A 230,686-nucleotide genomic window follows, 5' to 3' on the forward strand; every position below is an offset into this window, starting at 1 on the left:
ATCCAACGATTGCTGAATGGACACCTTGTAGCCGGGTTGCGGCGTATCAGTCTTCCCAGTTGCCCGCTTCATTGTTGGCCGACTCCATGGAACCGAACTTGACGCCGGGGTAGCGGTTGAAGATATTTTCCTCCTCGTCGATCAGGTTGATGATCTCCTGACGATAGGCTACCGTGTCGAGGAACATCTTGTAGGGAGCGCGGCACTCGACGATCGGCACGACGACGTTCGATGCGGTCGTATAGCCGGCCTCCATGATGAACTGCGCCTTGTCGTCCGTTCCCGGAATGTAGCGCAACTGCTTGACTTGCTCGACGGAGAGTTTTTTGGGCGAGAAGATCGTGTCGATCACGGCGATCTTGAATTTTTCGATATTCTTCTTGCCGCTCTTCTTCAGCATGGCCATACCCACCGAGTCATCTTCGTCCACAAGCTTGCGCTCCAGCTCGAGCGTATCGGTCAGGATGAAGGCCTCGAGCGAATCGAACGTACTCGTGAAGTGCTGATACTTCGACTTGAAGGAACGCTGTGCGGTGCGGATGTCCTTGATGCGCTCGATGACGGCGGCTTTCTTCGCAGCGAGTTCCTTGTTGAAATTAAGCGGGGTCGAGATCTGGACGTAGATGATGTAGACGAGCGCTACGATGACTACGCCGAGAATGATTTGAAAAATTCTTTTCATTTTATAAATAAATATTTGTTATTAATTTTGTGCAGCAAATAACCGACCGCATGTTCAGTACACGTATCGCGACCCAAATTTACGCCAAAATTTGTTTCGAAACAACTCCCGGACAAAAAAAAATCGTAGAAAAATTGTCCGAGTACCTCGCTGACGACGATTTTTCGCGGATTTTCGTGCTCAACGGATATGCCGGAACAGGCAAGACGACGCTCGTCGCGGCAGTGGTCGGGGCGCTTAAGGATTTGGGTATCAAACCGGTCCTGCTCGCTCCTACGGGGCGTGCGGCCAAGGTGCTGGCACAGTATGCCGGCGAGAAGGCCCTTACGATTCACAAGCGCATCTACCGCCAGCGCACCAATGCCGACTACGAATCGAAATTTTCGCTGAACCTCAATCCCGAACGCGGAGCGGTCTTCATCGTGGACGAGGCGTCGATGCTCTCCGACGGCGCGTCGGACGGGGCGCTGTTCGGCAGCGGTTCGCTGCTGGCGGATCTGGTGCAGTACGTCCGCAACGGCCGCGGCTGCCGCCTGGTGCTGGTCGGCGACAGTGCGCAGTTGCCGCCCGTGGGGAGCGACTTCAGTCCGGCGCTCGACCCTGCGTCGCTGTCCGCCTACGGCGAGGTGGTTTACGGCACGATGGACGAGGTGGTGCGCCAGGAGGCCAGCTCGGGCATCCTGTTCAATGCGACGCTGGTGCGCTGCATGCTCGAGAACGGCATTTACGAGATTCCGCGCTTCGGGATGGATTTTCCGGACGTCGAGGCGGTCGGGGGCGGCGAGTTTCTCGAAAAGTTGCAGGACTGCTATGCGCGGTACGGCCGCGACGAGGTGATCGTCGTCACGCGGTCGAACAAGCGCGCCAACCGTTACAACGAAGGCATCCGCTGCAACGTGCTTTCGGCCGAGGAGGAGATCGAGAGCGGCGATATGCTGATGGTGGTCAAGAATAACTACTACTTTCCCGAACATGCCGAGGACTGTCCGATGAACTTCATCGCCAACGGCGACATCGCACGGCTGCGGCGGCTGCGCCGCTTCGAGGATTTCTACGGCTTCCGTTTCGCCGAGGCGGTGCTCGAATTTCCCGACTACGACACGGAGCTTCAGTGCAAGATTCTGCTCGATACGATCACGTCGGAATCCCCGTCGCTCACGCGCGAGGAGTCCTCGCGGCTCTTCTGCGAGGTCGAGAAGGACTACCTCGACATCAAAAGCCGTCTGAAACGCTTCCGGGAGATACGTGAAAATCCGCACTTCAACGCCGTGCAGGTGAAATTCGCCTATGCCGTCACCTGCCACAAGGCGCAGGGCGGGCAGTGGCGCGCCGTCTTCGTGGACCGCTGCCTGTTCGGCGACGAGCCGATGACGCGCGACATGCTGCGATGGCTCTATACGGCGCTCACGCGCGCCACGGACAAACTCTATCTCGTGAATTTCGACGAACGATTCTATGAATAGCGAACTCCACCCGCTCGAACCCTTCCTGCCCGGGAACGCGCGGATTCTCATGCTGGGCAGTTTTCCGCCCAAGCGTATCCGCTGGTCGATGGAATTTTTCTACCCCAATCTGCAAAACGACATGTGGCGGATCGTGGGCTACCTCGCCACGGGTGACAAACAGCACTTCCTCCTGCCGGGCGGCCGGCGGTTCGACCGCGGCCGCATCGAGGCGTTCTGCCGCGAACGGGGGATTGCGCTTTACGATACGGCTGTCGAGGTCGTTCGGCTGAAAGACAATGCGTCGGATAATTTTCTTCAAGTGGTGCGCGAGGTCGATCTGGCGGCCTTGCTGGCGCGCATTCCCGCCTGCCGGGCCATCGTGACGACGGGTCAGAAGGCCACCGATACGCTCCGTGCGCTGACCGGCTGCGACAGCCCCGCCGTGGGGGAGTCCGTAGCGGTGCACTATGCGGGCCGCGACCTGCGTCTCTGGCGCATGCCCTCCTCGTCGCGGGCTTACCCGCGTCCGGTCGAGTGGAAAGCCGAATTTTACCGCCGCGTTTTCGCCGAGAACGGCATTATCTGATCCGCTGATCCGTCCGTTTCGGGCAGCCGCTCGCGGGCGGGAAACGCCTGCCGGTGTTTCCGTCTGTTTCTGGATTTCCGGCCGTCCCTCCCCGTTCGGATCGGCCGGTCGCTTTCCCTTTTGCGGATTCTTTTCCGCAGCGGCCGCCGGAGACCCGGGCCGAAAAATTTGGCCTCCGCCTTTTGCACGACTGCCGAAAAACCGTTATCTTTGTTGGATAATTCATACAATATTTTATTGTGGTTTCGGAGAAGAAAATTGAAAAAAAATACGTCGAAACGCCCCTGATGAAGCAGTATTACTCCATCAAGGCCGTGCATCCCGACGCCATTCTGCTCTTCCGTGTGGGCGACTTTTACGAAACGTTCGGCGATGACGCGATCAAGGCCAGCGGCATTCTGGGCATCACGCTCACGCGCCGTGCGAACGGTGCGGCGACCTACGTGGAGCTGGCGGGATTTCCCTACCATGCCATCGACACCTACCTGCCGAAACTTGTCCGGGCAGGCGAACGCGTGGCGATCTGCGAGCAGCTCGAAGACCCCAAGCTGGTCAAGGGACTGGTCAAGCGCGGTGTCATCGAACTGGTGACGCCGGGCATCGTTCTGGGTGACAACATTCTGGCCAACAAGGAGAACAACTATATCGCCTCGGTCTATTTCGGCCGTCGGGCGACGGGCGTGGCGTTTCTCGACATCTCGACCGGGGAGTTCTACGTGGCCGAGGGCACGGACAGTTACGCGGACAAGCTCATCTCCAATCTTCAGCCCAAAGAGGTGATCTACCAGCGCGGCTACGAGGACCGTTTCGCCGACGCTTTCGGGTCGCGGCTCTACACCTACCGTCTCGACGAGTGGGTCTTCTCGGAGGAGGTCAATCGCGGGAAACTTTGCAGGCAGTTCGGGACCAAGTCGCTGAAAGGTTTCGGCGTGGACCACTTCACGAGCGGCATTTCGGCCGCCGGGGCCATTCTCTACTACCTCGAGTTCACCGAGCACCGCGAGACGGGACACATTACCTCGCTCTCGCGCATCGACGAGGACGATTACGTGTGGGTCGATAAGTTCACGATCCGCAACCTGGAGCTCTTCTCCTCGAACGGCGCACGCGAGAAGTGCAGCTTCGCCGACGTCATCGACCGCACGCTGACGCCGATGGGCGGCCGTCTGCTGAAGCGGTGGATCGCCATGCCGATCAAGGACCCGGCGAAGATCAACGAGCGGCTCGACGTCGTGGAGCGCTTCACGAAGGAGGCCGACCTGGCGGACGCCGTGCGCGAGCAGGTGGCGATGGTGGGCGATCTGGAACGTATTGCGTCGCGTATCGCTGCGCAGCGCGTCACGCCGCGCGAACTGGTGCAGCTCAAAAATTCGCTCGCGGCGATCGAGACGCTCAAGGCCGCGCTCGAATCCACGGACGACGACCGGTTGCATGCGCTGGCTGCGGGCATCGACCCGCTGGCCGGGGTCCGCGAACGCATCGCCCGCGAAATCTATCCCGATCCGCAGAACAACCAGATTCAGAAGGGAGGGGTCATCGCCGACGGCGTAGATCCCGAACTGGACGACCTGCGCCGCATCGCGCTCCACGGCAAGGACTACCTTTCGCGCATCCAGCAGCGCGAGAGCGAGGCAACGGGCATCCCGTCGCTCAAGATCAGCTACAACAACGTCTTCGGCTACTACATCGAGGTCCGCAATGCCCACAGGGACAAGGTCCCCGCGACGTGGATACGCAAACAGACGCTGGCCAATGCCGAGCGTTACATCACCGAGGAGCTCAAGGAGTACGAGGAGAAGATTCTCGGCGCCGAGGAGAAGATGCTCGTTCTCGAGCAGCGCATCTATGCCGACATCATGGCCTTCATCTGTTCGTCGCTCCAGCCGATGCTGCACGACGCGGCTGTCGTGGCGCGCATCGACTGCCTGCAATCCTTCGCGCGGCTGGCCTGCGAGCGGCGCTACGTACGTCCGGTGCTCGACGACGGCAAGCGCATCGACATCCGTTCGGGACGCCATCCGGTCATCGAAACGCTGATGCCCGTGGGGGAGGAGTACGTCCCCAATGACGTCATGCTCGACGACCGGCAGCAGCAGATCATGATGATTACCGGTCCCAACATGTCGGGTAAATCGGCTCTGCTGCGGCAGACGGCGCTCATCATCCTCATGGCACAGATGGGCTCGTTCGTACCCGCCGCCTCGGCGCATATCGGCGTCGTGGACAAGATTTTTACGCGCGTCGGCGCATCGGACAACATTTCGCAGGGCGAATCCACCTTCATGGTCGAGATGCTCGAGTCGGCCAGCATTCTCAATAACATTTCGGACCGCAGCATCGTCCTGCTGGACGAGATCGGCCGCGGCACTTCGACCTACGACGGCATTTCGATCGCCTGGGCGATGGTCGAATACCTGCACAACCATCCGACGGCGCACGCCAAAACACTCTTCGCCACGCACTACCACGAGCTGAACGAAATGGAACAGATGTGTCCGCGCGTGAAGAACTACCATGTCGCCGTCAAGGAGATGGGCAACCAGATCGTCTTCCTGCGCAAGCTCGAGCGGGGCGGCACGGAGCATTCGTTCGGTATCCACGTGGCGCGCATGGCCGGAATGCCGCAGTCGGTCGTGGCGCGTGCCGACGAGATTCTGCGCAACCTCGAGCAGGTATATGGTTCGAACGAGATCGTCCCGAGCCGCAGTCTCAAGGATCGCGGAAAGAAACCCTCGGCGCAGGCCGTGAAGGAAGCCGCCGAGAGCGGTGTGCCGCAGAACATGCAGCTTTCCATGTTCCGGCTGGACGATCCCGTGCTGGTGCAGATCCGCGACCAGATCAAGGGGTTGGACATCAATGCCCTGACGCCGATCGAGGCACTCAACAAACTCAACGAGATCAAGAAGATCGCAGGTATCTGACCCGGTGCGGGTTCCGGATGCCGTTATCCGGACAAGACGAAAGAGGAGGTTCGCCCTTTGCGGGGACCTCCTGTTTTCGTCAATGGATCGGGGAGCCTCTGTCAGTTCCGGTCGATGAGCGACCGGATATTCTGGATGAGCATCGCTACGGCCACCGAGTTGAATCCGCCTTCGGGGATGATGACGTCGGCGTATTTCTTCGACGGTTCGACGAACTCCTCGTGCATGGGTTTGACGGTCGAGGTGTACTGCGTGATGACCGACTGCATCGTGCGGCCGCGTTCGCAGACGTCGCGCAGGATACGCCGCGCCAGCCGAATGTCCGCATCGGTGTCCACATAGACCTTGATATCCATCAGGTCGCGCAGCTCCCGGTTCTCGAAGATCAGGATGCCGTCCACGATAATCACCTTCGACGGCTTGACCAGCACGGTTTCCGGCAGCCGGTCGTGGTCCACGAACGAGTACACCGGGTGTTCGATCGGTACGTTCTCCTTGAGCGCCTTGATATGGTCCACCATCATCTGCGTGTCGAACGCCTGCGGATGGTCGTAGTTGAGTTTCGTGCGCTCCTCGTACGTCAGTTCGGGGTGGGCCTTGTAGTAGAAGTCGTGGCACAGCGTGGCGACGTCGTCGCCACGGAAAGCTTCCTGCAGACGTTTTACGAGCGTCGATTTTCCCGAGCCGGTTCCTCCGGCCACACCGATTACGGTTACTTTCATGGTTTTATGGATTGGGTTTGGCTGTTTTCCTTTCGTTTCTCCGTTCCGTGCCGCAGAAGCCGCTCACGCCTGCCGCCCGGTACGAAAAAAGGATCGCCCTCCCTTTCTGTCGGGGCAATCCTTTCTCCGTTGGGCCGCCTTATGCGTCGATATTCGCGTAATGGGCGTTGCGTTCGATGAATTCGCGGCGGGGCGGCACGTCGTCGCCCATGAGCATCGAGAAGATGCGGTCCGCCTCGGCGGCGTTCTCGATGTTCACCTGGCGCAGGATGCGCGTGTCGGGGTTCATCGTCGTCTCCCACAACTGGTGGGCGTTCATCTCGCCGAGACCTTTGTAACGCTGCACGTGCGCGCCCTTGCCGAATTCGGAGGTGATCTCGTCGCGTTCCTTCTCGGTCCAGCAGTAACGCTCCTGCTTGCCCTTCTTCACGAGATAGAGCGGCGGAGTGGCGATGTAAACGTGGCCGTTCTCTATGAGCTCCTTCATCTTGCGGAAGAAGAAGGTGAGCATCAGCGTGGCGATGTGGCTTCCGTCCACGTCGGCATCGGTCATGATGATGATCTTGTCGTAGCGCAGTCCTTCGAGGTTGAGCGCCTTGGAATCCTCCTCCGTGCCGATCTTGACGCCCAGCGCCAGGAACATGTTCTTGATCTCCTCGTTCTCCCACATTTTGTGCTCCTGTGCCTTCTCGATGTTGAGAATCTTGCCGCGCAGCGGCATGATGGCCTGGAAGTTGCGGTCACGGCCCGACTTGGCCGTACCGCCTGCCGAGTCGCCCTCGACGAAGAAGATCTCGGCCACCGACCTGTCGCGGCTCGTGCAGTCGGCCAGCTTGCCCGGGAGTCCCGACCCCGAGAGCACCGTCTTACGCTGCACCAGCTCGCGGGCGTGGCGGGCGGCGTGGCGGGCCGTGGCGGCCAGAATCACCTTCTGCACGATCGCCTTGGCGTCTTTCGGGTTTTCCTCGAGGTAGTCGCCCAGCGCCGAGGCCATGGCCTGATCGACCGCAGCGGCCACTTCGTCGTTGCCCAGCTTGGTCTTGGTCTGTCCCTCGAACTGCGGTTCGGCCACCTTCACCGAGACGACTGCCGTCAGTCCCTCGCGGAAGTCGTCGCCGTTGATGTCGAACTTCAGCTTGGCGAGCATTCCCGAGTCCTCGGCGTATTTCTTGAGCGTGCGCGTCAGCGCGCGGCGGAATCCCGTCAGGTGCGTGCCGCCTTCGATGGTGTTGATGTTGTTCACGTAGGAGTGTACGTTCTCCGAGAAGGAGTCGTTGTACTGCATGGCCACTTCGACCGGAACGCCGTTCTTCTCGGTGTCGAGGTAGATGATCTGCTCGATGATCGGCGTGCCGCGCGTGGCGTCGAGGTACTGGACGAACTCCTTGAGGCCCTCTTCCGAATAGAAGTGGTCCTCGTGCGTCTTGCCCTCCTCGTCCGGCCGGCGGTCGTAGAGGTTCAGGTGGATGCCCTTGTTCAGGAATGCCAGCTCGCGCAGGCGGTTGGCCAGAATCTCGTATTTGTAGATCGTTGTGTGGGTGAATATCTCGCCGTCGGGCTTGAACGTCACGATCGTTCCGCGGTCCGTGCATTCGCCGACGATTTCGACCTGCGACGTGGGTTTTCCCTTGCTGTACGTCTGGCGGAAAATCTTGCCGTCGCGGTGGATTTCGGCGATGAGCAGCGTCGAGAGCGCGTTCACGCACGAGACGCCCACGCCGTGCAGACCTCCCGAGACCTTGTAGCTGCCCTTGTCGAACTTGCCTCCGGCGTGCAGCACCGTCAGCACGACTTCGAGCGCCGACTTGCCCTCTTTCTCGTGGAAGTCCGTCGGGATACCCCGGCCGTTGTCCTTGACGGTGATCGAGTTGTCCTCGTTGATCGTCACGTCTATATCGGTGCAGTATCCGGCCAGCGCCTCGTCGATCGAGTTGTCCACGACCTCGTAGACGAGGTGGTGGAGACCCTTCTCGCCGATGTCGCCGATATACATGGCCGGGCGTTTGCGCACCGCTTCGAGGCCCTCGAGGACCTGGATGTTCGACGCGGAATACGCCTCTTCCTGTTTCTTAACGTTTTCTTGTTCGGTACTCATCGTTGTCGTTTAAATATCGTACAAATATACGGATTTTTTCCGGATTGCGCAACCCGGGGCCGCGGATCGGCGCCGCTTCCGGCCGCGGGGCGGCGCGTGCCTATCCCAGCTCCTCTTCGAGGTTCACTTCGCGGATCTTGCCCTGCGCGAAGAGAATGGCGCGGGCGGGGTAGTTCTCTATGAGGGCCGTGTTGTGCGTGGACATGACCACGGCGCATCCCCGTGCGGCGATCTGCCGGAAAAGCTGCATGATGCCGTCGGCCGTCACCGGATCGAGGTTGCCCGTCGGTTCGTCGGCCAGCAGCACCTCGGGGTCGTTCAGCAGCGCGCGGGCGATGACCAGGCGCTGCTGTTCGCCGCCCGAAAGCTCGAAGGGCATCTTGTAGCTCTTGTGTCCCAGCTGCACGACTTCGAGCACCTTGTCGATGCGTTCGCGGATCTCCTGCTCGCGTTTCCAGCCCGTGGCCTTGAGCACGTAGTGCAGGTTCATGAAGACGTTGCGGTCCGTGAGCAACTGGTAGTCCTGGAAGACGATGCCGATGCGGCGGCGCAGGTAGGGAATGTCCCGCCGGCGCAGGCGGCGCAGGTCGAATCCCGCCACGCGCCCGCGGCCCGAGAGCAACTGCACCTCGGCGTAGAGCGTTTTGAGCAGCGTGCTCTTGCCGCTTCCGACCCGTCCGATCAGGAAGACGAATTCGCCCGGGGCCACCGTGAGATTGACCTCCGAGAGGACCATTTCGCCCTGCCGGATGAGTTTCTCCTCCGAGCGGCTGCCGAAGGGATCGTCCGCGTGGTAGATGGCTGCGTCCCGCAGTTCGACCACGTATCTGTCTTTAGTCATGCGTCGCGTGTTTTTCCTCCGTCTGCCGCCGTCGCCCGCAGAAGCTGCGCGGCCCGTCGCCTGCCGGGGGCTTTCCGTCGGACAAATATACGAAATTTTCCCGGTTCGCAGGTGTTTCGGAACCGAAAAAAGCGGCGCTGCCTCCTGCGGGCGACATTCTTCGCCGCGGGGTGTTTGTTTTTGCGGAAAAAGCGTTATCTTTGTCCCGCGGCTTTTGCCGATTGCGGACAGAATTGGGGGTGCCCGGTTTTGACAGCAGGCAGAGTTTGATCGTAAGCACGTCGAGCGCTGTGTGGCGGCTCGTTAATCCCGACGCTCAAGAATCAAATGGCAATAACAGCTACGCACTCGCTGCCTAATTTTCAAGGAAAATTGGCTTAATCCCCGGGGCCCAGGAGCCTCGGCGACGAGTATCCCGAAAGGCCGTTCCGCTCTTTAACGGTTTTTCATACGGGGTATCATCAATTTAGAGATAGCGTGCCGGAGGGTCCCGGCCGGTGCGCGAAATTCAAGGGACTGGGCCCCGGGTTCGGTCGCCGCCTGCCAGGCCCGGGGAGAAGGACGAAACGGCGGATAAACGTGTAGAAAGCTTTCGGGTTCCCTGTTTGGACGCGGGTTCGACTCCCGCCACCTCCACCGTTCGGCGGCGTTCCGGTTCTCCGGGACGCCGCTTTTTCGTCCGCGCATACCGCAGCGAACGCCCGGGAATGTCTCCCGGGCGTTCGCTCTGTTCCGGAGTGGAGAACCCGAAATGCCGGCTCCTGCCTTTTTATTCGTTTACTCGGGATCGCTCATCGAATAGGGGCGGTCTTCCGGCGCCGTGCCGCGCTCCGTATTCGGGCATCCGCTCATCTCCAGCCGCAGCTCGCCGCCCGCCATCAGCGTCTCGTGGTCGAACCAGTTTTTCGTCCAGGGGGCGCCGTTGAGCGTAGCCGAACGGATGTAGGGCCGGTCGGGGGCGTTGCCGTCGGCCGTGATGACGAACTTCCGCCCGTTCTCGAGCCGGATCGTCACCCGGTCGAAGAGCGGGCTGCCCAGAACGTACTGCCCGACGCCCGGCGTCACGGTGTAGAATCCCATGGCGTTGAAGACATACCACGACGACATGGCGCCGCCGTCCTCGTCGCCCGGGAATCCTTCGGGTCCCGAGTTGAAGAGCCGCGTGAGGCTTTCGCGCAGCAGTCGCTGCGCCTTCCAGGGCTGCCCGGCGTGGTTGTAGAGGTGGATCACGTGGAAGCACGGCTCGTTGCCCTGGGCATACTGCCCCTGATTGCCCGCCACGGCCTCGTTGATCTCGTGGATGCGGTAGCCGTAGCCGCCGTGGAGCACCGAGTCGGCACGCACGGCGAACAGCTCGTCGAGGTTGCGCCGGAACGCCTCCTCGCCGCCCATGAGGCCGATCATGCCGCGTGCGTCCTGCTGCACCGAGAAGCGCCACTGCCAGCCGTTGCCCTCGACGAACGGACCGCCCCATTCGTAGGGGTTGAAGTCCTCGTCGAAGCGTCCCTCGCGGTCGCGGCCCTTGAAGAAGCCGTCCGCCGGGTCGAACACGTTGCGGTAGTTGTAGATGTGGCGCGCGAAGATCCGCTCGTAGAAGTCGTTTCCGGTCATCCGCGCCAGCCGCCAGGCGCAGAAGTCGTCGTAATTGTATTCGATGGTTTTCGACGTGGTTTCCATCACGCGGTCGGTTCCCTGCGGATAGGGGATGTAGCCCATGGCGAAGTAGTCCTCGAAGCCCAGCCGGCCGTAGCCGCGGACGTGCTCGCGGTTGTAGTCGCCGTTATTGAGCGTATCGACCGCCGAGCGGGTGATCTCCCGGTAGTAGCGGCCGAGCGCCTCCTCGGGGTCGAACGTGCGGATGCCCTTCGCCCACGCGTCGGCGAGGACCGATATGGCGTGGTTGCCGATCATCACGTGCCCCGAGGGCCACCACCCGGTGAGTTCCTGGGTGCGCATGAGCGACTGCACGTACCGCTCCTCCTCGGCGCGGTTGATGATGTTGTGCAGCGCGAAGAGCGAGCGGTAGGCGTCCCACAGAATCGGATTGACGTGATAGCGCCCCTCGTACACCTCGCCGTCGTAGGCGAAGCGTTCGCGGCCTTCGGCGTCCGTTTCGTAGTCCTGCGCCGGGCGCAGCATCGTCCGGAAGAGGCAGGAGTAGAAGGTGCGTCGCTGCTCCGGCGTGCCGCCCTCGACCTCGATCCGGCCGAGCATTCCGTTCCAGCGCTCCCGGGCCGCCTCGCAGACCTCCCCGAAGCGTTTCCCCTCCAGCTCGCGGCCGAACGTCACGCGGGCCTGCCTGGCATCGATCTTCGACACGGCGGCCTGCACGCCGACCGTTCCGCCCCGCCCGAAGCGGAGCAGCAGCGTCCCGCCCTTCCGGTCCTCGTCCACGGTGAAGTCGCGGTCGAAGCGGAGCAGGAACCACGTCTTGTCTGCCGCCTGACTGACGTTCGAGCGGCGGATGACATAGCCCGTGACGCACCGTGCCGCGGCATCGGCCTCCACGCCGCCCATCTCCTCGCCCGAGAGCGCGAGCAGCGCCTCGCTCCGGCGCGGGTAGGTGAAGCGGAAGACGGCGCAGCGCTCCGTGGGGCTCATTTCGGAGAGAATGCCGTCCGAGGTCCGCATCCGGAAGTAGTGGGGGCGGCCGACGATCGACGCGGTGTCCACCGTCGCCGTGGCCGTTTCCGGCGACGGCGCCTCCGTCAACGGGCGGAGCACGATGCCGCAGCCTCCCACGCCTGCCGCCGAGCGTCCGACGTAGGAGAATCCGACGGGCGACCAGCTGTTCACGCCCTGCGGCAGGGCGACGAGCGGCGTGCAGCGGCCGTGGGAAAATTCGGGCGTGTTGTGCGATCCCTGCATCGTGTTCACATACGCGGTCAGGTCCTGCTGCTTCTGCGCGCAGAGCGCACACGCCGGCAGGAGGGCGAACAGGAGTAGTAGTTTTTTTCGGATCATATTTTCGTTCGGGTTAAGCCGGGACCGGTGCGGCGGGTGCGCGGACTCCTTTCCGGGGGGGGCCGTCGGAGCGGAACCGGACGGACATCCCGTTTTTTCGGCCCTTCCGGTGCCGCCGCGGCGCGCCGCCGCAAAATCCGTGTAAATTTAGTCAAAATACCCCCGATCTCCAAATCCGCTTCCCGTTCCTCCGGGGCTCCGCCGGAACGCATCTTCCGGCAGGCCGTTCCCGGAGGAGGCCGGCATTCGAAAGCGGACGGCTCCTTCCCGCGGTGCGGAGAGGCTTTCCGGCCATTTTGTCGCGGCAATATTTTAATATTATTTAATTAATCCCTATCTTTGTCCGAAGCAAATCCCAAACACGCAACAGAGACTATGGCAAAAGCAGTAAACATCGCCCGTTCGCACCGTCTGGACGGTATCGGGGAGTACTATTTCTCGCGCCGCCTGCGCGAACTTTCGGAGCTCGAGGCCTCCACGGGCCGCCAGATCATCAAGCTGGCCATGGGCAGTCCCGACCTGCCGCCCCACCGGTCGGTCATCGACCGGCTGGCGAAGGAAGCCCAGCGCCCCGACGTCCACAAATACATGTCCTACAAGGGCGAGCCGATTCTGCGCAAGGCTTTTGCCGACTGGTATGGGAAGTGGTACCGCACCGAGCTGGACTACAATTCGGAGGTGCTGCCGCTGATCGGTTCGAAGGAGGGCATCATGCATATCTGCATGACGTTCCTCGATCCGGGCGACAAGGTGCTGGTCCCCAACCCGGGTTATCCGACCTATTCGGCCGCCGTGCGGCTGGCCGGAGGCGAGATGCTGCCCTATGCGCTCAACAAGGAGACGAATTTCTATCCTGACTTCGAGGCCATCGAACGGGCGGGACTCGACGGCGTGAAGATGATGCTGGTCAATTATCCCAACATGCCGACGGGACAGACCCCCACGCCGGAACTGTTCCAGCGGATCATCGACTTCGGCGCCAGGCACAACATCCTGATCGTCCACGACAACCCGTACAGCTTCATCCGCAACGCTGCGCATCCGATTTCGATCATGGAGGCGGATGGCGCGCGCGAGGTGGCGCTGGAGATGAACTCGCTGTCGAAGGCGCACTCGATGGCCGGCTGGCGCGTGGGCGTCGTGGTGGGCAAAAAAGAGTGGATCGACTCGATTCTCACCTTCAAGTCGAACATGGATTCGGGCATGTTCTATCCCATCCAGGCCGCGGCCGATACGGCGCTGGCACTGGGCGAGGACTGGTTCCGGGAGCTGAACGCCATCTACTACGGACGGGAGAAGCAGGCCTATGCGCTGCTCGACGCGCTGGGATGCCGCTACCGGAAGAACCAGGCCGGCCTGTTCGTCTGGGCCGAGCTGCCCGAAGGCTACGAGGGCGACAGCTTCGCCTTCTCGGACGAAGTGATCGACAAATGCGACGTCTTCCTCACCCCGGGCGGGATTTTCGGCTCGGAGGGCCGCAACTACATCCGTATCACGCTCTGCTGCCCCGAGGAGCTGCTCAGACGAGCCACGGACAACGTCGTGGCGAAGTTCCGCAAGTGACCCTTTGCGGCGGCCGGCTCAAGCCGTCCCGCCGCCGTATGAAAACCGCCCCTGCCGTACACGTTCACGGCAGGGGCGGTCTGTTTTCGGTAAGAATCGTTCGGGGCCCGGTTATTCCGGCAGCTCCACCCGCACTTCGGCGGCCGCGGCCTTCACCCTCCGGCGCAGCGCCTCCAGATCGCAGCCCGGGGCATCGTAGCCCACGACGACGCCCATACGCCGTCCCTCGCGGGCCGAGGGTTTGCCGAAGATGCGCACGTCGAGACGGGCATCCGCTGCCGCGGCCCGTTCGATCCCCTCGTAGCGGGGAGCCGAGGCGGAGGCTACCGGAGAGAGGATCACCGCGCTCGCACCGGGACGTTCGAAGGTGATTTCCGGAATCGGAATCCCCAGCACGGCCCGCAGGTGCAGCTCGAACTCGTTGAGATTCTGCGTTCCGGCCAGCGTCACCATGCCCGTGTCGTGCGGACGGGGCGACAACTCCGAGAAGTAGACGCCGTGCTCGTGGCTCAGGAAGAATTCCACGCCCCACAGCCCGGCGCCCGTCAGCGCCCCGGTCACGGCCGCCGCCATGCGCTGCGCTTCCTGCAGGTGCTCGGGAGCGATCCGCGGGGACTGGAAACTCTCGCGGTAGTCGCCGCCCTGCTGCACGTGGCCGATCGGCGGGCAGAAAAGGGTGGGACCGTGCCGTTGCGTCACGGTGAGCAGCGTGATTTCGCTGTCGAAGCGGATGAACTCCTCGACGATCAGCTCGCGTATGTCTCCCCGCGAACCCTCGCATCCGTAACGCCATGCGTGCTCCACGTCGCCGGGGCTTTTGACGACCGACTGCCCCTTGCCCGAGGAGGACATCAGCGGCTTGACGACGCACGGATAGCCGATTCTGTCGGCCGCATCGCGCAGCTCGTCGAGCGTCCGGGCATAGAAGTACCGTGCGGTGCGCAGCCCCAGCTCTTTCGCCGCGAGGTCGCGGATCGCCTTGCGGTTCATCGTGAAATTCACCGCACGGGCGCTCGGGACGACCTGTATCCCGGCGCGTTCGAAGTCGTAGAGCCGTTCGGTGCGGATGGCCTCGATTTCCGGAACGATGATGTCGGGGCGGTGTCTCTCGACGACGGCCTCCAGCGCCGCGCCGTCGAGCATGTCGAAGACTTCGGCCGCATCGGCGACCTGCATGGCGGGCGCTCCCGCGTATGCGTCGCACGCCACGACGGTCTGTCCCAGCCGCTGCGCCGCGATCGTGAACTCCTTGCCCAGCTCTCCCGAGCCCAGAAGCAGTATCTTTTTGGTCATGGTCTTATTCGGATAAGGTTCGTTACAGAGCGAAGAGAATGAATATCTGCGCCGTCAGCACGCGGAGAAACATCACGACGGGATAGACGGTCGAGTATCCCACGGCGGGCATGTCGTTTCCGGCCGTGGCGTTCGCATAGGCCAGCGCGGGGGGATCGGTGGTCGATCCGGCGATCAGTCCCATCAATGTGTAGTAGTTCATCCTGAGCCATTTGCGGGCAACTACCGCAACGATCAGCAGAGGTACGACCGTGATGATGAATCCGTAGCCGATCCAGCGGTATCCGCCGTCGGCGATCGCTTCGATGAATCCGTCTCCCGCGCCGATTCCCACCGCCGCGAGGAACAGGGCGATGCCGATTTCGCGCAGCATGAGGTTGGCCGACATCGTGGTGTAGGTCACCAGATGGAAGTGCGTGCCGAAGCGTCCGATGAGGATCGCCACGATGAGCGGTCCGCCCGCGAGGCCCAGCTTGACGGGCTGCGGCACGTTGAGCAGCGGAATCGAGCCCAGCAGTACGCCCAGCGCGATGCCGACGAAAATGGTGATCAGATTCGGATGGTCGAGTTTCTTGAGCGAGTTGCCCAGCACGTCGGCCACCTGCGCCACGGACTTCGCCGGGCCTACGACCATCACGCGGTCGCCCACCTGCAACTCGAGCCCCTGATAGGGAATCAGGTCCATACCGGCGCGATTGACGCGCGTGATGGTGATGCCGTATTTCGTGCGCAGCCGCAGGTCGGAGAACTTCTTGCCGTTGATCGACGGCTTGGTGATGAGGATGCGGCGCGAGATGAGCTCGGCGTTGGGCGTGTTGTTGCCCCAGTCCTCGTCCGTCAGCTCCACGCGCCGGCCGAAGAAGGCCACCACGGCCTCCGTGTCCTCGCCCTGGCAGATCACCCACAGGCGGTCGCCCACATGCACCTTGCTGTCGGCGTCGGCCATCGAAATCTCTCCGTCCGGGTGCATGATGCGCGAGATGACGAACTGCCGGTTCACCAGATCGCGCATGTATTCGACCGTGCGGCCGTCGAGCATTCCGTTGGTGAACTCCACCGAGACCTTGTCGGCGAATTTCTGTTCGTGCGCGAGCTCGGCCAGCGCCTCGTCCTCCTTTTCGAACTTCACGCGGAAGACGTAGCGGACGAAGATCATCGTGAAGATGATGCCCACGACGCCCAGCGGATAGGCCACGGCGTATCCCAACGCGATCGAGGGGTCGTTGCACCCCGTGGCGTCGGCGTAGGCCTGCTGCGCGGCACCCAGTCCCGGGGTGTTCGTCACGGCGCCCGAGAGGATGCCCACCATGGTGGGTATGGGGGTTCCGGTCGCGGCGTGGAGCACGTAGGCCGTCACGACGCCCAGCAGGACGATCGCCACGGCGCATCCCACGAGTGTCATGCCGCCGTGCTTGAACGAGGCGAAGAAGCCGGGACCCACTTGCAGGCCGATCGAGAAGACGAAGAGAATCAATCCGAACTCCTGTACGAAGTGGCGCACCTCGCCGTCCACCGTCATGCCGAAATGGCTGAAGAGGATGCCCACGAAGAGTATCCACGTGATGCCGAGCGAGACCCCGCCGATCTTGACCTTCCCCAGAAGGATGCCGACGGTGATTACCAGCGCGAAAATCAGCACCGCATGGGCGATGCCGCTGCCGAAGAAGAGCGAATAGAGCCACTCCATAAGAGACCGATTTTGATGCCGTTTGGCGTAAGGTTTCGCAAAAGTAGCATTTATTGCAGAATTTTAAAAATTTTCGTCCGAAAAGATTTCGGCCCGCCGTGCCGCCTCTCCTCCGGGCCGCTCGAGGCTCTAATAGAGGTACTTTTCGATCAGGGGCAGGAAGAGCGCCGTGGCCAGCCCCATCAGGGCCATCGCCAGACCGCTCAGGGCTCCCTCCACGGCGCCTATCTCGATGGCCCGCGCCGTGCCGATGCCGTGTGCCGCGGCTCCCAGGGCGAATCCGCGTGCCTCGGGATCGCGGACGCCGCAGCGTTTGAGTATCCACTCGCCGAAGACGCTGCCGAATATTCCCACGCAGAAGACCACCACCGAGGTGACGGAGACGTCGCCGCCGAGCGGTCCCACGACCGACACGGCGATCGGAACGGTGACCGACTTGGGGGCGATCGAGGTGAGGATGCGGCGCTCCGTGCCGAAGGCCATGGCGATATAGACCACGCTCAGCACTCCGGCGAAACATCCGGCAAGGGTGGCGGCCCCGACCGGCAGGAGGCTGCCGCGCAGGCGTTCGATCTGTTCGTAGAGCAGGTAGCCGAGCGCCACGACCGACATGCCGAGCGCGAAGTTGAGAATGCCTGTGGCCTCGCGGTAGCGTTCGTAGCCGATGCCTGTCGCACTGAGGAAGACGATCACCGCGGCGAACGTGAGCAGCACGGGGTGGAGCAGCGGGGTCCGCGCCCGGCGGTAGAGGGCGCTTCCGGCGCAGTAGAGGCCGACGGTGAGCGTCAGCAGGAAGAGGTCCGAGCTGAGAAAGTCATTCGGCATGGCGTATGTGTCTGATGTGCCGCATGCGGGCGCGGCGGTTGAGACTCTGGAAGGTTTTGCCCGCGACGAAGATCACGAGGACGGTGGAGATCACGCCCGAGACGAGTATGGCCCAGAGGTTTTCGAGTATCACCCGGTAGGAGACCATCAGCCCCACGCCGTAGGGGACGAAGAAGAGGGCCATCGACCCGAGCAGGAACCGCGCCGCGGGGCGCACCCTGTCGGCCGGGACCCACCGCAGACAGAGCGAGGCGAAGAGCAGGATCATCCCGATGATGTTGCCCGATACGTACCCGCTCGTGGCGAGGCTCAGGGCGTTGCCCGCGAGCCAGAAAAACAGAATGTAGAACAGTCCGGTCATCGGTCGTTTCGTTTCGGCGACGCGGCATCCCTTCCTGCCGGGGTTTGCGGGCGGTCCGCTCCCCGAAACGACGCTCCGGAGCCGACTCGGCCCCGGAGCGGGATGTGTCGCCGTCGTTTTCGGGCGGCAAATATAGCGATTTTTTCACTCCTTCGTCCTTTTGTGCGGACAATTCGCCGATCCGCACGACGAACACCCGCGGCTCCGGCCGCGCAGCAGCCTTGCGGTGCGCCGGAGCGCTTCCGCGACGGCCGCGAGACAGACGGCCCACACCGCGTAATCCTGCCAGCCCGTCATGCGAAAAGCGAAGCTATGTGATAGACCGCCCAGGCCATGAGCCATGCCACGGCCGTGTCGTAGATCACCGATGCCGCGGCCCAGCGCCATCCGGCCTCCGAACCGATGGCCACCACCGTGGCGATGCAGGGGATGTAGAGCAGGATGAAGGTGAGGAACCCGAGTACCGCGGCTTCGGAGAAGTCGCCGCTGGCGAGCAGTTTTCGCCCGAGCGTCCGTTCCTCGTCGGCCTCCTCTTCCGGAACGTAGGCCACGCGGATCGCCGTCTCACCGTCCGCTCCGCCGATAATCGTTTTATGGACAGCGGTTTGTGACACTTCACCGGAAGCGATGCGTCGGGTCGCGTCGGCCGTTCCTTCCGGACCGTCTCCGGCCGCTGCGGGCGTCTCCTCGGCATAGAGTACGCCCAGCGTAGAGACGACGATCTCCTTGGCCGAGATGCCCGAGATCAGCGCCACGCCGGCCTTCCAGTTCAGTCCCAGCGGGGTGAAGACCGGCTCGCAGGCCTGCCCGATGCGTCCCAGATAGGAGTTCTCGTAGTTCGTCACGGCCGCATCGTCCGTGCGTTCGCGCGGGTAGTAGCTCAGGAACCAGACGACGATCGAGGCGATGAGGATCATGCCGCCCATCTTGCGCAGGTATTGCGCGCACTTGTCCCACATGTGCAGCAGCGTGGTCTTCCACGTCGGCATCCGGTAGGGGGGCAGCTCCATGACGAACGGCGTTTCGTCCTCGGGGTAGAAGAACCGCCGCATGAGGCGCGCCGTCACCACCGCCACGAGGATTCCCAGCACGTAAAGCCCCGTCATCACCAGCCCGGCATGGGCCGAGAAGAAGGTTCCCGTGAGCAGGATATAGATCGGCAGGCGTGCGCTGCACGACATGAAGGGGGTGATCAGGATGGTGATGAGCCGGCTGCTGCGGCTTTCGATCGTGCGGCAGGCCATGATGGCGGGCACGTTGCAGCCGAACCCCATAATCATCGGAATGAACGACTTGCCGTGCAGGCCGATGCGGTGCATCACGCGGTCCATGATGAAGGCCGCGCGGGCCAGATAGCCCGAGTCCTCCAGAAACGAGATGAACAGGTAGAGGATCATGATCTGGGGCAGGAAGACGATCACCGCGCCCACGCCGCCGATCACGCCGTCCGAGAGCATGTCGCGCAGCGGTCCTTCGGGCAGCAGGGAGTTCACTCCGTCGCCGATCCATCCCACCAGCGCGTCGAGCCAGTCCTGCGGATAGGCTCCGAGACTGAACGTGCACCAGAACATGAGCCACATGAGCGCGAAGAAGATCGGAAATCCCCAGAGCTTGTGCGTCACGAAGGCGTCGATGAGCGCCGTGGCCTTCGCCTGCTCGCGCTGCCCGGGTATGTAGGTCTCGCGCAGCGCACCCTGGATGAAGCCGTATTTCTGGTCGGCGAACGCCGTTTCGATGTCCTCGCCCAGCGCCTCGGCGATGTGGCGCGTCTCGCGGTCGCGGATTTCGATCCATTCGCCGTAGCGGGCGCAGCCGTGCAGCATCTCCTCCGCCTGCCGGTCGCCCTCGAGCAGTTTCATGGCGTAGTAGCGGGGCGGGAAGGCCTTGGGCAGCTCCTCGCGGTGGTCGCTCATGTCGCCGTTGAGCCGCCGCAGCCCCTCCTCGATCACCGGGCCCATGTTGATGTGGATGTGGCGCACGCGGTCGTCGCGGTTCTCGAAAACGTCGATCACCGTGTCGAGCAGCGCCTCGATGCCGCGGTTGTTGCGCGCCTCGACCGGAACCATCGGCACGCCCAGCATGCGGCCCAGGCTGTCGTAGTCGAGCTTCGCTCCGCTCCGCTCCAGCTCGTCGTACATGTTGAGCGCCACGACCATCCGCGGATTGATGTCGATCAGTTCGGTGGTCAGGTAGAGGTTGCGTTCCAGATTCGACGCCACGACCGTGTTGATCACCACGTCGGGCGTCTTCTCGGCGATATGGCTGCGGACATACCGTTCCTCGGGCGTGTAGGCCGTCAGGGCATAGGTTCCGGGCAGGTCCGTCACCTCGAAACGGTAACCGCGGTAGTTGCGGTAGCCGATCTTGGCGCCGACGGTCACGCCGCCGTAGTTGCCCACGTGCTCGTGGCCGCCCGAGACGGCGTTGAACAGCGACGTCTTGCCGCTGTTGGGATTGCCCACCAGCGCCACGGAGATCGTGCGGCTGCTGCGCGCCACCACCTCGTCCACCGTCGCGCACGGCTTTCCGCCGCGGCCCGAGCAATCGCAGGGCGTCGTACCCTCTCCGCATTTCCGGACGCAACCGGAGGCTTCGCCGCGGCCGCGCTGCGCAGCCAGATACTCGCCGGCCTCGGCGTCGGAGAGCACGACGACCATGTCGGCTTCGCTGCGCCGCAGCGAAATGTCGTACCCCATGATTTTGTATTCGATCGGGTCCTTCAGGGGCGCGTTCAGGATCACCTCGACGCGCTGGCCGCGGACGAACCCCATCTCCATGATGCGACGGCGGAATCCTCCGTGTCCCGTCACTTTGACGATCGTCGCCGATTCGCCGGTTTTCAGTTCGGATAGACGCATGTTGCCAGAAATGATTTCGGCCGCAAATATACGATTTTGCGGCAACACGCGCAATCCCCATTAGTAGGTATCCGCCGGCTCCTGGCCGGACGTTCCCGGAGCGGGGCCCTTTCCGGCGCCGGCCTTCGTGGCGGCTCTTCCGGGCTTCCGTCCCGGCGGCGCGCCGCCGGAGACCTTCTCCGGCGGTCCGGACGGCCGCTCCCATCCGCCGCCCAGCGCCTTGCAGAGCGCGACGTAATTGATGTACTGCTGCGCCACGAGGCTCGCCAGTTGCATCTGCGACTGGTAGAGACTGCGCTCGGCGTCGATCACGTCCAGGTAGTCGGAAAGTCCGCTGCGGTAGAGCGCACGGGTCATCGTGGCGATACGTCCGTTGGATTCGACCAGTTCGCGGCTGCGTTCGGTCTGCTCGCGGCAGGTCGTGATCGCCGTCAGGGCCTTTTCGACGTCGGCGAAGGCCGTCAGCACGGTCTGCTCGTAGTTCCTCGCCGCTTCGTCGTAGGCCGCCACGGCCGCTTGTTCGGCGCGCCGGAGTTTTCCGAAGGCGACGAGCGGTTCGACGAGCGACCCGGCGGCGTTCCAGACCCACGGGTCGCCGGAGGTCAGCCCTTTGATCGAACCCGACGCCGCACCTCCGCCGGCCGTCAGCGAGATCGACGGAAACCGCGCGCTCCGGGCCTGTCCGGCCTGCGCCGCGGCTTTCGCCACGCCGTAGTGCGCCTCCCGGATGTCGGGTCGTCTGCGCAGCAGCTCCGAGGGCAGTCCCACGGGAATCTCCGCGGGGTAGGTGTCGGTGCGCAGGGGCAGCCCTTCGCCCCGAAGCGTGTCCTGCGCCGGGAGCTCTCCGAGCAGCGTGCCGAGCGAAAGGGCTGTCTGTACGACGGCCCGCCGGTATTGCGGGATGTCCGCTTCGGCCGTGCGGACCAGACTGCGGGCCTGCTCGAGTGCCACGCCGTCCGACATGCCGTAGCGGAACATGGAGTCGATCAGTGCCGCCGACTCGCGCCGCAGTTGGAGGGTACGCCGGGCGATCGAGAGGTTGCGCTCGTATTCGAGCAGCGTGAAGTAGGTCGTCGCCACTTCGGCCGCCAGCGAGAGCCGCATTCCTTCGAGCGCCCACGCCGAGGCGGCGATTTCGGCCTTGGCGGCTTCTTTGGCGCGCCGCAGCGCTCCGAACAGCGAAACCTCCCACGAGAGGGTCGGCTCGACGGCGTAGGACTGCACGATTCCCGTGGCTTCGGCGTATTTGCCTCCGGCCTGCACCCCGAACCCGATCTGCGGCAGGTATTGCGCCCGCACGACCCCGAGGTTGGCCCGGGCCTGTTCGACGCGCGCGGCGGCCGCCGCCAGATCGCGGTTGCGTTCCAGCGCGCGGGCGACGAGGGTATCGAGCGTCGGATCGCCGAACATTTCCCACCAGCGGCTGCCGATGCCCGTCGTGTCCTGCGAGAAGCCTTCGGAGTAAACGTAACGGTCCGGGACGGCGGTTTCGGGCGGATAGAGCCGCGGCGAGCAGGCGTCCGCAAGCAGGGCCGCGGCCATTGCGATTTTCAGTTTCATGCCTGTTCCTCCTGTTTAGATCGAGTGCGGCGGCGTTCGAAGCCTCCGATGTGTCCCACGAGGTAGTAGAGCGCGGGATAGATGAAGATGCCCAGCAGCGTGGCGAAAAGCATCCCGCCCACGAGCGCGACGCCCATGATGTTGCGCGCGGTGGAGTAAACGCCGCTGGCGAAGACCAGCGGCAGGACGCCCAGAATGAACGAGAAGGCGGTCATGATGATCGGCCTCAGACGGATGCGGGCCGCTTCGACGGCGGCTTCCAACAGCGACAGCCCCTTCTCGCGGAAGAGCCGGTCGGCGTACTCGACGACCAGAATCGCGTTCTTGGCCGCCAGTCCGATGAGCATGACCAGCGAAATCTGCATGTAGATGTCGTTGATGAAGAGCGGGTCGAGCAGGTGCGCCCCTCCGATGAAGCACACCGCGCCCAGCACGGCGGCCGGCACGCTCATCAGGATCGCCAGCGGCAGCCCCCACGATTCGTAGAGCGCCGCCAGGGCGAGAAAAACGAAGACCACCGCCAGCAGATAGACCGTTCCGCCCCGTTTCGAGGCGTTGGCTTCCTGGTACGAGACGCCGCTCCACGCCGTGCCGATGTCGTCGGGCAGCACGGTCTCCGCGGTCCGTTCGATCTGCTGCATGACTGCGCCCGTGGAGGCGCCGGCAGCGGGCGAGACGGTGAGTGAGACCGATCGGTAGAGGTTGAACTGCGAGACGTAGGCCGTGCCCACCGTGTCAATCACCTCGGCGAGAGAGGCCACGGGGACGCTTTCGCCCGAAGCCGAAGCGACGTAGTAGTTGTCCAGCGAACGTTCGTCGCGCCGGTAGTCGGGCGCGGCCTGCATGTAGGTCTGGTAGAGCTTTCCGAAGCGCGTGAAGTTGTTGATGTACGTGCCGCCGAGCAGCGTGGTCAGCTCGCCGTAGAGCGTGCCGAGGTCCACCTCCGCGGCCAGCGCCTGTTCCCGGTCGATGCGCAGCCGCCGTTGGGGCACGTCCGCGTCGAAGGGGGTGGTCGCCGAGGCGACGGAAGGCAGGGCGCGCAGCGAATCCAACAACCGTTCGGTGTGCTCGAGCAGGTAGGCCGTGCCGCGCCCTTCGAGGTCCTGCACCTCGAGCGAGATGCCTGACGTGACGCCCAGTCCCGGGATGGCCGGCGGGATGAAGGCGTAGCACTCGGCGCCCGGGACGGCGACGTAGAGCGTTCCGGTGAGCTGCTGCGCGATTCGGGCGGCCGAGAGTTTGCGGTCGGCGTAGTCCGCGAGCTTGACGAAGATGATGCCGCTCGAGGTCGAGGCGATGCCTGCGAGCATGTCGAATCCCGCGGCGAACGAGGTCGAGGAGACTTCGGGAAGCCTGCGGATCAGCTCATCGGCTTCGGCCATCGCTTCGCGCGTTATTTGCAGCGACGAGGCTTCGGGCGTGGAGACCGTCACCATCAGGTATCCCTGGTCTTCTTCGGGCAGGAATCCCGCCGGGAGTTTGCGCCATACGAGGAAGACGATTGCGAGCATCGCGGCGACGAACAGCCCGGTGCGGGCGACGTGCCGCGCGAGCGTGGGGGCGAAGGCGGTGTAGCGCGCTGTCCGCCGGTCGAACCAGCGGTTGAAGGCGGCGAAAAATCCGTGCCGGGGCGGCTCCCGGTGTCGCAGCAGCAGGGCGCAGAGCGCCGGGGAGAGCGTCAGGGCGTTGAACGAGGAGATGACCACCGATACGGCGATCGTCACCGAAAACTGCTGGAACAGCCGCCCCGTGATGCCGCCCGAGAAGGAGACGGGAATGAAGACGGCCAGCAGCACGACGGTCGTGGCTATGATCGGCGAAGCGACGTTGCGCATCGCTTCGGCGGTCGCTTCGCGGGGTTTCATGCCGGCGGCGATATTCACCTGCACGGCCTCGACCACGACGATCGCGTCGTCCACCACCAGTCCGATGGCGAGCACCAGTCCCAGCAGCGAGATGATGTTGATCGTGAATCCCAGCAGCGGGAAGAGCGCGAAGGCTCCGATGAGCGATACGGGAATGGCCACCAGCGGGATGATCGTGGCACGCCAGTCCTGGATGAAGAGGTAGATGATGGCGATGACGAGCACGAGGGCGATGACGAGCGTGCGGAAGATGTCCCGCACGCCGGCGTCGATGCTCTCCGTGCTGTCCACGATCGTCGTGGCTTCGATGCCGTCGGGGAAACGCTGCGCGAGCCGCGTCATGGCGGTCTTGACCTCGTTGCCCACGGCCACGGCGTTGCTGCCCGGCTGCTGGTAGATGACGATGAGCGCCGTGGGGCTGCCCTCGAACCGCGAGCTGACGCCGTAGCTCCGGCTGCCGAGCGATACTTCGGCCAAGTCGCGCAGCCGGATCTGCTGCCCCGAGGAGGTGGTCCGCACGAGTATCCTGCCGAACTCCTCGGCCGTGGAGATCTGCGGCGGCAGCGTCACCGTGTAGGTGTAGGTCGTTCCTTCGGGGGCCGGTTCGGCTCCGAACTGCCCGGCAGGGTAGATGCCTGCCTGCCGTTCGACGGCCTCGGTCACCTCTTCGACCGAGATGCCGTAGTATTTCAGCACGTCGGGCCGCAGCCAGATGCGCATGGCGTATTCGCCCGCACCCATGATATTGACCTTGCCCACGCCGTCGAGCTTGAGCAGTTCGTTCTGCAGGTTGATGTAGGCGTAGTTGGCGAGGTATTCGTCGTCGTAACGGCCGTCGCTGTGCAGCGAGTAAACCATCAGGAAGCCGGTCATGGTCTTGCGTGTGGTGACACCCTGTCTGGTTACCGCCGCGGGCAACTCGGCCGTGGCCGTAGCGACGTTGTTCTGGGTGAGGATGGCGTCCATGTCGGGATCGGAGCCGATCTCGAAGGTCACCTGCAGCGACATGGAGCCGTCGTTGGCCGATGTGGCCTGCATGTAGAGCATGTCGTTCACGCCCATGACGGCCTGCGCCACGGGGGTGGCCACGGCGTCGTTCACCGTTTCGGCGTCGGCGCCGTCGTAGGTCGCCGTGACCTCGACCACCGGGGGCGTGATGTCGGGGTACTGCTCGACAGGCAGTCCGCGGAGCGAGATGAATCCCGCGATGACGATGACGATTGCCAGCGACAGGGCGAAGATCGGCCGCGTGATGAAGAATCTTTCCATGGCGCTATCGGATTTCGGGGATGACTTTCGCGCCGTCGCGCATCTTCTGCACGCCGTTCGCGACGACGGCCTCGCCTGCCTGCAATCCCCGGTCGATGCACCACATGTCGCCGTATGTCCCGCCCGGTTCGATGCGGCGGTAGCGCACCGTGCTGTCCGGCCCCACGACCCACACGGAGGCCTGCCCTTGCGACTGGATCACGCAGCGCTGCGGGACGACGACGTGCGGCCGCACGGGGCCGACATTGGCCGCGACGTGGGCGAACTGCCCCGGCTTGAGCGTTCCGTCGGGATTGGGAAACGCCACGACGAGAACCAGCGTGCCCGTGGCGTTCGGAATGTCCTTGCGCGTGTAGCTGTAAAACCCTTCGCCGGGATACCGCGTGCCGTCGGCCAGTGTCAGACGGATGTCCGAGAGCAGCCCCTCGTTGTCGTAGAGTGACGTGCGGCCGCCGGCCAGCCGCAGGTATTGCGACATGGGGATCGCCACGTCCACGGTCATCGTATCGGTGTTCGATACGGTGGTCAGCACGGTGAACTGCGTGCCGGGGCCCACGTAGTCGCCCACATGCGCCGAGGTGTTGGAGATGGTTCCGTCGATGGGCGAGCGCAGCTCGGTGTAGCTCACGTTCATACGGGCGTTGCGCAGCGCCTGTTCGGCCGACTGCACGGCGGCTTCGGCGGCCCGGAACTGGGCTGTGTACTGGTCGAACTGCGACTGGCTGATGGCGTTGATGCGGGCCAGCGGCACGGCGCGGTCGTAATTGTTGCGCGCTTCGAGCGCCCGGGCCCGGGCGGACTCCAGCTCCGCGCGGGCCGCGAGCATCGAGGTCGAGAGTTGCGAGGGGTCGATCGTGAAGAGCAGTTGCCCGCGGCGGACGGGCATCCCGTTGGCGAAGTGGCGCGAGGCGAGGAACCCGTTCACGCGGGGCTGGATCACGGCGTCGAAGTTGCTCGACAGGTAACCGATGAAGCTCATGCGGTTGGGGATCGGCTCCTCCTGGGCGCGGACGGCCTCGACCCTCAGTGGCGGAACCTGCCGCGGGGCGGGTTTCCCGCACCCGCCGGACAATGCGGCCAGGAGGCAGGCCGGAAGAAAAAATCGGTGCATAATGGCATGTTTTTACGCTCCGAAGGAATCAAAAAATATACCGACGGCCTCCGAATCGGGATTTTTCCGGAAAAAAAGCGGTTTTTCGGGCCTCCGGACGATGGCTTTTAGATAATTTTTATATCTTTGTTCCGATAACAAACCCAAAATTTTTTTACAGTCATGAAAGAATTAGTAGAAAAGATCAACGCCGAGTTCGAAGTGTTCGCAGCCAACGCCGCTGCGCAGGTGGAGAAGGGCAACAAGGCTGCCGGCACGCGCGCCCGCAAGTCGGCTCTCGAGCTGTCGAAGCTGATGAAAGAGTTCCGCAAGGTTTCCGTGGAGGCTTCGAAATAAGCGTTTCACAAGCGAAACGACGAAGGCCGTCCATTTCGGGCGGCCTTCGTTGTCTTCCATCCCTTCGTGTCTTTGTAAAAAACTTACGATGATGAAACACCTTTTGTTCGGGATCCTCTGCGGTCTCGCTCTCTGCGGCTGTCGTTCGCAGACCTCTTTCGGAGATCGTGCGGCGGATGCCGCGACTCTTGCCGCGGGCAATCCGGTCGAGGAGACGATCCGCGCCCGCCGCAGCATCCGTCGTTACGAACCGCAACCCGTCGGCCGGGATACGCTGCTGCGGATTCTCGACTGCGGCCTGCAAGCCCCCAACGGGCAGGGACGCGAGTCGTGGGAGGTGCGTGTGGTGACCGACAGCGCGTTGCTGGCCGCGCTGGACCGACAGTACGGATGTTACGTGCGGCAGGTCTCCCGGAATCCGAAAGCGCAGCATCCGGCCGCTTACGGCGCTCCGGCCCTGGTCTTCATCGCCTGCGACACGACTTACGACCTCTCGCAGGTGGATTGCGGACTGCTGGGCGGTAACATGATCCTCGCGGCTCAGTCCGTGGGAGTGGGGTCGTGCTGTCTCGGCGGACTGTGCCGCTTCCTGAACGCTCCGGAAGGAGCGGAGTTGCTGCGCCGCCTGCAATTGCCCGATCCGCACCGGCTGTTGTACGCCATCGCCTTCGGCTATCCGGCCGAGATGCCCGCGGCAAAACCCCGGAACCGGGAGAAAGTCCGGTTCGTCGAATGATCGGCTTTATAATATAGGTAGATGCCTCTGCTCTGCCGTTTTCTGGTTCGGTTTTCCGGTCTTCGCGCGGTCAGGGTTCGATGCCGTAGCGGCGGAATACTTCCATGTCCTCGGGGCCGAGTCCCGTTTTGCGGAAGGGGACGGCTTCGTTGTGGTCGTTCAGGTAACGGCGCGGCGCCGTGCGGTCGTAACCGGAATTGACGAGCGACGTCTCTTTTGAAATGAAACGTCCTTCGAGCGAGGCCATATCGGCCATCGTATGAAACAGCGCATGCGTCGTGGCCGGGGCCGTTTCGTTCGCCTCGGCGGCCGCGACCTTCTCGGGGAAGTTGCGGCGGTAGGCGTCGGAGAACCACGCCAGCGAAGCTACGTAGAGCTGATAGGCCGTCGTGGTGGGCGAGGCGTGCAGGAACCGTTCGCGGTCGTCGTCGATGAGGTCTTCGCCGTGGTCGGCGCAGTAGAGCAGTGCGGTGGAGGTGTCCTCGAGCGTGCGGAGATAGGCGATGGTCTCGGCGAGGAAATGGTCCGTGTAGCGGATCGAATTGTCGTAGGCATTGACGAGCGTCTGCCTGTGCTGTTTGGCGATCGCCACGTCGCCCTCGGGGCGGAAATGGGCGAACTCGCGCGGATAGCGCTGGTGGTAGCTGAAGTGCGATCCGTAGCAGTGAAGGACGATCAGTATTTTCTGCGAATCGCTGTTTTCCAGTACCTTGCGCACTTCGTCCAGCAGTTGCATGTCGTAACGCGGCGAACGGATGTAGATCAGGTGGCGGGCGTCGTGGGCCAGATTGTCGATCATGGCTCCCTGCCGCGACTGGTTGGAGATGAACCATGTGTCGAATCCGGCTTCGTTGAACAGCGCCGGAAGTCCCTTGCGACGGTACAGCTCCTCGTGTTCGTCGGTGTTCACCGAAGAGAGGATCAGCGGCACGCTTTTGTGCGTCGTATTGCTCTGTGTCAGCATGTTGCGGAATACCACGAGGCCCCGGACCTGCGACAGGCGGGGGTTCGTCTCGCGGTCGTAGCCGTAGAGCTGCCAGTTCATCGCGCGCGATGCCTCGCCGATGACGTAGATATAGACTTCGCGCCCGGGGGCCTGCGCCGTCCGCCGGGGGGCATAGCTGAAACCCTCGGAACTCTTCTCGAAGTCGTGCGATTTACGGAATTCCGAGCCGCTCAGCCCGAGGTTGTAAAAGACGTTCAGCGGGAAGATTTCGTCGCGCAGCACGTGCCGGTCCTCGCTCGCGCGGTAGGCGGGCCAGAGGGCCAGCATTCCGACTGCGAAGATCGCCGCGCCGGTCAGCCCGACGTTCAGCCGCGTCGTGCGCGAAATGTAGCGTTTGAGGCCGATCTCCCGGGCCGCGAGCCACAGCAGCGGCAGGTACATGGCGCAGACGAGCACCACGGCGGGGTAGATGTTGCCCAGCAGCTCGCCCGCCTCGCCGGGATTGGTCGTCAGTACGTTGGTGAACATGTCCGTGGCGATGACCGAATTGCCGAACAGGTACAGCAACACGATCTGGAAGGCACAGAAGAAGATGAACGGAAAAGCCAGCCAGATCATCACGCCCGAGCGGCGCAGCGCCACGCTCCACATCATGTAGAATCCCAGCGGCATGAGGATCAGCGCCTCGACGGTCCACAGGGAATAGGGTTCCGTATTGGCCAGCACCAGATTGGGAACGATCAGCGTCACGAAGAAATAGACGGTCAGCAGCGTCGTGAAACGACTGCGTGTCTTGACCGCCCTCCGCCGGATTTTCTTGTCGGAATCAGCTTCCATATATTACGTTACTCTCTCGCTTGTCAAAAGGCTTCGTTGATACTCAGCAGGAACCCGCTCGTCTTCTTGCCGAACCCGTAGTCGAGCCGGACGTTCACGCGCTTCTTCAGCTCCCAGCGCAGTCCGACGCCGTAGTTGGGCAGCGTGTGCGACCAGTCGAACCGGTCGAGCGAAGGGAAGACGTTGCCCGCGCCGCCCCACACCGTACAGCCGATCCGTCGCCAGATGCGCTGTCGCAGCTCCACTTGCAGCGTAATCATGTCGTTGTCCGTATAGCGTCCCTGATAGTAGCCGCGCATGCGCTGGTTGCCGCCCAGCCGGGCGAGCATCGGCCACGGGGTCCCCTCGGAGTTGAAGACGGCATAGAGGTCGGCGGCCAGAATGCCGCCTTTCCACACGCGCCGGTAGGCGTCGGCCGTGAAGGTCGTGCGCCACAGCGACCGCTCGCAGTTACCCAGCCCCTTGGGGAAGAAACGCTCCTGAAAACTCACGTACACGCCCCGGTAGGGGTTGGGAATGAAGTCGCGCGAATCGTACTCGACGATCAGTCCGATGCCCGTCGCCGTGTAACTCCGCTTCTGGCCGTAGAGGTAGGCCTGATCGGAGAATTTCACGCCGCGCGTGTGTTCGAAGCTCGCGATGCCTCCCACGTAGGTCCGCGGCAACACCTCGTGCAGGTAGCTCGCCTCGACCAGGTAGTGTTTCTCGGAGTAGGTGCTCTCGGGGTTGTAGCGTCCGGCATCGTAGCCGATGCCCCAGAGACTGCGGGGCGCCGAGGAGAACATGACCGTGTAATTCACACGCTGGCGGTTGTGCGCGAAGATCGTGTTGCCCGTAACGCCCAGTGCGTAGAAGCCCGATACGGAGACGTTGGCGAACACCGAGACGTCCGAAGGCACGGTCACCGAATCGGTCCGGTCGAGACGGTACAGTCCCGCCGCGAGCAACCCGATGCCGAGACTCGTGTTTTTCGAGAAACTGGGACCTCCGGCGAAGGTGACGTCGATCTTCTTTTCGAACGTGCGGTCCACGTTCGATCCCTCGAAGTACCGGACGATCCGGCGCAGAAACCCTTTGCGTTCCCTTGCCGTCCGCTCTTCCTCCGGTTCACAGTCCTTCCCGGTACGCTCCTCGGCGTCTTCCCGAACTTCAGGGTCTTCCGGCGGGACGGTCGCCGCGACTTGTCGCAGCGAGTCGCTCTCCGCGATGTGGACACACACGGACGCCCGTCCCGCAAGGACGGTGCAGACCAATACGAAAGCAATAAGGGCGATTCCGCGCAGCATGCACTCTACCGGTACTGGTCGAGCACCTCGTAGAAGGCTTCCTTGTCGGCCTCCGTCAGCTCTCCCTTACGCAGAAAAACCAACTCGCCCTCCTTGGTGACGAACATCAGCACGAACTTGTTGTTACAGTCGCCCAGCCCCCAGGCCGTGCTCAGAATGCGGTCCTGGTCGGCCAGCACCGTCGCGCCGTTCTTGGCCGTGCGCTTGCGGGCCATGTTGCGGGCCATGCCGTTGGGGACCATCGGGGCGTCCTTGAGGTTCATCACCCCGAAACCGTAGATATTGTCGCTCTCGGCGCGGTGGTTCTGCTCCAGCTCGACGGTGAAATCCTCGTTCTGCTTGTGACGGTCCGGATCCACGTAGAATATCATAAGGTGTTTCTCTCCGAAATGGGGCAGGCGTGCCGGTTCGCCGTCGAGGTCGAGCACCTCGACGTTCTCCACCTTGCGGGGAAGTTCCTGTGCCCGGACCGTCGGGGCGGCGAGGGCTACGGCCGCCAGCATCATGATCGTCCGTATTTTCATAACATCCTGAACAATTGGTTTCAAACGAAAATAATCATCGCAAAGGTAGAAAAAAATCTCCGAACACGGGAAGCCCGGGCGTGTTTTTATTGTTCCGAACGTTTGCATTTCTGCACCGAAAGGCGCGGCAGGGTTGAATTTGGCGTTCCGCCCGCTTTGCGTTATCTTTGCCGTCATGAAACCGAAAACAAGCGTGCTCTTCGTGTGCCTGGGCAATATCTGCCGCTCCCCGGCGGCCGATGGCATACTGCGTAGAATGGTGTCGGACAGCGGTTTGTCCGACCTTGTCGAAATCGACTCGGCAGGAACTTACGGCGGCCATGCAGGCGACCTGCCCGATCCTCGGATGCGCCGTGCGGCCTCGCTGCGCGGGTACGACCTCCGCCACCGGGCCCGACAGGTCCGCGAGGAGGATTTCGACCGGTTCGACATGATCGTGGCCATGGACGACATGAACTACGAGGCGCTGTACCGGCTGGCGCCTTCGCGGGAGGCTGCGCAGCGGATTTTCCGCATGACGGAATTCTGCCGCCAACATCCCGGCCGCACCCATGTCCCCGATCCCTATTACGAAGGCCGGGAGGGGTTCGAACTGGTGCTCGATCTGCTGGAGGACGGTTGCCGAGGGCTGCTGGAACGCATTTCCGCCCGATAGGTCCCCGCCGGTTCTTCGGCGGTCGTCCCGAAAGAAGAGCGCCGGAGGATCAGAAATCGAATCCGAAACTGATGCTGTATATGTCGGGCGTGTGTTTCGCCGTGAACAGGTAGGCGAAGTCGAGCCGCAGGTGCAGGAAACGGAATCCTGCACCGACGGACGCATAGCTGGGATCGTCGCCCCGCAGCTCGCCGTAGTGGTATCCCGCGCGTAGCTGCACGAGCTGCATGAGATTGTATTCGGCGCCGGCGGAGAGCATGAAGCCCCGCATCGCGCCGGGCGAGAAGCGGTAGCCCAGGTCCGCGCCGACGGTGATCTCGTGGGCGTCGGTGAGGAACGTGTCGAGCGCCGCTCCGGCCGTGAAACTCATCGGCAGCGAGCGGTCCCCGCCGCCGAACCAGCCGCCCAGGTTCGCTATCTTCGCTCCCGCGCGTACGGTCGAGAAGCTGCCGATCTCCACGGGCGCCATCCACGCTGCGTTCAGGTCCGCCGCCAATGCGTCGGCCGTGACGTCGCCCGGACGCTTGAGGTGCATGTAACGGGCCACGACGCCTACGGCCCAGCGGTCGTCGATGCGGCGCGAATAGCCCAGATCGACCGCCATGTCGTTGTTGCCCCGTTCCCGGAGGCACTGCCGCCAGCCGATCTGCGCGAGGTTGAAGGTGTCGAACCGCCAATAACCCGAGACGGCGTAATAGTCGGATTCGTCCTGTCCGTAATAGGAGGAGGAGATTTGAGACGGCATCAGCGAGAAGGCTGCCGTCGCGGAGTTTCCGTACAGGGCGTGCGACCCCGAGAGCGTGGTCATCGCCACACCGCCCATGCCCAGCGTCTTGGCGTCGGGTGTGGGGAACATCGCCTCCTGAGCGAAGGCATGCACTGCGGCCGCGGCCGCTACGAGGGTAATCGTCAGTCGTTTCATCGGAGCAAATATACAAAAAAGATGCTACCCGCCGCAATCGGCCCGCAAAACTCCGCCCGACATGCGGATCAGCGGCCGAACCGTGCGAGCGCCGCTTCCGTCGCCTCGACGAACCGGCCGATATGCTCTCCGTCGGCGAAGGCGTGGTTCACGAACATCGACAGCGGCATCACGAGCCGTCCGTCGCGCCGCACGGCCTTTCCGGCATTCATCAGCGGATACTGCGTCGGGCATCCCGGGGACTCCTGCGCATAGGTGATGGCCGTGAACCGGAGCTTCGGCGTCGCGCTCAGCAGGAAGACGTCGTAGTCGCCCTGCGCCTGCAGGCGCTTCTCCTCGCCGTAGGGGTCGCCGTCCGCCGGAATGTCCGTCACGATGGCGCGGGCTTCGGCGTAGAAGGGCTCGAAATCCGCGCGGTAGGGGATACGGACGGTGTGGAACGTGCGTCCCGGCACGGCGATCGGCGTGATGACGTCCACCGTGTCGTACCATGCCACTTCGCCCCTCGCCGTCGTGCGGAAGCGCAGCTCGCGCACTTCGTTCACGCCGCACAGGACGGCCCAGAGGTAGTGGAGAAAGAACGAGCGTCCCGAGGTTTTCGCAGCGGCGTAGGCCTCCGTGCAGTCGATTTCGGTCGTGACCGAAAACCAGGGGTTGAGAAAATCGCGGAAGAAGGCGTAGTTGTCGCGCCGCTCCCACGTGTCGGGGTTTACGAGGTGTTTCATGGCTGCAAAGATACGAAAAATCGGCACACCTGTTCCGGGGCGGCGGCTCCGCTGTTTCCGGAGAGCGGATCGGATGCCGCGTCGCGCCTGCGTTTTGCCGGATCCCGGTCCGTCCGTTTCCGGAAGGAGCCCGGCGGACCGCACACGGACACGGCGGGTTCAGGAACGGATGCCAGCTTCCGCTTTTTACGGATCACCCCTGCCGGAGTGAATTCCGGCAGGGGTGATAATCCGTTTTCGGCGGCCGGCCGGAGGGCGTTTCGCCCTCTTTCTTCCTCTCCGCGGGGGTTCCCGTCCGGAAGACTGTACGGCGGCGGATGCCTTAGCAGTTCATCGCGCCGCAGCAGTGGATCACCTGTCCGCTGACATACGACGAGAGGTCCGAGGCGAGGAACAGCGCCACCTTCGCCACGTCCTCGGGCGTGCCGCCGCGGCGCAGCGGAATCTGCTTGCACCATGCCTCCTTGATCTCGTCCGAGAGCTGGTTGGTCATGTCGGTGATGATGAAGCCCGGGGCGATGCAGTTGGCGCGGATGCCGCGCGGACCCATCTCCTTGGCGATCGACTTCGCCAGACCGATCATGCCGGCCTTCGAGGCCGAGTAGTTGCACTGCCCGGCGTTGCCGCTGACGCCCACCACGGACGACATGTTGATGATCGACCCGCTCTTCTGGCGCGCCATGACGGGCACCGTGGCGTGGATGAAGTTGAAGGCCGACTTGAGGTTCACCGTCAGCACGGCGTCCCACTGCGCCTCGGTCATGCGCATCATCAGACCGTCCTTCGTGATGCCGGCGTTGTTCACCAGGATGTCGATCCGGCCGAACTCCCTGACGATCTCTTCGACGACCTTGTGCGTCTCTTCGAAATTCGCCGCGTTCGAGGCGTATCCTTTGGCCCTGACGCCCAGCGCCGCGATCTCGGCTTCGGTGGCCTTGCCGTTCTCGTCGATCGTAAGGTCCGTGAATGCCACGTCGGCGCCCTCCTTGGCGAATTCCAGTGCGATGGCTTTGCCGATGCCGCGGGCCGCGCCCGTTACGACAGCGACTTTCCCTTCGAGTAATTTCATAGTTGTCAATATATTAGATGTTGTGTTCCGATTTTCGGTCTTTCCGTTCGACGAACAAAGTTACGAATAATCCGCGGAATAACCGCGAAAAAAACGCAGTTTGCGCCGCTCCGTTTTCGGAATGTCGCTCCGCCGGAGGAAAATCCGCCCCGGTGCCGGCAGTTCCGGGGCGCCGCCGAAAATCCGGAAACGGGATACAAACAACCGTAATCGGGGTATCCGCGGCTCCGCGGCGGCGCGCTATCTTTGCGGACGGACAAACGAACGATGCTATGAACGACATTTTCGAGAAAGACCGCTCGGGCGCGATGGTTTCGCCCGACGAGCCGGGTTACGACCGGCTGATCGCCTCCATCTTCGAGACGATGAAGCTCGCTTACGAGCTGAACGACGGCTTCCGGACGCCGGACGAGGCGCGCCGCTACCTCTCGCGCATCACCGGACGGGAAATCGACGAATCGGTGACGCTGCTGCCGCCGTTCTACGTGGACTTCGGGAAGAACATCCGGATCGGCAAACGCTGCTGGATCCAGCAGGGATGCACGTTCTTCGACCGCGGCGGGATCACGCTGGGCGACGACGTGTTCATCGCCCCGAAGGTGAACCTCGTCACCATCAACCACGACCCCGATCCCGGCAACCGCAGTGCGACTTACGGCCGCCCCATCGTCATCGAGGACAAGGCGTGGATCGGCATCAATTCCACCGTCCTGCCCGGCGTGACCGTCGGTTACGGGGCGATCGTCGGTGCGAACAGCGTGGTCACGCACGACGTGCCGCCGCTTACGGTGGTGGGCGGCAACCCCGCGCGGTTCATCCGCAGGATCGGCGAGGCGGAAACGGACCGCTGACCCGGATTTCGGCGGTCCGCCCCCGCGCCGCAGTTCCGCGGCGCGGGCCTTTCCGTACCTCGTCGGCGACATGCCCTGGAAACCCCGCGCGGCTCCGTCCGAAGCGGCGGCATAGCTCCGGGACACGGCGAAATCGTCCGGGAACGGTCCGCGACATCGGGCGGCGGCCGGAATAAATTTTACCTATTTTGCCCGCAATCGTCTCCGTACCGGCTTTTTTTCGCCGAATATTACTATCTTTACACTTCGTAAACGAAATCTCACCACATATTCAGCTATGAAAAAAGACACCCGGATTTTCGATCTGATCGCCGCCGAGCGCAGCCGTCAGATGCACGGTATCGAACTGATCGCCTCGGAGAACTTCGTCAGCGATCAGGTGATGGAGGCCATGGGCTCGGTGCTTACGAACAAGTACGCCGAGGGCTATCCCGCAGCGCGTTATTACGGCGGCTGCCAGGTGGTGGACCAGGTGGAGAACCTGGCCATCGAACGCATCTGCCGGATTTACGGCGCCGAATGGGCCAATGTCCAGCCCCACTCGGGCGCACAGGCCAACATGGCCGTTTTCTTCGCCTGCCTGCAGCCCGGCGACACCTTCATGGGTCTCGACCTGTCGCACGGCGGCCACCTCTCGCACGGTTCGCCGGTCAATATGTCGGGCAAGTATTTCAAGGCCGTGGGCTATAAGCTCGACGAGGCTACCGGGCGTATCGACTACGACGCCATGGAGCGTCTGGCCGAAGAGTGCCGCCCGAAGCTGATCGTCGGCGGTGCGTCGGCCTACTCGCGCGAGTGGGACTACAAGCGCATGCGCGAGATCGCCGACAAGGTCGGGGCGCTGCTGCTGATAGACATGGCCCACACGGCGGGCCTCATTGCCGCCGGACTGCTCGACAATCCCGTGAAATACGCCCATGTCGTCACCTCGACGACCCACAAGACCTTGCGCGGGCCGCGCGGCGGCATTATCCTCATGGGCAAAGATTTCGAGAATCCGTGGGGGCTCACGACGCTGAAGGGTGCCGTGAAGATGATGTCGCAGATTCTCAATTCGGCCGTCTTCCCGGGCATCCAGGGCGGTCCGCTCGAGCATGTCATCGCCGCCAAGGCCGTGGCTTTCGGCGAGGCGCTCGAACCCGAATACAAGGAATACCAGCGGCAGGTGCAGTGCAATGCCGCGGCGATGGCCGAGGCGTTCGTCCGCCGCGGCTACAAGATCGTCTCGGGCGGCACGGACAACCACCTGATGCTGGTCGATCTGCGCACGAAGTTCCCCGACCTGACGGGCAAGCAGGCCGAAAAGAGCCTCGTGGCGGCCGACATCACCACCAACAAGAACATGGTTCCCTTTGACAGCCGTTCGCCGTTCCAGACCTCGGGTCTGCGCTTCGGCACGCCGGCCATCACGACCCGCGGCCTGAAGGAGGACCGGATGGACTGCATCGTCGGGCTGATCGACCGCGTGCTGTGCGACCCCGAGAACGAGCGGACGATCGACGCCGTGCGCGGCGACGTGAACGCCCTGATGGCCGACTATCCGCTCTTCGCATGGTAATATGAAAGAGGTAATCGACTTCCTCCGGCGCTTGCACGACAACAACGACCGCGAGTGGTTCGACGCCCACCGCGCCGAATGGACCCGTGTCAAGGGGCTGTTCGGCGCCTTCACCGAACGGTTGATCGAGGGCGTGTCCTCGTTCGACCCTTCGGTGCGGGGCGTGCGCGTGCAGGACTGTACCTACCGCATCGCCCGCGACACGCGCTTTTCGCCCGACAAGTCGCCCTACAAGACCTATATCGGGGCCTACATCGCCCCGAAAGGCAAGAAGTCGGGCTTCGCGGGGTATTATTTCCATATCGAACCCTGCGCCGATTCGCTGGTGTGGTGCAACATGCTCTCGGCGGGACTGTACTGCCCCGAACCGACGGTGCTGCGCTCGGTGCGCGAGGAGATTCTCGACAACGGGGCCGCGATCGCCGCGGCCATCGGGCGTGCCCGCGGCTTCCGGCTCTGCCGGGCCAACAGCCTCAAACGGGTTCCCACGGGATTTCCGGCCGACAGCGAGTGGTCCGACATGCTGAAACTGAAGGATTTCTACCTCGAAAAGCCCGTCACCGAGGAGTTCCTGCTCGCGGATGACCTGCTGGAGCGGACCCTCGCGGAGTTCCGCCGCACGCAGCCTTTCGTCGCGATCCTGAACCGCGCCGTGCAGTACGCCTACGAGGAGATGGGGGGATGAGACGCGTGCTGTTGCTTTTCGCCGCGCTGGCCGCTTTCGCTGCGGCGGGCGCGCAGCCGGCCGGACGTGCGGAGCACGGTCCCGACCGGGAGACTTTCGTTTACGCCGTCCGGGACGGCGACTCGCTGCGACTGGACCGCTATCCGGCCCTTTCGTCCGCCGCAGGGCCGCGCCCTTGCATGATTTTCCTCTTCGGGGGCGGTTTCCTGACCGGTACGCGCGACAACCGCCGGTTCCTTCCCTATTTCCGCCACTTCACCGCGCGGGGGTGCGACGTCGTGTCGATCGACTACCGGCTGGGGATGAAGCGGGCGCTGGATGCCGGCCCGATCGACGGCGAACGCTTCCCCGGAGTGCTCGCTTCGACGCTTGCGATGGCCACCGAGGACCTCCGCGACGCCACGGCGTTCGTCTGCCGCCGTGCCGCGGAGTGGGGTGTGGACCCTCAGCGGATCCTCACGAGCGGTTCGAGTGCCGGGGCCATGACGGTCCTGATGGCCGAATACGCCCTCTGCAACGGAGATTTCGTCTTTGTACGGCACCTCCCGGAAGGGTTCCGGTATGCCGGGGTAATCGCTTATGCCGGAGCCGTGTACGATCCGTCGGGCGAACTGCGGTGGACGACGCCTCCCGCGCCGCTGCTGCTCTTCCACGGCGACGCCGACCGGAATGTGCCCTACGACACCGTTCCGGTCCCCGGCGGCGGCGTGCTGTTCGGCTCGGCCGCCGTCGCCCGCGACCTCGCGCAGCGCGGCGTGCCGTACTGGTTCGTCTCCGAGGCCGGCGCCGACCATTCGATGGCCTGGCGGCCGATGCGCGAACATTTCGCCGAGATCGACGCCTTCCTCGACCGTTTCGTTTTCGGCGGCGAGCGACGGCGCTTCGAGACCCGTATCGTGCCGCCCGACGCCCCCGAACGGCCCGCGGCCTTTGCGATCGACGACTACCTCGACGCCAACTACGGACACTATGTTCCCGGAAAAAAACGGCAGCCGTCCGAAACATTCCGAAAAGGATACCGTCAATGAAAACGATCCGTTTGATCTATCCCCAATGGCAGGGCGGCGACATCGCCCGGTGGATTCCGGAACTGACGCCCGACGACGCGGCGCGGGGCTACTACCTCGGGGCGCTGCTGCTCGATTTCCTCGCTCCCCGCAACGGACAGGCGACCTTCACCGTTCCCGTGACGACCGCTCCCGGCGCGCGCGAGGCGGTCGATGGCGTGCTCGACCGGGATGCGATCCTCTGCCAGATGCAGGCCGCGCTGGAGTTGCTAGAGCGCGAACGCCCCGACCGGGTGGTCACGCTGGGCGGCGAATGCTCGGTCAGCGTCGCGCCCTTCACCTACCTCGCCCGGCGCTATGCGGACGACATGGCCGTGGTGTGGATCGACGCGCATCCCGACATCACCCTGCCCGGGGACGCCTATGCGGGTTTTCATGCCATGGCGCTCACCGCCTGCATGGGGCGGGGCGACGCGCGGATCGTCTCCGCGCTTCCCGCGCACATCGACCCTTCGCGGGTGCTGCTGGTCGGCGTGCGCGACTGGGAGCGTCCCGAGATCGAGGCACGCCGGCGGCAGTACGGCATCCGCCACCTCACGCCCGCCGACGTGGCCGCGGACAGCGGAGCCGTCCGGGAGTGGCTGCATTCGTGCGGTGCTTCGCGGGTCGCCGTGCATTTCGATATGGACGTGCTCGACCCTGCCGAGATCGTCGCCGCGGTGGGCGTGGTTCCCGGCGGCATGAAGACCGCGGAAGTCGTGCGCGTGATCGGCGACATCGCTGCGACGAAGGAGCTGGTGGCCCTGACCGTCGCTGAGCCGATGCCCCGCACGGCCGTCCGCATCCGCAACATGCTGCGCGAACTTCCGTTGCTGCGGTGATCCGCGACCGGTGCGGACATGACGAAGCGGCGGCCGGAGAGTTTCCTCCGGCCGCCGCTTTCCGTACCGCCTCCGGCGGTCACTTCGCCTCGGCGAAATATTTGTAGAACAGCGGAATGGTCTCCAGACCCCTGTCGAACTGCTCCAGTCCGAAACTCTCGTTCGGCGAGTGGATCGCGTCCTCGGCCAGTCCGAAGCCCAGAAGCAGCGACTTGATGCCCAGAATCGACTCGAAACCGCTGATGATCGGAATGGACCCGCCCGAGTAGAAGGGCAGGGGCTTCCGCCCGAAAGTCGCCTCGACGGCCTTCTCGGCCGCCTTGTAGGCCGGCATGTCGGTCGGAGCGACGTAAGGCATTCCGCCGTGCAGCGCCTTCACGGTGACCTTCACGCTCCGGGGGGCGATGCGCCGGAAGTGGCGCTCGAAAAGTTTCGAAATCTTCCGGTAGTCCTGATGCGGAACCAGCCGCATCGAAATCTTGGCCGACGCCTTCGACGGAATCACCGTCTTGGTCCCTTCGCCCGTGTAGCCGCCCCAGATGCCGTTTACGTCGAGCGAGGGACGCACACCGGTGCGTTCGAGCGTCGTGTAGCCCGCCTCGCCCTCCACGTCGCCGATCGCGAGCGACTTCTTGTACGCCGCGAGGCTGAACGGAGCCCGGTTGAAGGCCCTCCTTTCGGCGGGAGTAAGTTCCCGTACGTCGTCGTAGAATCCGGGGATCGTCACGCGCCCCTCGGCGTCGGTCAGTTGCGCCACCAGACGCGCCAGCACGTTGGCCGGGTTGGCCACCGCACCGCCGAACAGCCCCGAATGGAGGTCCTTGTTCGGCCCCTCCACCTCGACCTCCATGTAGGCCAGGCCGCGCAGGCCGCAGGTGATCGACGGGGTCTGCATCGAGAGCATCGAGGTGTCCGAGACGAGGATCACGTCGGCCTTGAGCAACTTTTTGTACTGCCGGCAGAATCCGTAGAGACTCGGCGAACCGATCTCCTCTTCGCCTTCGAGCATGAACTTCACGTTGCACGGAAGCGTCCCCGTGGCACACATCGCCTCGAACGCCTTGGCGTGCATCCACAACTGCCCCTTGTCGTCGTCCGCGCCGCGGCCCCAGATGCGGCCGTCGCGCACGACCGGTTCGAACGGGTCGGAACGCCACTCTCCGCGCGGATCGACCGGCATGACATCGTAGTGGCCGTAGATGAGTACCGTCCGGGCTTTCGGCGAAACGATTTTCTCGGCATACACCACCGGATTGCCCTCCGTGGGCATCACCTCGGCCCGGTCGGCCCCGGCCTCGGCGAGCGCTGCGGCGAGGTACTCCGCGCAGCGCCGCATGTCGGGTTTGCGGCCCGCTTCGGCACTGACCGACGGGATGCGGATCAGGTCGAACAACTCGTTCAGGAAACGCTCCTTGTTCGCTTCGATATAAACTTTCGCTTTATCCATCTCATTCGGCGGTTTTTCGCAGTACGTAATGTTCGGCCAGCGGTCCTTCGACCTCCTTGCGGTCGGTCGTCAGCCGGCGCAGCCGGTTCTCCTCGACCTTGTACCAGGTCGTGTCGCTCCCTTCGAGCGTCAGCAGGTTGCCGTGCAGGGTGTAGGCTCCCTCCGCGTCGAAACGCGCGTTGCGCTCGAGGTACTCCTCGTGCAGCGAGTAGGTTCCGTCGGGTTTGAGCGTCAGCGTCGTCTCGATTCCCGGACAGTCAGCGGCCGGCAGCACGCCCCGGTACGTTCCCCGGTAATCGAGCGACGTCTCGGCGTTGTGGATGTCCGGCTTGAAAGCCCCGGTCTCCTGCTGCGCGCTCCGGCGCGGCGCATTCCCGCCGCACGAAGCCAACGCTACGGCCGCAGCGGCCAGAATCATTACTTTTCTGTTTTTCATTGTCTTACAAAGTGTTATTTGCATATTTCCCGGAGCTCGGCGATGAACCGCTGCGCCAACGCATCGGCCTCTTCGGTCGAACGGGCTTCGGTGTAGATGCGGATGATCGGCTCGGTATTCGACTTGCGCAGGTGTACCCAGCTCGTCTCGAAGTCGATCTTCACACCGTCGATATCGTTCACGTTTTCATTCGCATAACGGGCCTTTACCTCCTGCAACGCTTTATCCACGTCGATCTCCGGAGTCAGCTCGATTTTGTTCTTCGAGGCGAAGTAGGCCGGATAGGTCGCGCGCAGTTGCGTCATCGTCATGCCCCGCCGGGTGAGCCACGTCAAAAAGAGTGCCGTTCCCACCAGCGCGTCGCGGCCGTAGTGCAGTTCGGGATAGATCACCCCGCCGTTCCCTTCGCCGCCGATCACGGCTCCGACCTCCTTCATCTTCGTCGTGACGTTCACTTCGCCCACGGCCGAGGCATAGTAGCGGCCTCCGTGCTGCCGGGTCACGTCGCGCAGCGCACGCGTCGAGGAGAGGTTCGAGACCGTGTTGCCCGGCCGTTCCGACAGCACATAGTCGGCGACGGAGACCAGCGTGTACTCCTCGCCGAACATCGTGCCGTCCTCCGAAATGAAGGCCAGCCGGTCCACGTCGGGATCGACCACTACGCCCAAATCGGCCTTCTCGCGCACCACGGCGGCCGAAATTTCGCGGAGGTTCTCCGCCAGCGGCTCGGGGTTGTGGGCGAATTCGCCCGTCGGGGCGCAGTTCAGCTCCACGACGTCGCAGCCCAGCTCGCGCAGCAGGTGGGGCATCACCACGCCGCCCACCGAGTTCACCGCATCGACGACGACCTTGTAATGCCGCCGCCGCACGGCCTCGACGTCCACCAGCGGCAACTCCAGCACACGACGGATATGCTCGTCGTTGTAATCCGTGCGCTCCTCGACGCGGCCGATGCCGTCGATTGCGGGGTAGTCGAACCCCTCCTCTTCGGAGAGTGCCAGCACCTCCTGCCCTTCGGCCGCGGAGAGAAATTCTCCGTCGGCGTTGAGCAGTTTCAGGGCGTTCCACTGGCGGGGATTGTGCGACGCGGTGATGATGATGCCGCCGTCGGTATGCTTCGTAATGACGGCCATCTCCGTGCCGGGCGTGGTGCACAGCCCCACGTCGATGACGTCGGCGCCCGAGGCCAGCAGCGTACCCTCGACCAGATCGGCGACCAGCCGTCCCGAAATGCGTGCGTCGCGCCCCACGACGATGCGGGGGCGGCGTCCCTGCGTACGGGGAGCGATCAGGCGTACGTAGGCCGTGGTGAACTTCACGACGTCGGGCGGCGTCAGATTCTCGCCCGAAGGGCCTCCGATCGTACCCCGGATGCCCGAAATGGACTTGATGAGTGTCATGTTCCAGAAAGTTTATACGGCAAAAAATTGATACCTATAAATAAGAAAAAATTTTGATATTCGAGGTAAATATATTACTTTTATGCCAATTATGAAAATTAAAAAACGACAATTATGAGGACGATCCCCGCTTCCGAATTGATTATCAACGACGACGGTTCGATATTCCACCTGCATCTGCGTCCCGGACAGTTGGCCGACACGGTGATCCTGGTGGGGGACCCGGGCCGCGTGGCGCTCGTGGCCGAATATTTCGACAGTCGGGAGTGCGAGGTTTCGAACCGCGAGTTCCGCACCGTGACGGGTTTCTACCGGGGCAAACGCATGACGGTCCTCTCGACGGGCATCGGCATAGGGAACATCGACATCTCCGTGACGGAACTGGACGCGCTGGCCAACGTCGATTTCGCCACGCGGCAGGAGAGGCGCGAAAAACGCCGTCTGACTCTCGTGCGGCTGGGGACGTCGGGAGCCATTCAGCCCGACATCCGGGTAGGGGAGATGGTCTTCTCGCGCACGTCGGTGGGTTTCGACGGCCTGCTGAACTACTACAAGGGCCGCAACGAGGTCTGCGACTTGGACATCGAACGGGCCTTCATGGAGCACACGGGCTGGAACGAACTGCTGCCCAAACCCTATTTCATTGACGCCGACCGCACGCTGTTCGAGCATTTCCGCGACTGCACGCGCGAGGGCATCACGGTCGCTGCCCCGGGATTCTACGCCCCGCAGGGGCGCTGGGTGCGGCTCGAACCGCTGGATGCGCACCTCAATGAGAAGATCGAGTCGTTCGAATACGGCGGCCGCCGCATCACCAACTTCGAGATGGAGGGCTCGGCGCTCGCGGGGCTGGCCGCCCTGATGGGTCACCGCGCCGCCACGATCTGCACGATCATCGCCCAGCGCGTGGCGCTGGACGCCTGCACCGATTACAAGCCGTTCGTCCGGCGGATGATCGCCACGGCGCTCGACCGGCTTGCGGAACTGGACTGAATGGATGAAAAAAAGTAAAACCGATAGATAGATCATAAAACACAAGAGAAACACTATGAAATTTTCCGTATCAAGCTCGGCGCTTCTTTCGCTTCTGGCTACGACCGGCAAGGTCATCAGCAATAAAAACACGCTTCCGATCCTGGACTACTTCCTCATGGAACTCAGCGGCACGACGCTGAAGGTCACCACGTCGGATCTCGAGACGACGCTCGTGGGGTCGATCGAGGTGGACAGCGTCGAGACCGAAGGCACGATCGCCGCACCGGCCAAGCTGATGCTCGATTCGCTCAAGGAGTTCCCCGAACTGCCGCTCGAAATCGACGTCAATGACAAGAACTGGGAGATCCGCATCAACTGGAAGAGCGGTTCGCTCTCGATTCCCGGCGCGTCGGCCGTGAGCTATCCCGCCGTGCCGCAGTTGAGCGCCGAAAAGAAGGAGATCGAGCTCGACGTCGATACGCTGGTGAACGGTATCAACAAGACCATCTTCGCCACGGCCGACGACGAACTGCGCCCCGTGATGAACGGCATCTACATCAACCTGCAACCCGAGTCGCTGACGTTCGTGGGAACCGACGCGCACAAGCTCGTGAAGTACGAGTCCGAGACGCGGAACGAGGTCTCCTCGTCGTTCATCCTGCCCAAGAAGCCGGCCAACCTGCTCAAGTCGGTGCTGCTCAAGGAGGAGGGCGCCATCGCCGTGGCCTTCGATTCGAAGAACGCCATGTTCAGCCTCAAGAGCCATACGCTCGTGTGTCGCCTGATCGAAGGCAGTTACCCGAACTACAACGCCGTGATTCCGACGGGCAACCCCAACAAGGTGCTGGTGGACCGTATCGAGCTGGTGAACGGCATCAAGCGCGTGGCCGTCTGCTCGAATCCCACGACGAACCTGATCCGCATGGAGATCGCCGACAACCGCATCAACCTCGCGGCGCAGGACATCGACTTCTCGGTGTCGGCCAACGAGACCATATCGTGCAGCTACGACGGACAGCCGATCGAAATCGGCTTCAAATCGACCTTCCTGGTCGAGATCCTCTCGAACATGGACACGCCGACGGTGGTCGTCGAACTGGCCGATTCGACGCGTGCGGGCGTCTTCAAGCCGGTCTATGACGACAAGCAGACCAGCTCGACGCTCATGCTCCTGATGCCGATGATGCTCAACGCGTAAAATAGCGACAAATGAAGCTGAACTTGAAGCGTCCGATCATCTTCTTTGACCTCGAGACCACGGGCGTGGACACCGCCCGTGACCGTATCGTGGAGATTTCGATGATCAAGATCATGCCCGACGGCGAGGAGATCACCCGCACCCGGCGGCTCAATCCGGGCATGCCCATTCCCGCGGAGGCGACGGCCGTGCACGGCATCACGGACGAAGACGTGAAGGACGCACCGACGTTCGCCCAGGTGGCCCGGTCGCTCGAACAGTTCATCCGCGGCTGCGACTTCGGAGGATTCAACTCCAACCGTTTCGACCTGCCGGTGCTCGTCGAGGAATTCCTGCGCGCGGGCGTGGACGTGGACCTGAAACGGCGCCGGTTCATCGACGTGCAGAACATCTTCCACAAGAAGGAGCAGCGCACGCTGGTGGCGGCCTACAAGTTCTATTGCGACAAGGAGCTCGACGACGCCCATTCGGCCGAGGCTGACACGCGCGCCACCTACGAGGTGCTGAAGGCCCAGTTGGACCGCTATCCCGACCTGCGGAACGACGTCGATGCGCTGGCCGAGTATTCGTGCCGCGCCGAGGCGGCCGACTACGCCGGACGCATCCTCTACAACGAGAAGGGGGAGGAGGTCTTCGGGTTCGGCAAGTACCGGGGCCGGTCGGTGGCCGAGGTCTTCCGCGCGGAGCCGAGCTACTACGCGTGGATGATGAACGGGGATTTTCCGCTCTATACCAAGAAGGTGATCACCGAAATCCGGATGCGCGACAAACTCAGACAGGGATGAAACGACTTTGCGCCACACTGCTGCTCGCCGCATGGGGCTTCTGCGCCCTGGCGGCCGGCGAAAAGTCCCGGACGATCGTCTATATCAACGGGGCGAAGTACTACATCCACGCCGTGCAGCCGGGCGAGACGCTCTACGGGCTGGCGAAACTCTACGGCGTGGGCGAGAAGGTCATCGTGGAGAACAATCCGGCGCTGGCCGAGGGGCTGAAGAGCGCCGCGAACATCCGCATTCCCGTCGTGGCGGAGGTCTCCCCGGAGAAGGACCGCAAGTCGGAGCGCAAACTCCGCAAGACGTTCGATTTCCACTTCGTCACGAAGGGCGAGACGCTCTACGCCATTTCGCGGCAGTACGAGATTCCCGTGAAGACCATCATCGGGGACAATCCGGGCATCGACCCCACGCACCTGCGGCCGGGCGAACGCATCCTGATCCGCAGAAAGCAGATCGGCTCGGAGGACGAGGCGGGGAGCATCGAACAATGGGAGGAGTACCGGCGTTCGCTCAACAGTGTGGCGGACGAGGGCACGGCCTACCACATCGTGCACCCGGGCGAGACGTTCTATTCGCTCTCGCGCCGGTTCGGCATCACCGAAGCGGAACTCGGTGCGCTCAACGGCGGGATGACACCCGCCGACCTGAAGGCCGGCGCCATGATCAAGGTCCCCGGAGGACCGGACCGGATGGCAGCGCTGCCCTCCGACTCCCTGACGCTCCGCGACAGCCTTTCGTCGCTCCGGCCCGATTCGGCCGCCGCCGTCGAATTCCGGGCGCTGCGCCGCGGCGAACCGCTCGACATCGCGCTGCTTCTGCCGCTGGAGGTCGGCGGTGCGGCGAATCCCAATTACCTCGAATTTTACCAGGGCTTCCTGCTGGGACTCGACAGCGTGAAGCGGCTCGGCTATTCGGTGAACGTCGGGCTTTACGATACGGGGCGCAGCCCGGAGCGTATCCGTCAGATCGTCGCCGACGAGACATTCCGCCAGGCGGATCTCGTCGTGGGACCCGTCTATGAAACGGGATTGCAGCCGGTGCTCCGCTTTGCCGAAGAGAAAGGGATTCCCGTCGTCTCGCCGCTGGCGCACATCGAGCGGGAGAACAGCGACGTGCTGTTCCAGCTCGCGCCCGATCCCGCGCACAAGTACGACAAAGTGGCCGATCTGGTGGGACCCGGCAAGCGCGTGACGCTCATCGCCACGGCCTCGACCGACCGGGAGTTCGAGCGCGAGATGCTCGCCCTGCTGGAAGGACGGCAGTACGAACGCTATGTGTTCCGCAACGCACGGTCCGCCTCCGGATCGGGCGGCAACAGTCCGAGCGATCTGACGCCGCTGCTCGAGAACAAGGACGACAACGTCTTCATCATCCTCTCGGACGACGAAGTGGAGGTGGACCGCATCCTCGCGGCGCTGGCCTCAGCCGACACGAACCTCACGAGCCGCGGCCGCACGGCCCCGCGCTTCACGGTGCTGGGCAACGTCCGCTGGAACCGCTACAACAACATCGACCGCACCATGTTCTTCAAGGACCGCGTGGTCTTCATATCGACCTACCACGCCAAGCGCGACGCGCAGGCCGTGACCGCTTTCGACAGCGCCTACATCCGGGCCTTCGGCACGCTGCCGACACTCTATTCCTACCGGGGATACGATTCGGCGCTGATCTTCGCGCCGGCCATGTACGGAGAAATCGAGTACGACCTCGAAGGGCGCAGCTATACGCCGTTGCAGACGACCTATCGCTTCGGACAGCCCGCCGGAAGGTCGAACCACGTGAACGGCAACTGGACACGGGTCGATTACAACAAGAATTTCACGATAACCATTCAGTAAGGGAGGCAGAGGCATGGCTTCACTGACCAATTCGATTCCCGAAAAGACCATCGAACGGCTGAGCGAATACCGCCGCACGCTGCTCGCCAGTCACAAGCAGGGCATCACGCATATCTTCTCGCACGTGCTGGCCGGCATCCACGGCATCACGGCCGTGCAGGTGCGGCGCGACCTGATGCTGATCGGGTTTTCGAGCGACACGAAGAAGGGCTACGACGTGCAGGTGCTGATCGACTACATCAGCCGTATCCTCGACAGTCCGTCGCCGATGAATATCGCCGTGCTGGGCATGGGCCATCTGGGGCAGGCCATCACCAAATATTTCAACGGCAAGGGGCTGAATCTGAAGATCACGGCCGCATTCGACGTCGATCCCGCGAAAGTCTCCACGACCATCGACGGCATTCCCTGCTACCACATGGATTCGTTCGAGGAGATCGCCGAGGAGAAGGACATCTCGATCGTCATCGTCTCGTCGCCCACGAAGGTGGCCCCGAGCCTGGTCGTGCCGATTATCAATGCAGGCATCAAAGGGGTGCTGAATTTCACCTCCACGCCCCTGAACTTCCCGCAGGGCATCGTCGTCGAGAACTACGACATCACGACGCTGCTCGAGAAGGTCGCCTATTTCGTCAAGGAGAGCGAGGAGAACAGCAACGGCTGATGGAGAAATCGGAGGACAGACGGATTCCGGCGGAGGGAACGTCCTGCCCGGAGTGCAGAAATACGGAACGGCACGGGACCCGCGTCTTCCGTGGTTTCGACGCGTTGCCGCGGTTCGTCCGCCCGGTCGTCACCGTGGGGTCGTACGACGGCGTGCACCTCGGACACCGCGCGTTGATCGACCGCCTCACGGCCGAAGCCCGCGCTGTCGGAGGCGAAAGCGTCGTGTTGACCTTCGACCCGCATCCCCGCATCACGCTGGGACGCGGCGAGGGATTGCGGCTGCTTACGACGCTCGACGAAAAGGTGGCGCTGCTCCGCGGGCTGGGGGTGGACAACGTGATCGTGATCCCGTTCGACCGCACGTTCAGCGCCCTCTCCGGCGAGGAATTCGCCCGGCGCTACCTGATAGGAAAGGTGGGGGCCGCGACGCTCGTGGCCGGATACGATCACCGTTTCGGCCACGACCGCATCGACTGCGACCGTCTGGCGGCGCTGGGGATGCGGATAATCCGCGTGGACGAACGGAGCGTGGAGGGCGAGCACGTCAGTTCCACGGCGATCCGCCGGCTGGTGGAGGCCGGACGGATCGCAGAGGCCGAGCGGTTGCTGGGCCATCGCTTCCGTGCGGCGGTGCAGGAGACTCCGGCTACGGCGGAGACCGCATGCGGGGAGAAGCCCGGCGTATCCGGCCGAAACAACGAATAAACAAAAGAACGACGACCATGTTGAGTCACGACTGCAAGATCCGGGTCTGGTACAAGCATACCGACCAGATGGCCATCTGCCATCACTCGAACTACATCTGCTATTACGAAGCCGCACGCAGCGAACTGCTCCGCGAGCTGGGCATGTCTTTCGCCGAAGTGGAGCGGCGGGGGATCATGATGCCGATACTCGAGGTGCAGTCGAAATACCGCAAGCCGGCCTATTTCGACGAGCTGCTCACCGTGCGCATCATCCTCCGCGAGAAACCCGCCGCACGCATCAACTTCTTCTACGAAATCTACAACGAGCGGGGCGAACTGATAAACACCGGTATGACGCAACTGGGATTCATCCACAGCGACACGCGCCGTCCCTGCCGCTGTCCGGAGTGGTTCCTCGCGCTGCTCGATACCCGCTGGCAGGAGTGATCTCCTCCGGCCGGGACTGCGCGGCGGATGCCGGGCCGTTCGACCCTCGTGCATTCGTTCCCCGGTGCAGTCCGCGGGCGGATGCCGTATGGCGGGCGGGAACATGTTTTCCGGCAGCCGAGGAATGCCCCTGACAGGAAAAAGGCTGTGCGGCACACGGTCCCTGCAAACTGAAATGGCCCCCGTCAGATCACTCTGACGGGGGCCATTTCTTTAGAAAACAGACTTCGGACAGCCTCTTTCTGCATTACAGCCCATGCGGCCTTATTTCTCGATGAGCGAGATCGAACGCTGGATGAAGTCCGTGAGGTTCTTGCCCTTCAGCATGCCGTTGGTCAGCAGCGCCAGGTCGATGATCTGCTTGACGAGGCGGTTCTCGCCGCCGATCTGCCGCAGCCGCTCGTTGCGTTCGTCACGCAGCGTCACTACTTTTTTCGACAGCTCCTCGCGCGTCGATTTCTCTTCGGGCGTGAGGTCCGCCTCTTTCTTGTCCTTTACGATCTCTTCGAACCGCTTCTCCTCGGCCACCGCGGTGTCGATCTTCTTGGTCGTGGTCTTCAGCTTGTCGCCGTAGGCCTTCTCCACGTCGGCGAGAATGTCGATGACGATGGGGTGGTTGCCGTTCACCGCGATCGTGAAGTTGTCGGGCATCTGTCCGTAGAACTGGCTCATGCCTCCGCCACCCACGGCGGCCATCTCCTTCATGCGGCGCATGAACTCGTTCTGCGTGATGACCACCGGCGCTTCGTCGGGCGACATGGCCTCGAACGAAATGTGGTAGTTGATCTTCTCGTCCCTGGGCATCTGGCTCTCGAAGACGGGTGTGAGCAACTCCTGCTGCGCCTCGGTGAGCGACATCTTCATGCTCTCCTCCTTCTGGATCAGCTTGTCGATCACGTCGCTGTCCACGCGCACGAAGCGTTCGTCCTTGTGCTTCGACTCGTACCAGTTGATATAGTGGTTGTCGAGCTGGCCGTCCATCCACAGCACGTCGTAACCCTTGCCTTTGGCCGCCTCGAGGAAGGTGTGCTTCTCCTCGGGATCGTCCACGTAGAGGAACACCACCTGCTTGTTCTTGTCGGTCTGCGCCTCCTTCACCTTTTCCGTGTATTCCTTCGGAGTGAAGTACTTGCCCTCGACGTTTTTCCAGAGCATGAAGTCCGCGGCCTTCTCGGCGAACTTCTCGTCGGTCAGGATGCCGTACTGGATGAAGATCTTCAGGTCGTCCCACTTCGACTCGTAATCGGCGCGCAGGGTGTTGAACAGCTCCTGCAGCCGGTCGGCGACCTTGCGGGTGATGTAGCTCGAAATCTTCTTCACGTTGGCGTCGCTCTGCAGGTAGCTGCGCGAGACGTTGAGCGGAATGTCCGGCGAGTCGATCACGCCGTGCAGCAACGTCAGGTACTCCGGTACGATGCCCTCGACCTGATCCGTCACGAACACCTGGTTCGAGTAGAGCTGGATCTTGTTCTTCTGGATTTCGAAGTTGTTGTGGATCTTCGGGAAGTAGAGTATGCCCGTCAGGTGGAACGGGTAGTCGATGTTCAGGTGGATCGAGAACAGCGGCTCGTCGCTCATCGGGTAGAGCTCGCGGTAGAACTCCTTGTACTGCTCCTCGGTGATTTCGGTCGGCTTGCGCGTCCACAGCGGATCCACGTCGTTGATGACGTTGTCCTTGTCCGTATCCACGTACTTGCCGTCCTTCCACTCCTTGACCTTGCCGAAGACGATCGGCACGGGCAGGAAGCGGCAGTATTTTCTGAGCAGCCCCTCGATTTTCGAGTCCTCGGCGTATTCGAGCGCATCTTCGGCGAGGTGCAGCGTGATCGTCGTGCCGCGGTCGTGCTCCTCGTCGGTCTCTTCCATCTCGAATTCGGGCGTTCCGGTGCAGCTCCAGCGTACGGTCCGGGCGCCCTCCTTCCACGAGCGGGTCACGATCTCCACCTTGTCCGAGACCATGAACGCCGAGTAGAAGCCCAGTCCGAAGTGGCCGATGATCGCCTGGTCCTTGTATTTGGCCATGAACTCCTCGGCCCCCGAGAAGGCGATCTGGTTGATGTAGCGGTCCACCTCCTCGGCCGTCATGCCCACGCCGCGGTCCGTCACGGTCAGCGTCTTCCGCTCCTTGTCCGCCGCGACGCGGATCGCGAGGTCGCCCAGCTCGCCCTTTGCTTCGCCCATCGACGAGAGGGTTTTGAGCTTCTGCGTCGCATCCACGGCGTTCGAGATCAGCTCGCGCAGGAAGATTTCGTGGTCCGAATAGAGGAATTTCTTGATCACGGGGAAGATATTCTCCGTGGTGACTCCGATTTTTCCGTTTTTCATAATCGTATCGTGTTGTTTTCAGTTATTTTCCGTTTCACTGCTCCAACAAACGGTGTGCCAGCTCCTGTTGTCTGCCACTTTGTCAGTCCCGTCTGCCATTCACCGCCGGGCGCCGTTTTGCCGGGTGCGTATTTTTTCGTATCTTCGCTTGCGGAGCGTGCCGCGGAGCGAAATCCGCGCGACGGCTCCGCCCCCGCCGGAACGGAGGGGTGACACCCGAAAACCGAAGAAGATATGGATTTTCTCGCATTGGCCAAAAAGCGGTATGCCTGCCGCAAGTACCTCGACCGGAAGGTCGAACCCGAAAAACTCGCCGCTGTTCTCGAAGCGGGGCGCGTGGCCCCCACGGGCGCCAACCGGCAGCCTCAGCGGCTCATCGTCGTCGAATCGCCGGAGGGAATGGAGCGCCTCGCGCGCTGTACGCGCGACTTCGGGGCTCCGGCGGCCGTCGTCGTCTGCGCCGACACCTCCGAGGTGTGGACCCGCAAGTGCGACGGCAAGCGTATCGGCGACATCGACGCCTCGATCGTCACCGACCACATGATGCTCGCCGCCGCATCGCTCGGACTCGACACGTTGTGGATCTGCATGTTCAAGCCCGAAGCCGTGCGCGAGGAGTTCGGACTGCCCGATACGGTCGAGCCGGTGAACATCCTGCTCATCGGTTACGGGGCCGACGCCCCCGCCTCGCCCGACCGTCATGCGACGCTGCGCAAGCCGCTCGAAGAGACGGTCTTCTACGAGCGGTTCGGACAGAAGCGCTGATCCGCATCCGCAACGGACGAAAATCCCGGTACGGCAACATGCCGTACCGGGATTTTTCATCTTCCGCGCGTGCTTTTCCTTCATGCCTCCTTCGCGCCGCCTCCCGCGGCTGCGGTGCGCTCCTCGTCAGCCCGGCTGCGGCTCATCGTCACCAGATAGACGCCGCCGAAGATCAGCACGACCGAGAGGATTTTCGACAGGTTGAAGCTGTCCATACCCCAGCAGACCGCCACGATGCTGGCCACGAGCGGCTGCACGTAGTTATACATGCCGGTCACGGTCGGGCGCAGCAGTTTCTGGCCTACGATGACGAGGATATAGCTCAGGAACGTGCTGCCGACGACGATATAGCCCAGCGACAGCAGCGCGTTCCGCTCCAGCGCCGTCCACTCCGTAGCGATCAGGTCGTCGTAGGAGAAAGGCAACAGGCAGACGAACGAGTAGGTGAACATCCACTTCATGATCGTCACCGGCGAGTAGCGGCCGACGAAGTTCTTGAACAGCACGATATAGAGCGCATAGCTGCACTGCGCCAGCAGCACCAGCAGGTCGCCCCAGACGGATTTGCCGCCCGTGGCCCCGGCCGCTTCCGCGCCGCTGCTGCCCAGGATAAGCAGCAGCGCGCCCGTCGCACCCGCCGCGATACCGAGCAGTTTCTTGCCGGTGACCGGCTCCTTGAGAAGGACGGCGGCCAGGATCATCGCCACGAGCGGCATGCTCGTCGTGATGATCGAGGCGTCCACGGGCGAGGTCATCCCCACGCCGAAGATGAAGCATCCCTGGTTGAAGACGATCGCCAGCAGCGAAGCCCCGAAGAGCTTCATCATGTCCGCCGGCGGCACGTGTTCCGGCCTGCGGAAGAGCGAGGCCGTCCAGAAGAGGAGCATCGCCCCGGCCACGCGCAGATCGGTGACGACGAGCGGCGTCACGACGCCGCCCGCCATGACCGCTTTGGCCACCGGGGACATCAGTCCCCACATGGCGTTGGCCCCGAGCATGGCGCCGTGGCCCTTCAACGATTCGTATTTCATGTTTTTTCCGTGTCTGTAAAACGAAAACCCCTCGACGAGTGCGAGGGGTTTTCCGATTCGGTCGTGCGGAGGTCGCGCCTGCCCTCCGGTTTCCGGCGCCGCGTCATTGCGCGTAGAGCCGGAAGCGCATGCTCCACTTGTCGCCCGGCGCCACGGAACGGAACCCTTCGGCCGCGGGATCCGCGGCATTCGGGGCGTTCGTCGTCCACGACTGCGGTTCGGGGCAGCAGTAGGGGACTTCGCCGCCGTTGTTCCAGAGCGTCCAGCTCGTGGTCTGTCCGTCCGCCTCGAAGAAGGTCCTTGCGCCCGAGCGCCGGTTCTCGACCAGCGCCCCGCGGAACTCCCGTCCGTCCACTTCGATCCCGCGCACCGTGAAGGCCGCCTCGATCGGTTCGCATCCGGTCACTTGCAGCCCCTCGCCGCGCAGCCTGGCGAAGCGCTCCGAGAGCGGCAGTCTGCGGCCCGTCGGGAGCTTGCGGGCATCCAGCTCGATCTCCTCGCCGACGGCCGCGCGCATCACGTAATCCTCCGCCGCGCCTCCGGCGAAGGGGATCCGCATCGGCGTATGAAAACCCGCGCCGACGGGCATCGGCAGCCGGCTGCGGTTGGCGAACATCGCCTCGACCTCCATGCCGCGGGGCGTGAGGCGGTAGATCAGCTTGCACTTGAACTCGTGCGGGAAGTCGCGGAACACGGCGTCGTTCCCGGCGTTCGAGTAGTAGCGGCATTCCACGAGCGTCTCCTCGTCGGTCTCCCATGCCTTCGACACGGCGAACGGCTGGCTTTTGAGGATGCCGTGGTGGTAGTTGTGCTCCTTCTCGATCGTGATGGGGAAGCGGTACGTCCGCCCGTCGAACTCGTAACGTCCATCGGCGATACGGTTGGGCGGGAAGAGCAGCGGCATTCCGAAAACCTGCGGACGGCGCCGGAAGGTCTCGATCTCGTCGGCCGCGGGCGTGCGCAGAATCTCCGCACCCAGCCCCGTGTGGCACAGCCGCACGAGGTTGGCCCCGATTTCGGGGATCACCAGCGCCGTATAGTCGCCTTTGGAGAACTCCACGGCACGGAGCCCGTGGAAATCGACGCTGCGGAGCACGGCTCAGAGCAGTTTTTCGATCTTCGCCTTCAGCGCGTCCTTCGAACAGGCGCCGACCTGCTTGTCCACCTGCTCTCCGCCTTTGAGAAATACGATCGTCGGAATGTTCCGCACGCCGTATTTCATCGTGATCTCGTCGTTCTCCTCGACGTCGCATTTGCCGATGACGACGCGTCCTTCGTATTCGGCCGCCAGCTCGTCCACGATCGGCGACATCGTGCGGCAGGGTCCGCACCATTCGGCCCAGAAATCAATTACGACGGGCTGCCCTGAAGCGAGCAGTTGCTCAAAGTTCTCCTTGTTGATAGCCAATGCCATAGTTGTTGTGAATTGAAATTTAAGTTTATGCGATTGAATATTTGATCTCGTTCTCTTCCAGGTATCCGACCAGCGGCTGCGAGAGGCTCACCTTGTGGCTCTTCGAAAAGAGGTTGAGCGCCACGCGCGCTTCGCGGTCGAAGACGTTCACGCGCAGCAGCGTGTCGCCCTTCGACTGCCGCACGCACTCCGAGAAACCGCGGATGAGCGCCTCGGTCACGTCGCTCACGGGCAACTGCACGACCATTTCCTTGATCGAGTCGCGCATCTCGGAGAGCTGCGTCATGCCGACGATCTTGAACTCCAGCTCCTGATCGTTGTAGGGCTTGGGCTGCACCTTCCCGCGGATGAAGAGGAAGTAGTCGGCGAAGAGGTACTTGCGGAAATTCTCGTAGTCCTTGCCGAAAAGCGCGAACTCGTGCGCTCCGTTGTAGTCCTCCAGCTTGAATTTGCCCCACGGCTTGCCGGTCTTGGTCATCAGGTTCTGCACGCTGACGACCATACCCGCCACGGCGATCTCCTGTCCCTTGAGCGGGTCGAGATTCTCCAGCTCCGAGAGTTGCGTCTTGCACATGTGGTCGATGATGATCTTGTAGTCGTCGAGCGGGTGCGCCGAGAGATAGAGCCCCACCATTTCGCGCTCTTTCGAGAGTTTCTCGAGCTGGCTCCAGTCCGGACAGGCCGGAGTCACGGGACGCTGGATGTCCACGTGCTCGCCGCCGCCGAACAGGCTCTGCTGGGCATTGTTCTGCTCGGTCTGGTAACGCTGTCCGTAGCGCATGAGCTGTTCGATGAAGGTGACGCCGCTCGAATCGCGCGCATCGGCTCCGAAGAACTTGTTGCGCGGGAAGTCGGCGATCGAATCGAACGCCCCGGCGTAGGCCAGGTTCTCCAGGCATTTGCGGTTCACGAGCGAGTAGTTCACGCGTTCGATGAAGTCATAGACGTCCTTGAACCGCCCGTTGGCCTTCCGTTCGGCGATGATGCTCTCCACGGCCGCTTCTCCTACGCCCTTCACGGCTGCGAGACCGAAGCGCACGTCGCCCGCGGCATTGGACGAGAAGGTGCGCATCGACTCGTTGATATCGGGCCCCAGCACGCTGATGCCCATGCGCTTGCACTCGTTCATGTAGAGCGTCAGTTGCTCGATGTTCGTCAGGTTCCGGCTCAGCACCGCGGCCATGTACTCCGAAGGGTAGTTGGCCTTGAGGTAGGCGGTCTGGAACGCCACCCACGAGTAACACGTGGCGTGCGACTTGTTGAAGGCATAGGAGGCGAACTTCTCCCAGTCGGCCCAGATCTTTTCGAGCACCTTCGGGTCGTGGCCGTTCTTCTGCCCTCCGGCGATGAACTTGGGTTTCAGTGCGTCGAGCTTGTCCTTGAGCTTCTTGCCCATAGCCTTTCGCAGCGTGTCAGACTCGCCGCGGGTGAAGTTGGCCAGCAGGCGCGACAGCAGCATGACCTGCTCCTGGTAGACCGTCACTCCGTAGGTGTCCTTCAGGTACTTCTCCATGATCGGGATGTCGTACACGATCGGACTGCGGCCGTGCTTGCGGGCGATGAAGTCGGGGATGTAGTCCATCGGCCCCGGACGGTAGAGGGCGTTCATGGCGATCAGGTCCTCGAAGGTCGAGGGTTGCAGCTCGCGCAGGTATTTCTGCATGCCTGCGGACTCGAACTGGAACGTCCCGACCGTACGGCCCTCGCCGTAAAGGCGGTAGGTCGCCGGATCGTCGATGATCGAGAAGTCGTCGATGTCTATTTTGACGCCTTTCGTCTGGCGGATGTTCTCCACGGCATCCTTGATGATCGAGAGGGTCTTCAGTCCGAGAAAGTCCATCTTGATGAGACCCGTGTCCTCGATCACCGAGCCTTCGTACTGCGTGACGAGCATCTTCTCGCCGGTCTCCTTGTCGTCGGCCGTCGAGACGGGGACCCAGTCGGTGATGTCGTCGCGGCAGATGATCGTGCCGCAGGCGTGAACGCCCGTGTTGCGGACGTTGCCCTCGAGCATCTTGGCATAGCGTATCGTGTCGCGCAGCACGGGGTTGTCCGACTGCTCGGCCGCCTTGAGCTCGGGTACGTAGTCGATTGCGTTCTGGAGGTTGAGCTTCTTGTCCGGAATCTTGTCGGGGACGAGCTTGCACAGCCGGTCCGACTCCGAGAGCATGAGTTTCTGCACGCGCGCCACGTCCTTGATGGCCAGCTTGGTAGCCATCGTGCCGTAGGTGATGATGTGCGCCACCTTCTCCTTGCCGTATTTCTGCGTCACCCAGTTCAGCACGCGGCCGCGGCCGTCGTCGTCGAAATCGACGTCGATATCGGGCAGCGAGATACGGTCCGGATTGAGGAAGCGCTCGAACAGCAGGTCGTAGGCGATGGGGTCGATCTGCGTGATGCCGAGACAGTAGGCCACGGCCGATCCGGCCGCCGAGCCTCGTCCCGGACCCACCGAGACGTCCAGTTCCTCGCGCGCCGCGCGGATGAAATCCTGCACGATGAGGAAGTAGCCCGGGAAACCCATCGTCTTCATGATGTGCAGCTCGAAGCGCAGCCGCTCCTCCTGCTCCTCGGTCAGATGCTCGCCGTAGCGCCGGTGCGCCCCCTCCATCGTGAGTTTGGCCAGGTAGTCGGCCTCGAGCTTGATGCGGTAGAGCTTGTCGTATCCGCCCAGCTTCTCGATCTTCTTGCGCCCCTCCTCTTCGGACATGACCACCTGTCCGTGCTCGTCGCGCGTGAACTCGTCGAAGAGGTCCTGCTCCGTCAGGCGGGCGCGGTATTCCTCCTCCGTGCCGAAGTCGGCCGGAATGGCGAACGTCGGCATGATCGGCGCATGGTCGATGGAGTAGCACTCCACCTGGTTGCATATATCGACCGTCGTGGCCATCGCCTCGGGGTCCGTCTCGCCGAAGATCGCGGCCATTTCGGCCGTCGTCTTGAGCCACTCCTGCTTCGAATAGAGCATCCGTTTGGGATCGTCGAGGTCCTTGCCCGTCGAGAGGCAGATCAGGCGGTCGTGCGCCTCGGCGTTGTCTTCGTCCACGAAGTGCACGTCGTTCGTGCAGACCGTGCGTATCCCGTGTTTGGCGGCCAGTTCGCGCAGGTGTCTGTTCACCTTGAGCTGCATGGGGTAGGCCTCGTGGTTGGCCCGCTCGACGGTCGCCTTGTGGAGCTGGAGCTCCAGATAGTAGTCGTCGCCGAAGACCCGCTTGTGCCAGAGGATCGACTCCTCGGCCTTCTCCATGTCGTCGGCCGTGATCGCGCGCGGGACTTCGCCCGCCAGACAGGCCGAGCAGCAGATCAGCCCCTCGTGGTACTTCTCGATCTCCACGCGGTCCGTACGCGGGCGCATGTAGAAGCCCTCGGTCCACGCCTTCGAGACGATCTTGATGAGGTTGTGGTAACCCTTCAGGTTCTTGGCCAGCAGGATGAGGTGGTAGCCGCTCTGGTCGGGCTTGCCCTCCTTGTCGTGCAGTCTGCGGCGCGCCACGTAGACCTCGCAGCCGATGATGGGTTTGAAAGCGAGCTTGCGCTTCAGCTCTGCGAGCTGCTTCTCGCAGTCGGCGATCTCCGCCGCCCCGGCTTCTCCGCCGCGCAGCTCCTCGAGTCTTTTCTCGCAGTCGGCGGCCTTGTCCTTGAGCTTGCCCTTGACCTTCTTGACATAGTTGTAGAACTCCTTGATGCCGAACATGTCGCCGTGGTCCGTGATGGCGATGCCGGGCTGTCCGTCGGCCATGGCCTTGTCCACCAGACGCTGGATACTGGCCTGTCCGTCGAGGATCGAATATTGGGAATGTACGTGAAGGTGAACGAATTGGGGCATTGTCGTAACGTTGTTTTCGCTCCGGCGCGGCGTGCATCTTCTCCGCGCCGTTCGGGTTCCGCGGACCGCCGGCCGCCGCGGCCGGATACGCACGGACAAAGATAGCGATTATTTCCGGAGAATTAGTGGCAGGGGTCTTGCATTTTATCAACAAAATGCTTAACTTTAAATATCCAACGAAAAACGAAAAACTATGCAAGACGAGACCATGATTGTACTGGCGGAGTACAACACCATCACGGAAGCCGAAATCGCCAAGTCGATGCTCGACAGTGCCGGAATCTGGGCGACGATCCGCAACGAATACATGTCGGCCATCTATCCCATCGGCACGATGCCCGCGCAGGTCGTCGTCCGCGAAGAGGACTACGAAAAGGCCCGGGCCATGCTGCACCACCGGTAGGCGCACGGCCGCGGCCCCGCATGCGAAAGAATCCGCCCCTGCGCAATCGTTGCGGCAGGGGCGGTTCGCATTCGTCTTCGTCCGCGAGCGGTCTGCTCCGGAGGCGTCAGTAGCTTTCGTTCACGTAGTTGCAGCGGTATTCGTAAGCGGTCCGCTGAGGTACGCCATCTACCTTGCGGGGCGTCCATTTGCCTTTGCTGCCGCGGATTACACGGATTACCTCCTTCGACAGTTTCGGATCGGGCGTCTCGAGCGTTTCACCGATCGTGATACGGCCGTCCGGCTCGATGTAGAACTTCACGCACACGATACCGCCGACCCGTGCGAAACGTTCGTCGTAGCGGACGCGCTCCCGCATCCACTCCGTGAAACTCTTGTCCGGATCCTCGCCCAGGAAGAGCAGCGGATCGGGGTCCTGCTCGCGGAGGTATTTTTCGACGGGAATCCGGAGCGTCAGCCGCAGGGTGTAATCCGTCGTGCGTCCGTCCGCATAGGTGGCGGGGGTCCAGCCTCCGAGGCGCGAAAAGGCTTCGGTCAGCGTTGCGCGGGTGGCCTCCGAAGCGGGGGCAAGGTCGCAGCGGTCGCGTCCCTCCGACGTGCTGTCGCGGAAACGCCACTCGTCGATGCTGCCGTCGGCACGGACCATGAACGCCACGCCGACTTTCGGCGAAAGCGTTTCGGCGGGCACGTTCCTCTCCCGTACGACCTTTCCGAACTCGCCGATGAGCCGGCGCATGAAATACTGTACGTCGGCCCCGTTGAAGCGGGGTGCTTCGGGCTGCTCCTGCCCGAAGGCCGCAAAGGTGCAGAACGCCGCCGAGATAATAGGCAGCAGTAAATACTTTTTCATCCGTTTACAGTTTTTGGTTCGTGTCGTGCTTCAGGTATTCCATATTCTCCACGACGCCTCGGCCTGCCCGCGGAACATCGTCTCGCCGTTCAGCACGCGCGCCCCTCGCCGGAGACCGCAGTCGAGAAAACGAGTCAGCGGCGGGTTGTAAACCAGGTCGAGCAGAAAATGCTCCGGCGTGATATAGGCATAGGGGATTCGCGGCGCTTCCCCGACGGCGGGGTAGGTCCCCACGGGCGACGCATTGACGATGAGGCGGCTCTCGGAGACCGCTTCGCACGGCAGGTTGTCGTAAGTGTAGTTGCCTTTCGCCGCGTCGCGCGACACCAATGCGAAAGGAATCCCGCGTTCGGCCAGTGCGTATTGCACGGCCTGCGAGGCGCCCCCCGTGCCGAGCACCAGCGCCTGCGCAGGTTCGGCCCCGCCCAGCAAGCGGTCGAGTGCGGCGCGCAGTCCGGCGATGTCGGTATTGTGGCCCTCCAGCGTTCCGTTCCGCAGGCGGCGGATGCAGTTTACTGCGCCGATGGCCTGCGCCTCGGGAGCGATGCGGTCCAGCAGATGCATGACACTGCGTTTGTAGGGGATCGTGACGTTCAGTCCGCACAACTCCGGCATCGCAGCCAGCAAAGATGGCAGCTCTTCGACGGACGGAAGTTCGTAAAGCGCATATTCGCAGTCCGATAATCCTTCTTTGTGGAATTTTTCCGTGAAGTACTTCGCCGATGCCGAATGCCCGAGCGGCCGGCCGATCAATCCGAACCGGCGCATGGCTACTCTTCCCGTTTTTTGAGTACGATACGTGCCAGCAACTCGATGCCGTAGATGGCGAGGAATCCCGCCGCGCAGAGCAGCACGGCTTCCGCGAGCAGCGACGGTTTGTCGTACAGCGCCTCGAAATGCCCCGGGGCGATGTTTCGTTCCACGAGCGGCTGCAGGACCCCGTGGCTGTCGGTGTAGGTCTCGACGGTCTCCTTCCACGGCCACACCTTGTTGAGCGAGCCGACCATGAAGCCCATCAGCACCGCCACCGTGACGTCGTGCCAGCGTTTGAGCAGCCACGACAGCAGGTGCGAGAAGGAGATGATGCCGGCGGCGGCGCCGACGGCGAAAATAGCGATGACGGGAATGTTCAGGTCGCCGACGGCCTGCATGATATACTGGTACTTCCCCAGCAGCAACAGGATGAAGGCCCCGGAGATGCCGGGCAGGATCATGGCGCAGATGGCGACGGCCCCCGACAGCATGACGAACCACCAGTCGTTCGGCGTTTCGGTCGGCGTGGCGACGGTGATCCACCATGCGGCGGCGGCCCCCACGGCCAGTGCCGCGGCCGTGCGCCAGTCCCAACGGCCGATCTGTTTGGAAACCAGCAGTGCCGAGGCGACGATCAAACCGAAGAAGAACGACCAGATTTCGATCGGGTGATGTTCGAGCAGGTAGGTCATCAGCCGCGCCAGCGAGAAGACGGCGATGGCGATGCCCGTCAGTACGGGCAGCAGGAAACGGCCGTTCACGTGCCGCCACAACTCGCCCAGCCGCAGGCGCGCCAGCAGCCGCAGGGCCGTGGCATCGACGCTGCGGATCGAGTCGATCAGTTCCTCGTAGATTCCCGAAATGAAGGCGATCGTGCCGCCCGAGACGCCCGGAACGACATCGGCCATACCCATGGCGCATCCCTTGAGCGCCAGAACGACAGATTTGGTGAATTTCATAATTCCGTGTTTCGGTCTCCGCCCGTCCGGGACACGTCCCCGGCTGCGGGGCCGCACCGGTCCGTGCGGAAACGCCCGTGTGCAATGCGGACAAACGTCACTCCGCTCCCGCCGCGGCCGCACGAACGGTGCGTAGCGGCGGATACGACGCTACGGTCGTCCGGTCCGTTTATCCGGAGACAAAGATAGTGCAAGCATCGCGCAGAAACAAATCCGGGAAAGATTTTATGCGGCGTTTCCGGTCGTCGCACCGGGCTGCCGGAAACACGAAACAGCCCCGCGATCCGGAGTCCGGGACTCCCGATGATATTCGCGCACGCCGGTTTCGGCAGATCGCCCCGCCCGTACGACAGGGAGTGTCCGGAACCGGCGCGCGGCTCCTTACTTTTCGTTCTCTGCTGCTGCGGGCGTCCGAGAGCGGATGAACGCGATCGTTTCGGCGAGTTCCGACACGAATTTGTCGAAATCTTCCTTATAAAGAAAGATTTTATGCCGGTCGAAGGTAACCTCGCCTCTGGCGTCGGTCATTTTGCGGCTCTCGGTGATGGTCAGGAAATAGTCGTCGCTGCGCGTGGCCCGGACATCGAAGAAATAGGTGCGTCGGCCGGCCTTGACGGCTTTCGATAAAACGGGATCGTCGTGCTCCTCGCTTCCGCGGCGTATGGGTGAAAGAGACATGAACGGTAGCTTTTAGGTTAATCCGGAACTATACGATTCTGGTCTTTAGGTATACGAATATACGCAAAAGAATCCGGATCACCAAAAACTTCCGCCTAATTTTTCCCTTCGAGAAGCGGTTCGCCCCGCCGCCGCCAGTCGGCGAGAATCTCCGTCGCACGGATATACGCCGCATTGAGCGAGGGATTTACGACCCGGAAATAGGCTGCCGGACCGAACATCCGCTGGGCGGCCAGCGCCTTGAGCTGGATGCGCACGACGGACGCCGAGGCGGCGAATCCAGCCGCATCGAACGCCACGCCGCGCCGCTCGCCTTCGGCCGTGAGGCGGCCGAGCAGACTGTCCGAAGGGACGAATCCCGCGTCGAAGGCTTCGAAATCGGCGTAACGCCGCGAAAGGCTGTCGCGCGCACGGTCGAGCCAGTCGTTCACGAAGTCGGCCACGACGCCCTGACGGATCAGCCGCGCGTAGTAATCCGAATAGCCCGCCGTGTCGGGCGCCACGACGACGTCGGGGCGGATGCCTCCACCGCCATAGACCGTGCGCCCGGTGCGCAGCGTGCGGTAGGCCGGAGCTCCGGCGTCGAGCGAATCGCGCGTCCGGTCGTCGTAACGGCGCAGATGGTCGAGGTAGTATTCGCGGCGGTTGCCCTTCTCGTAGGGGCGCTGGATAACGCGTCCCGAAGGGGTGTGGTAGCGGGCCACGGTGAGCCGCACGGCCGAACCGTCGGGCAGTCCGATCTGCCGCTGCACGAGCCCCTTGCCGAAGCTCGGCCGTCCCACGACAATGCCCCGGTCCCAGTCCTGTACGGCGCCGGCGACGATCTCCGACGCCGAGGCCGACGCTTCGTCGATCAGCACGACCAGCCGTCCTGCGGTGTCCTCGCCCGGGCTTTGGGTCTCGAAATCCGTGGGCGGCACGGCGCGCCCCTCGGTGGAGACGACCACGGCGCCGCGCGGCAGGAAAAAGCCCGCCATGCCGATCGCCTGGTCGAGCAGTCCGCCGCCGTTGCCCTGCAAATCGAGGATCAGCGCCCCGGGCCGACCCAGTTTGCGGTACGCCTCCCCGAATTCGGCCATCGTGGTCTGTCCGAAGCGGTTCACCTTGATGTAGCCCACGCTGTCCGAGACCCGATAGGCCGCATCGACCGTGTTGAGCGGAATCCTGTCGCGCACGAGCGTGAAGCGCAGCCGCTCCGGAACGCCGTGGCGCACGACCTCCAGCGCGACCTTTGTGCCGGTCTTGCCGCGCAGGTGCTTCGGCACGTCGGCGCGCGTGAAGCCCACGGCCTCCGTCGTGTCGATGCGCACGATGCGGTCGTTGGCCCACATCCCGGCGCGCTCGGCAGGGCCTCCGGCGACGGTGTTCACCACGATGATCGTGTCGCGCAGCACGTTGAACTCCACGCCGATTCCGCTGAACTCCCCGTCGATGCTCTCGCGCACGCTCCGCATCTCCTCGGCCGTGAGGTAGGCCGAATGGGGGTCGAGCCGTTCGAGCATGCCCGCAATGGCCCCCTCGACGACGGGAGCCATGTCCTCGTCGTCCACGTAAAGCTCCGTCAGGTAGCGGTACACCCGGGCGAATTTCTGCAACTGCTCCACGTCCGCCCGGTCCTGCGCCGCCAGAGGCAGCGCACAGAGCAGGGCGAGCAGAGCCGATAACGGTTTGTGCATCTCGGTCAGTTTTTTGTCCGGCGGCGCGGCCGCCTATTTCACGGCGCCGGCCACCTCGGCGAAGGGGACCTGCCGCTGGTCGCCCGTCCGCATGTCCTTGAGCGTGACGACGCCTGCGGCCAGCTCTTCCGAGCCGACGATGGCCACCAGCGGAATGCCGCGGCGGTTGGCGTACTCCATCTGTTTCTTCATCCTGGCCTGATCGGGGTAGATCTCGGCCGGAACGCCCGCGTCGCGCACGGAGCGCAACAGCGGCAGCACGGCGGCCTGCTCCGCCTCGCCGAGATTCGTGAACAGCACGCGCGTCGAGCAGTTCAGTTCGGCGGGGAAGAGGCCGAGGCCCGTCATCACGTCGTAGATGCGGTCCGCGCCGAACGAGATGCCGACGCCCGACACGTCGGGCATTCCGAAGATGCCCGTAAGATCGTCGTAACGGCCGCCGCCCGAAATCGAGCCGATGGCGAAGTCGAGGGCCTTGACCTCGAAGATCGCCCCGGTATAGTAGTTCAGTCCGCGTGCCAGCGAGAGGTCCAGCTCGACGGGCATCGCGAGCCCCAGCCGGGCCACGCAGTCGAAGACGGTCCGCATTTCCTCAATGCCTTTCAGACCCGTTTCGGAGCAGGCCAGTACGTCGCGCAACTGTGTGAGTTTCGAGTCGTTGTCTCCGCTCAGCTCGAGAATCGGTTGAAGCCGGTCCACCGCCTCGGGCGAAAGTCCCCGTCCGAGCAGTTCGGCCCGCACGTTCTCCAGCCCGATCTTCTCGAGCTTGTCGATGGCCACGGTGATGTCCGTCATCTTGTCTGCATGGCCGATGGCTTCGGCTATGCCGTAGAGAATCTTGCGGTTGTTCATCTTCAGCGCGACGCGGATGCCCAGCGCCGCGAAGACCCGCTCGACGATCTCCACCAGCTCCACCTCGCACAGCAGCGAGCGCGTGCCGATCACGTCCACGTCGCACTGGTAGAATTCGCGGTAACGCCCCTTTTGCGGACGGTCGGCACGCCACACGGGCTGCATCTGGTAACGCTTGAAAGGGAAGGTCAGTTCGCCCTGATGCTGCACGACATAGCGCGCGAAGGGGACGGTCAGATCGTAGCGCAACCCCTTCTCGCTGATGTGCGAGGCGCTGCGCAGCTCCCCGTCCGAAAGGCCCGCGGCGTAGTCGCCCGAGTTGAGAATCCGGAACAGGAGCTTGTCGCCCTCGTCGCCGTACTTGCCCAGCAACGTCGAGAGGTTCTCCATCGCGGGGGTTTCGAGCGGTGCGAAACCGTAGGTGCGGAACACCTGCCGGATCGTGTCGAAAATGTAGTTGCGGCGCATCATCTCCGCGGGGGAGAAGTCGCGCGTGCCTTTGGGTATCGAAGGTTTCTGTTGTGCCATATTACATAAATTTTTGTTTCATTTTCAGGTATTTTTCCCAACCTGCGTTATCCCGTGTGTCCATGTATTTGGGCTGTTTCCCGAGCAGGCGCTTCAATGCGGCCTCGTCACGGCGGAAGAACAGGACGACTGTTTCGCGGATCGCTTCCATTTGTTCGACCTCATACATGCTCACGTAGCGCCGTGCTCGCGTTCCCTGCTCCCCGGGATAGATATATCCGACGAAATATCCCAACCGGTCTTTGTCGTCCACAGCGGATGAAATGAAAAACGAACGGTCGGTCTTCAGATCCGTCACCGAAAGGGTGGGGGAGTTTTTCCTGAACTTCAGAGCCTCGCGCGCCTGCTCATGCCAGGGAAACCGCTCCATCTCGACGAGAAATTCGTCGAGATCGCACTTCCCGACCGGTTCCACATGGTCCGGATCTTCGTGGGCGCAGAGTCTGTCCCAGACAAACGCATCGACCGGACGGTTTGCCGGCATTCCGCATGAGGAAAGCCCCAAGACGAGCAGGAAAAAGGCTGCAATACGCATTTTATCAAGCCATCAATTTTTTGTAACGCACCCGATGGGGCTCCGTGTCGCCGCCCTGCGCCTTCTTCCACGCCTCGTACTCCGAGTAGGAGCCTTCGTAGAAGACCACCTTCGAGTCGCCCTCGAACGAAAGGATGTGCGTGGCGATGCGGTCGAGGAACCAGCGGTCGTGGGAGATCACCACGGCGCAGCCCGCGAAGTTCTCCAGGCCCTCCTCCAGCGCGCGGAGCGTATTGACGTCGATGTCGTTCGTCGGCTCGTCCAGAAGCAGCACGTTACCCTCCTCCTTGAGCGCGAGGGCCAGATGCAGCCGGTTGCGTTCGCCGCCCGAGAGCATTCCGCACTTCTTCTCCTGATCGGCGCCCGAAAAGTTGAACCGCGCCACGTAGGCCCGGGCGTTCACCTGCCGGTTACCCAGCGTGATGAGGTCCGCGCCGCCCGAAATCACCTCGAAAACGCTCTTTTCGGGGTCGATCGACTTATGCTGCTGGTCCACGTAGGCCAGCTTGACGGTGGGCCCCACGCGGAACGAACCGCTCGTCGGAGTGTCCAGCCCCATGATCATCCGGAAAAGGGTGGTTTTGCCCGTCCCGTTGGGACCGATCACGCCCACGATGCCGGCGGGCGGCAGCGAAAATTCGAGGTGCTCGTACAGCACGCGGTCGCCGAAAGCCTTCGAGACGTCGTGCGCCTCGATCACCACGTCGCCCAGACGCGGACCGTTCGGAATGAAGATTTCGAGCTTTTCCTCCTTCTGTTTCGTATCCTCGTTCATCAGTTTGTCATAGGCCGAAAGACGCGCCTTCGATTTGGCATGGCGTCCCGACGGGGACATGCGCACCCACTCCAGCTCGCGTTCGAGCGTCTTGCGGCGCTTCGACTCCTGCTTCTCCTCCATGGCCATGCGCTTGGTCTTCTGGTCGAGCCATCCCGAGTAGTTGCCCTTCCAGGGAATGCCCTCGCCGCGGTCCAGCTCGAGAATCCAGCCCGCCACGTTATCCAGGAAGTAGCGGTCGTGCGTCACGGCGATCACCGTGCCCTTGTACTGCTGGAGGTGCTGCTCGAGCCAGTCGATCGACTCGGCGTCGAGGTGGTTCGTCGGCTCGTCCAGAAGCAGCACGTCGGGCTGCTGCAACAGCAGGCGGCACAGGGCCACGCGGCGGCGTTCGCCGCCCGAGAGGTGCTTGACGGGCTGGTCCGGGTCGGGGCAGCGCAGCGCGTCCATCGCGCGTTCGAGCACGCTGTCCAGCTCCCAGCCGTTGCAGTGGTCGATCTTTTCGTACAGCTCGCCCTGACGCTCGATGAGCCGTGCCATCTCGTCGTCCGACATCGGCTCGCAGAGCTTCGTGTTGATCTCCTCGTACTCCTTGAGCAGCGCCACCGTGGCGGCACATCCCTCTTCGACCACCTCGCGGACGGTCTTCTCGTCGTCGAGCCGGGGTTCCTGTTCGAGGTAGCCCACCGTGTAGCCCGGCGAGAAGACCACTTCGCCCTCGAAGTTCTTGTCGATGCCGGCGATGATCTTCATCAGCGTCGATTTACCCGAGCCGTTCAGACCGATGATGCCGATCTTCGCGCCGTAGAAAAAAGAGAGGTAGATGTTGTTCAACACCCGTTTCTGGTTGGTGAAGGTCTTGCTCACGCCGACCATCGAAAAGATGATTTTTTCGTCTGCCATATATCGTTTGCGTTTGTATTTTCTTTCCGCCGCCCCGGGACGCCCCTCCCGCTGGTTCCGCGCAGGGCGAATCCGCCACCACCGTGCGGCTCGCCGGAACGATTCGGACAAAGATACGACGAATTTCCGGATTTTCGGCCCCTGCGGCGGAATTATTCGGCTCCGCGCGGGTCTCAGGATACGGCGGCAGTCCAGCCATATCGGAAGAGGCTGTCGCCCCGAAGAGGGAAGGGGACGTGCCCCCCCCCGGTACGAAGGCTTCGTCCGCGGTAACTTCAGGACCGACGGGACGTTTCGCACGCGCATCGGCCGGACTTCCTTCCCAGACAGCGGATTCAGACCGCCGGATCGTATGGCGGCTTCGGACCGAAAAACAAAGATACCGGAAAATCCGGTGTCTTTTTATGCAGTTTCCACAAAGGATGATTATAAATATTTTTATTATATATGTGGATCTGTCCGCATTTTAGAGGTCTTTTAATTACATTGATACATGTAGTGTGTTTTATGCAAGAATTTTTTGTCGAAATATTTGTATTTTCAAACAGAAAATATATAACTTTAGATCGAATTTTATGGATTGCTTTACAGTGACTGTAAAATTCGAGAAAAACTACAACCTTTTTAACCTAAAATTTTCATGTATGAAAAAGAAACTGATTTTTGCGGGTGCCGTCGTATTGATGGCTGCCGCGGCTGTGACTGCCTATATGGCAAACTACCGACCGGATCCTTTCGATCTGCTGAATGCCAATATCGAGGCTTTGGCGCAGGATGAATCATTGGATCCAGGGGAAGGCAGAGATTTTATATATTGTATCTATAATCCAAATTATGGAGGTCCTGGAATTTTTGTATGTTCTGGTAATAACGAATGTCGATTTGAGTATAATTTAACTTGGCCTACAAAATCACAGACAGGTATATGCTACCAATAAAAAACAGCAAAATTTTTACATTTGTTTTGGTCGTTTTACTATCGAGTTCTTGTCGATCCGATAATATCTTTGATAGCAAATACATCCGAGTGGAGCGTCCCCGAAGTATAGCATTGCCTTGTGAAATAATACCTTGTGATGTGCCGGGGGCGGTGCATGGCTTTGTTGTAGATTCATTCTATGTTTTCTATACGATGTTGCATCCTGAACATCGTTTTGCTGTATATGATCGGCGTACGATGACTCCTCTTACTAACTTGGTTCGAGTAGGACGGGGACCGAATGAATATAACTATCTCACACCCGGACAAAGGACTTGTAATGATGAAGGGAGTGGATTTTGGTTCTATTCCGGCAGTAAACAGGAATCCGCAAGGCTTAATTTGACGAAAAGTATAACCGAGGATAAGGTTTATATCGATAGTCGCCTTTCATTAACCGAACTTGATATTCCAGGTAACGTTGGCTCTCCAGGACAACTATTTGCTTTTGATCGAATAAATGATACGCTTGCGTTGTACCAAATCATTCGGGGAACTTATGTTTCAGGAGGGATTTATGATTTTCAGAAACGAATAGAAATTCAGCGTTTTAAACTTAGTATTCAGTCTAATAAGGAACCCAATCTTACAGGTGGCCCGATTGCCATAAGTCCTGATCTCACTCGTATGGTTATGTTGCCGGTTTATTTCGATCAGATAAATATCTGTTATGTGGACGGGAGTGATCGTAAGAGCATTTCAACATGTTCGAAACCTCTCTCCCTTACGCAGATTGAATCTAAAGCTCCCGAGACGCGGCCAATGTACTATATTGATGTTGAAACGACCAATGAGCGAATAGTGGCTCTCTACCAAAATCATCAAACAGGTTTAACAGAAATACATCTTTTTGATTGGGCCGGTGATTTACAAACAATTCTTACGACTGCAAATCCTATACGGAGTATTTCGTTGGATACCCAAGCAGGTTTTTTATACGGGTTCATTTCGTCTGAAGAAATTTGCAAAATGGATATCAATACTTGGCTGCAATAGATCTCCTAAAAGAAAACCTATCTATGAAGATCTTTAAACATAGTTGTATCGTTATTATTTTATTCTGTTTCTGCGGATGCTCCCGCATGCGGGCTCGTAAAGAATTGCAGCGTTTAAGCCAGATTGAAATTTGCATCCCTGCCGATCTGGAGGTTTACTGCGAGGGACGATCGGTCGATACGCTGACCGACGGGCATATTGGAGCGATCAAGCAAATTATCTATTACGATTCCACGGGATGCAGTTCGTGCCAAATCAACCGTCTTGCCATGACAGAGAGTCTGTTCATGCAGGATTCGACCGGCCGGTTTACGCCCATCCTTCTCTTCGCTCCGGGCAAAGATCAATACGGTAATGTCGTGAAGTCTTTGAAAGAGCAAGCGTTTCCGTTTCCGGTTTTTATCGATAAGACGAACGCATTCGTCCGGAACAACGATCCGATCTTGGCCGACACGCGGTTTCAATCGTTTTTGCTGGATCGCAACAACCGTATCGTACTGATCGGCAATCCGCTCAATGGCGATGCGATGTGGAATTTGTTCGAATCGACATTGGAGAATATGCTCGCCCACGACGGGGAATATGTTCTCGAAAACCGACGGCCATGATCGACAGACATTGGATTTTGTTGCTGTTGTTGCCGCTCGTCTCCTGTCGTGGCGCAGCGGACGGGTCTCGGGTTTTGGCCACGGCCAACCTCGCCGCGCTGGAGGAGACGGTCGATATGGAGAGCCGCGAAACGGATGCCGACGAGGTGCTGCTGTTCGACGGCGGGACGGTCGATCTGGGCGAGCTTCCGCTCGGCGGGAGCCGTGAGGTGCGCGTTGGAGCCAGGAACGGTTCGGACAAGCCCGTCGTGGTGGTAGAGGCCTACTCGTCGTGCGACTGCACGCAGGTCACATACGACCGCAAGCCCGTACAGCCCGGCGAGAAGGTGTTCTTTACGGTGCGTTTCTCGGCCGAACAGCCGGGAACCTTCTTCAAGAAGATCGCCGTGCGCCACAGTGCGTCCGACAAGCCCGTGACATTTGCCGTGCAGGGAATCGTGACTGACGAATAGGCGCACCGCTCACACCCGCTCGCGAAAACGGCCGCCGATACTCCATCGACCGTTTTTATCAGACGATTCATACGGCCGGGGCAATCGGGCTGCGGCATGAGGCGGCGGAAACATCCGGTGTGCCGACACCATGTCCGAAGACGAAAAAGCCGCACCCCGAAAAGGTGCGGCCGTTCGCTTGCAAGGAGAGACTCCGAACGGAATCCGATCAATAGTTCTCCTTCTTGGGCTCGAAGTAGGCCTGGGGGTGCTTGCAGGCGGGGCACATCTGCGGAGCCTCCGAAGCCTCGCACACGTAGCCGCAGTTGCGGCACTGCCACCATATCTTGCCGTCGCGCTTGAAGAAGTTGCCGTCCGTCAGGCGGCTCAGCAGCTTCAGATAGCGCTTTTCATGCTCCGCTTCGACCGTGGCGATCATCCGGAACGCCGTGGCGATCTCCGGGAAACCCTCTTCGGCGGCCACCTTAGCGAACTCGGGGTAGAGCACGTCCCACTCCTCGTTCTCCCCCTGCGCCGCGGCGAGCAGGTTCTCCTGCGTCGTGCCGATCTTGCCGGCGGGGTAGCTGGCCGTGATTTCGACCATGCCGCCTTCGAGGAACTTGAAGAAACGTTCGGCATGCTCCTTCTCCTGTTCCGCGGTCTCGGCGAATACGCCTGCGATCTGTTCGTATCCTTCCTTCTTGGCCTTGCTGGCGAAGAAGACATAGCGGCTGCGGGCCTGGCTCTCGCCGGCGAAGGCTTTCAGCAGATTCTGTTCGGTACGCGTACCTTTGATGCTCTTTTCCATATCTTTTTTGATGTTTGTGTGTATGCAAAGATACGAAAATTCCGGTACGTGCGGCAAATTATCGTCATCGGAAATATTGATACGGCTATTCGGAACGGCTATAAGTCCTTTCCGGTCAGTTCGCGCAGGTCGCGACGGAAGAGGGCGTAGGCATCGGGCAGGACTGCGGTGTCGGCCGCCTCGGGCGGCAGGATGCGATAGCGGGGCAGAGCGACCCATACGGGAAGCGGTTCGAGGCGGTAGCTCCTACGACCGTCCGGATAACGCAGGGCTTCGATCCGGGCGACCAGCCCGCCGTCCGTGTAGCGGCGGCGCTGGTTCGAGACGAGGTTTCCGAGCGAATAGAGCACCACGTGCGTCGAATCGGCCTGCCACGGCTGCACGACGTGCGGATGGCCGCCGACCACCACATCCGCGCCGTGGCGCCGCAGGAAGGCGGCCAGTGTGCGTTGCGAGGCGTTCTCCCGCCGCTCGTATTCGTTGCCCCAGTGCATGCAGGCGACGATGAAATCGGCCCCTTCGCGCCGCACCGCCGCCAGATCGGCGGCCATTCGCACGGTGTCGATGCGGTTTACGACGGACCCCGCGGGCACGGGCATTCCGTTCGTGCCGTAGGTGTAATTGACCAGCGCGATCCGCAGGCCGCAATGTTCGATGCGCAGCGGATGATTCCGCCGGTAGTCGGCGCTGTCGGCGAAGACCCCCGTGTGGCGGATGCCGCAGCGGTCCAGCTCGCGGATCGTCGTGCGGATGCCCTCCGCACCGCCGTCGCAGCAGTGGTTGTTGGCCAAGAGCGCGACATCCACGCCCGCTCCGCGCAGGGCGTCGGCCAGTTCCGCTGGGGAGCGGAAAAGCGGATAGCCCGTGTAGCGGCCGCTCCGCGTCAGCGTGGTCTCCAGATTGACCACCGCGAGGTCCGCGGCGTGCATCCGCGGGGCGAGGGCGGCGAACACGGGCGTGTAGTCGAACCCTTCGCCGCTGCGCGCGGCCTCGACCTGCGGGAGGTGCTGCATGACGTCGCCGCCGAAGAGCATCCGCACGCGCTGGGGCGGCGGAACGGCAGGCCGCTGCCGGGGAGGTCCGCCGGCAGGGGTGCAGCAGACCGCCGCGAACAGCAGGCAGGCCAGCGTATGTCGCATTCTGAGCCGCATGAGCGGGTGCAGGTCAGGATTTCCGTTTCGGATTGCGGGGAAACCATCCTTTCTCGACCCGCTTGCGCTGTTCGAACAGTTCGCCGATACCCCAGAGCGACGAAGCGCCCCAGACGGCCAGCAGCGTGGACCAGAACAGTTCGCGCACGGCGACCGAGGCGGCGATCGCCCCGATGCCCGACAGAAGGAACAGCCACCAGATGCGCACCCCGAAATAGTATTCGCCCTTAATGACGAACGGATGGAAGATGCCGATGATGAGGAACGTGCCCAGTCCGATGGCCAGTCCCGTGAGGTTGTGTTGCGTCAGAAATTCCATATTGTTTCGATGTCGTTCTCGCCGCATGGAACGGTGTGTTCCGCCCTGCGGGACAAAGATACGAAAAACGGGCGATCCGCCGCAGGACCGCCCGAAAAAACAGCCGTTTCCCGTCAGAAGCCGTATTGCAGCATCACATTGACCCGGTTGGCGTGCCCTTTGCCCGCCGCCATGTCGCGGCGCGAGCCGTAGAGGTACTCCCCGGCCACTTTGCAGCGCGGCGCGATCGTGTAGAAAACATTGCCGAAGACGTACTGTCCGCGTTTGTATTCGTCTGCGGCGTAGAATCCGTGGCTGCGCTGCACGCGGACGGTCGAATAGCCGCCCGAAAGGAAGAGACGCGGCGTGAGGGCGATCTGTGCGGCGGCCTGCCAGCCCCACATCGGCATCGTCCGGATGCGCGTTTCGTCGCGCGGGCAGGGCGTGAAGTCGAGCCCCGAACCCGTGAGGTCCTGGATGTAGGGGGTGATGCCCTTGCCATAGACACCGTTCATGAAGAGCCGCAACGGGTCGCAGCAGCGGATCGTGCCGCTGAACTGCACGCCCCAACCCGTGAGCGAGGTGTCGCTCTTCCGCGTCAGGTCATGCAGGTACATGTTGCGCACGACGGCCGAAGCGCGGATATGGCTCGAACGGTCGCCGCCCCAGGCATATTGGAGGTAAAAGGGAATGTCGGGCACGCGCTGCGGGATGGCGTCGAACCCTTCGCCGTACGTACCGCTCACGACGGGCATCTCGGCCGCCACGCCGAACGAGAGTCGGCCTTCGGCGAAGGAGCGTTCGTAGCGGACGAGCGTGGCGAAGTTGAAGTTGTAGGCATTGGGGCCTTGAAAATCGACGGTTGCAGGGGCCGCTTCAAGATCGCAGAAGGTCGTCACGTCGCGCCCGAGGGTCAGCCCCAGCAGCGAGACGTAGGCCGAGCGCAGACGCGGCGTGTAGCTGTTCGCGGCTCCTCCGCGGAAGTCGCCGTCGAGATAGATCACCACGCGTCCCACGGCCCGCGTGTTGGCGATCGCCTTCAGGAAGAGGCGCGACGTGGAGGCGTCCAGCGTGAGTTTCTGCCGCGTGGCATAGTTCCCGGCGACGGGAATGTCGTAGGTCACGAAGTCGATGTTCTCCACGATGCCGCCCGCATCGTAGGCGGCCCTCAGGGCGACGAATCCGCCCAGCGAAAAAGAGAAGCGGTTCTCCTTCGAGGAGAAGACGAACTGCGGCCGGTCGTGCTGCTGGAATCCCCGGCGGTGCGTTTCGGCATGGTCGCGCCGCGCGTCTTCCTCTTCGGAGGTGCGGTGGCGGCCGCTTGTCGCGGGACTGTGCGATGCGGCGAAGGCCGCGGCAGGATTCTCCCCGTCCGGCCGGGAAGAGGGCCGGGAGGGTTGTGCCGCGGCCGAAGCGGCGAGGAGGGCGGCCAGCAGCGCCGGTACGGCCCGGAATCGGAATGGTGTCATAGGCTGAACGACTGTTTTCGGTGAACGGACCCGGACCGCATCGGACGGTCCCGGTCTCCGGCGACGTGCCCGCAACTCGTATGCCAAAACCGCGGAGGGAAAAATCCCGAATTTCGCTATCTTTGCACGGGAAAAACCTCCGTTTCTTTCCGGCGACGGAACCGGGCGGCGAAATCGCCGCCAAGGCCGCGGAGCGAAATTCGGACCCGAAAGGAAATAGTTATGTTGCTGGGATTGATTCTTCTGCTCAGTCTGGCGGCTGCGGCCGCCGACTGGCTGCACTTCCGCCGTGCACGGTGTGCGCGGCTTCGCCGGCTCTCGCTCGCATGGGCCGCGGCGACCGACGCGCTGCCGCTCGCGGTCGTCGGCATGGGACTTCTCTGCCGCGACAACCCGACGCCCGTCGTCATGGCTTCGATGTGGCTTTTCTGGGTCTGGATGGCGACCGTGCTGCCGCGTCTGGCCTTCTACGCCTTCAACTTCTTCGGACTGCGCCGCACGGGCCTCGCCGCCGCAGCCGCGGTGTTCGCCGCGCTCGTGATAGGGGTCACGGCGGGCCGTACGAGCCTGCGCGTCAGCCGGACGGAGGTGTGCTCCCCGGCGCTGCCCGCGACGTTCGACGGGCTGCGCATCGTGCAGCTCTCGGACATCCATCTGGGGACGATCGTCTCGCCCGGGCGGGAGCTGACGCGTCTCGCAGACCGCGTGAACGCCCTCCGGCCCGACCTGGTGCTTTTCACGGGCGACCTGGTCAATATACGTGCCTCGGAGCTGGACAGCACGGCCGTGCGGCTGCTCCGCCGCATCGAAGCCCCGGTTTACTCCGTCACGGGCAATCACGACGTGGGCAAATACATCAAGGACTCGCTGCGCCATCCGGCCGCCGAAAGTCTGCGCGAGGTGATCGCGCGCCAACGGGCGATGGGGTGGCGCGTGCTGGACGACGAGACCGTCTATCTGCGCCGCGGCGGCGACAGCATCGCCCTCACGGGGCTCTCGTTCGACCCGGCGCTGAGCGAGCAGCGGCACGACCGTCATCTGCCTGCCACGGGACTCCGGCGCGCCTTCACAGGCGTTCCGCAGGGACTTTACAGCATCGTACTGGCACACGTGCCGCAACTTTGGGAGCAGATCACGGCAGCCGGATACGGCGACCTGACCCTCTCGGGACACGTGCACGCCATGCAGTGCAAGATCCGCTTCGGGGGCCGCGGCTGGTCGCCCGCGGCACTCCTCTACAAGCATTGGAGCGGCCGTTACGACGATTCCGCCGGGCGGACGCTCTATGTCAATGACGGCACGGGCTGCGTGGGATACCCCATGCGGCTGGGCGCCCGTCCCGAAATCACGCTCATAACCCTGAAACGATGCGAGTGATACTCTCCGCCGCGGTCACGGCCGACGGCTATCTGGACGACAACGGGCCCGGGCGGCTCGTGATCTCGACGCCCGGGGACTGGGCGGCGGTGCTGCGGCTGCGCGCCGGCTGCGACGCCATCCTGGTGGGGGCCGAAACCGTGCGCCGGGACAATCCGGCGCTGTCGCTGCGCGACGACGCCGAACGCGCCCGCCGGGCGGCACGCGGCCTGCGGCCCGACCTGTCGAAGGCGGTCGTGACCCGTTCCGGCCGTCTCGATCCGTCGCTGCGGTTTTTCACCGAGGGCGATGCGGAACGGTATGTATTCTCGCCGTACGACATTCCTGAACTGGAAGCGGTTGCAACGGTCATTTCGAGCGAAGGAGCACCCGTGACAGCGGTCCGGATCGTCACCGAACTCGAGAAGCGGGGCATTCGCCGCCTGCTGGTCGAAGGGGGGGCGCAGACGCTCGGCCTCTTCCTCGGCGAAGGGCTGGCCGACGAAGTACGCTATGCGGTCAATCCGCGGCTCGCGCTCGGCAGCGGACGGGGCGGGGCGCGATTCCGCTTCGAGCCGCCCGCTGCGGCACCGTGCCGCCGGGAGAGTATCGACGGCATGGAGATTGCGTTCTGCACGCTGCATGAGGATACGACAGCCGAGGATCTGGCCGGATTGCGCGAGGCGATCGCGGAGAGCCGCCGCTGCACGCCCAGCGAAACTTCCTATTGCGTCGGGGCGGTGATCCGGACGTGTGACGGGCGGCGCTTCACGGGCTACACGCACGAAACGTCGGCCACGCACCACGCCGAGCAGGAAGCCATAGCCAAAGCCCTCGCAGCCGGTGCGGAGCTGCGAGGCGCCGCGATCTGCTCCTCGATGGAGCCGTGCTCGCAGCGGGCCAGCGAACCGGAGAGCTGCACGCAGCTCATCCTGCGCCACGGATTCGCCCGCGTGGCCTTCGCACTCTACGAACCCGACCGGTTCGTCTGCTGCCGCGGAGCCCTCATGCTGCGCGAGGCGGGGCTCGACGTCCGCTGCTACCCGGAACTGGGGGAGGAGGTGCGGGCCGTAAACGCCCATCTGTGGCGGTGAAAAAGGCGCAATTTGTTTCCGTAAAGACATAAAACTGTCCTAAAGTGCGCATAGCCGAACAGAATCCCGCAAAAACACCTATATTTGCCTCGTAAACGAATGAACGGTATGAAAATCAGCATCAAGATCGCCGTGACAGCGGCAGCTCTGGCCGCGGCGGCATACGCTCCGGCACAGGAGACCGGACGTGCCATCACGCTCGACGAAGCGATCGCCGTCACGCTCACGGAGAATCCCGCGATGAAGGCGGCGGCCTACGAGGAGCGTGCCGCGCAACAGCAGCGCCGGGCTGCCATCGGCCTGCGGATGCCGCAGATCAACCTGACGGGAGCCTACGCCTATCTGGGCAAAGACATAGGATTCGATTTCAACGACCTGAAAACCCCCGTGAACGACTTGGCGGGCAAGATTCTGGGCAGCGGGCTGATCGCTCCGGAGCTGATCCCCTCGATCCAGGGGTTGCTGAACCCGATGATGAACGCCGACTGGTTCCTGACGTTGCAGGACCGCAGTCTGGGATTCGTGGGCGGCGAGGTGACCCTTCCGATCTGGATGGGCGGCAAGATCAACGCCGCCAACCGCGCCGCACGGCTCAACGAACGCACGGCCGCGGAGCAGGGCAACCAGACGCGCAATGCTCTGATCTCGGAACTGGTGGAACGTTATTTCGGGTTGGCGCTGGCCACGCAGGTCGTGGCCGTGCGGCAGCAGGTGGCCGACGGCGTGAGACGCCATCTGGAAGATGCCCGGATGCTCGAGAAGAACGGCATGATCGCCCGCAGCGAACGGCTTTACGTGGAGTTCAAGATGGCTGAAGCGGAGCGTGAGCTGGCCAATGCCAAGTTGCAGGCGGAGACCCTCTCCAGCGCGCTGTCGAACACGCTGGGACGCGAGAACGACTGGCGGCCCGTCACGGCGCTGTTCCTCATCGGCGAGATCGAAGAGCCGGCCTATTACCAGGACCTGGCCGCGGCGCGTAACCCGCTGCTCACGGAGGTGTCGCTCAAACGGCAGCTGGCCGAGGAGAACGTCCGCGCGCAGCGTTCGGCTTTCCTGCCGCAGGTGGTGGCCATGGGCGGCGGATCGTTCTACAATTACCAGGTGGCCGGCTTCGTACCCCGCTGGGCCGTGGGCGTGGGCGTCAATATCAAGCTCTTCGACGGTCTGAACCGCGAATACAAGTATTCGGCGGCCAAGCAGACCGTGAGCCGCGTCGGCGAGTTGCAGAACAAGGCGTCGCAGGATATCGCCGTGCTGGTGGAGAAGCTCTACAATCAGATGATGAACTACCGCAACCAGATGACCTCGATCGAAGCTTCGCTCGCCTTCGCCGAGGAGTATCTGCGGATGAAGAACTCGGCGTTCCGGGAAGGCATGTCGTCCGCGACGGACCTGATCGACGCCGAACTGAATCTCGCGGGCGTGCGCACGGAACGCCTGCAGGCGGCCTACAATTTCGACGTGCTGCTGGCCCAACTGCTCGAGGCTGCGGGCATCAGCGACGAATTCGCGGCCTACGCCCGTCGCATGGACGCACGGGTGATCCTTTTCGATCAAGAATAAAAAACGAACGATATGAAGCGAAACAACGTAATCGGAATCACGGCGGCCGCGGCGGTCATCGTCCTTTCGGTCGTACTCATCAGCCGTTACCTCGACAAACGGACGCCCCTGCTGATTCAGGGCACGGTGGAGTGCACGACCTACAAGGCCTCCTCGAAAGTTCCCGGGCGCATCGACGAAATGAAGGTCGAGGAGGGCGACCGCGTGGAGAAAGGGCAGCTCCTCTACATGCTCTCGACACCCGAGCTGGAAGCCAAGCTGCGGCAGGCCGAGGCCGTGAAGAGCGCAGCGGCCGCATTGGACGCCGCCGCCGTGGCGGGAGCCCGCATCCAGCAGATCGAGGCGGCGCTGAACATGTGGGAGAAGGCGCAGGCCGGCCTGGAGCTGGCGCGCAAGACCTACGAACGGGTGCGGAACCTCTACGACGACGGAGTGGTCCCGGCGCAGAAGCTCGATGAAGCCGAAGCCAACTACAAGGCCATGGAGGCGACGGCGCTCGCAGCCAAGGCGCAGTACGACCTGGCCGCCGACGGGGCCCGCAAGGAAGACAAGGAGGCCGCCGCGGCACGCGTGCGGCAGGCCGAAGGGGCCGTCAGCGAGGTCGAATCCTATATCGGCGACGCGATGGTTTACTCGCCCGTGACGGGAGAGGTTTCGACCGTCATCGCCGAGGAGGGCGAGCTGGTGGGCAGCGGCTATCCGGTGGTGGCCATTCTCGACATGTCGGACATGTGGGTGACATTCAACGTCAAGGAGACGCTGCTCCCGGGCATGAAGCTCGGGACGCGGATGACGGGATTCGTCCCTGCACTCGACCGCGACGTGGAGTTCGAGGTGACCTACATAGCCCCGCAGGCCGATTTCGCCACGTGGGCGGCGACCCGCACGCAGGGCGGATTCGACATCCGCACCTTCGCCGTGAAGGCCCGGCCCGTCTCCGCCGCGGAGAACATGCGCCCGGGGATGAGCGTGCTGGTCGATTGGGATAAAATCGGGCGATAGCGATGCGCCGACTGCTGGAAAATACCGGAGCCGTGCTGCGGCGGGAACTGGGGCGGCTGGCGCACCAGCCGATGTACTTCGTGCTGATGCTCCTCCTCCCGGCGGCGTCGTTCGCCTTCTTCGCCCTGCTGTTCAACGAGGGGGCGATCCGCAACGTGCCGGTAGCCGTGCTCGACGAGGACCACACGGCCCTTTCGCGCAAGGTGACGCAGATGATCGACGACACGCCTACGGCGCTGGTCTCCTACGGAGTGCAGTCGATGGACGAAGGCGAGCGTCTGATGCGCGAAGGGCGGATCATGGCCATCGTGCAGATTCCGGCGTTTTTCGAGAAGGATATCCTGAGCAACCGCCAGACGCATATCGAGAATTACATTTCGGGAACCAATATCACCGTGAACGGACTGCTGTCGAAAGACATCCAGACGGCCGTGACGACCTTCTCGGCGGGCATCCAGCTACAACTGCTCATGAAGCAGGGACTGACCGAGCGGCAGGCCATGGCGCAGCTCATGCCCGTACGGTTCGACCGCCACGTACTTTTCAATCCGCATATCAATTACGGCTATTACCTCTCGCCGAGCTTCATGCCGATGATGCTGATGATCTTCACGGTAATGGCCACGATCTTCGCCATCGGAACCGAATTGAAATACGGCACTTCGCGCGAATGGCTGGCCACGGGCGGCGATTCGGTTGCGGCGGCCCTCGCGGGCAAGACGCTTCCGATCACGGCCGCGATGTTCCTCATGTCGCTCGTCATGCTGGTCGTCATCTTCAAGATCGTGGGAACGCCGCTCAACGGCAGCCTCGGCATCATCCTCGCCGGAACGCTGCTTTTCGTTCTGGCCTATCAGTCGATCGCCGTGATGATCGTCGCGCTGCTGGCCAACCTGCGTCTCTCGCTCTCGATCGGCGGTGGCTACTCGGTGCTGGCCTTCACTTTTTCGGGACTCACGTTCCCGATCATGGCCATGTGGGAGCCGATGCAGTGGGTGAGCCGTATCTTTCCGTTCACTTTCTATACCGATATTTTCGTCGATCAGATGCTGCGCGGCGCCCCGGCGGTTTACTCGCTGCCCGATCTGGGCTGTCTGCTGCTGTTCGTCGTATTACCGCTTCTGTGTCTGCCGCGTCTGAAACGCGTGGCGACGGAAGAAAAATTCTGGGGGAGATTGTAGCATGAACCGTTTTACACGACAGATGACCTCCTACCTGCAACAGTTCGGCGCAGTGGTGCGGAACGAATTCCGCACGATCTTCACCGACGGCGGCGTGCTGCTGATCCTCGTCTTCGCCATGCTGATCTACGCCACGGTCTATTCGCTGGCCTACGGCTCGCAGGTGTTGCGCAACGTGCCGATCGGTGTGGTGGACGCATGCCGTACGGCGACGAGCCGCAGCCTGATCGAAACCTTCAACGCCGGGCCGAATACGTATGTGGCCTACGAACCGACGGACATGGAGGAGGCCCGGGAGCTGTTCTACGGCCGCAAGATCTACGGCGTGGTCTACATTCCGTCGGACTACGAGCGGAAGCTCGTCGGCGGGTCGCAGGCCGACGTGGCGATCTACTGCGACGCCAGCTATTTCCTCATGTACCGGCAGGTGTTTCAGGAGCTGGTGACGACGATCGGGCAGACGGGCGCGATGGTCGAGTTCCGGAGGCTGATCGCCAAAGGGGCGGACATTCCGCAGGCGCAGGCCGTGACGCAGCCGGTCATCTACCAGTCGCACAATCTGTTCAACCCCTATCTGGGCTACGGAACCTTCGTCATGCCGGCCATCATCATCGTCATCATCCAGCAAACCATGCTTATCGGAATCGGCATGATCGGCGGCACGTGGCGCGAGCACGGACTGTACCGCAAGCTCCGGCCCGCGGGGCGGGGGAGAATGTCCACGCTGCCGATCGTCCTGGGACGGGCTACGGTCTATGCGCTGATCTATGCCGCGACCTGCGCCTACGTGCTCGGGCTGCATTACCGGATGTTCCATTTCCCGATGAACGGCCAGACAGGAGCCGTCGCGCTCTTCACGGCGGTCTATCTCGCGGCGTGCATCGCCATGAGCATTGCCGTCTCGACACTCTTCCGCTACCGGGAAAACTCGCTCCTGCTGCTGCTCTGGACTTCGATTCCGGTGTTGATGCTGAGCGGAATCTCCTATCCGCGCGAGGGCATTCCGGAGTGGATGTTCGCCCTGGGAAAACTCTTCCCGAGCAGCCACGGCGTGAACGGCTTCATCCGCATTCAGACGATGGGCGCTTCGCTCGGCGAGGTGTTCGCAGAGATCAAGTGGCTCGTGATACTCACGGTGGCCTACGGCGGTCTGGCCTGCATCGGTATCCATCAGGTGATCCGCCGCGAGGAGCGGGAGCGGTGCGGGAAAGGAGAGTAGGCTGCCGGCCGGAATTCCTTCCGTCCGACAGTTTCGGCGGGAGGGGAGAGACAAGGGGACGCCTATTCGTCAGGCACGATTCCCTGCACGGCGAATGTCACGGGCTTGTCCGAGCCGTTCCTGGCTCCGACAAGCGGAAGCTCGCCCAGATCGACCGTCCCGCCGTCGAACAGCAATACCTTTCAGTACAATTATTAAGAGGAATGATTGTAAGGTATGTATTTGATTCGCATTATTTAATCTTAGCAAAGACTATGATTGGATTATCTTCCTCGTTCTCGCAGGCACGTGCTATTTCTTTTGCAATTGGCGATACAGGAGGATGTTTATGGTAATAGCCCTGCAACCAAACAACATCATAAGCGTAGATGAGCTTATTGTCGTTTTGTCCGGCTTTTCCAAAACAGTTAGGCAGTTCATCAAACATCCGTTCATAAATGGTCGTTGTACGACTATGGCTGTCGAAAACGCTCCAACGATCAGTCGGTCCGTAGTGGAAGAAGAGACGGCCGTCCGATAAAAGAACATGATTCGGTCCCGAATACCAACGATTTTGTTTTATCGCCTGGAGGTATGTGGATAAATCCTCGAATGTTTCGAGCCGGTTTGGCCGGTTTGCACTCCGATTGCCGGAATTAAGAACAAAATACGGATCGAATTTACCCCTTTGCATATTATACAGATATATCGTATCAGAGAACAGCGGACACAACAATACGCTGTCCTGGGTAAGTTTGGTCAAGACCCCGGAATTCAGGTAGGTCTTTCCGGCGTAAAGCGATTTATAAATTCCCGCCAGTTTGCCGCGACGTTCCATGTGGTAGCCCGAAAACTGGCTTTTGAAAGAGATATTGGGACTGAAAAACAACTCCGTGCCTTCCCGTCCGATGCTTTCCACGTACAGTTGCGGATAAGCGAGGGTCTTTTGGGATATATAACGTCCGTCTGGAGTGAACCGTTTGATAATCCGGTAATTATCCAAGATTAGCAATTCGTTGTTATGTTCGTCTATGGAGATGTCAAATGGATATATTAATTCATTATTAGCTCGTCCATTTGTGAATTTATGTAAAAAAGCACCTTTGGATGAAAAGATATAGACGCTATTGTAGGGAATAGTCGTCAGAATATATAATTTTTCATCATAACAAATGACTTTGGCGATTTGGTCGATCAAGGCTTTATCAGGTGTATCCAATTTAATAAAATGATCGATGGTCAAACCTGAATTTTCTCGATCGATTTTTGCATCATTGATATCGATGATATGTATATTTTGTGTGGAATTGTCTTCTGGATCGTTCTCGGTTGTACATCCGTATAGCAAGGCACATATAAAACAATAGACAAAATATCTCATAATAATGAATTTATAAGACTTCATCTACTAATGTAGATGAAGTCTTTGTTCAACAACTATGGCTTGTAGGAGTGCATGTGCTCGGACATGGTTCATAGCAGGGCATACAGCGAATGAGAGTTGCTCCACTGAAGATATTCCATATTTTCCAGAGTAAGATTCCCTTGGAGCCAATGATTCATCCTGTGCCAAAGCCTCGATATTGGCATTCAGCAGATAGAAAGGATCCGGCCGGTAGTTTGCCGTATAGGCAGTCACGGCCGCGGTAGCCATCATGAGACGGCATCCGCAAAAATCTGTTTCTCTTTAATACATGAAAATTTCAGGTTAAAAAGGTCGTAGTTTTTCTCGAATTTCACAGTCGTCGTAAAGTAATCCGTAAAATCCACTCTAAAGTTATATATTTTTTAAAGAAAAGTACAAATATTTCGATAAAAATTCTCACATAAAACACTCATCGTATATCAATAAAATCAAAAGATGTCTAAAGTGCGGCGATCTTACATATCTCCGGCGGCTGCCGAAACCCGTATCGTCGCATCGTCCGGCCCGGGAATGAATTTTACGACTCTTGCCGATGGAACCCCCTGCATAGATATCCGGAACAGAGGGCTGCCGCCCGAAAAGCGATGTCATACCGAGATCAGGCTGCACACAGTGTTCTGGTCCCCTTGGCCAAAATACCCAGCCAACAGCCGCAAAATAAAATTGCAGAGCACACGAGTCCATAGATTCGTGCTATCCGCCGGAGCCCCTGTTCAGAGGCGCATAAGGCAAAGGAAGCAGCATCATAACCCGGAACAACTGCTCATAGGGATCGTCCGGTTTCGGTAACTCATCGACACCGAACGGATCATCGGAGGTGGAAAACGCAATGTTGCGGGTAGTCCGAAAACTCCCCGAATCGCTTCCGGACAGTAACCGCCGGACAAGACCGATAGCAGACTCAAAAAAACACTCTCGTTGAAGCGTTCTTCAACGAGAGTGGAAATTACGAGAATCGACTTGTCGGAAAGCCGGTCTGCCTCCGAATAGATCGCAGAACGCCTTCCCGAATTCAACGCACCTTGATCTCCAACTGCGACGTCGGATAATTCTGGTCGTTGATCACGATCCGCTGCGCGTCGATCGCACTCTTCTGCCCGGCCGTGACATAGAGCGTTTTAAGATAGTAGCTGTTCAGCGTAACGCTTTGAATGGCCGGACACCCCGTAATATCGAGCCACTGAACCTTATCGTAGGAACCCAGCGTGATCTCGATGATCCGCACCGCAGTACCGGACACGGTCAGCGATTCGGATGTTTCGTAAGGCGACGAGCAGTAGAGGCTGGAAAGTACGACTCGCCCCTCTTCGACGGGCGCATCGCACAGTTTGAGCACTTCGAGCGGCGCAGGGGTCAGGTACGAACGCCATCCGCCCAGCACGCTCTGCCAGCCGATAGTCGTCAGCTTGGCATTACCGCTCAGATCGAGTTCCCGGATGGGGTTTTCTCCGATTCCGTTCGGCTCGAGCGTCGTAAGGTTGGCGAACGCCTCGATGCCTTTCAGCGATGCGATGCCTTTCCGGTAGAGATCGGGTAATTGTGTGGCGGCTTCGCCCGTTTCCGTCAGAATACATTCGGTACCGTCGAGTACGGTGATGTAACCGGCATCCACCAGAATCTGCCGGAACGTGTCGTCGGGGAACTCGATTCCTTTCGGTCGTTCGCCCTGCACGACGGAGACTTCAGCCGAAAGCGACTCTTCATCGGTCGTGAAACGCACGAAGCCCGAGCGGAACGGAACCTCGGCAGCTTCGACCTTGAAGACGAGTTCCTGCTCCAGCAGCTCCTCCGACGAGGAGGGCGGTGTCTGCAACACGATCCAGTCCACGGTGGGGGCGGCCCGGAACGGCAGATTGCTCCGCACGTTCACACGCACTTCTCCGCCCTCCACGGGGATGTTGAACGACGTCTCGCCGACCTCCAACAGCAGATTGCGCTCCTGTCGCACCGTCACCGTGCGTTCGTCGCCGTCCGTATTGGTCACGACGAGCCGCGCATCGCGGGGACGTCCCGTCGTATTGGCATCCGCCGTGAAGTAAAAGAACGAAAGCGAAGCCCGTGTCTCGACGCGGTGAATCCAATCGACCGGTTCCAAGAAACGACAGGAGGTTTCGCCCGAAGATTCGATGCGGAGGCGGAACTCGCCGCCCTCCGCAGGCAGGGAGTAATCGGTCTGGTCCGGATCGAGCAGCGAACCGCCTTCCTGGGTGACGGTCAGGCGACGCTCCTCGCCGCCGCACATGAAAGTGAAGCGGACTTCGCGCGCATCGAGGTCCGTATTCGGTTCGACGGCAAAGGCGACCGTCTCCCCGTCGCCGCCCTTATCGACGGACGGAACGCACCACTCCTGACGTCCGCTCAGACGCCAAGGACCGCTGCTGGCGACACTCACCTCGTTCGTTCCTCCTGAGAGAACTCCGCCGTCGGCGTCGAACGCGAGCGTTTCGGCCGAAAGGGCGAGCCTCTCCGCGGGAGCCGGAGTCTCCGCTCCGTTGTCATCGCCGCAGCCGGCGAAAGCCGCCGCGACGAACATCCAAAATATCTTTTTCATACTGCGTTTTCGTGTTTGAAATACCGCAGGGATTCGTTCCGTACCGGGTGTACGGAACGCCCCGCTACCAATCTTTCTCGTGTCTTACGCCCGACCACGAAGCCTCGTCGTCGTAGATGTACTTCGCCACGTCGTTCAGCGGCGTGAACTGCCCGTCGCCCGGCTTGAGGTTATAAACCATTTGCACGCCGTTGCCCATCCGGCGGTTGTACTGCAAATTTTCGGGCGACGACTCCTGGCCGTAGGTCATGTCGAGCGATCCTTCGCCCCACTGCCGGCGCGACAGCCCGAGATGTATCGGGTTCATCAGCGCACCGTAGTCGCAATAGGCGTAATCGATGAAATCGCCGGGACGGACTCCGTCCACCGCCTCCTTGAACCCGAAGTTGGCCTGTCCGATCTGATAGAGCATCACCAGTTTGTCGGGCATCGCCATCTTCACCTCGTAGAGCAGACGGGCATAGGGCCCGGGGCCGTACTGCACGCATCCCGGCCAGAGGTTGCCGAGATGCTCCTCGTACTTCGAATATTCGTCGTCGAAATCGACGCCGTCAAGTCCATAGGTATCGACGATCGAGCGCAGATCCTGCGCGAAGGCGCGCGCCGCTTCGTCCGAGAGGTTGGCCACGCCCGATCCGTCGCCGTTGCCCAGAATCGTCAGGCTGACGCGGATTCCGGCTTCCTGCAACGGGCGGATGTAGATGTCGCGGTTGTCCAGGATGTGCCGCACATTGGGATTCAGCGTGACGCCCACGCGCCGCTCCTGCTCGAGCCAGTTGATGTTGGCGGCGAAAATATTGACCACGTCGAAAAGCGGTTTGCCGCTCCGCTTGCAACTCCATTCCAAAGCATTGAGCGGATTGTTGTCGTTCACCTCGACATAGCAGACAGTGATCATTCCTGTCCCCTTATCGGTCGAGGGACGTGCGCCCTGCACCTGCACCCAGAAGATACAGGTACCTTCCGAGGCCGACACTCCGACCCCTTCGGTCTCGGAGGTCAGTCGCAGCGGTACGGCATAGGTTTCGCCTTCGGCGAGTCCCCCGCCGGGCTTCACGCCGACGCGCAGCGGGTCGGACTGCACGCTTCGGGGGCCGACGAGCAGCGCTCCGTCGGCCTCCAGTTCGACGGACGATTTGGGAACGGCCTCGAACGAAGCAGCATGGGTCTCATTGTAAGCCTCCAGCACGCTCTCATCGTAGGCGAACCGAAGGTCCACGGCCTTTCCTGCCTCAGCGCTCAGGGCGACACGCACTTCGCCCGAAACGGGCTCGTCATAAAGCCGCAGCGTCGCACCGGCCGCACCCTGCGGATTGTAGACCGAGCAGAAGCACGATCCGACCGTCTCGATGCGTCCTTCATCAATTCCGCCGGGACGAATATCATCCTCCGTGCACGAAGTCGCAACCAGCACGGAGACTCCGGCTGCAAGGCTCCATAGCATATTTCTTGTGTAGTTCATAGCGAATCTTGTTTTTGAATCAGTAGATTAGTTGTCTCCGTCACCGGAGGGAGCCTCGGGCAGCGACACCTGATTCCATTTGAGTGTCTCGTGCGCCGTGCCGCTGTTGTTGTTGTCCGTATGGTCACGGATGGTTTCGCCCGAACCTTCGTCGAATTTCCAGTAAGCCACGAGTCCCTCGCTCGCTGGATCGACCTCGTAAATGTTCGCGGCAATCTGCTCCTGCGTACGTACGGTATTCCAGATGCGCACCTCGCAAATCTCACCGTGGAGTTCGCGTCCGGCCGCATACGAGTAACCGATATGGAAGAAATGATCCTTCTGCTGGGCGTCGGTTTTCGGCTGCCCGAGATTTACGGGAACGAACTGGTTGCCCGTCTTGTCGAGCACCGGTTCGCCATTGATGTAAATGACCAGATGTCCGGTCGCCACATCGCATGTCACGGCGATATGCGTCCACTCGTTCGCCGGGACGAGGCACGTAGTCGCATCCGTGAAGTTGGCCGTAGCGTAGGGAGTAGGCATGACTACCTGGAGCTGGTTGGGCTCCAGACCGTTGTCGCTGATGCGGATCAGGCAATGCCCCTCGATGCCCATCACGGTCTTGATACCGGGTTCGAGCACGTAGTCGCTGCACCGCACGAGCGCCTCCATCGTCACGGCGTTCAGGCCGTTGAGCACCTTGCACGATGCGCTCTGCCCGTCGAGCGTCTTGTCGAAGGAGATGTAGTTGCTCTCCTGAAGGTCGGCCACGACATTGATGATGGCCGCGCCGCGCAGCACGTAATAGATCGTGCGGGCGCTTTCGAGCACAGCCGCTCCATCGGCTTTACGCAGTGTGACGGGAAGCACGTGCAATGCCTCGGTGTCGAGTTCGCCGAGGTTATGGAAGCGTACCGTCACGTCGGCCGAACGGTTCGTACCGACCGGGATGGAGGTCTTGCCGCCCACGATCTCAAAGTAGTTTTCGGGCAGCATCGCCGCCTCTTCGCCCGACATGCGGTTGTAGTCCGCCACGCGGCCGGCGTCGGCCTCGAAGAGCAGGCCGACCTCCTTGCCGACCGGCTTGGGAGCCGCCGCGCGGAACGAACGTTCGTCCGAGACGGTGCTCTGCTTGACGAGCAGCGTCGTGACGTTCGTGTTCTGGTCGATGAACACCCTGTTGTCGAAATCCCCGTAGGGAGACGGTTTCTTGTCGCACCCCGTCATCGCCGCCAGCGTCCAAACAGACAGCAGGAGTGCCGTATGAAATCTTTTCATATCCGTTTAGTTTTTGGGAGAGGGATTAAGCGTTTCGATGGCCTCCTTCGTGTAGCGGTAGATCATCGCGGAGTTGTAGTAGTCGTACTGCACGTTCATGATGCCCATTCCCGCCTTGCCGATATCCTCCGGACGGAGCAGCCACTCGGCCAATGCTCCGACGGCACGCACCGAAGCACCCGAGGCGTCGGCCAGATACCCCGTGGCATCGGTTGCAGAAGGCGGCACGGCGGAGACGAGCCACAGGAAGCGGTCGGAGGGAATTCCTTCGACGGCGCACATGCGGCGGGCACGGACACCGAAGTCGTACACCGATTCGGCGTCGAGGCAGCGAACTACCAGATAGTCGCAAAGGGCCACCGCCGACAGGTCGCTCAGCCATTGGGGCGTTCCTTCGAAGAGAAGCAGCCCCCCGGGATGGCTTTCCCGCCATTCGGCCAGAGCTCCGGCCACCACGTCGTCGAGCGCCCGCTGCACGCGGAGTTCCTCTTCGGTAGCGAAAGTCGGGTCGGTGGATTCGTAGCGGAGCGTCAGCCCGTCGAGGCCGTCGGCTTCGATCTCTTCGAAACGCTCAGCCAAGGCGGCAGAAAGCCGTTCTTCGGGGGCCTGCGTATCCTCGGCACGCGCCAGAGCGGCCTGACAGTCGAAGGCGCCGATGATTTTCGTCCCTTTCTCACGAAGCGTTTCGGCCTGTTCAAGTTCCTCGGCCGTAAGGCGTCCTCCGGCCGTCAGCGCCACGACATCCACGCTGTCGGGCACATCGGAGAAAAAGCCGCCCCGGCTGACGGGTCTCTTGTCCGAATTGTCGAACCAGACGACCGTCCGATAATGGTCGCCGTTCTTGTAGGCGCGGAGCGAGGCGAGGTAACGGGCATACAGTCCGGGATCGTCTTCGCCGAAAACAGGATTTTCGACTGCGATTTTCTCGTTCTCCGTCCAGTCGTCGCACGAGGAGCCCGCCGATGTTGCGAGCAGAAGCGCCGCGCCGCAGAATATGTTGCTTATCGTTCTTTTCATGACTCGAATGATAATGGATTATTTCTCCTTGCAGTCCCACCACAGACGGGTGGCCATGTTGTCGGGTCCCCCGAGCAGTGAAACCGCTTCATTGATATGCTCGTTGTTCTCCTGGTACTCCTCCGCCGGATAGGGCATGCGGTTCGCATAGCCTCCCTCGGGGATGATGCCGCCGCTGCGGTTGTTCGTGGCGGGCATCAGCCGCGGATAGCCCGTGCGCCGGAATTCGCACCATGCTTCGAACCCTTCGGGATAGATCGCCAGCCACTTCTGGGTGATGATCTGTTCGAGGTTGGTTTCGAAATCGCCGCGCGTATCCCATTTGACGGTTACGGTGCTCACTTCCGAAGTGTTGCTCTCCTTGCCCAGCGGGTCCTCATAAGACTCGGGCAGCGACACCCCGTCGGCGATGTAGGCGTCGTAATCGCCCGAGAGCCCCCACTGTTCGAACGAGAGGCGCACCCCTTCCTCGTACCAGCGTTCGGCATCGCCCGTCGCGCCGTACCAGCCGCGCAGGGAGGCTTCGGCCTTCAGAAAGGCCACTTCGGCGGCATTCATCCACATGAGCGGCGTCGTATAATCGACCGCCATATTCGAGTAGAGAAGCGATTCGGAGGGAATGCTGATTCCCGAACGCAGCCCGATATAGCCGTTCCGAATTCCGCCCGTGAAGGTCGAAAGGGTGAAGTATTTGGCCCGCCGGGGGTCTTTGTAACCGTTCATGTAGGAGGTGATGTCGGCCGAAACGCGCGAGTCCCCGCCGTTGTAGTCGTACATCACCACCCGGAACGGGTTGTTCTGGGTCGGAATCTGTGCATTGTCCGCATTCGATTCGATCACGCCGCCGTTCTCTCCGGAAAGAGCTTCCTTTACGATCCGTTCGGCTTCGTCCGGCGCCGCATAGCTGATACGCATGGCCATGCGCAGCTTGAGCGAATTGGCGAACCGCACCCATTTCGACAGGTCGCCCGCATAGATCTTGTCCGAGGCGGCCTTGATGGTCTCGGCCGAATGGTTCCTCAGCACGGTCAGCGCACCGTCCAGCTCCTCGAACAGCCGTTCATAGACGGCCTGCTGCGAATCGTAGGGTGAGGTAAGCGCGTCGTCGGCTCCGATCTGCGAATAGGGAACCGGTCCGTAGGTGTCGGTCACGCGATGCACGGCAGCCACGCGGATCACTTCGGCAAGCGCAAGGGCCACTTCGTCGTCTGAATTGACTTTCAGCTTGTTGTAAGCCGTATAGATCTCAGGAATCACGCGGATGAGCATCACGCGCGTCCAGTCGTTGGTAGGGTTGAAGATGGCGATGCGGGTGGGAAGTCCCGGATTCGAGTCGGCCGTATAGCCGCCGAGCGCACCTCCCAGTACGATATCGGTGAACTGGTGCGTATTGACATCGAGCGGAATGACCCATCCCTGCATGCCCGTCAGAATCGACGAGACGATGTAGTTGTCGTTGTTCATATCGTCTTTCGAGGCGGCATAGGGATCGGTGTTGATGTCATCGAACCCGCCCGTGCAGGCGGCGAACAACGCTGCCGGTGCCAGCGCCAGCAGGCGGAGGCGTCTGCGAAGATATTGTGGTTTTTTCATAGCGCGTTTAGAATTTGAGTCTCATGTTGAAACCGATATTCCGTAACGAAGGCATCATGAAATAGTCGATGCCCTGATAGTAGTTGCCCGTCGTGGCGACGGCTTCGGGGTCGAACGGAGCCTTGCAGTAAATCATCCAGAGGTTGCGGCCCACGAGCGAGAGGTTTATCTCGCAAACGCCGCCGAGTTTCTCCTTCGGAATCGTATAGCCGATCGAAGCCTCCTGCAAGCGGACGTTCGTCGCCGAATAGGTGTAATATTGCGGGATGTTCTTGCCGCCTACGACCTCGTACCAATTGTAGGCCGGCAGGAGCGAACCTCCGTTGACGGCGACGCCTCCGGCGTCGCGTGCCGCGGCAGAATCCTCCGATACGCCGTAATAGTCGAGCTGAGCCTGCGTGGCGGAGTAAACGATACCGCCGATACGGGCCGATACCATGAACCCGAAACTCAGGTTTTTCCAGCGGAAGTCGTTGCGCCACGCCATGTTGGCCTTCGGGAAGACCGATCCCAGCCTGATGTCGTCCAGATTCTCGGAGACCGTATAGATGCGGTCGTTCTCGTCCACGTAGATATGGCCGTTGGCATCGCGCTTGAGGTCGATGATCGAATAAAGATCGCCCAGCGAACCGCCCTTCTTGAGGATGAAGTGCGCCTGGTTCAGACCGCCGACATCGAGGCGGTCCTTCGTGACGAACTGTCCGGTTTCGGGATGGCGGTAGTTGTCCACCAGTTCGAGAATCCGGTTCTGGTTGGAGCTGAGCGTGAAATTCGAACTCCACGAGAACTCGCCCCATTTGTTGCCGTAGCCCAGCGCCAGCTCGATACCCCGGTTGCGCACCGATCCGGTCTGAACGTAGAGCGTCGAATAACCGGACGACACGGAGATCTGCGGGTCGAAGGTCTGGTTGTAGGTCTTCGTGTTGTAATACGATACGTCGAGGTTGAAATGCTTCAGGAAACGCATGGTAAGACCCACCTCCCACGAATCCGTGCGTTCGGGCTTCAGGTCGTAGAAGGGGTAATTGGTCTCCGTCTTCCACACTTTGTTGTCGGCATCCCAGACATAGACGGGGTTGGCCAGGAAACGGGCGAAGGGCATACCTACCGAGGCCCACGAACCGCGCACCTTGACGTAGGAGAGGTTCTCCGGCATGTCGGGGATGAGCTGCGAAAGCACCACCGAGGCGCCGACGGAAGGGTAGAAGAACGAAGCCTTGACCGATTGCGGACCGGCCAGTTGAGAAGGCCAGTCGTTGCGCCCCGTAAGGGTGAGGTAGTAGGTTCCCTTGTACCCGATTTCGGCCGAGGCGAAGAGCGACTGGTACTGTTCGCGCCAGCCGGACTGCTCGCGTGTCACACGGGTGTCGTCGAGCTGGAAGACGTTGAACAGATTGGCGATACCCGACTCCATGATGGGACCGCGGTTCTTGAAGGCATCCTGCCGGATATCCGAAATCACGGCGCCCACGTTGGCCTGCAGCGACCAATTCGCTCCGAAGGTCTTGTCGATATTGAGCAGCACGTCGCCGTAGGTCTGCTGATCTTCGGTCTTGGTGATGCCGTAAAGTCCGTTGTTCGAACCCTCGATGAGCGTCGAATTGGACGTGGCATAAAACTTCTCGGTGAAGTTGTTCACCGAATTGTCGATTCGGATACGGCCCGAAACCGAAAGCCAGTCGAGAATCCGGTAGGAGATGTTGGTATTGAGCATATAGCGCCGGCGGTCGTTCTCGCGCAGGTTGCGGTAGTTGATCCAGTAGGGATTCTGCATCGTCAGATTGCCCGCACCGATCCACTCGTCCCAGTCCTGCACCCAGATGCGGCGTTCGGGGTCGTATCGTTCGAACATCCGCACACGGTTCCAGTCGTTTCCGCGGGGAAACAGGTAAGCCGAAACCAACGGATTGGCATACGTGCCCTGATTGACCATGTTGCGGTCGTTCTGCATGATGTAGGAGGCTCCGATGTCCAGGGTCATGCGGTCTTTGAGCAACGAGGTGGTGTTGCGGGCCGTGAAGTTGTAACGCTCGTAGCCGTTGTTGGGCACAATACCGCGGGAATTGACAGCCGAGGCCGAAAGGTAGGTCTGGTTGCGGTCGGTGCCCGTCGAGAGCGAAACGGTCTCGGTGCCGGTGACGCCCGTCTGGAAGTAGTCGCTGCGCGGGGAATAGCCCGTGCGGTCCGCAGCACCGAGCCGGCGGCCCCAGCTCATGAGCGTCTGCCCCTCCGAAGCATTAAGATTACCCGTACCGTAGCGGTTTTGGAATTCGGGCATCACGAAGGGAGAGTGTACCTCGGTATTGCTGGTCACGGTCACGGACGTATGGCCCGCCTTGCCCTTCTTGGTCGTGATGACGATGGCGCCGTTCGACGCATAACTGCCGTAGAGCGCCGCAGCCGCAGCGCCCGTCAGCACCGACACGGACTCGATATCCTCGGGATTGATGTCCGCGACGGCTTCCGACGTTCCGGCCGAGTCGAACTCCGTTCCGCCCTCGCCGCCGAGGTTGTACATCGGAACACCGTCGATGACGTACAGGGCGTTCGAAGACTGGTCGATGCCCTTCGTACCGCGCATGACCACCTTCGAGGCTCCGCCCACGCCCGACGACGAGGCGTTGATGTTCACGCCGGCCACCTTGCCGCTGAGCGCATTGACGAAGTTCACGTCCTTGTTGCCGACAATCTCCTCTGCCGAAACTTGCTGCACGTTGTACGACAGCGCCTTTTCCGAACGTTTGATGCCCAGGGCCGTTACGACGACAGCATCCATTTCAAGCGCGGATTCGCGCAGCGTGACCTCCATTGCCGTACGGCTCCCGACCGGAATTTCCGTGTCGTCGTATCCCAGGTAGCCGAACGACAGCACCGCTTTCGCGGCGGGAGCGGGAATCTCCAGCGCGAAAGAGCCGTCGGCCCCGGTACTCGTACCGACGGTCGTCCCCTTGACAATAACCGTCGCTCCGATGATGGGAACTCCGTTCTTGTCGAGGACATGTCCCGTCACCCTGCGGGGCTGGTCATCGACGCTTTTCTGTGTCAATACGATGTGATTGTCCGAGAGTTCCCAGCCGAGTTTCGTGCCTTCGACCAGACGGTCGAGCACGACCGACAGCGGCTCCCGTCTGGCGTGCAGCGTCACCCGGTGAGAAGGGGCGATGTCCTGTGTTTTATAGAGGAACATCAGCGATGTTTGCTTCTCGATCTGCACGACGGCATCGTCGAGCGTTCCGCCCTCTACGGAGACGCTGATACGTTGTTGCAACACACCGGATTGCGCCGAAACCGTCATTTTACCCGTCCCGAGCGTGAAAAACAGCGCGAGAAGAGCAAGAATCAGATTTTTTTTCATAAATTTAAGACCTCTTAGATGAGTAGTTTATGCCATGCACCGCAAAGCGCCGGGATTCCGGAGCATCGGGGCATGAACGAAAATTTAACGAGTCCGGAGCCGGGGAATGTCAGCAGCATGACCGGCTCCTCTTTGTTCGGGGGGGGGAGAATCCGTTCGTCAATCGGTCATAGGCAGGAAAGATTTAAGGTTCGACATGTCTATTGAGGTTTTCGTAGTTTTCAAAAGGTCAGCGTAAGCGGATGCGGTAGGTGTTCCCGTCGCGTTCGATATGCAGACGCCCGTCGTGGTTCAGGACGCCGAACACCTCGTCGAGCCGCTCCGTGAGCGAGAAACTGCCCGTATAACGGATCTTTTCCGCAGCTTCGTCGATAAGAAGAATCCGCACGCCGTAATAGTTCTGCAACCGGGCGGCGATCTGCGCGAGACTCTGATCGCGGAAACGGTAAACCCCGTCGTCCCACGGAACCTGCCGCTCATAGGCGTCCAGTTCCGAAAGCCGGTAACTACCGGCTCTCTTGTCGAAATGGCACTGTTCGTAAGGATGCAGTTCGAGCGACCGGAGCAATTCGCCCTCACGGTCGAGCAAGTCGAGTCCCACGGCCCCGCTCAGGAGCGTTACGGTGTTCTCGGATTCGTTGGAATAGGCCTGGACATTGAAAGTCGTTCCGAGCACGCGTACCGACTGGCGGCACGAATGGACGATGAAGGGGTGCTCCGCATCGTGTTCGACATCGAAATAGGCTTCGCCGTCGAGCCACACCTCGCGGGGACCGGAGCCGAAAGAGGCGGGATAACGCAGCTTCGAAGAGGCTTTCATCGTCACCTGCGTACCGTCGGCGAGCACGATGCGCGACTTGCTTCCGGCATCCACGCATATCGTATTGAACGAGTCGGAAAGCCCTGTCCCGCCGCTCCTCCCGGCCAGAATGCCGACAGCGATCAGTGCGGCTGCCGAGGCGGCATAACCGACTGCCCGGAACCATATCTTCCGCCCGAGCTTTCGGCGGGGTGCAGGGCGCAGCGCGGCAATACGCTCATCCGAGGCGAATTCGGGCCTTGCGAGCAACCGGCGCCGCATGGCTTCGACATCCACCGCTCCGATCTTCGATGCGGCATCCCGCTCGGCGTAAAGATGCGTCAGCCCGTAAAGCAACTCTGCATTCTCGGGATCGAGGCCGGCCCATTCGTGCAACAACTCGATCTGCTGCAACGTGGCTTCACCTTCGAGATAGGCGATCAGGGCGGATTCGAGTGCTTCGGAGATTTCTTTCATCGGTCATGCGTTTTATATGTAAAACACATGTCCCGTAAAAATTACCTACTCCGTTCGAAAAAAAATTCAGCAGCCATTCGAAGGGGGGGGGTAAATAAGACTAAAGATCAGCAGGATGAGCATCCTTTCGCGAAGGAAGCGAAGCGCTTTATAAAGCTGGGCGTCCACCGTACGATGCGAAATGCCGAGCCGCTCGGCGATTTCCGCACTCTTCAGATCCTCGTACCACGATAACCGGAAAACCTCGCGGCAGCGTTCCGGCAACTGCTCGATCAACGCCCGCAGGACATCCTCGCGTTCGTTCCGCGGTTCATCGAGAATCCGCAGTTCGTATTCCACCTCTCCGAGCCGCAGCTCTGCAAGCGAGGTGCGGACATACCGGCTGACGACCAGTTCATGCCGAATGGAATTCCGGCAGGCATTCAATACGCTGCGGTAAAGATAACGGCTCAACTCCTCGGACGGCAGACGGAAACGCCCCTGCTGCCAAACCCGCACGAATACGTCCTGCACGATATCCTCTGCAAATTTCTCCGTGACGAAACGGCGGGCGAATACGATCAGGCGGGCCGCATATTCGTGATAGATGCGATCGAAACGGCCGAAGTCCCCCTCTTCCGGAACGAACGGGAGAGTTTCATCCGAAGAATCCGTCTGTATTTTATCCGAATGTAATGAGCGCATCGTCCAAAAACGTATTATCTCCAATGCTCCGCAGTTATCCGTCCGTGCATGGAAATTCCGAAAATCGCATCCGACGACCGAATCGCAAATAAACTGTTAGCCATCTTTTTCGCAGCCTTTTCGTCTATTGATTTGCCGTCGTATGAACTATCCATTCAACGGCGTCCGGGGCAGTCGCCGGCCGGACTCGAACACACAAATATAGAAAATGATCGATAAAATAATGAAACTCCCCCCGATTTAATTGCAATTCCGAGAGGAGCGGCCCGTCGATTACCGGACAGAAAACGTTTTGTTGCGCTGTTTTTATCCGGGAACGGATTCATGGCGATATTATCCGATCGAGGCTTCATCATCCGTCGGTTGTCAGCCCGATACTTCTCATAGTATTGTCAGCCGCAGACGGTTCCATTCTGAAGCCCATGATTCGATGAATTGCGACCGCCTTTCGGCTGAAACGCCAGCATCATCTACCCAGTCCGGGCGCTGCGGCGGCATGTATAATTATCCGGAAAGGGATCGAGTCGAAATAGCTTTCAACTCGATCCCTGCTATACCGCGAATATCGTCCGACACAGTATCCGCATAGGCCGTGAAGGCGCCCGGTCCGGCAACTTACAGGCAAATGGAGCGGGTTTCATCGGTCGGATGCCTCGGTCGGTTCGCTGCCGTCGGGCGTATGGCGGATTGTCGCACCGGGCTCGGCCGAATTGGCCCGCAGAATCCCGTCCTGCCGTCTCAGTCCCGGCGATGAAACCCGGAAATTTACGCGCCGCGGCATCTCGACCGCAGCGATCCGTGCATTATAACGCCGGAGCGCCTGTCTATTTTCATCGCTTACCGTTGATAGACCCGTACATAATCGATAACATATTCCGCCGGAAAGATCGAATCGTCGATCCCCTCGTAGCCGCCCCAGTCACCGCCGACGGCAATGTTGAGCTTCAGGTAGAACGCCTTGTCGAAAGGCCAGCTCTCAGCACGGCCCGAGCCGTCGTTGCGGAATGTGTAGTAAGGCACGCCGTCGATGTAGGCCTGGATATAATCCGGCGTCCACTCCATACCATAAACATGGAATTCCGTTTCGGGGGATTCCGGCGCATAACTCGTCGTCAATTCATTCTTGCCGTCCTCCGTGCGGTCCTTTTTATTGTGTACCGAGAACCACACGATACCGGGTTCGTAGCCTACGTATTCCATGATATCGATCTCTCCGTCGAGCAGGTTGTCGTCGGAATGGGTGACAGGCAGCATCCAGAACGCCGGCCATACGCCCCGACCCGCCGGAAGCTTGGCCCTCATCTCGAATTTGCCATAGGTCCACGACTGACGGCTGCTCATACGGGCCGAGATATACTTCTTGCCTCCGACAGGCGTTTCCGGCTTGTAAGCCGTGATGGTCAGCATTCCGTCGCGGACTTTGGTCACGGCATAATCCCCGTGTACGCGGTCGACATAATACTGTTCCTCGTTGTTGCCCCAGCCCGAACCGCCTGTTTCGAACCGCCATTTCTCACCCGGCTGGGCATATTCCGCTCCGGCGGGTTCCTCATCGAACTCCTCGGACCAGACCAGGCGGTATTCGCCGTCGCCTTCCTCGTCCTGTTCGCCGTCAACCCACCAGCCGGGTTTCCGGAAATAGGTCGGGTCGTCCTGCATGCATCCTGTTGCCGTGGCCATGCACAGCAGACTTATCATCCAAATCATCTTTTTCATCGTTTCAGGTCGTTATCGGTTATTTTTTCACGGTAAAGCGGAAATACCAGGCATCTACATCGGTCGCCAAGCGCAGATAGAGTTCGTCGGCCGTCAAGGCCATAATCTCGAAACTGCCGCCCAGCGCCGACGGATGACAGATCGCGCTGGGGAATGCCATCTCGGAAAATACCAGGTAGGGTGTACCGCTGCGATCCTCGATCTTCCAGGTTTGTCCCTCGGGTTGGGTGTAATCTATGTCGCCTGTCTTGCCCGCTTCGAGACCCATGGCCTCACGGGCGCTCGCATCGCAATAGACCGCCCCATGCGCCGACAGTTCGTAGGCATTGCCCTCGAAACGGAAGATCAGTTCGTCGTCGAACATCGAATAAACGCTCATTTCGTCCATGGAAGGAGCCCACCAGTTCGGATCACGGGCCGAAAGATCGCCCTCACCGAAATAACCGTCCCGGGCGTAATCCCAGACCCAGACCTTCTGCGAACCGTCCGCCGAGGTTGTTAGCAGTTTTTCCGGTTCGGAGGGTTCGGGCTCGGGCTCCGCTTCGGGCTTCGGAACGAAACGGAAATACCACGCATCCACATCGGTCGCCAAACGCAGATAGAGTTCATCGGCCGTTAGTGAGAGAATTTCGAAACTGCCGCCCAGCGCCGACGGATGGCAAACGGCACTCGGGAATGCCATCTCCGAGAATTTCAGATAGGGTACGCCCTCGCGCATTTCGATTTTCCAGGTCTGTCCCTCGGGCTGCGTATAGGCAACATCGCCCGTAGGACCGTCTTCGAGGCCCATGGCAGCACGTGCGCTGGCATCGCAGTAAACGTAGCCGTTCGCCGCCAGTTCATACGCCTTGCCTGCGGCGAGGAACGAGAGCTCGTCGTCGTACATCGAGTAGTTATGCATTTCATTGGCACCGGCCGGCCACCAATCAGGCTCGCGGGAGGCCAGATCTCCCTCGCCGAAATGTCCGTCCCGGGTATAATCCCAGGTCCAGACCTTCTGCGTTCCGTCACTCTTCGTCGTCAGCAGTTGTTCGAGCGCCAGCAGGTCGGCATCGGGCTGCGAACCTTTCACTACGAAGCGGTAATACCAGGCGCCGTATTTGTCCGATCCGGTATCGAACCGCAGCGCCAGCGTCTCCTCCGTCAGTTCCATTACCTCGTAGGCACCGCCCAGCCCATCGGGATAAGGAGCATACGAAGGGAATCCGCCTCCGGTGAAGCTCAGCCACAGTGTCCCGGTCTCGTCTGTGTAAAGGGCCCATTTCTGACCTTCGGGCTGGTTGTAAGCGATCGTCGCAGAATTGTAGGTACCCCCTTCGGGATAATTTTGCGGATCAAGGTCGGAGAGAACCGAACCGTCGGCATAGACATAACCTTTGGCATCGAGCACATACTGCCAGGTGTCGGTAACGAACGACAGTTCGTCATCATACATCTTCATATCCTTCAGTTCGTTGGCTTTCACGGGCCACCAGTCCGGAACACGGGTCGAACTGGAACCTTCGCCGAAGTGGTTATCAACGGAATAATTCCACTCCCAAACTTTCTGTTCGCCCGAACCTGTCAACAGGGCGACAATCGGGTCGTTTTCCGTCACGCGGAATGTGAAGGCAATGGGTTCGCTGACTCCGCCGCCGCCGTAAACCTGCAGCGTTCCGTCGTATTCGCCCTTCATATAATAGCGGAGCGTGAAATCGCGGCTGCTCGATTCGACATAGGAGCCGTCGGGTTTGCGGACCTTCCAGAAGGGAGAAACTCCCTGCTCGTTGAACCGGAACCGGATCATATTGGGATGCTCTTTTTCCGGGGTGACCGAATAATCGGTATTCTCATTCGAAGGAATGTCTCCCAGACTGTATTCCGCCTTGCTGCACGCCAGGCACAGGGCGGTGAACGACAGTAATATCAGTAGTTTTTTCATGGTGGAAGCCGGTTAATAGGGATTTTGTTTCAAGGTGCCGTGTGCCTGGTCGATCTCCGACTGCGGGATCGGCAGGTGTTTCTTGGCATCGGTGTAACCGCGGCTGCCGAGTACTTCCTCGGCTTTCCCGTAACGCACGAGATCCCAGAAACGATGACCTTCGAGCGCGAACTCCAGCCGATTTTCCAGCAGCAGGTTGTCGAGCGTCGCAGGGCGCCGTTTGGCTGCAAAGGCCGCATCGCCGGGCTTCATGCCGAAAGCCCGTGCGCGGACCTGATTGAGGTAGTCGTCGGCCTCGTCCCGGTCGCCGTTCGTGCGCACGATCAGCTCCGACGCGATCAGCAACGTTTCGGCATAACGCCATACGCGGTAGTTGTTACGGAAATTCATCTCCGGAGCGTTGCCCGTATATTTGTCGTGGCCGTCGGCGCGACCCAAATATTTGCGGTTGAAGTAGCCCGTATCGTCGTAACGGGGCGTGTAGGTCGCCTCGGGATGCTGCTGCCGGTATTTGGCGAAATTCAGGATCGTGGCGTCCCGGCGCGTGTCGTCACCTTCATAGGCGTTGTAGAGCGCCTCCTCGACGGGTTCGAAACCATAGCCGCCCGTATCCCATTTGGGGCCTGAATAACCGTTGATTCCGATGAGCGTCGGGAAGACCGTACCGCCGGCTTTCGTCGGATTCTCCCAGGTGCGGCTGCTGGGAGAATCGGTATAGTTGATCTCGAAAATCGATTCCGTCCCCCATTCGCCGCTGTCGGTCCAGAGGCCGGCGAAATCGCTCCGGAGAGAATAAAGTCCGGAGCCGATGATCTCGCACATATCGGTCAGCACCGTTGCGTAGCGGGAGGCATCCTGCTGGTACATCACCACGTTGGCGCGAAGCATCTGTGCGGCTGCACGCGTGAAGCGACCCAGTTCGGCGGATTTCACGACCTTGGGAAGCCCGCTGCCGGTCAGCGCGGCATCCAGATCGCCGATGATCTTGGCATAAACCCCGTCTGCCGTAAGTTGGTCGATCAGGTAATCGGGCCCCGTCGGATTGCGGTCGTAGTAGGGGACATTTCCGAAAAGTTTCCACAGCCAGGTATAATAGTAGGCACGCAGGGCGTAGGCCTCGGCCTTGATTCGGCTGCGGGTCGCACCCGACATGCCTTCCGCCGTATCGACGTACTGCAGCACGGTATTGGCACGGTAGACGCCCGAATAAAGGACGACCCAGAGGACCGACGGCGTATGGTTGGGCGTCGCGGAGAATTTACGCATGAGTTGCAGGTAGGGAATGTCGGTCTCGTTGGCCCCGCCGACGCGTACGTCGTCCGACATGACGTCGGATACGAATGCCAGCGGACCGTATTCCCCGAAGACGAAATCCGGCCACTGAAGGGGCGCATAGGCCGCCATCAGTCCTTTCAACAGAGTTTCATAATCATCGTAATAATCTTTTTCGGGAATCTCCGTCGTGGGGTCCACGTCGAGGAAATCCGATGTGCAGGAGACGGACACCGAAAGGACCAATGCCGCCAATATAATCCGTATGTATTTCATGTTCATCGTCGTTTTGAGGTTAGAAGGTGATGTTGGCTCCGATGGTAAAGATGCGCGCCGTAGGATAAACGCCGCGATCAACACCCAGCGAGGTCCCGCCGGAGGAGATTTCCGGATCGAAGCCTTCGTACGAAGTCAGGGTCCAGAGATTCTCGGCTCCGACCCAGAGGCGCAGCCGCTCGATATGGACCTTGCGGAGCAACGCCGCAGGGAACGAATAGCCCAGTTGGAGACTGCGCAGGCGAAGGAAGGAACCGTCGTGCACGTAAAGGTCCGACGACTGCCAGTTGGCGGCGTCGACATTGCGGGAGAGGCGCGGAATACGGTTCGAGGAGCCGGGCCCCGTCCAGCGATCGAGCATGTGACGCGGCATGTTGAGGTAAGGATAGTCCGACCGATAGGAGGCATCGAAGATATCGTTGCCGATCGTGGCATTGAAAAAGGCCCCGAGGTCGATGCCCTTCCAAGCCACTGCGAGGTTGAAACCTAAAGTCCAGTCGGGTGCACCTTTGCCGATCTTCACACGGTCGGCATCGTCGATCGTTCCGTCGCCGTTGCAATCGACGAACCTCACGTCGCCCGGGCGCGCATCGGGCTGGAGCATTTCACCCCGGGAATTGACATAGTCGGCGACCTCGTCGGCCGTCTGGAAGATGCCTGCCGTGCGCATACCGTAGAAGAAAGGGAACGGTTCGCCGTTCTCGGCGCGGGTGATGGTGCCGATATTACCCAACACCGTATCGTAATTGGCCCAGCCGTTTTGATTACCCAGGCGTATCAGCCGGTTGCTGATATAGGTAGCGTTGCCGCCGATATCGAACGAGACGTCCGACACCTGGAAGAGGTAATGGAGGTCTATCTCCACACCGCTGTTTTTCATGTCGCCCACGTTGCCGTAAGGCCGGGAATTACCGATATACTGCGGCAACGGAACGGTCATCAGCATACCGTTGGTGCGCTTGTTGAAATAATCCACCGTCAGCGAAAGTCGGTTTCCGAAGAACGACGCGTCGATACCTACGTCGAACTGCTCGGATTCTTCCCATTTCAGACCGTCGTTCGGATAGCCGCTCGGCGTAGCACCCGGTATCAACGTATTCAGCCCTTCGGGACCGAGTATGTAATCCGCACCACCGGTCACGGTCGAAATATAGTGGAAAGAACCGATCGATTCGTTGCCGTTCAGGCCCCAGCTGGCACGGAGTTTCAGCGAAGAGAGTGCCTTCGGGCGGTTTGCCATGAAAGGTTCATTGGTGAGGTTCCATCCCACAGAAACCGACGGAAAGGTAGCCCACTTGTGCGCCGGACCGAAATTCGATGATCCATCGCGGCGAAGTGTGAACTCGGCCATGTAACGTTCGTCGTAATTATAGCTCACACGGCCGAAATACGACAGCAGCCGGTGGTCGGGCGAAGGTGCTCCCCAGGCGCTGCGCGAATTGTCATCGGACTCGGTCGTGTCGATCCACGGCTGCGAAGGGTCGCTGATGTCGTAGCTCGAACCGCCGACGTTCTGCGAGTGCGAGGACTGTGCCGACTGTCCCAGCAGAACTGTAAGCTGATGCCGTTCGCCCAGCGTACAGTCGTAGGTCAGCGTGTTCTCGACCTGCCACGTGAAGAGCCGTTCCATACTCGACCAGACCGACGAGCGGTCGGCATAAGTGTAACGCCCCAGATAATAGGGCATCTGATAGCCGTCGTTGCTGCTGAAGACCAGTTCCGTGCCATAGGATGATTTAAATTTCAGTCCTTTATAGAGCTCGATCTCGCCCCAGATATTGCCGATCAGCTTGTCGGCGGCGGACTTGTCGCCCGGCAGGTGCAGTTGAGCGATCGGGTTGACCATGTTGCCGAAATTGTCGCCTGCGATGGCGAAAACCCGGCCCGAAAAGTCAGTCACGGCCGTGGGATGTTCGTTGAGGACCTCCTCGGGGTTGCCGGCATAGACTCCCATGATCGGGGACATCGAAACGGCACTGCCCAGCACACTGCCGCGTTCGCTGTTCTCACCGATACTACGCGACACGGTACGCGAATAGGCCATATTGACACCAGCGCGCGCCGAACGGAAAAAGCGCTGCTCGGATTTCTCGAAAAGCGTATAGTTCGTATTGGCCCGGACGCTATAACGGTCATAATTCGACCGATTGACATCGCCGCCGATGATACCTTCGTTATACAGATAACCGAACGACAGATAGTAATTTACCTTATCGTTGCCGCCGCTGACGCTGGCCTGATGCTCCACGACAGGCGCATTGTAGTTGAAGAGCTCCTTCTGCCAGTTCGTGCCCTTGCCCAGCGCCGCCGGGTTCTCGTAGATCGGGGACAGGCCGCTGTTCATATTCATCTCATTCATCATCACAGCGTATTCATGGGCGTTGAGCACGTCCTTCGTGCGCCAGGGGCTCTGCCATCCGTAGGAGAACGAGTAATCGACCGACGTACGGCCCTTGTTGCCCTGACGGGTCGTGACCAGAATGACGCCATTCGCACCGCGGGCACCGTAAATGGCAGCCGACGCGGCGTCCTTGAGCACCTCGACCGAGAGAATGTCGGCCGGATTAAGATAGTCGATATTGCTGCTGACGGGCATCCCATCGACAATGTAGAGCGGATTGCTGTCGTTGATAGTCCCCACGCCGCGGATGCGTACACGAACCCCGGAACCGGGCTGGCCGGAGCTCTGCGTGATGTTCACACCCGACACCATGCCTTTCAGCACATTGTCGATGCGAGTGCCCGTCACACGTCTCAGGTCGTCGCCCTTCACGCTGCTGATGGCCGCCGTGACGACGCTTTTACGCTGAACGCCGTAACCGACCACCACCACATTCTCCAACGTCTGGACATCGTCTTGCAGGACGATCTCCAACGTCCGGCCCGCATCGGCCGGGAGAGTTACCTGCTGTTTCTCATAGCCTATACAGGAGATCTCGAGCCGGTCGGCACCGACAGGCAGTTGCAGGCAGAAACTGCCGTCAGAGGCAGAGGTGGTTCCCACTGTCGGGAACTGCGGCAGCACGATCGTTGCTCCGGTGACAGGGCGTTTCTGTTCGTCGATCACGACACCCTGGACTTTCCGCGTTCCGGGAAGAGCGGGAACGGATCGCCGGGGACGGAAGACGGAAATCTTCCGTCCGTCGATCTGGTAAGTCAGGTCGGTCCCTGACAGTAATTGTCGCAGGGCCGTCCCGAGCGTCGCATTGTCAACGTGCAGGGAGACCTTCAGGTCCGGATCGACATCGTTGTCGCGCAGGATGATCGAACAGCCGCTCTGTTCACCGATCCGGTTGAGTATCCGGATAACCGGTTGCTCATCGGCATGGATCGTAATCCGGGCGTTGGACCCGGATTGCGCCGCGGCCGGCAGCCCCCAGAACAGCAGGCACCCGACCGGCAGCAGATACCGGAACAGGGAGTTTCTCAGGTTCAGGTAGAGTTTGTTCATCGTATTCAGGTTGGTTTAGATTGTGGTGCGTTATCAATTCCGGTCCGAGAGTCGCAGTGTTCCGTCGGTCGTTGTCCAGGTATATTTCCGGTCCACGTCGATGTAGCGGAGTATTTCGTCGAGCGAGAGGCGCAGGTCGATGCTTCCCGAGAAGGACTCATGAGCGGCTTTTTCGCTGCTGACCTCAATTCGTACGTTAAAATGGCGTTGCAACTTGTCCAGAATCTCCCGGAACGGCGTGTTGACGAACGACAGGCGTCCGTTGATCCAATCTGCCGCCAGCGCGGTTACGGCCGGGTGAGATTCGAACAGCCCTGAGGTACGGTCGAATCGTGCCTGCCGGTCAGGAAGGAGCGAAAGGCGGCGTCCGTCGGCTGCAGCTACCTCCACGCGACCTTTGAGCAGATCGACCTCGACGGTCCGGGCATCGGCGTAAGCCTGCACATTAAAGGAGGTTCCCAGCACCGTGACATCCAGCACGTCAGTCCGGACGGTAAAAGGGCATCCGACATTACGCGCAACCTCGAAATAGCCTTCGCCTTCGAGCCGCACCTGACGGTCCTTACGACCGAAATCGCTGGCATATATAAGTTTAGAACCGGCATTGAGCCATACCAGGGAGCTGTCGGGCAGCATGATCTGCGAACGGGCGCCTGCCGGAACCGTCACTTCGCAAAGGCCGGGCTCCGCATCAAGCCGGAGTACGAAAAGCGAGGCGGCTCCCACGACGATACCGACCAAGAGAGCGGCTGCGACACGCGTCCAACCAGCAATCCGCCAAAGCGACGGCCTGCGGCGGGATGCGGCGATCCGCCGCTCCGCCTCCCGGTACCGGGCCTTTTTGTCAGTTTCGAAACGGGGGATGAGCGACTGGGCATATAGGCGGCTCAGCTCCTCGAAACGCCTGCGGTGTCGTTCGTCACTTTGTACGAACTCGAGAAACCGGGCGATATCCGGGTCCGACAGGTTCCCGGTCAGGTAGTCGATAATCAGCTCCTCAAAATATTTTTCCATCTTGTCCAGTTTTGCATGCATAATAAATTACGCATGCGGGTCCTGCATCGTTTAGCAGGACCCGCCGTTTTTTTGTTTGGACGGATAATCAGGGTTTGAAAAAGGTCGTGAAAAGATAGACAGTCAGTAACGGTCCTAATTCGACACGAAGGCGGTCGAGAGCGTTCTTGATGTGAACTCGTACCGTGACGGGGTCGATCCGCAGGTTCTCGGCGATCTCCCGGGCGGATTCTCCCCGATAGAAGTATTGTTCGAAGACGGCCCGGCAGCGCTCAGGAAGCGTTTCGACGACAGCCCGGATACGTGTCTCCACCTCTTGTGCGGACAGAACCTCGAGCGGATGAGCGTCGGTGAGACATCGTTGCTCGGCAAACAGCAACAACTCCCGTTCGTAGCCTTCCCGCAGCCGACGGCGGAACAACTGCGAGCGGATATGGCTGATACAAGCGTTCCGGACGCTGTTGACGAGATATCCGTGCAAAGGGACCCGATAACGGCCGCGATGTTCCCATATATTGACAAAGACGTCGTTGACAAGTTCCTCGGCGCTCACAGGATCGGGGACATAGGTCGCCGCGCAGGCACACAGATAGGAAAAATAGGAGTCATACAAGGCGGCGAACGCCGATTCGCTGCCCCGATTAAGTCCATCGATAATTTCCTTCCCTACCGTTTTCATAAGCGGTCAGAATCTGCATGGGGTTCGCCGGATAAAGATACGCAGACAAAATGAATTCATCAACAAACCCCCGTTTGTCTTAATACGCATTCAGAGGCCGATCCGTTTATATTATTGGCGACTACCTACAAATAAAGTGTTAGGAAGCTGTTTTTCAGAAAGATATCAATTCCTTCCACACGGATTCGAAGTCGTTTCTAATAGCCATTCTTTATTATTCAGAACGTTGCAATCTACAGTATCCCTTCACGGGGAAAACTTATCCGCGAGATTCATTTCGGATAACGGAACAGATAAAAGTTATTCTTCTCAGAACAGGCGTTGTATCCATAGAATATTTTATTCTTTTCATCGTAGAGAATATGGGTCAGTGGATGTGAAAGAGCAATCCGGTCCAACTGGCTGCCATCGTATCCGTAAACCTCCAATATGTTTCCTTCTCCGGATCCATCGCTCGCAAACAGACAAGCAAACCGATCGCCCATACAGATAATATCGTTATAACCGGACGACACAGAATTTTCCGGACCGGTTATCACGCATCGGGGCAGCAGATCCGTCCCCAAGAGTTCGAAGATTTCGATTCGATCGGACTCCATATAGGCTTTAACGAGATGACGGCCATCCGTTGCAAGAAGATAGTCGTACTCCAAATATTGATCTTTCTCCGGATCGCGTTGTAAAAGTTCTTCCGCATAAGATACGACATTGCCATGTCGCAGGTTCACGATCGACAATTCATCTTTTTGGCGGTCAGAGGCCCGCATCGCATAGAATGAATCGTTCATCTGCAAAATATCGACATACGGTTTGAAAAGTGACTTGTCTTGGGTTCGGCGACCGACTATATCCAATACACATTCGGTCTCCAATGAATCATTCCGTACGAGATAGCGTGTCAATTTCCCGGCCGGAATATCGTAGAGTATTACCGCATTACGTTCAACGGTCTGTCCCCAGTTTGCCGCAATCAGCTCTCCCGGGCCCCGTCCTTTCCGGATATAGCTTCCGTGGTATTTCAACTCCGGAAGGCTCCACAATTGGAGGACACCATCGGCCTGAGACGTATATATGACAATATATCGGTCCGTCAATTTCCAATCAAGCACAGAGATTACCGAATCGGGCGTCACAAGATCGCCTTCCAGCGAGTTTACAACCTGCGGGTCTTTGATGACCGTCGGACAATTGGACCGCGTATCGGTACATGCCACGGCAATTATCGACCAAACGAAAATAAAAGCGCATATTCTTTTCATAATCATTTTTAGAGTATTTCTTTTTTAGAAAGGCTCTATCTATTATTTAAAATATCTGCAACCGTTTCTACAATCACAACCGACTGCCACCGGATTGAGAGATTCATCCTGCGTCAAAGCCCCGATACTGGCATTCAGCAGATCGGAAGGAGCCGGCCGGTAGTTGCCATACGGGTGCTCCGGTGTCTTCGCTTTTCGGGTGGCAGCCGGTCGAATCCTGCGCGAGCGAACTCAAGACGGTTGATCAGGCACGAGGTGCATCACGTGGGCTCCCCATAGGCCCGTCGGCCAGCGCATCGGCCGATCGTCCTTCGCAACGAACCTTCAGATCGACAGGAAATCCGGCTTCACTACCGCAATCCTTTACGAGCCTGCATGCGGGAATATCCGACGAGCGTCAGTGAGCAGCACGAAGAGCATATCAAAAATTTAAATCCGTTATATCATATTTTTGAAATTGCTCTGAAGTTCGGTCAAATGTATAAAGCGCGCCGTTTTTCAAGTCAAAGTCAAATGCCGTAGCCATATACGGAAGACGAATTTCAGCCAGAGGTTCACCGTCCCAGTCGAATAACTGGATAACGGGTGAAATTTTGCCGGGTTCCAACTCGAACTCTTTTTCAGTGGCCCCGAAATATAAGGCTCCGAAAAAATCCGGATAAGCCAGCAGATGCATGTAGGTGCGGATTCTCTCTCCGTACTCCCGGGCCTGAATGTCTTTCGTCTTATCGAGCCGCTTTCCGACGCAGATCGTCCGGGCGAACGAACCGTCCGGAGCATAGAGGTTGATGTGGTTCAGCAGGGTAGGAGCCTCCACAACTCGCCGCCGGTCGGGATTGTATTGGATCAATGTCGCCAGAATGTTGTAGTTCCCATTGCCGGGATCGACTCGGGATTCGTTCAGAGGAATGAGACACAAGGGCTCCGTACGCCGGCCGTTTTCGATGAAATATCGGATTTGCCGGGTTTCGTCCGATGTTATCTCCCGGCACATGAAGGTTGAGTCGTTGATATACAGGAATCGGAATGCCGTGGATACTAAAGAGTCCTTTATCGTGGATAGATGCAACCGCTTGCTTTCAAGTGTTCGGGTGACATTGAAACACTCCAGCCGTTTCCGGACCACGTTGTGCAAAGTAAAGCATAAATCGCCTTTTTCCCGATAGAAGACCGACTGGCTGATCCACGGAGGCATGATGAACTCCTGAGGACCATTCCCCAATAGCAGATAACTCCCCAGATTTCGGTGGTCCGGTAAGGAAAGAAAGGTCAGGAATCCGTTTTTGTTTGCCGTGGAGAGAATCAGCAGGGAGTCGTGGACAATGAAATCCTGTGTGCCGATGATTCCGAAATCCACACTTTCTGCATCCTGTGCCGTAAGCGAATAAGTGCGGGGAAACTCCCGGATATAACGAACTTCTTCGAAAGCCATGTGGGCTTCGGGATTCGTACTGCAACTGGACAAGACGAGAACTATCAGTACGATAGCCAGACTTTTTTTCATAAATACGGTTTTAAATAGCGCCCAATAAAATTATTAGGCGCTTTGAATTAATCAACATTCACTTCTAAATGCATACCAAGTAGGCTTTCCTGGAACATATTCACATGTAGGACAATATCTTACCTGCATTGCAGAATCAGATGTAATACTATTAAAACACTCTCTTTTGCCGTTAGATTCTCCTGGATCCAACGATTCATCCTGCGCCAAAGCCTCGATATTGGCATTCAGCAGATCGAAAGGATCCGGCCGGTAATTTGCCATATAGGCAGTTACAGCCGCGGCAGCCATCAATACGACAGCACCCGCAAAAATCAGTTTCTTTTTCATACATGAAAATTTTAGGTTAAAAAGGTATAGCTTTTCTCGAATTTTACAGTTATCATGAAACAATCTGCAAAATCCGCTCTAAAGTTATATACTTTCTATTTAAAAATGCAAATATTTCGACAAAAATCTTGTATAATACACATGCCGGATATTAAGGCAATCAAAAGACACTCAAAGCGCAGACGAATTCACATATATAGTAAAATTATTTACAATCATTCTTTGCGGAGCTCGCACAAAAAAAGACACCGGGTGATCCGGTGTCTTCGCTTTTCGGTCCGAAGCCGCCATACGGTCGGCGGTCTGAAAGGCTGTCTGCGGAAGGAGGTCCGGCCGGTGCGCATGCGAAGCGTTCCGCCGATCCTGAAAGTTACCGCGGACGGAACGGAGGAGGACCTCCCGGGCCGCCGGGCCCCATCCGACGGCGGCCTTCCAGGTGCTCCATGCCGTCGTAATCCTTGATATTCGTGGAGCCTTTCTTGCCGAAGCGGCGCAGATTGTAGGTAAACTGCACCATATAATAGCGGCCGATCACGCTGTTCGTGGCGTTCTGCGTCCATCCCGAACCCGTCGTGCGGGCGAATGCCTTGTTCTGATTGAACATGTCGTTCACGCCGACCATGATCTCGCCGCGCCGGTTGCGGAAGACTTTCTTGCCGACGTAAACGTTGCAGAGCGTGTAGTGGCTGTCGTAATCGTTCGTAAAGCCGATATACTGCGTGTAGGCCGCACTCGCCGTAAGCGTGAAGCCGAGCGGGAAGACCACCTTCAGATCCCCCTGCGCCGTATGGCTGAAGTAGCGGTTTTTCGAATCGGAGGCATCGAGCGAGTTGGTCGCCTCGTTGTACGTACCGTTCCACGCCAGCGTGAAATCGACGTTCTCGGAGATGTTGCTGCCCAGCACGGCACGGAAGTCGTATCCCATATTGCTCGCGTCGTTGCGCTCGCCGCCCGAAATCATTCCCGTCGCCGCATCCACCGTACCGCCCAACATGCTCGGGGTCTTGCTGTAAACGATGCCCGCCATGACGTTGAAGTTCGACTTGAGGAACCCGATCGGGAAGCCGTAGCTCAAGTGGGTCATCAGGCTCCGGCTGCCGTCGAGATTGACCGGCATGGAATAGAAGTTGGGCGTATAACGCTGACCGTCTATTTCGATCGAGGGATTCTGCACCGTATGCGTGGCGATGTAATCCGACGTGCTCTGGAACGAGAACATCCACATGAACGTCCGGCCCTTCTCGACGTTCGAATTGACGTAGTGGAAATTGACGCGGTGCGAGTAGAAGGGTTTGAGCCCCGGATTACCGTGCGAAATGTTCTGTGCATCCGATATGTCGTAGACGCTCTGCAGGTTGGTCACCTCCGGATTGTCCGTATAGGAAGAGACGAACAGCCGCAGCGAGTTCTCACGATTGATGTTGAGCTGGCCCATCATGAAGTAGGTCACGTCGTTGTAGTTGTGGCGGATCTTCTCCGAACCGTTCTGCGTCACCATGCCGTCGAGCAACGAGCGCTGGTAGTAAACGTTCGCGATGAACGTGTTGCGCTCCTTCGAATAGCGGAATCCCGGACCGAAGCGATGCGTGGTGAAGTTGCTCTCGTAGGCGTTCGACAACTGCGGATCGGGCGTCAGTCCGGCGATCGAGAAGTCGCTGCCCGTTTCGTAGGAGCGCTTGTCGCGCTCCTGATGGTCGTAGGTGGCGCGGTACTGGAAGCTCACCTGCGCGTATTTGGCCACCGGTTCCGTGTAGGTGAACTCGCCGCGCAGGGTATGGCTGCGCGAAGGCGCCATATCGCGCAGGTAGCGCAACTGCACGTAATCGTCCGGAATCCATACGCCGGTCGCGGGATCGGTGACAGGGCGGTCGGGAAGGCTGCCCAGTTGGTTGGAGTAGGAAGTGGCGTTGTTCTCGCTGTCCGAATAGCGGAAACTGCCGTTGAGCGTGATCGTCCGGCCGTCCTTGCCCAGTTTGGCGCGGTAAACGGCGAATGTCCCGAGGCTGTATCCGCTGCGGAGGCCGTCGTTGAAGTTGTCCGTGCGGCTGTATCCGCTCTCGCCGTACTGCCAGCCCTGCGTCGTACTCCACGGATCGTTGGACTGGTAGCTGAAGTTCGGCCGGACCATCAGGTTCTGGTTCTCGGATATTTTCCACTCCAGACGGGCGTTGAACCGGTGGTTGAAGCCCTTCGTGTCGGAGTAGCCCGTCGTCGAGAGGGTATCGACGGCCATCGGGGCCTCGTACCACTTCTGCGTCGTCGAACGGTTCGTGGTATTGGTGTTGTTGAAGAAATAGCTGCCCTGGAACGAAAGCTGGTCGCGTTTGCCCCACGTATCGGAATAGTTCAGTCCGACCGCATTAACCTTCGCCACACCGCTCTGGGGCCGCATCATGTACTGGCCCACGCCGCCGCGGCGTCCGCCCGAACCGCCCGTGACGCCGAGAATGTCCTCGAACGAGAAGTTCTGCTGATTGACGTTGTTGAACAACCCGATCACCGACACGCGGCTGTCGCCCGAGAAGATATTGACGTTGCCGCCGGCGATGTACTTGTGCTGCGACTCGGTCTTCGTGTCGGCGTCATAACCGTATCCGGCGTAGAGTTTTCCGAACTGTCCCTGACGCATGCCGGGCTTGGTCACGATATTGAGGGCCTTGTACCCCTCGCCGTCGTCCATGCCCGAGAACTCGGCCGCGTCGGAGAGCTTGTTGTAAACCTCCACGCGCTCGACGGCCTCGGCCGGCAGCGACTTGATGGCCGTCGTCACGTCCTCGCCGAAGAACTCCTTGCCGTCCACGAAGATTTTCTTGATCTCCTCGCCCTGGGCCTCCACCGTGCCGTCCGTGACGGTGATGCCCGGCATCTTCTTCAGCAGGCCCTCGACGTCGGCGTCGGTGGTCACCTTGAAGGCCCCGGCATTATAGCTCACCGTGTCGCCCTTCTGCGAGGTGCGCATGGCCTTGACCTCCTTGACCACGGTCTCGATCTGCACGCCCGGCTTGAGCTTCAGCACGCCGAGCGACACCTTCGGCGACGCGACGCGGAAGGTCGTATCGAGGGTGTTGTAGCCGAGGAACGATACCGACAGTCCGTACTCCCCGTAGGAGAGCGACGGAATCGACACCGATCCCTCGTAGGCGGAGGTGAGATACTGTTTCTTCTCCGGATTCCTGGCCGGTGTCACGGTCAGGACCGCGCCGACCACGCTCTCTCCGGTGTCGGCATCCACGATCCGTCCCGTGACGGCCCCGGTCTGTGCGGAGGCCGCCGCCGCGAAGAGCGCCAGCAGGGTAGTCAGTAGTACGTTTTTCATTTTATTTAATAACACTTGTTTGCACGCGCGAAGTTAATTCATTTCCCGCAACGGCGGTTCGACAGAGAGGCGAAACGGCAAAAAAAGGGCGCCAATCGACCGACCGGCGCCCCGGCTGCAACAAGCCGCCGAAAATCCGGTATCACTTCTTTCCCTTCATCTTCTCACGGGGACAGGGTCTGTCGCAGCATGCGCCCTCCCGGCATGCGGGAGCGCCTTCGGGCGCCTTGCGCATCATCTGCGGACCGCGGCGGGCTCCGGGATGCGGGCCCTGCATCTTGGACCACTCCATGAACTGCTCGGTCGAAAGGATCGACTTCATCTTCTCGGCCTGCTCCGCCCGCGCCTTGCGCATCGCCTCGCGATGGGCCTCCATCGTCTGCAACTGCTCGAGCGTCGCGGCATAGACCTGTTCGGACTGTTTTTCCGTGAGCTTTAGGCGTTCGGCCATGCGGTCCGTCATCTCGCGGGCCATCTGCTCGACGGAGGGGCGTTCGCCCGCTTCCGGCCCCCGTTCCATACGCTGCGGCTGCGCGAAGGCGCTCGTACCTGCCGCCATGCAGAGGGCGGCGAAGGCTGCAAAAATCGTCTTTTTCATCTTTTCCGAATTTTGGTTAAACATTCCCGGTTGTCGAAAACCGTTCCGGGGAATCGTCGGTACAAAGGTAACGCCAAACACGAAAACCCGGAGCGGACTCCGGGCGTAACGGCAAAAGGACGGGCCGAACCGCCTATTCGGCAGGGTGAACCGCCCGCAGCCATGTCTTGAATTCGGGAACGCGGGCTTTGGAAATGACGATCCGCTCGGGGGTATCGACCGTAAGATGGAGCGTCAGACGGCTGCCGAACCACACGGCGATCTCCTTCACGGCGCGGCGCGCCACGATGAACTGCCGGTTGGCGCGGAAGAAATCGCGCTCGGGAAGCAAGGCCTGCAACGCTTCGAGGGTCTTGTCGAGCGGGTAGGTCTCCCCGTCGAAATCGCAGGCCGTGACCTTCTCGTTCGAAGTGTAGCAGTAGGCGATCCGGTCGCGCTGTAGGGGAATGATCCGGTCGCGCACGCGGACCAGAAAGACCTCTTCCTGCCGCTGCGCGGCGAGACTCCGCACGCGGGAGCCGTAGTCGAGCCGTTCGCCCGAGGTGAGCCTCCGCAGCTTCTCCAGCGCACGCCGCACGTCGTCGGCATTGATCGGTTTGAGCAGGTAGTCGATGCTGCTGACCTTGAACGCCTCGAGCGCATAGCGGTCGTAGGCCGTGGTGAAGATGACCGGAGCGGTGACCTCCACGGCGCCGAAGATGCGGAAGGAATCGCCGTCCGCCAGGTGGATGTCCATGAACAGCAGGTCGGGCTGGGGATTGGAACGCAGCCACTCGATGCTTTCGGCGACGCTTTCGAGCGTCGCCACGATCTGCACGCCGGGGGCCACCTCCCGCAGCACGGCGGCGAGGTTCCGCGCGGCGGCGGTCTCGTCTTCGATAAGCAGCGCCTTCATCATGGCTTGTCGGGATTGAGCAGCGGCAGCCGCACGGTGAACCGTTCCTCCGTCGAGAGAATGGCGATGTCACGCCCCGTGATAAGCTGCCAGCGGTTGCGCAGGTTCTCCAGTCCGATACCGGTCGAGGGCTCGGGTTCGAGCTTGGGACGCCGGGGATTCGAGACCTCCAGTATGCCGTTCTCCACGCGGATCGAGACATGGAGCGGATTGCTGCGCGTGATGGTGTTGTGTTTGACGGCGTTGCCGATCAGCGGCTGGAGCGAGAGCGCCGGCAGCCGCCAGTCGAAGTAGCGCGCATCGACCGCGATGTCGAAGAAGAGTTTGTCGGCATAGCGGATCTTGAACAAGTAACTGTACGCCTCGGCGAATTTGAGTTCCTCGCCGAGCGTCATGAGCGTGCTCTGGCCGTTCTGGATGATGTAGCGGAACGTGTAGGAGAGCTGGTCGATGTAAACGAGCGCCTTGTCGTCCTGCCGCTCGCGCACGAGCATCGCCAGCGAGTTGAGCGAGTTGAAGAAGAAATGGGGGTTGATCTGCCCGACGAGCAGATTGTAGCGCGTGGTGAGATTCTCGTTCTTGAGCCGCTCGTTCTCCACGACGACGGCCTGCCGCTGCGAGATGAGCACGTAGATGCGACTGTACAGCAGCGAGACGACCACGGCGAACGAACATTTGAGCAGCAGCATGTAGTCGAACATGCGGCCGCCCATGAAGTTCATCACGATCCGCCCGGAATGCCATTCCGTGACGGGAGCCACGCAGTATAGCCCAACGGCCGCGGCGATGCACCACAGGCAGCGGCGCACGTAGCGGGCCATCGAATAGTTCCGGCGCGACGAGGTGAGGATCGAGAGCATCACGAACGACATGATGAGGTAGAAGACCAGTTGCAGCAGCAGCTCCGTCCACCGCGAAGTGCGGTTGTAGAGGGCACTGTAATCATATTCCGCATCGTTGAGCGTCCGCACCCGCTCCAGCACGGGATGTCCTTCGGCGTTGCGGGGCGGCATCAGATCGGCCACGATCCGGTCGCCCGCCTCGAGCCCCAGCCAGCGCATACGCCGCGAGGGGGTATAGACGCTGTCGCCGTTGGCGTAGATCAGATACCCGTATCCGTCGGGATGCACGAAAAGCGTACCCGCGTCGCGCCGTTCGGCGATCTGCTCGCCGGCGGAACGCGGCGGCGCCTCGCTGCTCTGCTCGACGAGCAGCAGGAGCAGGTACGAGAAATTGACCACCAGGCTGATCGCCACGGCAACCAGCAGGTTCAGCACGACGTCGGAATATCGGGATTGCAGCCGCATGGGAAGGGGTTATTTCTCCGGTTCGCCTTCGGCCGCTCCGTCCCGGAACCACGAGGCGTAGTGCATGTAGTCGCGTGCCGTGCGGAGCACGATCTCCTCGCGCTGCTCGGGGGTCACCGCCCGGATCCGCTTGGCCGGAACGCCCGCGTAAAGCGAGTCGGGTTCCAGTTGTGCATTGGAGAGCACCAGCGCCCCGGCGGCGATGATGCAGCCCGACGGGATGACGGCGTTGTCGAGCAGAATGGCGCCCATGCCGATCAGACAGTTGTCGCCGATGCGCGCGCCGTGCACCACGGCGTTGTGGCCCACCGAGACGTCGTTGCCGATGATCGTCTGCGACGGATGCTTCGCCTTGTCGTAGATGGTGTGGAGCACCGCGCCGTCCTGAATGTTCGTGCGGTCGCCGATGACGATCTTGTTCACGTCGCCCCGCAGGACGGCGTTGTACCAGATCGAACAGTCGCGCCCGATCGTCACGTCGCCCAGGATCACGGCCGTCTCGGCCAGAAACGTATTTTCTCCGATCACGGGGGTATGTCCCCGCACTTCTCTGATCAATGCCATAATTATAATATCTCTTTGGTTTCAAATGTATATTCCGTACGTACACCGCCTCGCAGCGCCGCCATGCGGTGGCGTCCGGGGGCTGTCACGGCACTGTCGATCCGCATCCCGCCGACCGGCTCGCCGTCCCATTCCACGACCACGTCGCCCGGACGCAGCCCCTCGGGCGCATGCCCGGCATCGAACCGCACGCAGGCGGGAAAGTAAATGCGGTCATCACGTTTTTCCACCGCCACGCAGGCGAAGCCGGCAGCGGCGAGCGTATCGGGCGACACGGCCCGCATGTAACCGCGCCGGAGATTGAACTCCACGCACGACTGCGCCAGAAAACGCTGCCCGAAAATACCGTCGGACTGGCGTCCCAGCACCTCCTTCAGGGCAAGGACAGGCGTCATCTCACTCTCCCGGCACAATGTGTCGATGGCGAATGCGAGTTTCTCCAGCAGTATGCGCATCGACGCGACCGAGACTCCCGTACCGCCGATCACACCCCGGGCTGCACGCCCGGGCGCAACGCCGGAGCGCGCGAGCCACAGCGAATCGACATAGAGCCCCGTCGCACCCGTATCGAAGACCAGACGCGCCGGGATCGAATCGCAGACCGTCGCATCGAAATAGAGGTGTCCCCGGTGGTAACGGAATGCGACCGCACCTTCGGGCAGCAGCTCCGGATCCGGTGATGCGGCAGAATGCTGCACCCCTGCGCCGCCGCAGGCTGCCAGCAACAGGCACGCCAGGGCATACGACAGCGAGCGTTTCAATTCCGTCCGCGACAGGTGCATACTCTTCGCGTTTTTTATTCTTCTTTTTTGGCTTCCTGCCACAGAGCCTCCATCTGGTCGAGCGAGAGGTCGTGCAGCGAACTTCCCTGTGCGGCAGCCTGTTCCTCCATATAATTGAAGCGACGGATGAATTTCTCGTTCGTGCGTGCCAGCGCCGATTCGGGATCCACGCCGTAGAGCCGTGCGGCATTCACGAGGGCGAAGAACAGGTCCCCGAACTCTCCTTCGAGCTCCTCCCTGCGGCCCGCGCGCATCTCCGCCTCGACCTCGGCGATCTCCTCCTTCACCTTCGCCCAGACATCCTCTTTGCGCTGCCAGTCGAACCCTGCCCCGGCGGCCTTCTCGCCCACGCGGAACGCCTTCACCAGCGCCGGAAGCGAGCGGGGAACGCCGCCGAGCGTGCCGCTCTTGCGGTTCTTCTTGCGCAGCTTGAGCGCCTCCCAGTTCTCCTTCACCTCGTCGGGCGTATTGGCGTGGATGTCGCCGTAAACGTGCGGATGGCGATAGATCAGCTTGTCGCACAAGGCATTGGCCACATTCCCGAAATCGAACGCGCCCTGTTCCTCGCCCAGCTTCGAATAGAAAACCACATGCAGCAGCAAGTCGCCCAGCTCCTCCTTGATTCCCTCCATATTGTGCGCCGTGATGGCATCGGCCAGTTCGTAGGTCTCCTCGATCGTGTTGCTGCGTAGCGAGTCGAAAGTCTGTTCCCGGTCCCACGGACATTCGCGGCGGAGCGTGTTCATCACCTCCAGCAGGCGTGCCGTGGCTTCCAAACGTTTGTCTTCCATGAATCCGATTCGATTTAGCAAGGCAAAGATAACAAATCGGCCGAAAAAACATATCTTTGCGTCGTACAAAAATTCTACCTGCCGATGAAACGACTCTCTCTGGCGCTGGCGCTGCTTTGCGCCGTTTCCGTCTCCGCACAGCCCGGCCCGGGGCGCACGACCTTCCGCGAAGGGGTCTTCCCGTTCGATTCCCGCACGACGCTCACGGCCGACGAGGCCTTGCGTCCGATAGCGGATTATGCCGCGGAATACCTCCGCTGCCCGGTGCGGCAGGACCACTCGGGCGACGGCACCGTGGCACTCGTGCTCGACGCTTCCGGCGACATCCCGGCCGAAGGATACCGTCTCGAAATCGCCCCCGACCACATCGTCGTCCGCAGCGGCGACTACGGCGGGGCCTTCAACGGCGTGCAGGCGCTCTTCCGGCTGCTGCCGCCCGCAATCTACGGGAAGCGCGGCCTGCCCGAAGGGACCGTGATCGCCTGTGCGGAAACGCATGACGCCCCGCGCTTCGCATTCCGCGGAATGATGCTCGACGTGGCCCGGACGTGGATGGATGCGGATGCGGTAAAGCGTTATATAGACCTGCTTTCATACCACAATATCAACAAACTGCATCTTCATCTCACGGACGACGAAGGATGGCGCATCGAGATCCGTTCCCACCCCGAACTGGCCGAGGTCGGCGGATTCCGCGGCGGCGATTCGCCCGTGAAGGCCATCTACGGCAAATGGTTCGAACGTTACGGCGGCTACTACACGCAGGAGGAGATGCGCGACATCGTCCGCTATGCCGCCGTCCGCAACATCGAGGTGATCCCCGAGATCGACCTCCCGGGGCACAGCCGCACGGTCGGGACGGTGCATCCCGAAATCCGCTGCGCCTACGCCGCCGACACGGCAGCCACCGCCGGATACGACTACCGCAACGCCTGGTGCGTGGCGCGCGAGGAGAACTACGAGCTGCTCGGGGATATTCTGGGCGAAATCTGCGGGCTCTTCCCGTCGGAATACATCCATATCGGCGGCGACGAGGTGGACATGTCGCAGTGGAAGCGCTGCCCGGACTGCCGGGCGCTCATGGCCCGGATGGGAACGGACGACCCGCACCGGCTGGAGGACCTCTTCCTGGAGCGGCTCGCGGATATCCTGCGCGAGCACGGCAAGCGGCCCGCCGTCTGGAACGAAGCCGTGCGCACGGGCGCCTTTTCGCACGACTGCCGCGTGAACGGCTGGGAGAGCACGAAGGCGTGCCTCGATGCCACGGCCAAAGGCTACCGGACCGTCGTGATGCCGGGCGAGTATTTCTATTTCGACATGCGGCAGTCGCCGAACGAGCCGGGCCACCAGTGGGCGGCGATCTTCGACGCCCGGAAGGTCTATTCGTTCGACTTCGCCGAAGCCGGATTCTCCGCCGCGCAGATGCGCCGCGTCGAGGGTTTGCAGGGGGCTTTTTTCAGCGAGCTCTACGTGGCGCACGAGCCGGAGAAGCCCGACTACCTCGACTACATGCTCTTCCCGCGGGTCTGCGCGCTGGCACGGATCGCCTGGAGCGGCAACGACGAGGGGTGGGACGCATACTATAAGGAGCTGCGCGAGGAACACTATCCCCGCATGACAGCCATGGGCATCCGCTTCCGTCTGACTCCGCCGCAGGTACGCTACGCCGACGGGATGCTGACGGCGGCGACCGACGACGGCTCGCGCATCCGCGTCGTGCGCGATGACCGTCCGGACGAGGAGTCCGACTACACGGCCCCGGTGGAGACCTCCGAGCCGCACCGCTACCGTTTCCGCTCGGAGCGGGGGACGGGACGCAGTCCCTATGCGGCCCACGATTCCCGCTACCGCACGATCCGGCCCGCCGTGACGCTCACCTCCTCGATCCGCGAGAGTGCGAAGTTCCCCTATTCGAACGTGGACACCTACAAAGGCTACGCCTACACGAGCCGCACCGGACGTAAGGGGGATTGGGTGCTCTATACCTTCGACGAACCGGTTTCCTGCCGCGAGATGCTGCTCCGCACGGGTTATTCGCACCTGACGAAGATGCAGTTCGTGACCGGGTATGCCGAGGTGTCGTACGACGGCCGGACGTTCGAACGCGCCGGGGAGCTCGACGAAGGCGCCATCCTGCTGCGCCCCGAACGGCCCGTGAAGGCCGTGCGACTGGTCTGCACCTCGGACGGCAACGGCACGCCGATCGTCGTGGTGATGCCCCCGGAGATCAAGCCGGTGCTGTAACCCCGCACCCGGGAGGAAGATTCGCACATAACGAAAAGGCAGCGGCCGGGTGATCCGGCCGCTGCCTTTTTCGTTTCCGCCACGCGGCGTCAGGCCCGGACCTGCGCGCCGCAGCGCTGTTCGAACTGCCGGACGAGGTTCCCCATGACACGCTCGATGGTCTTCTCGTCCAGCGTGCGGGTCTTGTCCTCCAGCACGAAACTCAGCGCATAGGACTTCTTGCCCTCGGGGAGCTTGTCGCCCTCATAGACGTCGAAGAGCGAGACGCTCCGCAGCAGTTTGCGTTCGGCGGCGAAGGCCGCGTCGCGCAGCTCCGAGAAGGTTACCCGTTTGTCGATCAGCAGCGCCAGATCGCGCTTCACCTCGGGGAACTTCGACAGCTCCGCGGCGACGATGCGGTGTTTCCGGGTCGAACGCACGAGGACGTCGAAATTCATCTCCAGAAAGTAAACCTCCTGCTTGAGGTCCGTCCGGCGGCGGATAGCCGGGGCCACCGAGCCGATCCGGAGCAGCTCCCGGCCGTTGAGCGCCATCGTCAGCCCTTCGGAGAAGAGATCGCTTTCGAGCGTCTCCGTCTCCAGCGCATAGATGTCGATGCCGAAGCGGCGCAGGAGTTTCTCGGCCACGGCGCGCAGGGTGAAGAACGACGCCTTCCCGGGTTTCGTATTCCACGAATGCGGCGTGGAGACCCCCGTCACGGCGATCGCCAGCCGGTACTCCTCGGAGTAGGGCGCCAGCCGGTCGGCTTCGGAGCGCTTCGCCTCGTCGTAGAAGTAGCAGTTGCCGAATTCATAGAGTTTCAGGTCGCCGTTCTTGCGATTGACGTTCAGCGCCACGGCCTCCAGCATGTTGAACAACAGCGTCTGCCGCATGACGTTCAGATCGGCGCTCAACGGATTGAGGATGCGCACGCAGCGCTCCGCGGGGCAGGAGGTCAGCCCCTCGTAGTAGGCGCCCTTCGTGAGCGAGTTGGACATGATCTCCGTGAAGCCGTTGGCCGAAAGGAAATCTGCCGCGAGATTCATCAGGCGGTTCCTATCGGGACGGGGAGCGTAGGAGAGCGTCGAACGCACGTGTGCGGGCAACTCGACGTTGTTGTAGCCGTAGATTCGGAGAATCTCCTCCACCAGGTCGGCCTCGCGCCGCACGTCCACGCGGTAGGGCGGCACGGCCACGGTCAGTTCCCCGTCGCCCTTCTCGGCGAGTATCTTCACCTCGAGCGCGCCGATGATCCGCCGCAGCGTCTCCTCGGGAATCTCCTTGCCGATCAGGGCGTTGATCCGCCGCAGCGAGACGTCGAAGACGAAATCGCCGATCGGGGCGGGGTAGATGTCCGTGACGTCGCTCGAAATCGTACCGCCGGCCAGTTCCTTCATCAGCAGCGCGGCGCGCTTGGCGGCATAGACCTGCAGGTTGGGATCCGCGCCGCGCTCGAAGCGGAACGAGGAGTCGGTGTTCAGCCCGAAGCGCTTGGCCGTCTTGCGCACCCACACGGGATTGAAATAAGCGCTCTCGATGAAGACGTCGGTCGTCCCGTCGCCGATGCCCGAATCCAGCCCGCCGAAGACGCCCGCGATGCACATGGGGCGCTCGGCCGAACAAATCATCAGGTCCTGCGACGTGAGTTTGCGTTCCACGCCGTCGAGCGTCACGAAGGGCGTGCCGTCGGCGCAGGTGCGGACGACGACCTCGCGGCCCTCGATCTTCGCGGCGTCGAAGGCGTGCAGGGGCTGGCCCAGCTCGAAAAGCACGAAATTGGTGATGTCCACCAGGTTATTCTTGGGATGGATGCCCGCGGCGCGCAGGCAGTTCTGCATCCACTCGGGCGAAGGGCCGATCTTGCAGCCCGTGACCGTCACGCCCGCATAGCGGGGCGCGGCCTCCGTGTTCTCGACACGGATCTTCACCGGCAGGTCGCGGTTGTCCGGAGCGAAGGCCGAGACGTCGGGCCACTGCACCTCGATCCGCTCGCCGCGGCTGCGGAGGTAGGCCGCCAGGTCGCGCGCCACGCCGATATGCGACGCCGCATCCACGCGGTTGGGCGTCAGTCCGATCTGAATCAGGTAGTCGTCCTCGATATGCAGGTATTCCCGGGCGGCCATGCCCACCGGAGCGTCGGAAGGCAGCTCCATGATGCCGTCGTGCGCCGTGCCGATACCCAGCTCGTCCTCGGCGCAGAGCATGCCGAGCGACTCGACGCCGCGGATCTTCGACCGCTTGATTTTGAACTCCTCCTCCCCGCCGCCGGGATAGAGCACCGCGCCCACCGTGGCGCAGAGCACCTTCAGCCCGGCACGGCAGTTCGGCGCCCCGCAGACGATCTGCAGCGGCTCTCCGGAGCCGACGTCCACCGTCGTCAGGTGCAGGTGGTCCGAATCGGGATGGTCTGTGCAGGTCAGCACCTCGGCCACGACGACCCCTTGCAGGCCGCCGCGGACGGTCTCGATCTTCTCGAAGCCCTCGACCTCCAGCCCGATGTCGGTCAGGATCCGGGCGATCTCCCCGGCCGGAAGCTCGGTCGGAAGATAGCGTTTGAGCCAATTATACGAAATGTTCATATCGTTGAATTTGTGAATTAGCTAAAATCGAACAAAGATAGGCATTTTCCGGCAAAATACGCGCCGCGGCGGGGCTTTTTTCGCTACCGCGACCCCAGCCAGAGGAAGAGCATGCCGAGAAGGACGAAGCCCAGATCGACGGCCTTCGCGCGCAGGTTCCTCTCGCCGAAGAGCAGCGCTCCGCAGAGAAACGACACGACGACCGACCCGCGGCGGACCATCGAGACGACCGAGATCATCGCGTCCGGCTCGCGCAGGGCGCAGAAATAGGCGAAATCGGCAGCCGAGAGAAAGACCGAAATCAGCGGAATGGCCCAGCTCCAGCGGAAAGGCGAAGCCGCGCGGCGCGGCAGCCAGAGCAGCGCCGTGACGACGGCCATCATGCCCAACTGATAGAGATTGTACCAGCTCTGCACGAAGGCCGGATCGAGCCGCGTCATGATGTATTTGTCGTACAGGCCGCTGGCAGCTCCCGTCACGGCCGCCGCCGCGAGGCAGAGAATCCAGACGTTGTGCCGGAAATCGACCCCTTCACGGCGGCCCGAGCGGCTCAGGAGCACGAGCGACGTCAGCGCCAGCGCCACGCCGATCCACTGGAACCCGTTGAGCCGCTCGCCGAAGACGGCCAGCGCACCGACGAGCACCAACACCGGGCGTGTGGCATTGACCGGCCCCACGATCGTAAGGGGCAGATGCTTCATACCGAAGTATCCGAAAATCCACGAAGTGAGGACGATGACGGACTTCACCGCGACCAGCGCATGAGCTTCGGCCGTACCCCGCGAGGCAGCCAGCGGCGTCGAATCGAACCATCCGAGACCGAGCTCCGCGGAGAGAATCGCCGGCAGAAACAGCAGCGACGAGAAGAGCGTGTTGAGCAGCAGCACCGGCAGCACGGCGTTGCCGGAGAGCGACTTCTTCTTGGCGACGTCGTAAAGCCCCAGCAGAGCGGCCGACAGAAAGGCGAGCGAAAGCCACATGGCCTACAGCTCGTCGCTGTAAACGGCGCCGGGCAGGTCGTGGAGGTTATAGCGCGAAGCCATCGACATGCCGTAGGCTCCGGCCGACTTGATCGAGAGCAGGTCGCCGCGGCGCGTTCTGCGCAGGCTCACGTTCTCGTCGAACACGTCCGTCGATTCGCAGGCCGTGCCGACGACGGTGTATTTGTCCGAGGTCTCCTCTTCGGAGGTGATATTCTCGATGTTGTGGTACGAACCGTAGAGCGCCGGACGGATCAGCTCGGTCATCGAGGCGTCCACGATGGCCAGTTTGCGCCCCGTAGCGGTGGTTTTGTTGAACAGCACGCGCGTGATGAGCTCGCCGCATTCGGCCACGATCGAACGGCCGAACTCGAAGTGCACCTCCTTGCCGCCGATGTCGAGATGATTGTGGACGATGGAGAACAGCGAAGCGAAGTTGGGGATCGGCTCGTTCTCCGGTACGTCGTAGTTGACGCCCAGGCCGCCGCCCACGTCCACGAAGCGGAACGAGAAACCCAGTCCCTCGAGGTTGCGGACGATCACATTGACCTTGCGGCACATGTTCTCGAAGACATGCAGTTCGCGGATCTGCGAACCGATGTGGAGATGGACGCCGACGACGTTCACATGGGTCAGGGACTTGATCCGCGCGGCGTGCTCGAGCACCTCCTCGTACGAAATGCCGAACTTGCTGTCGGCCTGTCCCGTGTCGATGCAGTGGTTCGTGCGGGGGTCGATGTCCGGGTTGATACGCAGCGCGACGTCGGTCACGGCGCCCGCCTCCGCCGAGAGCGCATCCACGACCTCCAGCTCCTCGATCGACTCGCAGTTGATCGCCAGAATACCCTGCGAGATGGCGTAGCGCAGCTCCTTGTCACGCTTGCCCACGCCGGCGTAAACGATTCCCCGGGGATCGAAACCCGCCTCGACGGCCTTGCGCAACTCGTTGCCCGAAGCGCAGTCGATGCCCAGCCCGTACTCGCGGATGATCGCCAGCAGGTGATCGTCGTAATTGGCCTTGATGGCGTAGTGGACCTTGTAGCCGTATTTGTTCGATTCGTAAACGACGCTTTCGAGGGTCTGGCGCAGCAGCGCCGTGTCGTAGAGATAGAACGGGGTCTCGAAGCCCCGGAGCTTGGATGCGATGTGCCTGCTTAACATAATTGACTGACTTAACCTTAACCTTGTAAAGCCGCAAAGATAGATTTTTCAGCCGGAAAAGGCAAATTCCGGAACCAGGAATCGCGGCGGAGAGGGAATATCCCCGCCGGAACCGACGCCCCCACGCCAGACGACTTCCGTTCCCGGACCGGAAGGCGGGAGGACGCCGCACGAAGGCCGGAAATTCAAATATATTTCGTATATTTGCCCGTATTTTTTACGCGGAATCCATGAAAAACATTCGGAACTTTTGCATCATAGCCCATATCGACCACGGCAAATCGACCCTCGCGGACCGGCTGCTGGAAAAGACCAACACGCTGAATCAGCGGGAAATGCAGTCGCAGGTGCTGGACGACATGGACCTCGAACGCGAAAAGGGCATCACGATCAAGAGCCACGCGATCCAGATGGAGTACACGGCCCGCGACGGGCAGACGTACACGCTCAACCTGATCGACACCCCGGGACACGTCGATTTCTCGTACGAGGTCTCGCGCGCCATCGCCTCGTGCGAAGGGGCGCTGCTGGTGGTGGACGCCACGCAGGGCATTCAGGCCCAGACCATTTCGAACCTCTACCTGGCCGTCGGGCACGATCTGGAGATCGTCCCCGTGCTGAACAAGATCGACATGGATTCGGCGATGATCGACGAGGTGAAGGATCAGGTGATCGACCTGATCGGCTGCAAGGACGAGGACATTCTCCTGGCCTCGGGCAAGACGGGACAGGGTGTCGAGGAGGTGCTCGAAGCCATCGTCACGCGCATTCCCGCCCCGAAAGGCGACGAAAACGCCCCGTTGCAGGCGCTCATCTTCGACTCGGTGTTCAACCCCTTCCGCGGCATCATCGCCTATTACCGCGTCTTCAACGGCACGCTGCGCAAGGGCGACCACGTGAAGTTCTTCAACACGGGCAGCGAATACGACGCCGACGAAATCGGCGTGCTGAAACTCAAGATGCAGCCCCGGCAGGAGATCAGGGCCGGAGACGTGGGGTATATCTGCTCGGGCATCAAGACTTCGTCGGACGTGAAGGTGGGCGACACGATCACCTCGGTGGCCAACCCCTCGCGGGAGGCCATCGCCGGCTTCGAGGACGTGAAGCCGATGGTCTTCGCCGGCATCTACCCCGTGGAAGCCGACCAGTACGAGGACCTGCGCGCCTCGCTCGAGAAGTTGCAGCTCAACGACGCCTCGCTGACGTTCGAACCCGAAAGCTCGCTGGCCCTCGGATTCGGATTCCGCTGCGGATTCCTCGGGCTGCTGCACATGGAGATCATCCAGGAGCGGCTGTACCGCGAATTCGACATGGACGTGATCACCACCGTGCCGAACGTCTCGTACCGCGTGACCACCACGCAGGGCGATACGGTGGAGGTCCACAACCCCTCGGGACTGCCCGAGGTGACGAAGATCGCCAAGATCGAGGAACCCTACATCCTGGCGCAGATCATCACCAAGTCGGAGTTTCTGGGCAACGTCATCAAGCTCTGCATCGACAAGCGCGGGGTGATGAAGAACCAGACATTCATCACGCAGGACCGCGTGGAAGTGAATTTCGACATGCCTCTCTCGGAGATCGTCTTCGACTTCTACGACAAGCTCAAGAGCATCTCGAAAGGCTACGCCTCGTTCGACTACCACCGCACGGGGTTCCAGCTCTCGAAACTCGTCAAACTGGACATCCTGCTCAACGGCGAGCCGGTGGACGCCCTCTCGTCGCTTACCTACACGGACCACGCCTACGATTTCGGCCGCAAAATGTGCGAGAAGCTCAAGGAGCTGATCCCGCGCCAGCAGTTCGACATCGCCATACAGGCCGCCGTGGGGGCCAAGATCATCGCCCGCGAGACGGTGAAGGCCGTGCGCAAGGACGTGACGGCCAAGTGTTACGGAGGCGACATATCGCGCAAGCGCAAGCTGCTCGAAAAGCAGAAGAAGGGCAAGAAGCGCATGCGCCAGATCGGCAACGTCGAAGTGCCGCAGTCGGCCTTCCTCGCCGTACTGAAGATGGACTGACGGACGCGCCCGCTCTCCGGACCGGCCCCAACATACTACCACAGAATAAGACATGAAGAAGACCATCATCGACCTGTTCGAAGACTCCGTCGCGAAGTACGGAGCCAAGACCTTCCTGCTCGAGAAGCGTCACCGCAAATTCGAACCGACGACCTACGCCGAAACCCGCGAGCAGGCGATCGAGGTCGGGGCGGGACTGGCCTCGCTCGGCATCCGCCCGCAGGACAAGGTGGCCATTCTGGCCGAAGGCAGCAATGCCTGGATCATCTCCGAGCTGGGGCTCTTCTACGCCGGAGCGGTCAGCGTGCCGCTCTCGGTGAAGCTCGAGGAGTCGAACGACCTGCTCTTCCGCCTGCGGCACGCCGAGGTCCGGGCGCTGTTCGTTTCGAAATACCAACTGCCCAAAATCCGGCGCATCCGGCAGGAACTGCCCGGAGTCGAGCACATCGTCGTCTTCGGACACCTCCCGCTCGAGGCGGGCGAGACGGCCTTCGGGACGCTCAAGCGGCTGGGCCGCGACTACCTGGCGAAGAACCGCGAGGAATTCATGCGGCGCGGACAGGCGATCCGCAACGACGACTACGCCACGATCACCTACACGTCGGGCACGACGGCCGACCCGAAAGGCGTCGTGCTGACGCACCGCAACTATACGGCCAACGTCGAACAGTCGCTCTCGCGCATCGACATTCCTCCGTACTACCGCACGCTCATCATCCTGCCGCTGGACCACTGCTTCGCCCACGTGGTAGGGTTCTACATCATGATTGCCTGCGGCGCCTCGGTGGCCACGGTGCAGATCGGCGCGACACCGATGGAGACGCTCAAGAACATCCCGCAGAACATCCGCGAGGTGCAGCCGCACTTTCTGCTGTCGGTCCCGGCGCTGGCCAAGAACTTCCGGAAGAACATCGAGAGTTCGATCCGCGCGAAAGGCCCCTTCACCGAACGGCTGTTCCGGCTGGCGCTCCGCACGGCCTATATCTACAATCAGGACGGGTACGGCCGGGGCCGCGGCTGGCGGATCGCACTGGCTCCCGCAGTGGGGCTGTTCGACGCCCTGCTGTTCCGCAAGGTCCGCGCGGCGTTCGGCGGCTGCCTCGAATTTTTCGTCGGCGGCGGCGCGCTGCTCGACACGGAACTGCAACGCTTCTTCTACGCCATCGGCATCCCCATGTTCCAGGGATACGGCCTGTCGGAGGCGACACCCGTGATTTCGACCAACTCGCCCAAACACCACTGGCATCGGTTCGGATCGTCGGGCAAGATACTGATTCCGCTCGACCTGAAGATCGTGGACGAACAGGGACGCGAACTGCCCCGCGGACAGCGGGGCGAAATCGTCGTCCGCGGCGAAAACGTCATGGCCGGGTACTGGAAGAATCCCGAAGCCACGGCCGACACGGTGCGCGACGGTTGGCTGCACACGGGCGACATGGGCTATGTCTCGGAGGACGACTTCCTCTACGTGCTGGGACGTTTCAAGAGCCTGCTGATCTCGTCGGACGGCGAGAAATACAGCCCCGAGGGAATGGAGGAGGCGATCGTGGACAAATCGCCCTACATCGACCAGATTCTGATACACAACAACCAGAGCCCGTTTACGGGAGCCGTCGTGGTGCCGAACCGCGAAGCGCTGCGGCGCGAGCTGGACAACCGCGGCGTGGCGCCGGGAGACCGGGCCGCTGCCGCAGCGGAAATTCTCGGGGCGGAAATCGACCGCTACCGCGCGGGAGGCATCTACGCCGGGGAGTTCCCCGAGCGGTGGCTGCCGGCGGGACTGGCGATCGTGGACGAAGCCTTCACGGAGCAGAACGGGCTGGTGAACAGTACGATGAAAGTGGTCCGCGGCAAAGTCGAGAAACACTTCGGCGACCGGATAGCCTATCTCTACACACCCGAAGGCAAAACGCTGAAGAATCCCCGGAACCTCGCATCGTTGGAAAAAATCGTGGGGTAGCGCACGTTTTTTCGTCCCCGGGATTTGCAAAATCAAAAAAGCGGAGTAACTTTGTACTCCGAATTGCGGAAATAGCTCAGTCGGTAGAGCATCAGCTTCCCAAGCTGAGGGTCGCGGGTTCGAATCCCGTTTTCCGCTCGAATTCCTATCTATCTTAACATATAGCGATTCTCACAGATCGCTATATGTTTTTTTGGTGCATTCCGATCTTCTCGGGTTGGTATATCTTCACAAAAAGGCAGAAAAATGATTGTTTTTGAGCCAAAAAGAATTAACCAATGGCAGCTTTCAAGGTTTGTGCCTTCAGGAATCATTTACGGAAGAATGGGACGTACAATGCGAAATTACGGATTACGCATAATTTCCAGCCCCGAAAATAAGCACTCCCCTTTACGTCGAGGAAGAAAATCTCTCTCCGGATCTTCAGATCACGAATAATGAGCATGTCGATCTTCGTGAAGATCTCTGTCATGAATGCCGAAGAATCACCCGAGAGTTAAGCTATAAAATCAACGGCATGACTATTGACGAGCTTGTCCTGAAATTGCAAGGCGGAAGCAACTTCCGTTTGGACTTTTACAAATTTCGGAGAGAACAAGCCAACACAATGATTCCCCGGATATTCGGCGGAACTACCTGACAGCTCTCAGTGCCTTTCAGCGATTCATTCATACGGGCAATATCGCCGAATGGACGTGGCGGCATGCCGGTGGAGAGGAAAACACCTATGCTTTCGCCTATGACGGCCTCTCCCATCTGACGGATACGAGGCAATATCAGGCCGGGGAACGTACCGACCGGTTCGTGGAACGGTCGCTGACCTACGACCGGAACGGCAATATACTGACCCTGCAACGATCGCAGGGTGATGCGGTGACGACCGATTTCGCATACACCTATGCGGGGAACCGTCTCGTGTCGCTTTCCGATTCCGGGACGGCTTATCCGTATGCCTATGATACGAACGGGAATCTGGTCCATGACGGGGCAAACGGACTCGATATGACGTATAATCGACTGAATCTGATAGAAAAAGTTACGCGAGACGGCAGATTGCTGGCAAATTTTTCTTATCTTTCGAACGGTCGGAAGTATTTGATGTCCAGTGACGACGGCCACGGTTTGTGTTATGTAGGTTCTTTGGTTTACGAACGGCCTTCTTCGGGCCAATCCTTGGAGTTGGAGAGCGTGGAATTCGACGGCGGACGCTTTATAAAGACGTCCGGCGGTCTGGAAGCGCGTTATTTCGTAACGGATCACCTGGGAAGCGTACGGGCCGTGCGGACCTCTTCGGGCGAAGTCGTCGAACAGAACGACTACTATCCTTTCGGCCTACGGTGGGCCGATTCTGGATCTTCCGTATCCGACAACCGCTACCGTTACAACGGTAAGGAAGACTTGTCGTTCCTGAAGATTCCCTACACGGATTTCGGATTCCGGATTCCGCCAATTCGATCCGAAGTTCCGGTTGGGATGGAACGGCGCAGACCCGCTGGCGGAAAAGTATTTTCCCGTCTCACCTTATGCTTTTTGTGCGGGGAATCCGGTTAATCTGATCGACCTTGAAGGGCAGGATATTTGGGAGATCAATTCATATGGAAATATCGTGAGACACCTTAAAACGACCCGAAGCGATGCTTTTTTTATGGTGGATGAGTATGGAAACCGGATGATTGGAGATAATTATTCAATTGAATTCCCATATAAAACGGTTGTGCAACAAAACTCGTATACTTACCTAGATGATGAAAAGGGAATCAATTCATATGATGTTTATCGAGTCCGGGGAGATAAAAACGGAACTGCATTATTTGAATTTTTAGCGGACAATATCACAGGAAGCCCTACGAAAGTCGAAATCGGGCAAATTATGACGGGATTAGAGGGTGATAAAGGCTTAAATTTTATTACGACATCGCATACGGAGAGACGAGAGGCTGGACTTATGAAGCTAATAAGAGGTCAGATTGGATATGGTTATACGATCCGCGAGGTCAATCACAGCCATCCCAAAGATGCTTTTCCTTCAGGGTTGACAGGGTCTGATGAGCAAGGAAACGGAGGAGATATGGAAGCAATAAAATTACTTACAAATAGTATGATATCATGCGGGTTTAAGGTCGCATCATTTCATATATATCATGTGCCGACTAAACGAAAGATACCTTATTCAGTGAAGTCCCGGGCAGCGGACTTTGAAAAATATACAAATTAACTTTATGAAGCTACTGTTTATCACCGTTTTCGCTGTTTTAGGGGTAAGCGTCTGTCCAGGACAGACGCTGGCCGATATTCTGAACAGCCAGTATGATGACAATCCGATCCCCACGGTGCCCGTTGAGTACACCTTGCCCCGGTTGGCAGCGAAAGCGCCGTTCGTACAACTTTTCAATTCGCTTCTGCTGGCGACCGGGCACCACGTGTTCCATTCTGATGAATATGAGGCGGACGAATACATTCTGATGAGGATAAAGGCCGAGGACCTGGAGATCGAGATGTCCGGCTCCTTGTGTCGTTATCCGCACAAAACGAAATCGCCTATCGGGTGGATGCCTTTTCACGGAAAGACGATCATCTTCAGTGGCGACAATCCCGGGCTCTTCACTCCTACGGAGGAAACGAGATGCTTCCGGTACAAGGATTATCCGGAAAACTCCCTGTATGGTCTTGAGGATGACGAGCAGCCTGGTTGGTATTTCCTGTATTCCAAGGGCCGGTATTTCGGAGGAACGTGGGAGTTGATAATTTATCCGGATCGATATGATGTCCCATTCCCATCCGAATGAGGCTCGGTTCTTCCCGTCAAGGGTTGCCGGAACGTCCGGAGAGGTTTACGGTCTGCATGTCCCGAGAGCAGCAGCCGTTGTGATCCCGATTTTCCGGTCGAGTTTCAGTATCCGGTGCGTTGGCCGGATATATGGGTGTCGTATCGTGATCCTTTTCTTGTATGAAGTCGGGGCCGGCGGTGTTCCGATCCGGTGTCATGGTATAAAAGCCAAGCGATAACAGATAGCTTGTTATCGCTTGGCTTGGAAGTTATTCCAGGGGCGCATTCAGGACTTTCCGGATTTCGGGTTCATAAAATCTTGCTATATAAGGAGGAGTGTCGGGAATGTCAATCCGATCCATGATGTATTCGTACAGTTTCCATACGTTTTCATAAGTGAATAGTTCGATCGGCAATTGAATGCGAAGAGCGTGTTTCTCCAATGGTAAATCGTGATCATTATATCCATATTCATATTCTGATTTGTCTTGATTTTTAAATGTGTAACCTACAAATGGCTCTAAATAGGCACCTTCAACCAATTCAAATATGTCTACCGCGTTATTTTTATTCCGCACTGCTTTTTTTAAGATTTTTTTTGCCCAGCGTTTATTCTTCTTGAAAAGATCAGAAGCGACGTCCGCTATTCCATCTTCTTTTAAAACATAGTATTTATGCTTTTTTTTATATATATATTCCTGACCTCCATCTCCGTCGAAGATAACTACATTATTTTCCTGTGCCATTCCCATCATTGTGCCGGACAAAGCGAGGAGTACCGTGCTCCAAAATATAAACCGTTTCATATTATTTGTACAAGTCTTCTAAGATACTGAAAGATACGATTGCTTCTATTTTCTTGTTGTCGAATACGATTATTTCTTTTGTTCTCATTTGAAATAAATATCCGGTTGCAGTTCCTATTGATTTATGATCTTGCCGGCTCGGGAACCGGCTGGACCCTTTTAATGGGCCGAGGTTTTTCGATCCGCTCGGGTGGCTGTGATAGACACTTCTTGCTCCTTTCGGATTGATCGACACCGACGCGTGCTTTCCGGACTCTCTGACTTCGCCTTGAGAAACATTTGCAATCTGTCCTTCATGATTCACGATCCCTCCGTATTCCCTGTTGTTATTGTCCGAATCGCCTCCGGTGCCATCGTCTTTTATGGTGTTTCTCATTTTCTTGAGCGTGGGGACGGACTCTATTTCCATGATATTCTGCATGTGCGGTCCGGACAGATTCCCTTGTCGGATCGCATTTTCCGTGTCGATTGCCGCTTGTTCCGAAATTGAGTTTACCCGAAAGTCACGTTCATACCCAGCAGCTCTGATTACGTAAGTTTTATCGCCTTTTCCGGTATCATACATCAGGTATCCCAACGAATTATAATATTTGTCGTACACGGATCCATCCGGATCAATATTTCCTATCGGATCGTTTCCGCAATATATGTAGGGCGAACTTCCCGAATACTTTTCGCTTTTCGGGTCGGCCGTGTTCCATCCGATTCTGAATTCAGGGTCCATCATCCGGAATCCGAAATCGACGTACGGTATGCCGACGAATACCTGTTCCTCCTTTCCGTTGTATCGGTAGCGATTGTCGGAAATAAGGGCTTCGGCATCTTCCCATCGCAGGCCGAACGGATAGTAGTCGTCGGTTTCCGTCGCTTCTCCCGAAGCGGGATCCACGACGGCGCGCACGCTTCCCAGATGATCCGTCACGAAAAGATGCGTTTGGATACCGTTCGATGTCACGACGAACCGGCCTCCGTTGAACCCCGCGCTTTCGAGCGATAGTTTTCCGTCACGTTTCCCGTATACCAAAGAACCCGAATAATAGAGTCCGTCGCCGCCTGGCTCCGTCGCCGAGAGTTTCGTGCTGTCTGCAAGGTACGAATAATTTGCGGATAAAGTCCCTTTTTTCTCGACTTTTTGTATCATATTCAGACAATTATATGTAATGTCGAGATCGTTGGCCCCATCGTGCGTCATATTTCCGTTCGCATCGTAGCCGTAATCGTACACCGCTCCTGCATCGGCTATCGAGGCGATGCGGTTTCCCGTGTAGGAATATTCGAGATCGTTCAATGTCAGTCCGTTCCCGGTCCGCATCAAGGTCCGGAGGTTTCCGTTCGCATCGTATGTCAGTCCCTTTTCCGCGAAACGGTCCGTGAGGGCTCCGGCTTCGTAATGCCTGGTGTCCGTCAGACGGGCGAAGCTGTCATAGGCGAATGCGTAGGTGTTTTCGTCCCGGCCGGCGTGTTGCCAGGTCCATTCGGAGACATTTCCCGTATAGGAGGGCGTTGTGGCGCTCATTTCCGGTTGGTAGTAACTCAATCGGGCCGAGAAGAGCGGCTGCTCTCCGAATCGGCTCACCTGTCCGGTTTGCCAGCCCAGCAGGTTGTATGACAGCGATGTGACGAACTTGCCGTCTCCTGTTGTCCTGCCGACGACCCGGCCCAGCCCATCGTAGGCATAGCGTATTTCGACGGGTGTACCATCGTCGAGCGTAGAGCTTTCGGCGAGCAGCCGTCCCCGGCGGTCGGTCGAGAATTCGCCGCTCTAAAACAGGCGATTAAATCCTTGCGACAAGCCAATCAGCGAATTGTGAGGATTTTTCGTTTGTAGCGGTTAACGAATTGCTAACTGATCTTTTGCGCCGTATTGCACGGTATCTTACCTTGAAAAAGAACTCATATTGCAAATATACTGAATAAATCAATACCCGATTCTTTTTCGGGATGCGGAATCATAGTGCAACTCCTCTCGACAATAAAGATAGAGATTGTCCAATAAAGACGCATCTTGTTCGGCATCCGATTCCATGGTGAGAAGATAATCGGCAGTGTATTTACGGATGACGTTTTCGATCTGACCGCCGCTCAAGTCGAACATGCGGGACAGTTCTTCGACTTCGGTGATCTTTAACGACGGCAGCATCGTTTGCCAGATAGCACGACGGGTCTCAAATGTCGGGCGACAGAATTTGATTTTGTAGAGGAATCGGCGCTCGAAAGCCTGGTCAAGGTTTTGTGTCAAATTGGTGGTAGCGATCAGGATGCCGTCGAGTCGTTCGATCTCCTGCAATAGGATATTCTGCATTGCATTTTCGGTTTGGTCGAGAGAGCCGCCCATCGTCGTACGTCGGCGGCCCAATACGGCATCCGCTTCGTTGAACAACAGAATCGGAGCTGGGTCGCAGTCGCGCACATAGCCGCGATAGCGGTCGAAAATCTCTTTGAGGCGTTTCTCGCTTTCGCCGAACCACATGCTTTTTGTTTCCGAAATATCGACCTGCATAATATCCCGGCCGCTTTGCCGTGCTAATTGATAAACCGACTCGGTTTTCCCCGTACCGGGCGAACCGTAAAACAGGCAGGCAAAACCCTGACGCATACCGTTTTGCCATAGCTGCTGCCTGACAGCATTGAATCGCTCTGCTTCGAGTAAAAGCCCCAGCCGGTCGATTTTCGCCTGCTCTCCGGGATTGAACCAGAGTTTTTTCGGAGTAAGGCTGGAGGCTATGATCAACTCTTTCCGGTTGCGCGGAGCCTGTAATTGGATCAGGATTTCGGAAAAGAGAGTTGTTTTCGCTTTGTCGGTCAGGCGGAACGCTTCGCGGTTGCCGAACATGCCGCTGTCCGGGGCATTTTCCAGGATGTTTAGGTCGAACAGCTCGCTATAACGGGCCAGCAACGCGTCTTTCTCGCAACGTGCAGCCCATTCGTCATCGAAAAGCACCTCTATGTCATGCCAGCCGATATGGTCGTCCCGATTATTTACATAGAGATTACAGCATTGTGCAAAGACAAGCGTATCCCAAATATGGAGAGACTGTGCAATTTCCCGAAAACGGCAGCAAAATTCCAACTGCTGGTTTCGGTCGATTAATTGTTGCAACTCTTCGGCGAGTTCCGTTTGCGACATCTCCTGTTGGGATGTGTAACTGATTAATTTCCCCAGTCGCACGAAAAATTGGTCGATCGTAAGGCCGCAGATCGGGGGCGGAGTGAATTTCTTTCCGGCCTGCAACGCTTCGAGTACCATTTTCGGGATGCGGTAGGTATCCGGTTCGGCCGATCCGCTACGCCGTCGGCGAATAAGCTGTCGACGGATTAATTCCTCGAAATCGGCCGCATGGTTCAGCAGCTCGACTTTGCGGCAGCCGAGAAATTCGGCAAGCTGCTTCAATACGATTTTCCGGTCGTCCGACAACTCAATCAATACGGCGAACAACATCGTCTGCACGGGCGTCAGATCGAGTCGCCGTCCCAAACGCTCGAGGAGAGGTGTCGCGTTGCCCCAGAAATCGTCCGATAAGTGCGAACCATTTGCCAACTGCACCACTTCACAGATATCCTGCATCAAAGTCCGTTCTTCCATCATTCCATTGCTTTTCGGCAAAGTTAGGGGTGTGATATGCGAAAAAATGGCATGGGCAGTTGTGCATGCGACTCTTTTTGTAACTGTTCCAAAGCATAACCAACTATAAAAATTCGGTTTTGCCGCGGCGAATACAGGCGAAACGGTTATTGCCCCGCTGGCTTATGGGCAGGATCGCATCGTAAACGAGCGGCCGCACCCATTCGCCGAGTCGGTTCAGCAATCCGTATTTTCGTTGCCGGCCGATGATGTTGAATTGTCCGTAATGGCGGGTCAGCATATCGTATTCGGCCGGAATAATGATTTGACCGTCCCGGTCGAGTAATCCGTATTTCCCATTGCGGCGAATTCGTACCAGACCGGTACCGTACCGATCCGCACGTTCGCAGTCGAGCGAAATCAGGCGCCGGGGATGGATTCGCAACAGAGCATATCCGGCTACATCGCAAACGATTCCCGTCCGGTCGTCGAGCCGTTCCGCATATCGCCACCGGGCCGTTGTGAGATGCATACCCTGTTCGGTCAGAAAGCCCATTTTCCCTTCTTTCCAATAAATATCCAGCATTGTCGTTTCTTTTTACTGCAAAATAAAAAATCCGCTGTGCAGAAAAGTTGCACAGCGGAGTGTAAAAACGGATTCGGCCCGACTATTTTACGAGGAAATCTATCCCGTCGATCGTTTGTGAAGCCGTAACGATTTTCGACCGCAGTTCGTCTCCGATGTCGAGCGAGGCGAAATCGGAGCCTTTATCCCGATGGATCGGAATGATTGCTGTATGCGGAGGGACCGTGCGGCAAACGGCGGCCAGCGTATCGGTTGTCGCATGTCCCGATGTATGCACGTATTCAGAGTGCGGAAACCGGGCGACGAATGCCTTCAGATCCGGATTATAGGCTTCGTGCGTCGGAAGAATATAGCCGCGGAACATCGAGTAAATCAATAGGGTTTCATCCGGATTCAGTTCCGGTAGCAACGTGTCGACCCACCGCCGATACTTGGGGCCGGTGCGCAGCAACATCGTGAATCCCGTATCCAACATCCATTTCCGCAGTTTTTCATTCCGTTCGTCGGAACCGTAAACCTTGTGATCGAATTTGAAAAGCGGGCTTTTCACCCCGGCATGACCGGCGAACGATTCCAGAATCCGCTGTTGATAGCCGTCGCATACGAACGGACGGTTACGCATTTCCCGATTTGCCCGGTGAAAAGTCGCCAACCGGTCCATATCCGTCGAGGAGCAGAGTACGAAGACGTTTTTGTAGCGTTTCATCAACTCAATAGCCTGTCGTTTCAGGTCGTTCTCGTGGACGATTTTCTTCTCGTTGCGGTCGAGCATCGTTCCCTCGGTAATCAATACGTCGATACCTTGCGGTGCGATGTATTTTTCGAGCGTCGGCAGCAGTCCTTTCCCCAAATAGCCGTGCTGCCGGAAATCGCCCGTATGCAGAATCCGTTTGCCGTCGGCCTCGACGAGAAACATATAGGCGTCGGCTGCCGAGTGACTGACGAAATAGGGCGTAATCCGAATATCTTTTCCGACCCGTATACAACGGGCGGGTTCGTAGGTCTTGAATCGCTCGACGGCCGTCAAATCGGCTTCCCGTCGCTCTTTCTCGCCCGGAACATGCGTCAGGTGTTCCAGCCGGATGCGCATTACGGCTTTGGCTAACGGCCCGATATATTGATCGACCCGCTCCGGCACATGCCGGAATAAATCCACGTGATCGCCGTGATAGTGCGTGTAGAATACCGCATCGCATCCCTCGCACAGTTGTGCAATGGCCCCGGCATTGTCGAACCGGTCTTCCGACGGGCCGTTGCCTTTGGGAAGGTTATGTCCAAGATCGATCAGAATTTTCGACCGGGCGGTCCGGATTTCGGTGATGCACCCGCCGATCTGGTCGATGCCGCGGTGGATGGTGATCGTCATAGTAGTTTTACAGTAATATGCGGTTTGTATTTCTGTGTTTTGACTATAATCTGTTTATTGCAATTCTCCTGATTGATAAAGTCGATTAGCTCAGAAGTAATTGCCGGGTGTAAATCATCGACTAAAAGTACTCCGTAGATAGTTGATATATTTTTCTGTACCGCTAAATAGAATTTATCAAAATCACGTATTGATGGAATCTCTTTCTGTAATTCGTATCCGATTCGATGATGAAAACATAAGTCTTCCATAATCCAAAGATAAAAAAGTAGTTCGGAGATAATACCGACTTTTTTATTGTTATATTTTAACTCGAATATCCATAATTCATCGGCTTTTATAGCCCATAAATCTATCGCACTTTTTCCATATGGGAATAATCCATGTTTTTTATCAACCTTATCTCTGAAAATACCTACGGGTAATTGATGATTACATACATCAAAAGATGTATTGAGAAAAAGTTTTTCGGGATCTAAAAAAGCTCTTTCGAAATATGCTTCGGTTTTTTCTTTGATATTCTCTGTTTTACTATCATTCTGAGGATAATTTAGGAATAGATTTCCGACTGTGTAAACTGAATCTTTGAAATCTATGATATCCGCCACATTATTTTCAGAAGGTGCGAACCATAAAAAATGTTCCTGCATTTTTAATACACGATACAAGAACCGCTTATAATGTAAGTTTTTTATCTGAGGTATATCCCATGACAATATAACACGCTCAATTTCCCTTTTCCTATTAGCATAAATGCAAAATATCCAACCTTCAAACGCCGATGCGTCTTCTTGCATATTCCTGCATACTGAGAGAGAATCGACTCCTATGTATAGGATCTTTCGACTTTCATCGAAGTTGATGTCTATTTTTTCTGGAAGCCGCTGTATATTCCGTAACGATTGTAGAAAAGTCTTTTTATCCATTTTATTATTTATTTTTAGGTTTCTAAATATAATAAATCAGTCATTATCTTCTAAACTTAGAATATAAAATCTTTATTACAAGGATCTAATCGAGTAACTATGTCGTTTAATGATAATGTACTTGAATAGCCTGATACGGGGTTTGCTTGGATAATGTATCTTATTGCTGCGCGGAAGGCTCCGAACTCACCGCCACTTATTCCGGAGGTAACCGTACCGCAATCGAGGCAGTGTACCGAGTGGGAACTCATTCCGCTCATGGGCGAACCGCTGAAACTGAAGACAAGCGATCGCCCCTTACATTTCGGGCATGGTTTGTAAAAAGTGTTCGGATAGTCTATCCATGCCTTAACAAGTATTCCCAGGCAAATTTCTCCGAAACCATAGACCCTAAGCGGCGTTTCGGTAAAGAAGAGCTTAGGGTCGGAAAGAATCTGTTCCCGATGATGCCAGAAGAGAGGAATATGCTCCGAGTAGACCTTCCACCGATGTTTTTCCGCCTTACACCGCTGCGCTTCGCGCGCGCGTCCGAACCAGATGTCGTAAAGACTCTCCGGGATGAGCAGGCGGTTTTGCAAGTCGAAAGTCAGCCCGTTGTCGATAATCAGCGACCTGTCGATGCAAACCTGCAACCGCTCTTCGTTTTGCAACGTGTATTCACTCCCGTCGTATCGGACGATCGGAACGGCAATCGCTGCCTCAGCCGGTTTTTGCCGGTTCGTTTTTGCAGTCATCTCTTTAATTTAATGATTCAAAATCTCAATCGCTCGCCGCGCATCCTCTTCCGTGATGCCGCGCTCGGGATCGATCCGGATAAAATTCGGTCGCTGTTCGGATAAAATATCCGGTTCGTCATCCAGAATGACGTAGCGGTATCCTTCGGCCGTATGCTCAAGCAGCCAATGCTTGATCTCGTTGCCTTTGCCGATAAACATTTCGGGATCGTCGAAGTCGGGGTTTATTGCCCGGATTTCCTCGGCTGTCATACACTCTTCCGTGATGTCGATCATTCGGCCGGGCAAACGGCGCTCGCGCCACATCTCCGCCATACGTTCCGCTCCCTCGAATTTCCACGAGGAGGAGATAACGACCGATGCCCCTGTCGCGTCGATGATCGTGCCCAAATTGGCGACTGACTCGGGATCGAACAGATAGCCGTATTTATCCGACAACGGTTTGCCGGCTCTTTTCAGCGCGGCAATATGCCGCCCGGTGTTGAGTACGCCATCGAAATCGAGAAAGATCATACGCCGCTTATGCCGTGAATAGAGAAGATTCATCTCGTCGATGATCCGCTCTGTTTCATTTCGCACGGCGATCGGCGACAGTACCTCAATATCGATGTGCTGTGTCAATACGGCCCGGTAAAATTCGTAAGTAGGAGCGACCCGATATTCGAAATCGGCATAATCGGCCGTCGTTTCGATCTCCTGTTGCGAATCGTGCAGAGGCAGTGTCCGCAAGTATTTCGGCCCGTCGCCGTAGGCGCGGATTCGGATCGTACAGGGTTTGATGTCATCGTAAACAGCCACGCCGAAGGCGCCGGACAGATAATCCCCGGGATCGAGATCGGCGGGCGGCGTAAAACGTTTTTCGGTCAACCGAACCGCCTGCATCCGATCGAGTGCGTAGAGTTTGATTTTCGCTTCATGCGGTTTATCGGCATAGAGATACCAGCGGCGTTCGTAGAGTTTGACGAAAAGCGGGCGGAGCGTCAACTCAAACGGTGTGTCCCCGTAAAAAGGCTGGTAGGTAACGCCGATCTGCCGGTTCTCGCGCATCGCCTCCAAAATATAGGTCAGAAAACTTTTCGATGAGGGGATATTCTCTATCAGTATGCGGCTGCGCAGCGATTGGGTATCACGCAACATGTTGCTAACCGAGAAACTGTCGAGCAACCAATTCGCCATGCTGTCGCGTTGCAGATCGTCGCTGTCGGTGATGTAGTAGCGATTTGTTCGTTCGTCGCAGGCGATGCGAATGCCGAATAGTTCTTCGATCGCCTCGCGGTGGTTGTGAAATGTTCGTAACGCAAACCGTTTTCCGCCCGACAGCGTACTGCGCTGCCAGCGTTCGTTGATTTCAGCGAACGTAATCGACCCAGCCCGACGGATCGTGTCGGCCAACCAAATGTACTTTTTGAAAAGATCCGATGCCATACTTTTTAATTCCTCTGCCAAAGATAGCAAATTGGTATGCCAAATTATCGCATAGGCTAAATATATTTAATTTCCAACGCTATATTTATTTCCTTTGTTTTGCCTTGGTTCGATATTTATCCCGATTTTCTGATAGAACTCCTTTCCTTGCTGTTTGAGCCACACATCGCAGTCTTCTCCGTTTATGGTGAACCGGAATCCGTCGGGCCGTCCTCGTCGAGTTTGAGTTGCAGGACAACATCGTTGGCCCTTAACGTATGATTATACTTTGTCGAGTGCAGCTCTCCCGTGTATCGGTAAGGCTGCATCGTAGATAGCGTTTTGGTTCTCTTCTTGTCCAAGTCCGACGTTCTTACAATCAATAGTTTTCCTATTTCAACAGCCTCTTTACGTCCGGACATAGATCATCGACGCACATCAATGCTCTTACCGCCTCGTACATCCGTTATTTGATTTTGTCTTTCTCTTTATCGTGCCTGACCTGCATGGTTGTTATTTCCCGTTGCAGGCTCTTAATGTCTTTGTCTTTGCCCTCTATTATGTCCTGTAAGTCCGCGATCTGCTTTTCATACCTCGCGGGCTTGGGGTCGTGGAACAACGCCCCAATCCTTTCGACGGCTTTCGTCGTGACATTTACGGCCACGCCTTTTAGTTTGTCGGTCTTAATCTCCCGTCGTGTTTGCGCCAACTCCGTTTCTCTTTCTTCTTCCTCCGCTGTTCGTCGATGGTGTTGCAGTCTGTTTGCGCGGCTCGTTGCTGTGCTTGGAGTGCAGCAATATCTACCGTCAGCGTCTTTTGCTGTTCTTTCAGGTTCTCGACCTGCTCGGCGATTTCGTTCTTGCGGACAATACCTCGCGGTAATATTGTTGGGTAGATATGTGTTTTGCTTCCGATCCCTCGACGCCGCGTCGCAGTCCGTATTTGGCCATCGCTTCGGCATAGGTGGTCTGGTAGGCTTTGAGTTTGTCCCGTGCCATCACACCGTCGGCGCACAGGCACGGACGGTCTTTCTTTGTTCGGTAAGTTCTCTTTCCGCTTTGGGCGTTCTTCTCCCGTTCCAGCTTAGCCTTTCTGCGTTCGCCCCGTGTGATCGGCACGACGGTCGCGTGGATATGCGGCGTCTTCTCGTCCAGATGCAGGACTGCCGACACGACGTTTTCCTTTCCGAAAGTCTTTTGCAGCCAACCGCAGGAATCCTTGGCCCAAGCATCCAACTACCCGGCCTGTCGGATACGCTTCATATCTTCGGGGCTTCCGGAGAGCATGACATGCAAGTCCTTACTTGGTTCTTTCCGATCTTGCGCTCCAGCCCGGCATTGTCCAGTCGGTGCTGGATCGCTTCGATGCGGTTGGTCACTCCTTTGAGGAACTCTACTAATTCTTCATTGAGGTAGGTAAGTGTCGTTATGACGTTGGCGGGTGCGATTCTCCGCTCGACGTGTCCCGACATGGCGGCGTCCGTTCCGGCCGCCTTTTCGATATGCAATACGACATAACCCATAACGGTATAGTTTTAGGTGGTTTGGATAATCTGTTCTCGGCGGCATCGGAGCGAAGCGGGCAAGGATTCGGAGTTGGCCCGGCCGCCGTCTGGGTCGCGGAGCTGCCACCGCAAGGGGTGTTCAGAGGGGCGCAGCCCCTTTGGCCTATTGGGGCATTTTCAGCGTTGCGGAGCAATGCGGAAAGAAATGCCCCAATAGGCTATACCTTTTGTAAAAAGGCGCGGGCGCGAAGCGGCTGATGGGTGGGCGACTGTGCCGCTGTCATGTCCGTCAGCAGGGGAGCCGATGAAAGAAAACCGACGGCCCGCAAGCCCGCCGCTTCGATTTCTCTTTTTATCATGCGAGGCTGTATTTTGCGGAATAGATGTCGGCCATTTCGTCGAAACCCTTTGCCAACATATCATCCGTTACCTTGGCATAAATCTGGGCGGTCTTGATATTCGTGTGTCCCAGCATCCGGCTGACGACTTCGATACGGATACCTTGCGCCAGCGCATTGGTCGTGGCGAACGTGTGGCGGGCCATGTGATAGGTTATCATCGTCTTGTCGATGCCGACCTCCGCCGCAATTTTCTTCAATACCCTGTTACAGTAGGCGATGTAGGGCACAAGCAGTACGAGGTTCGTTCCCGCGACCTCACGTTTGTAACGGGCGATGATGCGTTTCGTGATGCCGCACAATTTGATTTTGAACGGCGTGCTCGTCTTTTGCCGCTTCTTAACAATCCATAAATCCCCGTCGAATGAGCGTTGAATCATCTCGTCGGCATGAGCCATTCCCGTAAAACAGGAAAAGATGAACATATCGCGCACCTTGCCGTAACCGTCGAACGTGAATTTGTGGTTCATCAACGCCTGCAACTCGGATTCGATCAGATAACCTCGCTCTTTGGTCGTTTTCTTCGGATGATAGTCGGCAAAGGGATTCCGGGCGATAACGCCGGCGTTGTGGGCTTTCGTCACGATCATCTTCAGTGGCTTGGTGTAGATACAAACACACGAGGGAGTAAGCCTCTTCTCACTTCGCAGATAAAGATCATAATCGGTAATGAAAGTTTCGGTCAACTCTTTCAGCGGAATATCCTCACGATGTAGTTTGTCGGAAAGAAACTCGGCCGGCGGACTTCACCCGTTCGGCCGTGACATAGGCGTCGCGGTCGGAGATACGTTGATAGTGGTGGAGCAGTTTGGCCCGAATGCGTTCCAACTCGGCATTGACATTCCGTGCTTCGGCACTCTTACCGGCGGCCTTGTTCGCGGCAGAATCCCACAAGGCGAGCGGGATAGTCAGGCGCGACGATATGAAAGTGCTTTTGCCGTTGACCGTAAGCCGGACACAGATCATCGGGACAGGCCGTCCTTTGCGCGTTGTTTGTTGACGTAAAACAGAATCCGAAAGGTACTTCTCATAACACGTAACTTTAAGGGGTGCAAAATTAGTCCATTATGAGTCCCTTGTCAAGATGAAGGATATCGCAATACAATGAAAAAGAATCGGACGGTGCAGGAACCGGGATGTATGAACCTGCTTCCGAATGCATTTTCCACAGGCTCCGAAAACAGGAAAGCCTTGCATATTTATGATACATAAGACTTTACCTTTTATCGTCGCTTTTTTCCTCAGCTTTCAGAGCGGGGAAAGGGACTGTTTGCGCCATAGAGCAGATTAGAGCTAATTAATTGTCGGATAGTTCGATATGCCTATTGTTGTCATATTCTGTATTTCGACGATTGGGCAGCCTGAAGCAACGAAACGCAGGCGTTGAGTTAACAAATCGTTATCCGAAGTTGTTAACCGGCTACCCCGCTGCTCTGCTTGTTTTTTCTTACATAATAGATTCCGTTCCGATATGTTATGACCAATGCCGACCGGCTGGTACATTCCGCGATTTCTCCGATCGACGCCCGGCGGATATTTGGTCGGGAAAACGGATAAATCGGAAAACTGGAGTCGGAAAGATGGCGCACCGGCCCATACCCTTCGCGGAACGCCGGATAAAACAAACCGTCGGATGAAAAGCCCGAATCAGTCCGTCTCGCCTTCGGCCTTTCCGTCCAGCCAGTCTCGGACAATCGAGAGCACCTGCGGACCGTATTTGGCCATGAAAACCTTTCCGATCCCTTTTATGTCGGACAATTCCTTTTCGCTTCGTGGAAGTACCCGGCATACCGTCACGAGAGCGATCTGCTGCATGATCACATAGGCCGGCACGCCATCGCGGGTCGCACATCGTTTGCGCCATGTTCTGAGCCGTTCGAAAAGTTCCGGATTCTCGATGTCTTCCGAAACAGGCTCCGCTGCCGCTTTTTTGTTATTCGACCGTTTGGCCGCAAGGTCCTTTACGGCTGCCTTGGCCCTCGTGTCGAGGTAATTGCGGATCGTGAAGCCCGAAGAATTGTCCATGCCGAGTACGGCCGTCTTTATGGCGAATGCCTCCTGCAATTTTCCGACGGCCTCGGATACTTTCTTTTTAATATCTTTATTGTCAATGACGATGTCGCTCTGATTCATCAGAGGCATGACGATCTCCTCGCACTTCGCAAGAAAATACGACTGGGCTTTCACGATACGGTCCGTCAACTGCCTGTCGGTCTCCGGATCGGACGATACGGTCAGGAGCGCATCCAGTTGATATTGGAATTTTTCGCTTATGGCGACGATTTCCGAGATGAACCGCCCCGAAGCGGCATTCCACATTCCGGTCGATTTCGGGTAGATTTTCGCAAGGTGTTCGTTGAATGCTTTTCGCACCGTGAATATTTTGATTTTCAAGGATGTGAAATCGAACATGTCGGTCAGAAGAGAGCGGTAGTATATCCGGCGCTGTGCGGCGAAGAGGGTTTCGTCGGGCCGGTCGGTCTCCATGTTCCTGTTGAAATCCGCAACCGCCGAATCGTTGATGATCGCGTTTTTCTGCAGGGGCGTACGGAGTACGAGCCCTTCGAAACTCCGGCAACGGCTCAATGCCACGTACACCTGGCCGTGGGAGAACGAATGCGCAGCGTCGATAATGACCCGATCGAACGTCAGCCCCTGGCTTTTGTGGATGGTTATCGCCCAAGCCGCTTTAAGAGGGTATTGACGGAATATCCCTTCCACGGTTTCGCTGATTTCCCGGGTCTGCGGGTCAACGGTATACTTCACGTTCGTCCATTCCCCGGGTTCGACTTCGACGGGCTCGGCAAGATCGTCGAGTGCAACTTCGATTTTCGACTCGCCGATGCGTGTTATCCGGCCGATCTTGCCGTTAAAATAGCGCTGAAGTCCTGTGGGATCGTTTTTGACGAACATCACCTGGGCTCCCGCCTTGAGCGTAAGTTCGCGGTCTGTGGGAAAAAGATACTCCGGAAAATCGCCCTCTATGTCGCAAGAAAACGTATGCGGCGGAGTGTCGAGACCGGCCATCCTCCGCTCGTTGATCGCACGGGCCGTATTGTTATGCGATGTCAGCGTGATATACCCGTCTTTGTCGTCGGGGACGAATCCGGGAACATATCTTGAATTCAGCCTCTCCAGTATGTCCGGAGTGACGGTGTTTTCCCGTACCCGGTTGAGAATATCTATGAATCCGGTATCGCTCTGCCGATAGACATGTTTCAATTCCAGAGTGATGTATTTAGCTTCCCGCAGCGCCGCACTGTCGAAAAAGTAGGGCGACTCGTAATATTTGCCGAGCAGTTCCCATTCCGGTTGTTTTACGACAGGAGCGAGTTGCTGGAGATCCCCGATCATCAGCAACTGTACGCCGCCGAACGGTTTGTCCCGGTCCCTGTATCGCCGCAAGACGTCGTTCATCGCATCCAGCAGGTCGGCACGCACCATGCTTATTTCGTCGATGACCAGCAGGTCGAGGCTTCTGATGACGGCTATTTTTTCCTTGCTGAAATTCATTCGCTTCTCTCCTCCGGTCCGGAGCACGCCAGGCAGGTGAGGTCCGAACGGAAGCTGGAAGAAAGAGTGAATGGTAACTCCTCCGGCATTGATCGCTGCGACGCCTGTCGGCGCTACGACAATCATTCTTTTGGGCGAGCTCTGTCTGAGATCGCGCAGGAAAGTGGTCTTTCCCGTACCGGCTTTTCCCGTGAGAAAGACATTGATTCCGGTTTGCTCGAGAAATTTCCGGGCAAGATCCATTTGGGGGTTGTCAGACATGTCCTGTACTCGTTTTACGACTTAAAGATACCTATTTAATCCGACATTCGAAATTTACGATCCGACACCCGGGGCTTTCCCGTCCGTCGGGTCGCTCTCCCGAAAGTCCGTTTTTCACACGGCAACCGTCGGGGCCGATACCGTTCGGGACGACGCATCGCCGACGAAGCGGCAGCAAGGATCTTCCGACCAGCAGAATGGCATCGAATTTGCCCGAAATGTTTTCATACCTGCCGATTATCCGCTTTCTTGCCGGCCACCGGAGACAATGTCGTTTCCGGAAAACAAAGAATAATATGATAGTGGCTTATTTAAGGGTCAGTACGGGCAAACAGAATCTGGCCAATCAACAGGACGAAATCAGACGTTTCGCCGAAAGCAGGGAGTTGGTGATAACCAACTGGGTGACCGAGGTAGTCAGCGGCAAGGCGAAAGAGAAGGACCGCAAACTCGGACGGTTGCTGAAGCGCATGAAGAGGGGAGACACGCTGATCGTGACGGAAATATCCCGCCTGAGCCGGACGCTCACCGACATCATGGGAATCATGGGCAAATGCCTCAAGCGCGGAATCAACCTGTACACCACCAAGGAGAAGTACTCCTTCGACGACACGATCAACAGCAAGGTGCTCTGCTTCGCGTTCGGGCTCGTGGCCGAAATCGAGCGCAACCTGATCTCCATGCGCACCCGCGAGGCGCTGGCGCTGCGTCGGGCCGAAGGCATGGTCCTGGGACGGAAAAAGGGAAGCTACACCAAATTGCAGGTGCTCATCGAAAACCGGACCGCCGTGATCGAAATGCTGAACGAAGACCGCTCCATCGGCGACATCTGCCGCCATTTTGGTCTTTCGCGGGACACCTTCGCCAAATTCAAGGCGAGATATCCCACCGTGCAGAAAGCGGTGGAGGAGAAGGAGGCCCGCCGTACGGGGACATGCCCCGGAACGTAGTCACGTCCCCCGAAAGGAGGGATCCGCAGCCGCGCGGCCGCGACACGGCAGGACTGCGGGAGCGAAACGCCGGAAAGAGGGGAGGACCGGACTTCGACAGTCCGGTCCTCCCCGGTTTCTCCCGGGAGTGTTCTCCGCATAAGAGACGTCGGATCAGAGCTCTGTCAGGCGGTAGTCGCCGGCCAGCTCGTCCACGGCCCGCTGCAACGTCTCCACGGGGACGGTATCGCCGGCGAAGACGACGGCGGCGACGGGCGGCGAGAGCGTCACCGAAGCCGAAACGCCCGCCACGGAATTCAATGCCTTCTCGACATGCGCGCGGCAATGGTCGCACATCATGCCCTCCACTCGAAATCGTTTTTCCATAGTATGTCGTTTTTGGGGTTGTCCGATCTTGCGGCGTTTGAGCCGCAGGCTGTTGGCGACGACGCTCACGCTGCTCATCGCCATGGCCGCTCCGGCGATCATCGGGTCCAGTTGGAATCCCCAGAGCGGATAGAAGAGCCCGGCGGCCACCGGTACGCCGATCAGGTTGTAGATGAAGGCCCAGAAGAGATTCTCCCGAACGGTCCGCACGGTCAGCCGCGAGAGACGGATCGCCTCGGGAATCTTCCGCAGATCGGGCGAAAGGACGGTCATGCGCGCCGCCTCGATGGCGATGTCGCTGCCGCTGCCCATCGCTATCCCCAGATCGGCACGGGCCAGCGCCGCGCTGTCGTTGATGCCGTCGCCCGCCATCGCCACGACGTGCCCCGCCCGCTGCAACTCCTCCACGAAGGCGGCCTTGCCGCCCGGCAGCACCCCGGCACGGTAATGCCCGATTCCCGCCTCGCGGGCCACGGCGGCGGCCGATGCCTCCTGATCGCCCGTCAGCATCCAGACTCCGATGCCCCGGGCCTGCAACGCCGCGACGGCCTCCCTGGAACCTTCGCGCAGCCGGTCGGCGACGGCCGCAACGGCCAGCGCCCGCCCCGCTTCGGCGAACCAGACAAGGCTCCGCGCCCGGGCGGCCCAACGATCGGCCTGCCGTTCCAGCGCTTCGTCCACCGCCACGCCGCGCTCGGCGAGCAGCCGCCGGCTGCCGGCGAGACAGAGCGTCTCGCCGAAACGTCCGGCGACACCCCGGCCGGGGATGTTCTCGAATCCGTCGGGTGTCCCGGCGGCCGGAACGCCCTGCGCCGTGAGAGACTGCACGACGGCCGCGGCCAACGGATGCTCCGAAGCGCGTTCGAGTGCCAGAAAACGCCCGGCAGCCGCCTCGCCTCCGGCGGTCCACGCCAGATCCGTGACCGCAGGCCGCCCCTCGGTCAGCGTGCCGGTCTTGTCCAGCACGACCGTATCAACACGGCAGGCGGTCTCCAGCGTCTCGGCGTCCCTGACGAGGATACCCAGTCCGGCGCCTTTGCCGATGCCGACCATGATGGCCGTCGGCGTGGCCAGTCCCAGCGCGCAGGGACAGGCGACGACCAGCACGGTGACCAGCGCCAGCAGGCCGCGGACGAACCCCTCGGCGGGGTCGAACACGAGCCAGAGGAGAAACGACGCGACGGCCAGCAGGATGATGACCGGCACGAAGACGGCGGCGATGCGGTCCACGAGCCTCTGCACCGGAGCCTTGCTGCCCTGCGCATCCTGCACGAGGCGGATGATCTGCGCGAGCATCGTACCTTCGCCGACCTCGACGGCCCGGTAACGGAACGTGCCGCGCTGATTGACCGTGCCGGCGAAAACGCGGTCCGATGGGCCCTTGGCCACCGGAACGGGTTCGCCGCTCAGCATGCTCTCGTCCACATAGGACGCACCCTCCGCAACGACCCCGTCCACGGCGATCCGGCCGCCCGGACGCACCGCAAGCAGATCGCCCGGACGCACGTCGCCGACCGGGACCTCGCATTGGGTGCCGTCGGCGCCGATACGCAGCACGGTGGCGGGGCGCAGGCCGGCCAGCTTGCGGATGGCCTCCATCGTGCCGCCTTTCGCGCGCTCTTCGAGCAGACGGCCCAGCAGCACGAAGGCCACGACGACGCCCGATGCCTCGAAATAGACATGCGGCGCGATGCCGCGCGCCGTCCAGAAGGAGGGAAAAAAGAGGTTGAAAAGGCTGAACAGGTAGGCGATGCCGGTGCTCAGGGCCACCAATGTATCCATGTTCGCGGAACGGTGGCGCAACTGGCGCCATGCCCCGGTGAAAAAACCGCTGCCGAGCCAGAAGACGAGGGGCGTGGCGAGCAGCCACGTCACCCACGGCGACCATGTACGGTGCATGAAGAGCATCCCGACGACGAGCAACGGCACGGCCAGCACCAATGCGGCTGCGACGCGGCGTTTCAGCGCCCGATACCGGGCGTCGTGCTCGCTCTCGGCCTTTCCGGCGGCATCCGTCAGATCTACCACCAGATCGTACCCCGCGTCGCGGACCGCCTGCCGCAGCCGTTCGGGAGCGGTCGCAGCCGCGTCGTACTCCACGGCGACGGTCGCTGCGGCGTAGTTCACCGCAGCGCTCCGGACTCCCGGCTGCTCGCCGAGCGTCCGTCCCACACGGGCGGCGCACGAAGCGCAGCTCATGCCGAGCACGGGAAAAATGCGTTTTGTCACGGATTCGTTCGCTGCCATGATTCGGTGTTTTTCGTCGGAACAAAGATAACCCGGCCGCCGGGCGGGCGCGTTACGAAATTCGGGATTTCTTTTACAAGATTCGGGCGAAACGGGCCGAACGGACCGCGAAAGATCCGGAGAACGGGCGGGGGGGGGCTGCCGCGCCTGCCGGAAAGAAGCGGGGCGGGCCGTCCGCATGAAGCCCGAAACCTTCGGTCACACCCGGTCGAGCGGACGGCGGACGGCGGTCTTCTGCTGCCGGAAACGGCTCGGAGTCATACCCGTGACGCTCTTGAACTGCGCGCTCAGATAGGCCGCGCTCGAATAGCCCAGGGAGTCGGCGATCTGGGAAAGCGACAGCTCGTCGTAACGCAGCAGCTCCTTGGCACGCTCGATCTTCTGGGCGATGAAGTACTTCTCGATCGTCGTGCCGCTCACCTCCGAAAAGAGTTTGCTCAATGCGCTGTAATCGTGCCCGAGCTGCCGGGTGAGGTAATCCGAAAGCCGCTCGCGGGGCGGCATACCGTCGTTGTGGTGCACCAGCCGGACGACGGCGGTCCGAATTCGCTCCACGAGTTGCAGCCGGCGGTCCTCCAGCAGTTCGAACCCGAGGGCTTCCAGCTCCCGGCGGATCGCGGTGCGGACGGTTCCGCCGCACGGCTGCGGAAGAAGCGCTTCGCCCAGCGCGACCGACACGGGCTCGACGCCGCAGCGGCGGAGCGCGTCGCGCACGGCTGCGATGCAGCGGTCGCACACCATATTCTTTATGTAGAGCGTCTCGGGCACGGCGTCGTTTCTTCGGAACAAAATTAAGAACTTTCCGGCAAAAAGCGGCATTTCGCCGGAACTATTCCCGGACTCAGGCCGACAAGCGGCCCATCCGTCCCGTAACGGCGGCCGCAGGGGACGGGTCCGAGGATCATACGGTCGGCTGTAATGTAAAAAACGCCCTGCCGGAGTACGACGGCAGGGCGTTTCGTTCGGAAGGATTCCGGCGGTCCGGAACGGAATCAGCGGTAGATCTCGTTCAACAGGCGTGCCAGCCGATGGCCCGCGCGGAGAAGCTGACGTTCGATGACCGGGGCGGCCGCGGCGATGTAGTCGTAGGAAATACGGCTCCCCTCCGGCGTCTCGTCATAGACCTTGCGGCAGATTTCCAGCGTCTCGGCCACCCAGTCGGCGGGCGTGCCGGCCGCAACGGCCTCGGCCTCCTGCTTCGTCAGGCGGTCGATCTGACGCTGCCACTCGGTGTAGCTCCATTTGTGGGCCGACTCGACGAGCGAGGTGTCCCACACCGAATGGAGGTTCGTCTCCTTATCGAAGAAGCGTACCGGACGCAGATTGCCTCCCAAGTCGGTGGCGCGGCCCAGGTGCATCGGGCAGTGCATGTCGCCCAGGAGGTGAATCAGCATTTTGAGGTTGAAGGCCTCCTCTTCGGGCGAAAGTCCGCCCGCCCTGAGCTTCGCGACGATCTCCGTCACGGCCTTCAGGATGTCGCCCTGCGGATTCGCGGGCATGTCGTCGAGCGTCCGGCCCTCGTCCACGTTCAGGTAGTGCCACGTCTTCGTGTAGGCATATTCGGGAGTGTGGCTGGCGTTGTCGAGCCAGTTGGCGAAATAGACGGGCGAATAGCCGCCCAGCACCTTGTCGATCTTCTTCGCCGCGGCGGGCGTCAGGTGACACTCGGCAATGTAGGCCGTCACGTCATGGCCCTTCTGTCCCCACGCAAAGCCGCTGCGGGCTGCGAAAAGACAGAGGCCGAGGAAAAACAGTTTTTTCATCGCTGTCAGGGTTTATCGGGGTCGAACGGAATCAGTGGTTCATCGTGGCGAGGAACTCCTCGTTGGAATTCGTCAGGCTCATCTGCTTCTGGAGGAACTCCATGGCCTCCACGGGCGTCATGTCCGAGAGGTATTTGCGCAGCACCCACGTGCGGTTCATCACCTCGCGCGGCAGCAGCAGGTCCTCGCGGCGCGTGCCCGAAGCGATGACATCCACGGCGGGATAGACGCGCTTGTTGGCCAGCTTGCGGTCGAGTTGCAATTCCATATTGCCCGTACCCTTGAACTCCTCGAAGATCACCTCGTCCATCTTCGAACCGGTGTCGATGAGCGCCGTGGCGATGATCGTCAGCGACCCCTTCTCCTCCGTGTTGCGCGCGGCTCCGAAGAAGCGCTTGGGCTTGTGCAGCGCATTGGCGTCCACACCGCCCGAAAGGACCTTGCCCGAGGCGGGCTGCACGGAGTTGTAGGCACGCGCCAGACGGGTGATCGAGTCGAGGAAGATCACCACGTCGTGCCCGCACTCGACCATGCGCTTGGCCTTCTCGAGCACCATCTCGGCCACCTTCACATGGCGCGAGGCCTGCTCGTCGAAGGTCGAGGCCACGACCTCGGCCTTCACGTTGCGGGCCATCTCCGTAACCTCCTCGGGACGCTCGTCGATGAGCAGCACGATCATGTAAACCTCCGGGTGGTTGTCCGCGATGGCGTTGGCGATCGACTGCAGGAGCATCGTCTTTCCCGTCTTGGGCTGGGCGACGATCAGCGCGCGCTGGCCCTTGCCGATGGGCGAGAAGAGGTCCACGATGCGCGTCGAGAGGTTGTTGTGACCGTTGCCCGTCAGACAGAACTTCTCGCTGGGAAACAGCGGCGTCATGTACTCGAACTGCACGCGGTCGCGGATGTAGTCGGGCTTCAGGCCGTTGATCTCGTTCACGCGCACCAGCGGGAAATACTTCTCGCCCTCCTTCGGGGGACGGATCGCGCCGTTCACCGTGTCGCCGGCCTTCAGGCCGAAGAGCTTGATCTGCGACGGCGAGACGTAGATGTCGTCCGGCGAATTGAGGTAGTTGTAGTCGGCCGAACGGAGGAATCCGTAGCCGTCGGGCATGACCTCCAGCACGCCTTCACCCTCGATCTCGCCGGCAAAGTCGTCCTTCGTGATCACCTCGTTGTCGAGCGGCTGGACGGCGGCCGCAGCCGGGGATTCCCGGTGCACGGGCTCCGTTGCGGCCGGAACCCGCTCCGAGGCAGGCTGCTCCGCCTGAGACTGTGCCTTGGGCTTGCGGCCGCGACGTTTAGGCTCCGGTCCGGCCTGCGGCTCCTGCGCCGTCCCCGCCGCTGCGGGAGCGGACGTTTCGGAAGCCGGAGCGACGGCCTCGGACGCTGCCGGACCGGCAGCGGGAGCGGGCTGCTCCATCGGCAGCTCGGGCTGTTCAACCGCTGCGGGGCGGGGGCCCTGCACCGTGCCTTCGCTCTTGGCCAGCCGCGGCCGGCGGCCGCGCGGTTTGCGCACTTCGGCCGCCGGAGCCGCATCCCCGGCGGCGTTCCCGGCCGTTTCCGGTGCCGGGACATTCGTATCGTTCGCGGCGGAAGCCTCCGTTCCGGCGGTCGCTTCCGCGATCTTTTCCATCAGTTCGCGCTTTTTCAGCATGACGTCTCCGATGCCCAGCACCTTCGCGATTTCACGCAATTCGGCAAGGCTCTTTCCTTTCAGCGCATCCAAATCCTGCATATTATGTCAATTGTCGTTCGTGATTTTCTAACCCGGACGGTCGCCCGGCTCTATGGAATTCGCGTGCAAATATAGTGCATTATTTTGAAATTCAAAACAAAATGCGGCCGAAGGGACGAAAAAAGGGAAGCCGACCGCCATACCGGACGCGCGAAATACCTAATTTTAGCGATTGCACGGTCCGGAATTTCGTCCGATCTTTGCAACGGAAACAATGAGAAACAGTATTTCGCCATTGCATTGTTTGTATTGTTAATGTTTGTGTGTGTAAAAAACCCTTTCGGATGTTCCGAAAGGGTTTTTTCATGACGTACGGCGTCAGCGCTTCAGTTTCAGCTCGTAGAGGTCATGCCGGCGGTCGCGCAGATTGCGCACGCTGCCGTAGGTGTGGAGCTCGTTGAGCAGGTCCAGATCGACGTCCGAGACGAGGATCATCTCCGTATTGGGCGTGGCCTCGGCGCGCTTGCCGTCGGTCGGGAAAGCGAAGTCGCAGGGCGTGAAGACGCCCGACTGCGCATACTGGATGTCCATGTTGTGCACGCGGGGCAGGTTGCCGACGCTGCCGGCGATGGCCACGAAGCACTCGTTCTCGATGGCCCGCGCCTGCGCGCACACCCTCACGCGCGAATAGCCGTTCTGCGTATCCGTGAGGAAGGGCACGAAGAGGATCTGCATCCCCTGGTCGGCCATGATGCGCGACAGCTCGGGGAACTCCACGTCGTAGCAGATCAGCACGCCGATACGCGCGCAGTCCGTGTCGAAGGTCTGAACCATCCGTCCGCCGCTCAGGCCCCAGCTCTTCACCTCGTCGGGCGTGACGTGGACCTTCTCGTACATGTCGTACGAGCCGTCGCGGCGGCAGAGGAACCCCACGTTGTAAAGCCCGCCGTCGGACTTGATGTAGGGCATGCTGCCCGTGATGATGTTGATATTGTAACTGATGGCCAGCTCGATGAAGCGGTCGCGGATCTCCTCGGTGTACTGAGCCAGTCCGCGGATCGACTGCGCCTCGCCCAGATCGTTGAACCGGGCCATGAGCGGCGCGTTGAAATACTCGGGGAAGAGCACGAAATCGCTCTTGTAATCCGACACGGCGTCCACGAAGAACTCGACCTGCTCGAACACGTCGTCGAGCGTCTTGTAGGTGCGCATCTGCCACTGCACCAGTCCCACGCGCACGGTGGTCTTCTTATCGACGAACTCCTGCGTGGGCGGCTGGTAATAGATGTTGTCCCACTGGAGGAGCGTCGCGCAGTGGCACGACTCCTCGTCGTTGGGCAGGTAGTTGGGCATGACGCGGCGCACATGGAAATCGTTCGAGAGCTGGAAGGTCAGCACCGGATCGTAAATCTCGCGCGAGCGCACCTTTCCGATATACTCCTTCGGGCGCATCCGGTCGGCGTACTTATAGTAGTTGGGGATGCGGCCGCCGAACATGATCGCCTTGAGGTTGAGCTTCTCGCACAGCTCCTTGCGGTAGTCGTACATGCGGCGCGCGAGCCGCAGTCCGCGGTAGTCGGGGTGGATGAAGACCTCGATACCGTAGAGGATGTTGCCGTTCGGGGTGTGGGTGTCGAAGGTCTCGCCGCCCGTCACCTTGGCGTAGGTGTGGTCGCCCTTGACCGTGTCGTAATCGACGATGATCGAAAGGGCGCATCCCACGATCCGGCCGTCCACGACCGTCACGATCTGCCCCTCGGGAAAGATCGTGACCAGCTTGCGTATCTGTTCGCGGGTCCAGAAGACGTCCTTGTCCGCATAGACGCGCGTGAAGGACTGCGCCAGTTGGCCGTAATCCTCCATTTGCAGGTTGCGGACCTCGACCTTGTTGATCTTGTGCATCGTATCTGCCATCGCTGTTTCGCTTTAATCGACGGCGCAAAAATAGGAATTTATCCGGAAAATATTGCGTATTTTTGCATCGGCATGAAAACGACGATTCTCGCCATACTTCTTCCGGCGCTGTTCGCGGCGGGCTGCGCCGGGCACGGCGACAGCCGCCTCGCGGAGGCCGGACGGATCGTGAACGAAGCTCCGGACAGCGCGTTGCGCATCCTGCGGACGGTGGACACCGCCCGTCTCGGACGCGCCGACAGGGCCGCGTGGTATCTCCTCTCGGCCCAAGCCTACAACCGGCTGGACTGTCGGATCGCGGACGACTCGCTGATCCGCCCCGCAGCGAAATACTTCGCACGGCACGGCGCCCCGGCCGCCCGGATCGCGGCGATGGCACTCGAGGCGCAAACCCTGCAACATGCCGGACGGACCGAAGAGGCGGTGCGGCTCTACACGCAGGCCACGCTCCGGGCCGAGCGTTCGGCCCGGGACAGCACCGTGGCCGGGCAGCTCGGCTCGCTCTATCACACGCTGGGACTGCTCCATCTCGAACAGGGGAACGACGCCGCGGGCGCGGAGGCCTTCGCCAAGGCGCTCGCCGCCATGGAGCGGACCGGCAACCGGGAAATGGAACAGTACGCACGGTTCATGCTCTCGTCGGCACAATACGCCTGCGGGCGCTACGCCGAAGCGGTCGAAACGCTCGCACCGCTGGCCACCGCGCGGGACTCGCTGCCGTTCCGCCACTTCGCCCAGATCGTCACGCTGCAAAACCTCCTGATTCATATTTTCGCCGAGGACTGGCCGGCCGAACGGCTCCTCGAAGAGCGTGCGCGCATCGACCTGAACGAAATCCGCCATGCGCCGCTGCGGCACGGCCCCGCCGCATCCGGAGACTCCGGCCGCACGCTGTACGACATCACCTCGGCGCTGGTTTTCCACCGGGCAGGACAGGCGGATTCGGCATGGCACTACATCGGACGGTCGCTGGAGCGCACCGAGGGAATCTCGAAGATGAACGTCGGCCTCTACACCATCGCCGCAGCGATCAGCCACCGGCGGGGCGACGACCGCGCGGCATACGGCTATGCGATGCAGTACCTCGAAAAGAGCGATTCGCTCGAAAAGGCCCAGCAGGGAGTGCAGGCCGCCGAGCTGGAACGCAGGGTCCGCGCGGAGAGCGCCGCGGAGCTCCGCGAAACGCGGTTGCGCTACCGTTCGTGGATCGCGGCGCTGGCCGCGCTCCTCATCGCCGGAGCGGCCGCATGGGCCTTGGCGGGGTATCGCCGCAAACTCCGCCGCCGCGAGGAACAACTCGCCGAACAGCTCGCCCTGGTGGACTCCTACCGCGAATCGCACGACAGCCTCACCTCGCGGCTCGACGCCACCGACGCCCGCGAGGCCGCCGTCAAGGAGCTGCTCGAAGGGCGTGTGGCCGCCGTGCGCGACATCGCCGCGACCTGCTACACCTACGGCGAAGGGGAGCGCCTTTCGGCCAAGATGCGGGAGCTGACGCTCAGCCCCGCGATGCTGGCCGACGTGGTGCGCATGGCCGACATCTACAACGACCGCGCCGTGACGCGGCTGCGGGAAGCATTTCCGGGGTGGACCGGGCGCAACTACGACTTCGCGGCGCTCGTCATCGCGGGATTCTCGCCCCAGGAGATCAGCGTGATGCTCGGCATGACGCTCAACGGCGTCTATACCCTCAAGTCGAAACTCAAGCGCCGCATCGCCGACGCCCCCGCGGGCGGAGAGTTTCTCCGCTTCTTCGCGTAATGTTCCGGACGGCCGCCGGAGAAGGGACACACGACATGCGGACCGGGCGATCTTCGGGAAAAGACACAGGACATGCAGTCCGGACGCTCCCGTAGAAAAGGGAGCAAGACATGCGGCCCGGGCGGCAAGATATTTCCGGAAGCGCACGCTGCAAATCAACTGTTTAATCCGCAGGAAGCAAGATCGGAAACGTACCGGCAAGACGGTTTCGCACTTAACTTCGCACTCGGAGAAACCCGAAAAAGCGAAGTCATGAAACACGTATTAGTCCTACTTCTTTCACTATTTTCACTATGCGCGGCGCCAACCGCCGCAGACGCCGGAGCACGGACCTTGCCGGATTCCGTCGCGGCGACCGCCCGCACGGAGGAACGGCGTCCCTGCGTGCGCGGCCGCGTCGAGGATACCGAAGGGCGGCCCGTGCCGGGGGTGGCGGTCGTGATGCTCGACGCCGACTCGGCCTACGTCGCGGCCGCAGCGTCCGACGCGGAAGGCCGTTTCGAGATCGTCCCGGCCGTGAAGCCCTACCGTCTGCTGTTCCAGCACATTTCCTACGAACTCGCCGCTCTCTCCGGAGCGAGCGGCGAGGCGGGAACCGTCACCCTGCACGAACGGAGCACCGGAATCGGCGCCGTCGTCGTCGAAGGCGAGCGGCCCGTGGTGCGGATCGAGCAGGGCCGGCTGGCCTACGACCTGCAGGCCGTGGTCCGGGGCAAGGCGGTGAACAACGCCTACGAGGCGCTCACGCAACTGCCGGGCGTCTCCGAACGGCAGGGGACGCTGACGCTCGCGGGCACGGGGAGCGTCACGGTGATCCTGAACGGCCGTCCGACGACGATGGACGCCGCGCAGCTCGAGGCCCTGCTGCGCTCGACACCCGTGGAGCGCATCGAAAAGGCGGAGATCATGTACAGCGCACCGCCGCAGTACCACGTACGAGGCGCGGCGATCAACCTCGTCATGCGCCGCGCCGCCGCAGGGACTCTCACGGGCGAGGTGCACGGCGACTACTCGAACCGCTACTACGGCAACTGGGAGGCGGGCGGCAACCTCGTCTTCGCGGCGCGCGAATGGTCGGCCGACATCACCTATTCGGCGGGACAGACCCGGTCGAAACGGCTCATCGACCTGCTTTCGAGGCATACGCTCGCCGACGGAACGTACGACATCGAGCAGCATCAGGACCTCGTCAGCGAAACGACCGCACACCGGCTGCGCGCCTCGGCGGAGTACGCCCCGGAGAACAAGGGGCGTGTCAGCGCGGCCTACACGGCATCGTTCACGCCACGCAATGCGGGCGATTCGCGGGCGGAGGGCAACTTCGTCCGCTCGTCGAACCGCCCCGACGGCGACGCAGCGATGCACAACCTCGCTCTGCGCTACACGACCGCGTCGGGAACGGACCTCGCGCTCGACTATACGCACTACCGGACGGACGACCGGGCCGCCATGCGCAACGAATACGCCGACGGCACGAAGCGGGATTTCGACGTCGCGTCGGGACAGCGGATCGACCGCCTCAGCTTCAGCCTCGACCAACGGCACGAAGCGGGCAAGGGCTGGGAGGTGACCTACGGCGCACTGCTGGGCTGGACTTCGGACCGCGACTGGCAGCGTTACACGGTGCTGCTGGGCGACTTCGACGCCCCGGAGACCGATTCGCGGCTCGACGAATGGACCGGAAACCTCTATGCCGGCATCGGCCGGCAGTTCGCGCGGGGCAGCTTCTCGCTCTCGGCAGCGGGGGAGTACTACCGGCTGGGCGACTACGAGAACTGGTCGGTTTACCCGCAGGCGACATTCGTCTGGATGCCCTCGGCGGAGCATGTGCTGCAACTCTCGCTCGCCTCGGACAAGAGCTACCCCTCCTATTGGGAGATGCAGGGAGCGGTCTCCTACATCGACGGCTATTCGGAGATTCACGGCACGCCGGGGCTGCGCCCGATGCGCAGCTACGAAGGGCAGGTCGTGTATGTCCTCGAACAGAAATACATCTTCATGCTCTTCTGGAACGAGACGCGGGACCACTTCCAGCAGACGGCCTGGCAGGCTTCGGACCGGCTGGCGCTCGTCTACCAGACGCTCAACTGGGACACGAACCGGCAGTGGGGCGCCAATGCGATCGTCCCGTTCCGCATCGGGCGGTGGCTCGACTCGCGGCTGACCCTCACGGGACTGCGCATGACGCAGCGCTGCGACGCCTTCCACGATCTTTCGTTCGACCGTTCGAAGTGGATCGGCGTCGTCCGGCTGGACAACACCGTGCGCATCAGCCGCAAACCCGACCTGACGCTCGACCTCGCGGCGTTCTGCCAGTCCCCGGCCATCCAGGGAACCTACGACATCGACCCGGCGTGGAGCGTCGATGCGGGGCTCAGATGGAATTTCGACCGGAAACGCGCCTCGCTCACAGTGCGCTGCGACGACCTGTTCGAGAGCGGCGTGCCCTTCGCCCGCGTCCGTTACCGGGGGCAGTGGCTCGACATGGATTCCGGAGCGTACAGCCGCACGTTCACGGTCCATTTCTCCTACCGGTTCGGCAGCTACAAGGAGCGGAAGCACAAGGAGGTGGACACCTCGCGTTTCGGCCACTGACACCCGCGGGGCGTGTCCTGTCGCACCGGAAACGCTGCCGGGACACGCCGCGGAAACAGAGTTCGGTCCGTTCCCCGTCCGCCGCCGGACGGACGCGATAAAGCACCCGGGATTTTGGCGGATCGCAAATTATTTCGTACTTTTGCCGACGTCTTCCGGCGGAAGGCAAGGGCTCGGATGGTGGAACAGGTAGACACGCCGGACTTAAAATCCTGTGGCCAGCAATGGCCGTGCGGGTTCGATTCCCGCTCCGAGTACACGACGACACGGCCGGAGTTCCGAACATAAGGAACTCCGGCCGCGCATATTTTTTTCCGCCGGGACGGCGTGCCGCCCGCAGAGAGGCGTTCACTCCTCCGACGGCATGCCGTCGCGGCCGATCCAGGCGACGATCTCCTCGTCGGCGTCGGGGGCGAACCAGCGGACGGCAGGATCGCGCCGGAACCACGTGAGCTGCCGTTTGGCATAGCGCCGCGTGTTGCGCTTGATCCGCTCGACAGCCTCCTCGTAGCTCGTGCGGCCGTCGAACCAGTCGAACAACTCCCGGTAACCCACCGTTTGCAGGGCGTTCAGTTCCCGGAAAGGGTAGAGCGCCCGGGCTTCGTCCACCAGCCCGTCGGCGAGCATCCGCTCCACCCGTCGGTCGATCCGTTCGTAAAGCGTCCCGCGCGGAAGGTCCACTCCGACTTTCACGATCCGGAAAGGCCGCTCGCGCCGCTCGCCGCGCCGCAGTTCCGAGTAGGGGCGTCCGCTCTGCAAACAGACCTCCAGCGCCCGGACCACGCGCGCCGGATTGCGGCGGTCCACCGTCTCCCAATAGACCGGATCCAGTTCCCGGAGCTCCTCTGCGAGCCGCTCCAGTCCCTCCTCCCGCAACCGTCGCATCAGTTCCGCGCGCAGCGCTTCGTCGGCCGTCGGAAGATCGTCCATGCCGTCGCACAACGCCTGCACGTAAAGCCCCGAGCCGCCGACGGCCACGACCCAGTCGTGCGTGGCGAAGAGTTCGCCGAGCCGTGCGAGCGCCAGCGTTTCGTACTCCCCGCAGTTCAGACTCTCGGTTATGTCGTGCGAGGCGATGAAATGATGCTCGACGGCCTGCAACTGTTCGGCCGAAGGCTGTGCCGTGCCGATCGGCATTCCGCGGTAGAACTGCCGCGAGTCGGTCGAAAGAATCGGCGCACCGAAACGGCGGGCGAGGCGGATGCTCAGATCCGTCTTGCCCGATCCGGTCGGTCCGACGATCACGAGCAACCGTTTAATACTCATCGTCGTAGTTGTCGTCGCCCTCGAAGTCGCTGAAGTCGCCCATCATCTCGTCGAAAGCCGACCCCTCGTCCTCCTCCGGACGGTTTTTCGACGGGTCGTACTGATCCGGAGCGTCGGCCTCGGCGAAAATCTCGCGCGGATAGGAGGCTCCCTTCTCGGCTTCGCAGGCCCCGGTCAACTCGAGGTAATAGGCTCTGTCGCCGAACAGGTCGAACAGGTAGATCAGCCGGTCGCGGTTGTTGTGTATGATCTGCCCCAGCCGCACCCACTCCATCGTCTCGGGAGCGTCGGCCGAACCGTCGTTCATATCCATCAGGGTGAATTCCCGCTTCTTCTCCCAGCGGTCGTCCGCCGTGAAGAACGAAGCCATGCAGGGTTCGTATTCCAGCGAGGAGAGGATGAAGTTGTGGAAATCGAGCAGCGTCATATCGTACATCACCTCGTAATCGCGCACGAAGCGGTCGTTCTCGTCGCTCAACATGCGAAACCGGAAAACCATTGACATAAGCGTAAGTGTATTTCGTTAGTCGTTCGCCTCCGCAGCGGGGCGGATGCCCTGTTCCTTCAGATAGTCCGTCACTCCGTCGATCAGGTAGTGGCTTCCGGCCCGTCCGGCCTCCGGCGCCACGTAGTCGTGGTGGAATTCCCACCAGAAAACGCCCCGGTAGCCGTTGGCCGTGACCCACTCGATCTTCCGGTGCATCGACACGGGATTCTCGATGGTGACGAATTCTCCGCGGTCGGGCGCAAAGTAGTAGGAGACCTCCGCTTCGGGATCGTACTCTTCGGTCCATCCCCCGTGCTCCAGTCTGGGCAGAAACTCCTTATAGGTAATGTAGGAACCGTACTCGCTCAGCGGCCCGTCGGCCGTCTCGCCCGGCAGCAGCCCCTTGTAGTAGAAACCGTAGTTGGCCAGCCCGAGACACAGTTGCCGCCTGTCGAATATCTGCCAGTGCGCGAGTTTCGAGCGCAGCACCGCCAGCGAAGTGTTATGCGACGGCGTGCGGCCCCAGACGCCGTCGCACATGTCGTAGGACATGATATTGATCCAATCCACGGCACGGCTCAGCCGTCCGGCCAGCGCCTCGTCGTAAACGTGGTCGATGCTCAGGGCTGTCGTCAGGTAGTAGTACTTTCCGGTCTTCGCCGAGAGGGAGTCGAGCCGCCCGCGCAGGCGTCCCATCATGTCGGCGTGCAGCTCCTTGTCGATGGTGATCTCCCAGTCCATGTCGATTCCGTCGTAGTCGTTCCGCTCGACGAGCCGAACCATATAGGCCTCGAACTTCGTCAGTCGTTCGGGCTTCTCCAGAAAGGGCCGGAACTCCTGCTGCCCGCCGAAGCAGAGCAGGATTTTCCCTCCGGCAGCGTGCACTTCGCCGATCATCCGCGGCACGAGCGGCATGTTGCCCGGCGCCGAAGTGTAGTCGAACGCATCGGCCCGGCGCACGATCTCCGCCTCCGGAAGGTCGAAATCCAGCGTCCACCACTTCGCGGGCGCCGCCATCAGATAGACGAAATCGAACGCTTCGTAACCGGGGCCGGAAAGTTCGGCTTCGCTCAGCAGGCTCTCCACCGAGTAGGCGGCATGAATGAATCGGGGCGCTTCGGAGACCGGGCGCGCCGGTTGCGAACAGCCGCAGGCGAGCAGGGCCATCGCGAAAAGAACGTTTTTTTTCATTTCGGATCGTTAATTTTTAAGGGTTTCCGTATTGCAAATATAACGGATTTGCGGCAAAGATCATACTCCCGGCGCCGAGAGCCACGCCAACACGTCCCGGTTATCGGGATAGTCCGTAAGGGACGGGGACTGCGCACGGCCGAAATCCGCGCGGCGGGTGTGGGGGAGCGTCTCCGTGACGACGCACTGCAACTCCGCGTCGTGCTCCGCGAGCCAGGCGGCGACCTCGTCCGCCGAGCGGTAGCGGGCATAGGCGATCTCGCTCAGCGCCCGCGGGAATTCCCGCTGTTCGACAGCCACGGCGGCTCCCAGATCGACGAACGGACATCCCTGCATCCGAAGGAGCGCGCGCGTCTGAAGGTAGTTGTTGCGGTACTTCGCCTGCACTGCGGGCATCCGGAGCCGCAGCTCCGCGCCTTCGGGCAGAAATACGAGCGAGACATTGCGGCATCCCAGCCCCGAATAGGCCCAGATGTCGTCGGCCAGCCCGGCGAGCTGCGCCTCCGTCTCCCGGCCCGAAAGCACGGCCACCGACTGCCGGTGACCGCGCAGCAGGGCCGGAATTCCGGCATAGCGCGCACGGAAGCAGCGGTTGGCATTGTCGCCGCCCGTGGCGATCACGGCCTCCGCAGGCGCGGTCCCGTCGCAGAACGAGACGGGCACGGCGGGGTCGATCTCCCGGAGCAGTCCGACGACGTATTCCATGAGCACGGTATCCTTCGCCGAAGGCTTCACCAGACAGCGGTGTCCGGCGACCACGACGCACAACAGGTCAAAAAAACCGACCAGCGGGATATTCCCGGCCATCACCACCAGCACGTCGAGCGGCCGGGCCGCGGGCAGGGCGGGGTAGGCGGCCAGCCAGCGCTCCAGTTTCGGCCGTTGCAGCATGTCCCGGCTCAGGGTCCTCACCGCACGGCAGACCTCCGCCGGCGTGAACCAGCCGTTGGCCCGGCAGGCGCGCTCGGCAACCTGCCGCGACGCAGCGTCCCCGCCGAAATCCTTCAGGCGGTCGCCCAAAGCCGAAAAAAGGTCGAGAGTGTCTTTCATAAGGGCAAAGATAACACTTCGGCGACGGATTCCGCACAAAAATCGCGCAGATGAATTAAATTTGCAGAAAAGCAAACCTGAAAATCATGGAAAGAAATCTGAAAGAGACGCTCGAACAGCGCCGGAGTTACTACTCGCTCAAAGCCGGATCCCCGATTCCCGACGCCGAAATCGAAGGAATCGTGCGCTTCGCCGTAAAACATACGCCGTCGGCTTTCAACTCGCAGTCCTCGCGGCTGGTGCTGCTGTTGCACGACCACCATGCAGCCTTGTGGCGCATCGTCAAACAAACCCTGCAAACCGTCGTCCCGCCGCAGGCCTTCGCCCGCACCGAAGAGAAAATCGACCGGAGCTTCGCCTCCGGATACGGTACGGTGCTCTTCCTCGAGGACACCGCGGTTGTCGAAGGACTGCAACGGCAGTTCCCGCTCTATGCCGACAATTTTCCGACATGGTCCGAGCACACTTCGGCCATGCACCAGCTCGTCGTGTGGACGTTGCTCGAAGAGGCCGGCTTCGGAGCCTCGCTGCAACACTACAATCCGCTTATCGACGCGGCCGTGCGCCAGGAGTGGCAACTGCCCGGAAACTGGCGGCTGATCGCCCAAATGCCGTTCGGGATTCCGGCAGAGGCTCCCAACGAAAAGACATTCAACCCCATAGACGAGCGGATCCGGATATTCGGATAGTTTCCGGAACACCGGGTGCGGCGTGCCGTTGCGAAAAAACAGGGAGATTTCATCCGAAAAATTTGGAGATTCGGAAATTTTACCTACCTTTGCACTCGCAATACGAAACACGCCATGCGGAAATAGCTCAGTTGGTAGAGCGCAACCTTGCCAAGGTTGAGGTCGCGGGTCCGAGTCCCGTTTTCCGCTCTCGATAAACGAGTGATAATCAATGAATTATCGCTCGTTTTTCTTTTTGCGGGTGCGAAATGAAACTCCCCATAATGCCTTTTTCGCGCCGTTTTCCGAAGAATGTTTTACCATTTGTTTAACCATGTTTTACGGCGGTAAAACACCGCTCGCGCCTGTCTGCATAATGCCGCAACATTATGAGTGTCAGCATCAATGCCATTTGCAGAAAAGACCGCATCAATCAAAACCGCACCACGAACATCTACCTGCGTTTTACCGTCAATCGCCGCAGCCGCTATGTAAGTACGGGAATCAATATCCCTGCCGACGATTGGGATTTCGACACCCAAACGCTTAAAACGCAGAATCCTGCCGTTCAGCTACGGATTTACGAGCAAATCGAGAAATACGACAAGCGCATCAAACGGCTCGAAGCGTTGGAGGTTCCCGTAACGCTCGACAACGTGCTGGAAACCGACGGACGAAAGGTCTATTGCACGATAGCCGAATATTTCCGCCGTACGATTACACAGTTGGAATCGGTCGGTAAAATCGGCTCGGCATCGAAACACAAGGTCACGTTTTCACTCCTGCAACAGTTCCGCTCGACCAATATCCGTTTCGACGAAATTACGGTCGGCTACCTGCGTGATTTCGAACTGTTCCTAATGAAAAAGGGGAACAAGAGCAATTCGATAGCCTCGAAATTCAGCGTGCTGAAAGCCGTCTATAACAAGGCTCTTGCCGAGGGAATTTTCACCACGCCGCACAGTCCGTTTCTGCAATTCAAAATCGGACGGTTGTGGACAGCCACCCGCAAACGCGCCATCCGCAAGGAGGAGGTGCAACGACTGATGCAGGCGGAGATACCCGCCGACGGTTCAGCCTGTCTGGATTTCGCACGGGACATTTTCCTGTTTTCGTACCTCTCGGCAGGCATCAATTTTAAGGACATCGCCACCCTGCGTTACTGCGACATGGACGAGGAAAGAATCTACTATGCCCGCCACAAAACCAGCAAGGAGATGACTTGCCACCTCTCGGAGCAGTCGAAAGCGATTATCGGCAAATACGCCAAATCCGACCATGCGGACGAAGATTATATTTTCCCGATACTCGACCGCCGCATACACAAGACCGAGCAACAGATTTACGACCGAGTGCGCAAGGTGCTGAAACATGTGAACAAGGCCCTGCACGAGTGGAGCCGATTATTGGGGCTGAAAATCGAACTGACTACCTATGTCGCAAGGCACACGTTTGCCACGGTTTTGAAGCGTTCGGGAGTGAACATTGCCATCATTTCCGAATCGCTCGGTCATTCCGATTTATCGACCACACAAATCTATTTGGATAGTTTTGAGAACAGCCAAATCGACGCGGCTATGCAGAATTTGCTATGACAAAAAATCGGACCGACTTTTCCGAGAGGTCTTAAAATAACCCCTCGGTCAAAGTTGGTCCTTTATAATTAGAATTTTATCGCTATATTTATTGAAAACAAATATCATATGGCTGATTTCAAGAAAGATTTTGCAAATCACATTAACGTAATAGGCACTAATCCTTATTTATTTATAGAGTCTGGATTATCAAGGCGTTACCTTAATATGCCTACTTGGCTGAATCTATTAAAGGATTTTTCCGAGAAACTATTACTCCAAAAAGGTTTTGGCTATTATGATTCGAAAAGCGAGGGTAATCTTCCTGAATTAGCATCTTTGATGGCTTCCGAATTTCACGAAACATGGTGGACAAACCCTGCATTTTCTGATAGCCGTAAAGAATATGAAAACAAGAGAATTGGATCGCAAGAGATACCATTCAAAATTGAATTGTCAAAATTTGTTTCGAATCATAAGGACTTCCAAGAGGATTATTCTGAAGAAATTGAATTATTAAAAAAAGTTGTAATAGATGGAATAATCACGACTAATTGGGATACATTTTTGGAAGCAACTTTCTCCGACTATAAAACTTATATCGGGCAAGAACAGTTACTATTTTCTGAAAATATATCTATCGGAGAAATTTATAAAATACATGGATGTGTTACTTCTCCCGAATCTCTAATAGTTTCGTCTAATGACTATGCTAATTTTAAAAAGAGAAACGCATATTTAGCGGCAAAACTATTAACAATTTTTGTCGAACATCCCGTCATATTTTTAGGCTACTCGATAAGTGATCCTAATATTTTGGAATTATTATTTTCTTTAAAAGATTGTTTAGCCGCACATAATATTGAAAAATTAAAAGACCGTTTGATTTTTGTTGAATGGCGAGCCGAACAAAACGAGCCAATTATGATAGATGGGACATTAAGTTTGTCTGATGGGAAAATTCTGCCAATTAAACATATTAAGATTAATTCATTTATTCCATTATTTGATGTACTCGCGAATTTGAAACAAAGACTGCCTATAAAAATTCTGAGACGATTTAAAGATGCTGTTTATGAATTTGTAAAAACCAACGAACCAACAAATAAAATCTATATTGGAGATTTAACCAATATAGATGAAAATGGAAATGACATAGAATTTGTCGTAGGTGTTGGTGTTGCAAACTCCATTGCCAAACAGGGGTTGCTCGAAATTTGCGTAGACGATGTAGTTGAGGATGTTTTATTTGACAATAAACATATTCCTGCAAAAGAATTTATAACAGACGCTATTCCCAAATTATTAAAAAAACGAATCCGCATACCTCTATACAAATATTACCGAGCAGAACATTTGCTAACAAATGATGGAAAATTAATAAAGAAAGGTTCCGCAGTAATTAACAATTATTTCAAAGACAAGTCTCAAAAATCATTTTATCCGTCAGCAAAAGCATATGCAAAGAAAGAGAATCTAATTAGAACTAAATATAAAACTCTTGCTGAACTAATAGCCAATAATGATAAAAAACATTGTTTCTATTTTATCCCGTTATTAGAACAAGAAAAGATTAATATAGATGAATTACAACTATTTTTGATGCAATGTTTCAGAAATGGTTATATTAAAAACAGCTATTTCAAACAGTTAGTCTGTTATTATGATTACTTAAAATTTGGATTAGAACAGTAGGTAGAAATAACAAAGGGATTATCCGCTTGCATCGGGTAGTCCCTTTTCTTTTTTCTGTGGTCGTCGGTTGCGGCAGAAAGCGGAATTTTGTAAATTCGTTGAAACAATTACCGCTTATGAACGAACTTACAGGCTCGAAAGGCTGTTTGGCTACCGATACCCGCTCCTTACGGGAAATCGCCCCATTGCTGGAAAACTATTTCGGCATTACGTTGGGTTACTTTACCAATGAAATAGAATCGAGTACGGGCATCTCCGCCGCCAAAGCGATCCAAGAGGAGCACGAAATACGGCTGCCGACCAACCGTTTCGATAATGACGCTTATATGGAATTGTTCGGAAAAACACCCCTTTTGACCGACCGACTGCGGGAAGCCCTCTTATTCTCATCACCGACCGCAAATTCAACGCGGAAGATTTATACGAACGCGGATATTGGGAAGATTGGAACACCTATAAGGGAGAGTGGGCGAAACTGATGCTTTTTATGGAAGAAACCGAACAACGGCATCGGAACCTGTACGAACGTGTCGGAGAACAGGAAATGCCCGTGACCCTGCGCACCAACAGCCGCAAGCAGGAGCCGCAGACGATTCCCAATACGAATAACTGGCTGTTCCGTCTGATCCGAAAGGAACTCGCCGATTATTTCCCCGACATTCAGACCGCCGAAGATGCACGGCAGGAATTGGAACAACGCAAACCGTCGGCAGGAGCCAAACCGATGAATACGCGCTATCCGATTGTCGCATACGGGATTTATCGGATGCTCCATGAAGAAAATGCAATGTCCGAGAATCCCGACACACCGAACGAACTTTGCAGGCTGATCTATGATTACACCCGCTTCGTTGGGTGCTATCCCTCCTATAAAGGCTATGACGGTTCTTTCAACCCCAAAAACATACGCGCCGACATAGGCTATATGAAGAACGTACAGAAATACGGCGGAGAAAAGATACCGATATTCCCGTCTGTCGAGTTCGAGCGAATACACATCGTAACGGACAACATCGTTCATAAGGATTTATTCTGAATAACCGACATATTTCAGGTAGAGAATGGGTGCAGAAATGCACCCTTGAACTGCTTATACATATATAGATTGCTGAATATCAAATATTAATATCGGAAATTATATAGTTATGATACCATATAGTTCCCGATAATTGTAAGTATTAGCCTATTCTTTTTCGTGCGACCTCTATCGCATCGTGTTTTAATTCGTCTTCATCCTCTACCGCATCTAATACTTTGTCTGCTAACCACAGGGTAAGAAGTTCATTCTTATCTACCTTGAAATACTCAGCCAATTGTATTACTTGTGTCCGTTTAGCTCGTCTGTCTCCGCGCTCTATTTTGCTGAACATTGGAGTATCTATTTCAAGCACGGCTGCTAATTGTCTTTGCAATACCCCGTGTTCATCTCTTAGCTCTTTTATTCTTTCGCCTAATAACATACTTCTTCAATTTATGAATTTGACATGACTTAATCGGATTTCATTATCCGCTATAATATAGCGGAATCCGTTATAATTGGGATAAACCGTCATAATCTTCCGTTATAACTATTCTTTCAAAAACCATGTTCGTCCTTTCGGATAAATAAGTTTATCGGCACTTAGTATGCTAAGTATATCTCCCAAAAGTCTCAATTGCTGTTCATGTGTTTTGACTTGTGGCATTACGTCTTTGACATACTCATAAATGCTATCACGTTTAGCCTCATCTGTGCCAGCATTATTAAGATATTGCAAAATCATCTGTTTGATTTTTTCTTTATCAAGACCTTTTTTGCTTGGTATAACCTTGCAGTTGGCGAGTAGCTTTTGCAATTCCTAAAGAGATTGTATAATTGGGGGCTTCGCCCTCAATGAGTCCTCTGTTCAATAAATCCTGCGCAATGTCCTCATGAATGGTTCTGCCCTTTTGGATGGCATCTAATGATATGCAATCCCACAAGGTCAATGAGTTGTTTGTTTTGAGCAAGTTAGTATATTGTTCATTTATCTCATTGCCATAAATGCGTACCGATACTTTTCTGTTTTTAACGTCAATTTCATAATCAGGCATTGGAAAGTGGCGACGCCATTGCTCATTGAACATCTTCTTTATGCCCCTACTTACCGGATCTATCATATTAAAATCAACCATTGCCCTGCAAAGACATTCATTGCGAAAATATGCTTGAGGTTCTTCATTCGTTAAAGCATTCTCCAATGTGCCGGGAATAAAACTCCCTGCATTAGAGTAATAGAGGTATGTCGGATTTTCCACGAAATTGATTCGCTGCTGCATCGTGTAGTCTTGATGTGCAATACAATTATGAAGTGCTTCGCGGATAGTATAGTCGTCGTATTGCTTCATAGTGTCAGGAAAGAGCGTACCTCCTGGCATTTCACGCATTGTCAGATTTTCAATCTTTGATAAAATCTCATCTACAGTTAATATAAATGGCACGGAGAAGTGTTCGTAGTCCACAACATCCTGCTTTTCATCCCTCCTTGTCCAAGTCACTTGTGCAACAGCCGGACGCAACTTGAAAGCAGCTTCATATTTACCAAGAAGAATTATTGCTGCACGGGTGATTCCTCCGTTCTTCATTATGCCGCACTTGCTCAAGAATGTTTCCACTGTCCATGCATTTACTTCGGCTTCAGGTATTCGACTGTGTACTTTCTTGAACATCATACGAGCTTTGGCTATAGCAACTTCATCAAGATCCTCACTCGTTGCATCGGCTACAATTTGTGCAGACCAATCCGTCTCGCTGAAAATAGGTTCATCAAGAATTGCACTCATGCGTTCAGCAGTCATCTCTACGAGAGAATCCTCAATTCGCTGCCACGCCTTATTATGGGCAAACACAGGTCGCTTAGGTAGATGTTTAAGAATATTGGATAACCCATACTTTACGGTTGGTGTCATCTGTGATAAACTCATCTATATCTAGACCTTCTGTTGAAAGATTTACGCATCTTTCTGTCAATCGCAATATTGCCTTTTACCTATCATAATTGTATGTGTCCGTTCCAACAATCTCCAATGTTTTATCGTACACACCAATCACCAAGTGTCCCCCTTCCATATTAGCAATGGCAGACACATACGAAATAACATCATCTTTTTCATTCCCACAGAAAGAATTCTTGAGGCTCTTAAATTCTTTCCATTCGCAACGAGCATTCTCTTGTGGATAGTTACGAAAGAGATATTCTTGTAGTTCTGACTCTTGCATAATTACCCAATTATACTTTCACTTTCATCATTATGTTTCTCAGCATTTCGGATGACGCATTCCTTACTTGTATTGGCATAGCAGTAGACACAGAAATGACGACAAGTATTATACATTCCAATATCTTTACTCACCATACATCCGCAAACCTTGCGCTGACCGGAATCTTTCACTTTTTTTATATTTTGGGGGATTGGCGGAAGCTCCCCAAACATATCTCTTTCCGGCCATTTTAATGTATGAAGATAATAAACTAATTCTTTGTCATCGGAGAATATGCGTTTCATAAGTTCTCCGTCAATACAACGATTATGTTCTATGCCATAAGACTCCAGATCTATATCTTCAGCACAAGTTGCCATTTCAACATTCCATCCTTGTTCTTGCCAGATGGAACGTATTTTCTGAAGACCTTCAACAATTTCTATTTGTTGGGCATGGTTTGCTTCTGCATTTTCAACGTCCTCTTTCGTAAAGAACATTGTTTCTTTTACGAGATTATTTTGAACTTTTCGATATGCTTTTACATCTATAAAACTGAAAACCAACTTATCAGTATATCCTTTCAGTTTATTGCCGACATTCCATATTTTTTTAAGCAACTCTCTTGGATTTATAGATGAAGTGATTATAAGTGGATCAAATCTCCATATTACTCTCTCTTCACCTATCATTTGAGATAATTGCTTAAATGTTTCGACTCTTTCTTCAACAGATGCTACGTTAGGTTCAAATCCTTCATTAACATAATCATTCAATGTAACCTGGAAATAATAGTGTATTCCCATTTTATCAAGAATATGCAAATATGGTAGAATAGGTTTTGGATTCTTTGTCCAAAATACTATCACCTTGCAATTCTTGAAAGAGATATACATTTTTTGCTGGTTGAAAGGATTGTACCAAGCGCAATAACCTTTTGCCAAACGGTTGAAAAACCATTTGGCATAAAAGGCAGGTATATCTGTAGAACGGCTTGCTGAAATAATAACAGGGGCTGTTGCTTCTACAATCTCCCCAAAGTCCGTACGAATAGTTGTTTTTTCAGATACCATACATTCTTAAAATATTATCTATGATTTTGTCGATTGGAATATTTGCATAAATATCTGCAAGCCATTGCATTTTATTATTACGTGGCTTAAGTTTATTATCCATGTATGTCCTTAATCTTTCTAAAACACGGTTGTTAGATCTGTCTTGATCTGCATAGTAACCCGAAACAACTCACTTCTTTTTATCGTTGTAAGTTTTATTATGATTTTCTAGAAACCATTCCATATCATCGATAAATTGTCTATTAGCACGAGAATCTGAAATTAAAGCTGCGCACTCATAAATCCATGATTTATCATCGAGGATGGATTTTCCAAAACGTGAGATAGACAGTTTATCCTTTATAGAAAGGAGTGTCATGTTCCTGTTCTTTTTTGACACTTCTCGTTTCATTATTCATCTCGGGAAATAACGAAAGAGTTTCCTGTCTCTTTATTTTGACTTTCTTCTCTTCGTTATGACCAAAATGTCTCAAAATCTTTTTTTGTACAGTTTGAGACAAGTTGGTCTTTTCTAATATTGAACATATTGCATCATAATTATTTACAGATTGATAGATTCTTAGGGATAACCAAGCTAACTCTTTTTGTTTCGTGGCTGTCTTCGATAATGTTTCATCAATAGCGTTCTCAAAACACTCGTTTATAGGCTTTGATGAAATGGATATAAACGATTCTAATTTATTTACGAATTGAGCGATTTTCTTGAAGTTTACTGATTTCAGAATAAAAGATAATTCTTCCTTCGAAAACATACAAGATCGTTTTTCAATTTCTTCTGAGCTGCGATTAATAAAAGATTCTGGATTGGCAATATCATGAGACAAAATTCCCATGTTTTTTCCATATAATTTTTTATATATGAGTGAATATGTTGACATGTTGAGAATATCGGATAACGCATCCTTATTCATTTCCATATAACCACATAAGCTACCCCACAAAGAAAGAATATAACGATAATTCTCAAATTCTGCCATTTTGCACAAAGCCACACAGTCACTGAAACTCTGGCCTTTTAATATAAATGCAGCTATAGATTTGAGTTCAATGTTGTCAATACTATTTATTTCAAAATGGATGGCCGGATCATTAATAAATGCATGTAAATTATTTATGTATGCTCGTTCTTTAGACTTTTCCCAATTGATTTCGCCCATTTGTCCCTTTAATATAGGTACAATGGTCTCCATCGCACCCATATAAAAGCCAAGGCGATTAGCATATAACTTTTCTACTGTTTGTCTATTTTTTATTACATAATCAATAACAGCATTAATTAATGGAGCATTAGAGATTGAAATAGTATTTCCATTCATTGAAATATCATTTAAAGTGGATGGGGGTAGACTTTTTTGAAAGACATCAGCTGCATATGCCGTTCTTTTTTCAATATCATATCGAAGCCTTAAATAATCATCTTTAGTATGTAACTCTGGAATTTGAGGGAGGAAATAACATCCCCATTTTTTGCATAAAGAAGTGAATATATAATCCCAACAATTTATATTCTTAAGGAATTCTATTAAGCATCCTTTAAGAAAATAAAATCTGTTTCCCAACTCATTTTTCAAGTTAACTTCAAATTGTTCTGTACTATTCCTCTCTGTTAAATCAATTTTTTTATATTCATCTAACAAAAAAGATAATTTCTCACTAAAAACATTTATAGATGAAGGAGTAGAAATAAGGTTGGTTAATATGTTGTATATATCTTGAGTAAGCCTTAATTGTACCGCTAAGTCATGATTAACAGATTTCTGTTCTCCTAAGAGATATGCATATAATACGCCCTTTTGTTTATCAATAATTTCATCCTCAAATACTCCTATTTCATAATGCGGAATAGGCGTAAGTTTCGGAAGTGATCTTGTTTCAAGCTTATTAATATTTGCAACTATAGAATAATTTTTATAGTATTTGATCGCTTTATTACTTTGGGTATTTACTATAGTAATTTTATATGCATGCTCTGAGAAGAAATAGAAACAACAATTAGTCGGAGTCAGATTCAGAACATGAGAACAAACACAAACACCATCTTGTATTTCGTTTTCATAGAAATCCTGAGTTTGTTCATCATCTTCAAATTCAATAAGCATTGGATAATTATAACGTCCGACATCGTTAATAGTAAATTCAACTGGATATTTAAATAATACGATAGCGTTAAACGGACGAAGTTCTTCTATTTGTTCATAGGATTTATACCCAGTTAGTCGTTGAGCATAATGAGATATAGGCAAAATACATTCAGATTGAAGTAGATTGTCCATATTTAAACTTGATGTCGGTATATAGAATTTCATAACATATATATTTAGAATGGACCATTGGTACCTGCCTCATTTCCTGCATAGATATAGGAATCTGGTGTTGGTAATTTAGGCGCAAGATTATTAGTATATAAAAGATAAAGATTTTCCAATGGACGTGTTGTCGCTACATATAATGCAGACTCATTTTCAGCCATTGGATCTATATCCCAATTGACATAATTTTTGAATTCATTAAGCCCGCAACATGGAATAAATACATCATTAAATTGTAATCCTTTAGCACAGTGCCAAGTAATTATTTTAGGACTTGTTGATTTGAAGTCTATGTCCATATTATCGCGAGTCTTCCATTGAACAGGTATTCCTCTTGACACAAGATAATCTCGAATCATAATAACTTGATGATTATAATACACAAGAATGCCCACATCGGTTAAACCATTATTTATATATTCTATTATTTTATCAAGTTGAGATGTGGTTCGTATTAAACGTGGCTTTGGACCATGTTTGATACATGCAAATGACAAACGAGATGCGGGACGTATATATTCACCAATCTTAGCATTTTCAATAGTGAGACGATGGTTAATACATAAATCTTGTGGATGAATACCCAATTGTTTAGCCGTTTCCTCTACACTTTGGACAGGATGGTTTGGGAATTCCATTATTGATTGATTAGAATCTCCAAAAAACCAGCAGTATTTTCCATGACCCTTAAAATCTGCAATTTCATCAGCATTAAAGTCCTGACATTCATCTATGAACATATATGTAAATTGCGGTTTTGGAGAACGTTTCCATTCTTCAAAATAATATACATGACCTTCATTTTGTCCAATTTCTGCCAACTCATTGACAAAAAATTGTTTTAGTGATTTCGTATATACTATAATTGCATATGAACTTGTTAGCGTTGAAACTTGCTTGGCTTTCTTTAAAAGAGTCAACGATTTTCCAGAACCTGCAACTCCCTTAACTATTGCGGTTCGTTCTGCAGACATATTGATGACTATCTGCTGGTCTTTGTCTGGTGTAAGATTATCTAGTGCCATAAGTTATAAGATGTATTTTTATCTGCCAACGGATTTATTGCACGACATGTTTTTGATGGATATCCTGCCATTACTTCCTGAGCAAATGATTTATTACAAATTATTCTGTATGCGATTTTACTTATATCATTATTCTTTTCTCTATGAGATACATAAAAAATATCTTGCATATAACAACCGGAACACTGGCTCTCATAATGATAACAAGCATTGGGCACAATGCTTTTGTATTGCTGTGAGTTCTTTAGAAATCTATTTATTCCGCTATTCATCATTTGTGGATAATACAAAGCCCCATTATCTACTTTTGTTGTAATATCAGAAATAATAAAGATTCCATTAGCTTTAAGCAATGGAGAAAAATACGAAGCTATCAACTCATATGGATTGTTTTCATTAAAAGTTCCATGTTGTACAAATTCATTTATAGCTTTAAATGACATCATAAAATGATATTGCATATTTGACATATTTATGACCTCCTGTATTTCCTGTTCAGATTCGATATAAATACATTGAGGGTTGATATGTATTTCAAGTCTAAATTCTGGTGCTCTTTCTACCGACTCTGTAAGATGATATAAAAAACGTATTGCATCTGGATTTGCATCGTATGCATTTATATTTACCCGTTTTAGATTAGGAAGATTTTCGCTCAATGCAACAAGTAAACCTATAATTTCACCACCTGTCCCACAACAAAAGTCTAATATGTTTATTTCTTGTAAATTATACAATGATTGTTTATAGTTGTCATTTGTCATTAAAGAGGCTATAATGCTATAAACTTCAGCAAAACTTCTAGGAAAATATGTTCCTAGGTACAATTTTATAAATTCGTATGGTTGATCTGGATTATAAACCACTTCCATAGGGCGTGGTTCATAGACAGCCTCAAAATCATCAAAGATGATTTTATCAATCCATTTAGGAAGCATAACAGATTTATTATCCATAAAACTTTTCTCTTATCTATTGTCCTCTTTTTGAATTGTCAATATTTGGACACAAATATATAAAAAGGATTGCAGATTCACGAGAAAATCTTCGAAAAACGGCAATTATTTTGTGAGAAAGATTGTTTGCCTACAAAACAACGCTATTTGTTATCGTTTTAGTTTGAATGAAGTTATATTATTATCATGCTTCTTCTCGCTCCACGGCAAATCCGAAGACGCCCCTCCACCTCTTGTGCCGACATAGGCCTGTGCCGGACCACCGAAAGCAAGAGTGAATGCAGCCCCAAGCAACTGTGCCTGCTTCTCGTTTACCTGTTCCTGCGGTTCGAAAACGGCATTGACAAATTCCTCGTCCGTGATCTGCCCGTTGAAATGCCTTTAGTCTATCTGGAACTTGGTGCCCTTAGAGTTCCTCTCCGACCCGTGTCCAGATATGGAGCGACGGATTCCGGTAATTGGAGACATTGATGCGTACAAGTTCTGCCCCGGATGACAGACTGTAACGCTGAGGGTTTGCCTTGCGGTCGAGCAAGTCTATCTACTTCCTCTGTCTGTCTATGACGGCATCTTTCTCTTTTGACTGCCGCTCGGCGGTTTCCGCCCTGCGGATGGCTGCCTCTATCTCTTTCTGGTAGCCGTCCCGCAGTTTCCCGATTTCCGACTTGTGCCGCTCCTGCAACCGTGCCTTTTCAGTCTGAAGCGCCTTGAGCCGTTTGTTGAGTCCAGCAGTTTCTTCGTCCTTGTCCGCAAGTTCCTTTTTCGCTTTGGCAAGGTCGCCCTTGCCGAACCACGAGAGGATGGTGTTCCTGCCCTCCTGCGCCTTCTCCATATCGGCCTGCAATTTGGCAATGTCTTCCTCGTACCGGATTACCTGTTGCCTGTAATAATCCAAATTTGCCTGATGTTTTGCCGTAAAGCCGACAATGCCCCGCTGAAGTCCGAACGGTTTCATGGCCGCAGCATAGCTGTTCTGGTATTCGTGCAGCCGTGTACGCCGCATCACATCGTCCGCCGACAGGCGTGGACCGGACTTCGTCTCGTACTTCTTCTCTCCCTCCCGCTTCCTACGGACGCGCTCCCCGGTTACAATGGGCACGACGGTGGCGTGCAGGTGAGGGGTCTTCTCGCCCATATGCAGCACGCACGATACAAGGTTCTCATCCCCGAATGTATTCCTTAGCCATTTGAGGTTGGCATCAATCCAACTGTCCAGTCTGCCACCATTGGCAATCTTCATCATCTGCTCATGCGTTCCGGTCAGGATGATACGGATGGCTTTTGTCTGGTTCTTGCCGACCTTGCGGCGCAGCCCGGCGGTATCGATGCGGTGCTGTATCGCCTCGGTACGGTTGGACACACCTTCAGGGAAACTGACCAGTTCCCGGTTTAGATGTGTCTGGCCTGCATCGGCATTGTCCAGGACATATTTCTTCCCCTTGGCATCTTTCCTTTCTATGTGACATGACATTCCGCTGTCATTGCCGCTGCCACGTTGCAGGTGGCAGACCGCATATTGTGTATTGCTCATATCCGCTCGTTTTATGGTTGTTGTTTCTGTTGTAAAATCCCGTCCTTCTGCCGGAGGCATATACTTGGTTCCCGAGGACATTCCTCAGCCTATGGGCTTTTTGACTGCCGGACGCGGAGCGGAGGCGGTGAAAATGCCCTAATAAGCTACGGGATTTTACAACCCCTTTCCCTTGGGACAGTAAGCTGTCCGATACCTTTCCGTCATTCCAATCTCCCGGCATCCACCAGTTCGAGCCCTAAAACGTCGATGAGGGACTGCAATACGGGATTGCGTTCTATCATCTGTTGAAGGATCATCTGCGGCGTGTCCTCCATCAGCAGGAAGTCGGCGATGTCCAGTCCAGCTTCACGCTGCGCGCCGGTCACAATCCTCTCCAGCATGTCGGAATAGGTGGCACGCCTGCAAATGGGTTCCAGCATCGGCAGCCGTTGCTTCCATTCTTCCGTCGCCTTGAGGTCGGGGAAGAGCCGCGCAATATCTGTATGGCTCCGCTGTTGAAGCACCCGTGCATCCCTCCGGTGGCAAGCCAAACAAAGTCAGGGATGAAAAGGGTGGCGACAAACGCCGTCTTCTCGCTCTCGACAATAGCTACAGGTTTGACTGACATTACGGCGGAACTGTCCGACAGCAGATGTTCTCCGAACAGGCATTGCTTCATGCGGAAATCCGGCATCTTCCTCACGGAATGTACCCAGCTTACCCTGTAATGGAGCTGACCTATATCAACACGGACGGCGAGACGAGTTACGATCGGGTGGTTCCGATCTGTTTCAAGGAACACGAGAACGAGCAGTATCTGCTCGCCATTACGGAAGACGACCGAGCGGCAATCTTCCCGGTAGCGCATATTACGTGCGTAAGCGAGACCGAGACGCTGACGACTTTCTCCTTGCCGGAGGGTTTCGACGCAAAACGCTTCGCGCAACGGTTCTTCGATGCAGAGAAGATAATGTGATTATTTTTCATGATATCGGACATAAGCGGTATCGGATACCTGCTATCGAAACGATATCTTAAAGGCTATTCAACCTACTACCGACTATGACTCTACAGGCAAACATAAACGATGTAGGGAATATGCGATAGACGACTTATCGAGTCGGTGCAGACAAGATGTCTCGCACGAGAAGAGTCAAACGCGCATCTCTTTTGACGGCAGAGGATATTTCGCATTGCCAAATTATGAAGACTCGCCATCCGAGTTCTTTCAGTTCGGCGGTTTTTCGAGAGTTGCGCTCTATATTAGCCGCGATTTTCGGCAACCAGTAATCCGTATTGCTTTGCGGTCGGTGTCCGGCTCTGCACGAATGCCCGTGCCAAAAACAGCCGTGAACGAATATCGCCGCTCGATATTTAGGTAAAACGATATCCGGCGAACCGGGTAATTTCTTTACGTTGATTCTGTATCTGAAGTCTTGAGAAAACAGAAATTTACGCACCGACAATTCCTGTTTCGTATTCTTTTGCCCGACTCGCGACATGATCTCGGATCGTTTCTGCTTGCTACAATGGTCCATAAACTAATTAAAACTATTCCATAATCCAAAGACTTTGGCTATCTTTGTGCAAAGATAATTTTTTTGAGGAAAATATCGAAAAGTAATATGCCGTCGTTGGAAAATATTGGCGTGATAGATCTCTTTTGCGGAGTAGGCGGATTGAGTTACGGGCTCAAACGAGCGGGATTGAACGTTCTCGCCGGATTCGATATCGACAAAACGTGCCGTTTCGCTTATGAGCATAATAACGAGGCGAAGTTTTTCGATACGGATATCAAACGTGTCTCCGGCGAAGAGATTCGCACTCTTTTCGGCGATTCGAAAATAAAAGTGCTGGCAGGTTGCGCTCCGTGTCAGCCATTTTCGTCGTATGCGTTCAGCAACAAAGACAAAGACCCGAATAAGTACGATTTACTATACCAATTCGGGCGCTCGATCGAAGAGGGTACGACCGGATATCGTTACAATGGAAAACGTATCGCAAATCGCGCATTTCAAACTGAAGCCCGTTTTAACGGATTTCATAAATCTGTTAAAATCGGATCGTTTGGGTTATCATGTCAGTGTCAATATTGTGTATTGTCCCGATTACGGCATTCCTCAAACGCGTAAGCGATTGGTGTTGCTGGCGTCCAGATTAGGCTAGATAAAATTGATTCCTCCTACGCATGATCCGAAAAGCTACGTTACTGTTAAGGATGCGATCGGCGATTTGCCGGAATTACGAGCCGGAGAACAATGCGCCGAAGATCCGTTACATAAAGCGAAAGCGTTGTCGGATTTGAATCTGCGTCGTATCAGAAGTACGCCGTACGGCGGAAGTTGGAAAGATTGGCCGGACGAACTCAAGTTGGAATGCCATAAATCGGAGACTGGGAAATCTTTCGGTAGCGTTTACGGACGTATATACACGGATGGATCGGAGCTGTAGATAGGCCGAGCGATCTCGAAGATAATAATATAATCAGCATTATCGCCAGAGGTAAGTTGGCGCAAGAAGATATTCTCTCTTCGTATAACGAGGGCGGGATATACGCATCGTATTTGATCGGAGAGATATATGCAGATTTTTTAGATCTCGATGATGAGCGAGATATATCGACTAGCAATCGCCAACAATATATTGAAGACGACGAACGCTATCGATTGTTGATTGCACATGTATCAGTATTATTGAAAGAGATCAAAAACAAATGGACGGATTTACGAAAAGAGCATGCGACTCAAAGAATTCTAACGGATAATCCGGCTATTAAAGAGTGGTACGACAATCTTAAAAGCAATACGAAGAAATATGCAAAAAAACTTTTCTCTACGATCGAAAGTATGCATTTCGACAAAGGGGAGGAAAACAAAAAAGAGTTGTTGAAATACGGTATATTGGCATTCGAGCGCTTAAAAGTCGCGGAAAAATTAGACTTCATCGAAGACGAAGGCATAGAAGATATCGTGAAGTACGGAGAGATTTTCTCAGATCTGCAAGATATCGAAGCTACTTTGTATTGGGAAATAGCGAACGAACGAGTAAAAGTTATTCGCCAATTGGCGGAATCGTGCGATAGTAACGCCAAAGAACGAGTTTTACAAAAGCATATATTCGATAATCTATGGTTGCTTAATCCCGCGTGGGAAAGAGCAACGAAAGGATCGGAGCGATTCGAAGAAAAAGTTGCGACTGAATTCGGCAAAGTAACGAACTCCTTGACAGAAGAAGAAAAGAAAGGTCGCTTCGACATTCGTTATCGAAGTTCCGCCGGTAAACATATTATTATCGAACTCAAACGATACATTCCTACTTATAAGGTAGATATATACGACTTGCATAGGCAGATCGATAAATACAAATCGGCTCTTCGTAAATGCCTGCGAGACATAGGCAAAGAAAATGAACCGATCGAAGCGATTTGTATAATCGGAGATAAAGTTTTGAACGATATGACCATATCGGAAGCAAATGAAAAAATGAAAGGAGACGGTCGCATATTATCGTACGACTTGGTTATCAACGACTCTTTAGAAAGTTATCAAGAATATCTGGACTCGCAAAAAGAGGTCGGCAAATTGAAAGAGCTTATCAATAAAATATAAATTTCTTTCCCTTATCGTATATACGTATATTCCGGCTTGGCGATACTGTCGTTTGGCCGGAATTTTATTATACGAATAACCGCAACTGCCGTAATTAGATATTTTCTTGATTGCAAGCAGTGATATTCCTACTCTAATTAACATGCGACTGTGAGCCCCCCCGCTAAAGACGAATCGACGATTTTGCCAATATCCGTCTCGTCTTTCAGCATCTTGTACACATAATCCGAATTCTCGATATTGAGTCCCACAAGAAATCGAGAGTTTCTCGAAAGTCGCCAAATCATGGAACAATCCGATGGTTTACCCGAAAATCAATCCTTCGTTATCCAGCTCGTTCAATATGTCTTGCGTAATCAATCGGAAGTTTATCTATCTCTCCTCAACCGGTTCAACCGTTCCTGGTACGACCGTTTGTACATCCGTTTGACTCTCTCGTCGAGGAAAGAGCGATCGGTCAGCGCATAGACCTCCGGTTGCTCCTGCACGAACAGATCAAGTATCTCCGTCATCTTCTTCGGCAATACGCCGATTCGTCGTCCGAAGGTCTCGAAATCGGCTCGGCAAGGGTGACCCGTTCGTGTATAGACATCGGAATATTCCGCTTCGGGAATCAGACCGCCTTGCAGTGCGAAATCCTCGTCCACGACATGAATCGAAGTGTTCAACAAGTCATAAGCCGGAGCGAGCAGATAATCCCCGCCGGGTGTCTGTTGCAACGAGAAGTTCTTCAGATGTGCATCGCCGTTGGCGAAGAGATAATTGAAAATAACGAACGCGAAAAAGCGACTCATTTGTACCTGCCATGCCGAGACGTTGGTTTTGAGTAGTGCGGCGGCATCCTCGTAGCTCCCCGTATATTTGAAATCCCGCCCGTGTGTCGCACTCGTTTTATGCGCCAGCGACGAGAAATCCTCCTGTTTGATCTTGTTCTCGTTAGTATCGTAGTCGAAACGCCGGGTAATGTAGGCCGGCTCACCGTTCTTGAAGAAGACCAACCCGTTCTCCGCCGTCGGAATCTTATAGACCTGTCGGGCGATCTGCATCGTCAAATGCTCGTTGGCAGGTATCTGATCGCGGAATCGCAGGTGCTTGTAGGCAGGTGCGGGCTTGATGATGTAGTGCCCCTGGCCACCGGCGGGAGTGAGCACGACCTTTCCATCGGCAATGATCGCCGACAGTTTCTCCTGCACGCCCGATACAGAGAGCTGGTTGATGTTCTCCGCCATATCCGCGCTGTCCGCATCATAGTCGAAATCGAGCTGCGGGCCGACGCGCTTTCCGTCGAACAACCGCCGCGTACACGACGGACAATATCTATCGAATCCTTCGGCCAGATGGCCGGGACAAACCGTCAATGCTTTCATATTTTCTTTACAGTTATGGCGCCGATGGTGTCGGTATGTGCCGTTGCCAGCAACAGCCCGAATGCGTCGTCCTCATCGATTTTGAGCGTGCGGCACTGGTAGGCCTTGTTCGCGCCCTCGGCGAGCATGTTGTAGAAAAATGGGAAGAGCGTACCCGACGTGAACTCCTTTCCGCTTTTCGGGAACGACAGAGAAATGGCAGTCTGCTTGTCGTCGGCCAAAAACACATCGTCGTAACGAAAACGATACGTCCCTTCGTCGGTCTCTGTCAGTACGCCGGCCAATACGCCGTCACTGTATATCTCTGCTTGTCTCATTTAACAGTCTCTTTTACTTTCAACAACAATTCCAGACCGAGTATTTCGGCGATCTTCGAGAGCGTAGCTACGGAAGGATTTCCATTTCCTACCTCGATACTCTTGATAATGCGCAGGCTCAACCCTGTATAGTCGGCCAAATCCTGCTGGGTAAGCCCCAACAAAAAGCGCCGTTCCTTGATTATCGAATAGTCCATGAGTGCAATATATTGCCTTTTTCTTGCAAATATAATAAAAATCCCTATACAAGCAATTAAAAGTGCAATAAATTACCCGATAGAATAACATGAGTAGACTTTGAGTTAACCGAGTTAAGTGTTTTTCGGTAAACTTGTTTTATAGAACAGTAATCTTATATCGTCTGAGATATATTTCTGCTAAAAATGCTTAACTCCATTAATTCTCAATAAGATGAATCGGCGAACGCTTTGAAAAGCCGATAATTTTCGTTACCTTTATGGTGATGAAAACGATACTTTATATACACGGTCTATCCTCGTCGGGCGCATCGGGAACGGCGAGGCATTTACAGACTCTATTACCCGATATGCGGGTCATCGCACCCGATCTGCCGATCGACCCCGACGAGGCGCTCACGATGTTGCAGAGGCTGGTTACGAGAGAATGTCCCGATATCGTGATCGGCACTTCGATGGGCGGCATGTTCGCCCAACAACTCTATGATTGTAGAAAGATTCTCGTGAACCCCGCATTCCATGTCTCGCGCACCATGCGACGACAGATCGGCGAATGTCCGTTCCTAAATCCCCGCAAGGACGGTGCGACGAGTTATACGACGATGCCCGAACTTTGCGACCGATACGAAGCGATGGAACATCGTCAGTTCGACGGCATGACCGACGAAGCCGTCACGAGGACCTGGGCGATGTTCGGCGATCGCGATACGACGGTAAATTGCAGGGAGGAGTATTTGCAACGCTATCGCAATTTCGCGACATTCGACGGGGAACACCGATTGCGGTTGGAAGACATCCGCGATGTCGTCGTGCCGCTCATAAGACAAATAGAGTTAGACGAACATCTGACTGAATAATCTAAAAAATAACAATTTAGTTTAACCGGCGAACGACAGTCGCCACTTGGCGTGTTTTACAAAATGTTTTACAAACACTGAAAATTCGGTCGTAATGGACTGCTAATTATCTCGGAATGGGATCTCAAACGTTGTAGAGCGCAACCTTGCCAAGGTTGAGGTCGCGGGTCCGAGTCCCGTTTTCCGCTCTCGAGACCTTTGAAAGAAAAGGCGACAAGAAGAAAGAAACCTTATGTATCAATGATATGTAAGGTTTCTTTCGTTTTCGGAACCTGCGGGAAATGCATTCGGAAGCAGGTCCATACGAGTGCGATTCGTGTCCCATCCGGCCCGGACCGAACCGACCCAACGGCCGCAATCGTTCGGTCCTCATTCCCCAAAATCCGGCACAACCGGTCTCCGGATAAGACGTACCATCCGGAAACCGGATGCACACGACGTCGCCAAAAAACCGTAAAAATGGTATAAATTCCCCTCATACGGTTAGGTCCGGTTCCGGTACGATACGCTACCTTTGTTCCCGACAAAGAACAGAAACGACGGACAGAAACTGTCCGGAAAACGGAACGACTATGACAAGAATCATTTCAAGCATCGCGCTTCTTTCCGTTCTGCTGTCGTGCGGCACGGGAGAGGCGAAACGGCCGGGCATGTGCGCCAAAGAACCGATGGCTCCCGACGGCATCGTGCGGCTGTCGAAAATCGAGGTTTATCCGCAGTATCTCGACGAGTACGTAAAACACGCGGCCGAAGTGGGCGAGGTCTCCCTGCGCACCGAACCGGGCGTGCTGACCATGTATGCCGTGCAGGAAAGGGAGGCTCCCTGCCGCATCACCATTCTCGAAACCTACGCAAGCCGTGCGGCCTACGACAGACATATCGACTCGGAACACTTCCGGAAATACAAGCAGGAAACGCTGCACATGATCGAATCGCTGGAGCTGTCCGACCAGTTGCCGCTCAATCCGGCGAACCGAATCGACAACTTCATGCAATAAACGCAACCGCCATGAACAGGATTCTTTTCATTTCACTATTCAGCATTCTTACACTCAACGTTATGGCACAGGAAAAAATCGTACAGACGGCCGGGCGCGATCAGCTCGGCGATTTCGCGCCCAAATTCGCGGAACTCAACGACGACGTGCTCTTCGGCCAGGTGTGGAGCCGCACCGACCGCCTCGGCCTGCGCGACCGCAGTCTGGTAACCCTCACTTCGCTCATCAGCCAGGGCATCACGGACAGTTCGCTGACCTACCATCTTCAGTCGGCGAAGGAGAACGGCATCACCCGCACCGAGATCGCCGAGATCATCACCCACATCGGCTTCTACGCCGGCTGGCCCAAGGCGTGGGCGGCATTCCGTCTCGCCAAGGAGGTCTGGGTGGAGGATACCTCCGGCGAAGATGCCCGGGCCGCCTTCCAGCGCGAAATGATCTTCCCGATCGGCGAGCCGAACACGGCCTTCGCACAGTATTTCACCGGCAACAGCTACCTGGCCCCGATTTCGCGCGAGCAGGTCTCCGTTTCCAACGTGACCTTCGAGCCGCGCTGCCGCAACCACTGGCACATCCATCGGGCGAAGAGCGGCGGCGGGCAGATGCTCGTCGGCGTAGCCGGACGGGGCTGGTATCAGGAGGAGGGAAAACCCGCACGGGAGATCCTGCCGGGCACGGTGATCCACATTCCCGCCAACGTGAAACACTGGCACGGCGCAGCCGCCGACAGATGGTTCGCCCACCTGGCGTTCGAAATCCCCGGCGAGGACGTCTCGAACGAATGGCTCGAACCCGTCACGGACACGGAGTACGACAAACTCAAATAGACAAACCGATCCGATATGCGAAAACTGCTATTCGCGCTGTCGGCAGCAGCGGGGATCGCCGCCGCGGCATGCGCACAACAACGACAGAACATGTACAAGGAAACATCCGACAACCGAATCCTGATAGCCTATTTCTCGGCGACCGGCACGACGGCGCGCGCCGCCGAAAGGCTGGCCGAAGCCACGGGAGGCACGCTTTACGCGATTGTCCCGTCCCGGCCCTACACGCCCGACGACCTCGACTGGCACGACAAGCGGTCGCGCAGCTCCGCGGAAATGAACGATCCGCAGGCCCGTCCGGCCATCGGCGGCAGACAGCCGGACACGGAGGACTACGACACGGTTTTCATCGGCTATCCGATCTGGTGGGACCTCGCGCCCCGGATCATCGACACGTTCATCGAAAGCCACGACCTGAAGGGCAAGACGGTCATCCCGTTCGCCACGTCGGGAGGGAGCGGCATCGCCCATAGCGCGGAGGCCCTGAGAAAATCCCATCCCGGACCGGACTGGAAGGAGGGAAGACTGCTCAACCGCACCGACGAAAAGAGCCTCCGGGAGTGGGCCGAAAGTCTGCAACGATAGTCTTTTCCCTGCGGTAGCCGGCAACGGAGCGTATGCCCCGGGCCGGGAGGTTCTCCGGCTACCGCAGACAAAGTGGGCAGCAATGAACCGGGACCCTTCCGGACGGCTTTTCGGAGCCGCCCGGAAGCGGGTTTCCGGAAAATCCGTCTCCGCCGCGGTTCTTTTCCCGGCCAGGACGGATTTCATGCTGCCGTCAGGTTCCGTGCCGTCCGGAAGAGCTGACAACCGTCCGGAAGGTCCGTTTGCAAAACCGGACGTCGCATTTTTTCCGAGAATATTCATATATTTGCAGGAGCGGGCCGTCTTTGCCGGACAAACCCGCGGCAACGGAAAACAGCTGTCACGGAAGAACGTATGAAAAATTATCGGAACCTGCTTCTATACACCGGTGCATTCGCCGCACTCTGCCCCGCGGACGCCTCGGCGCAGGCACGGAAATCCGTTCCGAACATCCTCCTCATCCTCTGCGACGACATGGGCTACGGAGATCTGGGATGCTACGGGCAGAAATACATCCGCACACCCCATATCGACAGCATGGCCCGCCGGGGGATGCGTTTCACGCAGGCCTATGCGGGAAGTCCGGTGAGCGCACCGTCCCGCGCCTCGCTGATGACGGGACAGCACGCCGGACACGGGCATGTCCGCGGCAACCGGGAGTACTGGCCCGGCTCCCCGGAGATCGTGTACGGCCAAAACCGCGACTACGGCGTAGTGGGGCAGGAGCCCTACGACCCCGGACACGTCATACTGCCCGAGATCATGAAGAAGAACGGATATGCGACGGGCATGTTCGGGAAGTGGGCCGGAGGCTACGAAGGCTCCTGCTCCACGCCGGACAAACGGGGCATCGACGAATTTTACGGGTTCGTCTGCCAGTTTCAGGCGCACCTCTACTATCCCAACTTCCTGAACCGTTACAGCGCCTCGAAAGGCGACACGACCACGGTGCGGATCATCCTGGAGGACAACATCCAGCATCCCATGTACGGGGAGGGCTATGAAAAACGGCCCCAATACTCGGCCGACATGATCCACCGGGAGGCCCTGCGATGGTTGGACTCTCGGGACGGCGAACGGCCCTTTTTCGGACTTTTCACCTACACTCTGCCGCACGCCGAGCTGCGCCAGCCCGACGACTCCATCCTGCAATACTACAAAAAACGGTTCTTCGTGGACAAGACGTGGGGCGGCAGCGAGGGGTCGCGCTACAATCCGGTGGAACACACGCACGCCGAATTCGCGGCCATGATCACGCGCCTCGACATCTACGTGGGGGAGATTCTCGCCAAACTGAAGGAGAAAGGGCTGGAGGAGAACACGCTGGTCATCTTCACCAGCGACAACGGCCCTCACGAGGAGGGCGGGGCCGATCCGGAGTTTTTCGGCCGCGACGGCAAATTGCGGGGACTGAAACGGCAGTGCTACGAGGGCGGTATCCGCGTTCCGTTCATCGCCTACTGGCCCGGACACGTCCCGGCCGGCACCGAGAACGACCACATGCTGGCCTTCTACGACGTCTTGCCCACGTTCTGCGACCTGATCGGCGACAGACGCTTCCCGCGGAAATACCTGAACCCGGACCTCGAGGGCGACTGCTTCGACGGCATCTCCTTCCTGCCCGCGCTGCTGGGCGACGACGCCCGTCAGCAGCGGCACGAATTCCTCTACTGGGAATTCCACGAAACCGACCAGATCGGTGTCCGAATGGGGGATTGGAAGCTGGTGGTCAAGAGCGGAAAGCCCCGCCTCTACGACCTGTCGCGGGACCTCCACGAGGATTGCGATCTGGCCGGCCGGTATCCCGAGGTGGTGGAACGGATGGTCGGCATCGTCCTGCGCGAACACACGCCCAGCGAACTGTTCCGGGTCACACTGCCGGAAATATAAACCGCGCGATCCCCATACAGCATTGAATCAAAACCGACAAAACCAGATTACATGAACCCGAGAATCAATATCCTGGCAGCGCTCACGCTGCTGTCGGCGCAGACCGCCGCTGCCGACAACCCCTACCGGTACGACGTACAGACCGTGTCGGTGAACAAGGTCCCGCCCCGCACCGACTTCATGTCCTATCCCTCGAGGGACGGGGCGCTGACCATGCGCTACGAGAAGAGCCCCTTCTATCTGCCGCTCAACGGCACGTGGAAGTTCCTCTTCGCCGAGGATGCCCGCGATCTGCCCGCCGACGCCACGGACCCCGCGACCGACGCCTCGGGGTGGGATGACATCGAAGTGCCCGGAAACTGGGAGCGCCAGGGGTTCGGGACGGCCATATACACCAACCATCAGTACGAGTTCGCGACCTACCGTCCCCAGCCGCCCCGGCTCCCCGAGGCGAATCCCGCAGGGATATACCGCCGGGAGTTCGAAATTCCGGACGAATGGAACGGCCGCAACGTTTTCCTGCACCTCGCAGGAGCCAAGTCGGGCGTATATGTCTATGTGAACGGACACGAGGCGGGCTACAACGAGGATTCGAAGAACCCCGCGGAGTTCCTCATCGACGAATACCTCCGGCCCGGACGGAACACGCTGACCATAAAGATCTACCGCTGGAGCACCGGCTCCTGGCTCGAATGTCAGGACTTCTGGCGCATGAGCGGCATCGAGCGCGACGTGTTCCTCTGGTCGCAGCCGCTCGTCGCCGTGCGGGACTTCCGCATCAAATCGACGCTCGACGAGGCATGCCGGGACGGAATATTCGCCCTGGAGGCCGATCTGACCAACCGAACCGAAAGCGATGCCGAAGCGACGCTGAGCTACGAGCTGCTCGACGACGCGGGCCGGCAGGTCGCGGCAGGGCAGCGCGACGCAATGATCGCAGCCGGCGGATGCCGCACCCTCCGGTTCGAGGCCGGCATCCCCGGCGTCAAGGCCTGGAGCGCGGAGCGCCCCGATCTCTACACCCTGCTGATGACCCTCCGCGGCCCCGGCGGGGAGACCGAAACGGTGCCCTACCGCGTAGGGTTCCGCCGTTTCGAGTTCGCCCGGCTGGACGAACGGGCCGAAAACGGCGAGCCCTACCGCGTACTGCTGGTGAACGGGCAGCCCGTGAAGTTCAAGGGCGTGAACATCCACGAACACCATCCCGTGACGGGACACTACGTCACGGAGGAGGTGATGCGCCGCGACTTCGAGCTGATGAAACGACACAACTTCAACGCCGTGAGGCTCTGCCACTACCCCCAGGACCGGAAATTCTACGAGCTGTGCGACGAATACGGGCTCTACATCTACGACGAAGCCAACATCGAGTCGCACGGCATGTACTACGACCTGCGCAAGGGCGGCACGCTGGGCAACGACCCCGCCTGGCTGAAACCCCACATGGAGCGCACGCGCAACATGTTCGAACGGAACAAGAACCACGCATCGGTCACATTCTGGTCGCTGGGAAACGAGGCCGGAAACGGATACAACTTCTACCAAACCTACCTTTGGACGAAGGCCGCCGACAGCGCCTGGATGAACCGGCCTGTCAATTACGAACGGGCGCAGTGGGAGTGGAATACGGACATGTACGTTCCGCAGTATCCCGGCGCGGGATGGCTGGAAGAGATCGGACGCAAGGGCAGCGACCGGCCCGTGATGCCGTCGGAGTACGCTCATGCGATGGGCAACTCGACCGGAAACTTCGTCGGACAGTGGGACGCGATCTACCGCTATCCCAACCTGCAGGGCGGATTTCTCTGGGACTGGGTGGACCAGGGCCTGCTGGAGCACGACGCCCAGGGACGCCCTTTCTGGGCCTACGGAGGGGATTTCGGCGGGGAATACACCCCCAGCGACGGGAATTTCTGCTGCAACGGCCTCGTACTGCCCGACCGCACGCCGCATCCGGCGCTCGCGGAGGTGAAGTACGTGCAGCAGGACTTCGGATTCGAATCCGAAGGAGCGGGCCGCGTGCGCATCACCAACCGATTCTACTTCACACCGTCGGAGAAGTACCGTTTCATCTGCCGCCTCGTGCGCGACGGAAAGACCGTGCGCGAAAAGGAGCTCGACGTGCGCCTCGCGCCGCAGGAATCGGCCGTCTTCACCACATTCGGTCCCGAAGAGATGCGCGGCGAAGGGGAGTATTTCGCCGATTTCTCCGTCACCACGCGCGAAGCCTCGAAGGCCGTTCCCGCAGGTTATGAGATCGCCGCGGGGCAGATCCCGCTGGGAGGGACCCCGAAGAAGGCCGACGTGCCGCGGAAAGGCCCCGCACTCGGAGTGAACGACGACGGGGAGCGGATCGCCGTCTCGTCGCCGCGCGTGCGCTTCGTATTCGATCGCCGGAGCGGTTCGGTGACGTCCTATGCCGTGAACGGCGTCGAGTACTTCGCCGACGGATTCGGTCCGAGGCCCAATTTCTGGCGCGCCCCGACGGACAACGACTACGGAAACGCCATGCCCGAGCGGCTGCAGGTGTGGAAGACGTCGAGCCGCGAGTTCGACGTCGTGGAGGCCGCGGCCGTGAAAACCGGAGACGCCGTACGCATCGAGGCCGCCTACCTGCTCGCCGCGGGAAACCTCTGCATCATGCGCTATACGGTCCATCCGTCGGGTGTCGTCGAAACCCGCATGACCTTCACGTCCACCGACGCGGAGGCCGTGGCCACGGAGCTCTCCGAAGCCGCCCGGACCGCGACGTTCTCCCCGGGCAGCGAGAAGGCCCGCAGCGAGGCGGCGAAGCTCGACGTGCCGCGCATCGGAGTCCGCTTCCGGATGCCCCTCGCGATGAGGCAGGTCGAGTACTACGGCCGCGGCCCCGGCGAAAACTACGCGGACAGAAACGCCGGGGCGTTCGTGGGACTGTACAGCACATCGGCCGACGAAATGTATTTCCCCTACGTCCGGCCGCAGGAGAACGGACACCGTACCGACACGCGCCGCGTGCGGTTCGGCAAACGGCACGGCCTGGAGATCGTGGCCGACAGTCTCTTCGGATTCAACGCCCTGAGAAACGCCGTGGAGGATTTCGACGGAGAGGAGGCTGTCCGAAGACCGTACCAATGGCGCAACCTGACCCCTGCGGACAAGGAGCACGACGAAGCGGCCGCCCGCAACGTCAGACCCCGGCAGACGCATATCGACGACATCACGCCCCGCGACTTCGTGGAGGTCTGCATCGACATGAAGCAGCAGGGGGTGGGCGGATACGACAGTTGGGGAGCCATGCCCGAACCGCAGCACAGAATCCCCGCGGACAGCACGTACAACTGGGGATTCGTCATCATTCCGTTCTGATGCAAAGTATGAAATAACCGAATCGAATACCTGACAATGAAACGATTATTATTGCCGTTGCTGCTGACAGGCGTAGCTGCCGCGGGCGAAGCGTGCTGCGGCTCCGGAGCCGCACAGCGGGAGGAGACCTACTACGAAAAACACGTCGCATTCGGCGATGCCACGCAGGAAGAGAAGCTCTCCATGGCCGCGCGGCTCGTGCCGACCCCCGAACAACTGGCCTGGCAACAATGGGAGCTGACGGCATTCATCCACTTCACGGTCAATACGTTCACCGACAAGGAATGGGGTGACGGCAAGGAGTCGCCCGACGTGTTCGCCCCCACGGAAATCGACACCGACCAATGGGTCGAAACGCTCCGGGACGCCGGCTTCGGAATGGTGATGCTCACGGCCAAGCACCACGACGGATTCTGCCTCTGGCCCACCCAAACCACGGAGCACTCGGTGAAGAACTCCCGCTGGATGGAGGGCCGCGGCGACGTGGTGGCGATGCTCCGCCGCTCATGCGACAAGTACGGTGTGAAAATGGGTCTTTACGTCTCGCCGTGGGACCGCAACGCCGCCTGCTACGGCACGGGGAAGGCCTACGACGATTTTTTCGTGCGGCAGATCACCGAACTGCTGACCGGCTACGGCGAGATCGCCGAGGTATGGTTCGACGGCGCCAACGGCTCGGAGGCCGACGGCAAGCGTCAGGTTTACGACTGGGCCCGTTACATACGCACCGTGAAGGAGCTGCAACCCGGAGCCGTCACGGCCATCATGGGCGACGACATCCGCTGGGTGGGCAACGAAGCGGGCAGGGGACGCGCCGAGGAGTGGAGCGCCACGGCCCTGGCCCCTGCGAGTGTCGGGCTGAAGGATCCGACGCCCGCCGTCGAAGCCCTCACCGAGACCTCGCCCGATCTGGGCAGCCGTGCGATCCTCGACGAAGCGAAGGAGCTGTTCTGGTATCCCTCGGAGGTGGACGTGTCGATCCGCCCGGGCTGGTTCTACCACGCCTCGGAGGATGAGAAGGTGCGGTCGCTCGAGGCGCTGAAGGAGATCTATTTCGCCTCGGTGGGATCGAACTCCGTGCTGCTGCTCAATGTGCCGCCCGACCGCCGCGGACGGATTCACGAGAACGACGCGCGACGGCTGCACGAGTTCGGCGAATGGCTGCGCCGGAGCTTCGCACGGAACCTTGCGGCGGGCGGGGACACACTCTGGACCGCCCGGGCGGACGAAGCGCGGGAATTCGACGTGAAGGACGGGCCGTTCGACGCCGTGATGTTGCAGGAGGAGATCGCCAAAGGGCAGCGCGTGGAGCGGTTCCGCATCGAGATATCGGACGACGGTCGGACGTGGGAGACGGCAGCCGAGGGTACGACGATCGGCTACAAACGGATCGTCCGCCTGCCCGAGGCCCGCACGGCGCGGAAACTGCGCGTCACGATCGACGGAACCCGCGCCCCGGCCCGGATTTCGCATGTCGGACTTTACCTGACCGAATAGCCGCACAGGAACGAACCGCGCGGCGGACCTTCTTTCGCGGCGCATGGCGGAACGGACGACCGTGCGGACAGGAAACCCGTCAAACACTTCCGGAGCAGGAAGATGTCCTCGGGCTGTTGCACCGAACGGAAACAAACGTTATCTTTATACGACAGTTCCGAAAGAAACCGAGAAAGGTCGTTCCCCGCATCCGGCCGACGCGGAGCGACCCGAGAAAAGCGAATCCGGCCGGAAGACGACACGGAAGAATGATACGAATCGACCACACGGCCATGTACGTCCGGGACCTGGAGGCGACCCGGCAATTCTTCGTCCGCTTCTTCGGCGCCGTATGCGGCGAGCCGTACCACAACCCGCGGACGGGACTGAGAAGCTGTTTCCTGCGTTTCGGCGACGGCGCACGGCTCGAAATCATGCACCGGCCCGACATGACGGATCCCCGCAAGGAGCCGCTGCGCAGCGGCTACATCCACCTGGCATTCGGCACCGGGAGCCGCGAGGCCGTAGATCGGCTCACCGGGGAGCTGCGGGAGAACGGGTACCGCATCGTCAGCGGCCCGCGCATCACGGGCGACGGCTGCTACGAGAGTTGCGTGGAGGGCCCCGAGGAGAACCTGATCGAGATCACGGAATAAGCGCATACGCCCCCGGCGGAGCCATCGGCCTGCCTGCCGTAATCGGCAGCGCGCCTCATTGCGTGGTCATCATCAATCTCTTCCCGAAACCGGTGTCGCACCGAGCCGTCCGCACGCTTCTAAAACCGGATCATCCGATGCGGCGGATCGGCCGGGCGGGAACTCCGCCCACGACCGTAGCGGCCGGCACGTCCCGCGTCACGACCGCCCCGGCCGCCACGACGGCGCCGTCGCCGATCGTGACACCCTGAAGAATCGTCGCATTGGATCCCACCCACACGTTGCGCCCCAGCACGATAGGGGCGGGTGTCATTTCGGCGCGCCTCGCGGGATCGAGTTCGTGGTTGAGCGTGGCGAAAACCACGTTGTGACCGATCATGCAGCCGTCGCCCAGCGTCACGCCGCCGTGATCCTGGAAGTGACAGCAGGCATTTATGAAGACGTTCCGGCCGACCGAAATGTTCTTGCCGAAATCGGTATAGAACGGCGGAAAGAGCCGGACCGACGCATCCACGGGCTTTCCGAAAAGCTGTTCCAGCAGTTCGCGCACCTCGTCGGGCGTATGGTAGGAGGCGTTCAGCCGGCAGGTGATGCGACGAGCCTCGTCGCTCATGCGATCCATGAATTCAAGCGTTTCCGCCGAAGCGAGCGGCCGGCCCGCCCGGGCGAGTTTCAAAAAATCATCCAGTGTCATCATAATTCCAGTATGTTTCTCCGTTTTCCGGTCCGCTCCGGCGGATCCGGCTATTTCCCGCACTCGACCGCCACTTTCACCACACCGTCCGACCGGGTCTCGAACAGGCGGTACGCCTTTCCGATCCGGCTCAGCGGAAAGCGGTGCGTGATGAGCGGCGTCGTGTCGATCTTTCCCGCCGCGATCAGGCGCAGAATCTCGGCGCAGTCGCAGCCGTCCACGCCTCCGGTTTTGAACGTCAGGTTCTTGCCGTACATATCCGGCAGGGGCAGCATCTGCGGTTCGTCGTAAAGCGCGACGACCGTCACGACGGCATTGGGACGGGCGCACTCCCAGGCCAGACGGAACGTGTCCGACGTACCGGCCACCTCCAGCACGACATCGGCCCCGCCGTGATCGCTGTGCCGGAGCACGAAATCCCGGCATGTCTCGGGTCCGGTCACGAGCACGTCGGGATAGTGCTCCCGCACGAACCGCATCCGTTCGGGCGACTTCTCGCAGACGATGATGCGCCGGGGCCGTTTCAACATGGCGCAGAGCAACGTGCAGACGCCCGTCGGTCCGGCGCCGATGACGAGCACCGTATCCTCCGGCCCGATCTCCGAAATCCGGGCGGCCCAGAACCCCGTGGCCAGAATGTCGCCGACGAACAACGCCTGTTCGTCGCTCACCGTATCGGGAATGGGGGTCAGTCCCTGATCGGCATGGGGTACGCGGACATATTCCGCCTGCCCGCCGTCGATCCGGCAGCCCAGCGCCCAACCGCCGTCGGGATCGGTGCAGTTGTTCACGTAGCCGTGCCGGCAGAAAAAGCACTCGCCGCAGAACGTCTCGACATTGACCGCCACCCGGTCGCCGGGCCGGACGGATGCGACACGGTCGCCCACCCGCTCCACGACGCCGACCATTTCGTGACCTACGGTCACGCCCGGCACGGCGCGCGGCACGTTGCCGTGTTTTATGTGCAGATCGCTCGTGCAGATACTTCCGAGCGTGACGCGCACGATGGCGTCGCGCGAATCCCGCAGTTCGGGGCGGGGCTTGTCCAGCAGTTCGAACCTCCCGGGTCCGACATAAGCGTATGCTCGCATGATTCGGTCGTTTTATGCAAAATCAGGTGTCTATCTTCGGATCAGGTAATTGACTGCCGCCCAGCCGCCGAATACCTGGAGCAGCATCCCGGGAATTCCAATGCGGAAATCCTGCGCCGCGGCGTAGAGGCTGCCCGACAGGGCCCATTCGCCCAGCGTGCCGACCGTCTGGTAAGCCAGCACCACGGCGGCGAACAGCGGCAACGAAGCCCTGCGGAAGCGGGCGGCGGCGAATCCGGCGATCAGGGCCAGCAGCGTCGATTTGAGCAGGATGGCGGGCAGCGCGGCGGCGGCCGGCATACCGAAGAGCGCCGAGTTGAGCAGCGGCGAGGCGACAGCCGTCAGCAATCCGACGCAGCGGCCGTACTTGTAGGCCCCGACGAGCGTGAAGAGGTAGATCGGCAGCCACGTCGGTCCGCCCATGTGCACGGTGTGGCACAACTGCGGCAGGACGATGTTGCCCGCGACGAACAGCGCCGCCAACGAATAGGTTTTCGCCTCCCTGTACTCCAGCGAATAGAGTTTCACGGTAGTTTCCATAGCATGTTATTTCACGTTTTTCCTTCCTTACGGCAGATTCTCCAGAAATGCCCCGATACGGGGCAGGCACTCCCCGGCCGTGCGGCAGTCGGCGCAGAGACGCTCCACGGGACAGATGCCCGTCCGCGTGCGATTGACGATGTGAGGAACCTCCTCCCGGCAAACGACCCGGATGCCCGCCGCGGCGAAAAGTCCGAGGGCCGGAGCGCTCGCCACGTCGGCATACACCTCCTTCACGCCGCCCAGAACCATCAGGGCCGCGGCGCCCTTGCCCACCACCTTGTCCGCCACGGAGGCCCCCCGGAGCGTTTCGGGTTCGCGCGTCAGCAGCCCGTACAGGTCGGAGACGCCCCGGCCGGAGAAGGTGCGGATTGCTCCGTTGTCCACGACCAGCGACCAGCCGCCCCCGTGCAGAATTTCGGTCAGACGGCGCATCGTCATAGCGTTCCCTGTTTGAGGTGTTCCACGAAGCGGTCGATACGCTGCATCTCCTGCGGAATCCGGATGTTCTGCGGACAGTGCGGAACGCACTGATTGCAGCCGATGCAGCGGTCGGCCTGCCGCAGCCGCGGAACCGAACGGTCGTAACCCACGAGGAACGCCCGCCGGGCCTTGCGATAGTTCTCCGCCTGGCGGTCCTCCGGCACGTTCCCCTCATTGACGCATTTGTTGTAATGAGCAGGATACCCGGAATGTCCAGTCCGTAAGGGCACGGCATGCAGTATTTGCAGTCGTTGCACGGAATGGTGGGGTACTGCATCATCAGGTCGGCCGTGGCGAAGAGGAACTCCCGCTCCTCGTCGGTCAGCGGTTGCAGCGGACAGTACGAACGCAGGTTGTCCTGCAGATGCTCCATGTAGGTCATGCCGCTCAGCACGGTCAGCACCCCGGGATACGACCCCGCGAAGCGGAAGGCCCACGACGCCACGCTCCGGCCGGGTTCGCGCTGCTTGAGGCGGGCGACGATGTGATCGTGGACCTTCGACAGACGGCCGCCCAGCAGCGGTTCCATGATGACGGCCGGAATGCCGCGCCCGGCCAACTCGCCGTAGAGGTACTCGGCGTCGGTGTTCCGCGGGTTGATCTCCCGGGCATGCCGCCAGTCGAGGTAGTTCATCTGGATCTGCACGAAATCCCACCGATAGCGGTCGTGTCCGGCAAGCAGACGGTCGAAGACGCGTATATCGCCGTGGTACGAGAAGCCGAGGTTGCGTATGCGGCCCGCCTCGCGTTCGGCGAGGAGAAAATCGAGCATCCCGTTCCGGATGTAGCGGGCCTCGAACTCCTCCATGCCGCCGCCCATGCCCACGCCGTGCAGCAGCATGTAGTCGATGTAATCCACCTGCAATTCGCGGAACGAATTGCGATACATGGCCAGCGACGCCTCGCGGCTCCAGGTCGAAGGGGCGAAGTTCGAGAGTTTCGTGGCGATGAAATACTTCTCGCGGGGGTGGCGCTTGAGAGCGATGCCCGTGACGCGCTCGGACTGCCCCTTGCAGTAGGCCGGGGAGGTGTCGAAATAGTTCACCCCGTGCGCAATGGCGAAATCCACCAGCCGGTTCACCGTCTCCTGGTCGATCTCGTCGGCATCGGGTCCGTCACCGCCCACGGTCGGCCAGCGCATGCAGCCGTATCCGAGCAGCGAAACCTTCTCGCCCGTCCGGGGATTGATGCGGAAAGTCATCGCATCGGTCGGAATCTCTCCGGAAGCGGAGGCACCGTCCGCTGCGGGACCGCGCTCCGGGGCGCACCCGGCCAATGCCGCCGTCGATACGGCGGCCCCGGCACCGAGCCGTTTGAGAAACTCCCGGCGGCCGATCGCGTGTCTGTTTTTCGTATCCATACGTTTTCGGATCAAATGATTCTGTGCTGTTCGTGTCCTTCGACATAGATGGCGCTGAACGGCCGCGCCGGACAGAGGTTCTCGCAGGCGCCGCAGCCGATGCAGCGCTCTTCGTTCACGACGGGAATCTTCGGCGAACCGGGCGACGCCGGATCGGAGGCGACCATCGTGATGGCCCCCGCGGGACAATGGCGGGCGCAGTTGCCGCACTCCACGCCGTCGGTGAGCGGCACGCAGTTCTCCCGCACCCAGACGGCATGGCCGATCTGAACCGCGGACTTCTCGTCCGCCGTGAGCCTCAGGATGGCACCGGTAGGGCAGACCTCCGAACACTTCGTGCACTCGGGGCGGCAATAGCCGCGTTCGTAGGAGGATTCGGGCTGCATGAGCGTCTCGGGCCGGGCGGAGGGCCGCAGAACGTGATTAGGACAGACCGAGACGCAGAGCTGGCAACCCGTGCAGTGCGTCGCCAGATGGCGCAGGGACCGGGCGCCCGGCGGCACGAGAGGCGTGATGCGGTGCGGCGCCCGCTTGTCCAGAATGACGGCCAGACCGCCGTCCACTTTCTTTTCCTGCGCCCGGGCGACCGCCGCACCGAGCAACAGCCCCGTTCCGGTCAGGAAATTCCGGCGGCCCGTATCGGCAGGAGCCGCCGATTCCGTCCGTTTTCCGGCCGCCGCTCCCGGAACGGATGCGGCGGTCTTCGTGCGAAACCGGTAGCCGACCGCCCCGTGCCTGCAAACGTCGAGGCAGTCCATGCAGGCCACGCAGCGCGAATAGTCGATCCGGCGGTTCCGGTAGTCGATACAGGCGGCCTTGCACCCCCGGGCGCACAAGCCGCAGTCCCGGCATTTCTCCGGGTCGATCACGGGCCGGAACAGCGCATATTTCGAGAGGAACCCCAACACCGTCCCCACCGGGCAGACCGTATTGCAGTAAGTCCGGCCGTTGCGCCACGCCAGCACGACGAGCACGGCGCACGTCGCAGCAGCGATCAGCAACGTCGGCAGGCCCGCCACCCGGACCTCCGTTTCATAGAACGCATAGCTTCCCACACGCTCGGCGACCGCGGCCAGCGCATTGTTGCCCCAGAGATAAACCGGACGGAAGAAGTTGGAGGCGATACGTCCGTAGGCGCTGTACGGCGCAAGCAGAGCGACCAGCGAACCCACGCCGGCGACCAGCGCCGCGACGAACAGCGCCAGCGTCCCGCAGCGCAGCCACCGCCGGGCCGGAGAGTAGGAGAAACGATACTTCCGCCTTTTCCCGCGGCCGCCGAGCCAGGCGACGAAATCCTGAAACACCCCGAGCGGGCAGACGACCGAGCAATAGACCCGGCCGAAAAGGAGCGTCAGCACCGCGAGCGCCGCCACGACACCGACATTCAGCGCCAGCACCGCCGGCAGGAACTGCACCCGGGCCATCCATCCCAGCCAGGCATGGAGCGTCCCCGTGAAATCGAGGAAGAGCAGCGTGATGCACGCGAAGAAGAGAACGGCGAGCGTCCGTCGGATTTTCCGCAACATAAACTTCCGAATTTATGTTGCAAAAATACCGAATAAAAATGAATTTCCGTGTAGATGGATTACGGATTCTCCAACCCGGATTACGGATATGCGCCGCACGAACGGCCGGAAGGTCGCCTGCGCGGGAAACGGCCGCCGCGTCCCGGAACGGACGCCGGCAGGGGAACTCACCGTATCATGAAACCGACGGACACGCCGACCCGCGTCGGACCGAAATAGTTCCGGCGGCCGCTGCCCAGAAACCGCCCGCAGCGCTTCCAGACATAGCGGTCGTATTCCGACCGGATGTATCCCACGCCCAGCATCGCCTCGATGTTCCATCTCCGGCCGACGACCCACTGGTATCCGTAGGAAAGCCCCGCGCCGTAGAGGAAGCCCTCGTAACGGCGGTCGCCCATGCCGAAGAGCTTCACACCCCCGGCGTTGTAGTCGGCATAGAGGACATGAAGCCCGAAAAAATGCCCGGCGAAACGCCTGCGGAGCCAGTAGCGGAATTCGGTCTGCGCCGTCCAGAACTTGAGTTTCCGGTTGTCTCCGAAGGTCCAGGGGTTGTAGCCGCCCGCCACCTCCCACGAGGTCCGCGGGTCCAGCCCCACCTCGAATCCGGCGTTGAGCGACGCCGTCGCCCAATAGAGCGCGTTCGTCCGGACGGCGAACCGCGGCCCGGCCGTCCGGAGGGCCGAACATTCCTGCGCCGATGCGCCCGAGCCCGGAAGCAGTGCCAGACAGAGCAGGACTGCCGTTTCGTACAGATAGTTTTTCATCACATTGCGATTCTATGAAGTTCCGGTCCCGGCCCATCACCCGGCCCCGCACACGCGTTCCACGATCCATGCCCAGAGGTTGGCCATCAGCCGGTCGAAATCCGTCGTCACCGTACCGTCGGCATTGGCCTGCGAACTGAGCCGGTTGTACTGGTGGAGGCTGGCGTCTCCCAGGTAAACGATCCGGTCCGTACCGTTCACCCCCACGATGAGCGTGCCGCCCTGCCCCGAAACGTCGCTGACCACCAGCGGAGTCACCCGCGACGGATAGTCAGAGCAGTAGGCCGCATAGTCGTCCGCACGGACGACGGGCGCATTCTCGGCCACCGTTCCGAAAGGCATCGTGAAGAAGCGCGCGTTGGCATCGGTCCGCGCCGCCCGCCGGAACTGTCCGCCCAGGTTGTTCCGGTAATAGTATTTCCACGTGCCGTCCGAAGTCAGGTATTGCCGCAACTGCGCGTTGCTCGTATCGGTGTCCGTGCCGACGATCAGCACCCGGCCGGGAGCAGCCCGGAGCCAGGCAAGGACCACCTGCGCCAACTCGTTCGAAATCGGGGTGTTGTATGTCAGATAGATCACATCCTGCGCCCCGATCGTCGCCTGCATGCTCCGGAAAATCTCCTTGTCCGCGGCGCTCCCCGTCCCCGTGGCCTGCATCTCCGCCCGCGACGCCTCCGAGAAGGAGAAGCCGCCGATGACGACCGTTCCGCCCGGGGAGAAATTCTTCGCATTGTCCAGGATACGCCGCATGGGCAGTCCGCTGGCCGAAGTCGGGGTGTTCGTCCCGAGGTCTCCGATCTCCTGCACGGAGAGCACGCGCACGATCCGGGTCCTGAACTGCGAGGGATTTCCCTGCGTCACCGTGATGTCGAACGTCCAGCGCCCTCCGGTCACCCGCAGCCGGGCCGTTACATCCCGATCCGTGCGGTTGTCCGCGAGCGCCGAGAACGACAGGTAGGAGAGCGTCTCTCCGGCCCCGGCGTCGCGGCCGATAGCGACCGAGAAACTTCCGTTCTCCAGCACCTCGCCGGTCTGCGACGCCTCGCCGCCGGTCGGAACGCCGGAAGCGTCGAGCCAGCGGACCGAGTAGGGGACCGAGGCCTGCACGTCCACCCGCGCCGTCTTCCCGGCGACATAGCCGAGCGACACGCTGCGGGCGGAGACCCCGAGGTAATTGTCGCCCTCGAAATACATCTCCGTCGTGAAATCCTCCCACGCCTCCGTTTCGACCGCAATGCTCGTCGCCCGGCTCGTCGCGGCCGTATCGGGATCGCTCCATCCCTCGCCCAGCACCTTGCGGATGCGGAAAACATACTTGTAATTCCGCAGCACCTGTCCGAACGGATGCCCGTCGATGCCCGGGTCGAAGTCAATCCGGTAGTAGGAGAGCCGCTCCTGCCCGTCGTAGTACCCGCCGACGACGATGCAGGTTGCCTCCGACAACTGCGCCGCCGGGTCGCTCTCGGCCGCGGACTCCGGGAGACAGATTCCCGCGACCGACGCCGGGTCGGGTTCCGCGGCGGTCACCTTCACCGGCTCCGCCGACTTCTGTGCCCCTGCAAACACCGAAGGCGCCGTGACGCGCGGCGACTCGGCCGAACCCATGTCGTCCGGAACGATCCTTATTTTGTCGTTCGGCCGATAGACATAGACCTCCCCGATCCGGAAAGGACGGGAACCGGCATCGAGCGCCTTCGTCACATCGACCCGCGCCACGGCGCGCAGCAGCCTGACATCGAAGCGGTTCTCCGCATCCGCCCGCAATCCCGACGGAAGAGGTATCTCGCCGTACATCGGCAGATCCCCGGTCAGCCCGGAGAACGACCGTCCGATCCGCTCCCGGACCGTCGCCTCGTCGCTCCCCGCAGCAGGCGCATACCTCTCGAACGCATCGCCGTAATTGCACACCAGCGCCAGTTTCACCGGGTTCGGCGTCCCGGGAAGCCGCACCTCGAACCGCGTCGCACTCCCGGAGAACCGCACCTGCTCGCCTTCGGCCATATTGCGGTAAAGGTAACGGCCGCCCTCCTGCTCGAAGACGAGCACCCGGACCGTTCCCACCCGGCTCTCCGCCTCGTCGAGGTCCTCCGCCGCCCGCATTTGCGGAAGCGAAGGCCGCGGCGGGGCGATCGTCAGGCGCACGACCGCCTCACCGCCGGCCGGTTCCCGCTCAGGGGCCCCGGACGACGGGTCTTCGGAACAGGCCGCCCCGAACAGACAGAGCACCGCCAGCGCAACCGCCGCCCGCGACCGGATCGTTCCGGCCCGCCGTCCGCAGCGGACTTTCCAGCTTTTTTCGCATTCGTTCATAACCGTTACCAGATTTCCCATTGATACACTTCGTTCCAAGGCGTAATCTCCGTGCGGATCGTCACTCCGGTTCCGTCCCGCAGGTCGATCAGCAGGTTGGACGTCCGCCCCGAGGGCAGGGCGATGGGCAGTCCGTCGTCGTTCTCCGTCACCGCGATCACCGCACGGTCCGCGACGGCCCTGCCGGCCGCCCGCTCGTAGAGCGTTACGGTCACCGCTTCGGCCACGGTTCCGGAGTGGATGACGTTGAACGCCGCCCCGGTCGTCAGATCGCCCCGGTCGTCGAAAGCGCCGCTCCGGCGGATCGTGGCCGTTCCGCCCGCCGGATTGCCCTCATAGTCGTAGCCGTCGTCGGGCAGTCGCACGGTCAGGTAGTAACGCTCCTCCGGCAAACCGGCGTCCAACCCCCGGACCGTAATATGCATCCGCGCGTTCTTGCGGACGACGACCACCTCTTCGGGCGTCTCGCCACCCGCCGGAGCCGGTTGCGCGCTGCCGAAATACAGGTCGTCCGGCACGCCGTGGTAGCCGTCGCCGTCCCCGATCAGGGAGACGGCCGCTTCCCCGATACGACTTCCGTCGGCGGGAATACGCAGAAGCTGCCCCTCCCCGGCATTGGCCCAGACCGAGATCCGACACGCCCCGGGATCCGCACCCGGAAGCGGAACCGGCACGTGATGCACGACCTGTTCCGATCCGACGGAGACACGGCCCGCGAAGGTCCCGTCCGGCGAGAAGAGGAACAGTTCGGCCTCTCCGGCCGCACCGCTCTCCGTGATGTCCCGCCCGGTCGCGGCGTCCACGATCTTCAGGACGACCGACCGCCCCGCCTGCGACGGCGGACAGCCGGCCCGGTCCTCGCGGATACATCCCGCAAGGAGCGCGAGCGCCAGCAACGCTATGGAACGTTCCCGCACGGCCTACCACTCTACGTTCTGGACGAGTTCGGTCGCCCATTCCTGCGGCTCGACGGTGACCGTGAGCGACGCGGGATCGGCCGTGACCTCCGGATCGGTACTGCCGCCGCCCAGCCGCCTGAGCGTCACATTGACCGTATAGACGCTGTTGCGCCGGATGAAGGTTCCGTCGTTCGTACCGCCGCCCGTCACCGTTCCGTCGTTAATGCGGAACGAAAAGTAGGTCGGTTCCCCGGCATAGGTTCCCGCCAGCGTGATGAGCGTCGTGTTCCCGTCGGCGTTGTCGCTCGGCAGCACGTAGAAGTAGCGGTTGGCGTGATCCTCCGTCGTAACGGTCTCCGCGAGGTAGTCCCGGGCCTCGCTCTTGCCGCCCTTCATGCCTCCGTAGAAGAGATCGGGCGTATAAGCCGCCGAAGGCACGCCCATCTGCGCCGATCCGCGGGCCTTCATGACCATCACCCCGGTCAGGGCGAACTTCGCCGCATCGTGTCCCGCCTCGGGTACGATGGAGACGGTTCCCAGCTTCACCTTCGCCACAAGCCGGCTGACTGCCACGGTACTCGTCTCGGAGGCGTTGGCAGTGAGCGTCACCGAGCCTTCGCCGCTCATGAACAACCCGTCGGCCGCGGTCTTCTGCGTGTCGAGGCCGATGACGTTCCGCACATCGGCGAACCAGTCGTAGTCGATACCGTCCGGGAAGGAGACGGTCGAAGGGACGTTGGCCAGCACCACCAGCTTCTTCGGTCCGGCGAGCAGTCCGGTAATCGTCTCGGAAAGGACCGACGGAGCGAAGGTATGCTTCTTGTCCAGCGTACCGTTGGCATTGAAAACGAACACCGTGACGTTATGCACGCTGTTTTCCGCCGCGGCGAGCTCCTCCTGCTCCGGATCGCCCGCAGGAGCCACGGCCCGCACGGAAGGCTCCTGTCCCTTCAGCGTAACGGTAAGGGAGGCCGTCGGTCCGGCCGCGGGCCCCTGCTTCGTCTCCCCGCCGTCGCAGGCGGTCATTAAAAACACGATTCCCAGCAGCCCTGCGAACACGGCCCGGACACTTCCTCTCCCGGAATGGATACTCTCTTTCATGGCAAATGATTTTATGTTGATACAAACTGCGAAGGCCGGCAGGTAGCTCCGCGCGGCGTTCTCCGACCGGATACTGCAAAAACCGGGACATTTCTCCGGCCGCCCGTCCTCCTTTCGGGCGCATTCAGCCGCCCCGACGGCGCCCCGACGCACGCCGTCCGGGCGGACGCCCATGTTTCCGGCCGAAAGGCGGCACGCCCCGGAGCCGCCGCCGGGAACATGCGGCGGACGGCGGAATTCCGGCCCGGCCGAAGGAAAACGCCCCACACAGTTGCAGATTAGCCGTTTCGATCGTAAATTTGCCTGCGGCGGCGCGCCGGTCCTCCGCGGACGGCAGCCCCGCAAACCCGAACTCGCCATGAAAGACCTGAATCTCGAAATAGCCCGGCTGCTGCAACGGGCCGGCCTGGGCGGCCTGCACTCCGAATGGGAGATCCGCATCGTCGTCATCGCCGGAATACTCCTCGTCTCGTATCTCGCCACGAAGGCGTTCCGCCGCCTCATCATCCCGGCATTGCAGAAAATCAGCTCCCGGACCCGGGCGACATGGGACGACCATCTTTTCCAGGACAAGGTCATGCACGGCGCCTGCCGGCTCATTCCGCCGATCGTGTGGTACATACTCCTGCCGCTGGCCTTCGACAGCTCGCCCGTTCTGCTGGAGCTGCTCCGCAAGGGGTGTCTGATCTACCTGATCGTCGTCGCGCTGATGCTCGTCAGCGTATTTCTGGACACGCTCCGCGAAATTTCGGACGAACACGAGACTCTGCGCAACCGGCCGCTTCAGGGCATCTACCAGATGATCAAGCTGCTGTCGGTCTCCGTCGGCTGCATCCTCGTGGTCAGCATCCTCATCGGCCGCGACGCCACGACGATCCTGGCCGGGCTGGGCGCCTCCGCCGCCGTGCTGATGCTGATTTTCCGGGACAGCATCCTGGGACTGGTGGCCGGCGTGCAGCTTTCGGCCAACGACATGCTGCGCCCGGGCGACTGGATCACGATGGCCAAATACGGCGCCGACGGCTACGTGACCGAAGTTTCGCTCACCACGGTCAAGGTGCAGAATTTCGACAAGACGATCACGACGATCCCTCCGTACGCGCTGGTCAGCGATTCGTTCCAGAACTGGCGCGGCATGCGCGAATGCGGCGGACGGCGTATCAAACGTTCCGTCCTGCTCGACGCCTCCACGGTGCGGTTCTGCACGCCGGAAGAGACGGAACGGCTCCTCAAAGAAGGACTGGCACAGAAGGAAGATTTGTCGGAAAACGTTGTGAATACGCGGATTTTCCGCAGTTACATGCAACGTTACCTGAAGTCGAACCCCGGCATCCGCCCCGATCTGCTCCAGATGGTGCGGACCCTGCAACCCACCTCCGAAGGCATCCCAGTCGAGATCTACTGCTTCACCAAAGCGACCGACTGGATTCCCTACGAAACCTTCCAAAGCGCGCTTTTCGACCACATCATCGCCATCCTGCCCCGGTTCGGATTGCGCATCTACCAGCGCCCGGCGGGCACGGACTTCCGGAGAAATCCGGCCGGAAATCCGTGATGCGGCCGTGCCGGGGGAATAATAATCCGGCGATTATTTGGTATTCCGGTTTTATTTCCGTACCTTTGTAAAACAGGAGGGTGGAAAGACCTGTCCATGAACGAAGTCTTTCTCCGAAACCTTTCCGAAAAACCGATTTGGTATAACTTATGCAGCGTATAGGTTAAAACGAACCTATACGCTGCGATTTTTTTTATTCATTCTCAAAAACACAGACATTATGAAACATGCATTTTTAGGGGCTTTCGCACTTCTGCTCTCCGCCGTATCCTGCTCCGACGACGACAACAACAACGGCTCCGGAACGCCCGACAATCTGGTAACCCCGAAAATCAGCGCCCGGATCACGGAACAGGTGGCGCAGGACGCCCCGTTCACCGGCATTCTCGAAATCTTCCCTTGCAGGGCGGGCGGATCCGACTATTTCGGCAACTACATCAACGGCAAACTGACGATCTTCAACGGGTACTACACGATCGTACAGGGCGACGTCTACGGGAACAACAACCGGGAACTCCATCTGCCGATCGGTCCTTACAACATGGTCTATTGGGGCACTCCCAAGCACGAGGAACCGATTCACAATTCGCCCGAGATCAACAGCCCGGGCATCGTCAAGGGAGCCAATCTCGCCGACATGTACTTCAGCCTGAGACCCTACGGCGACGGAACCTACAAACCGGTCTATGACCTCGTACACGCCGTACAGGAGACCCGGATCGGATCGGAAGAGCTCCATACGGGCCTCATCCGCGTCAGTGCCGGACTGATCGTAAACCTCAGACAGAAGGACAACGCCGTGTTCAACTCCAACGTCAAGAGCGTGAAGGTGCAGATCGGCGGCATCGCCGAAAAGCTGAACTTCTACACGGCCGAACCGGTGAACCAGACGAAAACCGTACGCTTCGACCTCTCGCGCTCGGAAGACAATACGACGATGAGCAACGCGACGGTCATGCTGTTCCCTTCCGCCCCGAATCCCACGCTGGAGTTGTATATCACGCTGGCCGACAATTCGATCCACAAGCTGACGCAAACCCTGAACTCCTCGCTTTCGGCCAACACGCTGCTGACGCTCAACGTCGTGATCGGCGAAATCCTGCCGGAGGGCAATCCCGGAGACTTCACGATCACGGACTGGAACGAGGAGAGCGAGACGATCGAATTCCCGACAGTCGAATGATCCGCCGGAGATTCCGGAACGGGCCGCCGCGCCGGACCTGAGAACACCCCGTCCGGAATCGCCGAACCATGAAGAAAACGCCCCTGCCGCCTTTTTGCAGCAGGGGCGTTTCCGCGGAAACATTCCTCGTCCTCCCGACAAAGCGACCCGGATTCGAAGCGGAGCGGAAGGGCGGGGGGAGGGACCTCCGGCCGCACCGTCCCCGGCAGTGATGGAAACGGCGGCGCGCAAAGCGGCTGCTATCCGATCCGGACCGGAACGACGGGCTGCCGCCGCACCTCGTCCAGCGGCTCGGAACGATACCGTACCTGTCCGAAGTCGATCGCACGCAGGTCGATGCTGCGGATCGTACTGTCGTACATCGTGCGGTAGTAGATCGTCCGGCCCGCAGGATCCGTCGCCGAGGTCCACTGCGTGGCGCTCGGAATATCGGCCGGAAGCTCGCCCTGCGGGAACTCCACCCCGACCGGAATATCGAAATTGTTGAGTATCTGGAAACATTGCAGCACGGCGTCGAAGGCCGTCGCCCGCTGCGGAGCGGTCGTCTGGTAGAACGCCGCACGGACGAACCGCGACGGCGGCGTGACGTCGCCCGGCAGCCCCAGCATGCCGCTGCCGGCCCCGAACGCCGCGAGGCGGACGCCCTCCATCCGGCGTTCGGGAGCCGATCCCGGATAGAGATTGACGTAGTTGTTCAGATTGGTCAGTTGCCATTCGAAGCCCGGCGAGTTGGTCAGCACGCCCAGCTCGTTCTCATAAAACACCGCATGGCGGTCCACGATCTCCAGCACTACCTGACGTCCCGAAACGTCGGCGAAACGCCAGTGCACGGTCGAGGCGCGCGGGTCGATGCCGATGACACGCACGTTGCCGAGCAGCTCCTTCACCTCGTCGATCGTGCGGCATGCGCCCAACACCAGCGACACGAGCTGCAAGTCGGCGATGCTCTCCTCCTTCCGCGCCGGATCGTAAGCCTCGTACTCGCCGTAACCCGGAAAGTAGAAGAGTCCGGCCGACAGCCCCTCCTCGTTCAGTCCCTCGGCCACGAACTCCTCGCGCTCGACCGACAGCCCGACATAGCCGTAGCGGGCCGTGAACAGCATCCCGTCCATACCGTCGGGCGTGAAGGAGCGCCGGGCATACCCCCTCGGCACGACGACATAACGGCTGTTCAGATCGCTGCCGCCCCATTCGATCGTGCGGGCGACGACACCGGTCCCGTCGGCGGCCCGGAGCGTGATGCCGGTGCAGGCCCGGAGCGGCTGCGGCACGACGGCGACAAGCGCGGCGGCCAGCGGCAACAGGAAATACGTTCGTTTCATAACGGATGATTTTTACACCGGCGAAACCGTTTTCCCCGGTTCTGCAAATATAGCGATTATCCGGGGAGTTTCCCCGGACCGCCGCGCATATCGGTCTGCCCGCGGCATCTTTCGGCCCGGCCGGGGCGGAACGGCCCGCCGTGTCCGGGGAAGGGAAGGCGCTTACGACCGTTTCCGGTAGCTCAGCGCCGCCCAGAGGTTGAACAGCACGGCGAAGAGCGCGAGAGCCGCATAGTCGGTCCGGAGATCGGCGACGGTCGCCCCCTTGAGGTAAACCGCCCGCATGATGCCGATGAAGTAGCGGGGCGGCAGGAACCAGGTGATCCGCTGCGCCCATGCGGGCATCGACTCGACGGGGGTCAGCAGGCCGCTCATCAGGATGAAGATCATCACGAAAAAGAACATGCCGAACATGGTCTGCTGCATGGTCGCCGAATAGTTGGCCGCGATCACACCGAATCCCGACATGACGAAGATGAAAAGCGCCGCAGCCAGGTAAACGGCGCCGAGCGACCCGACGGGAACCAGGCCGTAAACCGCCCAGGCGAGCGACATGGCCAGCGTCAGCACCCCGAGGCCGATCGCCCAGTAGGGGATCAGCTTCGCCAGCGTAAAGGCGAACTGACTCACGGGCGTGACGTTGATCTGTTCGATAGTGCCCGTCTCCTTTTCCCCCACGAGGTTCAGCGCCGGAAGAAAGCCGCAGAGCAGGATAAGCAGCATGATCATCAGCGCCGGAATCATGTAATTGCGGTATTCGAGCGTCGGATTGTAACGGTTCTCGACCACGACGGGATCGGATTGCGCCGACAATCCCCGCTCGCCGCGCAGCTCGGCGACGGAGGCCGCGACCGTCCGCACGAGGTACTGCATTCCCAACGTGCCCTTCGTGGCGTTCACCCCGTTGGCCGAAATGCTCACGCGCCGCGGTGCGTCCTCCTCGAGGCTGCGCCCGAAATCGCGCGGAATCTCCAGCACGGCATCGGTATTCCCGGCTTCGAGACTGCGAAGCGCCGCGGAGAAATCGTCCGATACGCCGCAGAGCGTGAAATAATCCGAAGCGCCGATCTTCTGCACGATCCGCCGCGAAGCCGGCGAACGGTCGCAGTCCACGACCGACACGCTGACATGCCGGATGTCCATGGTCGTCACCCACGGCATCACGAGCATCACCATCATCGGAAACATGAGCGCCATCCGCGGCAGGAACGGATTGCGGAAAAACTGCCGGAACTCCTTTTCGAGCAAAACCGCGAGTGTACGCATCGTCATTCGAGTTTATCGTTGAACTTCTTCAGCGCAATGACGACGAGCAGGACGGTCATAACCGAAAGGATGAGGAAATCCCCGAGAACCGCGGCGAAAGGCAGTCCCTCGATCATCAGTTTGCGGATAGCGTCGATATACCAGCGGGCCGGAACGACGCACGAAAGCAGGCGCAGAACGCCGGGCATGTTCTCGATCGGAAAAACCATGCCCGAGAGCATGATGAGCGGCATGAGCATAAGCATGGCCGAGATCACCAGCGCCGTCACCTGCCGGTCGGAAATCGTGGAGATGAACAGCCCGAGCGCCAATGCCAGGGCGAGGTAGAGCAGCGACAGGCACACGATTCCCGCGACACTGCCCGACATGGGCACGTCCAGTACGAAACGGGCCAGCAGCAGGATGGAGACCAGATTCAGACACGACAGCGCGAAGTAGGGGATCATCTTGGCGAAGACGATCCGGATCGGCCGCACGGGCGAGACGAGCAGCACTTCCATCGTGCCGGTCTCCTTCTCGCGCACGATCGACACGGAGGTCATGATCGCGCAGATGACGATGAAGATCAACCCCATGATGCCCGGCACGAAATTGTAGGCGCTCTTCATTTGCGGATTGTACAGCAGGCGCGTCCCGGGCGATGCGTCCGGAACCCCGGACGCCCCGGGCAGCAGCACGCTCTGCAGATAGGCGGCCCCGGCCGCGGCCATATTGGGATTCGAAGCGTCCATGACCAGTTGCACGGCCGGGGCCGCAGCCCCTCCGCCGGCCGACACTGCCGTCCGGCGGTCGAAATCGTCGGCGAAGACCGCCACGGCATCGGCCCTGCCGGAACGCAGCGTACGGTCGATCTCGGGCCCGGCGACATAGCCTTTGAACGTGAAATAGGGATTCGCTTCCAGCCGGGCCACGCATTGCCGGACCGCTTCGGTCGGGTGCGGCGCGACGACGGCCACATTGACGTTGTTCACCTCGGTCGATATGGCGAATCCGAACAGGAGCAGCTGCACGACGGGAATGCCCAGCACGACGAGCATCGTGCGCGGATCGCGCACGATATGCAGCGTCTCCTTCCTGACGAACGACAAGAAACCTCCCATGCGACTATTCGGTTCGTTTGGCGCCGCGGGCCAGCGTCCGGAACACCTCGTCCATCGACTCCGCGGCAAATTCTCTCTTCAGTTCGGCGGGTGCGCCCAGCGCACGTATCCGCCCGTCCACCATGATCGAGACACGCGAACAATACTCGGCCTCGTCCATGTAGTGCGTCGTCACGAAGACGGTCATCCCTCCGGCGGCCGCCTCGTAGATCAGCTCCCAGAACTGGCGGCGCGTCACGGGATCGACACCCCCCGTGGGCTCGTCGAGAAACACCACCTCGGGACGGTGCAGCGTCGCCACCGAAAAGGCGAGCTTCTGTTTCCACCCGAGCGGCAGCGCCCCGACGAGCGTGCGGCTCTCCCGCCGGAAATCGAGCCGGCGAAGCAGCGCGACCGCCCGACGCAGGATCTCGCGCCGCGAAAGGCCGTAGATGCCGCCGTACAGCCGGATATTCTCGATCACCGTCAGGTCGTCGTACAGGGAGAAGCGCTGGCTCATGTAGCCGATATGGCGCTTGATCCGCTCGCCCTGCCGCGCAATGTCGTACCCGGCGACCGTGCCGCCGCCCGAAGTGGGGCGGCTCAGCCCGCAGAGCATCCGCATGGCGGTGGTTTTCCCGGCGCCGTTGGCTCCGAGAAATCCGAAAATCTCGCCCCGCGCGACCTCGAACGAAATGCGGTCCACGGCCTTGAAGCCGCCGAAACTCTTGCTCAGCTCCCGGACGGATATGATAGGTTCATTCATGGTGCATCCGTTTTATGAAAACATCCTCGATTCCGGGTTCGGCCGGGCGGAGGACAACGCCGCGGAAACCCTGGCCGGCGAGTCTGCGCACGAACCCTTCGGGATCGAAATCCGGTCCCGCAACGAGGTGGTGCGCCTCGCCGAAAGGATAGCACTCCTCGACGCCCGGCTCCCGCCGCGCCGCCACGAGCAGACCGTACATCTCCCCGCCCGAAAGCGCATAGAGCCGTCCGCCGAAACCGCGGACGATTCCCTGCGGCGTATCGACGCCCAGCAGGCGTCCCCTGTCGCAAAGCGCGATGCGGTCGCAGCGGCGCGCCTCATCCATATAAGGCGTCGAGACGAGCATCGAAATTCCACGGCGCTTCAGGTCGGAGAGCATGTCCCAGAACTCGCTGCGCGACACGGCATCGACGCCCGTGGTCGGTTCGTCCAGGAAAAGCACCGACGGGCGGTGGATCAGCGCGCAGCAGAGCGCGAGCTTCTGTTTCATGCCGCCCGAGAGTTTCCCGGCGCGGCGCGTGCGGAACGGTTCGATCTGACGGTAGATCGGAGCGATCAGATCGGCATTCGCGCGGCGGTCCACGCCGAACAGCGCGGCGAAGAAACCGAGGTTCTCTTCTACCGACAGATCGGGGTAGAGCGAGAAACGTCCGGGCATGTAACCCACCCGCCGGCGGATCTCCCGGTAGCCGGACACGATGTCGAACCCGTCCACGGCGGCCCGGCCGCCGTCGGGCACGATGAGCGTCGCAAGCAGCCGGAACAGCGTCGTCTTGCCGGCTCCGTCGGGACCGATCAGTCCGAACAGCTCGCCCCGCGCGACCCCGAACGACACGCCGTCGAGCGCGGTCAGCGTCCCGTAACGTTTGGTCAGTCCTTCGACCGTAATGGCGGTTTCCACGGCGAAAAGATCATTTGTCACCGGACAGACGGACCTCGCCGTAAAGCCCCAGCTTCAGCCGCCCGTCGTTCCGGACGGCTATCTTCACGGCATAGACCAGATTGGCACGCGTATCGCGCGTCTGGATGGTCTTGGGCGTAAATTCGCTTTCGGAAGCGATCCACGTGATACGCCCGGGATAGTCGTACCGCGCATCGCCCCCGAAGTCGGCCGTCACCGTGACCGGCTCGCCGAGCCTCAGCCCGGCGAGCTGATCCGAAGTGAAGTAAGCCCGCAGATAGAGCGTCCCGAGATCGGCGACCTTCATCAGCGGCCGGCCCGCCGAAGCCAGCTCGCCGGCCTCGGCATACCGGGCCAGCACGGTCCCCGCGACGGGCGACACGATGCGGCACTTGCGGAGCTGGTCCTCGACCTGCGCGATCTGCAGGTCGATGGCCGAGGCGTTCTCGTCGATCGACGCGGCGCTGTTCGCAAGCGTCGAGAGCAGCGCTTCGAGCTGGCCGTTCAGGACCTTCAACTGCGCGTCCATGTCGTCCAACTGCTTGGCCGTGGCCGCACCGTCGCGCAGCAGATTCTCCACGCGCCGCCGCTCGGTCCGCTGCTTGGCGATCTGCTCGCGCAGTGCGGCCGCCTGCTTGGCTATATCCGGTCGTTCCGAACGTACCGAGGCACGCTGCCGCTCCAACTGGAGCCGCCGCAGGTAAAGCTGTACGGTGTCGATCTCGCCGACCTGCTCTCCGGCCGTCAGCAGATCGCCCTCTTCGGCATCGAAGCGGAGGATGCGTCCCGCGGCTTCGGCCGACACCGTCACTTCCGTGGCCTCGAACGTCCCCGTGGCGTCGAAGTTCCCGCCGCGGTCACATGCGGCCAACAGAAACGCTGCCGCACAAAACAAGATTCGTTTCATCGGTTTATCGTATGTTTCAGTTCGTAAATCGTCTTCAGCAACTCGATCTCCCGCGCGCTGCGTGCCGCAGCGGCGGCATCCTCGTCGGCGATCTTCCGCAGCAGTCCGTTCGTATCCAGCACGCCGTTGCGCAGCTCCGATTCGGCCGCTTCGCGCACCGCCCGCCGCAGCCGGACGATCCGGTCGTCGTCGGCCAGCGCGCGCCGCAGCCGTGCGATCTCCCCGCTCTCTTCGGCTGCATCCAACCGGTTGTCGAACAAGAATATATCCCGTTGCACCTCGACTTGCCGTTTAGCCGCATCGAGCCGGCCCAGCGAATTCCGCTTCGTGTAATATCCTCCGAAATTCCACGACATCCGAATCCCCACAAGGGCGTTCCACGTCCAATCGGAGGTCATCATACTACCGAAATAATCCATGCCCGGATAACCGTAATATCCCTGCACGAAAAGCCCGAAACGGGGCCGTGTCGCCGCCTTCACCAGCCGCTCCTGCGCCGAAATGCGGTCGATCCGCGCATCGAAGAGGCGCAGTTCGGGGCGCTCCGGTCCGGCGGCGACGGGTGCATCCGACGCTTCGGGACGCCGCAGCGCTCCGTCGCCCAGTTCCCGGCCGATGAACAGTTCCAGCATCCGTCGGTAACTGTCGCGCGAAGCCTCCACCTGCGCGAGCTGCTGGCCCGCCGCAAGCAGCTCGGCCTCCACCGCATCGGCGTCGGACTGCGCCGCCGCACCGTTGCGCAGCAAAGAACGGACCTTGTCGAGATCACTCCGCAGCAGTCCGATCGTGATCCGCGTCTGCGCGATCCGTTCGTCGAGCAGCAGGATGCCGAAATAGAGGCCGTCCACACGCCCTTCGAGCGCATAGAGGTCCGCATCGGCGGTACGTGCGGCCTCGGCGGCTTCGGCTTCGGCCATCCGCTTGTCGGCCGACGACCGGCCGCCGTCCCAGATCGTCTGGCTCAGTTCCAGTTGCGCCTTGTACTGGTCCCTGTTCAACCCGGGAATCTCCAGTCCCTGTCCGGCGAGAAATCCCGTCATCTCGCGCGGAAATCCGGGAACATCGGTCTGCCAGGTCGCCTGCGCCGACAGGGAAAGCTGCGGCAGCCAGGCCCGGCGGGCATTCGACAGATCGTATTCGGCAGTACGCCGGATCAGGTCGTACTGCCGAATTTCGGGATAATGCCCGCGGGCCAGCTCCCGGCACTCGTCGAGCGTCGGCTGCGCCTGTGCTCCGAGTACGCACGGCAGCAAAACGGAGAAAAGCAACGCCCGTCTCATACGTCTCTGCGGTTTCGGGGCATCAGCCGCCGCATGACGACTTCGATCGTCTCCTGCTTGCGAAGTCTGAAAAACGTTTCGCGATCGGCTGCCAGATCGCCGAGCAGCGGCACGATCACCGGATAGGCGATGAACGGAAAGGCGTTGAGCGAAATGATATCGAGCATCAGCATCCGGACATCCATCGGCTCGGTCTCGCCGCGGGCGGCGGAGGCGTCCAGTTCCCGCTGGATGTCGAGCATCAGGACATTCGCGATGCGGCGAACGCTCCGCTGCATGCACTCGTAACGGTCGGGGCGAGCCAGCACTTCATTGACGATGAAACGCGGCAGGTCGGGATTGGCCGCGATGAAATCGAAATGGCGTTCGATGCCGTTGCGCAACCGTTCGGGAAGCGGCAGGCCCGGTTGGCCGAAAGCCGCCAGCACCGATTCGCTCATCAGCCGCATTTTTTCGTCGAGAATCCGCTCGAAGATATGTTCCTTCGTGCGGAAGTAGTAGTGCAGCATGGCGTGCGTCACGCCCGCCGCCTCGGCGATCGAAGTGGTCCGCGCCCCGGCGTATCCCTTCGTCAGAAACTCCCGTTCCGCGGCCTTCAGGATCGCCTGCTCCTTGTTTTGCTGAGGTTTCGTCATGCCTTTTCCTGTATTAACATTTATATTTAACAATTTTGTTTGTGCAAATATAAACACAAAAAACCGAATCCTCCAACAATTCTGTTAATTTTTTTCATCCGAACGTTCCGCGGAGACAGACAGCGGCCCGCAGCGGAGCGTCTCCGGCCGCACGGCCCGGGCAGCTCCGTCCGCAATCCGGACCGCAGGCCGTAACCGGTCGGGTATCCGCCGCATCCGGCAGGGGATAGCCGGACCGCCGCCGGAAATCCGCACGCGGTCCGGAAGGCATCCGAATCCGCCGTTCCGGCCCGGCCGATTTGCATATCCCGGGAATTTTTCGCAAACTTGTAGCCCGAAAACCGCCTCAAGGCAGCTTTCACTCCGGCAAACGACCCGACTCTATTATGATGAAAACCCGAACTCTCTGCTGCGCGGCGAGCCTGTTGCTGCTCGCCGGCTGCCGCTCCGAGCAGCCCGTGCGCCCGAAGGAGCTGCGATGCGAGAACCTGACCGATCCGCTCGCCATCGACTCCGCCCGTCCTCATTTCAGTTGGAAAACCGACGCCGGCGGCGACTTCCGCCAAAGCGGCTACGAAATCCGCGTCGCGGCGGACAGTACGGAACTGCTCGGCGAAGGGGCCGGGCTCTGGAACTCGGGCCGCGTGGCCTCCGGCGCTTCCGTGCTGGTTCCCTACGAAGGGCGGCCGCTGGCATCCCCCTCGCTGGCCTACTGGAAAGTCCGCGTCTGGGACGATGCGGGCCGCGTATCGGCATGGAGCGCGATCCGGCGGTTCGGCGTCGGCATTCTGGAGCCGTCGGGCTGGACGGGAGACTGGATCGGACTGCCGGGAACGGAGTGCCCGCTGCTGCGCAGGCGTTTCGAGGCGGCGGATACGGAACGGACGCACCTGCTGCACGTCGCCTCGCTGGGTTACCACGAGGTCTATGTAAACGGCCGCAAGGTCTCCGACCGGGTGCTCGCCCCGGCCGTGTCGGAACTCGGCGAGAGAGCCCTTTCCGTCACCTACGACATCACGTCCCTGCTCGCGGAGGGACGGAACGAAGTGGTCGTATGGCTCGGTCCGGGCTGGTATCGCCGCGACACCTTCCGCGACGCATCGACCGACGGACCGTTCGTGAACGTCCGGCTGGACGAGATCGCCCCGGAGGGTCCCCGCACGCTCCTCGTCAGCGACACATCGTGGCAGGGCGGCGAGAGCGGCTATGCACCCACCCCGAGCGCGACGTGGCGGCCCCTGGCCTTCGGCGGCGAATGCGTGGACGGCAGCCGGGTCCCCGCGGACCTGACACCGGAGACGCTCGACGGACGCACGTGGCGGCCCGTCGCCACGGCCCGGCTGTCCGGACTGAAGATCTCGCCCCAGATGTGCGAGCCGAACGTCGTCCGCGATACGCTGCGTCCGCGATCGCTCCGCCGCGTCGCCGACAGCGTATGGGTCGCCGACATGGGCCGCGAGTTCAACGGCTGGATCGAACTGCGCATGACCGGACTGAAAAAAGGGCAGCGCATAGCGATCGACTACTCGGACTGGACGAACGACGACGGATCGTACCGCCCGCAGGAAAACAGCTCCAACTTCGAGGACCTCTACATCGCCTCGGGCGAAGGGACGGAGGTCTTCCGCAACCGCTTCGACCACCACGCCTTCCAATACCTCCGGATCAGGGGGCTGGCCGAAGAACCGGCGATGCTCGCGGGATATGCCATCCAGGGCGGCTATGCCGACGCTTCGACCTTCGAGTGCTCGGACACCGACCTGAACGCCATCTACGACATGGTGGAATATACGCTCCGCAATCTGGCTTTCGGAGGCTACGTGGTAGACTGCCCGCATCTGGAACGCATGGGCTACGGAGGCGACGGAAACGCCTCGTGCCGCACGTTCCAGACACTTTTCGACGCCGCGCCGCTCTACATGAACTGGCTGCAAATGTGGGCCGACTGCATCCGCGACGACGGCGGAATGCCCCACAACGTACCCAATCCGTACCCGGCCGGAGGCGGTCCCTACTGGTGCGGCTTCCTCATCACCGCCTCGTGGCAGACCTACCTGAACTACGGGGATTTCCGCCCCGTCGAGCGCTACTATCCCGTCATGCAGCGCTGGCTGGAATACGTGGACCGATACACCGTGGACGGACTGCTCGGACGATGGCCCGACACGGACTACCGGGGCTGGTATCTGGGCGACTGGCTGGCTCCCGAGGGCGTCGATTACACGGCGCAGGAGTCAGTCGATCTGGTCAGCAACTGTTACCTGTGCGAATGTCTCGACGCCCTGTCGAAGATGGCCGCGCTGCTCGGCCGGGAGGAGGAGGCCGCACGCTACGGCGAACGCCTGCAAGCGCTGCGCACCCGCATCGGAGAGGAGTTCTACGACCCGGAGACGGCCCGCTACGCCACCGGATCGCAGATCGACCAGATCTATCCGATGCTTGCCGGGGTCACGGCCTCCGAGGAGGTTCCGAAGGTCACGCAGCGGCTTTTCCGCGAGACGCGGGAGCGGCTCGGCGGACACATCGGCTGCGGACTGGTCGGCGTGACCGTGCTCACCGACTGGGCCATCCGCGAGGGACAGGCCGACTTCGTCTGCTCGATGCTCCGCAAGCGCGACGTACCGGGCTATCTGGCCATGATCGACCGCGGAGCCACCACCACGTGGGAACACTGGGCCGGCGACCGCAGCCGGATACACAACTGCTTCAACGGCATCGGCGCATGGTTCGTGCAGGCGTTGGGCGGTATCCGCCCCGACGAACGGGACCCGGGCTACCGGCATATCCTATTCCGTCCGCAGACGCCCGCGGGCATACGGTGGGTCCGGGCGACCAAAGAGACGCCCTACGGCACGGCCGCGATCGACTGGGAAATCGCCGAAGGCCGCTTCGCGGCCGACATCGTCGTCCCAGCCAACAGCACCGCCACCTTCTTCCTGCCGGACGGAGTGCGCACCTGCGAACTGGACGGCCGGACGACGGAGATTCCGGACGGCAGGGTAGCGCTCGCAGCCGGACGGCATACGCTCGCCTGCGCAACCGGACACGGCAACCGCTGACGGAGACACCCGCCCGGACAGCGGCATTCCCGATACGACACGGCCCCTGACGCGAATTGCGTCAGGGGCCGCGTCATCCGAAACAGGACCGTAATCTCCCGCACCGGCAGTCCGCACCCGAAACGAAGACCGCAGGCGCCGCAGCCGTCACTCGGACTGCGTAATGTCCGCCAGTTCGTCGGTGATGGCCTGCTGGCGGCGCTTGTTGAAGGTCAGCGTCAGGTCGCCCAGCAACTCCTGTGCATTGTCCGTCGCGGTCTGCATGGCGACCATACGTGCGGCGTGCTCGGCCGTGGCGCTGTCGAGCGACACCTCGTACATCCGCATCCGCAGCGTGTAGGGCAGCAGCTCACCGAGCAGTTTAGCGAGGTCCGGTTCGTAGATATAATCGGGCCGCACGTCCTCCGGACGATACGGAGTCTCCGGCCGCGCTGCATCCTCAGTTTCGGCCGCGCCGGACGACGGAAAGACGGCCGGAAGGAAGGTCTCCCGCGTCGGAACCTGGTGTCCCATCGAATGAAAATGGTTGTACACCAGGCATACCCGGTCCGTCGCACCGGCCGTATAGCCGTCCATGAGCCGCTGCGCCAGCTCCGCCGCATCGCGGTAGGAGACTGCGCCGGCCCGGCGGCGGAAATCGTCGTTCACCGCATAGCCCGCCTTGTGCGCGGCCTGCGCGATCTTCTCGCCCACGGGCCACACCTCCACCTCCGCGAAGCCCTCTTCGCGGAGCGCGCCGACCGTATGCTCCAGCTCGCGGACGGCATTGGCATTGAAAGCGCCGCACAGGGAGCCGTCCGACGAGAAGGCCACCACGACGGCACGCCGTCCGACCTCGTGCGGCGCGGCCAGCGGCGACGACGCCACGATCTCCGGATCGCCTTCGCGCAGCGCCGCGGCGATCCGCCCGAGCCGCCGTGCATACTCGGCGAGCGCCTCAGCCGTACCCTGCACGCGGTGCAGTTTGGCCGAAGCGACCATCTTCATCGCCGAGGTGATCTTCAGCGTACTCCGGACCGATGCGATCCGCGCCCTTATTTCCTTCAGGGAAGCCATGACACGCTATGCTTTGAGCGAAGCCGCGACACGGGCCGCAGCCTCCTCGATTTTCGTCCCGATTCCGCCTTCGACCTCCGCTCCGCCGCGCAGTGCGTCGAACACGTCCGTGGCCGAGAGCGTCTCGACGAGCAGCCGCTCGAACTCGGCGACTTTCCCGATCGGCACGTCGCGCAGCAAACCGTGCGTACCGCAGTAGAGGACGGCGATCTGCTGCTCCACGGGCATCGGCGCATACTGCGGCTGGACGAGCAGGCGCGTGTTCTTGCGCCCCCGGTCCAGCACGGCCGCCGTCACGGCGTCCATGTCGCTGCTGAACTTCGAAAAGGATTCCAGCTCACGGTACTGCGCCTGGTCGATCTTGAGCGTTCCGGCTACCTTCTTCATCGCCCGGATCTGGGCGTTGCCGCCCACGCGCGACACGGAGATGCCCACGTCGATGGCCGGGCGGTTGCCCTGGTTGAAGAGGTTCGTGTCGAGGAAGATCTGGCCGTCGGTGATCGAAATGACATTCGTCGGGATGTAGGCCGAAACGTCGCCGGCCTGCGTCTCGATGATCGGCAGCGCCGTGAGTGACCCGCCGCCGCGCACCTTGTCCCTGAGCGACTCGGGCAGGTCGTTCATCTCGCGGGCCACCTCTTCCTGCGCGATGATCTTTGCCGCCCGCTCCAGCAGGCGCGAATGGAGGTAGAAAATATCGCCCGGATAGGCCTCGCGGCCCGACGGGCGGCGCAGGATGAGCGACACCTCGCGGTAGGCCACGGCCTGCTTCGACAGGTCGTCGTACACGACCAGCGCATGACGGCCCGTGTCGCGGAAATACTCGCCGATGGCGGCTCCCGCGAAGGGTGCGAAATACTGCATCGCGGCCGGATCGGCAGCCGTGGCGGCCACCACGATCGTGTATTCCATCGCCCGGTGCTGCCGCAGCGTCTCGACCAGCGCCGCCACGGTCGAAGCCTTCTGACCCACGGCGACATAGATGCAATAGACCGGATCGCCGGCCTCGAAATTGCGCCGCTGGTTGAGAATCGCATCCACGGCGATGGCCGTCTTGCCCGTCTGGCGGTCGCCGATAATCAGCTCGCGCTGTCCGCGGCCGATCGGGATCATGGCGTCCACGGCCTTCAATCCCGTCTGCAACGGCTCGCTCACGGGCTGGCGGAAGATCACGCCCGGCGCCTTGCGTTCGAGCGGCATCTCGACCGTCCCGCCCTCGATCGGCCCCTTGCCGTCGAGCGGCTCGCCCAGCGGCGTGATGACACGTCCGAGCAGCGCCTCGCCGACACGGATCGAGGCCGTATGGCCCGTGCGGCGCACCGTGTCGCCCTCTTTGATGAGGTCCGTGGGTCCGAGCAGCACGGCGCCGACGTTGTCCTCCTCGAGATTCATCACCACGGCCTTCATGCCGTTCTCGAATTCGAGCAGTTCGTTCGCCTCGGCATTCCCGAGTCCGTAGATGCGGACCACGCCGTCGCTCACCTGCAGTGTCGTACCCACCTCGGCGTACTGCGCCTTGAGGTCGATGCCTTGCAGTTCGGCGAGCAGCACCTCGGACACCTCCGCCGGCTTGATATTATCCTTGTTCATAAGCTATACGATTCGATTGGGTTTGCATCCTAACTTGCGGCGCAGCAGCTTGAGCTGCGCCGCGACGCTCGCGTCGATCAGTACGTCGTCCATCCGGAAGACGAAGCCTCCGATCAGTTCGGGCCGCACTTCGCGCGCGAGCCGTACCTCCCCGTGCGTCCGGCTCTCCGCCGCACGGCAGACCCTTCCGGCGAACCGGTCGTCCACCGGGGCGGCCGTCACGAGCAGCGCCTCGCGGATGTTGTGCCGCCGCCGGTAGAGGTCCGTGAACGAATAGAACATGAAGTAGAGGTAATGTTCCCGGCGATGGCGCAGCACCAGCCGCACGAAACCTTCGAGCGACGCGCTCATCGGCCGTCCGAACGCTCCGCGGAGCACCTCCAGCTTCGCCTCGTCGCCGACGACGGGCGAGAAAAGCACGTCACGCAACGAACGGTCCCGCCGGTAAAGGCCGATCAGCCGCCGCACCTCGTCGTAGGTGCGCTCCTCGTCGCCGTTCGCCGCGGAAAACTCCGCCAGCGCCGATGCGTAACGGCTCGCTATCAATCCGGTATACATATCCTATGCCTCCTTTCGTTCGCTCCGGCTCTCCATCTCGTCGAGCATCTTCTCCGCGAGCCGCGTCTGCGACGCCTCGTCGTCCAGCCGCTCGCGCAGCATCTTCTCCGTAATGGCGATCGAGAGCAGCGCCACCTGATGACGGGCATCCTGCAGGATCGCCTCCCGTTCGCCCTCGGCCTTCTCCCGGGCTGCGGCGACGATCCGCGCACCCTCCTCGTCGGCCTTGCGGCGCGCCTCGGCCAGCAGGGCGTCGCGCGTCTCGGCGGCTTCGCGGAGAATCCGGCCGCGCTCGCGCTCGGCGGCAGCCCGGACGGCCTGCCCCTCGGCATCGAGCTCCCGGAGCTTCCGCTCCGCGGCGCGGGCCTCCTCCAGCGACCGGTCGATATACGCCTTGCGCTCCTCGATCGCCCGCACGATCACCGGAAAACCGTACCGTGCCAGCACGATGAAAACCACGGCGAACGCCAGCGTCATCCAGAAGAGAACGCCCGCTTCGGGTTGTAAAAGTCCCATGATCCGCTCGGATTTAAACCGTCAGAGCGCCAGGAAACAAACCACGACGGCGAACAGCGCGACGCCCTCGATCAGGGCCGCCACGATAATCATGTTCGTCCGGACCTTGCCCGCAGCTTCGGGCTGACGGCCGATAGCCTCCATGGCGGCCGAACCGATCTTTCCGATACCGAGACCCGCGCCGATGGCCGCGAGCCCTGCGCCGAGTGCGGCGCCGATAGTTCCTAATTCCATAATTTCAATCCATTAACGTTTGACATTCGTTTTATCGTCTTTTTCCGACCGGCCGCATCACAAAGGAGCCGCACCGGCCGCATCACTTTTCCGCTCCGGCATCCGCCTCGCCGCCTCGCTCCTGCGCCAGTCCGATGAAGACGGCCGAGAGCATCGTGAAGACATAGGCCTGGAGGAACGCCACGAGCAGCTCGAGGCAGTTCATGAAGATCGAGAAGAGCACCGAAAGCGCCGTCATCGAAGCATTCACCGCCGCGCCCATCTTCACCGTGACGAACACCACGCACGTCAGGCTCAGAATCACGGCGTGCCCGGCCAGCATGTTGGCGAACAGACGGATCATCAGCGCGAAGGGCTTGGTGAAGACGCCCACCAGCTCGATGAGCGGAATGATCGGCACGGGAACCTTGAGCCACGTCGGCACGTCGGGCCAGAAAATGTCTTTCCAGTAGTGGCGGCTGCCCGAAAGATTGACCACGAGGAACGTGGCGACGGCGAGCACCAGTGCCACGGCGATATTGCCCGTGACATTCGCACCGCCGGGGAAGAAGGGGATCAGCCCCATCAGGTTATTCAGGAAGATGAAGCAGAAGACCGTCAGCAGATAGGGTGCGAAACGGCGGTAGGAGGGCCCCACGCAGGGTTCGATCAGATCGTCCACGAGCGACTCGACGAGCGTTTCGAACAGCCCGACCACGCCGCGCGGAGCGGCCGCATCGGGTTTGCGCCCCCGATACCACCGGGCCGCACCGAGCACCAGCGCCACGACGAGCGCGCTGTTGAGCAGCAGTCCGGCCACGGTCTTCGTGATCGAAAGGTCCAGCGGACGGAGGTCGCTGCCGTCGGACTGCCGTTCGACGATTTTGCCGGCATGGTCGCCGTCGGCGGCGATCCGCAGCCCTTCGTACTCGGCCCCTCCGCGCAGACGTTTCGCCGAGAAGCAGTGCCAGCCGCTCGACGGGCTGTGCACGATGACGGGCAGCGGCAGGCTCCACTCGCGGCCGCCCGCCGTAGCGATGTGCCACTCGTAGCTGTCGCCGACGTGTCCCAGCACGATCCGCTTGACGTCCGGCTCCTCCTCCGCGATCTCCTGCGCCGCCGTGTCCTCCGCACGTCCGGCGGACGAAGCCGCCGCGTGCGCCTCCGCTCCTGCCGGGAACAGCGCCGCCGCAAGGAGCAAAAGCAGGACCCGGCAGAACGGGCCGAACGATCTATTCATACGAATCATTGGTTGTCAATATTTTTCATCGTTCACCTCGACGCACGCTTCAACTTCGTCGCGCAGCACGCGGACGAATCCGCCCGCAATGCCGAGGCGGTGTTCTTCGCCCCCGTCGGATTCGGCATAGACGATCTCGCCCGCCGCAAGACCCGAAACGAGCGGAGCGTGGCCCGGCAGCACGGTGAATGCACCCGCCTCGCCGGGAAACGAGACTTTCGCCGCCGTCGTCCGGCTCAGCTCGCCGGAGGGAGAAACGATCACAAGACGCAACATATCCCGCCTCCTTCTTTATGCATTCGCCCGTCTGAGCAGCTCCTCGCCCTTGCGCACGACATCGTCGATCGTGCCGACATTGACGAAAGCCTGTTCGGGCAGGCGGTCCGTCTCGCCGTCGAGAATCATCTTGAAGCCCCGGATCGTCTCCTCGATCGGAATGATCTGCCCCTTGACGCCCGTGAACTGCTCGGCCACGGCGAAAGGCTGCGAAAGGAACCGCTGCACGCGGCGCGCGCGGTTCACCGTCAGCCGGTCCTCGTCCGACAGCTCGTCCATGCCCAGGATGGCGATGATGTCCTGCAGTTCCTTGTTGCGTTGCAGGATCTGTTTCACACGCTGCGCCACCGCATAGTGCTCCTCGCCCACGATATTCGGATCGAGGATGCGCGACGAGGACTCCAGCGGATCGACGGCGGGGTAGATACCCAGTTCGGCGATCTTGCGGCTCAGAACGGTCGTGGCGTCGAGGTGCGTGAAGGTCGTGGCCGGGGCGGGGTCCGTCAAGTCGTCGGCCGGCACGTAAACGGCCTGCACCGAGGTGATCGAACCGTAGCGCGTCGAGGTGATGCGCTCCTGCATCTGGCCCATCTCCGTGGCCAGCGTCGGCTGGTAGCCCACGGCCGAGGGCATGCGCCCCAGCAGGGCCGAAACCTCCGACCCGGCCTGCGTGAAGCGGAAAATGTTGTCGATGAAGAAGAGGATGTCGCGCGTCTCGCCCGCCTCCCGGCCGCCGTCGCGGAACGACTCGGCGACCGTCAGTCCCGACAGCGCCACCGAAAGACGCGCCCCGGGCGGTTCGTTCATCTGGCCGAAGACCAGCGTGGCCTGCGAGCGGGCCACTTCGTCGTAATCGACCTTCGAGAGGTCCCAATGCCCCTCCTCCATGCTTTTCCGGAACGCATCGCCGTAGCGGATCACCCCCGAGGAGATCATCTCGCGCAGCAGGTCGTTGCCCTCGCGCGTGCGTTCGCCCACGCCGGCGAAGACCGAGAAGCCGTTATGCTTCTTGGCGATGTTGTTGATAAGCTCCATGATGAGCACCGTCTTACCCACGCCCGCGCCGCCGAACAGCCCGATCTTGCCGCCCTTGACGTAAGGCTCCAGGAGGTCGATCACCTTGATTCCCGTGTAGAGCACCTCCTGCGAGGTGGCCAGCTCGTCGAATTTGGGCGGTTCGCGGTGGATCGACGCCTCGTGCGTGCGGTCCAGCGGCCGCATGCCGTCGATCCGCTCGCCCACGACATTGAGCAGGCGGCCCTTGATCTGGTCGCCCACGGGCATCGAGATCGACCCGCCGAGCGCCGTCACCTTCATATGCCGCTGCAATCCGTCCGTCGAGTCCATCGCAATGGCCCGCACGGTGTTCTCGCCGATATGCTGCTGCACCTCGACGACGAGCTCCCGCCCGTCCCGACGGCGGATCGTCATCGCCTCGTGAATGCCCGGCAGCAGGCTCTCCCGTCTCAGATCGGGGAAATGCACGTCCACGACCGGTCCGATGATCTGCGAAATGTATCCTTCAACTTGTGCCATATCTATCCGACAACTCTGTTTTTCATCCGTAATAATAATGTTATGCTCCGCGCCGAAAACCGCCCGCGAAACCGCTGCGGTCTCCAGACCGCCGGCACGGCGCAAAGGTAGCCGATTATCGTCGGGAAGGCTTCGTCCGAACAACCCGAAAAATGTTCAATTTCTTCCCGGCGAACCGTTCCTGCCTCCCTGCGGCGGACAATCCCGGCAAATCTGCCGGAATCCTCCGGCGAACCGCAAAGATACGAAAGAACCGATAAATCGAGTGTATATCACATAAGAATTAACGATACGAAACGCAATTTATTGCGTCGGCGAAACATCCCCCAGATTCCCGCTGCCGGGCCCCCGGAAATTCGGACTCCGGCGGTTCCCGGGGGCCCGGCAGGCGGACATCCCCAAAAAGCGAGGCGCCCGCTTCTGCGGGCGCCTCTCGCCGAACGCCGTCCGGTCCGGCCGTCGCTCCTCCGGCGTTCGTCCCGCGGGAACCGGATCCGAATCGTTGTATGGCAGACAACGTACACTAATCTCCAAACGATCCGGCTCCCGCAGACAGACATCGGACGGAGCGACGCGACCGACGGTTCATTCGCGTCTCATGCGGTAATCGTAGAATCCGAACACCTCGGTCGAAAGCTCTCCGAGCCAGCCGCTCTTGGCATTCACCCCCGTCTGGACCTTCACGAAGTCGATGTACTCCAGCCCGGCCGGCTCGCCCTCGAACGTCACGGCGTCCGCGATCCGGAAATGGTTGGGATTGGCCGCGGCCGAAACGTTGTCGTCGTCGGTCAGACGGTCGATCGGACTGAAATTGTCCGCATAACCCCACTCGTACGCGGCATTGACCCAATAGGAGCCGTTGCCCGACTGGTCGTAGTTGCGGGCTTCGAGACGTGTTCCGCGCAGCGTATAGCTTTCCGCCTCCACCCACGCAGGGTAGTAGTACCCTTGGTCGTGGAACTGCTTCAGGTAGTCGATCGACCCGCTGCCGCCGCGGTTGTCTGTCCAGCGCGTCTCCATTCCGGCGCCGCGCGGGCGGTAGTAGGTGACGGCATAATCCTGCAACGTCTCCGCCTTGCCCGTCTCCGAACCCTTCAGCTCGTACCACGTGTCGTTGGGCAGCCCGTCCCCGTTCTCGTCCTGCATGACCCAGACGATCCCCGGCTCGGAGGAGCCTTCGAACGAGTTGCCCACGATGGCCAGGTCGTAGCCGCCCGAAGCGTCGATGCTGTGGTCGAAGCCCACGACGATATACCCGCCGAAACCGCCCAGCGAAACGTAGGTGTTCCGCATCATCCGGTCCTCGGCATAGGCGCAGGCCTCCTCCATCGTCGCAGCGGTGCAATTCTCATTGACGAACTGCCCGGGAGCGGGCAGAAACTCGTACACCCGGTCCCAGTCGGCGCCGCTGGTCGCCGAACGGGGGCGGTAGTAGCGTCCGGCAGGAGGGCAGACACGGACCGTGAGGGTCTGCGACACCGACAGATGCGAGTTGCGCATCGTCACCGTCGCGCGGTGTTCGCCCTCTTCCGCCGCGGTAAAACGGTAGGCGGGATCGGCGCCCCGCTGCACGGTCTTACCGTCGAGCGTCCAGACATACTCCGCATCGAAGGCGTTTACCACGTCGAGCGGCATGAGGCGGATGGTGCGGCCTGCGGAGACATTGTACTCGGTCCGCTCGAACGTCCAGCCGAACGGCATGTCTTCGGGCGCAGCGACCCGCACGGAAAACTCGACGGTATCCGTCCCGTCTTCGTTCGAGGCCGCGAAACGCAGGGCATAGGTCCCGGCCTCGGCGCTCCGGAAGGTATAGTCCCGCTCCGTAGAAACCTCCCTGCCGTCCACGCTCCACGAGTAGGAGACGGGGATCGAGACTTCGGCCACGGAAGGTTTCAGCACCAGATCGGAATCCGTGAGGATCGTGAAGCCCTCCTCCGCACCGGGAATCGAAACGGTCGGTACTTCGAGCGCCGTCACGTCCACGCGCAGTTCCTCGCTCGCCGTACCGTACCGGGTCGAAACCTCCAGCAGCACGTAAACCTTCCCGACGGTCTCCGCGCGGAAGACGAGCGACGGCTCCTCTCCGATCACCCGGCCGTCCACCGTCCAACTGAAACGGGCGTCGTCGGCGTATTCGTAACGGGGGCTGATGGTCAGTTCGCGCCCCGCCTTCACCGTGTACACGCCCGTTTCGCTGTCGAGCGCGATGACGGGAGCCGGAGACGCATCCGCCTCGATGACCCCGTCCCGGTTGCAGGCGGCGAACGACGTCAGAAGAAGACCGAACAGCGCGATCGCGGCTTTTCTCATCGGACTGCGCATATCATTTGCCGAGCCATTCCGACGTGTAACGATAGGCGAAGTCGATGCCCGCCGGGCTCGCGCCCTTCTGCGCGGAGTAGGAGAAACGGCTCTCCTGAACCGGCGAAGCGCCCGAGACGTCGTACACGCAGATATTCGAACTCACGTAATTCGACATGCCGACCCACAGTTTTCCGGTCGTCGGATGCTGGCCCATGATGCCGTAAACGGTCTCGCCGGCCGAAAGCCAGTGCACGTCGGCCGTTTTCGTCTCGTAGTTGTAACGTGTCACGGTGGTCGCGCTGAAGGAGTCCGTATCCACGAAATAGAGGTACGGACCGGTGAAGTCGGCGCACATGCCGACGGCAGGCGACCAGGTGGCCACGGGGAACCGCACGGCCTCGGGCAGTTCTTCATTCAGAATTTCGCGGCCCTCGTGGTCGATGCCCACGATCTTCGCCGCGGAGGTGAAATCGGCGCCCATGTTCTGATTGCCGGTAAAGGTTCCGGCCAGCGCGAAATAGATATTGCCGTCGGCGCCCTTGACGACACCTTTGACCTGACGGCCTTCGTAAGTAATCCGCTTCTCGACGGCATCCGTCGCCGGATCGACGATGACCAGACTGTGGCCGCATCCGGCAAAAAGCTTGCCGCGGGAGAGGACCATGCGGGTCTTGACGGCCCCTTCGGTGGAGAACGCCCCGAAAGTACCCTCCACCGTGGCGCCCACCTCGACGGAACCGTCGCCCAGCGTCAGCGCGCAGATGCCCGACGTGGCTTCCATGCCCGACTCGGAATACTGCACATAGGCCTTCGTCGGACTGACGACCACCAGATGCTGCGGCCATGTATCCTTGCCCTCGGGAGTTTTGATAACCAGCGGATCGGCATACTCCATGCGCATCGTCCGGGCGTCGCAGACGACGAACCGTCCGGCCCCGTTCATCGAACCGCCGTTCTGCGTAAGCAGGTAAATCCGGTCGTTGGCCATGAACATATCCTGCACGACATTGCCGATCTCCTTGCCGCCGTTGGCCTGCTCGAACACCTCCTCGTACTCCTTGCCGGACTTGTCGTACCAGACCAGCATGCCGTTGGCCGAGGTCATGTTGCCCTCGCAGACGACGAACGTGCCTCCGGCGTCCGTGAAATCCACCGAAGCGCACACCTCGGCCGAAGCGAACACCGTCTCGCCCGTGGCGCGGATACCGATCAGCGTGACGATGCCGCCGGCATACGAAACGCCATCCGAAGCGGCCGGAGCCTTCAGCGTGACGCTCCTGCCAGCCAGATCGAACGATGCCGTCCACCCTTCGGGGACGTTCATGAAATCGGCCGTGGTCACGTCGGCCACACGCAGCGACAGCGTCCTCCGCTCCCCGAAACCGAACACGAAGCAACCGCGGCCGTCCTCCGACTGCACGAAACCGAACACGGCCCCGGTCTTCGGTATGACGATCGTCTGCCCGTCGGTCAGTTCGAAAACGACCTCGGTCTCCCCGTCGGTCACCGACCTGAAGAAGGCGTCGCCGTCCTTGCCCGAGGCTTTGACCTCCTTGCCCGAAGCGTCCTCTACACGCACGCCGTCAACGGTCCAGTACCCCTCGGCATCCACCGCCAGCTCGGGCGCCTCGCCCGATACGGGAATCCTGTTCCCCTCGTCGTCCGTCAGGAAATTACCCTTGCCGCCGAGGGTCCAATAGTAAACGCCCTCGACGCGGTCGATACCGATGACCGGGGCGTCTGCCCCGTCGGCGATCGTCACCGAAGTCTTGTCGCTGAAGACGATCGTGCACCCCTCGTCGGTCTCGACGACCTCCGAGATCGTCTTGTTCTTCTCCAGCGCATCGACGACCGTCCGCAGCGAGGAGACCTTCTCGTTGAGCGCCGCCAGTTCGTTCCTGATCCCGTCGATTTCCGCCCAAAGGTCGTCGTCGTCATACGAACAGCTCCACGTCGCCATGCCGAGCATGGCGAGCATCAGAAGTGTAACCAGTTTTCTCATTCCTTCCGTTTTTTAAGTTTGACATATCCGATAAAAAAATCAGCCGCATCCTCCTGGCAGGATACGGCGGAAAATTCAAAACGGACATTCGCACACCTCCGAAATTTCGCGTTTCGCGACCGGGACGGGCCGGACGGCAGGGGGAAAATCGCTGTTCTGATTCTCGCCCGTAGTCCCGCAGGCAACAAATCCTCTGTAAAATGCGAAAGGCAGGTCTTCTGACTCGTTCCGGTTCCGCGCCTTCCCGGCCGC

The 230,686-nt window shown here is 59.3% G+C and carries 187 protein-coding genes, 4 tRNA genes, 1 other RNA gene, 7 pseudogenes and 1 riboswitch (2 of these 200 cut by a window edge); of the genes and pseudogenes, 64 read left to right on the forward strand and 135 right to left on the reverse strand.

All coding sequences use genetic code 11. From position 1 onward, the window contains the following. Together FME97_RS11065 and FME97_RS11070 are read right to left on the reverse strand one after the other, a co-directional pair. Positions 1–6: the beginning of a hypothetical protein gene (locus FME97_RS11065; RefSeq protein ID WP_141429678.1), read on the reverse strand. 549 nt of this gene lie to the left of the window's left edge; 6 of the gene's 555 nt are visible here — the first part of the coding sequence; its start codon is at positions 4–6; its stop codon lies beyond the left edge, outside the window. A 40-nt stretch (positions 7–46) separates the two neighbouring features. Continuing rightward, a complete protein-coding gene (locus FME97_RS11070) occupies positions 47–682 on the reverse strand; it encodes a hypothetical protein (RefSeq protein ID WP_141429679.1) in 636 nt (211 codons plus the stop codon). A 50-nt stretch (positions 683–732) separates the two neighbouring features. Between FME97_RS11070 and FME97_RS11075 the strand changes: the two genes are divergently transcribed. From FME97_RS11075 to mutS, 3 genes are all read left to right on the forward strand, one after another. Beyond that, positions 733–2,145 (forward strand): ATP-dependent DNA helicase, encoded by a 1,413-nt coding sequence (locus FME97_RS11075; RefSeq protein WP_141429680.1) that lies wholly within the window; start codon positions 733–735, stop codon positions 2,143–2,145. Further along, positions 2,138–2,713 carry a uracil-DNA glycosylase family protein gene (locus tag FME97_RS11080; protein WP_141429681.1) on the forward strand — a complete coding sequence of 192 codons (576 nt, stop codon included), beginning with the start codon at positions 2,138–2,140 and terminating at the stop codon, positions 2,711–2,713. Before FME97_RS11075 ends, FME97_RS11080 begins: the two co-directional genes overlap by 8 nt. A 257-nt stretch (positions 2,714–2,970) precedes the next feature. Continuing rightward, positions 2,971–5,634 (forward strand): DNA mismatch repair protein MutS, encoded by a 2,664-nt coding sequence (mutS, locus tag FME97_RS11085; protein ID WP_394344262.1) that lies wholly within the window; start codon positions 2,971–2,973, stop codon positions 5,632–5,634. A 101-nt stretch (positions 5,635–5,735) separates the two neighbouring features. Here mutS and udk read toward each other — a convergent pair whose 3' ends face one another. The 3 genes from udk to FME97_RS11100 form a co-directional block, all read right to left on the reverse strand. After that, on the reverse strand, positions 5,736–6,356 hold the full coding sequence (gene udk, locus FME97_RS11090) for a uridine kinase (protein ID WP_141429683.1): 621 nt from the start codon (positions 6,354–6,356) through the stop codon (positions 5,736–5,738). A gap of 139 nt (positions 6,357–6,495) precedes the next feature. After that, positions 6,496–8,451: a DNA topoisomerase (ATP-hydrolyzing) subunit B gene (gene gyrB, locus FME97_RS11095; RefSeq protein ID WP_141429684.1), complete on the reverse strand. Its 1,956-nt coding sequence runs from the start codon at positions 8,449–8,451 to the stop codon at positions 6,496–6,498. A gap of 100 nt (positions 8,452–8,551) precedes the next feature. Beyond that, on the reverse strand, positions 8,552–9,292 hold the full coding sequence (locus FME97_RS11100; protein ID WP_141429685.1) for a cell division ATP-binding protein FtsE: 741 nt from the start codon (positions 9,290–9,292) through the stop codon (positions 8,552–8,554). A gap of 235 nt (positions 9,293–9,527) precedes the next feature. Between FME97_RS11100 and ssrA the strand changes: the two genes are divergently transcribed. Next, positions 9,528–9,931: a transfer-messenger RNA gene (ssrA, locus tag FME97_RS11105) on the forward strand. Positions 9,932–10,069: 138 nt separating this feature from the next. Here the strand turns inward: ssrA and FME97_RS11110 are convergent. Beyond that, on the reverse strand, positions 10,070–12,256 hold the full coding sequence (locus tag FME97_RS11110; protein ID WP_141429686.1) for a GH92 family glycosyl hydrolase: 2,187 nt from the start codon (positions 12,254–12,256) through the stop codon (positions 10,070–10,072). A 375-nt stretch (positions 12,257–12,631) separates the two neighbouring features. Here FME97_RS11110 and FME97_RS11115 point away from each other — a divergent pair, with 375 nt between their 5' ends. Next, on the forward strand, positions 12,632–13,819 hold the full coding sequence (locus tag FME97_RS11115) for a pyridoxal phosphate-dependent aminotransferase (RefSeq protein ID WP_141429687.1): 1,188 nt from the start codon (positions 12,632–12,634) through the stop codon (positions 13,817–13,819). Between the two features lie 111 nt (positions 13,820–13,930). Here FME97_RS11115 and purT read toward each other — a convergent pair whose 3' ends face one another. From purT to FME97_RS11155, 8 genes are all read right to left on the reverse strand, one after another. Then, positions 13,931–15,112: a formate-dependent phosphoribosylglycinamide formyltransferase gene (gene purT, locus FME97_RS11120; RefSeq protein WP_141429688.1), complete on the reverse strand. Its 1,182-nt coding sequence runs from the start codon at positions 15,110–15,112 to the stop codon at positions 13,931–13,933. A 22-nt stretch (positions 15,113–15,134) separates the two neighbouring features. After that, positions 15,135–16,799 (reverse strand): putative transporter, encoded by a 1,665-nt coding sequence (locus FME97_RS11125; protein WP_141429689.1) that lies wholly within the window; start codon positions 16,797–16,799, stop codon positions 15,135–15,137. A gap of 129 nt (positions 16,800–16,928) precedes the next feature. Then, positions 16,929–17,624 carry an LrgB family protein gene (locus FME97_RS11130; RefSeq protein WP_141429690.1) on the reverse strand — a complete coding sequence of 232 codons (696 nt, stop codon included), beginning with the start codon at positions 17,622–17,624 and terminating at the stop codon, positions 16,929–16,931. Next, entirely contained in the window at positions 17,614–17,985 is a 372-nt protein-coding gene (locus tag FME97_RS11135; RefSeq protein WP_141429691.1) for a CidA/LrgA family protein, read from the reverse strand. The genes FME97_RS11130 and FME97_RS11135 overlap by 11 nt, the downstream gene beginning before the upstream one ends. Before the next feature lie 293 nt (positions 17,986–18,278). Next, positions 18,279–20,843, reverse strand: a complete 2,565-nt coding sequence (gene feoB, locus FME97_RS11140; RefSeq protein WP_141429692.1) for a ferrous iron transport protein B — start codon at positions 20,841–20,843, stop codon at positions 18,279–18,281. 60 nt (positions 20,844–20,903) lie between these two features. Continuing rightward, complete coding sequence (locus tag FME97_RS11145) at positions 20,904–22,403, reverse strand: efflux transporter outer membrane subunit (RefSeq protein ID WP_141429693.1); 1,500 nt, start codon at positions 22,401–22,403, stop codon at positions 20,904–20,906. Next, complete coding sequence (locus tag FME97_RS11150) at positions 22,400–25,537, reverse strand: efflux RND transporter permease subunit (protein ID WP_141429694.1); 3,138 nt, start codon at positions 25,535–25,537, stop codon at positions 22,400–22,402. Before FME97_RS11150 ends, FME97_RS11145 begins: the two co-directional genes overlap by 4 nt. A 4-nt stretch (positions 25,538–25,541) precedes the next feature. Further along, positions 25,542–26,648 (reverse strand): efflux RND transporter periplasmic adaptor subunit, encoded by a 1,107-nt coding sequence (locus FME97_RS11155; RefSeq protein ID WP_141429695.1) that lies wholly within the window; start codon positions 26,646–26,648, stop codon positions 25,542–25,544. A gap of 162 nt (positions 26,649–26,810) precedes the next feature. Here FME97_RS11155 and FME97_RS11160 point away from each other — a divergent pair, with 162 nt between their 5' ends. Together FME97_RS11160 and FME97_RS11165 are read left to right on the forward strand one after the other, a co-directional pair. Continuing rightward, complete coding sequence (locus tag FME97_RS11160; RefSeq protein WP_141429696.1) at positions 26,811–26,984, forward strand: histone H1; 174 nt, start codon at positions 26,811–26,813, stop codon at positions 26,982–26,984. A 91-nt stretch (positions 26,985–27,075) separates the two neighbouring features. Further along, positions 27,076–27,720, forward strand: coding sequence for a nitroreductase family protein (locus FME97_RS11165; RefSeq protein ID WP_141429697.1), 645 nt, complete (start codon positions 27,076–27,078; stop codon positions 27,718–27,720). Between the two features lie 70 nt (positions 27,721–27,790). Here the strand turns inward: FME97_RS11165 and FME97_RS11170 are convergent, their stop codons facing one another. From FME97_RS11170 to FME97_RS11180, 3 genes are read right to left on the reverse strand one after another with little or no spacing between them, the layout of a single operon-like run. Continuing rightward, on the reverse strand, positions 27,791–29,503 hold the full coding sequence (locus tag FME97_RS11170; RefSeq protein ID WP_141429698.1) for a lipid A phosphoethanolamine transferase: 1,713 nt from the start codon (positions 29,501–29,503) through the stop codon (positions 27,791–27,793). 23 nt (positions 29,504–29,526) lie between these two features. Continuing rightward, the gene (locus FME97_RS11175; protein ID WP_141429699.1) at positions 29,527–30,789 is read right to left on the reverse strand and encodes a BamA/TamA family outer membrane protein; all 1,263 of its coding nucleotides are present in this window, start codon (positions 30,787–30,789) and stop codon (positions 29,527–29,529) included. A gap of 5 nt (positions 30,790–30,794) precedes the next feature. Beyond that, the gene (locus tag FME97_RS11180; RefSeq protein ID WP_141429700.1) at positions 30,795–31,313 is read right to left on the reverse strand and encodes a hypothetical protein; all 519 of its coding nucleotides are present in this window, start codon (positions 31,311–31,313) and stop codon (positions 30,795–30,797) included. Between the two features lie 175 nt (positions 31,314–31,488). On the opposite strand from FME97_RS11180, the gene FME97_RS11185 reads away from it, so the two are divergent. Next, positions 31,489–31,968: a low molecular weight protein-tyrosine-phosphatase gene (locus FME97_RS11185; RefSeq protein ID WP_141429701.1), complete on the forward strand. Its 480-nt coding sequence runs from the start codon at positions 31,489–31,491 to the stop codon at positions 31,966–31,968. Positions 31,969–32,017: 49 nt separating this feature from the next. Here the strand turns inward: FME97_RS11185 and FME97_RS11190 are convergent, their stop codons facing one another. From FME97_RS11190 to fabG, 3 genes are all read right to left on the reverse strand, one after another. Further along, positions 32,018–32,890 carry a PorV/PorQ family protein gene (locus tag FME97_RS11190; protein WP_141429702.1) on the reverse strand — a complete coding sequence of 291 codons (873 nt, stop codon included), beginning with the start codon at positions 32,888–32,890 and terminating at the stop codon, positions 32,018–32,020. Positions 32,891–32,958: 68 nt separating this feature from the next. Then, positions 32,959–33,615 carry a CatA-like O-acetyltransferase gene (locus tag FME97_RS11195; RefSeq protein WP_141429703.1) on the reverse strand — a complete coding sequence of 219 codons (657 nt, stop codon included), beginning with the start codon at positions 33,613–33,615 and terminating at the stop codon, positions 32,959–32,961. A gap of 322 nt (positions 33,616–33,937) precedes the next feature. Further along, a complete protein-coding gene (fabG, locus tag FME97_RS11200) occupies positions 33,938–34,684 on the reverse strand; it encodes a 3-oxoacyl-[acyl-carrier-protein] reductase (protein ID WP_141429704.1) in 747 nt (248 codons plus the stop codon). Positions 34,685–34,956: 272 nt separating this feature from the next. Between fabG and FME97_RS11205 the strand changes: the two genes are divergently transcribed. The 5 genes from FME97_RS11205 (at position 34,957) to FME97_RS11225 (ending at position 39,666) form a co-directional block, all read left to right on the forward strand. Beyond that, entirely contained in the window at positions 34,957–35,535 is a 579-nt protein-coding gene (locus FME97_RS11205; RefSeq protein ID WP_141429705.1) for a DapH/DapD/GlmU-related protein, read from the forward strand. A 277-nt stretch (positions 35,536–35,812) separates the two neighbouring features. Next, positions 35,813–37,093: a serine hydroxymethyltransferase gene (gene glyA, locus FME97_RS11210; RefSeq protein WP_141429706.1), complete on the forward strand. Its 1,281-nt coding sequence runs from the start codon at positions 35,813–35,815 to the stop codon at positions 37,091–37,093. Position 37,094: 1 nt separating this feature from the next. Further along, a complete protein-coding gene (locus FME97_RS11215) occupies positions 37,095–37,778 on the forward strand; it encodes a DUF2461 domain-containing protein (RefSeq protein WP_141429707.1) in 684 nt (227 codons plus the stop codon). Then, positions 37,775–38,806 (forward strand): alpha/beta hydrolase, encoded by a 1,032-nt coding sequence (locus FME97_RS11220; protein ID WP_141429708.1) that lies wholly within the window; start codon positions 37,775–37,777, stop codon positions 38,804–38,806. Before FME97_RS11215 ends, FME97_RS11220 begins: the two co-directional genes overlap by 4 nt. After that, positions 38,803–39,666 (forward strand): arginase family protein, encoded by an 864-nt coding sequence (locus FME97_RS11225; RefSeq protein ID WP_141429709.1) that lies wholly within the window; start codon positions 38,803–38,805, stop codon positions 39,664–39,666. Before FME97_RS11220 ends, FME97_RS11225 begins: the two co-directional genes overlap by 4 nt. A 79-nt stretch (positions 39,667–39,745) precedes the next feature. On the opposite strand, the gene FME97_RS11230 is transcribed toward FME97_RS11225, so the two are convergent. From FME97_RS11230 to glmM, 3 genes are read right to left on the reverse strand one after another with little or no spacing between them, the layout of a single operon-like run. Beyond that, positions 39,746–41,113, reverse strand: a complete 1,368-nt coding sequence (locus tag FME97_RS11230; RefSeq protein WP_141429710.1) for a dipeptidase — start codon at positions 41,111–41,113, stop codon at positions 39,746–39,748. A 1-nt stretch (position 41,114) separates the two neighbouring features. Then, positions 41,115–41,549: a copper resistance protein NlpE gene (locus FME97_RS11235; protein ID WP_141429711.1), complete on the reverse strand. Its 435-nt coding sequence runs from the start codon at positions 41,547–41,549 to the stop codon at positions 41,115–41,117. 14 nt (positions 41,550–41,563) lie between these two features. Then, positions 41,564–42,949: a phosphoglucosamine mutase gene (gene glmM / locus FME97_RS11240; RefSeq protein WP_141429712.1), complete on the reverse strand. Its 1,386-nt coding sequence runs from the start codon at positions 42,947–42,949 to the stop codon at positions 41,564–41,566. 114 nt (positions 42,950–43,063) lie between these two features. On the opposite strand from glmM, the gene FME97_RS11245 reads away from it, so the two are divergent. Genes FME97_RS11245 through FME97_RS11275 form a run of 7 tightly spaced genes read left to right on the forward strand, consistent with a single transcriptional unit; the run spans position 43,064 to position 49,538 of the window. Next, positions 43,064–43,942, forward strand: coding sequence for a nucleoside phosphorylase (locus FME97_RS11245; RefSeq protein ID WP_141429713.1), 879 nt, complete (start codon positions 43,064–43,066; stop codon positions 43,940–43,942). Positions 43,943–43,997: 55 nt separating this feature from the next. Then, positions 43,998–45,122 (forward strand): DNA polymerase III subunit beta, encoded by a 1,125-nt coding sequence (gene dnaN, locus FME97_RS11250; protein ID WP_141429714.1) that lies wholly within the window; start codon positions 43,998–44,000, stop codon positions 45,120–45,122. 11 nt (positions 45,123–45,133) lie between these two features. Continuing rightward, the gene (locus FME97_RS11255) at positions 45,134–45,907 is read left to right on the forward strand and encodes a 3'-5' exonuclease (protein WP_141429715.1); all 774 of its coding nucleotides are present in this window, start codon (positions 45,134–45,136) and stop codon (positions 45,905–45,907) included. Next, the gene (locus tag FME97_RS11260) at positions 45,904–47,739 is read left to right on the forward strand and encodes a LysM peptidoglycan-binding domain-containing protein (RefSeq protein WP_141429716.1); all 1,836 of its coding nucleotides are present in this window, start codon (positions 45,904–45,906) and stop codon (positions 47,737–47,739) included. Before FME97_RS11255 ends, FME97_RS11260 begins: the two co-directional genes overlap by 4 nt. A gap of 13 nt (positions 47,740–47,752) precedes the next feature. Continuing rightward, positions 47,753–48,403 (forward strand): redox-sensing transcriptional repressor Rex, encoded by a 651-nt coding sequence (locus FME97_RS11265; protein WP_141429717.1) that lies wholly within the window; start codon positions 47,753–47,755, stop codon positions 48,401–48,403. Beyond that, complete coding sequence (locus FME97_RS11270; RefSeq protein WP_141429718.1) at positions 48,403–49,110, forward strand: FAD synthetase family protein; 708 nt, start codon at positions 48,403–48,405, stop codon at positions 49,108–49,110. The genes FME97_RS11265 and FME97_RS11270 overlap by 1 nt, the downstream gene beginning before the upstream one ends. Positions 49,111–49,127: 17 nt before the next feature. Further along, on the forward strand, positions 49,128–49,538 hold the full coding sequence (locus FME97_RS11275) for an acyl-CoA thioesterase (RefSeq protein WP_141429719.1): 411 nt from the start codon (positions 49,128–49,130) through the stop codon (positions 49,536–49,538). Between the two features lie 264 nt (positions 49,539–49,802). Here the strand turns inward: FME97_RS11275 and htpG are convergent, their stop codons facing one another. Then, on the reverse strand, positions 49,803–51,863 hold the full coding sequence (gene htpG, locus FME97_RS11280) for a molecular chaperone HtpG (protein WP_141429720.1): 2,061 nt from the start codon (positions 51,861–51,863) through the stop codon (positions 49,803–49,805). Positions 51,864–52,097: 234 nt separating this feature from the next. On the opposite strand from htpG, the gene FME97_RS11285 reads away from it, so the two are divergent. Continuing rightward, positions 52,098–52,628, forward strand: a complete 531-nt coding sequence (locus FME97_RS11285; RefSeq protein WP_141429721.1) for a nitroreductase family protein — start codon at positions 52,098–52,100, stop codon at positions 52,626–52,628. Positions 52,629–52,708: 80 nt separating this feature from the next. On the opposite strand, the gene FME97_RS11290 is transcribed toward FME97_RS11285, so the two are convergent. The 4 genes from FME97_RS11290 to dnaE all read right to left on the reverse strand — a co-directional run bounded on the left by FME97_RS11290 (position 52,709) and on the right by dnaE (position 58,896). Further along, positions 52,709–53,659, reverse strand: a complete 951-nt coding sequence (locus FME97_RS11290; protein ID WP_141429722.1) for a DMT family transporter — start codon at positions 53,657–53,659, stop codon at positions 52,709–52,711. A gap of 103 nt (positions 53,660–53,762) precedes the next feature. Next, entirely contained in the window at positions 53,763–54,755 is a 993-nt protein-coding gene (locus tag FME97_RS11295; protein ID WP_141429723.1) for an aldose 1-epimerase, read from the reverse strand. A 3-nt stretch (positions 54,756–54,758) separates the two neighbouring features. Then, complete coding sequence (trxA, locus tag FME97_RS11300; protein ID WP_141429724.1) at positions 54,759–55,073, reverse strand: thioredoxin; 315 nt, start codon at positions 55,071–55,073, stop codon at positions 54,759–54,761. Positions 55,074–55,098: 25 nt separating this feature from the next. Then, complete coding sequence (gene dnaE / locus FME97_RS11305; RefSeq protein ID WP_141429725.1) at positions 55,099–58,896, reverse strand: DNA polymerase III subunit alpha; 3,798 nt, start codon at positions 58,894–58,896, stop codon at positions 55,099–55,101. A 193-nt stretch (positions 58,897–59,089) separates the two neighbouring features. Between dnaE and FME97_RS11310 the strand changes: the two genes are divergently transcribed. Continuing rightward, positions 59,090–59,299, forward strand: coding sequence for a putative signal transducing protein (locus FME97_RS11310; RefSeq protein ID WP_141429726.1), 210 nt, complete (start codon positions 59,090–59,092; stop codon positions 59,297–59,299). A 106-nt stretch (positions 59,300–59,405) separates the two neighbouring features. On the opposite strand, the gene FME97_RS11315 is transcribed toward FME97_RS11310, so the two are convergent. From FME97_RS11315 to ettA, 8 genes are all read right to left on the reverse strand, one after another. Further along, a complete protein-coding gene (locus FME97_RS11315; protein WP_179954813.1) occupies positions 59,406–60,149 on the reverse strand; it encodes an energy transducer TonB in 744 nt (247 codons plus the stop codon). A 30-nt stretch (positions 60,150–60,179) separates the two neighbouring features. Beyond that, positions 60,180–60,917, reverse strand: a complete 738-nt coding sequence (locus FME97_RS11320) for a shikimate dehydrogenase family protein (protein WP_141429727.1) — start codon at positions 60,915–60,917, stop codon at positions 60,180–60,182. A gap of 2 nt (positions 60,918–60,919) precedes the next feature. Then, on the reverse strand, positions 60,920–61,861 hold the full coding sequence (locus FME97_RS11325; RefSeq protein ID WP_141429728.1) for a polyprenyl-phosphate transporter: 942 nt from the start codon (positions 61,859–61,861) through the stop codon (positions 60,920–60,922). Between the two features lie 381 nt (positions 61,862–62,242). After that, positions 62,243–62,539, reverse strand: a complete 297-nt coding sequence (locus tag FME97_RS11330; RefSeq protein ID WP_141429729.1) for a DUF3276 family protein — start codon at positions 62,537–62,539, stop codon at positions 62,243–62,245. 95 nt (positions 62,540–62,634) lie between these two features. Continuing rightward, on the reverse strand, positions 62,635–64,215 hold the full coding sequence (locus FME97_RS11335) for a S41 family peptidase (RefSeq protein WP_141429730.1): 1,581 nt from the start codon (positions 64,213–64,215) through the stop codon (positions 62,635–62,637). A 33-nt stretch (positions 64,216–64,248) separates the two neighbouring features. Then, positions 64,249–65,595, reverse strand: coding sequence for a histidine--tRNA ligase (gene hisS, locus FME97_RS11340; protein ID WP_141429731.1), 1,347 nt, complete (start codon positions 65,593–65,595; stop codon positions 64,249–64,251). 1 nt (position 65,596) lies between these two features. After that, complete coding sequence (locus FME97_RS11345; RefSeq protein ID WP_141429732.1) at positions 65,597–66,130, reverse strand: hypothetical protein; 534 nt, start codon at positions 66,128–66,130, stop codon at positions 65,597–65,599. A gap of 4 nt (positions 66,131–66,134) precedes the next feature. Continuing rightward, on the reverse strand, positions 66,135–67,808 hold the full coding sequence (gene ettA / locus FME97_RS11350) for an energy-dependent translational throttle protein EttA (protein WP_141429733.1): 1,674 nt from the start codon (positions 67,806–67,808) through the stop codon (positions 66,135–66,137). A 644-nt stretch (positions 67,809–68,452) separates the two neighbouring features. Here ettA and FME97_RS11355 point away from each other — a divergent pair. The 4 genes from FME97_RS11355 to FME97_RS11370 are packed head-to-tail and all read left to right on the forward strand — an operon-like array spanning position 68,453 to position 70,843. Next, positions 68,453–68,746: an NVEALA domain-containing protein gene (locus tag FME97_RS11355; protein ID WP_162502083.1), complete on the forward strand. Its 294-nt coding sequence runs from the start codon at positions 68,453–68,455 to the stop codon at positions 68,744–68,746. Next, on the forward strand, positions 68,734–69,783 hold the full coding sequence (locus FME97_RS11360) for a TolB-like 6-bladed beta-propeller domain-containing protein (RefSeq protein ID WP_141429735.1): 1,050 nt from the start codon (positions 68,734–68,736) through the stop codon (positions 69,781–69,783). Before FME97_RS11355 ends, FME97_RS11360 begins: the two co-directional genes overlap by 13 nt. 23 nt (positions 69,784–69,806) lie before the next feature. Continuing rightward, positions 69,807–70,391, forward strand: coding sequence for a type 1 periplasmic-binding domain-containing protein (locus FME97_RS11365; RefSeq protein WP_141429736.1), 585 nt, complete (start codon positions 69,807–69,809; stop codon positions 70,389–70,391). After that, the gene (locus tag FME97_RS11370) at positions 70,388–70,843 is read left to right on the forward strand and encodes a DUF1573 domain-containing protein (protein WP_141429737.1); all 456 of its coding nucleotides are present in this window, start codon (positions 70,388–70,390) and stop codon (positions 70,841–70,843) included. The genes FME97_RS11365 and FME97_RS11370 overlap by 4 nt, the downstream gene beginning before the upstream one ends. 208 nt (positions 70,844–71,051) lie before the next feature. Here the strand turns inward: FME97_RS11370 and rbr are convergent, their stop codons facing one another. The 4 genes from rbr to FME97_RS11390 all read right to left on the reverse strand — a co-directional run bounded on the left by rbr (position 71,052) and on the right by FME97_RS11390 (position 74,548). Continuing rightward, the gene (gene rbr, locus FME97_RS11375; protein ID WP_141429738.1) at positions 71,052–71,630 is read right to left on the reverse strand and encodes a rubrerythrin; all 579 of its coding nucleotides are present in this window, start codon (positions 71,628–71,630) and stop codon (positions 71,052–71,054) included. 98 nt (positions 71,631–71,728) lie between these two features. After that, positions 71,729–72,769, reverse strand: coding sequence for a CapA family protein (locus tag FME97_RS11380; RefSeq protein WP_317129393.1), 1,041 nt, complete (start codon positions 72,767–72,769; stop codon positions 71,729–71,731). Between the two features lie 25 nt (positions 72,770–72,794). Next, positions 72,795–73,100 (reverse strand): DUF4491 family protein, encoded by a 306-nt coding sequence (locus FME97_RS11385; RefSeq protein WP_141429739.1) that lies wholly within the window; start codon positions 73,098–73,100, stop codon positions 72,795–72,797. Between the two features lie 113 nt (positions 73,101–73,213). Then, entirely contained in the window at positions 73,214–74,548 is a 1,335-nt protein-coding gene (locus FME97_RS11390; protein ID WP_141429740.1) for a DcaP family trimeric outer membrane transporter, read from the reverse strand. 222 nt (positions 74,549–74,770) lie between these two features. On the opposite strand from FME97_RS11390, the gene FME97_RS11395 reads away from it, so the two are divergent. The 6 genes from FME97_RS11395 to FME97_RS11420 all read left to right on the forward strand — a co-directional run bounded on the left by FME97_RS11395 (position 74,771) and on the right by FME97_RS11420 (position 81,963). After that, on the forward strand, positions 74,771–75,925 hold the full coding sequence (locus tag FME97_RS11395) for a metallophosphoesterase (RefSeq protein WP_141429741.1): 1,155 nt from the start codon (positions 74,771–74,773) through the stop codon (positions 75,923–75,925). Further along, complete coding sequence (locus FME97_RS11400) at positions 75,916–76,998, forward strand: dihydrofolate reductase family protein (RefSeq protein WP_141429742.1); 1,083 nt, start codon at positions 75,916–75,918, stop codon at positions 76,996–76,998. Before FME97_RS11395 ends, FME97_RS11400 begins: the two co-directional genes overlap by 10 nt. 99 nt (positions 76,999–77,097) lie before the next feature. Next, a complete protein-coding gene (locus FME97_RS11405; RefSeq protein WP_141429743.1) occupies positions 77,098–78,561 on the forward strand; it encodes a TolC family protein in 1,464 nt (487 codons plus the stop codon). Between the two features lie 12 nt (positions 78,562–78,573). Next, positions 78,574–79,563, forward strand: a complete 990-nt coding sequence (locus FME97_RS11410) for an HlyD family secretion protein (protein ID WP_141429744.1) — start codon at positions 78,574–78,576, stop codon at positions 79,561–79,563. Positions 79,564–79,565: 2 nt separating this feature from the next. Then, positions 79,566–80,744, forward strand: a complete 1,179-nt coding sequence (locus FME97_RS11415) for an ABC transporter permease (RefSeq protein WP_141429745.1) — start codon at positions 79,566–79,568, stop codon at positions 80,742–80,744. A 1-nt stretch (position 80,745) separates the two neighbouring features. Continuing rightward, positions 80,746–81,963, forward strand: a complete 1,218-nt coding sequence (locus tag FME97_RS11420; protein WP_141429746.1) for an ABC transporter permease — start codon at positions 80,746–80,748, stop codon at positions 81,961–81,963. A gap of 232 nt (positions 81,964–82,195) precedes the next feature. Here the strand turns inward: FME97_RS11420 and FME97_RS11425 are convergent, their stop codons facing one another. The 26 genes from FME97_RS11425 to mazG form a co-directional block, all read right to left on the reverse strand. Beyond that, on the reverse strand, positions 82,196–83,323 hold the full coding sequence (locus tag FME97_RS11425) for a 6-bladed beta-propeller (RefSeq protein WP_162502084.1): 1,128 nt from the start codon (positions 83,321–83,323) through the stop codon (positions 82,196–82,198). A gap of 1,057 nt (positions 83,324–84,380) precedes the next feature. After that, positions 84,381–85,919 carry a BACON domain-containing protein gene (locus FME97_RS11430; RefSeq protein ID WP_141429748.1) on the reverse strand — a complete coding sequence of 513 codons (1,539 nt, stop codon included), beginning with the start codon at positions 85,917–85,919 and terminating at the stop codon, positions 84,381–84,383. 64 nt (positions 85,920–85,983) lie between these two features. After that, entirely contained in the window at positions 85,984–87,381 is a 1,398-nt protein-coding gene (locus tag FME97_RS11435) for a BT_3987 domain-containing protein (protein ID WP_141429749.1), read from the reverse strand. Between the two features lie 27 nt (positions 87,382–87,408). After that, positions 87,409–88,641, reverse strand: coding sequence for a DUF1735 and LamG domain-containing protein (locus FME97_RS11440; RefSeq protein WP_141429750.1), 1,233 nt, complete (start codon positions 88,639–88,641; stop codon positions 87,409–87,411). Positions 88,642–88,647: 6 nt separating this feature from the next. Further along, on the reverse strand, positions 88,648–89,658 hold the full coding sequence (locus tag FME97_RS11445; protein ID WP_141429751.1) for a glycoside hydrolase family 18: 1,011 nt from the start codon (positions 89,656–89,658) through the stop codon (positions 88,648–88,650). 18 nt (positions 89,659–89,676) lie between these two features. After that, positions 89,677–91,251: a RagB/SusD family nutrient uptake outer membrane protein gene (locus tag FME97_RS11450; protein ID WP_141429752.1), complete on the reverse strand. Its 1,575-nt coding sequence runs from the start codon at positions 91,249–91,251 to the stop codon at positions 89,677–89,679. A gap of 7 nt (positions 91,252–91,258) precedes the next feature. Beyond that, positions 91,259–94,606 carry a SusC/RagA family TonB-linked outer membrane protein gene (locus tag FME97_RS11455; protein WP_394344255.1) on the reverse strand — a complete coding sequence of 1,116 codons (3,348 nt, stop codon included), beginning with the start codon at positions 94,604–94,606 and terminating at the stop codon, positions 91,259–91,261. A 229-nt stretch (positions 94,607–94,835) separates the two neighbouring features. After that, complete coding sequence (locus FME97_RS11460; protein ID WP_141429753.1) at positions 94,836–95,882, reverse strand: FecR family protein; 1,047 nt, start codon at positions 95,880–95,882, stop codon at positions 94,836–94,838. Positions 95,883–95,948: 66 nt separating this feature from the next. Then, on the reverse strand, positions 95,949–96,566 hold the full coding sequence (locus tag FME97_RS11465) for an RNA polymerase sigma-70 factor (protein ID WP_141429754.1): 618 nt from the start codon (positions 96,564–96,566) through the stop codon (positions 95,949–95,951). Between the two features lie 637 nt (positions 96,567–97,203). Next, positions 97,204–97,347 (reverse strand): chitobiase/beta-hexosaminidase C-terminal domain-containing protein, encoded by a 144-nt coding sequence (locus FME97_RS11470; RefSeq protein ID WP_141429755.1) that lies wholly within the window; start codon positions 97,345–97,347, stop codon positions 97,204–97,206. 56 nt (positions 97,348–97,403) lie between these two features. Then, entirely contained in the window at positions 97,404–98,282 is an 879-nt protein-coding gene (locus FME97_RS11475; protein ID WP_141429756.1) for a glycoside hydrolase family 16 protein, read from the reverse strand. 19 nt (positions 98,283–98,301) lie between these two features. Beyond that, a complete protein-coding gene (locus FME97_RS11480; RefSeq protein WP_141429757.1) occupies positions 98,302–100,203 on the reverse strand; it encodes a hypothetical protein in 1,902 nt (633 codons plus the stop codon). Positions 100,204–100,215: 12 nt separating this feature from the next. Further along, positions 100,216–101,751 (reverse strand): RagB/SusD family nutrient uptake outer membrane protein, encoded by a 1,536-nt coding sequence (locus FME97_RS11485; RefSeq protein ID WP_141429758.1) that lies wholly within the window; start codon positions 101,749–101,751, stop codon positions 100,216–100,218. Between the two features lie 19 nt (positions 101,752–101,770). Then, positions 101,771–105,202, reverse strand: coding sequence for a TonB-dependent receptor (locus tag FME97_RS11490; RefSeq protein WP_141429759.1), 3,432 nt, complete (start codon positions 105,200–105,202; stop codon positions 101,771–101,773). Positions 105,203–105,235: 33 nt separating this feature from the next. Further along, the gene (locus FME97_RS11495; RefSeq protein ID WP_162502085.1) at positions 105,236–106,216 is read right to left on the reverse strand and encodes a FecR family protein; all 981 of its coding nucleotides are present in this window, start codon (positions 106,214–106,216) and stop codon (positions 105,236–105,238) included. Between the two features lie 88 nt (positions 106,217–106,304). Next, a complete protein-coding gene (locus FME97_RS11500; protein ID WP_141429761.1) occupies positions 106,305–106,895 on the reverse strand; it encodes an RNA polymerase sigma-70 factor in 591 nt (196 codons plus the stop codon). Positions 106,896–107,167: 272 nt separating this feature from the next. Further along, complete coding sequence (locus FME97_RS11505; protein ID WP_162502086.1) at positions 107,168–108,154, reverse strand: hypothetical protein; 987 nt, start codon at positions 108,152–108,154, stop codon at positions 107,168–107,170. Positions 108,155–108,575: 421 nt separating this feature from the next. Continuing rightward, positions 108,576–109,658, reverse strand: a complete 1,083-nt coding sequence (locus FME97_RS11510) for a BF3164 family lipoprotein (RefSeq protein ID WP_141429763.1) — start codon at positions 109,656–109,658, stop codon at positions 108,576–108,578. Between the two features lie 51 nt (positions 109,659–109,709). Further along, a complete protein-coding gene (locus tag FME97_RS11515; protein WP_141429764.1) occupies positions 109,710–109,988 on the reverse strand; it encodes an NVEALA domain-containing protein in 279 nt (92 codons plus the stop codon). A 370-nt stretch (positions 109,989–110,358) separates the two neighbouring features. After that, a complete protein-coding gene (locus tag FME97_RS11520; RefSeq protein WP_141429765.1) occupies positions 110,359–113,304 on the reverse strand; it encodes a TonB-dependent receptor in 2,946 nt (981 codons plus the stop codon). Between the two features lie 142 nt (positions 113,305–113,446). After that, positions 113,447–113,902 carry a DUF4890 domain-containing protein gene (locus tag FME97_RS11525; RefSeq protein WP_162502087.1) on the reverse strand — a complete coding sequence of 152 codons (456 nt, stop codon included), beginning with the start codon at positions 113,900–113,902 and terminating at the stop codon, positions 113,447–113,449. A 133-nt stretch (positions 113,903–114,035) separates the two neighbouring features. Further along, on the reverse strand, positions 114,036–114,797 hold the full coding sequence (locus FME97_RS11535) for a LytR/AlgR family response regulator transcription factor (protein WP_141430036.1): 762 nt from the start codon (positions 114,795–114,797) through the stop codon (positions 114,036–114,038). Further along, the gene (locus FME97_RS11540; RefSeq protein WP_141429768.1) at positions 114,797–116,104 is read right to left on the reverse strand and encodes a histidine kinase; all 1,308 of its coding nucleotides are present in this window, start codon (positions 116,102–116,104) and stop codon (positions 114,797–114,799) included. Before FME97_RS11540 ends, FME97_RS11535 begins: the two co-directional genes overlap by 1 nt. Positions 116,105–116,113: 9 nt before the next feature. Then, positions 116,114–116,668 (reverse strand): gamma carbonic anhydrase family protein, encoded by a 555-nt coding sequence (locus tag FME97_RS11545; protein ID WP_141429769.1) that lies wholly within the window; start codon positions 116,666–116,668, stop codon positions 116,114–116,116. Positions 116,669–116,670: 2 nt separating this feature from the next. After that, the gene (locus FME97_RS11550; RefSeq protein WP_141429770.1) at positions 116,671–117,450 is read right to left on the reverse strand and encodes a hypothetical protein; all 780 of its coding nucleotides are present in this window, start codon (positions 117,448–117,450) and stop codon (positions 116,671–116,673) included. Between the two features lie 14 nt (positions 117,451–117,464). After that, entirely contained in the window at positions 117,465–118,241 is a 777-nt protein-coding gene (mazG, locus tag FME97_RS11555; protein ID WP_141429771.1) for a nucleoside triphosphate pyrophosphohydrolase, read from the reverse strand. Positions 118,242–118,325: 84 nt separating this feature from the next. Here mazG and FME97_RS11560 point away from each other — a divergent pair, with 84 nt between their 5' ends. Continuing rightward, complete coding sequence (locus FME97_RS11560) at positions 118,326–120,485, forward strand: beta-N-acetylhexosaminidase (protein WP_141429772.1); 2,160 nt, start codon at positions 118,326–118,328, stop codon at positions 120,483–120,485. Between the two features lie 89 nt (positions 120,486–120,574). Here the strand turns inward: FME97_RS11560 and pheT are convergent, their stop codons facing one another. From pheT to lysA, 3 genes are all read right to left on the reverse strand, one after another. Beyond that, complete coding sequence (gene pheT / locus FME97_RS11565; protein WP_141429773.1) at positions 120,575–123,043, reverse strand: phenylalanine--tRNA ligase subunit beta; 2,469 nt, start codon at positions 123,041–123,043, stop codon at positions 120,575–120,577. 83 nt (positions 123,044–123,126) lie between these two features. After that, on the reverse strand, positions 123,127–124,023 hold the full coding sequence (locus tag FME97_RS11570) for a DMT family transporter (RefSeq protein ID WP_141429774.1): 897 nt from the start codon (positions 124,021–124,023) through the stop codon (positions 123,127–123,129). A 3-nt stretch (positions 124,024–124,026) separates the two neighbouring features. Continuing rightward, positions 124,027–125,184: a diaminopimelate decarboxylase gene (lysA, locus tag FME97_RS11575; protein WP_141429775.1), complete on the reverse strand. Its 1,158-nt coding sequence runs from the start codon at positions 125,182–125,184 to the stop codon at positions 124,027–124,029. Positions 125,185–125,414: 230 nt separating this feature from the next. Here lysA and lepA point away from each other — a divergent pair, with 230 nt between their 5' ends. The 6 genes from lepA (at position 125,415) to FME97_RS11605 (ending at position 131,951) form a co-directional block, all read left to right on the forward strand. Then, positions 125,415–127,205 (forward strand): translation elongation factor 4, encoded by a 1,791-nt coding sequence (lepA, locus tag FME97_RS11580; protein WP_141429776.1) that lies wholly within the window; start codon positions 125,415–125,417, stop codon positions 127,203–127,205. Between the two features lie 52 nt (positions 127,206–127,257). Beyond that, complete coding sequence (locus tag FME97_RS11585; protein ID WP_141429777.1) at positions 127,258–129,165, forward strand: AMP-dependent synthetase/ligase; 1,908 nt, start codon at positions 127,258–127,260, stop codon at positions 129,163–129,165. Between the two features lie 65 nt (positions 129,166–129,230). Further along, a tRNA-Gly gene (locus FME97_RS11590) sits at positions 129,231–129,303 on the forward strand. Positions 129,304–129,969: 666 nt separating this feature from the next. Further along, positions 129,970–130,716 carry an RHS repeat domain-containing protein gene (locus FME97_RS11595; protein ID WP_141429778.1) on the forward strand — a complete coding sequence of 249 codons (747 nt, stop codon included), beginning with the start codon at positions 129,970–129,972 and terminating at the stop codon, positions 130,714–130,716. A 55-nt stretch (positions 130,717–130,771) separates the two neighbouring features. Further along, entirely contained in the window at positions 130,772–131,380 is a 609-nt protein-coding gene (locus FME97_RS11600; protein WP_141429779.1) for a JAB-like toxin 1 domain-containing protein, read from the forward strand. A 4-nt stretch (positions 131,381–131,384) separates the two neighbouring features. Then, positions 131,385–131,951: a hypothetical protein gene (locus FME97_RS11605; RefSeq protein WP_141429780.1), complete on the forward strand. Its 567-nt coding sequence runs from the start codon at positions 131,385–131,387 to the stop codon at positions 131,949–131,951. Between the two features lie 250 nt (positions 131,952–132,201). Here the strand turns inward: FME97_RS11605 and FME97_RS11610 are convergent, their stop codons facing one another. The 16 genes and pseudogenes from FME97_RS11610 to FME97_RS11670 form a co-directional block, all read right to left on the reverse strand. After that, on the reverse strand, positions 132,202–132,738 hold the full coding sequence (locus FME97_RS11610; protein WP_141429781.1) for a hypothetical protein: 537 nt from the start codon (positions 132,736–132,738) through the stop codon (positions 132,202–132,204). A 1-nt stretch (position 132,739) separates the two neighbouring features. Continuing rightward, positions 132,740–134,314 (reverse strand): RHS repeat domain-containing protein, encoded by a 1,575-nt coding sequence (locus FME97_RS11615; protein WP_141429782.1) that lies wholly within the window; start codon positions 134,312–134,314, stop codon positions 132,740–132,742. Between the two features lie 342 nt (positions 134,315–134,656). Further along, the gene (locus FME97_RS11625; protein WP_141429783.1) at positions 134,657–136,324 is read right to left on the reverse strand and encodes an ATP-binding protein; all 1,668 of its coding nucleotides are present in this window, start codon (positions 136,322–136,324) and stop codon (positions 134,657–134,659) included. Positions 136,325–136,424: 100 nt separating this feature from the next. Further along, on the reverse strand, positions 136,425–136,886 hold the full coding sequence (locus tag FME97_RS11630) for a WG repeat-containing protein (RefSeq protein ID WP_141429784.1): 462 nt from the start codon (positions 136,884–136,886) through the stop codon (positions 136,425–136,427). 82 nt (positions 136,887–136,968) lie between these two features. Next, positions 136,969–138,252 carry an MBL fold metallo-hydrolase gene (locus tag FME97_RS11635; protein WP_141429785.1) on the reverse strand — a complete coding sequence of 428 codons (1,284 nt, stop codon included), beginning with the start codon at positions 138,250–138,252 and terminating at the stop codon, positions 136,969–136,971. Further along, on the reverse strand, positions 138,249–139,178 hold the full coding sequence (locus tag FME97_RS11640; protein WP_141429786.1) for a hypothetical protein: 930 nt from the start codon (positions 139,176–139,178) through the stop codon (positions 138,249–138,251). Before FME97_RS11640 ends, FME97_RS11635 begins: the two co-directional genes overlap by 4 nt. 56 nt (positions 139,179–139,234) lie before the next feature. Further along, positions 139,235–139,912, reverse strand: a complete 678-nt coding sequence (locus FME97_RS11645; RefSeq protein ID WP_141429787.1) for a hypothetical protein — start codon at positions 139,910–139,912, stop codon at positions 139,235–139,237. A 9-nt stretch (positions 139,913–139,921) separates the two neighbouring features. Further along, positions 139,922–141,304 (reverse strand): HAD domain-containing protein, encoded by a 1,383-nt coding sequence (locus FME97_RS11650; RefSeq protein WP_162502088.1) that lies wholly within the window; start codon positions 141,302–141,304, stop codon positions 139,922–139,924. A gap of 478 nt (positions 141,305–141,782) precedes the next feature. Continuing rightward, on the reverse strand, positions 141,783–142,025 hold the full coding sequence (locus FME97_RS12615) for a hypothetical protein (protein ID WP_232522885.1): 243 nt from the start codon (positions 142,023–142,025) through the stop codon (positions 141,783–141,785). Between the two features lie 118 nt (positions 142,026–142,143). Next, entirely contained in the window at positions 142,144–142,488 is a 345-nt protein-coding gene (locus FME97_RS12620; protein WP_232522886.1) for a plasmid recombination protein, read from the reverse strand. 86 nt (positions 142,489–142,574) lie between these two features. Continuing rightward, complete coding sequence (locus FME97_RS12625; RefSeq protein WP_232522887.1) at positions 142,575–142,838, reverse strand: plasmid recombination protein; 264 nt, start codon at positions 142,836–142,838, stop codon at positions 142,575–142,577. Positions 142,839–143,038: 200 nt separating this feature from the next. Further along, positions 143,039–143,179 carry a hypothetical protein gene (locus FME97_RS12425; RefSeq protein ID WP_162502089.1) on the reverse strand — a complete coding sequence of 47 codons (141 nt, stop codon included), beginning with the start codon at positions 143,177–143,179 and terminating at the stop codon, positions 143,039–143,041. Beyond that, entirely contained in the window at positions 143,176–143,688 is a 513-nt protein-coding gene (locus tag FME97_RS11660; RefSeq protein WP_317129409.1) for a site-specific integrase, read from the reverse strand. The genes FME97_RS12425 and FME97_RS11660 overlap by 4 nt, the downstream gene beginning before the upstream one ends. A 72-nt stretch (positions 143,689–143,760) precedes the next feature. Next, positions 143,761–143,937, reverse strand: a pseudogene (locus FME97_RS12670) (phage integrase SAM-like domain-containing protein); the annotation flags it as partial. Then, positions 143,924–144,211, reverse strand: a pseudogene (locus FME97_RS12720) (Arm DNA-binding domain-containing protein); the annotation flags it as partial. The pseudogenes FME97_RS12670 and FME97_RS12720, both read right to left, overlap by 14 nt. A gap of 654 nt (positions 144,212–144,865) precedes the next feature. Further along, positions 144,866–146,992, reverse strand: coding sequence for an HRDC domain-containing protein (locus FME97_RS11670; RefSeq protein ID WP_141429791.1), 2,127 nt, complete (start codon positions 146,990–146,992; stop codon positions 144,866–144,868). A gap of 296 nt (positions 146,993–147,288) precedes the next feature. On the opposite strand from FME97_RS11670, the gene FME97_RS11675 reads away from it, so the two are divergent. Beyond that, positions 147,289–147,942 carry a recombinase family protein gene (locus FME97_RS11675; RefSeq protein WP_141429792.1) on the forward strand — a complete coding sequence of 218 codons (654 nt, stop codon included), beginning with the start codon at positions 147,289–147,291 and terminating at the stop codon, positions 147,940–147,942. Positions 147,943–148,095: 153 nt separating this feature from the next. Here the strand turns inward: FME97_RS11675 and FME97_RS11680 are convergent, their stop codons facing one another. From FME97_RS11680 to FME97_RS11700, 5 genes are all read right to left on the reverse strand, one after another. Further along, the gene (locus FME97_RS11680) at positions 148,096–150,555 is read right to left on the reverse strand and encodes a heavy metal translocating P-type ATPase (protein ID WP_141429793.1); all 2,460 of its coding nucleotides are present in this window, start codon (positions 150,553–150,555) and stop codon (positions 148,096–148,098) included. 198 nt (positions 150,556–150,753) lie between these two features. Beyond that, positions 150,754–151,344 carry an AraC family transcriptional regulator gene (locus FME97_RS11685; protein WP_317129394.1) on the reverse strand — a complete coding sequence of 197 codons (591 nt, stop codon included), beginning with the start codon at positions 151,342–151,344 and terminating at the stop codon, positions 150,754–150,756. Between the two features lie 203 nt (positions 151,345–151,547). Beyond that, a complete protein-coding gene (locus FME97_RS11690; RefSeq protein ID WP_141429795.1) occupies positions 151,548–152,318 on the reverse strand; it encodes a S1/P1 nuclease in 771 nt (256 codons plus the stop codon). A gap of 31 nt (positions 152,319–152,349) precedes the next feature. Next, a complete protein-coding gene (gene rho / locus FME97_RS11695) occupies positions 152,350–154,053 on the reverse strand; it encodes a transcription termination factor Rho (protein WP_141429796.1) in 1,704 nt (567 codons plus the stop codon). Between the two features lie 318 nt (positions 154,054–154,371). After that, complete coding sequence (locus tag FME97_RS11700; protein ID WP_141429797.1) at positions 154,372–155,907, reverse strand: carbon-nitrogen hydrolase family protein; 1,536 nt, start codon at positions 155,905–155,907, stop codon at positions 154,372–154,374. Between the two features lie 72 nt (positions 155,908–155,979). On the opposite strand from FME97_RS11700, the gene FME97_RS11705 reads away from it, so the two are divergent. The 3 genes from FME97_RS11705 (at position 155,980) to FME97_RS11715 (ending at position 160,520) form a co-directional block, all read left to right on the forward strand. Then, the gene (locus FME97_RS11705) at positions 155,980–157,668 is read left to right on the forward strand and encodes a hypothetical protein (protein ID WP_141429798.1); all 1,689 of its coding nucleotides are present in this window, start codon (positions 155,980–155,982) and stop codon (positions 157,666–157,668) included. Positions 157,669–158,001: 333 nt separating this feature from the next. Next, on the forward strand, positions 158,002–160,263 hold the full coding sequence (locus FME97_RS11710; protein WP_162502090.1) for an outer membrane beta-barrel family protein: 2,262 nt from the start codon (positions 158,002–158,004) through the stop codon (positions 160,261–160,263). Positions 160,264–160,434: 171 nt separating this feature from the next. Beyond that, positions 160,435–160,520 (forward strand) — tRNA-Leu (locus tag FME97_RS11715). Positions 160,521–160,611: 91 nt separating this feature from the next. Here the strand turns inward: FME97_RS11715 and miaA are convergent. Genes miaA through FME97_RS11735 form a run of 4 tightly spaced genes read right to left on the reverse strand, consistent with a single transcriptional unit; the run spans position 160,612 to position 164,257 of the window. Then, positions 160,612–161,529, reverse strand: coding sequence for a tRNA (adenosine(37)-N6)-dimethylallyltransferase MiaA (gene miaA, locus FME97_RS11720; protein WP_141429800.1), 918 nt, complete (start codon positions 161,527–161,529; stop codon positions 160,612–160,614). Next, positions 161,519–162,034, reverse strand: a complete 516-nt coding sequence (locus FME97_RS11725) for a plasmid pRiA4b ORF-3 family protein (RefSeq protein WP_141429801.1) — start codon at positions 162,032–162,034, stop codon at positions 161,519–161,521. The genes miaA and FME97_RS11725 overlap by 11 nt, the downstream gene beginning before the upstream one ends. 18 nt (positions 162,035–162,052) lie before the next feature. Then, positions 162,053–163,207: a glycosyl hydrolase family 18 protein gene (locus FME97_RS11730; protein WP_141429802.1), complete on the reverse strand. Its 1,155-nt coding sequence runs from the start codon at positions 163,205–163,207 to the stop codon at positions 162,053–162,055. Between the two features lie 60 nt (positions 163,208–163,267). After that, positions 163,268–164,257 carry an acyl-CoA reductase gene (locus tag FME97_RS11735; protein WP_141429803.1) on the reverse strand — a complete coding sequence of 330 codons (990 nt, stop codon included), beginning with the start codon at positions 164,255–164,257 and terminating at the stop codon, positions 163,268–163,270. Between the two features lie 86 nt (positions 164,258–164,343). Here FME97_RS11735 and FME97_RS11740 point away from each other — a divergent pair, with 86 nt between their 5' ends. From FME97_RS11740 to FME97_RS12635, 6 genes are all read left to right on the forward strand, one after another. Beyond that, complete coding sequence (locus tag FME97_RS11740) at positions 164,344–164,946, forward strand: nitroreductase family protein (RefSeq protein WP_141429804.1); 603 nt, start codon at positions 164,344–164,346, stop codon at positions 164,944–164,946. Positions 164,947–165,062: 116 nt separating this feature from the next. Continuing rightward, positions 165,063–165,135: transfer RNA gene (locus FME97_RS11745), tRNA-Gly, on the forward strand. Between the two features lie 179 nt (positions 165,136–165,314). After that, positions 165,315–166,520 carry a site-specific integrase gene (locus FME97_RS11750; RefSeq protein ID WP_141429805.1) on the forward strand — a complete coding sequence of 402 codons (1,206 nt, stop codon included), beginning with the start codon at positions 165,315–165,317 and terminating at the stop codon, positions 166,518–166,520. A gap of 108 nt (positions 166,521–166,628) precedes the next feature. Further along, positions 166,629–168,194: an SIR2 family protein gene (locus FME97_RS11755; protein WP_141429806.1), complete on the forward strand. Its 1,566-nt coding sequence runs from the start codon at positions 166,629–166,631 to the stop codon at positions 168,192–168,194. A 116-nt stretch (positions 168,195–168,310) separates the two neighbouring features. Next, positions 168,311–168,673, forward strand: coding sequence for a hypothetical protein (locus tag FME97_RS12630; protein ID WP_232522888.1), 363 nt, complete (start codon positions 168,311–168,313; stop codon positions 168,671–168,673). A gap of 8 nt (positions 168,674–168,681) precedes the next feature. Continuing rightward, complete coding sequence (locus FME97_RS12635) at positions 168,682–169,230, forward strand: hypothetical protein (protein ID WP_232522889.1); 549 nt, start codon at positions 168,682–168,684, stop codon at positions 169,228–169,230. 142 nt (positions 169,231–169,372) lie between these two features. Here the strand turns inward: FME97_RS12635 and FME97_RS11765 are convergent, their stop codons facing one another. The 9 genes and pseudogenes from FME97_RS11765 to FME97_RS11805 all read right to left on the reverse strand — a co-directional run. Then, positions 169,373–169,654, reverse strand: coding sequence for a helix-turn-helix domain-containing protein (locus FME97_RS11765; RefSeq protein WP_141429807.1), 282 nt, complete (start codon positions 169,652–169,654; stop codon positions 169,373–169,375). A gap of 108 nt (positions 169,655–169,762) precedes the next feature. Beyond that, positions 169,763–171,432: pseudogene (locus FME97_RS11770) on the reverse strand (RNA-binding domain-containing protein). 2 nt (positions 171,433–171,434) lie between these two features. Next, positions 171,435–172,487 carry a DUF1848 domain-containing protein gene (locus tag FME97_RS11775; protein ID WP_141429808.1) on the reverse strand — a complete coding sequence of 351 codons (1,053 nt, stop codon included), beginning with the start codon at positions 172,485–172,487 and terminating at the stop codon, positions 171,435–171,437. Between the two features lie 172 nt (positions 172,488–172,659). After that, on the reverse strand, positions 172,660–172,848 hold the full coding sequence (locus FME97_RS11780; protein WP_141429809.1) for a hypothetical protein: 189 nt from the start codon (positions 172,846–172,848) through the stop codon (positions 172,660–172,662). Beyond that, positions 172,823–174,796 carry a hypothetical protein gene (locus FME97_RS11785; protein WP_179954815.1) on the reverse strand — a complete coding sequence of 658 codons (1,974 nt, stop codon included), beginning with the start codon at positions 174,794–174,796 and terminating at the stop codon, positions 172,823–172,825. Before FME97_RS11785 ends, FME97_RS11780 begins: the two co-directional genes overlap by 26 nt. Positions 174,797–174,807: 11 nt before the next feature. Next, positions 174,808–175,824, reverse strand: coding sequence for a 3'-5' exonuclease (locus FME97_RS11790; RefSeq protein WP_141429810.1), 1,017 nt, complete (start codon positions 175,822–175,824; stop codon positions 174,808–174,810). Further along, positions 175,815–176,780, reverse strand: a complete 966-nt coding sequence (locus tag FME97_RS11795; protein WP_141429811.1) for a hypothetical protein — start codon at positions 176,778–176,780, stop codon at positions 175,815–175,817. Before FME97_RS11795 ends, FME97_RS11790 begins: the two co-directional genes overlap by 10 nt. Before the next feature lie 150 nt (positions 176,781–176,930). Further along, a pseudogene (mobV, locus tag FME97_RS11800) lies at positions 176,931–178,311 on the reverse strand (MobV family relaxase). Positions 178,312–178,514: 203 nt separating this feature from the next. Further along, positions 178,515–179,017 (reverse strand): annotated as a pseudogene (locus FME97_RS11805) (DUF6371 domain-containing protein); the annotation flags it as partial. On the opposite strand from FME97_RS11805, the gene FME97_RS12430 reads away from it, so the two are divergent. After that, entirely contained in the window at positions 179,000–179,269 is a 270-nt protein-coding gene (locus FME97_RS12430) for a hypothetical protein (RefSeq protein ID WP_162502037.1), read from the forward strand. The pseudogene FME97_RS11805 and the gene FME97_RS12430 overlap by 18 nt on opposite strands. A gap of 136 nt (positions 179,270–179,405) precedes the next feature. Here FME97_RS12430 and FME97_RS11810 read toward each other — a convergent pair whose 3' ends face one another. Further along, positions 179,406–179,831, reverse strand: coding sequence for a very short patch repair endonuclease (locus FME97_RS11810; RefSeq protein WP_141429812.1), 426 nt, complete (start codon positions 179,829–179,831; stop codon positions 179,406–179,408). An 87-nt stretch (positions 179,832–179,918) separates the two neighbouring features. Between FME97_RS11810 and FME97_RS11815 the strand changes: the two are divergent. Then, positions 179,919–180,720, forward strand: a pseudogene (locus FME97_RS11815) (DNA cytosine methyltransferase); the annotation flags it as partial. A gap of 137 nt (positions 180,721–180,857) precedes the next feature. Continuing rightward, positions 180,858–181,901 (forward strand): hypothetical protein, encoded by a 1,044-nt coding sequence (locus FME97_RS11820; protein WP_162502091.1) that lies wholly within the window; start codon positions 180,858–180,860, stop codon positions 181,899–181,901. 368 nt (positions 181,902–182,269) lie between these two features. Here the strand turns inward: FME97_RS11820 and FME97_RS11825 are convergent, their stop codons facing one another. Genes FME97_RS11825 through FME97_RS11835 form a run of 3 tightly spaced genes read right to left on the reverse strand, consistent with a single transcriptional unit; the run spans position 182,270 to position 183,782 of the window. Then, positions 182,270–183,268, reverse strand: coding sequence for a type II toxin-antitoxin system HipA family toxin (locus FME97_RS11825; protein ID WP_141429814.1), 999 nt, complete (start codon positions 183,266–183,268; stop codon positions 182,270–182,272). Continuing rightward, positions 183,265–183,585, reverse strand: a complete 321-nt coding sequence (locus FME97_RS11830; RefSeq protein ID WP_141429815.1) for a HipA N-terminal domain-containing protein — start codon at positions 183,583–183,585, stop codon at positions 183,265–183,267. The genes FME97_RS11825 and FME97_RS11830 overlap by 4 nt, the downstream gene beginning before the upstream one ends. Beyond that, a complete protein-coding gene (locus tag FME97_RS11835) occupies positions 183,582–183,782 on the reverse strand; it encodes a helix-turn-helix transcriptional regulator (protein WP_141429816.1) in 201 nt (66 codons plus the stop codon). Before FME97_RS11835 ends, FME97_RS11830 begins: the two co-directional genes overlap by 4 nt. 266 nt (positions 183,783–184,048) lie before the next feature. Between FME97_RS11835 and FME97_RS11840 the strand changes: the two genes are divergently transcribed. The 9 genes from FME97_RS11840 to FME97_RS11880 all read left to right on the forward strand — a co-directional run bounded on the left by FME97_RS11840 (position 184,049) and on the right by FME97_RS11880 (position 194,419). Further along, positions 184,049–184,639, forward strand: a complete 591-nt coding sequence (locus FME97_RS11840) for a YqiA/YcfP family alpha/beta fold hydrolase (protein WP_232522892.1) — start codon at positions 184,049–184,051, stop codon at positions 184,637–184,639. A gap of 112 nt (positions 184,640–184,751) precedes the next feature. After that, positions 184,752–184,827: transfer RNA gene (locus FME97_RS11845), tRNA-Gly, on the forward strand. 384 nt (positions 184,828–185,211) lie between these two features. Continuing rightward, positions 185,212–185,637, forward strand: a complete 426-nt coding sequence (locus FME97_RS11850; protein WP_141429818.1) for a putative quinol monooxygenase — start codon at positions 185,212–185,214, stop codon at positions 185,635–185,637. Between the two features lie 11 nt (positions 185,638–185,648). After that, the gene (locus tag FME97_RS11855) at positions 185,649–186,464 is read left to right on the forward strand and encodes a carboxymuconolactone decarboxylase family protein (RefSeq protein ID WP_141429819.1); all 816 of its coding nucleotides are present in this window, start codon (positions 185,649–185,651) and stop codon (positions 186,462–186,464) included. 15 nt (positions 186,465–186,479) lie between these two features. Then, on the forward strand, positions 186,480–187,049 hold the full coding sequence (locus FME97_RS11860; protein WP_141429820.1) for a flavodoxin: 570 nt from the start codon (positions 186,480–186,482) through the stop codon (positions 187,047–187,049). A 354-nt stretch (positions 187,050–187,403) separates the two neighbouring features. Next, positions 187,404–188,939 carry an arylsulfatase gene (locus FME97_RS11865; RefSeq protein ID WP_141429821.1) on the forward strand — a complete coding sequence of 512 codons (1,536 nt, stop codon included), beginning with the start codon at positions 187,404–187,406 and terminating at the stop codon, positions 188,937–188,939. Positions 188,940–188,990: 51 nt separating this feature from the next. Beyond that, positions 188,991–192,287 carry a glycoside hydrolase family 2 TIM barrel-domain containing protein gene (locus FME97_RS11870; protein WP_141429822.1) on the forward strand — a complete coding sequence of 1,099 codons (3,297 nt, stop codon included), beginning with the start codon at positions 188,991–188,993 and terminating at the stop codon, positions 192,285–192,287. A 36-nt stretch (positions 192,288–192,323) separates the two neighbouring features. Continuing rightward, positions 192,324–193,784 (forward strand): alpha-L-fucosidase, encoded by a 1,461-nt coding sequence (locus FME97_RS11875; RefSeq protein ID WP_141429823.1) that lies wholly within the window; start codon positions 192,324–192,326, stop codon positions 193,782–193,784. A 248-nt stretch (positions 193,785–194,032) separates the two neighbouring features. Further along, positions 194,033–194,419, forward strand: coding sequence for a VOC family protein (locus FME97_RS11880; protein ID WP_198418187.1), 387 nt, complete (start codon positions 194,033–194,035; stop codon positions 194,417–194,419). Between the two features lie 130 nt (positions 194,420–194,549). Here FME97_RS11880 and FME97_RS11885 read toward each other — a convergent pair whose 3' ends face one another. The 10 genes and pseudogenes from FME97_RS11885 to FME97_RS11930 all read right to left on the reverse strand — a co-directional run bounded on the left by FME97_RS11885 (position 194,550) and on the right by FME97_RS11930 (position 205,187). Further along, positions 194,550–195,113, reverse strand: a complete 564-nt coding sequence (locus FME97_RS11885; RefSeq protein WP_141430038.1) for a DapH/DapD/GlmU-related protein — start codon at positions 195,111–195,113, stop codon at positions 194,550–194,552. 50 nt (positions 195,114–195,163) lie between these two features. After that, positions 195,164–196,204, reverse strand: coding sequence for an alcohol dehydrogenase (locus tag FME97_RS11890; protein WP_141429824.1), 1,041 nt, complete (start codon positions 196,202–196,204; stop codon positions 195,164–195,166). 30 nt (positions 196,205–196,234) lie between these two features. Next, complete coding sequence (locus FME97_RS11895; protein WP_141429825.1) at positions 196,235–196,744, reverse strand: ECF transporter S component; 510 nt, start codon at positions 196,742–196,744, stop codon at positions 196,235–196,237. Between the two features lie 27 nt (positions 196,745–196,771). Next, a complete protein-coding gene (locus tag FME97_RS11900) occupies positions 196,772–197,179 on the reverse strand; it encodes a DUF1893 domain-containing protein (protein WP_141430039.1) in 408 nt (135 codons plus the stop codon). A gap of 2 nt (positions 197,180–197,181) precedes the next feature. Then, a pseudogene (locus FME97_RS11905) lies at positions 197,182–198,587 on the reverse strand (aldo/keto reductase). An 11-nt stretch (positions 198,588–198,598) separates the two neighbouring features. Next, complete coding sequence (locus FME97_RS11910; protein WP_141429826.1) at positions 198,599–200,113, reverse strand: 4Fe-4S binding protein; 1,515 nt, start codon at positions 200,111–200,113, stop codon at positions 198,599–198,601. Between the two features lie 167 nt (positions 200,114–200,280). Further along, positions 200,281–200,877, reverse strand: coding sequence for a DUF3575 domain-containing protein (locus tag FME97_RS11915; protein ID WP_141429827.1), 597 nt, complete (start codon positions 200,875–200,877; stop codon positions 200,281–200,283). A gap of 36 nt (positions 200,878–200,913) precedes the next feature. Then, on the reverse strand, positions 200,914–203,187 hold the full coding sequence (locus FME97_RS11920) for a hypothetical protein (protein ID WP_232522893.1): 2,274 nt from the start codon (positions 203,185–203,187) through the stop codon (positions 200,914–200,916). Positions 203,188–203,192: 5 nt separating this feature from the next. Continuing rightward, complete coding sequence (locus FME97_RS11925; protein ID WP_141429828.1) at positions 203,193–204,104, reverse strand: FimB/Mfa2 family fimbrial subunit; 912 nt, start codon at positions 204,102–204,104, stop codon at positions 203,193–203,195. Between the two features lie 3 nt (positions 204,105–204,107). Beyond that, the gene (locus FME97_RS11930) at positions 204,108–205,187 is read right to left on the reverse strand and encodes a fimbrial protein (protein ID WP_232522894.1); all 1,080 of its coding nucleotides are present in this window, start codon (positions 205,185–205,187) and stop codon (positions 204,108–204,110) included. 358 nt (positions 205,188–205,545) lie between these two features. Here FME97_RS11930 and FME97_RS11935 point away from each other — a divergent pair, with 358 nt between their 5' ends. Both FME97_RS11935 and FME97_RS11940 read left to right on the forward strand, forming a co-directional pair. Then, a complete protein-coding gene (locus tag FME97_RS11935; protein ID WP_141429829.1) occupies positions 205,546–206,742 on the forward strand; it encodes a mechanosensitive ion channel family protein in 1,197 nt (398 codons plus the stop codon). 220 nt (positions 206,743–206,962) lie between these two features. After that, positions 206,963–207,925 (forward strand): FimB/Mfa2 family fimbrial subunit, encoded by a 963-nt coding sequence (locus FME97_RS11940; RefSeq protein ID WP_141429830.1) that lies wholly within the window; start codon positions 206,963–206,965, stop codon positions 207,923–207,925. A 239-nt stretch (positions 207,926–208,164) separates the two neighbouring features. Here the strand turns inward: FME97_RS11940 and FME97_RS11945 are convergent, their stop codons facing one another. The 8 genes from FME97_RS11945 to FME97_RS11980 form a co-directional block, all read right to left on the reverse strand. Beyond that, positions 208,165–209,247 carry a linear amide C-N hydrolase gene (locus FME97_RS11945; protein ID WP_141429831.1) on the reverse strand — a complete coding sequence of 361 codons (1,083 nt, stop codon included), beginning with the start codon at positions 209,245–209,247 and terminating at the stop codon, positions 208,165–208,167. Between the two features lie 162 nt (positions 209,248–209,409). Further along, complete coding sequence (locus FME97_RS11950) at positions 209,410–210,513, reverse strand: ABC transporter permease (protein WP_141429832.1); 1,104 nt, start codon at positions 210,511–210,513, stop codon at positions 209,410–209,412. A 2-nt stretch (positions 210,514–210,515) separates the two neighbouring features. Further along, positions 210,516–211,613, reverse strand: a complete 1,098-nt coding sequence (locus FME97_RS11955; RefSeq protein WP_141429833.1) for an ABC transporter permease — start codon at positions 211,611–211,613, stop codon at positions 210,516–210,518. A gap of 4 nt (positions 211,614–211,617) precedes the next feature. Then, positions 211,618–212,358, reverse strand: coding sequence for an ABC transporter ATP-binding protein (locus FME97_RS11960; protein ID WP_141429834.1), 741 nt, complete (start codon positions 212,356–212,358; stop codon positions 211,618–211,620). Continuing rightward, complete coding sequence (locus FME97_RS11965; RefSeq protein WP_141429835.1) at positions 212,351–213,262, reverse strand: ABC transporter ATP-binding protein; 912 nt, start codon at positions 213,260–213,262, stop codon at positions 212,351–212,353. The genes FME97_RS11960 and FME97_RS11965 overlap by 8 nt, the downstream gene beginning before the upstream one ends. Before the next feature lie 10 nt (positions 213,263–213,272). Beyond that, positions 213,273–214,169: an HlyD family secretion protein gene (locus tag FME97_RS11970; RefSeq protein WP_141429836.1), complete on the reverse strand. Its 897-nt coding sequence runs from the start codon at positions 214,167–214,169 to the stop codon at positions 213,273–213,275. Further along, positions 214,166–215,449, reverse strand: a complete 1,284-nt coding sequence (locus FME97_RS11975; RefSeq protein WP_141429837.1) for a TolC family protein — start codon at positions 215,447–215,449, stop codon at positions 214,166–214,168. Before FME97_RS11975 ends, FME97_RS11970 begins: the two co-directional genes overlap by 4 nt. Beyond that, positions 215,446–216,084, reverse strand: coding sequence for a TetR/AcrR family transcriptional regulator (locus FME97_RS11980; protein WP_141429838.1), 639 nt, complete (start codon positions 216,082–216,084; stop codon positions 215,446–215,448). The genes FME97_RS11975 and FME97_RS11980 overlap by 4 nt, the downstream gene beginning before the upstream one ends. Positions 216,085–216,470: 386 nt before the next feature. On the opposite strand from FME97_RS11980, the gene FME97_RS11985 reads away from it, so the two are divergent. Further along, positions 216,471–219,143, forward strand: a complete 2,673-nt coding sequence (locus tag FME97_RS11985) for a family 78 glycoside hydrolase catalytic domain (RefSeq protein ID WP_232522895.1) — start codon at positions 216,471–216,473, stop codon at positions 219,141–219,143. Positions 219,144–219,290: 147 nt separating this feature from the next. Here FME97_RS11985 and atpG read toward each other — a convergent pair whose 3' ends face one another. The 10 genes from atpG to FME97_RS12035 all read right to left on the reverse strand — a co-directional run bounded on the left by atpG (position 219,291) and on the right by FME97_RS12035 (position 230,434). Then, positions 219,291–220,199 carry an ATP synthase F1 subunit gamma gene (atpG, locus tag FME97_RS11990; RefSeq protein WP_141429839.1) on the reverse strand — a complete coding sequence of 303 codons (909 nt, stop codon included), beginning with the start codon at positions 220,197–220,199 and terminating at the stop codon, positions 219,291–219,293. Between the two features lie 6 nt (positions 220,200–220,205). Continuing rightward, the gene (gene atpA, locus FME97_RS11995; RefSeq protein WP_141429840.1) at positions 220,206–221,789 is read right to left on the reverse strand and encodes a F0F1 ATP synthase subunit alpha; all 1,584 of its coding nucleotides are present in this window, start codon (positions 221,787–221,789) and stop codon (positions 220,206–220,208) included. Between the two features lie 3 nt (positions 221,790–221,792). After that, complete coding sequence (locus tag FME97_RS12000) at positions 221,793–222,347, reverse strand: F0F1 ATP synthase subunit delta (protein WP_141429841.1); 555 nt, start codon at positions 222,345–222,347, stop codon at positions 221,793–221,795. Positions 222,348–222,350: 3 nt separating this feature from the next. Then, positions 222,351–222,863, reverse strand: coding sequence for a F0F1 ATP synthase subunit B (gene atpF / locus FME97_RS12005; RefSeq protein WP_141429842.1), 513 nt, complete (start codon positions 222,861–222,863; stop codon positions 222,351–222,353). Positions 222,864–222,884: 21 nt separating this feature from the next. After that, positions 222,885–223,097: an ATP synthase F0 subunit C gene (atpE, locus tag FME97_RS12010; protein ID WP_141429843.1), complete on the reverse strand. Its 213-nt coding sequence runs from the start codon at positions 223,095–223,097 to the stop codon at positions 222,885–222,887. A gap of 82 nt (positions 223,098–223,179) precedes the next feature. Continuing rightward, complete coding sequence (gene atpB, locus FME97_RS12015; protein ID WP_141429844.1) at positions 223,180–224,316, reverse strand: F0F1 ATP synthase subunit A; 1,137 nt, start codon at positions 224,314–224,316, stop codon at positions 223,180–223,182. 15 nt (positions 224,317–224,331) lie between these two features. Next, on the reverse strand, positions 224,332–224,592 hold the full coding sequence (locus FME97_RS12020; RefSeq protein ID WP_141429845.1) for a F0F1 ATP synthase subunit epsilon: 261 nt from the start codon (positions 224,590–224,592) through the stop codon (positions 224,332–224,334). Between the two features lie 15 nt (positions 224,593–224,607). Then, positions 224,608–226,128, reverse strand: a complete 1,521-nt coding sequence (gene atpD / locus FME97_RS12025; protein WP_141429846.1) for a F0F1 ATP synthase subunit beta — start codon at positions 226,126–226,128, stop codon at positions 224,608–224,610. A gap of 585 nt (positions 226,129–226,713) precedes the next feature. Then, a complete protein-coding gene (locus tag FME97_RS12030; protein ID WP_141429847.1) occupies positions 226,714–228,438 on the reverse strand; it encodes a PKD-like domain-containing protein in 1,725 nt (574 codons plus the stop codon). 13 nt (positions 228,439–228,451) lie between these two features. Then, entirely contained in the window at positions 228,452–230,434 is a 1,983-nt protein-coding gene (locus FME97_RS12035) for a DUF5074 domain-containing protein (protein WP_141429848.1), read from the reverse strand. Between the two features lie 191 nt (positions 230,435–230,625). After that, positions 230,626–230,686, reverse strand: a riboswitch (cobalamin riboswitch); it runs 163 nt beyond the window's last position.

Origin of the sequence: Alistipes dispar (assembly GCF_006542685.1) — a bacterium.
In the GTDB taxonomy this organism is placed as follows: Bacteria; Bacteroidota; Bacteroidia; order Bacteroidales; family Rikenellaceae; genus Alistipes; species Alistipes dispar.

Excerpts from the sequence above, each read along its gene's own strand:
- FME97_RS11945 (WP_141429831.1), bottom strand. The coding sequence starts at position 209,247 with ATGAAACGAACGTATTTCCTGTTGCCGCTGGCCGCCGCGCTTGTCGCC.
- FME97_RS11425 (WP_162502084.1), bottom strand. The coding sequence starts at position 83,323 with ATGAGATATTTTGTCTATTGTTTTATATGTGCCTTGCTATACGGATGT.
- FME97_RS11235 (WP_141429711.1), bottom strand. The coding sequence starts at position 41,549 with ATGAAAAACAGAAAAGTAATGATTCTGGCCGCTGCGGCCGTAGCGTTG.
- FME97_RS11510 (WP_141429763.1), bottom strand. The coding sequence starts at position 109,658 with ATGAAAAAAAGTCTGGCTATCGTACTGATAGTTCTCGTCTTGTCCAGT.
- FME97_RS11550 (WP_141429770.1), bottom strand. The coding sequence starts at position 117,450 with ATGCACCTGTCGCGGACGGAATTGAAACGCTCGCTGTCGTATGCCCTG.
- glyA (WP_141429706.1), top strand. The coding sequence starts at position 35,813 with ATGAAAAAAGACACCCGGATTTTCGATCTGATCGCCGCCGAGCGCAGC.
- FME97_RS11975 (WP_141429837.1), bottom strand. The coding sequence starts at position 215,449 with ATGAGACGGGCGTTGCTTTTCTCCGTTTTGCTGCCGTGCGTACTCGGA.
- FME97_RS11525 (WP_162502087.1), bottom strand. The coding sequence starts at position 113,902 with ATGAAAAAGACGATTTTTGCAGCCTTCGCCGCCCTCTGCATGGCGGCA.
- FME97_RS11840 (WP_232522892.1), top strand. The coding sequence starts at position 184,049 with ATGAAAACGATACTTTATATACACGGTCTATCCTCGTCGGGCGCATCG.
- FME97_RS11165 (WP_141429697.1), top strand. The coding sequence starts at position 27,076 with ATGAAACACCTTTTGTTCGGGATCCTCTGCGGTCTCGCTCTCTGCGGC.
- FME97_RS11950 (WP_141429832.1), bottom strand. The coding sequence starts at position 210,513 with ATGCGTACACTCGCGGTTTTGCTCGAAAAGGAGTTCCGGCAGTTTTTC.
- FME97_RS11100 (WP_141429685.1), bottom strand. The coding sequence starts at position 9,292 with ATGACTAAAGACAGATACGTGGTCGAACTGCGGGACGCAGCCATCTAC.
- FME97_RS11505 (WP_162502086.1), bottom strand. The coding sequence starts at position 108,154 with ATGAAAAGAATATGCGCTTTTATTTTCGTTTGGTCGATAATTGCCGTG.
- FME97_RS11855 (WP_141429819.1), top strand. The coding sequence starts at position 185,649 with ATGAACAGGATTCTTTTCATTTCACTATTCAGCATTCTTACACTCAAC.
- glmM (WP_141429712.1), bottom strand. The coding sequence starts at position 42,949 with ATGACACTCATCAAGTCCATTTCGGGCATCCGGGGTACGATCGGAGGC.
- FME97_RS11810 (WP_141429812.1), bottom strand. The coding sequence starts at position 179,831 with ATGGACCATTGTAGCAAGCAGAAACGATCCGAGATCATGTCGCGAGTC.
- FME97_RS11285 (WP_141429721.1), top strand. The coding sequence starts at position 52,098 with ATGGATTTTCTCGCATTGGCCAAAAAGCGGTATGCCTGCCGCAAGTAC.
- FME97_RS11605 (WP_141429780.1), top strand. The coding sequence starts at position 131,385 with ATGAAGCTACTGTTTATCACCGTTTTCGCTGTTTTAGGGGTAAGCGTC.
- FME97_RS11560 (WP_141429772.1), top strand. The coding sequence starts at position 118,326 with ATGAAACGACTCTCTCTGGCGCTGGCGCTGCTTTGCGCCGTTTCCGTC.
- FME97_RS11865 (WP_141429821.1), top strand. The coding sequence starts at position 187,404 with ATGAAAAATTATCGGAACCTGCTTCTATACACCGGTGCATTCGCCGCA.
- FME97_RS11825 (WP_141429814.1), bottom strand. The coding sequence starts at position 183,268 with ATGAAAGCATTGACGGTTTGTCCCGGCCATCTGGCCGAAGGATTCGAT.
- FME97_RS11365 (WP_141429736.1), top strand. The coding sequence starts at position 69,807 with ATGAAGATCTTTAAACATAGTTGTATCGTTATTATTTTATTCTGTTTC.
- FME97_RS12030 (WP_141429847.1), bottom strand. The coding sequence starts at position 228,438 with ATGAGAAAAGCCGCGATCGCGCTGTTCGGTCTTCTTCTGACGTCGTTC.
- mazG (WP_141429771.1), bottom strand. The coding sequence starts at position 118,241 with ATGGAAGACAAACGTTTGGAAGCCACGGCACGCCTGCTGGAGGTGATG.
- FME97_RS11420 (WP_141429746.1), top strand. The coding sequence starts at position 80,746 with ATGAACCGTTTTACACGACAGATGACCTCCTACCTGCAACAGTTCGGC.
- atpG (WP_141429839.1), bottom strand. The coding sequence starts at position 220,199 with ATGGCTTCCCTGAAGGAAATAAGGGCGCGGATCGCATCGGTCCGGAGT.
- FME97_RS11270 (WP_141429718.1), top strand. The coding sequence starts at position 48,403 with ATGGAGAAATCGGAGGACAGACGGATTCCGGCGGAGGGAACGTCCTGC.
- FME97_RS11880 (WP_198418187.1), top strand. The coding sequence starts at position 194,033 with ATGATACGAATCGACCACACGGCCATGTACGTCCGGGACCTGGAGGCG.
- FME97_RS11540 (WP_141429768.1), bottom strand. The coding sequence starts at position 116,104 with ATGCGGCTGCAATCCCGATATTCCGACGTCGTGCTGAACCTGCTGGTT.
- atpD (WP_141429846.1), bottom strand. The coding sequence starts at position 226,128 with ATGGCACAAGTTGAAGGATACATTTCGCAGATCATCGGACCGGTCGTG.
- FME97_RS11355 (WP_162502083.1), top strand. The coding sequence starts at position 68,453 with ATGAAAAAGAAACTGATTTTTGCGGGTGCCGTCGTATTGATGGCTGCC.
- FME97_RS11870 (WP_141429822.1), top strand. The coding sequence starts at position 188,991 with ATGAACCCGAGAATCAATATCCTGGCAGCGCTCACGCTGCTGTCGGCG.
- miaA (WP_141429800.1), bottom strand. The coding sequence starts at position 161,529 with ATGAGTATTAAACGGTTGCTCGTGATCGTCGGACCGACCGGATCGGGC.
- FME97_RS11485 (WP_141429758.1), bottom strand. The coding sequence starts at position 101,751 with ATGAAATACATACGGATTATATTGGCGGCATTGGTCCTTTCGGTGTCC.
- FME97_RS11430 (WP_141429748.1), bottom strand. The coding sequence starts at position 85,919 with ATGAAAAAGATATTTTGGATGTTCGTCGCGGCGGCTTTCGCCGGCTGC.
- FME97_RS11875 (WP_141429823.1), top strand. The coding sequence starts at position 192,324 with ATGAAACGATTATTATTGCCGTTGCTGCTGACAGGCGTAGCTGCCGCG.
- FME97_RS11125 (WP_141429689.1), bottom strand. The coding sequence starts at position 16,799 with ATGGAGTGGCTCTATTCGCTCTTCTTCGGCAGCGGCATCGCCCATGCG.
- FME97_RS11625 (WP_141429783.1), bottom strand. The coding sequence starts at position 136,324 with ATGATGGAAGAACGGACTTTGATGCAGGATATCTGTGAAGTGGTGCAG.
- FME97_RS11545 (WP_141429769.1), bottom strand. The coding sequence starts at position 116,668 with ATGGCATTGATCAGAGAAGTGCGGGGACATACCCCCGTGATCGGAGAA.
- FME97_RS11190 (WP_141429702.1), bottom strand. The coding sequence starts at position 32,890 with ATGAAACGACTGACGATTACCCTCGTAGCGGCCGCGGCCGCAGTGCAT.
- FME97_RS11795 (WP_141429811.1), bottom strand. The coding sequence starts at position 176,780 with ATGGATAATAAATCTGTTATGCTTCCTAAATGGATTGATAAAATCATC.
- FME97_RS11390 (WP_141429740.1), bottom strand. The coding sequence starts at position 74,548 with ATGACACCATTCCGATTCCGGGCCGTACCGGCGCTGCTGGCCGCCCTC.
- FME97_RS11400 (WP_141429742.1), top strand. The coding sequence starts at position 75,916 with ATGCGAGTGATACTCTCCGCCGCGGTCACGGCCGACGGCTATCTGGAC.
- FME97_RS11255 (WP_141429715.1), top strand. The coding sequence starts at position 45,134 with ATGAAGCTGAACTTGAAGCGTCCGATCATCTTCTTTGACCTCGAGACC.
- FME97_RS11370 (WP_141429737.1), top strand. The coding sequence starts at position 70,388 with ATGATCGACAGACATTGGATTTTGTTGCTGTTGTTGCCGCTCGTCTCC.
- FME97_RS11735 (WP_141429803.1), bottom strand. The coding sequence starts at position 164,257 with ATGAAAGACACTCTCGACCTTTTTTCGGCTTTGGGCGACCGCCTGAAG.
- FME97_RS11315 (WP_179954813.1), bottom strand. The coding sequence starts at position 60,149 with ATGAAAAAGTATTTACTGCTGCCTATTATCTCGGCGGCGTTCTGCACC.
- FME97_RS12625 (WP_232522887.1), bottom strand. The coding sequence starts at position 142,838 with ATGGGTTATGTCGTATTGCATATCGAAAAGGCGGCCGGAACGGACGCC.
- FME97_RS11265 (WP_141429717.1), top strand. The coding sequence starts at position 47,753 with ATGGCTTCACTGACCAATTCGATTCCCGAAAAGACCATCGAACGGCTG.
- FME97_RS11640 (WP_141429786.1), bottom strand. The coding sequence starts at position 139,178 with ATGGATAAAAAGACTTTTCTACAATCGTTACGGAATATACAGCGGCTT.
- FME97_RS11830 (WP_141429815.1), bottom strand. The coding sequence starts at position 183,585 with ATGAGACAAGCAGAGATATACAGTGACGGCGTATTGGCCGGCGTACTG.
- FME97_RS11385 (WP_141429739.1), bottom strand. The coding sequence starts at position 73,100 with ATGGAATTTCTGACGCAACACAACCTCACGGGACTGGCCATCGGACTG.
- dnaE (WP_141429725.1), bottom strand. The coding sequence starts at position 58,896 with ATGCCCCAATTCGTTCACCTTCACGTACATTCCCAATATTCGATCCTC.
- FME97_RS11075 (WP_141429680.1), top strand. The coding sequence starts at position 733 with ATGTTCAGTACACGTATCGCGACCCAAATTTACGCCAAAATTTGTTTC.
- FME97_RS11480 (WP_141429757.1), bottom strand. The coding sequence starts at position 100,203 with ATGAAAAAACTACTGATATTACTGTCGTTCACCGCCCTGTGCCTGGCG.
- FME97_RS11610 (WP_141429781.1), bottom strand. The coding sequence starts at position 132,738 with ATGAAACGGTTTATATTTTGGAGCACGGTACTCCTCGCTTTGTCCGGC.
- FME97_RS11790 (WP_141429810.1), bottom strand. The coding sequence starts at position 175,824 with ATGGCACTAGATAATCTTACACCAGACAAAGACCAGCAGATAGTCATC.
- FME97_RS11310 (WP_141429726.1), top strand. The coding sequence starts at position 59,090 with ATGCAAGACGAGACCATGATTGTACTGGCGGAGTACAACACCATCACG.
- FME97_RS11180 (WP_141429700.1), bottom strand. The coding sequence starts at position 31,313 with ATGAAAATACGGACGATCATGATGCTGGCGGCCGTAGCCCTCGCCGCC.
- FME97_RS11195 (WP_141429703.1), bottom strand. The coding sequence starts at position 33,615 with ATGAAACACCTCGTAAACCCCGACACGTGGGAGCGGCGCGACAACTAC.
- FME97_RS11585 (WP_141429777.1), top strand. The coding sequence starts at position 127,258 with ATGAAGAAGACCATCATCGACCTGTTCGAAGACTCCGTCGCGAAGTAC.
- FME97_RS11910 (WP_141429826.1), bottom strand. The coding sequence starts at position 200,113 with ATGTTGCGGAAAATCCGACGGACGCTCGCCGTTCTCTTCTTCGCGTGC.
- FME97_RS11070 (WP_141429679.1), bottom strand. The coding sequence starts at position 682 with ATGAAAAGAATTTTTCAAATCATTCTCGGCGTAGTCATCGTAGCGCTC.
- FME97_RS11955 (WP_141429833.1), bottom strand. The coding sequence starts at position 211,613 with ATGGGAGGTTTCTTGTCGTTCGTCAGGAAGGAGACGCTGCATATCGTG.
- udk (WP_141429683.1), bottom strand. The coding sequence starts at position 6,356 with ATGAAAGTAACCGTAATCGGTGTGGCCGGAGGAACCGGCTCGGGAAAA.
- FME97_RS11150 (WP_141429694.1), bottom strand. The coding sequence starts at position 25,537 with ATGGAAAGATTCTTCATCACGCGGCCGATCTTCGCCCTGTCGCTGGCA.
- FME97_RS11960 (WP_141429834.1), bottom strand. The coding sequence starts at position 212,358 with ATGAATGAACCTATCATATCCGTCCGGGAGCTGAGCAAGAGTTTCGGC.
- FME97_RS11080 (WP_141429681.1), top strand. The coding sequence starts at position 2,138 with ATGAATAGCGAACTCCACCCGCTCGAACCCTTCCTGCCCGGGAACGCG.
- FME97_RS11985 (WP_232522895.1), top strand. The coding sequence starts at position 216,471 with ATGATGAAAACCCGAACTCTCTGCTGCGCGGCGAGCCTGTTGCTGCTC.
- FME97_RS11320 (WP_141429727.1), bottom strand. The coding sequence starts at position 60,917 with ATGCGCCGGTTCGGATTGATCGGCCGGCCGCTCGGGCATTCGGCATCG.
- FME97_RS11785 (WP_179954815.1), bottom strand. The coding sequence starts at position 174,796 with ATGAAATTCTATATACCGACATCAAGTTTAAATATGGACAATCTACTT.
- FME97_RS11675 (WP_141429792.1), top strand. The coding sequence starts at position 147,289 with ATGATAGTGGCTTATTTAAGGGTCAGTACGGGCAAACAGAATCTGGCC.
- FME97_RS11930 (WP_232522894.1), bottom strand. The coding sequence starts at position 205,187 with ATGAAAGAGAGTATCCATTCCGGGAGAGGAAGTGTCCGGGCCGTGTTC.
- FME97_RS11860 (WP_141429820.1), top strand. The coding sequence starts at position 186,480 with ATGCGAAAACTGCTATTCGCGCTGTCGGCAGCAGCGGGGATCGCCGCC.
- FME97_RS11325 (WP_141429728.1), bottom strand. The coding sequence starts at position 61,861 with ATGAAATTCACCAAATCTGTCGTTCTGGCGCTCAAGGGATGCGCCATG.
- FME97_RS11535 (WP_141430036.1), bottom strand. The coding sequence starts at position 114,797 with ATGAAGGCGCTGCTTATCGAAGACGAGACCGCCGCCGCGCGGAACCTC.
- FME97_RS11980 (WP_141429838.1), bottom strand. The coding sequence starts at position 216,084 with ATGACGAAACCTCAGCAAAACAAGGAGCAGGCGATCCTGAAGGCCGCG.
- FME97_RS11110 (WP_141429686.1), bottom strand. The coding sequence starts at position 12,256 with ATGATCCGAAAAAAACTACTACTCCTGTTCGCCCTCCTGCCGGCGTGT.
- FME97_RS11230 (WP_141429710.1), bottom strand. The coding sequence starts at position 41,113 with ATGGATAAAGCGAAAGTTTATATCGAAGCGAACAAGGAGCGTTTCCTG.
- FME97_RS11500 (WP_141429761.1), bottom strand. The coding sequence starts at position 106,895 with ATGAAAACGGTAGGGAAGGAAATTATCGATGGACTTAATCGGGGCAGC.
- FME97_RS11170 (WP_141429698.1), bottom strand. The coding sequence starts at position 29,503 with ATGGAAGCTGATTCCGACAAGAAAATCCGGCGGAGGGCGGTCAAGACA.
- FME97_RS11440 (WP_141429750.1), bottom strand. The coding sequence starts at position 88,641 with ATGAAAAGATTTCATACGGCACTCCTGCTGTCTGTTTGGACGCTGGCG.
- FME97_RS11175 (WP_141429699.1), bottom strand. The coding sequence starts at position 30,789 with ATGCTGCGCGGAATCGCCCTTATTGCTTTCGTATTGGTCTGCACCGTC.
- FME97_RS11775 (WP_141429808.1), bottom strand. The coding sequence starts at position 172,487 with ATGGTATCTGAAAAAACAACTATTCGTACGGACTTTGGGGAGATTGTA.
- FME97_RS11755 (WP_141429806.1), top strand. The coding sequence starts at position 166,629 with ATGGCTGATTTCAAGAAAGATTTTGCAAATCACATTAACGTAATAGGC.
- FME97_RS11475 (WP_141429756.1), bottom strand. The coding sequence starts at position 98,282 with ATGAAAAAGATGATTTGGATGATAAGTCTGCTGTGCATGGCCACGGCA.
- FME97_RS11380 (WP_317129393.1), bottom strand. The coding sequence starts at position 72,769 with ATGCGACATACGCTGGCCTGCCTGCTGTTCGCGGCGGTCTGCTGCACC.
- FME97_RS11700 (WP_141429797.1), bottom strand. The coding sequence starts at position 155,907 with ATGGCAGATACGATGCACAAGATCAACAAGGTCGAGGTCCGCAACCTG.
- FME97_RS11660 (WP_317129409.1), bottom strand. The coding sequence starts at position 143,688 with ATGAACCACAAATTCACGTTCGACGGTTACGGCAAGGTGCGCGATATG.
- FME97_RS11970 (WP_141429836.1), bottom strand. The coding sequence starts at position 214,169 with ATGAAACGAATCTTGTTTTGTGCGGCAGCGTTTCTGTTGGCCGCATGT.
- FME97_RS11630 (WP_141429784.1), bottom strand. The coding sequence starts at position 136,886 with ATGCTGGATATTTATTGGAAAGAAGGGAAAATGGGCTTTCTGACCGAA.
- FME97_RS11495 (WP_162502085.1), bottom strand. The coding sequence starts at position 106,216 with ATGGAAAAATATTTTGAGGAGCTGATTATCGACTACCTGACCGGGAAC.
- rho (WP_141429796.1), bottom strand. The coding sequence starts at position 154,053 with ATGCAGGATTTGGATGCGCTGAAAGGAAAGAGCCTTGCCGAATTGCGT.
- FME97_RS11345 (WP_141429732.1), bottom strand. The coding sequence starts at position 66,130 with ATGCGTATTGCAGCCTTTTTCCTGCTCGTCTTGGGGCTTTCCTCATGC.
- FME97_RS11940 (WP_141429830.1), top strand. The coding sequence starts at position 206,963 with ATGAAACATGCATTTTTAGGGGCTTTCGCACTTCTGCTCTCCGCCGTA.
- FME97_RS11670 (WP_141429791.1), bottom strand. The coding sequence starts at position 146,992 with ATGTCTGACAACCCCCAAATGGATCTTGCCCGGAAATTTCTCGAGCAA.
- FME97_RS11260 (WP_141429716.1), top strand. The coding sequence starts at position 45,904 with ATGAAACGACTTTGCGCCACACTGCTGCTCGCCGCATGGGGCTTCTGC.
- FME97_RS11290 (WP_141429722.1), bottom strand. The coding sequence starts at position 53,659 with ATGAAATACGAATCGTTGAAGGGCCACGGCGCCATGCTCGGGGCCAAC.
- FME97_RS11335 (WP_141429730.1), bottom strand. The coding sequence starts at position 64,215 with ATGCACAAACCGTTATCGGCTCTGCTCGCCCTGCTCTGTGCGCTGCCT.
- FME97_RS11730 (WP_141429802.1), bottom strand. The coding sequence starts at position 163,207 with ATGAAAAAAAACGTTCTTTTCGCGATGGCCCTGCTCGCCTGCGGCTGT.
- FME97_RS12425 (WP_162502089.1), bottom strand. The coding sequence starts at position 143,179 with ATGATAAAAAGAGAAATCGAAGCGGCGGGCTTGCGGGCCGTCGGTTTT.
- ettA (WP_141429733.1), bottom strand. The coding sequence starts at position 67,808 with ATGGCAGACGAAAAAATCATCTTTTCGATGGTCGGCGTGAGCAAGACC.
- atpE (WP_141429843.1), bottom strand. The coding sequence starts at position 223,097 with ATGGAATTAGGAACTATCGGCGCCGCACTCGGCGCAGGGCTCGCGGCC.
- purT (WP_141429688.1), bottom strand. The coding sequence starts at position 15,112 with ATGACCAAAAAGATACTGCTTCTGGGCTCGGGAGAGCTGGGCAAGGAG.
- FME97_RS11160 (WP_141429696.1), top strand. The coding sequence starts at position 26,811 with ATGAAAGAATTAGTAGAAAAGATCAACGCCGAGTTCGAAGTGTTCGCA.
- FME97_RS11450 (WP_141429752.1), bottom strand. The coding sequence starts at position 91,251 with ATGAAAAAACCACAATATCTTCGCAGACGCCTCCGCCTGCTGGCGCTG.
- FME97_RS11705 (WP_141429798.1), top strand. The coding sequence starts at position 155,980 with ATGAAAACGACGATTCTCGCCATACTTCTTCCGGCGCTGTTCGCGGCG.
- FME97_RS11455 (WP_394344255.1), bottom strand. The coding sequence starts at position 94,606 with ATGAAAAAAAATCTGATTCTTGCTCTTCTCGCGCTGTTTTTCACGCTC.
- FME97_RS11490 (WP_141429759.1), bottom strand. The coding sequence starts at position 105,202 with ATGAACAAACTCTACCTGAACCTGAGAAACTCCCTGTTCCGGTATCTG.
- FME97_RS11215 (WP_141429707.1), top strand. The coding sequence starts at position 37,095 with ATGAAAGAGGTAATCGACTTCCTCCGGCGCTTGCACGACAACAACGAC.
- FME97_RS11410 (WP_141429744.1), top strand. The coding sequence starts at position 78,574 with ATGAAGCGAAACAACGTAATCGGAATCACGGCGGCCGCGGCGGTCATC.
- lysA (WP_141429775.1), bottom strand. The coding sequence starts at position 125,184 with ATGTTAAGCAGGCACATCGCATCCAAGCTCCGGGGCTTCGAGACCCCG.
- FME97_RS11155 (WP_141429695.1), bottom strand. The coding sequence starts at position 26,648 with ATGCACCGATTTTTTCTTCCGGCCTGCCTCCTGGCCGCATTGTCCGGC.
- atpF (WP_141429842.1), bottom strand. The coding sequence starts at position 222,863 with ATGGGACTTTTACAACCCGAAGCGGGCGTTCTCTTCTGGATGACGCTG.
- feoB (WP_141429692.1), bottom strand. The coding sequence starts at position 20,843 with ATGCGTCTATCCGAACTGAAAACCGGCGAATCGGCGACGATCGTCAAA.
- FME97_RS11835 (WP_141429816.1), bottom strand. The coding sequence starts at position 183,782 with ATGGACTATTCGATAATCAAGGAACGGCGCTTTTTGTTGGGGCTTACC.
- FME97_RS11885 (WP_141430038.1), bottom strand. The coding sequence starts at position 195,113 with ATGACACTGGATGATTTTTTGAAACTCGCCCGGGCGGGCCGGCCGCTC.
- FME97_RS11360 (WP_141429735.1), top strand. The coding sequence starts at position 68,734 with ATGCTACCAATAAAAAACAGCAAAATTTTTACATTTGTTTTGGTCGTT.
- FME97_RS11740 (WP_141429804.1), top strand. The coding sequence starts at position 164,344 with ATGGAAAGAAATCTGAAAGAGACGCTCGAACAGCGCCGGAGTTACTAC.
- FME97_RS11520 (WP_141429765.1), bottom strand. The coding sequence starts at position 113,304 with ATGAAAAACGTACTACTGACTACCCTGCTGGCGCTCTTCGCGGCGGCG.
- htpG (WP_141429720.1), bottom strand. The coding sequence starts at position 51,863 with ATGAAAAACGGAAAAATCGGAGTCACCACGGAGAATATCTTCCCCGTG.
- FME97_RS11245 (WP_141429713.1), top strand. The coding sequence starts at position 43,064 with ATGAGGACGATCCCCGCTTCCGAATTGATTATCAACGACGACGGTTCG.
- FME97_RS11145 (WP_141429693.1), bottom strand. The coding sequence starts at position 22,403 with ATGAAACTGAAAATCGCAATGGCCGCGGCCCTGCTTGCGGACGCCTGC.
- FME97_RS11405 (WP_141429743.1), top strand. The coding sequence starts at position 77,098 with ATGAACGGTATGAAAATCAGCATCAAGATCGCCGTGACAGCGGCAGCT.
- FME97_RS11850 (WP_141429818.1), top strand. The coding sequence starts at position 185,212 with ATGACAAGAATCATTTCAAGCATCGCGCTTCTTTCCGTTCTGCTGTCG.
- FME97_RS11435 (WP_141429749.1), bottom strand. The coding sequence starts at position 87,381 with ATGAACTACACAAGAAATATGCTATGGAGCCTTGCAGCCGGAGTCTCC.
- FME97_RS11920 (WP_232522893.1), bottom strand. The coding sequence starts at position 203,187 with ATGAACGAATGCGAAAAAAGCTGGAAAGTCCGCTGCGGACGGCGGGCC.
- FME97_RS11900 (WP_141430039.1), bottom strand. The coding sequence starts at position 197,179 with ATGCGCCGTCTGACCGAAATTCTGCACGGGGGCGGCTGGTCGCTGGTC.
- FME97_RS11445 (WP_141429751.1), bottom strand. The coding sequence starts at position 89,658 with ATGAAAAGAACGATAAGCAACATATTCTGCGGCGCGGCGCTTCTGCTC.
- trxA (WP_141429724.1), bottom strand. The coding sequence starts at position 55,073 with ATGGCATTGGCTATCAACAAGGAGAACTTTGAGCAACTGCTCGCTTCA.
- gyrB (WP_141429684.1), bottom strand. The coding sequence starts at position 8,451 with ATGAGTACCGAACAAGAAAACGTTAAGAAACAGGAAGAGGCGTATTCC.
- FME97_RS11275 (WP_141429719.1), top strand. The coding sequence starts at position 49,128 with ATGTTGAGTCACGACTGCAAGATCCGGGTCTGGTACAAGCATACCGAC.
- FME97_RS11415 (WP_141429745.1), top strand. The coding sequence starts at position 79,566 with ATGCGCCGACTGCTGGAAAATACCGGAGCCGTGCTGCGGCGGGAACTG.
- FME97_RS11515 (WP_141429764.1), bottom strand. The coding sequence starts at position 109,988 with ATGAAAAAGAAACTGATTTTTGCGGGTGCTGTCGTATTGATGGCTGCC.
- atpA (WP_141429840.1), bottom strand. The coding sequence starts at position 221,789 with ATGAACAAGGATAATATCAAGCCGGCGGAGGTGTCCGAGGTGCTGCTC.
- FME97_RS11915 (WP_141429827.1), bottom strand. The coding sequence starts at position 200,877 with ATGAAAAACTATCTGTACGAAACGGCAGTCCTGCTCTGTCTGGCACTG.
- atpB (WP_141429844.1), bottom strand. The coding sequence starts at position 224,316 with ATGAATAGATCGTTCGGCCCGTTCTGCCGGGTCCTGCTTTTGCTCCTT.
- FME97_RS11690 (WP_141429795.1), bottom strand. The coding sequence starts at position 152,318 with ATGAAAAAACTGTTTTTCCTCGGCCTCTGTCTTTTCGCAGCCCGCAGC.
- FME97_RS12635 (WP_232522889.1), top strand. The coding sequence starts at position 168,682 with ATGGAAGAAACCGAACAACGGCATCGGAACCTGTACGAACGTGTCGGA.
- FME97_RS11225 (WP_141429709.1), top strand. The coding sequence starts at position 38,803 with ATGAAAACGATCCGTTTGATCTATCCCCAATGGCAGGGCGGCGACATC.
- fabG (WP_141429704.1), bottom strand. The coding sequence starts at position 34,684 with ATGAAATTACTCGAAGGGAAAGTCGCTGTCGTAACGGGCGCGGCCCGC.
- FME97_RS11470 (WP_141429755.1), bottom strand. The coding sequence starts at position 97,347 with ATGCCGCGGCGCGTAAATTTCCGGGTTTCATCGCCGGGACTGAGACGG.
- FME97_RS11220 (WP_141429708.1), top strand. The coding sequence starts at position 37,775 with ATGAGACGCGTGCTGTTGCTTTTCGCCGCGCTGGCCGCTTTCGCTGCG.
- FME97_RS11780 (WP_141429809.1), bottom strand. The coding sequence starts at position 172,848 with ATGACACTCCTTTCTATAAAGGATAAACTGTCTATCTCACGTTTTGGA.
- FME97_RS11130 (WP_141429690.1), bottom strand. The coding sequence starts at position 17,624 with ATGCCGAATGACTTTCTCAGCTCGGACCTCTTCCTGCTGACGCTCACC.
- FME97_RS11895 (WP_141429825.1), bottom strand. The coding sequence starts at position 196,744 with ATGGAAACTACCGTGAAACTCTATTCGCTGGAGTACAGGGAGGCGAAA.
- FME97_RS11460 (WP_141429753.1), bottom strand. The coding sequence starts at position 95,882 with ATGAAAGAAATCTCCGAAGCACTCGAATCCGCCCTGATCGCCTATCTC.
- FME97_RS11135 (WP_141429691.1), bottom strand. The coding sequence starts at position 17,985 with ATGACCGGACTGTTCTACATTCTGTTTTTCTGGCTCGCGGGCAACGCC.
- FME97_RS11330 (WP_141429729.1), bottom strand. The coding sequence starts at position 62,539 with ATGTCTCTTTCACCCATACGCCGCGGAAGCGAGGAGCACGACGATCCC.
- FME97_RS11205 (WP_141429705.1), top strand. The coding sequence starts at position 34,957 with ATGAACGACATTTTCGAGAAAGACCGCTCGGGCGCGATGGTTTCGCCC.
- FME97_RS11465 (WP_141429754.1), bottom strand. The coding sequence starts at position 96,566 with ATGCGCTCATTACATTCGGATAAAATACAGACGGATTCTTCGGATGAA.
- FME97_RS11395 (WP_141429741.1), top strand. The coding sequence starts at position 74,771 with ATGTTGCTGGGATTGATTCTTCTGCTCAGTCTGGCGGCTGCGGCCGCC.
- pheT (WP_141429773.1), bottom strand. The coding sequence starts at position 123,043 with ATGAACATTTCGTATAATTGGCTCAAACGCTATCTTCCGACCGAGCTT.
- lepA (WP_141429776.1), top strand. The coding sequence starts at position 125,415 with ATGAAAAACATTCGGAACTTTTGCATCATAGCCCATATCGACCACGGC.
- FME97_RS11765 (WP_141429807.1), bottom strand. The coding sequence starts at position 169,654 with ATGTTATTAGGCGAAAGAATAAAAGAGCTAAGAGATGAACACGGGGTA.
- FME97_RS11635 (WP_141429785.1), bottom strand. The coding sequence starts at position 138,252 with ATGACGATCACCATCCACCGCGGCATCGACCAGATCGGCGGGTGCATC.
- hisS (WP_141429731.1), bottom strand. The coding sequence starts at position 65,595 with ATGGCACAACAGAAACCTTCGATACCCAAAGGCACGCGCGACTTCTCC.
- FME97_RS11115 (WP_141429687.1), top strand. The coding sequence starts at position 12,632 with ATGGCAAAAGCAGTAAACATCGCCCGTTCGCACCGTCTGGACGGTATC.
- FME97_RS11890 (WP_141429824.1), bottom strand. The coding sequence starts at position 196,204 with ATGCGAGCATACGCTTATGTCGGACCCGGGAGGTTCGAACTGCTGGAC.
- FME97_RS12000 (WP_141429841.1), bottom strand. The coding sequence starts at position 222,347 with ATGTATACCGGATTGATAGCGAGCCGTTACGCATCGGCGCTGGCGGAG.
- FME97_RS12630 (WP_232522888.1), top strand. The coding sequence starts at position 168,311 with ATGAACGAACTTACAGGCTCGAAAGGCTGTTTGGCTACCGATACCCGC.
- FME97_RS11570 (WP_141429774.1), bottom strand. The coding sequence starts at position 124,023 with ATGTGGCTTTCGCTCGCCTTTCTGTCGGCCGCTCTGCTGGGGCTTTAC.
- FME97_RS11185 (WP_141429701.1), top strand. The coding sequence starts at position 31,489 with ATGAAACCGAAAACAAGCGTGCTCTTCGTGTGCCTGGGCAATATCTGC.
- FME97_RS11725 (WP_141429801.1), bottom strand. The coding sequence starts at position 162,034 with ATGTCAATGGTTTTCCGGTTTCGCATGTTGAGCGACGAGAACGACCGC.
- FME97_RS12430 (WP_162502037.1), top strand. The coding sequence starts at position 179,000 with ATGTACCCAGCTTACCCTGTAATGGAGCTGACCTATATCAACACGGAC.
- rbr (WP_141429738.1), bottom strand. The coding sequence starts at position 71,630 with ATGGAAAAGAGCATCAAAGGTACGCGTACCGAACAGAATCTGCTGAAA.
- FME97_RS11750 (WP_141429805.1), top strand. The coding sequence starts at position 165,315 with ATGAGTGTCAGCATCAATGCCATTTGCAGAAAAGACCGCATCAATCAA.
- FME97_RS11645 (WP_141429787.1), bottom strand. The coding sequence starts at position 139,912 with ATGACTGCAAAAACGAACCGGCAAAAACCGGCTGAGGCAGCGATTGCC.
- FME97_RS11935 (WP_141429829.1), top strand. The coding sequence starts at position 205,546 with ATGAAAGACCTGAATCTCGAAATAGCCCGGCTGCTGCAACGGGCCGGC.
- FME97_RS11680 (WP_141429793.1), bottom strand. The coding sequence starts at position 150,555 with ATGGCAGCGAACGAATCCGTGACAAAACGCATTTTTCCCGTGCTCGGC.
- dnaN (WP_141429714.1), top strand. The coding sequence starts at position 43,998 with ATGAAATTTTCCGTATCAAGCTCGGCGCTTCTTTCGCTTCTGGCTACG.
- FME97_RS12020 (WP_141429845.1), bottom strand. The coding sequence starts at position 224,592 with ATGTTGCGTCTTGTGATCGTTTCTCCCTCCGGCGAGCTGAGCCGGACG.
- FME97_RS12035 (WP_141429848.1), bottom strand. The coding sequence starts at position 230,434 with ATGAGAAAACTGGTTACACTTCTGATGCTCGCCATGCTCGGCATGGCG.